A 227,729-nucleotide genomic window follows, 5' to 3' on the forward strand; every position below is an offset into this window, starting at 1 on the left:
GCTCCCATGTTTGAGTTTTCAAGTTGATGGTGGGACCTCCGTGTTTTATGTGAAATACCCCAAGGGGAACTTTTGAGGACTCTTTGCCGTCAAAACAGACAGCGGCGGAGGGTGTGAGCGTGCGGTGAGTACGAGGTGAGCCGGGCGGGCGGGGTCGACTGTCAGTGGGGCCCGATATCGTCGTATGCGTGTCGTCCCTTGCGCTGTACCGCCGCTATCGCCCGGAGTCGTTCGCCGAGGTCATCGGGCAGGAGCATGTAACCGACCCGCTGCAGCAGGCGCTGCGGAACAACCGGGTCAATCACGCGTACCTGTTCAGCGGGCCGCGCGGCTGCGGCAAGACGACCAGTGCGCGCATCCTTGCGCGCTGCCTGAACTGCGAGAAGGGCCCGACGCCGACTCCCTGCGGCGAGTGCCAGTCCTGTCAGGACCTGGCGCGCAACGGGCCGGGGTCGATCGACGTCATCGAGATCGACGCGGCGTCGCACGGTGGTGTGGACGACGCCCGTGACCTGCGGGAGAAGGCCTTCTTCGGGCCGGCGAGCAGCCGCTACAAGATCTACATCATCGACGAGGCCCACATGGTCACGCCGGCTGGTTTCAACGCGCTGCTCAAGGTCGTCGAGGAGCCCCCGGAGCACCTCAAGTTCATCTTCGCGACCACGGAACCCGAGAAGGTCATCGGGACGATCCGTTCCCGGACCCACCACTACCCCTTCCGGCTGGTCCCGCCCGGCACGCTCCGCGAGTACCTCGCCGAGGTCTGCGGACACGAGAACATCCCGGTCGCCGACGGTGTGTTCCCGCTGGTCGTCCGGTCAGGCGCGGGTTCCGTACGAGACTCGATGTCCGTCATGGACCAGTTGCTGGCCGGCGCAGGTGCCGACGGCGTGACGTACGCCATGGCCACCTCTCTGCTCGGCTACACGGACGCCTCGTTGCTCGACTCCGTGGTCGAGGCGTTCGCCTCCGGGGACGGAGCGGCGGCCTTCGAGGTCGTGGACCGCATCATCGAGGGCGGCAACGACCCACGCCGTTTCGTCGCCGACCTGCTCGAACGGCTGCGCGATCTGGTGATCCTCGCCGCCGTGCCGGACGCGGCGGAGAAGGGGCTCATCGACGCCCCTGTGGACGTGGTCGAGCGTATGCAGGCCCAGGCAGGCGTCTTCGGTGCCGCCGAGCTCAGCCGCGCCGCCGACCTCGTCAACGAGGGGCTCACGGAGATGCGGGGCGCGACCTCTCCCCGACTCCAGCTGGAACTGATCTGCGCGCGCGTGCTGCTCCCCGCCGCGTACGGCGACGAGCGCTCCGTCATGGCCCGGCTCGACAAGCTTGAACGCGGCGTCAACTTCTCCGGCGGCCCCGCGGTGGGCATGGGCGGCGCCGGGATCGCCATGGGGTACGTCCCGGGACCCGGTGCGCACGAGGGCGCGGTGCCCGGTGGTCCCGTAGGTGCGCCGGTTCCGGTCGGCGGCGGGGTCGCGGCGGCGCGGGCGGCTGTGCGGGGGGATGCGCCGGGCATGCCCGACCTGCCGGGCACGGCAGGCACGGCCGCCGTTCCCACCCCGCAACCGCAACCGCAACCGCAACCGCAACCGCAGTCGCAACCGCAGTCGCAGTCGCAGTCTCCGGTGGCATCCGTCCCGGCCCCGGCGCCGGTGGCTCCCGCCCCGGCTGCCCCCGGCGCCTGGCCCACCGCGACGAGTGCGGGCAGTGGACGGCGTCCCGGTGGCTGGCCCACGGCCACAGCTGCGGGCGCCGGTCAGCCCTCGGCGGCCGGTCCCGGTGCCGCGACGGCCTCACCTCCTCCAGCAGCAGCGGCCTACTCCCAGCCCCAGGCCCAGTCCCAGGCACCTGCCCAGGTCCCCGCCGCACCGGCCGGTGTTCCTGTGCCCGGCGGCCTCGACCCCCGCATGCTCTGGCCGAACATCCTGGAGTCGGTGAAGAACCGCCGCCGGTTCACCTGGATCCTGCTCAGCCAGAACGCCCAGGTCAGCGGCTTCGACGGCACCACGCTCCAGCTGGGCTTCATGAACGCGGGAGCGCGGGACAACTTCTCCAGCAGCGGCAGCGAGGAAGTGCTGAAGCAGGCGCTGGCGGAACAGTTCAACGTTCAGTGGAGGATCGAGGCCGTCGTCGACCCGACGGGCGGCGGCGCGGCGGCTCCGGCGACCGGCGGCTACGGCGGAGGCGGTTCCTCCGGTGGTTACGGCGGTGGAGGCGGCGGTGGTTCCGCCGGTGGCTATGGAGGCGGCGCATCGACGTCGGCTCCCCACCAGCAGGCCGCGCCCCCGGCACCAGCGCCCACGTCCGGGCCCGCGCCCGCTTCGGCCTCGGGCGCCCCCCGCCCGCAGGCATCCGCCCCGGCACCGCAGCACTCGGCCCCGGAACCTCCGCCCATCGCACCCGAGGACGACACCCCTGAGGACGACGACCCCGACCTCGACGAGTCCGCGCTCTCCGGCCACGAACTGATCGTGCGCGAGCTGGGGGCGACGGTGGTCGAGGAGGTCTCGCACGAGTAGGTACGAGTAGGTACGAGTAGGTACGAGTAGGTACGAGTAGGCATGAAGTAGGTGGGGAGCGCGTCCGGCCCGTCCGGCGTTTGAGGACAAGGTCCCTTCAGGGCCGGAGTGGGGGTCTGGGAGCGGCAGCCCTCAGCGAGGCCCGTGCCGGTACCGGCAAGCACTCCGCACCCAGACCGACCACTAAGCTGACCCCCGTGAAGGTCCTCCTCATCGGTAACGGCGCCCGCGAACACGCCCTGTGCCGCTCTCTGTCCCTCGACCCCGACGTCACCGCGCTGTACTGCGCCCCCGGCAACGCCGGCATCGCCGAGGTCGCCGAGCTGCGCCAGGTCGACCCCCTCGACGGCAAGGCCGTAGCGGCGCTGGCCCTGGAGCTGGGCGCCGACCTGGTCGTCGTAGGGCCGGAGGCGCCGCTCGTAGCCGGGGTCGCCGACGCCGTGCGCGAGGCGGGCATCCCCGTCTTCGGCCCCTCCGGGGAGGCTGCACAGCTGGAGGGCTCCAAGGCCTTCGCGAAGGACGTCATGGCGGGAGCCGGCGTCCCCACGGCCCGCTCGTACGTCTGCACGACGCCGGAGGAGGTCGACGAGGCCCTCGACGCCTTCGGTGCCCCGTACGTCGTGAAGGACGACGGACTCGCGGCCGGCAAGGGTGTGGTCGTCACCGACGACCTCGAAGCCGCCGCCGCGCACGCGAACTCCTGCGACCGCGTCGTCATCGAGGAGTTCCTCGACGGCCCCGAGGTCTCCCTCTTCGCGATCACCGACGGCGTGACGGTCCTCCCGCTCCAGCCCGCCCAGGACTTCAAGCGCGCGCTGGACGACGACGAGGGCCCGAACACGGGCGGCATGGGCGCCTACTCGCCGCTCCCCTGGGCCGACCCCAAGCTGGTCGAGGAGGTCCTCCAGACGGTCCTGCAGCCGACGGTCGACGAACTGCGCCGCCGCGGCACCCCCTTCTCCGGCCTTCTCTACGCGGGCCTCGCGATCACCTCGCGCGGCGTCCGTGTGATCGAGTTCAACGCCCGCTTCGGCGACCCGGAGACCCAGGTGGTCCTGGCCCGTCTGAAGACCCCGCTGGCGGGCATCCTGCTCGCGGCGGCGAACGGCACCCTCGCCGACCTGGAGCCGCTGCGCTGGAGCGACGACGCGGCGGTCACCGTGGTCATCGCCTCGCACAACTACCCCGGCACCCCGCGCACCGGCGACCCGATCACCGGCCTCGCCGACGTGGCCGCGGCGGACGCCCCGCACGCGTACGTCCTGCACGCGGGCACGAAGCACGACGGTGACGCGGTGGTCAGCGCGGGCGGCCGGGTGCTCTCCGTGACGGCTACCGGCAAGAACCTGAGCCAGGCCCGCGACCGCGCGTACACCGCCCTCGGCCGCATCCACCTGGACGGCTCCCAGCACCGCACCGACATCGCGGCGAAGGCGGCAGCGGGGGAGTAGCACCTCCGTACGAGTAGTACCGACACACCTCGATGAACCTCTCGGGCCCCGAATCCGTCTAAGGATGCGGGGCCCGAAAGTCTTTTGTGACGCGCCTGCACGCCTCTCGAACCTCGCCCAACTGCCACTTCGTCGTCGCCGTGTGTCAGCCACCTCTCCCCAAAGCCATTCCATCGGGTGACCGATCCCCCATCCGGCTGACGAGGACCGGGCCCCCAACTATGGTGCGGCGCAAGCGTTCCGGCACTTGGCCCACCGGCATTGCGATGTCAGTGCCGGGTGCCACAGTGGGGGAGTGAGCAACGTCAGGGTGAGAGCGGAAAAGGTAGGGGGTGACATCCGGTCGTGACCGGTATGGGTGTGGAGGCGGGCGCGCAGGTCGCGCGCTCGCGGGCCCTCGCCGTGCTGCGCATTCGCAGCAGGGCCCTGGCCGTCGCCCTGCTGCCCGCGGCCGTCGCCGTCGTGCTGCTGGCCGGCGGCTCCACCGACCATCTCGTGGGCGCCGGCTGGCACCTCGCCCGCTGGATCACGAGCGTCGCCGCAGTCGTCGTACTGCTCGCCGCGGCCGCCATCGCCCTGGTCGTAGCCCGTGCCCGCCCCGCCATGAGCCCCACGGTCCCGATCGCCGAGGAATCGGCCCTGGACCTCTACCACCTCGTGCGCGACCTGGCCGACCGGCTGGGCGTCCCCGCCCCCTCCGCGATAGCGCTCACCCCGGACTGCGACAGCTGGCTGGAGGACCGAACCCATCCCGCCAACGCCCCGCCCGCGCCGGAGGGCAGGGACGAGATATCGGGCGTACGAGGCCTGCGCCCCGCCTTCCAGGGACAGCGCCGGCGTGCGGCGGCGACGGCATCGCCCGTCCTCGTGATCGGCTCGCCGTTCCTGTGGTGGATGCGGGTCGCCGAGCTGCGCGCGGTCCTCGCCCCGGTCGTCGCGGGTACCGGACCGTCGTCGCACCCGGACATCGCGGCGGCACGGCGCTTCGTACGGGGCCTCGACGCGGCGGTGGCCGTGGCCGCCGCGCACCGGCGCGATCCCGTGTCCCGTGCCGCGCTGGCGGGCGTCGGCTGGGTGGCGAGGCTGCTGCTGCGCAGCTGCCGGGTGCACGCGGCCGAGATGGAGCGCGGGGTCGCGGTGGCCGCCGCCGAGCGCGCACAGGCTGTGGACTACGGGCTGCGGATCGTCGCACAGGAGCAGGTCGGCCTGGCGTACGCGGGCTGGGACCGGCTGCTGACCCGGGTCGCGCTCCCCGCCTGGCGGATGGGCCGCTGGCCGGCCCGGCTGGACGCCGGCGTGGTCGCGGCGCTCACGGAACTGTCCCGCCGCGACCGGCTGGCCGAGGGCTTCACGTCCCGGCTGGGCGAACGCCCGGCCTGTGATCTCCTCGAAGAGCCCGGCCTGGTCGACGAGGCGGCCTCCCTGCTGGCCGCCCGCCTCTTCCACGGGGGCCCGGCCGAGCCCGGCCCGGACTGGGCGCCGGTGGACTGGCAGGAGTACCCGGAGGAGGTGGTCGACCGCAAGTGGCGTATGGACGCGGCACGCCTGCACCGGGTCCTGGACGCCCTGGACGCGCGGGGAGGCCACCGCACCCCGTCAGCCGCACCCCAGAACCCCGACGCCCCCACCCTGTCCCGCGTGATGAACCACCTGACGACGCCCCAGCCCTCCGCAACGGCGGAGGCAGAGGAAGAGACAGGGACTGCGGAGACGGCAGAGGCTGCGGAGACGGCGAATGACGACTACGACTACGACGACGAGTACGTGGACGGGGACGGGGACGACGAGCGGGTGGGAAGCGAGCGCGGTGAGGCTCTTGCCGCCGGGCTCAGTGCGGAGGTCGCCCGCGAGGAGGCGGCGGTGCCGGTGGGCGGACAGCAGGCCCCGGCGGGGCTGACCGGCCAGGGCCCGGACACGGCACTGTGGGACGACGGCTCGCTGCCGCTGTTCCCGTTGCAGCCCCCGCGCACGGGTCGCGAACTGCTCGCCGATCACGTGACAGCGATGGTGTGCTGCGCGGCGATGGACACGGCGGGTGCGATGCCCGGCCTGGACTGGCTCGACGGCCCCTCGCTCCTCCTCAACGGCGAACGAGCGGCAGACCTGGGCTCGAAGGTCCTGACCCTCATAGAGACGGGCGACCCGGCCCCCCTGGACGCATGGCTCCGCGCCACCGGGGTGCGCCCGGAGAAGCCCGTGCGCCTCGTGTGACGCGAGGACTCCCCGGCGGCGCCTTTCCCTGCGGCTCGGGCCGGGGTGTTTCAGCCGTCCGGCGTTCGTGGCCGAGTTCCGTTGAGTGCCGTAGCAGCGGAAAACCGGTCGGAACCCTCCCTTCCGCTTCTGCCCAATTCGCGACGAATGGTGACGGAGTGCGTGCGTAATGTGATGTGCTGGGATCGATCGCGCACATGGCAATCGCACAGGTCATAAGACAGCCGACGGGGGAGCCAGGGAGGGGATCAGTGATGGGGTCGCAGCCGATCCGCCGCTGGGAGTCCGGAGCACTCGCGCACGCCGTCACGGACCCCTTCGGTCTGGGGCCGGTCCCCTGGCTCCGAGGCAGCGAGACCTACTTCGACGACACCGGCCACGTCGTCCCCTGGTACGTGGACCCCTTAGACCCGCCCTCCACCGCCGGACCCAGCTCCACCACGCGCCCGAGGGACACCGGAATCCCCGCCCCCCGCACCTCCCGCACCGCACGCTCCACCACCGGCGGCCCCCGCGCCGCCGACGACGTGCACCGTCAGATCAAGGGGTTCGTCTCCACCGGCCCCGCCTCCCCCGGCGAATCCATCGACTTCCACATCACGGTCGATCCGCCGCAGGAGTTCGCCGTGGACATCTACCGCATCGGCCACTACGGCGGCGACGGCGCGGCGAAGATCACCACCAGCCCCCGCCTCTCCGGCATCGTCCAGCCCCCGCCGCTCGCCGCCGACAGGACCGTCTCCTGCCACCACTGGTGGCTCTCCTGGCGGCTGCAGATCCCGTCGTACTGGAACGTCGGGGCGTACGTCGCCGTCCTCACCACCGTCGACGGCTATCGCTCCCACATCCCCTTCACGGTCCGCGACAACCACCCGGCGGACCTGCTGCTCCTCCTGCCGGACATCACCTGGCAGGCGTACAACCTCTACCCGGAGGACGGCCGTACGGGCGCGAGCCTCTACCACGCGTGGGACGAGCAGGGCCGGCTCCTCGGCGAGGCCGACGCCGCGACCACCGTCTCCTTCGACCGCCCGTACGCCGGCGCCGGTCTCCCCCTCCACGTGGGCCACGCCTACGACTTCATCCGCTTCGCCGAGCGCTACGGCTACGACCTCGCCTACGCCGACGCCCGCGATCTGCACGCCGGCCGTATCGACCCCACCCGCTACCGGGGTCTGGTCTTCCCGGGCCACGACGAGTACTGGTCCACGCCGATGCGCCGCACCACCGAACTCGCCCGCGAGAACGGCACGTCCCTCGTCTTCCTCTCCGCCAACACCATGTACTGGCAGGTGGAGCTGGCCCCGTCGCCCTCAGGCGTCCCGGACCGCCTCCTCACCTGCCGAAAGCGCCGCGGCCCCGGGAAACCGGCCCTGTGGCGCGAAGTCGACCGCCCCGAGCAGCAGTTGATCGGCATCCAGTACGCGGGCCGGGTTCCTGAGCCCACCCCCCTGGTCGTCCGCAACGCCGACCACTGGATGTGGGAGGCGACCGGCGCACACGACGGCGACGAGATCGCCGGCATGGTGGCCGGCGAGGCCGACCGCTACTTCCCGCGCACCCAGCTTCCCGAGCACGACGACCGCATCCTCCTCGCCCACTCTCCGTACGCCGACAGTGAGGGCGCCCTCCGCCACCAGGAGACCTCCCTCTACCGCTCCCCGTCCGGCGCCTTGGTCTTCGCGTCCGGAACGTTCGCGTGGTCCCCGTCCCTGGACCGCCCAGGCCATGTGGACGCCCGGGTCCAGCGGGCGACCGCGAACCTCCTGGACCGCATCTGCAAACGGGACTGAGTGGCCCTTCTCGCTGCCCTCCCCCTGCCCCCGGCGAAAACGAGTGCTCCGCATACGGGAGAATCGAGCCACTTGGTCATCACCACGGGGAGGAACCGTGTCCGGATTCGTAGAAAAGCCCGAGCCCCTTCAGGTTCCGGGTCTGGTGCATCTGCACACCGGCAAGGTGCGCGACCTGTACCAGAACGAGGCGGGCGACCTCGTGATGGTCGCCAGCGACCGCATGTCCGCCTTCGACTGGGTGCTGCAGACGGAGATCCCCGACAAGGGCCGCGTCCTCACCCAGCTCTCGCTCTGGTGGTTCGACCAGCTCGCCGACCTGGCCCCCAACCACGTCCTGAGCACCGAACTCCCGCCGGGCGCCCCCGCCGACTGGGCGGGCCGCACCCTGATCTGCAAGTCCCTGCGCATGATGCCGGTGGAGTGCGTGGCCCGCGGCTACCTCACCGGCTCCGGCCTCACCGAGTACAACGCGTCCCGTACGGTCTGCGGCCTGGCGCTCCCCGAGGGCCTCACCGACGGCTCGGAACTCCCCGCCCCGATCTTCACCCCGGCCACGAAGGCGGCGGTCGGTGAGCACGACGAGAACGTGTCGTACGAGGAGGTCGCCCGCCAGGTCGGCGCCGAGTCCGCCGCCCAGCTCCGCCAGGCGACCCTCGCCGTCTACTCCCGCGCCCGTGACATCGCCCGCGACCGGGGCATCATCCTGGCGGACACGAAGTTCGAGTTCGGGTACGAGACCACCGAGAACGGCGAGAAGCTGATCCTGGCCGACGAGGTCCTCACCCCGGACTCGTCCCGCTTCTGGCCGGCCGACCAGTGGGAGCCGGGTCATGCGCAGCCCTCGTTCGACAAGCAGTTCGTACGGGACTGGCTCACGTCGTCGGAGTCCGGCTGGGTCCGTGCCGGCGAGCAGCCCCCGCCGCCGCTCCCGCAGCACGTCACCGACGCGACCCGCGCGAAGTACATCGAGGCGTACGAGCGCCTGACGGGCCTGAGCTGGACATAGCGCCCAGCACGGCGCCCGGTGTCGGCACACGAAGAAGACCCCGGTCCAATGGACCGGGGTCTTGATCTGGAGCGGACGACCAGGTTCGAACTGGCGACCTCAACCTTGGCAAGGTTGCGCTCTACCAACTGAGCTACGTCCGCATCGCGTCCCGTACGTGTTGTACGTGCCGTGGCGCGAGAGCAACTATACCCAACCCCGAAGCCGTGCGAGCCGTACCGCCGCATGCCGGTTCTCGGCCCCGAGTTTCGAGACCGCCGACGACAGATAGTTCCGTACGGTCCCCTGCGACAGCGCGGCCCGTTCCGCGATCTCCGCGACCGGCGCACCGTCGGCGGCGAGTTCGAGCACCTCGGCCTCGCGCGCGGTCAGCGGCGAGTCCCCGGCGGAGATCGCGTCGGCGGCCAACTCGGGGTCGACGTAACGGTTTCCGGCGTGCACGGTACGGATGATCTCGGCGAGCCGCTGAGCGCTGACGGTCTTGGGGACGAACCCCCGCACACCCGCCGCAAGTGCCCGCTTCAGATGCCCCGGGCGGCCGTGACTGGTCACGATCAGCACCCGGCACTCGGGCAGTTCGGCCCGCAGAGATGTGGCGACCTTCACACCGTCCGCGCCCGGCATCTCAAGATCGAGCACCGCCACGTCGGGCCGGTGCGCCCGGGCCATGGCCAGCGCCTCGGGTCCGGTGGCGGCCTCGGCGACGACCACGAGATCGTCCTCCAGGCCGAGCAGCGCGGCCAGCGCGCCCCGGATGAGGTGCTCGTCGTCGGCGAGCAGCAGCCGTACCCCGCTCATGAAGTGACCCCGCTCACAACGACCCCTGCATCAGACCCCGACGCCGACCCTGAGCCCGTGGGCAGGGGCACGGTGGCGACCACCCGGAACCGGTCCTCGCCCGCGCCCACGATCCCCGCCTCCAGCCGTCCGTCGACGGCGGACAACCGCTCCCGCAGCCCGACCAGCCCGGACCCCGCCCCCGGTTCGGAGCCCTCACCGGATTGCCTGCCGCCTACGACCCCGTCGTTCTCCACAGTCAGTACCACCCGCCCGTCACCAACCCGCACGCCCACTCCGCACCACCCGGCATCCCCGTGCCGCAGCACGTTGGTCGTCGCCTCCCGCACCACCCAACCGAGCGCCGACTGCACCTCGCCCGGTAGTCCGACCGCTTCCCCGGTCACCTCGCACGAGATGCCCGCAGCGGCCAACACCCCTTGCGCGCCGAGGAGTTCCGCACCCAGGTCGGCCTCGCGGTATCCCCGTACGACATCCCGTACCTCCCGCTGGGACTCGCGTGCGATGCGCTGCACCTCGATCATCTGGTCGACGGCCTCGGGCCGTTCGCGTCGGGCGAGCTGCACGGCCAGTTCGCTCTTGAGGGCGATGACCGCCAGGTTCCGTCCCATCACGTCGTGCAGATCGCGCCCGAACCGCAGCCGCTCCTCGGCGACGGCGAGCCGGGTCCGGGTCTCGCGGGCCTCGTCGAGTTCGTACACGGCCTTGAGCAGCCAGACGGAGAAGGAGTAGGTGAGTGCGATGAATCCGGCGCCGACCAGGACGGCCAGCCCCGTGCCGAGGGCCGTTCCCACCGGGAGGCCCAGTGGGAGGCCGACGGCGACCGTGCCCGCGGCCAGCCCGGCCACCAGCCACAGCATCCGCAGCCTGCTGCGCATGCCGAGGGTGAGGGTGCCGACGCCGAAGGAGATCACCCCGGCGAACAGGCTGCCGGCGGCGGTCTCCATGTCCTCGCCGCCCGGCCCGTGCGTGACCAGGACGAGAGCCACGACCCCGGTCCCCGCAGTGATGGCGCCGAGTACGGCCAGCAGCCGCAACGGCTGTTCCCGGGTCCCGCGGACCCAGTCCAGCGCCCGGGACGCGGTCACCGCGCAGAGCACGGAGTGCGCGCACACCAGAAGGAACAGCCAGGGCGCGAGCCGTGCCCCCGCCTGCCCGAGGATGGGCAGTCCGATCGCGGTCGCCTCGACGAAGGGGAACAGATGGAACGACCAGCGCGTGTACGTCTCCACCTTCGCCGGCGTGCTCTTCCGCCCCCACCAGCTCCCGGGCCTGCGCATTCTGCTGATCCCCCGTCCCCTACCGCCGCGGTTCCCAGCGGAACCACCGTCGTACAGCAAACACCGACAGGACGGTCCAGGCCAGGCCGGTCAGTACGGCGCCCAGGGCCTCGTACGCCGACAGGTCACCGGTCCAGGCGCCGCGTACGAGGGTGATCGCGGGCGTCAGCGGGAGCAGTTCGCAGAACGAGGCGAGCCGGTCGGGCAGAAACTCCAGCGGGACGGTGATCCCGGAGCCGATGAACGAGAGCAGCATCAGCGGCAGCGAGGTGACCTGCGCGCTCTCGGTGGTCCGGGTGAAGCTGGCGGTGAGAGCTGCCAGCGCCACGGCCGTCAGTAGGCCCAACAGCAGCCCTATAAGGGCGAGTTGGGGGTCCGGCGGCGCGTCGAGATCGAGCAGGACGGTACAGCCGAGGGCCAGCAGCAGACACTGTACGAAGCCTGTCACGACCGCCGGGAGCGCCGACCCGGTGAGTATCTCGACGTCACGCAGCTCACCGGTACGCAGCCGCTTGAGCACGAGTTCCTCGCGCCGGGCGACGAAGACGCCGACGAGGGCCGCGTACACGGCGAAGAGCAGCGAGAAGCCGACGGAGGCGGGCAGGATGAGTGTCCCGATGTTGAGCCCGGCCTCTTTCAGGTCCGCGTCCGACATGGCGGTCCGCACACTGAACGGCAGCACCAGCGGCACGAACAGGGCGGCGACGAGCGTGCCCTTGTTGCGCAGGAACAACGTCGACTCGGCCCGGGCCAGGGCCCGCATCCGCCCGGCGGGGGTCGTACGACCGACACCGGCAACCGCACTCATACGACTCATGCGACACGCTCCTCAGCGGCAGCGGAACTCTCCACACCCTCCACGCCCGTCGACGCCTCCCGCGCGATCCGCAGAAACGCCTCCTCCAACGAGGCCGACCGCACGTCCAGCCCTCGCAGCGTGACCCCGGCCTCCTCGGCCCACACCAGCAACCGCGTTGCCGCGCGCTGGAGTTCATGGGTCCGCAGCCGTACGGTCCGCCCCTCCTCCTCGTACCCGCTCACGCCGAGCGGGCCGAGCGGCGGCAGATCGCCCACGAAGTACCCGGAGGGCAGCTCGAAGGAGATCCGGGACGGCTGCGAGGCGGTCACCTCGGCAGGTGTGCCGGCGGCGGCGATGCGCCCCTCGTGGAGGATGGCGAGCCGGTCGGCGAGATCCTCGGCCTCCTCCAGGTAGTGCGTGGTGAGCAGCACGGTCGTACCGCCGGCGCGCAGCTCCCGTACCAACTCCCAGGTGGCCCGGCGTCCTTCGGCGTCGAGGCCGGTCGTCGGCTCGTCGAGGAACAGCACCTCGGGGTTGCCGAGGAGCGCGAGCGCGAGGTCGAGGCGCCGCCGTTCACCCCCGGACAACTGCTTCACGCGTACGTCGGTCCGCCGCTCCAGTCCGACGAGCGCGAGCGCCTCCGCCTCGGGCCGCGCTCCGCTCGTGCACCCGGCCCACATCCGCGCGGTCTCGCCGACGGTCAGCTCGGACGGGAAGCCGCCCTCCTGGAGCATCACGCCGGTACGCGGCCGTACGAGGGCCCGCTCGATGTACGGATCATGGCCGAGCACCCGCACACGCCCCCCGGCCGGCGGCGCCAGCCCCTCCAGCAGTTCGACGGTCGACGTCTTGCCGGCGCCGTTCGTGCCCAGCAGGGCGAAGACCTCCCCGCGGCCCACGGTGAAGGACACCCCGCGTACCGCCTCGAACCCGCCCCCGTACACACGCCGCAGGTCAGTGACCTCAATCACGTGTTCGTGTTCGTTGGTTTCCATGCCTTCAGCATCCCGGCGGGGAGAAGGCGAAGGCAGTGCGCGGTGTCATCACCCCACATGACAAATGTCAGATGCCCGCAGCAGGTGAACCAGTGATAGGCGAACACGAAGAAGACCCCGGTCCAATGGACCGGGGTCTTGATCTGGAGCGGACGACCAGGTTCGAACTGGCGACCTCAACCTTGGCAAGGTTGCGCTCTACCAACTGAGCTACGTCCGCATTGCCTCCAGTCGGCTTTCACCGACTGGCGCGAGCACCAGCCTACCTGATCCACAAGAGTGGTCAGACCGGCGATGCAGAGCGGGTGACAGGAATTGCACACTGCGCCTTCCCCCTGGAAGGGGGATGTTCTACTACTGAACTACACCCGCAAGCTCCGTGAGCCGGGCCTTTCGGCCTCGCCCCTCGGCGTGCTCCGAACTCTAGCTGATCAGCAGGGGGGCAACGCAAGTCGGTTGCGCCGAGGGGCTCCTGGGGCGCGGCGGGGGTACTGCTCAGCCGCTACTGGGCGGCGGTGAAGGCCTCGTACACCTTCTTGGGGATGCGTCCCCGGGTCGGTACGTCGAACTTGTTGGCGAGGGCCCAGGCCCGCACCGCGGAGGGGTCGGGGGCGACCTCCGTCTGCTTGTACGCCTTGCCGGAGCGCGACCGCTTGCGGCCGGCCTCCACGTACGGCTCCAGGGCCTTACGCAGTTTCTTGGCATTGGTTTGATTCAGGTCGATCTCGTACGACTTGCCGTCGAGTCCGAAGGCGATCGTTTCCGCCGCTTCCGAGCCGTCGATGTCGTCTGAGAGTGTGACCACGACACGCTGAGCCACGAATATCGGTCCCTTCGTGCGACACCTCGGCTGCGACGTGCGAAGACGTCGGGAGGTGTCGGGAGATCTCGGTTGTCCGACTGTTATTGGGCAAAGTATCGGCTAATGCCTTTTCCTTTGTACAGTGCCCGGCATTGCAATGGGAAGCCCGACTAAATCTGTCCGCGTGTCTCCCCCGCAATAGACATCCTGGATGTGAACCCGGATCTTTCCCAGAATTTTTCGGGATGGCGCCGCTCCGATACCGGATCGTGATGCCGCTCTCCAGGGTTTCCGTAGATTCCTACGAATCTACCCGCGTAGAAATTTTGTACGGGTAGTCTGAAGCGACCTGCTCAGCACCACACACCGGGAGTGCCAGTGGCACGCGTCGTAGTCGACGTCATGCTCAAGCCGGAGATCCTCGACCCCCAGGGCCAGGCGGTGCAGCGTGCACTGCCGCGTCTCGGTTTCGAGGGTGTCTCCGACGTACGTCAGGGAAAGCGATTCGAACTGGAAGTTGACGGACCGGTGGACGACGCCGCGCTCGCCCGCATCCATGATCTTGCGGAATCCTTCCTCGCCAACACCGTGATCGAGGACTTCACCGTGAAGGTGGAGGAGATGGTGGGGGAAGAGAAGTGACTGCTCGTATTGGAGTCGTCACCTTTCCGGGTTCCCTGGACGACCGGGACACGCAGCGCGCGATCCGCCTCGCGGGTGCCGAGCCGGTAGCCCTCTGGCACAAGGACAAGGACCTGGGGCAGGTCGACGCGGTTGTTCTGCCCGGCGGATTCTCGTACGGCGACTATCTGCGCGCGGGTGCCATCTCGCGTTTCTCGCCGGTGATGGAGTCGGTCATCGAGCAGGCGAAGTCGGGCATGCCGGTCCTCGGCATCTGCAACGGCTTCCAGATTCTCACCGAGGCGCACCTCCTCCCGGGCGCGATGCTCGGCAACAACCACCTGCACTTCATCTGCCGCGACCAGAAGCTGCGGGTGGAGAACGCGGACACGGCCTGGACCGTCGACTACGACGCCGGCCAGGAGATCCACATCCCGCTGAAGAACATGGACGGCCGGTACGTCGCCGACGAGCGCACGCTCGACGAGCTGGAGGCGGAGGGCCGGGTTGTGTTCCGGTACGTCGACTTCAACCCGAACGGATCCCTCCGGGACATCGCGGGCATCACCAACGCCGCCGGGAACGTCGTAGGCCTCATGCCGCACCCGGAGCACGCCGTGGAGCCGCTGATCGGCAGTGGCCGCACGGACGGCCTCCCCTTCTTCACCTCGATCCTCAAGAAGCTGGTCAACGCATGAGCCGGACGCCTCTGGACACGGTCGAGCACGCGGCCGAGACCCCCGACGTCGAGCTGCCCTGGGCCGAACTCGGCCTGAAGAAGGACGAGTACGAGAAGGTCGTCGAGATCCTCGGCCGCCGTCCGACCGGTGCCGAGCTGGCCATGTACTCGGTCATGTGGTCCGAGCACTGCTCCTACAAGTCCTCCAAGGTTCACCTCCGCCAGTTCGGAGAGAAGGCACCGCAGTCCGACGCGCTGCTCGTGGGCATCGGTGAGAACGCGGGCGTGGTCGACGTCGGCCAGGGCTACGCGGTCACCTTCAAGGTCGAGTCGCACAACCACCCGTCCTACGTCGAGCCCTACCAGGGCGCGGCCACGGGCGTCGGCGGCATCGTGCGCGACATCATCGCGATGGGCGCCCGCCCGGTGGCGGTCGTGGACCCGCTCCGCTTCGGTGCGGCGGACCACCCCGACACCAAGCGCGTCCTCCCGGGCGTGGTGGCGGGCATCGGTGGCTACGGCAACTGTCTCGGTCTCCCCAACATCGGCGGCGAGGTCGTCTTCGACGCCTGCTACCAGGGGAACCCGCTGGTCAACGCCGGTGCGATCGGTGTGATGCGGCACGAGGACATCCACCTGGCGAAGGCGTCGGGCACGGGCAACAAGGTCATCCTGTACGGGGCTCGTACGGGCGGCGACGGCATCGGCGGAGCCTCGATCCTCGCCTCGGAGACCTTCGACGACGCGAAGCCGTCGAAGCGCCCTGCCGTGCAGGTCGGTGACCCCTTCCAGGAGAAGCTGCTCATCGAGTGCACCCTGGAGGCGTTCAAGGAGAAGCTGGTCGTCGGCATCCAGGACCTGGGCGCGGCGGGCCTTTCCTGCGCCACGTCCGAGCTGGCGTCGAACGGCTCGGGCGGCATGCGCGTGACGCTGGACGACGTACCCCTCCGCGACTCCACGCTCTCTCCCGAGGAAATCCTCATGAGCGAGTCGCAGGAGCGCATGTGCGCGGTGGTCGAGCCGGAGAAGGTCGACCGGTTCCTGGCCATCTGCGACAAGTGGGATGTCATCGCCACGGTGATCGGTGAGGTCACCGACGGCGACCGCCTGGAGATCTTCTGGCACGGCGGCAAGATCGTCGACGTCGACCCGCGTACGGTGGCGCACGACGGTCCGGTCTACGAGCGCCCCTACGCGCGCCCCGACTGGCAGGACGCCCTCCAGGCGGACGACGCCAACAAGCTTGCGCGCCCGACGACTTCGGAGGACCTGAAGGCACAGGTGCTCCAACTCGTCTCCTCCCCCAACCAGGCCTCCAAGTCCTGGATCACCTCCCAGTACGACCACTTCGTGCAGGGCAACACGGTGTTGGCCCAGCCCGAGGACTCCGGGATGATCCGCATCGACGAGACGACCGGCCTCGGCGTCGCCATCGCGACGGACGGCAACGGCCGCTTCGCCAAGCTCGACCCGTACGCGGGCGCGCAGTTGGCGCTGTCGGAGGCCTACCGGAACGTGGCGACGACGGGCGCGAAGCCGCTCGCCGTCTCCGACTGCCTGAACTTCGGTTCGCCCGAAGACCCGGCGGTGATGTGGCAGTTCGCGGAGGCGGTACGCGGACTCGCGGACGCCTGCCAGCAGTTGGGCACCCCGGTGACCGGCGGCAACGTCTCGCTCTACAACCAGACGGGCGACGTCGCCATCCACCCGACGCCGGTCGTGGCGGTCCTGGGCGTCATCGACGACGTGGCGCGTCGCACCCCGGTCGCGTTCCAGGAGGAGGGGCAGCTGCTGTACCTCCTCGGGGACACGCGCGAGGAGCTCAGCGGCTCGGCGTGGTCGCAGGTCGTGCACGACCACCTGGGTGGCCTGCCGCCCAAGGTCGACCTGGAGCGCGAGCGGCTCCTGGCCGAGATCCTGATCTCCGCGTCCCGTGACGGCATGATCGACTCCGCGCACGACCTGTCCGACGGCGGTCTGATCCAGGCGGTCGTCGAGTCGGCGCTGCTGGGCGGGAAGGGCGCGCGTCTGGTCGTACCGGACGGGCTCGACGCCTTCACCCTCCTGTTCTCGGAGTCGGCGGGCCGCGCGGTGGTCGCGGTCCCGCGCTCGGAGGAGCTCCGCTTCAACGACATGTGCGGGGCGCGGGGGCTGCCGGTGACGAGGATCGGCGTCGTCGACGGCGACTCCATCGAGCTTCAGGGCGAGTTCACCCTGACGCTGGCCGAACTGCGCGAGGCGCACGAGGGGACGATTCCGGCGCTGTTGGCGTAGTCGGCCTGGTTGGTCTGTACGTGGTTGAGGTCCCGTCCGGTTCCGGGCGGGACCTCTTCCGGTTTCCAGGAGGCCGACCCACCGCCACCCAGCACCACCCGTTCTGGTCGCCCAGCGCCCACCGATGGATCGACGCCGGCGATCTCCAGCCCGGCCAGACACTGCGCACCAGCGGCGGAGAGACCGTCACCGTCGTGGACGTCCACCGCTACCAGCGGCTCCACTCCGCCTACAACCTCAGCGTTGCCGACATCCACACCTACTACGTGCTGGTGGGGGCCACGCCGGTTCTCGTGCACAACTCGTTCTGCCCGATCGGTTTCGTGGACCTGGGCGCCGGCAGGGTCCAGTCGCCCGGCGGGCTGATCTACGGTCTCGACCGGAAGTTCGGCAACAAGATCGACCATGTGCTCGCCCACACGGTGCCCGACCCCACCAGGCTGACGCACACGGTGTTCATCGAGAAAGATCCCGCCAAGGTTCTCGCCCTGATCGACGAGGCGTGGGCCAAGCAGAGCAAGGCGATCAAGGACCCCGCGGACGCCTTCAAGTTCGTCTTCCCCATGGGCAGGGACATCGGAACCAGGGGGGAGAGGTATCTGCAGATCGCGGTCAATCCGCAGACCAAGGAGATTCTGAGCGCCTATCCGGTGGCCGGGCCGTAGCGGCCCGCGCCGTGTCGTAGCGGAACGGGAAGTGTCGTAGCAGAACCAGAAGCAAGGGACCAGGCCGGCGCCGCACGGTGCCGGCCTGGTCCCGTTCTGACGAACGTAAGGCAAAGTGATTCCACCATGCACAGCGATATGACCCAACGGATCAGAGAACTGCTGGACGGCGGCTTCTCAGCGGCATCCGCGCTCGCTGACGAGATCCCGCAGCGGATTTCCTCCGGCGACTTCGAGTGGGTGACACTGCTCGGCGCGGAGCTGACCCGGCGGGCCGCCGGTGAGGGCGAGGACCCGTCCGAGCACGCCTTCCTGCTGGACCGGTTGCAGACGACCCTCGCCACCACGGCCGGACACCGGAGCTTGCGCGCCCTGCTGGATCTGCCGTTCAGTCTTCGGGCCGGAGAACCGGCACGGACCAGGGCCGAGCGCCGCCTGGCCCAACTGGTGGCCCTGGGGCATCGTCCCGAGGACATCGTCCCCGTCGTCTACGGCGAACAGCCCGGCATCGCCGCGTCGGACGAGTTCAAGGCATGTCTGCTGCAAGAACTGGTACTGGTAGGCGTCGCGATCCTGGAGTACCCCCTTCTGCGGTCCTTCGGCGAAGCGCTCGTGACGGAGGGGCATCCGCTCGCGCCCCTGCCCCTGCACCTGCTGCCGGCGGAGCGACGTGCGCTGCTGAGGCCGGCGGACGCTCCGGACGACTGGACATGGGCCCTGCCCCCGGCCACGGTGGCGCAGCAGAGCGACCAACCCGAACTCCGTGTCTCGCCGGAGATGCGCGAGCGCGGTGTCGCGGTCGGCCCGGTGGCCATGACCGCCCCGGAAGCGGCCGAGGCCATGACCGCCGCGGTGCGGCACTGGCTCGACGAGTCCAACGGCATGGTCGCGGCGCGGGAGTTCCGGTCCGCCTCCCCGGTCCCGCCGGACGACTTCGCCGCCGTCTTCGAGCGGCTGCCGCTCCCCGCATGGTCGACGGGCGAGCCCGGGGCCAGGCTGCACCCGGCCACCTCCGACCGGGTGCTGCGGGTCCTGCTCACCGCCGCGGTGCGCAGCCCCGCCTACGGCCACGGCATGTTCGGCGCGTACGGGCGGCTCGCCGTCTGGCGCTCCCTCGGCGGCCTGGTCGGCGCCCCGTCGGACGCGCCGATCGACGACACGGCCACACTGGTCGAACAGGCCCACTGGTTCGTCGCCGACCCCTCATCGGACTGGTTCCACCAAGTCGCCTGGGACCTCGCCGTGGCCACCTTGCGACCGGGCGAGCGGGAGATCGCCGTCCTCACGGCCACGGATACGGACTGATTCCAGCAGTTCTGACGCGGCGCCAACCACTGGCGCACCGGGTGACCAGTGGCATTCGGCCATGCCCGAAATGCCTGGTGCCGGTCGAGGGATGGCAGGGACCCTGAGGGTGTCTGCAGGAACGACGGTTCCGGCCACTCCCAAGGGAGAGAACGCATGAGCGGGAGATCGCGGGCCTGCTTCGGTACAACGAGGGCGCCGAGCGGGTGGGGAAGGACCGGGTGCGGCTGGAACCGGGTGTGGAGATGACCGTCCTGTCCTTCTTCAACAACCAGACCGGAGGGGCCTGGATGGTCGGCAGGCACTGGGAAGCTGTATCCGTAGCCCAGACCTGAAGACGGGGCGCGCCACCGGCATGGTGCCGCGCCGCCGTCCGTCGCTCTCGGTGCCGACGGTGCCTGTACGGGATCACCGACTCCGTACGAGGCTGAGGTCCCGTCCGGGTTCGGGCGGGACCTCTTTCGTTCAGCGCACGTAGTTCTTGAGGATCTCCGTGTCGAGCTCGATGCCGATCGGGTCGGGCAGGAGTACCTTCTCGCCGAACTTCGCCGTACGAATGTCGCGGTAGCCGCCGACCTTCCGGTCCGGGGAGCTGTGCACCGTGAGGGTGCAGGAGTCCCGGTCGATCAGGAGGTACAGCGGGATACCGGACTGGCCGTACGCGGCCGGCTTCTCGTGGCGGTCCCGTCGGTCGGTGTCCGAGTCGTACGAGGTGACCTCGACGGCCATGAGCACTCCGCTCGGGTCGGCCCATTCGCCGTACCCCGCGAAGTGGGCTTCGGGCGTGATCACCGCATCCGGCTTCGCCCTGCCCTCCCGGTAGGTCTCCACCCGGAGCCCCTGGCCTGTGTACAGGTCCAGGTCTGGCCTGAACTGCATACAGCGCTTGGTCAGCCAGGTCACGATGGTGTTGTGATCTCCGTCTGTCACCTTCTTGACCCCGATCCGTCCGTTGATGAACTCCAACGTGACGGTCTCGGGAGCGGCGGAGGCGATTGTTTCGAACTCCTCCACCGACATCTGAAACGTGCGCTCGGCCATAACCGTCATGTTGCACCCCCTTCCAGGCGAAGGCCAGTGTTGTCCGAGGTCCGGCGGTACGGGTCGGATCTCGCTGTCGATCACACTCACGAGTGACCAGCCCCTGGTCCCACGGCTTTCCGGCCCACGCAGGCCCCGCACGCGTACGAAGTCCGCCCCGGCCCCGTCCCCTGGTCGACCGTGGGCAGCGCGACCAGCGGGGTGTTGCTGGGCTGTTGGCAGATGGCGCACAGGCGGGTCCGGTGCAGGCACTCCGAGCACATGCGGCCGGTGTTCTCCAGAGTGCCGTAGCGCAGGAACGGGGCGCGGCCGACATGGCAGATGTCGCAGCGGGGGTCCATCTCGACGCCGGTCACGGGTTCGGCTCCGTGTCGGTCGTGAGCGCCTGACGCTCGGTGCAGTCGGCGAGCCGCACCCAGAGGAAGTCACCCTCGGCGTCGACCTTGGGGTAACCGGAGCCGACCTGCACGACGACCCCCTCGAAGGGTTCGGGCGCCTCGCGCTTGCGGGATTCGGGCGGGACGTAGGTGGTGCCGCGGACTCGGTCGCCGACGAGGAAGGGGCTGGTGGCCGGAGGAGTGGTCATGGGGACAACGGTTCCTCCGCGCCAGGAGCGATGCAATCGAACGAGGGAATCCCACATGAAGTGGTATATGCCTGAAGAACGGGAAGTGCCTGCGGTGGGCGGACATGCACTGCGATACTCCGGACACCGGCAGTGATTTGCCCGGCACGAGGAGTCAACTGGCAGGCAGCTACGTACGATTGGCATGCCTGGTCGCGAAGGGAACGGACACGGTGGCAGCGAAGACAGGGCCGACGATCCGGCGCATGCAACTTGGCCAGGAGTTGCGACGCCTGCGTGAACAGGTGGAGGGGGACGGCGGCCGTGGGCTGACGAGGGCTCAGGCGGTCACGGGGACCAGCGTCTCCGAGTCGACGCTGCACCGTGTGGAGAAGGGGCTGACCGGCCTTCCCAAGGTGCAGGACCTCAAGGAACTACTGGATCGGTACGGCGTCACGGACCCGGACGATGTGGAGTTCCTGCTGGACGTCCATAAGAACTCGCTGAACCGGGGGTGGTGGTCGCCGTACCGCACCTTCATGCCCTCCGGCTTCAACGTCAGCGTGGGGCTTGAGGGAGACGCCAAGATCCTCAGGGTCTATCAGCCGGACGTCATGTTCGGGCTGTTCCAGACCGCGGCGTACGCCCGAGCCATGTTCGAGAGCGCCAAGCCGGTCGACGAACGGAACACCGAGTTCGTCGAGCGGAACATCGAGATCCGGATGAGGCGCAAGGAGGCCATCACGCGTAGCGAACGCCCGGTCGAGGTCCACGCGATCCTCGACGAGGCTGTCCTGCGACGCGTCTACGGCGGCCCGGAGGTGATGCGGGAGCAGTACGAGCACCTGGCGGAACTGGCCGCGTTGGATCATGTCACCGTGCAGATCCTGCCGATGGGTCAGCCCGTCTACCGGTGCAACCAGAACTTCACCCTCATGGACTTCGAGTCACCGCTGCCCGTCGTCGTGAGTGTCGACGGCTTCAGCTCGGTGAACGTCACGGACAAGGACACGGAGATCTGGGCCTACCGGCGCCGGTTCGACGCCATGCGGGCGGAAGCCGGCGGGCCCAGGCAGACACACGAATTCCTGAAGCAAGCGGCACGAGAGTTGGAACAGCCATGAGCACACATCGCAATGCCCACGAACTGGCCGACAAAGGTGCCTGGTTCAAGTCCTCGTACAGCGACCAGACGGGCGGCACCTGCGTAGAAGTCGCCCACCTCACCCCCACCCGCGCCCATATAGCTGTCCGCGACTCCAAGAATCCCCAAGGCCCCGCCCTCCTCCTCCCCCCACAAGCCTTCACCGCCCTGATCGACCACCTCCGGAGCTGATCCCCCATGCCCCCGGCCGCCAAAAAGCCAAAGCCCCGCACCCGCACCTACGACCCCACCAAGACCCGCACCGCGGTCCTCACCCAGTACGCCAACATCCGCACCGCCATCGTCACCCTCACCCCCGACCAACTCGCCCTCCCCACCCGCCTCGGGGACTGGACGGTCCGGGACCTGGCCGCGCACGTCACCATGGCCGTGGAGACCGTCAGCCGCAACCTCGACCGGGACGAGCCGGAGAAAGCCGAACTCGCCCTTCTCGACTGGCCGTTCGCCACCGCTGCCCGTGCCGCCGACATCGCCGGGGGCACCCGCGAACTGGCCGCCGCCCACCCCGACCCCGATTCCCTCAACGCCCTCTACGCCCTGACCGAGCAGCGCCTCACCCAACGCCTGGCCACGGCCCCCGGCACCCGCCGGCTCGGCACCCGCACCGGCGGCATGACGCTCGCCGACTACCTGGTCACCCGTACCGTCGAACTGGTCGTCCACACCGACGACCTGAACGCCGCCGTCCCGGGCCTCGACATCCCCTACGACCGCCAAGCGCTGGCGACCTGCACCCGCCTCCTCGCCGACACCCTCGCCGCCAAGGCCCCCGGCGGCTCGACGGAGGTCCGCATCCCGCCGTACGCGGTCGTGCAGTGCGTCGAGGGGCCGAGGCACACCCGTGGCACCCCGCCCAACGTGGTCGAGACCGACCCGCTGACCTGGATCCGCCTGGCCACCGGCCGGGTCCAGTGGTCCGACGCCCTCGACAAGGCCCAGGTCAGCGCAAGCGGCGAACGCGCCGACCTCTCAGAGCTGCTGCCCCTCATGGCCTGACGGCAGCCTCCGTACGACGACAGCACAGCGAAGGCACAAGTGATGGCCGGACGGGAACCGCCCACCCGCCCCTTCCGTCTCACCGGCATGAAAAAGCAGCGACTGACGAGCGCGAGCCTCAGCCTCCTGACCCTGACCGTGCTCCCCTTCGCCGCGGCCTGTGGCAGCGAGAAGGCCGGCGGGGGCAGCCAGACCGTCGGGACAGGGACGGGATCCGGAACGTCCGAGGTCACCGGCATCCACTGGACCGTAGACGACCTCACCGCCGACGGGAAGAAGAGCCAGGCCCCCGCCAGCGCCTGGCTGAAGATCGACAAGAACGGCAAGGTCAGCGGCAACCTCGGCTGCAACGGCTTCGGGGCCGAAGCCACCGTCGACGGCGACGAAGTCTCCTTCGCAGAGCTCCTGTCGACCGACATGGGCTGCGCCAACGACCCGATGGCTTTCGAGGGCAGCTTCAGCAAGGCACTCAAGGACGGGACCCTCACCGCCAAGGCCACCGAAGCCGGCGCCAAGAACATCCGGCAACTGACCCTCACCACCAAGAGCGGCGACACCATCCACCTCACCGAGGAGAAGGCCGCCCCCCTCTACGGCACCAAGTGGACGGTCACGACGGTCGGTGCCACGGGCGACGGCGACAGCCAGGCCGTCGCCCCCCTCCCCTCCGGCGCCGAGGCCTATCTCGTCCTCGACCAGAAGAAGGGGACCGTCAGCGGCAAGGCTGGTTGCAACAACGTTTCTGCCGAGGCAACGGTCAGCGACGGCGATATCACTTTCGGCAGCCCGGCGACCACCCGAAGGATGTGCGACGGCTCACTCATGGAGGTCGAGAAGGAGCTGCTGAAGATCTTCGACGGGAAGACCGCGTACAAGATCGATCACCGTAGCCTCTCTCTGACCAGCGCAAACGGGACCACCGTCAGCGCGACCGCTGCCGATTGAGCCTCTACCGCAGTCCACGGCCCCACAGTGCCCGCACGTCACAGTCGCATTCCCTAATTCGGACCAGTGGTCGATCTCGCCTACACTCGGTGGCGTGCCACGTGGTGACGGTCGACTCAGTCATGATCTGCTCCCCGGCGAGAAAGGCCCCCAGGACGCTTGCGGCGTCTTCGGGGTCTGGGCCCCCGGCGAAGAGGTCGCCAAGCTCACTTACTTCGGGCTCTACGCCCTGCAGCATCGAGGCCAGGAATCCGCGGGTATCGCGGTCAGCAACGGCTCGAAGATCCTCGTCTTCAAGGACATGGGGCTTGTCTCCCAGGTCTTCGACGAGACCTCGCTCGGCGCGCTCAAGGGTCATATCGCGGTCGGTCACGCCCGCTACTCGACCACTGGCGCCTCCACCTGGGAGAACGCCCAGCCCACCTTCCGCGCGACCGGCCACGGCTCCATCGCCCTCGGCCACAACGGCAACCTCGTCAACACGGCGCAGCTCGCCGAGATGGTCGCCGACCTGCCCAAGCAGCACGACGGCCGCACTCCGCGAGTCGCGGCTACCAACGACACCGATCTGCTGACGGCCCTCCTGGCCGCCCAGACCGACGACGAGGGCAAGCCGCTGACCATCGAAGACGCCTCCGCGCGGATCCTTCCGCAGGTCCAGGGCGCCTTCTCCCTCGTCTTCATGGACGAGCACACGCTGTACGCCGCCCGCGACCCGCAGGGCATCCGCCCCCTGGTCCTGGGCCGGCTGGAGCGCGGCTGGGTCGTCGCCTCCGAGTCCGCCGCCCTCGACATCTGCGGCGCCGCCTATGTGCGCGAGATCGAGCCGGGCGAGTTCGTCGCCATCGACGAGAACGGCCTGCGAACCTCCCGATTCGCGGAAGCGAAGCCCAAGGGCTGTGTCTTCGAGTACGTGTACCTCGCCCGCCCGGACACCGACATCGCCGGCCGGAACGTGTACCTCTCCCGGGTCGAGATGGGCCGGAAACTCGCCAAGGAAGCCCCTGTCGAGGCCGACCTGGTGATAGCGACCCCGGAATCCGGCACCCCCGCAGCCATCGGCTACGCGGAGGCCTCCGGGATCCCCTTCGGTGCCGGACTCGTCAAGAACGCCTATGTCGGACGTACGTTCATCCAGCCCTCCCAGACGATCCGGCAGCTCGGTATCCGGCTGAAGCTGAACCCGCTGAAGGAAGTCATCAAGGGCAAGCGTCTGGTCGTCGTCGACGACTCGATCGTGCGCGGCAACACCCAGCGGGCGCTCGTGCGCATGCTGCGGGAGGCCGGCGCGGCGGAGGTCCACATCCGGATCTCCTCGCCGCCCGTCAAGTGGCCCTGCTTCTTCGGCATCGACTTCGCCACCCGCGCCGAACTCATCGCCAACGGCATGACGATCGACGAGATCGGCACCTCGCTCGGGGCCGACTCCCTCTCGTACATCTCCCTCGACGGCATGATCGAGGCGACCACCATCGCCAAGCCGAACCTGTGCCGCGCCTGCTTCGACGGTGAGTACCCGATGGACCTCCCGGACCCCGAACTGCTCGGCAAGCAGCTCCTGGAGACCGAGCTGGCCGCAGGGCCCGCCGCCACGGCCGCGGCCGACGCGATCCGTCGCCCGTAAAAGCCCTGCTCCGGCTTCTGTTTCACATCAACCTGAAAGATCCCAGGCAATGTCTGCGACCAACTCTGCTTCCGGCGCCTCCTACGCGGCCGCCGGCGTCGACATCGAAGCGGGCGACCGCGCCGTCGAGCTGATGAAGGAGTGGGTGAAGAAGACGCAGCGCCCCGAGGTCCTCGGCGGCCTCGGCGGCTTCGCCGGCCTCTTCGACGCCTCCGCCCTCAAGCGCTTCGAGCGCCCGCTGCTCGCCTCCGCGACCGACGGCGTCGGCACGAAGGTCGACATCGCCCGGCAGCTGGGCGTGTACGACACCATCGGGCACGACCTGGTCGCCATGGTCATGGACGACATCGTGGTGTGCGGCGCCGAACCGCTGTTCATGACCGACTACATCTGTGTCGGCAAGGTCCACCCCGAGCGTGTCGCCGCGATCGTCAAGGGCATCGCCGAAGGCTGCGTACTGGCCGGATGCGCTCTGGTCGGCGGCGAGACGGCCGAACACCCGGGTCTGCTCGGCCCGGACGACTTCGACGTCGCCGGCGCCGGTACGGGCGTCGTGGAGGCCGACCGGCTGCTCGGCGCGGATCGTATCCGTACGGGTGACGCGGTGATCGCCATGGCGGCTTCCGGGCTTCACTCGAACGGGTACTCGCTCGTGCGGCATGTGCTGCTGAAGCAGGGCGGGCTGGCCCTGGACGCGCACATCGAGGAGTTCGGGCACACGCTCGGCGAGGAACTCCTCGTCCCCACCAAGATCTACTCCCTCGACTGCCTGGCCCTCATGCGCACCACAGATGTGCACGCCTACTCGCACATCACCGGTGGCGGTCTGGCCGCCAACCTGGCCCGGGTGATTCCGGACACCCTGCACGCGATCGTCGACCGCTCCACCTGGACCCCGGCCCCGGTCTTCGACCTCGTCGGGAAGACGGGTTCCGTCGAACGCCTGGAGCTGGAGAAGACGCTGAACATGGGCGTCGGCATGATCGCGATCGTCCCCGAGGACTCGGCGGACGTGGCCCTCGCCACCCTGGCGGACCGAGGCGTGGAGGCATGGGTGGCAGGCGAGATCACGGACCGCGCCGACCACGCGACAGGCGCGGAGCTGGTGGGCGACTACGCCCGCGCCTGACGGCAAGGCGGCGCAGCCGCCGACCGGAAAGGGCGCGGGGGAGCTGCGCGACCAGCCACAACGCACCCGCACTCGCCAATCCACAGAGCCCCCGAACTCACAGGCGCCCCCGCCCAACCCAAGTGGAACGGCAACGCACAAAACCCGGTCCGGCGTTTGACCGCCCGACCGGGTGAGGTGCAGCTGATGCCCTACAGGAAATGTGCAACCTGTTCAGCGCGCCGCAGCAGACGTAAGACGTCAAGCCCCACGGCGTTGTTGCGACGACGCGGAACCTGAGGATTGATCGTCCTCGTCCTCATCGTCGTCGTTGTACCGATCCGCGTACTGGGCGTACGGGTCGTCTTCTTCCTCGTCGTCGTCCTCGAACGGCTCGCCATTCGGCGGCTGGCTCGAAGTCGAAGCGCCCAGCTCATTGGCCAGACGCGAGAGGTCAGTCCCGCCGCTGCTGTACTTCAGCTGGCGGGCGACCTTCGTCTGCTTGGCCTTTGCCCGGCCGCGCCCCATGGCTCGACCCCCTCGGATACGGGGCTCGGTGGCCCCAGAGTCTTGACACCCGTTCATGTTCTGGAACGGGCTCTCCGTGGAGAGACCGGTCCGTAGGGCTTCCACGGTACCTGAGCCCACGCCCATACGGTACGTCGCCCGCAGGACGTGCCGGTGCCCAGAACCCGCGAGGTGCCCTGTCCCCGCTGGTCAACCGCGATTTTAACCACTTCTTGGCGGCCGACCCGCCGACGGGGGTGAGAGTTCTCTCCAACACCCCGCCGACAGGTACCTCCGCGCCGTCTCGGACTACCGGCTCCGGCGGGCCTCCGACATCCTCTGCTCGGCGATCCGGTCGGCCGCCGCGGCCGGCGGAATACCGTCCGACTTCGCACGTGCGAATATGGCCAACGTGGTGTCGTAGATCTTCGCGGCCTTCGCCCTGCACCGCTCGAAGTCGAACCCGTGCAGCTCGTCGGCCACCTGGATCACGCCACCGGCGTTCACGACGTAGTCGGGCGCGTAGAGGATCCCGCGGTCCGCGAGGTCCTTCTCGACGCCCGGGTGCGAGAGCTGGTTGTTGGCCGCCCCGCACACCACCTTGGCGGTCAGCACGGGCAGGGTGTCGTCGCTGAGCGCCCCGCCCAGCGCGCAGGGCGCGTAGATGTCCAGCCCCTCGGTGCGGATCAGCGCGTCGGTGTCGGCGACGGCCGTGACCCCGCCGTCCGGGTACGTGGCCAGAATCCGGCGTACGGCGTCCTCCCGTACGTCGGTGATCACGACCTCGGCGCCGTCCTCCCGCAGATGCCGCACCAGGTGGTGCCCGACCTTGCCGACGCCCGCGATGCCGACCAGGCGTCCGCGCAGCGACGGGTCTCCCCAGAGGTGCTGCGCGCTCGCCCGCATGCCCTGGTAGACCCCGAAGGCGGTCAGGACGGATGAGTCGCCGGCGCCGCCGTTCTCCGGGGACCGTCCGGTCGTCCAGCGGCACTCGCGCGCGACCACGTCCATGTCGGCCACATACGTGCCGACGTCGCACGCGGTGACGTACCGCCCGCCGAGCGAGGCCACGAACCGGCCGTAGGCGAGGAGGAGTTCCTCGCTCTTGACGATGTCCGGATCGCCGATGATCACGGCTTTGCCGCCGCCGTGGTCGAGACCGGCCATGGCGTTCTTGTAAGACATCCCGCGGGCGAGGTTCAGCGCGTCGGCGACGGCCTCCGCCTCGCTCGCGTACGGGTAGAAGCGCGTACCGCCGAGCGCGGGGCCGAGGGCGGTGGAGTGGATGGCGATCACGGCCTTGAGGCCGGTGGCCCGGTCCTGGCAGAGCACGACTTGCTCATGACCCCCCTGCTCCGAGTGGAACAGGGTGTGCAGTACATCAGCAGGCGCGCCGGTTACGTCGGTCACTGTGGTGACTCCATGGAAGTAGCGGCGGTTGGGGCCGGGGCCCGTACGGGTGGCGGGCCTCCGTGGGCATGAGAGTAAAGCTCCTCCCCGGCCCGCGTATGCCAACCGTCCCCGCAGTGCCAAGGATCACCCACCGGTGACATGGGACCGAACGACGGTTTGCATAATTTTCCCGTGCTGATGTGTGCTGGTTCCGCTGGTTGCGTGGGTTTTCCCGGTCGTCCAGGGGGGAGGGAGCAGGCGTGCCCAAGGTGTCCTCGGTGATCGTCCCGTACGCGTCCTACTTGCGTGTCTACGAGCCGCTGGCGGCCTTCCCGGAGCCGGAGCGCAGCCACTGGGCGCGCTACGCCCGACGGCCCGACCGGCCCTCGTACCAGGACGAACTGCGGCGCTCCCTGGCCGACTTGCTGCCCACCCCGCCGGTCGCGGTGCCGGTGCACGAGAGCGCCGACGCGTTCGTGACCGAGGCCGAGGGCGTGGTGTGCGTCTGCCCCTGGCGCACCCGGCTGCGCGGCTGGCAGGCGCTGGGCGGGCTGGGGGAGGAACTGCCCGTCCCGGTCCTGGACGCCGTCCTGCCGCCCCTCGTACGCCACCAGGCGGCCCAGGACTACGAGCGCTGGCTGGCCCGCAACCCGGATGCCCGCCCCTGGATCCGCACGGCGACCTGGCAGGTGCCGCTGAACTGGTTCGTGCTGGTGACCGACGAGGAGCGCGAGTACGACAAGGGCTCGGGAGCCGACGGGGGAGCGGCGCCCGTGCTGCGCTACCGGACACCCATGGTCCAGGCGCGGCGGCGGGTGGCGCGCGGGCTGCGAACCCTGCGGGACACCCTCGACGAGGGGCCGCTGATCGACGGGCTGGTGGACGTCGGGCGCTGGCTGGAGGAGTTCCATCCGCGCTCGCTGGTCGAGCTGGACTACGGCGGCCTCGTGCATGTGCTGCCGGCCGGCGATCTGGCGGGCGACCACTCGGCGGCGGACGTGGCCGCGGGGATCGAGGCGCTGCGCGAGGGGGACGGCGAGGCGGCCGGGGAGGCGTACGGGCGGCTCGTGGAGCGGTGGCGGGCGGTGCGGGACCGGCGGTCGGCCAACTGACAGTTCGTCAAAAAAAGACTCCCTGGAACGTGAGTTCCATTTATGTGGGACGCTCTTGGAGCTGCCGTGGGACGTAGGTCCCGATCCGGGCGTTTGTGTCAAGCGTGACGGACCGCACGTACAGGTGGCTTGCGTCCCTTGCCCCTCCTCGTGCCAAAATAGGACAAGGAGTCCGGGGGAGGCTCTATCTGCCCAGCTATGGGTGGAATCTCAGCATTGCACGCTATGGGGGGTCTCGTGACTCCTGATCGCCGCTGTGACTGATCGTCACAGTGGCGTGACTGTCCGCTATGGCATGGTCCATTGGCTTCCGTCGCCGATGGCCGCCTGGGAGGGCAATTCCATCGGTTTGGCCTACGCGGTTGGACAGATGGTGTAGTTGTAGTGCCGAGGACAAGCCGTTCGTCCTATAACCGACTCGACCCGCATCCGCCATTTCGGGCAACGCGGGTCAAGGTGCAGAATTTAGAGGAATGAACCGAGAAGGTTCGGTTCTCCCGAGGAGGCCGCTCATGACCGCTCGCACCCCTGATGCCGAGCCGCTGCTGACCCCGGCTGAGGTCGCCACCATGTTCCGTGTTGACCCCAAGACGGTGACGCGGTGGGCGAAGGCCGGCAAGCTCACGTCCATCCGGACGCTCGGCGGACATCGCCGTTACCGCGAGGCCGAGGTCCGCGCTCTGCTTGCGGGCATTCCGCAGCAGCGCAGCGAGGCCTGACCAACTGAATAGTCGGACAAATCGGCAGGTCCCCCAACTATCGGCCGAGATGTCCGGCGCGCAACACCAGCACCACCAGAGTCACCTGCTTCATCACCAACAGCTTCAAACGACGCGGGTCCTGCCCCAACAGGCCCCATACCCAAGGCAGTTCCATCAGTTCCATAGCTTCAAGGGTGCGTCGTAGAGATCGCGCTGGACTCCGCCGGGTCCAGCGCGATCTTTTTTGTGTCCGCGGCCGGGGGTGGCACGGGGTGCTGTGAGCGGGCTTGTTGGAGTCTGGGGAGGGGTGTCGGATCGGCCGTGGGGAGCCCGCCGAGGCTGGTGCAATTGCACATATTAAATTGACCAGTTGTAGGAGACCGGTAAGAACCCACATTTTGAAAACTCATGCGGTGACACCCGTCACACACCGCGCGCCTTGTTGACGACGCGCCACGAGTGCTAGTGGGAGCCGCTGTTGGCACCCGGTGTCTCGTCGGTCTCGGAGTCCCCGTCGGTCTCGGTGCAGCGCTCCATGGCGAGCCTCTGTAACCGGTGGCAGATCGGACAGTGCCGGGTGAGATGCGGGTACCCGCTGGCGGCCGACAGATGTGCCCGGAGCAGAGCACGCGTCTCATGCCGTCGTGCGGTCGCCGCCATACGCCACCTCCGGAAGGGGGACAGGGCGTCAGGGGCCCTGCTCTCTGGGTACCGGGGGACGACGGCGCCGTCAATACGACGGTGTCGGCCAGACGGCGCGCCAGGACGCAGGAAATACCGCCCGGGGTGATGCTCCGGGCCCTGTTCGCCGAGGTGATGTGGGCGTGACATGAGAAAGGCCCGCGTCCGTTGCCGGATGCGGGCCTTGTCTTCACTGCGGTCCTGACGGGATTTGAACCCGCGGCCTCCACCTTGACAGGGTGGCGAGCACTCCAAACTGCTCCACAGGACCAGGTTTCGCGGCACTTGATGTTGCGCTGTGCTGCGAAAAGAGACTGTACAGGAGGGTGGGCCCAGGGGCGAACTCACCCATCGTACCGACCCCGTTACGCCTTCGGTAGCCGATTTGCGGCGTTACGGGGCCTGTGCGTCGATCGCCTTCACGATCCGCTTGTCCGACACCGGGTACGCCGTGCCCAGCGCGTGGGCGAAGTAGCTGACGCGGAGCTCCTCGATCATCCAGCGGATGTCCGTGACCGCCGACGGCACCGGCCGGCCCTGCGGCAACTGCTCCAGCAGCCAGGCGTACTCGTCCTGCATCTCGTGCACCTTCTCCATACGGGCGGTGTCCCGCTGGGCGTTGGTGGGCATCTGCTGCAGGCGCCGGTCCGCGGCGACGAGATAGCGCATCAGGTCGGGCAGGCGCCGCAGACCGGTCGCCGTCACGAAGCCGGGCCGTACGAGGGCGTCCAGCTGCCCCCGGACGTCCGTCAGGTTCGGGAGGAGCACGGCGCTGCGTACGCCCTTCAGACGGCGCTCACAGGCCTGCCAGGCGGCCAGCACCTGCTGCACCTGGTTGACCGTACGGACCGTCGTGTCGACGATCTCCGCGCGCACCTTCTCGTACAGCTTCCGGTGCGACTCCTCGTCCCATGCCGGACCCCCGAAATCGGCGATCAGCTTGTCGGCCGCGGCCATCGCGCAGTCGTCGAACAGGGCCTGGATCGAACCGTGCGGATTCGCCGACAGCGCGAGCTTCTGAACATTCGTCAACTTTTCGGACGCGAACTTCGCAGGATTGACCGGGATGTTGCGCAGAATCAGCCGCCGGGTGCCCTTCCACATCGCCTGCTGCTGCTCGGCCTCGGTGTCGAAGAGGCGTACGGAGACGGTGTCGCCGTTGTCGACCAGTGCCGGATACGCCTTCACCGGCTGGCCGGCTCTGCGTGTCTCGAAGAGCGGTGTCAGGGTGCCGATCGACCAGTCCGTCAGGCCGGTGCGTTCCAGCGACTCGGCGCCGGTGCGCTCCGCGGTGGCCGCGGCGGCCTGGGAGATGGCCTGACGGGCCTTCGGCTTGAGCTGGAGGCGCAGGACTTCGAGGTCCTTGTCCTCGGCCAGCTTGCGGCGCCGCTCGTCGACGATCCGGAAGGTGACACGGAGATGGTCCGGGACCCGGTCCCAGTCGAAGTCGTCGGCGGTGAAGGGGACTCCGACCATGCGCTTCAACTCGCGGGCCATGGTGACCGTCAGCGGCTCCTGGAGGGGTACCGCGGCAGCCAGGAAACGCTGGGCGAAGTTGGGCGCCGGGACGTAGTTGCGGCGGATCGGCTTGGGCAGCGAGCGGATGAGCTCCGTCACCAACTCCTCGCGCAGGCCCGGGATCTGCCAGTCGAAGCCCTCGTCGGTGACCTGGTTCAGCACCTGGAGCGGGATGTGGACGGTCACACCGTCGGCGTCCGCGCCCGGCTCGAACTGGTACGTCACCCGGAACTTGAGCGGTCCCTGGTGCCAGGCGTCCGGATAGTCGTCCTTGCTGACGTCACCGGCGCGCTCGTTGATGAGCATCGCCCGTTCGAAGTCGAGGAACTCGGGCTCCTCAAGACGCTTGTGCTTCCACCACGAGTCGAAGTGGGCCCCGGACACCACGTGTTCGGGGACGCGCTCGTCGTAGAAGTCGAAGAGCGTCTCGTCGTCGACCAGGATGTCCCGGCGGCGGGCCCGGTGCTCCAACTCCTCGACCTCGGTGAGGAGTCGGCGGTTGTCGGCGAAGAACTTGTGGTGCGTCCGCCAGTCGCCCTCGACCAGCGCGTTCCGGACGAACAGCTCGCGGGACACCTCCGCGTCGATGCGCCCGTAGTTCACCTTCCGCTGGGCGACGATCGGTACGCCGTACAGCGTCACCTTCTCGTACGCCATCACCGCGGCCTGGTCCTTCTCCCAGTGCGGCTCGCTGTACGTGCGCTTGAGGAGGTGCTCGGCGAGGGGCTCGACCCACTCGGGTTCGATACGGGCGTTGACGCGGGCCCAGAGCCGTGAGGTCTCCACCAGCTCCGCCGACATCACGAAGCGCGGGGGCTTCTTGAAGAGGGCGGAGCCGGGGAAGATCGCGAACTTGGCGTTGCGGGCACCGACGTACTCGTTCTTGCCGGAGGCGGTGCGAGGGCTGTCGCCGGTCGACGTGGACGCTCCGGACGTGCCGCTGGTGGACTTGGGTACGTCCTTCATCCCGATGTGGGAGAGGAGGCCGGCCAGGAGGGAGACGTGGACGCTCTGCTCGGGGGCGTCGTCCTCGTTGGGGTGGATGCCCATCTGGCGGGCCACGGTACGGAGCTGGGTGTAGATGTCCTGCCACTCGCGGATGCGCAGGAAGTTCAGGTACTCCTGCTTGCACATCCGCCGGAACGAGGACGAGCCCCGCTCCTTCTGCTGCTCACGGACGTACCGCCAGAGGTTGAGCAGGGCGAGGAAGTCGGACGTCTCGTCCTTGAAGCGGGCGTGCTGCTGGTCGGCCTGCGTCTGCTTCTCGACGGGGCGCTCGCGCGGGTCCTGGATGGAGAGCGCGGCGGCGATCACCATGACCTCGCGGACACAGCCGTTCTTGTCGGCCTCCAGGACCATCCGGGCCAGCCGGGGGTCGACGGGCAGCTGGGCGAGCTTGCGGCCGGTGTCGGTGAGCCGTTTGCGGGGGTCCTTCTCGGCGGGGTCGAGCGCGTTGAGCTCCTGGAGAAGCTGGACGCCGTCGCGGATGTTGCGGTGGTCCGGCGGGTCGATGAAGGGGAACTTCTCGATGTCGCCGAGCCCGGCCGCGGTCATCTGGAGGATGACGGAGGCGAGGTTCGTCCGCAGGATCTCGGCGTCCGTGAACTCCGCGCGGGCCTCGAAGTCGTCCTCGCTGTAGAGCCGGATGCAGATGCCGTCCGACGTACGGCCGCAGCGGCCCTTGCGCTGGTTGGCGCTGGCCTGCGAGATCGCCTCGATGGGCAGCCGCTGGACCTTGGTGCGGTGGCTGTAGCGGGAGATACGGGCGAAGCCGGGGTCGATGACGTACTTGATGCCCGGCACGGTGAGCGAGGTCTCGGCGACGTTGGTCGCCAGAACGATCCTGCGCCCTGTGTGCTGCTGGAACACACGGTGCTGCTCGGCGTGCGAGAGACGGGCGTACAGGGGCAGGACCTCGGTGAACCGGTAGTTCTTCTTGCCCAGCGCGTCCGCCGTGTCACGGATCTCGCGCTCGCCGGAGAGGAAGACGAGGATGTCGCCCTTGCCCTCGCCCTGGAGCTCGTCGACGGCGTCGCAGATCGCGGTGATCTGGTCGCGGTCGGAGTCCTCGCTGTCCTCTTCGAGGAGCGGGCGGTAGCGGACCTCGACCGGGTACGTACGGCCGGAGACCTCCACGATGGGGGCGTCGCCGAAGTGCCGGGAGAAGCGCTCGGGGTCGATGGTCGCCGAGGTGATGACGACCTTCAGGTCGGGCCGCTGGGGCAGCAGTTGCGCCAGATATCCGAGCAGGAAGTCGATGTTGAGGGACCGCTCGTGGGCCTCGTCGATGATGATCGTGTCGTAGGCGCGCAGCTCGCGGTCGGTCTGGATCTCGGCGAGCAGGATGCCGTCCGTCATCAGCTTGATGACCGTCGCGTCCTGGTTCACCTGGTCGGTGAACCGGACCTTCCAGCCGACTGCCTCACCGAGAGGTGTGTCCAGCTCGTCCGCGATCCGCTCGGCGACGGTACGGGCGGCGATACGACGGGGCTGGGTGTGCCCGATCATGCCGCGGACGCCCCGGCCGAGCTCGACGCAGATCTTGGGGATCTGGGTGGTCTTCCCGGACCCGGTCTCACCGGCGACGATGACGACCTGGTGATCGCGGATGGCGGCGGCGATCTCGTCCTTCTTCTGACTGACGGGAAGCTGCTCGGGATAGCTGACGGCCGGCACGCGGCTGCGGCGCTCGGCCATCCTCAGCTCGGCCTTCGCGACCTCCGCCTCGATCTCGGCGAGGACGGCGGAACGGGCCTCCGGCTTGCGGATCCTGCGCGCACCCTCGAGCCTGCGCCCGAGCCGGTGCGCGTCGCGCAGGGACAGCTCGGTCAGGCGGGGGGCGAGGTCACCGAGAGCGGGAGCGCCGGGGGCGGAGGCGGGTTGCGTAGACATACCTGACCCAGGATCTCACCTCGACGAAACGAGGGGCGAACGCTTTTGCGTCCGCCCCTCGTCCTGTGCCTGTGATGCGTGTTACCGCACGTCGACGTAGTCCTCGGCCCCGGAGCCGACGAAATGCCTGCTGTCCGGCTCCAGATGCACCGGCACCCAGGTGCCGTCCTCGGGCGCCTTGATGCCCTTGGCGAAGGAGCCGTTGCGCCCGGTCCCCACCCTGCCCATCAGGTACCAGGTGTTCTCACCCTTCGGCCGGAACAGGATCTGGACCCACTTGCCGCCGTACCCCTTCCAGCTCGTCCAGCCCACCGTGCTCGCGGGCTTCGCCTCCTGAAGGACGCCCTTCACGGTGAGGGTCGCGCCCTTGCGGACCGGCTCGGGGGTGGCGTTCGCGCCGATGATCCGGGTGAGGGCCTTCACCCGGCGTACCGCCACGCTGGTGGTGCCCTTGAAGTCCCGGGCGGTATCGCCGGCGTACCGCAGTCGCCAGTAGCCGTCGGCGTCGCCCCGGAGGCGCTCCACGATGAACTGCTCGTCGAAGCCGGTCGTCACGGTCTTCTTGGTTATCCAGCCGGTCCTGCCGTTGGCGGAGCGCTGGATGTCGACCTTGATCCGGCCGCCGTAGCCGTTGCCGGCCAGGCGCACGATGCCGGTGATGTCGAGCTGGGCCACCTCGTCCTGCGCGATCGTGAACTCGGTGAACCTGCTCGTCGAGGTGACCTTGACCTTCACATCGGCGGTTGCGGTCCGCGTGATCCAGGCGTTGTACGGGTATGGCGGAAAGCCCACCTCGAACGTGTTGTCGCCGTCCACCCGCCGGACGAAGGTGAAGCGGCCGCCGGTGCCGGTGGTGGCCTCGGTCGGGTCGGAGGTGCTGCCGTTCTTGTAGTCCAGCTCCAGCGGGATGCCCGCCAGCGGCTTCCACTCGCTGCCGCTGCGGTACTCCAGCCGCCCGGTGACCTTCATCTCGGCGTTGGTCACGAGATGGAAGCTGTTCTTGTCGAGGATCAGGCGGGTCGGGGCGACCTTGGGTGTGATCGCGACCCAGGGGACCGTGGCGTAGCCCAGGTCGCTGCGGTACTGGGCGAAGGCCCAGCCGCCCTCGCTCAGCTCACGGGCGAGGGAGAAGTGCCCCTGGTCGTCCGTGGTGACGGTCTCCTCGACCGAATCGCCGAGGTCGATGTCGACGGAGGCACCGGGCATGGCCTCGGTCGCGCGGGTGCTGGGATCGCGGAGCAGCAGATCACCGGAGGCCGCGACGAGCTTGGCGTCGATGTCCGGCGTGGTCGGTGTGACGGTGAAGTTCGTGATCACGGGCTGCTTCTGGTAGCGCAGCACACCCGCGTTCCGCTGGACGGTGGTCTCGCCGCCGCTGTTCGTGACCTCGACATCGATCGTGTACTTGCCGAGAGTGTCCAGGTGGACGGGCTGTGAGGACCAGGTGCCCTCCCAGGGGCTGGCCCAGTACGTCTCGGTGAAGTCGGTGATCGTGGCCACCGGAGTGTCCGTCTCGGCACTGCCGAGCGGGCGCAGCGTCGCGGTGATCTTCTTGACGTCCTCGCCGACCACGCTGCCGTGGTTGATACGTACGTCGATGACCGACCAGTCCGTGGAGTCGCTGGACGCCTCCTGGACCACCGGAGCGGCGGCGTGGGCCGCGCCGGGTATGGCGAAAGCGGAGAACAGGACGGCGCCGGCCGTCACCATCCCCCTGATGGTGTGTCTCAAGAACCCCCCATGGTTCTCGGTGGGCCACGGCTCCGCAGTGGCCCACGGTGAGCGACGAAGACCCCCTCCGGACAACCGGAGGGGGTCTTCGTGCGATGTGGCTGGGGCCGGGGTCGAACCGGCGACCTATCGCTTTTCAGGCGATCGCTCGTACCAACTGAGCTACCCAGCCACGAGGTTTCACGTGAAACACGTAACCTCAGCGGTCCTGACGGGATTTGAACCCGCGGCCTCCACCTTGACAGGGTGGCGAGCACTCCAAACTGCTCCACAGGACCTTGCTGTTGTGTGCGACGTAAGTCTCGCACACCGTGTCGCGTGCTCCCAACGGGAATTCCCGTCCGGACCGACGCTGACTGCGAGTGTCGGATCGCCTGGTCGCCGTTGCCGGTCTGGTGGTTCTGGGTGACCGGTCGAGGCTGGCTGGCGGGCCGATGTCGCTGGAAAAGCGTATCAGACCACGGGGGATGGTCCGCGCACGCGACAACGCAGGTCGAGGGGGGTGCGGTCCGGGTCAGGCGCGGGTCTCGGGTCGGTCGGAGCGGGTGCCGGAGTCCGTTTGAGCAGGGCCTATCGGGTACTCGGAAGGCACACCCGGACGACCTAGGAGGTGCCTTCCTCATGGAACCCGGCACCGGTACGAACATCCCGTCGGCGCGCGAGGCCGCGACGGCCGGAGGCGATGCGGTCGCGCCGCCCGGTCCCCGGAAACCTCGGGCGGTCGGCGAGCACGAGCCGGAGAACCCCGACGAGGACAGCAACATCATCAGGGGTGAGGACTAGAGGGCGAAGGGTCCTCCGGCGCCGTCCGGAGTCCGGCGACCGCCTCGGCGATCCGGAGGCGGAACGACTCGGGGAGCGGGTCGCCCGTGACGGCGCCGACGAGGTCGCCGGCCACCTCGTGCAGCTTGGTGTTGGTGTTCTGGGAGACCGAGACGAGCACTCGCCAGGAGTCCTCGGCGTTCAGACCGAAGGACGCCATGAGGATGCCCCGCGCGAGGTCGATGACGGGCCGCGTCTGCATGGCGCGCCGGAGCTGGACCAGTTCGATTTTCAGGTCCTGGCCGGTTTCGTCGGGCTCGCTCGTGACGGCGGTCTCGTCGGCGTCGCCGGTGCCTGCGAACAGCGGCAGGGTGCCGGTGATCGAGAAGAGCCGGAGCATCGCGCTGCCTGCCGACCGAATGGTGATGATCTTCCCCTCGTCGAGGGCGCGCCTGCGGACGCGGAGCAGGACGTTGAGCCCCGAGCAGTCACAGAAGTCGACGCCGCTCAGATCGAGCTCGATGCCGCGTTCCGAACGGGCGAGGGCCTGGCTCAGACCGTTGTGCAGTGCCTGCTCGGTGACGAGGTCGATCGCACCCGACACCACGACGAGCGTCGCGTAGCCCTCGGGCCGGGTCTCGATCCCGAGCGGGGGTGCCTGGACATCGCTCGGCGGAGGGCCGAGCGGTGCCAGGCGGACCTCGGCCGCCACCGTGAGCTGCGTGGTAACTGCGCGATCTGACATTGCGGCCACTCCGTGGACATCGGGCATTACGTGGCTCCCTCAAGCGTCGACCCGGAAGGCCTCGTACGTCAAGAGATACATGAAATCAAGTTCACCCTTTTGAATACGTGAATCAAGCGGCCTATGCTGTCGGCATGCGTGGAGTACCCGAAGCACACACTGGCTGGACGTTCCTCACCAACCACTCCCGTGTCCTGGCTGCGATCGCGGAGAACCCCACCGTCCGTATCCGTGACATCGCCGCGCACTGCCGGCTCACCGAGCGTGCCGTCCAGAAGATCGTCGCGGATCTGGAGGCGGCCGGTTATCTCACCCACACCCGTCAGGGGCGCTCCAACGCGTACCGGATCGAGGAGGGGACCATCCTGCGGCACCCGGCCGACGAGGGGCTGAGAGTGGCGCAGCTGCTGTCCCTCCTCTCACGACACGACGACGCGCACGCCGGTGACAGGGGTGAACTGCAGTCGACGGCTCCGCACGCGAGAAGCCCCGAAGACGATCAGTGACGCTCCTGCGAGCGCCGGAGCACTGGCGGGCGCCCCGCTGGGTACTCGCACGGCTGACCTGAGGCCGTCGACGAAGGGACAGCGCCGTGAGCGACCACCGCACGAACACCACCGGGGACGACCGGGACGGAGCGCAGGAGGAGGAGTCCCGGCCGAATCCCGTCCCGAGGGACATGCCCGACCAGCAGGCGGGCGCCGACGAGGACCCCTGGGAGGTGGACGACCCGGTGGTCACCGCGCCGGACGAGGGCCCCGGCCCGGAGGTCCCCGACGCGGACGAAGCCGGCGCGGGCAGGCGGGGCGCACCGAACTCCGGCAGCCCGAACCCCGAACACCCTGTGCCCGACGAGCCGTCCGCCTGACGTTCCCGGCTGCCGGCGGTAGCCCCTGAACGCACGAAATGGCGGCCACCCCTGATGAGGGATGCCGCCAACCGTACTTACGTGTGCCCCCAACGGGATTCGAACCCGTGCTACCGCCTTGAAAGGGCAGCGTCCTGGGCCGCTAGACGATGGGGGCCAGAACGTGAGAAGCATAGGTGATGCCGGGGAGGTTCGCCAAAACGGTTTAGGGGCTCCGAACGGGCGACGGTGAGGGCGAAGTCGGGGGTGAAGTCGGGGGTGAAGTCGGGGGTGAAGTCGAAGGTGACGGAACCGGCGTGGCGCCCGGCTGGTTCTCCTTCGGCAGATGGCGGCTCACCTCCGCCGTGGTCAGTCCGAGACCGCCCAGTTTGATCTCGTCCCAGGCCTGCAGACGATGCGTGTCGCGGTCCAGGTAGAGGACGGACGCCTCGATCTGGTCCGGGTTCCGCTTCTCCAGCGCGCGCAGTCCACTGCCGCCCGTCGAGCCCTCGATGCGCAGCCGGGTGCCCTTCTCCATGACCTCCATCTCCGCGTGGTGAAGGTGTCCGGCCAGCACGAGCGGGACCACGCCGTCCGTGCGCCGGGCCGCGCTCGGCTCGTGGACCATCGCGATGTCGACCGGCGTGCCCAGGGTCCGCTGGTCGCGGATGGCCGAGGCCAGCCGGTCGCCCGCCAGTTCCTGGTCCCGGCCGCCGTCCTGCTCGCCCGCCGAGCGGTCCGGGGTGAACGCCGGGTCGCCGATGCCCGCGAAGCGCAGCCCCCCGACGGTGACCGACCGGCCGTCGTCCAGGACGTGCACGTTCTTCATGCGCTGCAGATAGCGCTGGGTGAGCTGCGAGTCGTGGTTGCCGCGCACCCAGACGTACGGGGCGCCCAGGTCCCTGATCGGGTCCAGGAAGCCGTTCTCGGCCGCCGTGCCGTGATCCATGGTGTCGCCGGTGTCGGCGATGACGTTGATGTCGTACTGCTCCACCAGCGACGCGATGATCTTCCAGCTGGCCGGGTTGAGATGGATGTCCGAGACGTGCAGGACACGGATCGTGGCCGGGTCGGGCTGGTAGGTCGGAAGCGTGGACGTGGCGTCGTAGAGCTTCGTCACGTTCGTCACCAGTCGCGCCAACTCCTTCTGGTAGACGTCGAATTCGGTGACGATGCTGCGCGCGTTCCCGACCAGGGAGGGAGCCGAGGACAGGAGCCCGGAGAACTTCGGTTCCAGGACCGACTTGGGGTTCCAGGTCGCGTACGCCGTCGCTCCCGAGGCCATCAGGAGCGTGAGGGCGAGTCCGCCTGCCGCGAGGGCCCGGCGGGGGCGGCGGTAGACCGCGAGGCCGAGGGCGGTGGCGCCGGAGACGACGGCCACGCAGGAGCGCACGGCCAGGTCGAGGGTGCCGTGCCCGACATCCTCGGCGACCTCGTCCTGGAGACCGGAGAGACGTTCGGGGCGATCGACCAGGGCCTGGGCGCGGACCGGGTCGAGCTGGTCGACGTTCACGTCGAGGCGGACCGGCGCGGTGTGGCTGTTCAGCTCAAGGGCGCCCAGCGGGGAGACGTTGATCTTCGTGCCGCCGGTGAGGGACGGCCGCAGGGTCATCGTGGTGTCCATCGGGCCGACCGGTGCGCGTACGTTGCCGACGATCAGCAGACCCAGCCAGGCACCCAGAAGGACCACCGCGACCAGGCCCAGGGCGCGGGTCCAGGGGTGCGGCGGATGGACCAGCTCGGCGGCCGGATGCGCCCGGCGGGCGCGGTAGGGGCCGGCGAGGGCGCCCAGGCGGCGGGTGAGGCGGCCGGTGGTGCTGCGGGTGCTTTCGGGGTTCGGGGTGTTGGCGGGTACGCGTGCCATTGGTCCCGTATGCCCAAAGCCGGGCACGGCTAAGCGGGGTGACGCAGAGCACGGCTTTCCGGAGAGCGCGGGTCCGTGACCCCCGTACGGGCGGTCCGTACCGGACAATGGGCGTGTGCTGGAGATGACGCGCGAGGAGTTCGAGGAACTGGTCGCCGAGTCCCTCGACCGGATTCCGCCTGAGCTGACGAGGCTGATGGACAACGTCGCGGTGTTCGTCGAGGACGAGCCCCCGTCGGACGATCCCGAGCTGCTCGGGCTGTACGAGGGGACACCGCTGACCGATCGCGGGGAGTGGTACGCGGGGGTGCTGCCCGACCGGATCACGATCTACCGGGGGCCGACCCTGCGGATGTGCGAGACACGGGACGACGTGGTCGCGGAGACCGAGGTGACCGTCGTGCATGAGATCGCTCACCATTTCGGGATCGACGACGAGCGGCTGCACGCGCTCGGATACGGCTGACGGGCCATGCGGTCACGGGGCCGGGCGCGCGGAGGCTGTTGAGGGGCGCGTGTCTTCTTGTGGGCGACGGGAGTTGAGCACGTTGACTCCTCGACTCCCCACCGGAGGTGGCTGCCCGTGCGCCCCTTGCATGTACCTGTCCGACTGGCCGCCACGGTTGTGGCCGTCGCCGCTGCCGCCGGCTGTATGAGCGTGGGGGACGGCGACGCCGGCCAGGTCAAGCCCTCCCACTCCGCGGGCCAGAAGGGTGCGAAGGCGCCCGACGGAGGGTCGGCGGTGACCGGCGGTGGGGGTTCCGGGTGGGCCGGCGGGTCCGAGGGTGACGGCAAGTCGGGACACGGGAAGGGCAAGGGGGGCGCGAAGGGGGCCAGCGGGGCGCCCGCGTCCCCGGGCGCCTCACCGTCCGCCGGACAGAGCGCGCCCGTGTCGGCGCCCACCAAGCCGGCCGGCGGCAGCGCCGGACCCGTCGATCCCGGTGCGCCCACGCCGACGAAGCCGCAGCCCACGCCGACGAAGTCCGCCGAGCCGGAGCCGGAGCCGCCGCCCGAGTCGCCCACGCCCCCGCCGGTCTCGCCGGAGCCGACGATCGCGGAGCCGTCTTCCTCCGTGCAGCCGCAGCAGGCTCAGCCGCAGCTGGTCACGCGGGAGCCGGCGCCCGAGGCCGGAGTGGCCGTCTAGCCGAGGGGACGGAAGGGGGGTGACCTGCGATGACGGTACTCAATTTGCCCAAAGGGGAGGTGGGTGCGTATGGTAGTAGATCGTTTGATCCCATTGCCTGGCGCCGAAGAGATGCGCCGCGTGTGGCGCGTACTCTCCCTTGCCGTGGCTGACCGCATTGAGGCGGTCGAATTGCGAAATCACGGAGTTGACGGGCGCGTGCCGACGAGACTCCGGAAGGTTTCGCATTCGCATGTCCATTTCCAGTACTGATCACATCGTCGTGCCCGAGAACGAGAACGACGAGGCCAACAGCCTCGACCTCGACCTCGCGGAGACGGCCGTAGACACCGACGCCGTGGACACCGACGTCGAGTCCGGCGAGCCGGAGATCACCTTCACCGATCTCGGTCTCCCCGAGGGCGTCGTGCGCAAGCTCACGCAGAACGGTGTGACCAGCCCCTTCCCGATCCAGGCCGCGACCATCCCGGACGCCCTGGCCGGCAAGGACATCCTCGGCCGTGGCCGCACCGGCTCCGGCAAGACCCTCTCCTTCGGTCTCCCGCTGCTGACCAAGCTGTCCGGCGGCCACACCGACAAGAAGAAGCCCCGCGGCATCATCCTCACGCCGACGCGTGAGCTCGCGATGCAGGTCGCGGACGCCCTCCAGCCCTACGGCGACGTCCTCGGCCTGAAGATGAAGGTCGTCTGCGGCGGTACGTCGATGAGCAACCAGATGTACGCCCTGGAGCGCGGCGTCGACGTCCTCGTCGCCACCCCGGGCCGTCTGCGCGACATCATCAACCGCGGCGCCTGCTCCCTGGCCAACGTCGAGGTCGCCGTCCTCGACGAGGCCGACCAGATGTCCGACCTGGGCTTCCTGCCCGAGGTCACCGAGCTGCTCGACCAGATCCCGGGCGGCGGCCAGCGCATGCTGTTCTCGGCCACCATGGAGAACGAGATCTCCACGCTGGTCAAGCGCTACCTGACCAACCCGGTCACGCACGAGGTCGACAGCGCCCAGGGCAACGTCACGACGATGTCCCACCACATCCTCATCGTGAAGCCCAAGGACAAGGCGCCGGTCACCGCCGCGATCGCCTCCCGCAAGGGCCGCACGATCATCTTCGTCCGCACCCAGCTGGGCGCCGACCGTATCGCCGAGCAGCTGTGCGAGTCCGGCGTGAAGGCCGACGCGCTGCACGGCGGTATGACGCAGGGCGCCCGTACCCGCGTGCTCGAGGACTTCAAGAAGGGCTACGTCAACGCCCTGGTCGCCACCGACGTCGCCGCCCGCGGCATCCACGTCGACGGCATCGACCTGGTCCTGAACGTGGACCCGGCCGGCGACCACAAGGACTACCTGCACCGCTCCGGCCGTACGGCCCGCGCGGGCCGCTCCGGCACGGTCGTGTCGCTGTCCCTGCCGCACCAGCGCCGCCAGATCTTCCGCCTGATGGAGGACGCGGGCGTCGACGCCGGGCGTCACATCATCCAGGGCGGCGCCGCCTTCGACCCAGAGGTCGCCGAGATCACCGGCGCCCGGTCGATGACCGAGGTCCAGGCCGAGTCCGCGGGCAACTCCGCGCAGCAGGCCGAGCGTGAGGTCACGCAGCTCACCAAGGAGCTGGAGCGCGCCACGCGTCGCGCCGCCGAACTGCGCGAGGAGGCCGACAGGCTGATCGCGCGTGCCGCGCGCGAGCGGGGCGAGGACCCGGAGGCAGCCGTGGCCGCGGTGGCCGAGGCCGCTGCCGCCGTAGTCGTCGCGGAGGCCGCCGCCGAGGCGACCGCCGCCGCGGAGGCGCAGCAGGTGCGCGAGGAGCGCCCGCGCCGTGACGAGCGTGGCAACTACGAGCGCCGTGACCGTCGCGACGACCGCCCGTCGGGTGGCTTCAACCGTGACAACGACCGTGGTGGCCGTTCTTTCGAGCGTCGTGACGACCGTCCCTCGGGTTCCGGTGGCGGTTTCCGCCGCGACGACCGTCGTGACGGTGGCGACCGTGGTGGCTTCCGTCGCGACGACCGCCCGTCGGGTGGCTTCAACCGTGACAACGACCGTGGTGGCCGTTCTTTCGAGCGTCGTGACGACCGTCCCTCGGGCTCGGGTGGCGGTTTCCGCCGCGACGACCGTCGTGACGGTGGCGACCGTGGTGGCTTCCGTCGCGACGACCGCCCGTCGGGTGGCTTCAACCGTGACAACGACCGTGGTGGCCGTTCTTTCGAGCGTCGTGACGACCGTCCCTCGGGTTCCGGTGGTGGCTTCCGCCGCGACAACGACCGCCCCTCGGGCGGCTTCAACCGCGACAACAACGACCGTGGCGGCTTCCGCCGCGACGACCGTCCGGCCACCGGTCACCGGGGCAGCGACCGCCCCTTCAACCGTGACCGTCAGGGCGACCGTCCCACCGGCGGCGGTTTCCGCGCCGGCGGTCACGAGCGCCCGCAGGGCCGCCGCGACGACCACCGCGGCACCGGCACGGGTTCGGGCTCCGGCACCGGTTCCTCCTTCGGCCGCCGCGACGAGAAGCCGCGCTGGAAGCGCAACGGCTGATCGCTCACTGATCACTGACTGATCACTGAAGGGCCCGTACGACTCCGGTCGTACGGGCCCTTCGGCGTTGCCGCACCTTTCCCCGGCACCGAAAAAACGCCAACTCGCCTGTCAGCAGCGGCTGTTACGCTCCGGCGCGGAATCGATGATCCGCTGGATCGTCTGCCTTCGCACGCTGCGGGGTCGCCGCGCCCTGGGCGGCCTCCGCCGCGGAGAACCGATCACCGTCCCAGCCCGCGCTGTCCGAACTGACCACCGAGAACAAGACGTGCGTCGGCGGCGTGGACCGCCCGTACGTCGGTACGCGGCCGACGTACGGGCGGTTCTCCGAGACCCGGACGGGGGCCGGGACGGCCGGGTTCGGGCTCGGGACGAAGGGCGGCGCATGGTCGTTCTCGGTAGGCGGTTCGGTCGTACGGGGTGGAGTGCCGGAGGCGGGTGACTGGGCGCACCTCACCGGGGTGTACGACCGGGTCGCCGGTACGGCCCGGCTGTATGTGAACGGACGGGCGGGCGGCCGGTACGGCCGAGAACGTCACCGGTACCTCGGCGTCCGGGAACCTCCAGATCGGTCGCACACTCGCCAGCGAGAACGGGAGCGAGAACGCCAGCGAGTATGGGAGCGGGAGCGGTGCGCTGGTCGGCGTACGGGTGTGGGACCGGATCGTTGTCGGCGCCGAGGCAGCCAGAGCGGCGAAGCAGGCCACCACCGTGAGCGAGGGGTACTGGGCGCTCGACGAGGCGACCGGCGGCGCCAGCCCCGAGCGGGACCGCGGACGGCCACTGATGCTCGGCGGGGACGCGACGATCTACCGCGACGACGTCCCCTGCGACTTGCTCGACCCGGACTGCCTGCCGAGCAAGTCCCCCCTCTTCGGCTCCGGGCACCTGCTGCTGGACGGCGACGGGGACTTCGCCGCGACGGACGGCCTGGGCATCGACATCGGGGACAGCTTCTCGGTCGCCGCGCACGTATCGACCGGATCGACGCGGCTTCCCAGGACCGGCCGATGACGGTGCTGTCGGTGCAGGGCGCGGACAACTCCCTTGCCGAGGTGCGCTATTCGGGGCCTCGCAGCAGTGGGAGGTGGCCCTGACGGACGCGAGCGGGGAGCCGTTCACGCTCACCTCGCAGGCCGCGTGGGCATCCCCGGACGATGTCCACCACCTGGCGCTCGTGTACGACGACGAGACCGACGAGATCCTGCTCCACGCCGACGGACAGCTGCCGGAGCAGTCGACTAGGTGCACGTCTACGCGGGCGTGCTCAGCGCGACGCAGGTCGCTCAGCTGCAGATCGGCGCGACGGACGCCTGACAGCGTGGCCGGGGCAGGTATATTTTCGGCCAACTGACTGGTCCTGTGACGCATGTCATACCCCCAGCAAGGGAATTGCTGGGGGCATGACAGATGACGTCAGAGTGAGTGGGCTGTCGGACGAGGAACGGCTTGCCCAGCTCGGTTACACGCAGGTCCTCGCCCGCCGGATGTCGGCGTTCTCCAACTACGCGGTGTCCTTCACGATCATCTCGGTCCTGTCGGGCTGCCTGACCCTGTACCTGTTCGGCATGAACACGGGCGGCCCGGCCGTGATCACCTGGGGCTGGGTCGCCGTAGGGCTCATGACCCTCTTCGTCGGCCTGTCCATGGCCGAGATCTGTTCGGCCTACCCGACCTCCGCCGGCCTGTACTTCTGGGCCCACCGGCTAGCCCCGCCCCGTACCGCCGCCGCGTGGGCGTGGTTCACGGGCTGGTTCAACGTGCTCGGCCAGGTCGCGGTGACCGCCGGCATCGACTTCGGGGCGGCCTCCTTCCTGGGCGCCTACCTGAACCTCCAGTTCGACTTCGAGGTCACCCCGGGCAGCACGATCCTGCTCTTCGCGGGCATCCTCGTACTGCACGGCCTCCTCAACACCTTCGGCGTACGCATAGTCGGACTGCTCAACAGCGTCAGCGTGTGGTGGCACGTGGTGGGTGTGGCCGTCATCGTCGGCGCGCTGACGTTCGTACCGGACCACCACCAGTCGGCTTCCTTCGTGTTCACCGAGTTCGTGAACAACACGGGCTGGGGGAGCAGTGTCTACGTGGTCGCCCTCGGGCTGCTGATGGCCCAGTACACCTTCACCGGCTACGACGCCTCCGCACACATGACCGAAGAGACCCACGACGCCTCCACTGCGGGCCCGAAGGGCATCGTCCAGTCCATCTGGACCTCGTGGATAGCGGGCTTCGTCCTGCTCCTGGGCTTCACCTTCGCCATCCAGTCGTACGAGGGTGCCCTGGGGTCCCCGACCGGCGTACCGCCCGCCCAGATCCTGCTCGACGCGGTGGGCGCGACCGCCGGCAAGCTGCTCCTGCTCATCGTCATCGGCGCCCAGTTGTTCTGCGGCATGGCGTCGGTCACCGCCAACTCCCGCATGATCTACGCCTTCTCGCGCGACGGCGCCCTCCCCTACTCCCACCTCTGGCACACGGTCAGCCCGCGCACCCGCACCCCCGTCGCGGCGGTCTGGCTGGCGGCGTTCGGGGCCCTGGTCCTGGGCCTGCCCTACCTGATCAACGTGACGGCGTACGCGGCCGTGACGTCGATCGCGGTGATCGGCCTCTACATCGCCTACGTCATCCCGACGCTGCTGCGGCTGCGCAAGGGCGAGGCGTTCGAGCGGGGGCCGTGGCATCTGGGCCGGTGGTCCCGGGTCATCGGGGTGGTGTCGGTGATCTGGGTGGCCGTGATCACGGTGCTGTTCATGCTGCCCCAGGTGGCACCGGTCACCTGGGAGACCTTCAACTACGCCCCGATCGCCGTCCTGGTGGTGCTGGGCTTCGCGGCGCTGTGGTGGGTCGCATCGGCGCGGCACTGGTTCCTCAACCCCGAGCACGAGCGGACCCGGGCCCGGGAGGCGGCTCGCAAGGGGGCGCCCGAACCGGTCGATCCGTAACGAGGAGGCCCATTTCCTCCAGAGGCCGCCACCCTGTTCGTGGAGCGACCCGGCCGTGTCTCCGATACCCGATCGGAGTCGTGGCCGGGTCCGGCTATGCTCGGGGGAGCAACATCGCGGGGACCCTTAGCTCAATTGGCAGAGCAGTGGACTTTTAATCCATTGGTTGTGGGTTCGAGTCCCACAGGGTCTACGGGTGCGGGGGAGGGGAAACCCCTTCTGACCTGCAGAGCAGCGCTCGGGTCGGCTTCGGTCGGGTCGGGCGCTGCGGCGTTTTCGGGGGTCTGCGTGAGCGATGCGTGAGCGGATGTTCAGGGGATGCGCGTGGGAGGCTTCGCAGCGACGCGTTGAGAAGCCTCCCTGCTCAAAATCTAGTCCCTCTCGATGACGAACAGCACCGTCAGGATGTGCTCTGCTGTTCCCAGCAGGCAACGAGCCATGGACAAGTCGCCTGCCGAAGCGTGCTTGATCGCCTGGGCGCGAGCAGTGGCCGACGTTTGCAGGGCAATGACGTTGTCCACCAGGGTGCACGTCATCTTCGCTTCGTCCTTGTGCCCACGCATGATGTAGCGAATCCGCACGGCGCGGGTGAGCCGCCCGTTGGGCGATCGCCATTCCTTCTCAGGGCGCCCTGACGTAGGCAGCCACTTCTCAACCTCGCTGTCCGGGGCAGCCGCGCGGATAGCCCTGTCGATAGATTCCACAGCGCACTGGGCGGCCATCTCGGCAGCGGCCGGTGGGGCCTGGCGGACGACACTCCACCCGCCCTCAAGCATCTCCACGACCTTCGTGTCGATGGACGTCAGGGCTCTGCGGAGGTCTTCCAGTACATCGAGACGCCCGGCCTGCTGAGGGGAGAGTAGATCGTCGACGCGGTCGGCGACTTCCACCTCTAGGTCGGCGTCGCTCAGAACGGTCTCAGAGCTGAGCGCGTCTGCTCCCAGCAGCCCGTTCACGCCCAGACCAGTGTGTAGGGAGGAGCCGAGCTCAAAGCGCGTCGGACTGTCTCCGAGGCTGCCCACGTAGTCCCGGTACAACGACAGCGGACGGCTACTGATCTCCGACAGCAGGCCGCGGCCGGAGTCCATCCGCGCCAGCCAGTCCGTCATATACACCTGGCGGTGGACCGTGAGACCGAGGCTCTTGCGGAACTCCTCCGTAGCCCACACCGGGGGCATCGGTACCTTGAAAACGGGGCCCTTGATGATCTCGCCTACGACGCTCTCGATCTGAAGAGACGTCCGCCAAGCAGACAAGGTGCCCGGTCCGACAGCCGACTCGCTGAGCGCGGCCGTCGCCTTCAGGTACTTGAGATGTTCCCTCCCGGCTAGCTGGTCCATCGAGCGCAGTCCTGCGGCGTATCCCGTAAGAGCGCTCGGGAACATGTTTTTCTGGGCGTCGGCCAGGAGCTTCCTGGTGCCCAGCAGGTCTTGGTCCTGCAGCCATTTGGCGGCCTGGAACGCCGGCCCTGCCTGCAGTTGGCGGAAGAGATCACCGTAGATCCTGCTGGTATCGATGATCTTTGCGAAGGCGGCTACTGCTGTGTCAGAACTCGTCGGTACCGGCTCGACTTCGTTGCCAGTGCCGGGCACTTCGTCGTCTTCGCCATCGTCTGCGGTGCCATGAACGGCCATCAGAGTTCCCTCCCCTGATCACATACTGCGATCTACGGAGAATACGCGCCCCATTCAGACTGTTCAGAGCATTGCGCTCATCCGGGTAGCAGCTGCTGCGTCAGGTGCGCAAGGAGGCGGTCGGCCGCACCCCTCCCGTCTCTGCGTCACAAGACCGTAGGGCCAGGCTGTGGGATCTTGCCACCTCACCGGTACCCACCCTGCCTACTTGGTGCCGTTTCGAAGGCGGCGCGGGACCAACGCTGCCGCCTTCTCGGCGATCTCCCGGTCCAGTTCGGGGAGCAGGCTCGTGTACGTGTCCGAGGTCAGCGTGATGGTGGAGTGCCGCAGTGTCTCCTTCACCGTGTGGATGTCGCCGCCACCTCCGTGCGTGAGCGTCGCGGTGACGTGGCGTAGGTCCCGCAGGGTGATGGGTGGCAGGTCGGTCGTGGCGAGGATGCGGCGGAAGGTCTCGGAGACGGTTCCCGGGTGCAGCCAGGAGCCGTCCTCCTTGGTGAAGACCTTGCCCGTGTCCTGCCAGGCATCGCCCCACTGCGCGCGCTCCTTCTCCTGGCGGGCTTTGTGGTCACGCAGTTCGGAGATGGTCGTGCTGTCGAGCGCGATCGTGTTCGCGCTGCCGTCCGTCTTCGGCTCCGACTCGTAGATGTCCCAGCCGTCCACCACGATCTCCTTGGCGGGTGTGATGAGGCCGACGTCGAGGTCGATCTCGTGCCAGTCCTGGCCGACCGCCTCGCCGCGCCGCAGGCCACGGGTGCCCATGAGGTGGAGGATCGCGTAAAGCCGGTCGCCCTCGGCTGCGTCGAGGAAGGCGCCGAACTGCTGTGGCGTCCAGACCATGACCGGGCCGGGGATCTGACCGGTCTCTCGCCACCGCCGGACGCGTTCATCGGTCCACAGGAGGGGCTTCGGGCGCCTGCCGGACTCCAACTCGACGTGGGAGGCGGGGTTGAAGGTGATGAGCTGCTGTGCGATCGCGGAGTTCAGGGCCGCGCGCAGGGTGCGGCGGATCGCCTGACGGGTGGCCGGGCCGGTGATCTTCCGGAACGGTTTCATCTCCGCCAGTTTGGCTCGTTCGGGGGCGAGTCGTTTCCGCTCCGCCCTGACAGGGCGACCGGGCGTGCTCGGCTTGCAGCGGGCGATCTGCTCGCGGCGGGCCTCGTTCTCGGCTGAGATCACCTCGTTGTCGTCGGCTATCGCGTCGAACATCTCCACCAGGTGGCCGACGTTGAGCCGGTCGAGGCGTACGTGGCCGATGCGCGGCTTCAAGTGGACGCGGATGTGGGAGGCGTAGGCGTTGAGCGTGGTCTTGCGTCGCTTCTTCGCGGCGAACCACTGGTCCAGCCACTCGCCGACGGTGAGGTTGCCACGGAGGGCCAGGCCCGCCCTCAGGCGGCGCCGAGTCTCCTCGATGGCTGGGAGCGGGGCCTTCTCGACCGCGACCTTCTCCAGCATGTCGACGAGGCGCCGGAGGCTGTCGGGGTCGTCCTTCTCTGCCAGCGCCAGCAGGGAACGGACGTGGTCGAGGTCCGTCTGCGCGGCCTTGAGGGACTCGTAGCCGGCGCGGCTGAAGGAGCGGCGGGCGCCGTCTGCGGTCGGCGGGAGTTCCTGGCGTATCGAGTACGAGCCGTGCTTGCGGCTGGAGAGCTTGGGGCAGTTCTTGCCGAGCGGCTTGCCAGTCTCGGGGTCACGGCAGTAGCAGCGGCGGTGGGTGGAGCCCTTCAAAGGCGTTCCTCCGGGGTGGTGTTGGGGCTGGGTTCGGGTGGGTCGACGTCGCTCAGGGCGGGTGGCAGGTGGGGTGGGGTGGCGCCTTCGTCGCGGATGTCGCGGCGGAGGTAGCGGAGGTTGTACTTGGCGGAGGCGGCCTCGTCGGCATACTTGGTCCGCCTGCGCTCGGCTTCTTCCTGCTGGGCGCGGTTGGTCGCCGTCTTGACTGCGAACCGGGCCCGTTCTTCCTCTTCGAGGGCGGCCAGTGCGGTGCGTACGAGGCTGGCGTGCGCTTCGAAGTCGGGGATCAAGCCCGCGTCGTACGAGGGCATGTCCTCGTCGCCGGTGAAGCGGCGTAGGGCATCCCAGGTGGGCACGAGGCTCTGGAAGGGGAGTTCCTGGGTCCGGTCGACGTAGCCGACCGGGAAGATCAGGCAGACCGGGTACGTCTCCAGGGCGGCGGCCAGGACCATGACGTCCACCAGGGGAAGGCTGGCCCGGCGGCCGGACTCCATGTTGGCGATGACGTTGCGAGGGATGGGATGCCCGAGCTGCTCGCACTGGTCCGCCAAGTCCTGTGCGCTCCACCCCATCTCCTTTCTTCTCCGCCGGACTTCGCCGGCGATATTGGCCTTGACCCGGTCCGTCCACTCCGGGACGTCGTCCTCATCAGCATCCACACCGTGTTGTGTCATGGAGACACATTAGCTTGGTCATCCTGGTAGGTAGACGCCTGGAGCCGGACGTGACGGTCACGTTCGCCGTGGGCTGTACCGAAAGGGGCGCGCTGTATGCGCGAAGACGCGACGGCCGGGCGGATGACGGGCGCGAAAGGGATGAGCCGGGAAGAGCTGCTTGCCCTCCCTGTGTCGGTTGACCTGGAAACAGGCAACCGTGCTCTGGGGCTCGGGCGGAGCAAGGGGTACGAGTTGGCAAAGCGGGGCGAGTACCCGTGCAAGGTGCTGAGGCTCGGCAACGCCTACCGGGTCGTGACCGCGGATCTGCTCGATCTGTTGGGCCTGGCGGCGTGATGGGGCGGCAGACTAGCAAACCATTCTGCGCTGAGCTGACACAGAAGCGCTGGACTGTTGCCGGGTGTGGACGTACCGTCCGTGTTCCCTCGCGATGGCCTGGTGCCCGTGAGAAGGGGGCGGGTCTCCGGCGATGCAACGCCGGAGACCCCAGCAACCCCGACCGGCCCTGGAAGAACCAACCCGGCGGCAAGGGCGCACAAGCCCGCCACCGCCAGACGAGGAGCTGCCCCGTGGAACATGCGGGAGCCGAGCCCTATTCCGACTCCGACAAGCCCTCGTGGCCGCCCGTCTCCGTCCCCGGCCAACCAGGCCGCCATGCCAGGGAGGCTCTGACGTCCGCCAACGACGTTGCGTCTGAAGCCACTTCGGCGGATCAGCCCGCAGAGGAGGCGGCGGCGCCGGATCCAGAGCCGACCCATGGCTCGGCGTTGCTGGACGAACTGCGTGCGCAGATAGCCAAGTTCGTGATCCTGCCCTCGCCGGAGGCGCTGGACGCGGTCACCCTGTGGGTGGCGGCGACACATCTGCAGCCCGCGTGGCAGCACGCGCCGCGCCTGGCGGTGGTGGGGCCGGTGAAGCGGTGCGGCAAGTCACGGCTGCTGGACGTGCTGACCGAGACGGTCCACGAGCCGATGCTCACCATCAACACCACCCCGGCCGCGGTCTTCCGGTCGATCACCGAGGAGCCGCCCACGCTCCTGGTGGACGAGGCGGACACCATCTTCGGCACCCCGAAGCAGGCGGAGAAGAACGAGGAGATGCGCGGCCTGCTCAACGCCGGCCACCAGCGCAACCGGTACGTCACCCGGGTCGTCGGCAACGACCACACCCCGCACCGGTTCGCCACCTTCGCCATGGCCGCGCTCGCGGGCATCGGTGACCTGCCCGACACGATCATGGACCGGTCGGTCGTGGTCCGCATGCGCCGTCGCGCCCAGGGGGAGCACGTCAAGCCCTTCCGCTCCCGCCGCGACATCCCCGGGCTCCACGAACTGCGGGACCGCATCGCCGCATGGGCCCGGCCGTCGCTGGACGAGGCGGCGGAGGTGGAACCGGTCCTGCCGGTGGAGGACCGGGCCGCCGACACCTGGGAACCCTTGGTCATCATCGCCGACCTCGCTGCCGGGTCCTGGCCTCGTCGGGCCCGTACGGCGTGTGCGCGGATGGTGGCCGCAGAGGTCGAGGCGGAGGAGGAACGGCCCGGCGGAGCCCGGATTCTCGCCGACATCCGCAGGGTCTTCGCCGCCCAGCGCGAGGTGGACAGCCTCTCCACGGACGAGCTGCTGTACCACCTGCGCCAGGATGTCGAGGCGCCGTGGGCGGAGTGGGGGCGCAACGGGCTGGATGCCCGCGAACTGGCGAGGATGCTCAGCCCGTACGTCATCAAGCCCGGCAACGTCCGCCTCGCCGACGGGACCCAGCGCAAGGGCTACATGCGCAACAAGTTCCTCGACGCGTGGCGGCGCTACTGCCCCGCCGTCCACCCGGTGGACCCTGAGCCCGTCGCCACCGCTTCGGGCTGAACCCCGCGTCCCCCCGGTGGCCGTCCCTGGCGTCCCTGCCGTGATCTCGCAGGTCAAACGGCATGCAGACAAGACGGCAACCAGGGTCAAGACGGCAACGCGATCATGATGAGCGCGCTGCCTGGCCAGGACCACGTCCCGATCCGTCTCGTGCCGTCCCGCGCGTCCCCGCCGTATCGCCGCAGGTCAGGGCGTCAGCCGCCGGGACGGCACCACACCACTACGCCGTCCCGGCCGAACAGGTCGGAGAACGCCTTCGGCATCGGCCGGGACGGCAGACCGAACCCCATGCCGTACCTGCCCTGACCTGCGCTTGCAACGGCCAAGACGGCAAAGACGGACCACACCAACAACGCCCAGGAGCACCCCGCTTGACCAAGCTTTCCACCTCCAGCCGCCAGGACAACCGCCTCGACGAGGGACGGCCGATGCTGACCAAGCAGGCTGCCGAGCGATTCACGCTCATCGCAGCGGGCGTGGTCATCGTGGCCCTCACGGCCGGCGGGTTCTGGCTCTCGTACGCGCATCTCGCCGAGGTCGCCGGACAACACGGCCTCAAGAGCTCCCCGGTCCGCCAGTGGGCCTGGCCGGCGACCCTGGACGCGTTCATCGTCGCGGGTGAACTGCTCATGCTCCGCGCGGGCCTGCGCCGGGTGACCGACAAGGGGGCGATCGCTCTCACGGCCGCCGGATCGGTCGGCTCCATCGCGCTCAACGTGGCCGGTGTCAGCGGCACGGGTGGCACCGGCGCCGTGCCCCTGCTCGACTACGTGGTCGCTGCGGTTCCCCCGACCGCCGCGCTGCTGGCCTTCGGTGTCCTGATGCGGCAGATCCACCAGCTCGTCGATCAACCCGCAGGCCCTGCGGACACCCCTTCCGTACAGCCCGCCGGCATGGTGGCGACCATGTCCGCCGGGCCGCCGGAACCACCGGTCCGGGTTTCGGAGAGCAAGCCGCGCGGTGGCCGTCCAGCAAGCGCCACGGTTGAGGAACTTGTGGAGATCGGCCGGATCACTATCGCTGAGCACGGCACGCTCAGCCGGTCCCTTCTCCGGAAGGCCGTCAAGGACAGGGACTTGACGATCGGCAGTGAGCGGCAGACCGAGGTGATGGAGATCCTCCGGCCCGAAATCGAAGCTGCTGGAACAGGTCCGGACAGCAACTGACCGGAATCCCGACGGGGTCGCCGGAACCGCTTCCGGTCACCCCTGCCAGTCGGCCACCGCCCCATCCGCCCTCCGTTTATCCACACCTGTGGATGGGGCGCCGATCACCAACACCCTGTTGACCCCTCCCCGGCGCCCCACCTGCCCTTGCGACCACTTCCGGAGAACAGCTCGTGACACACCACCCGGACCACCTCGACCGCACTCCCGACGAGTCGATGCTGTTGGTGAAGTCCCCTACGCTGCTGGGGCGTTTGCGGCAGGCGTTCGGACGGGCTGCCCCTGGCGGAGCCAGTAGTACCCCGAGTCCGACTCATGGCCGGTCTTCGGGGGTCTCCGCCCCGGGGGTGGCGGAGACGGCCCGGCGCCAGGGGGCGCCGTACCAGGGAGTCGGGGCCGAGGGCGGCTCCGACCTGGACACGCTTCACTCCGTCCAGCAAGCCGTCCTGCGCCCCGCAGACAGCCCAGCCGTCGCCGCCGGCGAGCCTGCTGTGAAGAGCGTGCAGCCCACGATCCGTCGCTTCACCGGCACCAAGCGGGTCGTGCGCGTCGGCCCGCTGCGCTTCACCGGCGACGAGCACACCCAGCTCCAGGAGGCATCCGCCGAGCACGGGTACAAGGGCGACTCCGGCTTCGCCGCCGACATCGTCCTCGCCTTCGTCACCGGCCGGTTCACCGCCAACCTGCCCCTGTCCGAGGACCGCCGCCGCACCCACATGTTCCGCGCCCAGGTGCTGCGCCAGCTCAACCGGATCGGCGTCAACGTCAACCAGATCGCCCGCGCCCTCAACAGCGACCACACCCCACCCGACATACGTCAGCGCCTGGACGAACTCCACGACCTGCTGGAACTGATCGCCGAGGCCCTCCGCCAGCCCGCCGACCCGGAGGAGGTCTGAACAGCGTGATCGCCGCCATCAAGCCAGCCGGGGCCAACACCCGGGGCCTGCTCGCGTACCTCTACGGCCGCGGAACCCACGACGAGCACTTCGACCCGCACATCGTGGTCGGCTTCGCGATGCTCGGCATGCCCGACCCCGGCCGCGACGAGAACGCCACCCTCACCGACCTCAGCCACTACCTCGACGAGCCGGTCAACTTGCGCAACAGCGAGTTCGGCAAGCCGGTCACCGACCACGTCTGGCACTGCCCGGTCCGCGCCGCCCCCGAAGACCGCCACCTCTCCGATGCCGAGTGGGGCGAGATCGCCCAGCGCATCGTCCACGCCGCCGGCATCGCCCCCGCCGGCGACGACCTGGGCTGCCGCTGGATCGCCGTACGCCACGCCGACGACCACATCCACATCCTCGCCACCACCGTCCGCGAAGACGGACGGCGTCCCAAGCTCCACGACAGCGGCCTCCGCGTCGGCGACGCCTGCCGCGAGATCGAGAAGGACTACGGGCTGCGCCGCCTGAAGAAGGGCGACCGCACCGGCGCCCGCCGCCCCACCCAAGCCGAGATGCACAAGGCCGAACGCCTCGGCTGGGAACAGCCCAGCCCCGAGTGGCTCCAGGACCGCGTCCGCGCGGCCATTCCCCACGTGACCAACGCCGAGGAATTCATCGCCTACCTCGAAGCCGGCGGCATCGAGGTCCAGGTCCGGCGCGGCCCGTCAGGGGACCTCCTCGGGTATGCCGTCGGCCGCCCCGGCGACGTCAACGAGGCCGGCGAGCAGATCTACCACCCCGGAAGCAAGATCTCCCCCGACCTCTCCCTGCCCAAAATCAAGGCCCGTCTCGAATCCAGCCGGCCCGAAGAACACCCCACCGCCCGCCGCAACCACCTCAGCACCCCCTTGCACCAAGCCACCGACGCCCTCGACACCGACCTCGCCGACGACACACACGCCCAGGCCCACATCACCGCCCTCGGTGAACTGATTGAAGCCACCGCCCAGAAGGCACCCGCCAATCTGCGCGCCGAACTCCAGGCCGCCTCCAAGGTGTTCGCCCGAGCCCAGCGCTCCCAGATCCTGGCGGAAGACCGTGCCGCCCACGCCCTGCGCAGCGCGGCACGCGACATCGTGCACACCGCCACAGGCCCCGACGGCAGCGCGTTCGCAGCCCTGATCGCAGCCCTCGTCTGGGCCGCCGTCGTCGCCGGGCGCTGGCACGAAGCGAAGAACCACGCCCACCAGGCCGACGCAGCCCGCCAGGCCGTCCAGCACCTCCAGACAGCTGCCGACCGTGCGCTAGCTCCGACGCTCGCCGAACTCGCAGCCCGACCGCCAAGGGAGGAGGTGCGTCGTGTTCTGGTCAGCGATGTACGAGCAGCTGTCCCCGACCACGCCGAGCGGATCCTCTCCGATCCGGCCTGGCCAGCACTCGTCACCGTCCTCGCTGACGCCGAAGCCCGCGGCCACCAACCCCATCAGCTCCTCAAGGAGGCCGCTGCGCAGCGAGAGTTGGACACTGCCCGCCAACCCGCCCGCGTGCTCATCACCCGCATTCAGCACACCGGCCGAAACCCGGCACCCAACCGCCGTGCGGAGGCCGCCCGCCGACGCTCGACCATTGCAAGCTCGACGCTTGTCCAGCAGAGCCGGGGGCCCCAGCCCTCACCGGTAGCGGCGACAACTGCTGAACAGCGGAATCAACAGCGCCGGTAGGCGGGAAACGCTTCGTTTGCTGAGCCAGCACTGCCACGCCGGGATAGCGCCCTCGCCTTTCGCGGTGGTGAGGGTACGAGCGCGTCCTGCGGCTTGTCCGCGTTATGCGGCTTCGGCTTCATGCGGAACGGCTGGGGCATCGGCCTGTGCACCGGGCAACAGCGCGGCCCACGCCAGGACCTCGACCAAGTGCTCGGCCAGCAGACCGACGTGGGGATCAGGCTGGACAAGGGCGGTCGCTTGGCGGCGGGCGGTGCGTTCCGCTGCCCATTCGTGGTCGAGGACGGTGAAGTCGTCGTCGATCCAGATGACTGGCGCGTCGCCGAGCCAGGTGTCGACGTGATCGCGTTTCCACAGATACCCGTTGGGGTGGCTGGTGGTGATCTGCGGGCGCGGGAGGTCGACGAACGGCAGGGGTGAGAGGCCGAGGAGCGGCCCGATCAGAGTGGTGGCGTCGTGGCGCCAGCTGGTGCACCAGACGGGGATGACCAGGCCGGTCCGGATCACGTGCATGAGCAAGGGGCCATGCGCAGGGTTGAGCCAGATGGTGACCGGGTCGTCAGCGCTCCGATCAGCGGGCACGACCTCGTGCCGATTGTGGCTTGCCGGACTGGCCCCTTCGGCGTCCGGAAAAGGTATGAGGATGCCGTCGACGTCGAGCAGTAGGTAGGGCGGGCGCATCGGTTTCTCCCAGGGGAGCCGGGACGGGGGTCAGAGCTTGCGCGCGGTGATGAGGAGGGTGGTGGGCCAGCGGCCACGGTGGCGCGCGTCGTGGAACTCCTCGGCCGAGGTGAGCCAGAGCCCGGCGCGGTCGAGGTGTTTCTCCCAGCGGTCGGTGTAGAAGTCCCAGCGGGCGATGGGCAGTCGGCTGCGGTCGGGGAGGGTGACGAAGTCGCGGCGGGGCCGGTCGTCGATGGCGGGGCGTAGGCCGCCACGCTGGGGATGGGGGACAGAGAAGGCGAGAGTGCGCCCGGGTTTGAGGTGCTGGGCGATGGACGGGAGCAGAAGCTCGGGGGCTACGAGTCCGATGGCGCCGAAGACCGAGTAGACGGCGTCGAACTGCTCGTCTGTGGCTTGCAGGTAGTGCAGGGCGTGGCCTGCGACGAAGGTGAGGTTGTTCAGTCGGCCGTAGTGCGAGCGGGCTCGGCGTACTTGGAGGCCGACGAGGTCGACGCCGGTGACGTGGGCGCCGTAGCGGGTGGCGAGGTGGGCGGCGTTGTGGCCGGGGCCGCAGCCGAGTTCCAGCAGTCGCTTGTGGCGCAGGTCGGGGCCGAGGATTTCGGCGCCGGGTCCGCTGCCGGGCCGGGTTGTCCATTCCATCCGGGCGGGTACGGACAGCGGTTCGGCGGGGCTGGCCGTGGTGCGCTGGAGGGCGTGGGCGTGCCAGGGAGACGCCTGGGCGAGCACGTCAGACCTCCAAGAGGTGGAGGACATCAGTGAGATGGCGGCGTACGGCCTTGATGTAGGCGGGGTCGGTGGCCGGGTCGTTGATCCAGCGGATGGACTGCTCCATGAACCACTCCAAGGCCCACATGCGATGCCAGCCCAGCGCCCACTTCTCGGCGGGGAGGCCACCGCGTTCGGCGAGGGCGTCGGGGGTGCCGCCTTCAGTGACGTATGCGTCCAGGAAGACGCGCAGTCGGACGGGGTCGGGGGTATCGAGGGTGCCGTGCCAGCTGGCGAGGTCAAGCAGGCCGGGGCCGGTGAAGGCGCGGGCGAAGTCCAGCAGCCGCCAGCCGTGTCGGCCGATGTGGAGGCTGGTGGGGTGGAACTCGGAGTGCACCCAGCCAAAAGGAGCCACCGTCGCACCGGCCGAGCGCGCTTCAGCTGCCTGGGCAATCTGGTCGAGCGCGTCTTCGACGTCGTCCGCGTCCTGCCACCGGTCGGCCTTGCGGAGTCGACCGAGGTACTCCAGGGCCCGGTTCGGCAGGGTGCGCAGCCGTTCCTGATCCAGGACGGGCAGGGCGGAGGCGGTGCGGGTGCCGTGCAGGACGACGGCCGCGGCTGCGCCGTCGAGGTCATCGGCCACGCGGATCGGAGCGCCGAGGTCTTCCAGCAGCATCCCGAGCCAGCCGTCCAGCACAGCGGAGGCGCGAACGGCTGGCACCGGGACGCCGAGAGTGTGGGCCAGCCGGAGGGCCTGGTCCTCGCCGTCGAACGGCCTCTTGGCGTACTTGAAGATGGCGGTGGCGCCGTCAGGGAAGGTCAGACGCTCGACGCCGGACATGGACCACACGCGCACCTCCTCGCGAACAGTGGTGGTCCGGCCGGCCAGAGTGAGCAGGTTGTCAAGAAGTTCGGTACTGGGGTTCGCGGTCACGTGGGGGCTCCAGGGAGTTGGTGGCGTCCGGGGCGGGCGAGAGGTGCCGGCCCACCCCGGAGCCAGGACGGTGTTGCTACGCGGCAGGACTCACGCGGTGGGCGTAGACCTGCTCGATCCACCCGGACTTGAAGGCCGCGAGGTCGTCGCGGAAGGCGTTCATCGAGGCACCGTAGGGCGCCACGACGCCACCGCTCTGGTCCGGCACGGACTGGCAGCCGTGCACGAGCCGTCCGCCGAGGGCTGCGTGGGCCTTGATGGCCTCGATGCGGCGGTGTTCGTTGAACCAGCCGCCGTGGTAGACCTCATCGAGCATGCCGCCCGTCTCGTCGTCCAGGTCGAAGACCACGGAGGTGGCGGCGGGGAAGAACCAGCACGGGCCGACGTTGGAGATGTGTCCGTCCAGCTCGACCTTGTTGAGCGCCATCAGAGTGGCCGCCTCGCGCAGCATCCGCAGGTGGTCGGCGGTGAACTGCGGCAGGCCGAGGGCGGGGAGATGCTCGTCGCGGAAGAGGTACGCGTACACCTCGTAGGCGGTGACGAGCACCCGGGCAGCGTCCGAGGTCGACTGGGCGTGGGCCTTGATGAACTCCAGCGCGAGCTGCTCAACCGCGCTCGCGGTCGTCTCCTCCACGTCCAGGAGCTGGGACTTGACCAGCTCCCAGTCGGCGACGAGCCAGGTGCTGGACTCGAAGCGGAAGAAGTACTTGGCCGGGTCGATGGTGATGCGCCGGCCGTCGACCTGGATGCCGGGCAAGCGGCTCCAGCGCTCGTCGAACGCCTCGGGCAGTACGACCGTGATGGCCGCGGTGTCGATGGTGGTCACCGTGTCTCCGTCTCTGATCGGCCCGGGTTTGGGCACAGGGATGCCCGAACCCGGTGTGGGCGTACGGAACTTCGGGGGCCGCCCGGCCGAAGGGGGAGCCTGGTCGCGGTGTCGGACCGGGGCCGGGCGGCTGATGACTAGTGAACACTTCGTCACGCACAGTGGGTACGGTGAGAGGCAGTTGAAGCGGTATACACGGTTTACAGCCCCGGACGGGAGGTGAGCGTGGCAGCGTCGAGAGACCCCAACTCCCGCCTGCGCGACACCATTGCCGCGACCAGCTGCACCTACGAAGCCCTGGCCAGAGACGTCCGGCGCATCGCGGCCGAGAACGGCGAGATCCTCCAGACCAACAAGTCGGCCGTCTCTCACTGGGCCAACGGCATTCGCCAGCCCACCGGCCGAACTGGCCAGTACCTCGCCGAAGCCTTGTCACGCCGAACGGGCCGCATCATCACCCAGACGGAGATCGGTCTGCGCGCACCTGATGGCGAGGAGCAGGCGGAGGGGGACCCCGTCCTGGCCGCAACTGACCTCGGCCGGGCCGATGTTGAGCGCCGCCGCTTCCTCGCGGTGGCCGCCTTCACCACCGCCGGCGTTGCGATGCCACTCGCCCACGACCATGAGGCCACCGCCCGCATGCTCCGCGCCCGCACCGGCACGTCCGTGGTCGGAGCGGAGGACGTGGACGTCGTACGGCAGATCACCGCCGCCTTCAGCGCGGCAGACGAACGCCTCGGCGGCGGCCACGGCCTGACCACCGTCACCGCGTACCTCGCCGACACTGCCGCGCCTATGCTCCGGGGCCGCTTCCCGAGCGAAGCCCTACGACGAGCAGCCTTCGGCGCGGTGGCCGAACTCGCCTACCTGGCAGGGTGGAAGCACCACGACCTCGGCCAGGAAGGCGCCGCCCAGCGCTACTACCAGGTCGGCTACCAGCTCGCCTGGGAAGCCGACCCGCACGGCCACGCCGCCTGGATGATGCGAGCCCTCGCCCACCAGGCCCTCAGCCTCAAGCAGCCCCACCACTGCGTCGACCTCGTCGAAGGCGCCCTCATCCGCGGCCTGGGCCACGTCGACGGCCAGACCGAGGCCCTCCTCCACATCACCCACGCCCGCGCCTACGCCGCCGTCGGCGAGAGGCCCGCAGCGGCCCGCGCCCTGCTCGCCGCCGAAGGCGCACTCCTGCGCGACGACAGCCTCCAGCCCAGCTACTCCCGCGTCAGCGGCCCCGCCGCCGGCACCGTCGCCAGCCACACCGCCCGTACCTTGACCGACCTCGCCGACCACATCGGCACCGAGCAGCAGCACCGAGACGCCTTGATCCGCTGGGACCCCAAGAAGTACAGGCGCGTCCACGCCCTCACCTACGCCGACCTCGGCGACAGCCTCGCCGCCCAGGCCCGCGCCGACGAGGCCGTCGCCGCCTGGTCCCAGGCCCTGACCCTCATGGAAGGCATGACCTCCGACCGCACCCGCAAGGCCATCACCTCGCTCCGCTCCACCCTCTCCATCTACCAGCGCCGCAAAGTGCCCGGAGCAGCCGAACTCGCCCGCCGCGCACGCGAAGCACTGGCCTAAGCTGCCCACCAACCGGCCGACGAAGGGACACCAGCCGTGGCTCAGCGGACCACCGACGATCAGCCCAAAGCCCTACCGCCCGCCCTCGAATCCATGACCCTGCTGGTCGCCGCCGTCATCGTCCACGACAAGGCCACCAACCGGGTTGTGCTCCTCCAGCGGAGTCAGAACGCCAAGTTCGCCCAGGGCATGTGGGACCTGCCTGTCGGCAAGAGCGAACGCGGCGAGCCGATCATCCAGACCGCCGTACGCGAGCTGTACGAGGAGACCGGCCTGACCGTGAAGCCGGAGTCCCTCAAGGTCGCCCACATCATTCACGGTGCGTGGGGCGTCGAGGCTCCCAACGGCTTCCTCACCGTCGTCTTCGCCGCCCACGAGTGGACCGGCGAACCAGAGAACCGTGAGCCACGCAAGCACGCCCAGGTCTGCTGGGTTGATGCCGATGCCATCCCCGAGGAGTTCGTGGACACCACTGCGAGTGCGCTCCACCGGTATCTCACCGGTGGGCCTCAGGTGTCGCTGGAAGGATGGGCATAGGGACGAGCGTGGCGTCACCCTGCCCGGACGGGATGGAAACCGTCCACGTCCTCAGTCCCAGGTGTTCATCCACCACATCGCTGGTCCAGGCACACAAGCCCAGTCGTCAGCCCGGACCTCACCCTGCAGATGCCGCAGCCACCGCCGCGGCGGTCTTGCGTGACTACCCCGACTCGGCAGGCCACTTCGGCCACCTCGCCGAAGACCGCACGTGCGACCCCCGCATCTGTCAGGCAGTGCGCCAGGTGTGAGGCCACGGGCGCATTGATGGCAACGGTTCTGTCACTTACCCCGACGACTTCATGCGCTCAAGGTCGGATGCGATCGCCAGTGGACGAACACAAGACCCGGTAGATTACGGCTGTGGTGCTACTGACTACGCGGGTGGGTAAGGGGCGAGATGGCGGGCCGCATTAGGCGAAGCTACCGAAGAGTTAACGAGGATCGAGCGATCTTTGCTGCGCTGGTTGCGGCAATCGGCACTGCCATTGTAGCTTCCACGCTTCCCGATTTTCTCGGAATGATTCCCGGCGGCAAGCGAACTGAAATCTGCATTCTGATTGCAGGGTTCCTCATCCTGGCTGCTAGCTGGATTAGCCTCCATGGACGCTCCGGAGTCGGAGTCGCTGTATTCCTGCAGCCAGAACCAACTTCCGGGTGGTCGGATGCGAGACTTCTGGAGTATGCAGCAGAGGCTAAAGCTAAACACGTTAGCTTTTTCTACGTAAATGCCGACGAACTGCATCCGGGCTCAGGAGTAGATAGAAGGCGGCTGACGCAGAAAGTGATCGAGGCCCGACTTAAGGAGGAGAATCCTCGAAAGTCGAGTGAAATCTCCTTTTATCTTACCAGCGGCCTTGAGAACTCATTCCAGCTTGGACGGGAGGTGTTTAATAGTGCGCAGGGGGCATCCCTGAGAGTCCACGATTTTCAGGAGATCGCCGTACACCAAGTTTCCAACTCGGGTGCAGTTGGGGCTTTGCCTCCCCTGCAGCTCGTAGGAACGCCCACGGGGCCGCGCACCTCGGAGGTCAATTATCAGCTCCCTAGTGCGGTGCAGATTCAGACCGTAAATTTGAATCCTGGAAACATAAACAGGCATGCACTAATCGTCTGCATCTCTCAAAATTCCGCAAGTCGCGCCATGGATGCCCAAGCTGCGGCAGCTGCGGGTACTCATGCCCGCTACCAAGTGAACGCAGGCGATATCTGCAGCACAGCACTTGTGATCGAGTGCCCAGATTTCCCCAATGATCACCGCGCATATAATGAACTACTGAAACGCACTCTACAGGGTTGGGCGAGTCACCTTTCCTCCATGAATGCAGTACACGGGCCAGTTCCGGAAGGGCGCCTATTTATTTCGGCCCCAACGTCGCTTGCCTTTGCCCTCGGCTCCCTTTTGCCTCTCAGTCCGAGAACCGAAATTATTTCCTATGTATAGTTTGACAGCCCCGAGAAATGGAGCCGTGTTGTCTTATTTGATCATCGATGGTGACGATGTAGGGGGCAAGGTTGAAGCGCACCTTCTAGCGAACGACGTCGACTCGTTCGTGGCGTCATCCAAGGAGATTTCTGCATCGATTGACCAACTGGTTGATTCACTTAACGAAATCCCAGGCGTCTACGTCGTGTCGGCGGGGGGTGATAGCATCTTGGCGCGAATCGACAACCCTGACATTGGTTCTATATGTGATCGGCTCTCGGGCCTCCAGCGCCCGGGGCAATTTACATTCTCGGCCGGGATGGGTGAAACTCTGCGTGAAAGTTTTGTCGCACTGCGAATGGCAAAGGCTGCAGGAAAGCGTCGCGCGATAACTTACCCGCGAGACAGCTAAGATTTCTCCCGATCGAGGATCGCCATCAGCTGGTGAACAGCGTCAGTACTTTAAGAGTGACCGACTTCTGGCGAAGAGCTAGGCTGATCAGTCGTTACGTATGGGCGGACTTGCGATTGAGTTCCGCACGGTGCGAACGAAGACCGCCCTATTCTCTTCGGTCACCTGAATTTTGCGTTTAAAATCCTCCAGGAAGCGCGCTCCTTCGTCGTTTATTTCACCCCCTAGTTCCCCGAATGTGATCATCCTGCTGAGCCACTCTTCTCCCGCTTTCATGGAGCGCTCCGCATTCCCCAGGATCCTCTCCAGCTCCTCTATAGAATAGAGTTCCTGTAAGCTCTCTAAGTCGCCAGCGTGGGTGAGTACCTGATTCAGCTGCTCAAATTTTAGGTCGGGTGAGAGCTCACGGACACGCCTTTCCTGATCCCGTAGACGTGCGACGGCTGCCTCGATGTATCGGCCGAACTTGTCTTCTCTATCGATGTTCTCCATGGTTGCGTCAGAGATTGCCTGAGCGGCTTGAGCAACTTCTTCAGGGCCAAGAATCGATATTCGCCGCGCACGTTCCAGCATGCGAGTTGCCGCTTGGTGCAGTTCGGTCCGAAGGGGCCTATGTTGGCCTTCCTCTGCTGGACGGGCCAGCTCCTTTCGCCTGCGGGTGCACTCGTCCCAAGCGTCGAGGAATCCCTCGCAGGCGGAAAGGCGTTGTTGCCGTAGCCAATGAGCGTGCTCGTTTGCAGCCTGGTCGTGAGCCTGTCCGCGTACAGCATCAGCGCTCTTGTCTGCTCCGGCCTTGGTAGCCCATGCCGTGAAAGCAGCTCCCAGTATCGAGCCGAGAAGCCCGCAACCCGCCGCTATCAGCGCGACTATTCCCTCATCCATAAGAGGCCATGATGCACGAGGAGTTGGTGCCGTAGTAGTGGCCAGAGAAGTTTACGAGCCGAACAGCGCAAGGGACGTGCCGAGAGCGCGGCCAGTCTGCCGAGGGCGCACAACAGAACTTTGCAAGTCGGGCAGCTGGGGTGCGCGAGGTAGGGCATACAGGAGGAAGAGATGCGACTCGTAGTAGACGCGTTGGGGACGGTGGCCCCTGTCTTGGTATGGATGCGGCCGGCACGTTCGACGGTGAGCAGTAGCCGGTCGACAAGGTCGCGATCCCACGTGAAGTGCAGGAGCATGCTGCCATCTGGCAGATCATCCAGGCACTCACGGGGCAGCCGGTTACTGGGCTGTGAAGACACCTCTGCTCGGTATGACGAGGGGACCTGCTCTGGTCCCTGGGCGCTCTCCACACGTCAGGCATCCGCCCGTTCGCGTCGGGCCCTCAGCTTTCGGAGCTTGGCCGACGCCGGGGAAAAGCATCCCCGATCGGCCAGTGCTCAGGCAGACCAAGAGACGTGTGGATGGGGCGAGCCGCTGGCTGACGTTCGACGTGAATATCGGCCAGTTGTACCGTTTCCCAGGTGGCAAGAACGGGGGCCGGAAGCGAGCCAGGTGCGGGGCTTTGCCAGAGGACTGGGACCTTTTTCGCCCAGGTCCAAGGTGCCGGGTTGTTGACGGTCAGCACGCCGCTGACCCGGCTATGGGCCTGATCTTGTGCAGCAGTCCAGTAGCCGTCGGGATTGCGACCGAAAGTCGATCCGGTGCGGTGGGCGTACTCGACCGAGGTCCCGTACAACGCGGTCTCGGTGTCCTCATCTTCCGGAAAGACGGCCGAATTACCAACTGCAACGATGAATGGCAGCGCCAAGTCGCCGTACTTCTTGCCCTTCTTTCGCACGGCTTTGAGCACCCGATCTGAGTCATCGGCGACCCAAATCCAGGGATGGATGCCTATTGTCCTGCTCGTCGGATCGCCTCGTCTGCCGGGGCTGCGGGGGATCGCCTCGAAGTTGAGGCGCCAACCTGCCTCCTGCCAGGTATGTTTGGGTAGCGGCACCTTCTGCTCATACTCGGCAATGACCTGGTCGGGGTCCAAGCTTGCCAGCCATAGTGTCAGCTCGTTCTTCAAGCGTTTTTGCTGCGGAGTGGTCGAGCCAGCGCTGACAACCTTGTATGACACGTAGAAGTTTGGGCTCGGAACGCGGTCGATCGCGTCCGCCACTTGAGGCGGGAGCGAGCTGCTCCCGGTTGCGTCCAGATTCTCGGCTGTCCAGATCGCCTCGACAATGAATTGCACGTCGCCACGGGTGACCAGGAAGTCTGGGTACTTGCCCCCTGTGCCTACTTGCTGCTCGATCTCCACCGTGCAACCAGAGCCGAGCAGCATCTCGTGCACGTACAGCTCCCACAACGCGGAGTAGACGTTCGCGTCGGAATTGCGATCCCGTAGCCGACTACGCAGGCCGGGCTGAGCATCGGGGGGAAAGTGCGACCACCACTCGTTGATCACATCCCGAACCTGGTCCCAGAACGGACCGGCGATCCGTTCGAAGAACTCGGCATCCGATTCTGATGCTCGCTTCGGTGCCGCATCTGTCCGATGCTGGCTCATGTACACGCCCATGGTGAACGATCGTAGATTGCTCCGCGGCGCTCTCACCCGTTTCCTGAAGCGTCCCAGTGATCCTTGGGATGAGTCTGAGGTGTCGCCGTCGTCTGCACACCCTTGATGACCGTGCGCGGTCACTCGCTGCAGACGGAGACGCGGAGCAAATGATCAGCAGGTGCTGTTCAGAGCTGACCAGCACCTGCGGCTGTTCCGAAACGGAGCGCGCCGACTCGGAACCTCGGCTCCGTTCCGAACGGAACGCCGCGTTCCTTCGCCACCAGGCCGGCCGCAGAGATCCAGCCCAGCGGTGACAGCGGTCTCTGCTGCCGAGCGCCCGCCGCCAAGTCGGAGCGAGCGCCGAGGTCAGCCCTGGTGTTCGTCCTGCTCGTCCCGCAAGATGTCGCGCACGGAGCGCCAGGCGCGGATTGCGTTACCGATGTCCACCAACAGCCCTCGGAGTTGGCGAATCAGAACGCGCGCAGCACAGATGGCAGTGACGACTTCGACTTCCACCGTGAGCCCGCTCATCGACTGTTCCCCACCTCGGGCACCAGCCTCTCCGCCTCGCACCGCGAAGTCCTTACCCCGCTGGGTATATTTCGTGATCACCCTCGGCTTCACCCACGAGATCAGATGGACACGCGGCTGAACCCAACGAGCCGAGCCCCTTTGAGGCACCGCGTACAAGACTCGCCGCCGTGAGGGCGCGGAGCAGCATCAGAGTTGATGCACTTACTGATCTTGAAGATCCGCGCCACAGGAACGAGTCTGAGCCGATACACCCAGGCTGCCCGTCGAACGGGCCGGTGTCTGCAGGGTCGAGCCTGCTTTTTGTGATCTTGGGTTGATCCGCAAGCGTGGCCCGTCCGGGGTCTTCCGTGCAGTTCAGGTGGGGCGCTCTGCGTGAGCGATGCGTGAGCGGACGGTCCGGCAGGAGCCGTCAGGCACCGAACCCCGATGCATGGCGAAGTCCTCTTGGCCAGGCGGTTTCGGACACCAAGAGAGCATCCGGAACCACCCGTCATGCTCTGGCCAGGACTTTTAATCCATTGGTTGTGGGTTCGAGTCCCACAGGGTCTACGGGTAAGCCCCAGTTCGGAGTGGATCCGAGCTGGGGCTTTCGTCGTTTCCGGGGGTTGGGTGGTCGTTGGCTCGGCCGGTGCTCGGACGACGGACGCGAGGACGTCACCCTGAACCCGGTTGCACACGAGGGGCGTCCGGTCACGTCTTCGGGACCGACCACTCCGCCGGAGTCCTCAGCGTCGTCGAGGTGTACAGCACGCGCTCGGGCCGTTGCTTCGCCGGCACCGCGAAAACGGTCTTGCCCCGCACACAGGTGCCGGGCTTCACGGTCGCTGCGTAGGGATACTCCGGCTTCGGGAAGTCGCCGTACGTCACGCCGCTCGGCTTGATCCGCGCTCCGTCCGCGTAGGCGAGGGCCCACGGGTAGCGGGTCACCGCGCCGACGCCGTTCTTCAGGCACGCCTTGATCTCGACGGCCGCCCACGTGTACCCGGTCGTGCCGAACTCCTTGTCGGCGGACTGCCGCGGGTGGAACCGCCCCTGCTCGTACGAGAGCACGGTCATCACCATCGTCGCTCCGTCGGTCGTGAAGCTGAACGGTTCTCCGAGCGCGCGGGGCGCCTCACGTCTCGCGCTCGGCTCCGCTGCGGTGCTCTCCTTCGAGGTCTTCGTGGTCGCCGTGGTGCTGGGCTTCGCCACCTGCTTCTCGGCGTCGCCGCTCCCGGAACAGGCCGTGGCTGTGGCCAGCAGCAGAGCGACGGTGAAGGTGATGGTGGTGGTTGTTGTTGTGCGCATGGTCCCCCCTGGACGTGCGTGTCGAGGTGGGCATCATGCTTGGCGAGGGATGGGAGCGTGGCCGGGTGTGTCCGTGTCGTGACCAGGCGCGCGTGACTGTGACCGTGCGGGGGCCAACGGGCGCATATAGAGGACACCCAAGCCCGTTGACGATGGGGTTACGCGTACGGGCCCCGGGACATCGCCGAGTCGCGATCCCCGGATGCCCGGGGCGTCAGCAGGTCTCGTCGTCCTTGACGGCGTACAGGGTCACGGGCGTGTCCGTGGGGTGCGTGCCGGGCTCGGGGTCCTGGCTGCAGACCGTCCAGTTGCGGTCGAAGACCTGCAAGCGGTTCTGGCCACTGGCGTCCTGGTCGTCGAGGACGTAGAAGCCGGCGGCTTGCGCCTCGTCCTGGGCGGCCTGGAGGTCCTGGCCGACGAGGTCGGGCAGCGTTGCCGCTTCAGGGGCCGCTTCGGAGGTGCTGTCAGGTGTTTCCGGGCTGGTTTCGGTGGGGGTGGTGTCCTGTTTCGTGCGGTCGTCGGTGTCCTGGGACGAGGTGTCCGGCTTGCCGGGGCCGGTGTTGTCGGTGCTCGCGCAGGCGGTGAGCGTGAGCAGTGCTGCGGCGGTGAGTGCGGCTGCGACGGTCCGGGTGCGCATGCTGGTTCCCCCAGGGACGGTGTGCGAGTCGGGGGAGCATCATGGTTCGCGTGCGGGGGCTGTGTGGGCGGAGTCACCCTGCTGTGACACGAACGGGTACCGGGTACGACGAAGGCATGCGCTGCGGTGGGCCCTGGGAGTGTGCGGGTCCCGGCCTGGCGGACGTGCGGCGCCGCTGGTTCCGCCGGGACGGAACCCGGTAGCGGCACCGGTACCGCATGACGGGGCGGGTGGCCTGCTCGGCGGCCTGCGGGAGCGTCCGCAGCAGGTGGGCGCGGTTGTCGGCACGGCGTACGAGTGTCGGGCGCTGTGCGTTTTCGGGGTGGTGAGGTTCCGATGGAAGCGGATCGGTGGCTTCCGTGGCTGACGGCGGGCCGTGCGGCCGACCGCCGGCCGGCAGTGCGGCCCGCGGGACAGGCCCTCCGTCGGACACGCCCCAATATCTGTATCCGCAAGCTGAGATATTGACGGAACGCACGGGCAGGTTATTTGCCGCAATAAATAGCTGAGAGTTATTCAACGCTCGTCGGCCGTCGCAGTGTGCTACTGTCGATCTAAGTTGCAGTTGTGGTTCCCGAAGTTTTAATTCCGGTCTTTTCCGGACGGGGTAATCATCGCGGCGACACGGAGTCCGCGCTGTGTGGACCCGTAGCACTGCCCCTGAAGGAGATATGACATGGCTGCTGGTACCGTGAAGTGGTTCAACGCGGAAAAGGGTTTCGGATTCATCGAGCAGGATGGTGGCGGCCCTGACGTGTTCGCCCACTACTCGAACATCTCCGCCCAGGGCTTCCGCGAGCTGCTCGAAGGCCAGAAGGTCAACTTCGACATCGCGCAGGGCCAGAAGGGCCCGACGGCCGAGAACATCGTTCTTGTCTGACGCTGACGCGTACTGTGCAGCTGGGTCCCGCATCCCTCGGGGTGCGGGCCCCAGCTGCATGCATTTTTCGCAGTGGTTTCATCTGCTTCACCCGCTTCATCTGTGAGACGACGGATTCGAGGAGTCCGTGGGCGTTTTGAATGCCCCGGAAGCCGCTCCGTTCGAGTCACCACAATTCATTGCCTGAGCCCGCGTGAATTCACTGCCGGCCAGATTCGCTTTCGCATTCTTTCGGCCCATTCTTGCAATTCTCCGCGCCGCTCTTCGCTGCGGAAATTCCTAGATGTGAGCCGCATCGAGGAAGGTTCCGCATGAACCGCACACGTACGAACGACCGTTTCTCCCGCACCCGCAACGGCGGTGCCGCCGCTGGACGGAGTGGTGGCCGATCCGGTTCGTCGACCGCCGGCCGGTCCGGTGGGCAGGGCCGCTCCGGCGGGCAGGGGCGTTCCGGCGGTGGTGGCGGCTACGGCCGTCGGCCCGCCGCGGTCCAGGGTGAGTTCGCTCTCCCCGAGACGATCACCCCCGCGCTTCCCGCTGTTGAGGGCTTCGCCGATCTGGACATGCCCAAGGAGTTGCTGGCCGCGCTCGGCACGCAGGGCGTGACCGTGCCCTTCCCGATCCAGGGCGCGACCCTGCCGAACTCCCTCGCCGGCCGGGACGTACTGGGCCGCGGGCGCACCGGCTCCGGCAAGACCCTCGCCTTCGGGCTGGCGCTGCTGGCCCGTACGGTCGGGCAGCGCGCCGAGGCCAAGCAGCCGCTGGGCCTGGTCCTCGTACCGACGCGTGAGCTCGCGCAGCAGGTCACCGACGCGCTCACCCCGTACGCCCGCGCCGTACGGCTGAGGCTCGCCACGGTGGTGGGCGGGATGCCGATCGGCAGGCAGGCCAGCGCGCTGCGCGGCGGTGCCGAGATCGTCGTCGCCACCCCCGGACGCCTCAAGGACCTCATCGACCGCGGCGACTGCCGGCTGGACCAGGTCGCCATCACCGTCCTCGACGAGGCCGACCAGATGGCCGACATGGGCTTCATGCCGCAGGTCACCGCCCTGCTCGACCAGGTCCGTCCCGGGGGGCAGCGCATGCTGTTCTCCGCGACCCTCGACCGCAACGTCGACCTGCTCGTGCGCCGCTACCTCAGCGACCCGGTCGTGCACTCCGTCGACCCCTCGGCCGGCGCGGTCACGACGATGGAGCACCACGTGCTGCACGTCCACGGCGCCGACAAGCACTCGGCCACCGTCGAGATCGCCGCCCGCGACGGTCGCGTGATCATGTTCCTCGACACCAAGCACGCCGTCGACCGCCTCACCGAGCAGCTGCTCAACAGCGGGGTCCGAGCCGCCGCGCTGCACGGCGGGAAGTCGCAGCCCCAGCGCACCCGCACGCTGACGCAGTTCAAGAGCGGGCATGTCAACGTGCTGGTGGCGACCAACGTCGCGGCGCGCGGCATCCACGTCGACAACCTCGACCTCGTCGTCAACGTCGACCCGCCGACCGACCACAAGGACTACCTCCACCGTGGCGGCAGGACCGCCCGTGCCGGTGAGTCCGGCAGTGTCGTCACCCTGGTCACCCCGAACCAGCGCCGTGACATGACCCGCCTGATGGCAGCGGCCGGCATCGTCCCGCAGACCACCCAGGTCCGCACCGGCGAAGAGGCCCTGCACCGCATCACCGGCGCCCAGACCCCCTCGGGCATCCCGGTCGTCATCAAGGCGCCGGTGGTCGAGCGCCCCAAGAAGCGTGGCAGCGGCTCCACTTCACGTGGCCGCCGCCGTCCGGCCTCGGCGGCGGGTCGCGCGCCCGCCCGTCGGCCCAACGTCGCTGCGGCGGCGTAGCACCTTCTTGCTCAGGAAGCCGTCCCAACTCCGCAGGAGGCACTCTTTGCCGCTGGTCCAGATGCAGCCCCGCCCGACAACCGCCGACCCCGTGCACAGCACGACGGCCGACGCCACGGACATGACCGGACCTCAGGTCTGGCACGACATGACCGTGGAGGTGGCGCTGTCCGTCACGGCCGCCGCCGGGACGGGGCATCTGGTCCTGCGCGACGAGGACGGCCAGTACGTGGGCCTGGTGACCCGGGCCCGGCTCGCCGCCGTCCGGGACAGCCACGGCTACACGGACCGCATCCGCCTGAGCGACATCACCGACAGCGCCGGGCCCTCCGTCGAACACGGCGGTGGCCCGGCCGTCCTCGGCCTGGCGGGCTGAACCGCTTCACGGTGGCCGGCACCGTGTCGCCGTCCGCTCGCCTTCCCGTCTCCGCTTCTCCCCGTACTCCGTCTCTCCTTCTCCCTGTGAGGCATCATGCGCTGTGTCATCGCACGCTTCCCGTTCGACCTGACCAAGAGCGGTGTGCTGGAGTCGATGAAGGGCATCAAGCCCGAGCCGGTCACCGGTGAGTCCGTGATCGTCGGACGGCGCCGCTACCCCGTGAAGCAGGTCGGCCAGGTCGTCACCCGCCAGGACCCCCGTGATTTCAGCGCGGGCGAAGTGGTGCGGGCCATGACCCGGCTCGGCTTCACCTGCGGCACCCTTGCTCCGGCCGAGCCGGTTCCTACGGAGAACCCGTTCGAGCGGGCCTCGGCGCTGCTCGGCACCCCGGTGTCCGTCTGACCGACCCGGCCGGCGCGAGCCGGACAAGCGACTGAGGGCCCTACCGGCACATGCCGGTAGGGCCCTCAGTCGCGTGCTGTGCCGCTCGGGGCGCGGCGGTGTGTCGGCGGTCGGTGGGTCAGTCCGAGTAGCGGAAATCGCCCACGGTCCAGGCGCTGACGTCCTCGATGGCGATGCGGTACATCCCGCCCGTCTCCGGGATCCCCACCGTGCCCTGCAGGATGCGGGCAACGTGGAAGTGCAGGTGTGTGGGCGGCCCGTCCCTCTTGGCGGGGGCTTCGAAGACGGCGGAGAAGTCGCCCAGCTGGGCGGAGTCCGTCAGGACCTCCGACACTCTCTGCCGCCACACGGCCTCGGGTGCCAGTCGACCGGTGATGACAGCACCACCGGTGACCACGGTCAGGGACATCTGGTTGCTCCGCCCGGATTCCACAAGGGCGGCGATGTCGACGATCAGGTCGTCAGGCTTCGGCATGGCACCGGATTCTATGCAACGGCACGTCCGGGCGGCCGGGGCGGTGGTGTCACCCGTCGGGACGGGCACCGTCGACAGACCGGCCCAGGAGGATTACCTCATCGTCGAGCCCACCAAAATCTATGCTTGCCGGAGTAGACATTGGTGGCTCGGATCATTATTGTTTCTCTCGTAGACGAGATCAGCGAGGCCCGGCAGACACGAACTGCCGGGCGGCGGTACACGTAGGACGGTGCGGTGGTGGAGCTCCGAAGCCAGCGTTGTGCAGGACGGCGACGGGGCTGACGACCGGACCGGGTGGCCCGCAGTGATCAGGGGCCGCCATGAGCGGTGAGCAGGACCGCGGTTGACGCGGTGGCAGTACCAGCAGTTGGCAGTACCAGTAGTGGCAGTTCCTGTTCGATAGGTTGTTGGTCCAGAGGGAAAGAACGGAGGAGTCGAGCGCCATCAGGATCGCCCGGGCGGAGTCTGAGTCCGGGTACCGCAGGACATCGATAGGTAGGTGGTCTCCGGTCGTAAATCAGCGATCCCCGCGCCCCCGTCGGCGTTGTCGGACGGCAGTGCGGAAAAAGTAGGCCGGTGCAGCAGTAGGGCCGGCAGATGGTGTTTGCAGTTCCTTCGGGGCCTTGGTGCCGGTATGGCGCCAAGGCCCCTCGACGCGTTCCAAAAGAGAGGTGAGATGACAGCAGACGAGTCGCTGGGACGTCTTGACGACGACGACTACCCCGCCTACACGATGGGCCGGGCCGCCGAGATGCTCGGTACCACTCCCGGCTTCCTCCGGGCCCTCGGCGAAGCACGACTGATCACACCGTTGCGCTCCGAGGGCGGACACCGCCGCTATTCCCGTTACCAACTGCGCATCGCGGCGCGGGCGCGTGAGCTCGTCGACCGAGGCACCCCGATCGACGCCGCCTGCCGGATCATCATCCTTGAGGACCAGCTCGAAGAAGCCCAGCGCATCAACGCCGAGTACCGTCGCGCCGACAAATCGTCCAAACCGTCGGCTACGACCTGAAGTGAGCGTGCCCGCCGGGTCGGCGGGCCATCACCCACGAGCATGGCCGGAATACTGAGCGGCGTTTTCTGTGGTGATGGCGGGTGCGGACGGGTAGCGTCTGTGTGAGCTGTCGTGGTTCGGATTTCCCCTTGCCCACGCCTTTGGTGTGGGCGCTTTGCTGTGCTGTGCCGCAGGGACCAGGGCGATCACCTCCGTCTGCCCCATGAAGGGGCAGACGTTCATCGACTGGAAGGCATGACTGTGGCAAGTGGAACTGTGAAGTGGTTCAACGCGGAGAAGGGCTTCGGCTTCATCGCCCAGGACGGCGGCGGTCCGGACGTCTTCGCGCACTACTCCGCGATCAACTCCTCGGGCTTCCGTGAGCTCCAGGAGGGCCAGGCCGTGACGTTCGACGTCGTCCAGGGCCAGAAGGGCCCCCAGGCGGAGAACATCACCACCGCCTGATCTTTCACGGTGAACGTCCTGGGCCGCGCGGCGAACGCCGCGCGGCCCAGTCGTCTGTACGCGTCCAACCGAGTCTCAGCACCGGGGCTCAGCCCGGCCAGGTACCCGTCAGACGCCTGACGGCGGTCGCGCCGCCGCGGTCGACAGCGGCCTTGACTCCGGCGAAGATCGCGCCCTGTACGACGGCTGCCCCGAGCACCTCGCGCCAGCTGCGGGACTCGTCCGTGGCGTCAGGGGCCTCGTCCTCGTGCGCGAGCCGTTTCCAGTTCAGCGACGTGGACGGCCTTTTCGTGGACCTGCCCGGTAGTCGCGGCGGCCTTGGCGCGCACCGGCTCGGGGGTCCTGTCCTGCACCGTGTGGGCCGCGTGTGTCGCCTTGTCCCGACGTCAGCCGCTCGTCACCCCTCGTGACAGCCGTGGCGGACGCCGTCAGCCGACGCTCAGCTCCGTGAGGCCCGTGTGCCCGCCGATGCCGCCCAGCTCGCCCAGCGGCAGCGTGTGCTGGGTCTGCAGGACCTTCGCGCGGAGGTAGCGGACGTTCGCCGGGGTGGTGAACACGCCCGTCGGAACGCGGTCGTGGACGTCCGTGCCCAGGGCCCGGAGCTGGTTGGCCTTGTCCGGGTTGTTGGAGAGCAGGTCCACCGAGGTGATCCCCAGGGCCTGGAGCATCTGGGCCGCCGCCGTGTAGTCGCGGGCGTCCTCCGGGAGGCCCAGCGCGGCGTTCGCGGCGTAGGTGTCGAGGCCGTCGTCCTGGAGGGCGTACGCGTCGAGCTTGTTGTAGAGGCCGATGCCCCGGCCCTCCTGGCGGAGGTAGAGCAGGACGCCGCCGTGCTCGGCTATGCGTTCGACGGCCTCGCGCAGCTGGGGGCCGCAGTCGCAGCGGGCCGAGCCGAAGACGTCGCCCGTGAGGCACTCGGAGTGCAGCCGGACCAGCGGGGTGGTGCCGGGCGCCGGTTCGCCGAGGACCATCGCCACGTGCTCCTGACCGTCGGCCAGGCCGTGGAAGGTGACCAGTTCGGTGTCGACGCTGTAGCCGTCGTGGAAGCGCAGCGGCACACGGACACGGGAGCGCTGGGTGGCGGTGGGGAAGTCGGGCATGCGGGTCTCCCGGGTCGGTCTGATCGATCCTCGGATCTGCTTCTGCTCGGATCTGCTTCAGTTTTGAAGCAGATCTTCACTCAAGTGGTGACCCTACCTCATGCTTCAAAGTTAAAGCAACGAAATGCGGGTCGACTCTCCGTGTCGGCTCATGCGCCGGCCTCGCCCGCTTCGCCGGCGTTGCACGAGGTCGACGACCTGCGCAGCCACGGCAGACCCTCCGGCGCCGACTCCGTCCCGTCCCCCTGGAGCGCCTGCTCGATCCGCCTGCCGATCTCCTCCAGCTGGCCCACCTGCTCGGGAGTCAGATGGTCGAAGAGGGCGGCACGGACCGTGGCGACATGCCCGGGCGCGGTGCGCTCCAGCACCGCCATGCCCTCGTCGGTCAGCGCGGCGACGGTGCCCCGCTTGTCCCACTTGCAGGCCTCGCGCCGTACGTGGCCGTCCTTCTCCAGTCGTGCCACGGCGTACGTCAGCCGACTGCGTGTGATCTTCAGCTTCTCGGCGAGATCGGTCATCCGCAGCCGCCGCTCGGGCGTCTCGGAGAGGTAGGCCAGGATCGTGTAATAGAGGTGCGGCATCCCGGCGTCCTGCTGGAGCTGCCGGTCGAGCGCGTCCTCCAGGAGCAGGGAGGCCCCGACGTACGCGCGCCACGCGCGCTGCTCCTCGGGGGTGAGCCAGCGGGTCGTCATGCGACCAGTGTAGGTTTGTTTAAAACTTGAACCAAGTCGGGTCGGTCGAGCCCGCCCACGCAAGCGTCGCCGGAAGAGAGTGCCCCCATGCCCCTCCCGTACGTCCTGTTGTCCGCCGCCGTCTCCCTCGACGGTTATCTGGACGACACCGGCCCCGAGCGGCTGCTGCTCTCCAGCCCCGCCGACTTCGACCGGGTCGACGAGGTACGGGCTTCCAGTGACGCGATCCTCATCGGCGCCGGCACCATCCGTGCCGACAACCCGCGGCTCCTGGTCAACTCGCCCGAGCGGCGGGCCGCGCGGCTGGCGGCCGGAAAACCCGAGTACCCGCTCAAGGTGACGGTGAGCGGATCGGGCGAGCTGGACCCGGCCGCCAACTTCTGGCACACGGGCGGCGAGAAGCTCGTCTACACGACGGACAAGGGCGCCGAGCAGGCCCGGCGGGCGGAGCTGGGCGCCGGCGTGGACATCGTCTCCCTGGGCCCGGGCACCCTCGACTGGCGGACCCTCCTCGAACACCTCCACGACGTGCGGGGCGTACAGCGCCTCATGGTCGAGGGCGGCGGCACCGTCCACACCCAGCTCCTCCAGCGGCACCTCGCCGACGAACTCCAGCTCGTCCTCGCGCCCCTCTTCGTCGGCGACCCCGACGCCCCCCGCCTCTTCGGCCCCGGCGCCTACCAGGGCGGCCGGCTCCGGCTCACGGAGACACGACGCATCGAGGACGTCGTCCTCATGCGGTACGAGCCCACCGCCCCCGGCGCCGGCCCGCTCGTCTCCGCCGCCGACCGGCACTGGCTGGCACTGGCGTGCGAGCTGGCGGAACGGTGTCCGCCGTCGAGCACGGCGTTCAGTGTCGGGGCGGTGGTGGTCGCCGCCGACGGTACGGAACTGGCGCGCGGGCACTCACGGGAGGGCGGCGACCCGGTCGTGCACGCGGAGGAGGCGGCGCTCGCCAAGCTCGACCCGGCCGACCCCCGGCTTCCGACGGCCACCGTCTACAGCAGCCTGGAGCCCTGTGCGCGGCGCGCGTCCCGCCCGGCACCCTGCGCCCGGCTGATCCTCGACGCGGGCGTACGCCGGGTGGTGACCGCCTGGCGCGAGCCGGACACCTTCGTGGTGGCGGCGGACGGGAACGGGCTGCTCACGGGGGAGGGCGTCGAGGTCGTCGTACTCCCCGAGTACGAGCAGCGCGCCAAGGCTCCCAACGCCCACCTGCCCGGCTGACGCCCGCGCCCGGGAGCCCGCCGAACCAAACGTGGTGATCGAGGTCCCGCAGATGGCGTATAGTTGCATTCAACGGCGCGGGGTGGAGCAGCTCGGTAGCTCGCTGGGCTCATAACCCAGAGGTCGCAGGTTCAAATCCTGTCCCCGCTACTAAAGGCTCAGGGGCCGGAAACCAGGAAACTGGTTTCCGGCCCCTGAGTCGTTTTTAGCCCGGTCGGTCCACCGGACTCGCCCGCCGCACCCGTCCCCGGAAACCTGGACGGGACGGACGGGCCGCGGTGATCCGGCGGGAGACGAGACAAGTGGGACGGTCGGGACACCTTCTGGACCCGGCAGCGGGCGAGCCGGAGGAAAAGGCCATCTCACGGGTGCGGACCCTCGTCCGCGTCCTGCCCGCGCTCCTGATCTTCGGCGGGATCGTGTACGACTACGCCACCCCGCGTCACTTCACCGCCATCCCCTTCTTCACGGCCGCCCCGCTCATCGCCGCCCCGCTCTCCTCGCTGCGCACCACGGCGGTCACCGCCGCCGCAGCCCTCCTCGCCCAGTACGTCGTGCACCTCCGCTTCGGGTCCAGCGCGGACGCCGACTCGATCACCGAGACGGTCACCGTGGCCACGGTCGCCGTCCTGGCCGTCGTCATCAACCGGATGGTGCGCCGGGGCGACCGGCGCCTCGCCTCGGCCCGCGAGATCGCCGAGGCCGTGCAGCGCGCCGTACTGCCCGAACCTGAGGCGCGCATCGGCTCGTTCGAGATCGCCGCCCGGTACGAGGCCGCCCATGAGGGCGCGTTCATCGGCGGCGACCTGTACGCCGTGCAGGACACCGCGTACGGCGTGCGGGTCGTCCTCGGGGACGTGCGGGGCAAGGGGATGGGGGCGGTGGCGGCCGTCGCCGTCGTCATCGGGGCGTTCCGGGAGGCCGCCGAACAGGAGGCGACCCTGGAAGCGGTCGCCCAGCGGCTGGAGCGGGCCCTCGCGCGCGAGGGCGCCCGGCGCGACGGGCTGGAGGCCGCCGAGGGTTTCACCACCGCGGTCCTCGCCGAACTCCCGCACGGCGACGGGATCGTACGCATCCTCAACCGCGGCCACCCCCCGCCCCTGCTTCTCGCCGCCGACGGCACCCTGCGCACCCTCGACCCGGCCGAACCCGCGTTGCCGCTCGGCATGGGCGACCTCGGCAGCTGGCCCGACCGTGCGGAGGACGCCTCCTTCCCCGTCGGCGCGACGCTGCTCCTGCACACCGACGGGCTGTCCGAGGCCCGCGACGAGCACGGCGCCTTCTTCGACCCGGCCGCCCGGCTCACGGGCCGTGTCTTCCGCGCCCCGGCCACTCTGCTCGCCACCCTCGCGGACGAGGTGCGCCGGCACTCGGGCGGCGGGACCACGGACGACATGGCGCTGCTCGCCGTACGACGACCCTGACGTCGTTTCTGACATCAGTTCTCATCAGTTTTCATCGGTTGTCACCAAGGGTGAGTGAGTGCTCTCTCTCCGCATAAGAACTGACATACCGTCAATACTCGGGAGTCACTTACGGCATGGTCAACTCGCCCGATTTTCACCGGTGGTGACCCAGAAAGTCCTCGGGAAAAGGATTAACGATCAACGGGAACAGCTTGGAATCAGGTGGCCGGGTCTATTAACGTTCGATAACGCAGCGCGGTAGTCCCAGCCGTCACAAGAGTCGGCTCCGTGCGCAAGTGCCTAATCCCGCAAGGGAACCGGGGAACCATCACCTTGGGGTGAATCGCTCGTCCGCCTCCGTGGCAACACGGCAGGTATACGCGCGTAGGAGACCTTCCTGCTCCGAACCCGTCAGCTAACCCGGTAGGCGAGAAGGAAGGAAAGGAGCACGCCCACGTGGCGTCAAACCCGGCTGCCCCAGTAGCCCCCTTCGTGCCGAGTCAGCGCAGCAGCGAGACCGAGGACGGGAAGATCCCGACCTTCGGCTTCGGTAGCCGCCGCACCGACGAGGGCCCCTGGGAGGAGTGGAATCCCAGCGCGGACACCACTCGTCCGGTTCGCGGCCGGCACCGCGTCGGCAAGCAGCGCGGCGGAGGCGGACTCGCCCGCAGCTCCACCGTTCTCGGCGTCGGCGTCATAGCCGCTGTCGGCGGGGCCGGCATGGCCACCGCGCAGACCGGCAAGCCGCCGGTCTCCATCTCCATCCCCGACCTGCCCTCGGTCGGCTCGCCCTTCTCCAACGACGACTCGGACGCCGAGCCCAAGGGCTCCGCCACCGCGCTCAGCAGCGTCGGCGTGACCTCCGAGGAGACCCAGCAGGGCACCAGCGACGCGGGCGAGGCCCTGCGCGCCCGCATCATCCTCCAGGCCGAGCAGCAGAAGGACCAGGCCGAGGCCAAGGTCCAGCAGGCCGCCCAGGACGCCGCCGCGAAGAAGGCAGCCGCCGAGGCCGCCAAGGTGAAGCGCGAGGCCGCGGCCAAGGTCGCCGCCGAGAAGAAGAAGGTCGCGGACGCCGCGAAGGCGAAGCTGGAGGCCGCGCGTCTGGCCGAGCTCGCCAAGCAGTACACGCTGCCGACCTCCTCGTACACGATCACCTCGACGTTCGGCCAGGCCGGCTCGCTGTGGTCCTCCGGCTACCACACCGGCCTCGACTTCGCCGCTCCCACCGGTACCCCGCTCAAGGCGGTGCACACCGGCACGATCACCGAGGCGGGCTGGAGCGGCTCGTACGGCTACCGCACGATCCTCACCCTGGAGGACGGCACCGAGATCTGGTACGCCCACCAGTCGTCGATCAACGTCAGCGTCGGCCAGAAGGTCAACACGGGTGACGTCATCGGCCGCGTCGGCGCCACCGGCAACGTCACCGGGGCCCACCTCCACATGGAGGTGCACACCAGCAGCTCGGACAGCGCCGGCATCGACCCGATGGCGTGGCTGCGGAGCATGGGCCTGAACCCGTAGGAGACTCCTTCCCCGGTCTCTTCCCGGTGGTCCTGGCGGTCAGTTCCCGACGCCAGGACCACCGGTCGTTCCGTCGTTCACACGAACTTCGTGAACCGGCCGGAATCAGGGCCTCCGCGGCGGGCGTTGACGACGAGCATGACTGCTCTTCGCAAGCTCGGATCATCGGACCTAGAGGTCTTCCCGCTCGCCCTCGGCGGCAACGTCTTCGGCTGGACCGCCGACGAGGCGCAATCCTTCGAGGTGCTCGACGCGTATGCCGCGGCAGGCGGCAACTTCCTCGACACCGCCGACTCCTACTCGGCCTGGGTCGGCGGCAACAAGGGCGGCGAGTCCGAGACCATCATCGGTAACTGGCTCAGGGCGCGCGGCAACCGCGAGGACATCGTCGTCGCCACGAAGGTCAGCCAGCACCCCGAGTATCCCGGCCTCTCCGGCGCCAACATCAAGGCCGCCGCCGACGCCTCCCTGCGCCGCCTCGGCACCGACCACATCGACCTCTACTTCACGCACTTCGACCAGCCCGAGGTGCCCGTCGAGGAGATCATCGGCGCCCTCGACGAACTGGTGACCGCGGGCAAGGTGCGGTACATCGCCGCCTCCAACATCTCGCCCGAGCGGCTCCAGGACTCCCTGGACCTCTCCGACCGCGAGGGCCTGGCCAAGTACGTGGCCATCCAGCCCCACTACAACCTGGTCTCACGCGACACGTACGAGGGTCCACGGCGCGACATCGCCTCCCGCACCGGCCTCGCCGCCGTCCCGTACTACGCCCTGGCCTCCGGCTTCCTCACCGGCAAGTACCGCGCCGGTACGGCGGTCGACAGCCCGCGTGCGCAGGGCGCCGCCCAGCACCTGGAGTCGGAGCGGGGCCGGAAGGTCCTGGCCGCGCTGGACGCCGTCGCCACGGCACGGGGAGCGGAGGTCGCCACGGTCGCCCTGGCCTGGCTCGCCGCCCGGCCGACGGTGGCGGCCCCGATCGCGTCCGCCCGCACGGTGGACCAGCTGCCGCCGCTGCTCGCGGTCGCGGAACTGGAACTGACGGAGGCGGAGGTCGCGAGTCTCACGGCGGCTTCGGCGTGAGCCCCTGCCGAGTGCGTTGACGGGTTACGAGCGGTACGGGTTGTAGGCCGGGTACGGGTCGTAGGCGGGGCGGTTGTGGCCGTGGCCGGGGGCGGGGTCGTAGCTGTGGCCGTGGCCGTGGACATGGCTGTACGAGGGGTACGGCGTCGTCGGTCCGTACCCCTGTCGGCCGTACGGCGGCCAGGCGGTGAACGGCGGGACGGGAGCCGGGGCCGGCGCGACGGCGCGTGCCGCGTGGTCCAGGGCCGGGCGGGCCACCGCCCTGCGCTGCCACAGCTCGCCCAGCAGCTCCTGCTCCCGGACGACGAAGTCGGCGCCCGCCCGGCCGAGGCGCCCCCGGTGGCGCAGGAACGCGAGTGAGGTGGCGTACGCCTCGTACTGCGCGACCTCGCGCGCCGCGGGCCTGCCCAGATGACGCCGGGCGTACTCCCGGGCCAGACGGCGGGCGCGCATCGAGCCGAGGGCGTGCGGCTCGGCCGGGGCCAGCCAGCCGGCCATCGCGTACGCAGGCAGCTCGGCGCGCACGGTACGCAGTTCGCGTTGCCGGGTCCAGATGACCAGCCAGGTCAGCAGCCCGAACGCGGGGACCATGAACGCGGCGTACACCGCGAAGAAGCCGTAGTCCCCGAAGGTCGACGAGCCGTTCCAGAAGGCGTGCATGCTCATCGCGAGCAGCAGTCCGGACAGCGGCAGCAGCACCCGGCGGACGTGCCGGCGTTCGCCCGACAGCGCGGAGATCCCGAAACCGATACCGGTGAGGACCGTGAACAGGGGGTGCGCGAACGGCGACATGACGATCCGCACGAAGAAGGTCGCCGCGGTGACCGAGGCGATACCGCTGTCCCCGGTGAGCTGGTCGGTGCCGAAGGCGGTGCCGAGATAGAGGATGTTCTCGGTGAAGGCGAAGCCGGTCGCGGTGACCCCGGCGATGACGACCCCGTCGACGATCCCGGTGAAGTCGCGCCGCCGGAAGAGGTAGATGAGCAGTACGGCGGCCGCCTTGGCGGACTCCTCGACGATCGGCGCTATGACGGTCGCGCCGAGGGTGTCCGCGCTCGACGGGTCGGCGGTGGCCGTCGCTATCCATCTGGTCGCGAAGCTGTTGGCGACGATCGCTATCAGGGCCGCCGCGCAGGCACCCCAGGCGAAGGCGAAGAGCAGGTTCCGCCAGGGCCCCGGCTCGACCCGGTCCAGCCAGCGGAACGCGGCGACCAGCAACGGCACGGGCAGTACGGCGAGCCCGAGCCCGACCAGGAACCCCTCGGTGCCGGTCTGTTCGCGGACCAGGGCGAGGATGACGAGCCCGGAGAGCGTGAGCAGGCTGATGAGGGCGCCGTACCGCACCCATGGCCGCTGCCACCAGTGAGCGTGCCGCAGCGCCCCGCCGACGGGACCGTCGGTGGGGCCGCTGGGCTGCGTCGGGTACGGGGGAAAGGTGGCCACGGCATTGACCCTAACGAGGGAGGGACGCGGCCCGCGACGATGCGGGAGGTCATGTGGTGTTCTACGAGCGCTCCGAGCGTGCTCTCTACGAGTGCTGTACGCGGCGGAACAACAGGTCGTTCACGACGTGACCCTTCTCCAGTCCCTGGCCCTCGAAACGGGTCAGCGGGCGGAACTCCGGACGGGGCGCGTAACCGCCCCCGGGCTGGGTGTTCTCGAACTCCGGGTGCGTGCTCAGCACATCGAGCATCTGCTCTGCGTACGGCTCCCAGTCGGTCGCGCAGTGGACGTGTCCGCCGGGGCGCAGCCGGTCGGCGACCAGATCGAGGAACTCGGCCTGAATCAGCCGTCTCTTGTGGTGCCGCTTCTTGGGCCAGGGGTCGGGGAAGTAGACGCGCAGGCCGTCGAGGGAGTCGGGGGTGAGCATCTCGCGGAGCAGGATGATGGCGTCACCGTTGGCGACGCGGATGTTGGTCAGTCCCCGCTGGTCGGCGAGGTTGAGCAGATTGCCCTGGCCCGGGGTGTGCACGTCGACGGCGAGGATGTTGGTACGGGGATCGTCGGCAGCCATCCTCGCGGTGGCCTCGCCCATCCCGAAGCCGATCTCGAGTACGACGGGCCGGTCGTCCCCGAACAGCTCGCCGAGGCGGAGTGCCCGGCCGTCGATGTCGAGGCCCCACTTGGGCCACAGCCGCCGCAGGGCGTCACCCTGTCCGGCGGTGACCCGGCTGCGCCGGGGCTGGAAGCTCCTGATCCGCCGCTCGAAGTGCGACCCGGCGGGATCGGCCTGCGGCCCACCGGGAAACCTGGGGGCACCCTTGGGCCGGACGGGCGAGGGTGTCGGGTCGGGGGAGGAGGCGGAGCCAATGGAGTCAGACACAGTGGGACCGATTTTACCGCCGCGGACCTTCGGTGCCGGCCGGCACCTTCAGCCCGGGACGACCCGCGCATCACCCACCCAGCACAGCCAACGCCCGCCGGGCCACTTCCCGCCCGATCGGCAGCGAGGCGGTCGCCGCCGGCGACGGCGCGTTCAGGACATGCACCGCCCTCGCCCCTTCGCGGATCAGGAAGTCGTCCACCAGCGTCCCGTCCCGCAGCACCGCCTGCGCCCTGACCCCCGCCGCCGCGGGCACCAGATCCCCGTCCTGCACCACGGGCAGCAGCCTCCGCACCGCCCGCGCGAACGCCTTCTTGGACACCGAGCGCCGCAGCTCCCCGCCTCCGTACCGCCAGTGCCGCGCGGCTATCCGCCACGACCCGGGCCACGCCACCGTCGCCCCCAGCTCCCGCACCCGCACGGTCCCCCACCCGTACCCCTCGCGGGCCAGCGCCGGCACGGCGTTGGGCCCGATGTGGACGCCCCCGTCGATCCCCCGGGTGAGATGCACCCCGAGGAACGGGAACGCCGGATCCGGCACCGGATACACCAGCCCCCGCACCAGCTCGGGCCGCGCCAGCGTGAAGTACTCGCCCCGGAACGGCACGATCCGCATCCCGGGGTCGTCGCCGGTCAGCCGGGCCACCTCGTCGCAGTACAGCCCGGCGCAGTTGACCAGCACGCGCCCCCGCACGATCTCGCCGCCGCCCGGCCCCGCCGTCCGCACGGCCACCCCGAGGTCCGGCCGCCGGTCGATCCGGACGACCTCGGCCCCGTACCGGATCTCCGCCCCGGAGGACTCGGCCAGCTGCCGGGCGACCGCCACGTAGTCGCAGATGCCGGTCGTCCCCACGTGTATGCCGGCGAGTCCCTGGACCTCGGGCTCGTACTCCCCGATCTGGGAGGGGCCCAGCTCACGCACCGGAATGCCGTTCTCCCGGCCACGCTGGACGAGGGCGTGCAGGCGGGGCAGCTCGTCCCGGTCCGTCGCGACGATCAGTTTGCCGGTGACGGCGTGCGCGATGCCGTACTCCGCGCAGAACTTGACCATCTCGGCGGCGCCCCGGACCGCGTACTCGGCCTTGAGCGAGCCCGGCCGGTAGTAGATGCCGCTGTGGATCACCCCGCTGTTGCGTCCCGTCTGGTGCTGAGCCGGTCCCGACTCCTTCTCCAGCACCGTCACCCGCGTACCCGGAGCGGCGCGCGTGATCGCATAGGCCGTCGACAGACCGACGATCCCCCCACCGATCACCAGCACGTCACAGTCGTAAGCGATCCCACGCGTCAGCTCCACCGCGCTCCACCTCCTGCTTTCGATAGTGCACTGCGCCACTGACAGTCACTTCAAACGCAGGAAGCGGGCACGCTTCGGACGCGTTGGGTTCGCTACGCCGGAGCCATCAACAGCGGCCGGGCCCGTTCCCGCAACTCCACCACCCGGGGCTCGTCGCCGTACGGCTCCAGCCGGTGCAGAAGATCCTTCACGTACTCGGTGGTGCGCGCCGAGGAGATGCGCCCCGCGACCTCCACCGCCCGTACGCCCTGCTCGCATGCCGCGTCGAGATTGCCCGACTCGAGCTCGGCGACCGCCGAGACGACCAGCCGCAGTCCGTGCGAGCGCACGAACTCCTCCGTCGGCTTCGACAGTGCCTGTTCCGTGAAACGGCGGACCTGGCGCGGTGCCTTCAGATCGCGGTAGCACTCGGCGGCGTCGGCGGCGAACCGGTCGTAGCCGTAGAAGCCGAGCCAGGACGGGTCGTTGTCGCCGTCGCGGGCCCGCTCCAGCCAGCCCTCCGAGGAGCGCAGCGCCGCGCCGGCCGCGTGGGCGTCGTTCGCGCGTGCGTGGGCCCGTGCCTCGACCAGCCGGAAGAAACTCATCGTGCGGGCCGTCGCGAGGCCCCGGTTGCGCTCCAGGGCGGCCTGGGCGAGGTCGACGCCCTCGTCGCCGAAGCCCCGGTAGGTCGCCTGCAACGACATCGAGGCCAGTACGTACCCTCCCAGCGGCACGTCCGCCGCTGCCCGTGCGAGCCGCAACGCCTGGATGTAGTACCGCTGCGCGGCCTCCTGCTGGCCGGTGTCGAACGCCATCCACCCGGCGAGGCGCGTGAGTTCGGCGGACGCCCCGAAGAGCGCGCGTCCCACCTCGTCCGAGTAGGACCCCAGCAGCAGGGGAGCCGCCTCCACCCTTAAGCACTCGGGCACCATCGACGAACGCCAGTCGCCGCCCCCGTACTTCGAGTCCCAGCGCCTGGCGTCCTCCGCGGCCTCCCGCAGTTTCAGCACATCGCTGTGGCCGACTTTCAGCGGTGCCCCGGAGCCCTCGGAGGGGTTCGCGTCGCGTGCCACCGAGCTGTCGGCCGGGGTTATCAGCCACCGTGAGGCAGGCGTTGCGTATGCGCTCACTGCGAACGATCCGGCGAGCGACTGCCAGATGCCGCCGGAGCCGGCGCGGCGGCCGGCGAGGTCGAGGCGGTAGAGGTCGGTGGCCGAGCGGACGGCCTGTCCGACGTCCCTGGGGAAGGCGAGGCCCACTTCGGGCGCGGGGTCCGCGTCCGCCAGGCCGATCTCGTGGAGCGGCACCGGGCGGCCGAGCTTCTGGCCGATGGCGGCCGCGATGAGGTGCGGCGCGGCACCCTGCGGCACCATGCCCTTCGACACCCAGCGCGCCACCGACGTCTTGTCGTAGCGAAGAGTCAACCCGCGTTGAGCGCCAAGGTCGTTGACGCGACGCGCGAGTCCTGCGTTGCTGATTCCCGCGAGGGCGAGAACGGCGCCGAGTTTTTCGTTCGGCCCGCGTTGCTCCCTGGACATGCGCCACCCCTCGACACAGACGGCTGCCGCGCTGGCATAACCATGCGGCATTCGTAAACCCAGCGTAGTTCGCCGCATCCCAAGCGTTAAGGGGCATTGTTCCGGTTGGCGGGATTGTGGTCCGTACGGAAGTTCTGGGGATGTACGCACCGTTGCGGCGTGCCCCCGCTGTGTGGCCGTGCGCCTGTCCGTGCGCTCTTCTCCGGCCATGGCGGGAGCGCTTCCATGGATTCTGCGTGGGTCGGCCCGCTGTACTGGATCCAGTGGGCTGGGGGACACCGCCGCCTACATCCCCGCGGGCGGCGGACCGGTCCGGGAGGCGAACTCCGCCTCCCGGACTGTGCGTGGGCACTGCGCTCCGCAGAGCCTGTACGGAGCGTGCGCGAGCCTGCCTCCGCTTCGCCAACTTGGCCGAAAACAGACCCCGCTGTGCCGGGCCGATTACCCCTCCCACCATGGAAGTTGAGGGCGCGTGGGGCGTCTTGGGGGAGCGTAACGGGGGCGCATTCAGGTCGCAGTCGCGCGTGGGCGGGTCGCGAACTCCCTGATCGACGGGTCCTCGACGAGTTGTGAACTTTCCGCAGGGGTCCGGCGATCCCCTGATCCGAACGCCGAAGTGGCGTGCTCCGAACCCCGAAGTCCCGTGATCCGCGCGTGTGTTCGGGATCGGGCGGGCATGTTCCAGGGGGTGCACAGGAGTTCGCAGGGGCGCACTTCGGGGAGCACGAGCGGCTCCGCCGTCCCTCCCAGGCGCGTCCTTCATGGCAGCATGGTGCCGAGTTCGTACGGTGCACTGGTTGTCCACAGCCTGTGGAGGCGTCGATGCGGTGGTTGGTGGGATGGAGCAGCACCGCAGCTGTGGCCGCCAAGTACGCGACAGGACCCGGCGGTTACGCGGCAGGCGGTGCCGGGAACGGAACCGGGCCGGGGTCCGGCGCCGGATATGCGGCTGGGGCGACCGGCCACGACGGCGAGACGGTGCACCCGGTCGGCTCCCAACTCCTCTGGGGAGACCCCGATCCGCTCTGGGCGGTCGGCGACTGGCGCCCCGACGAGGTGCGCGTCGTACGGGCCGACGAGCAGACCCGCATCGCGGTCCTGGGCACCTGCGGAGCCACCGACGAGCAGCTGCGGGTCGCGCTGTTCGCCGCCCGCGGAGGGGCACTCCGCCATCTGACGGCCTGGCCGGGCAGCTACACGGCGATCGTCCAGGTGGGTCGCCGGCTCATGGTCAGCGGCGATCTGGCGGGCGCACGCCCGGTGTTCTACACCCCCTGGGCGGGCGGCACCGCCTACGCGACGGCGGCCCTCCCGCTCGCCGACCTCATCGAGGCCAACCTCGACTTCGGCCACCTCGCCGCCCTCCTCGCGGCCCCCGACGTACCGGCCGCACTGCACGACTCGACCCCCTACGACGGCGTACGGCGCATCCCGCCCGGGCATGCGCTGATCCTGCGCGCCGGGGCACGGGAGATCGCCGGGTACGAGCCGGTCGCCTCCCTCGCGGTCGCGGCGGCCTCCGTGGACCCCGACAGAGCGGTGGACGGCGTACGGGACGCGCTGGTGGAGGCGGTGCGGGCCCGGCTGTCCGCCCCCCGTCATGTGCCCGGCGCCGACGTGGACCCCGGGCCCGTGCCCGGCATGGGCCCGGCGGAACGGCGTGCCGCGCGCGGAATGCCCGTACCGGGGATAGGGGCGGATCTGTCCGGCGGCCCGGCCTCGGGGACGCTCGCGCTCCTGGCGGCGGGCCTGCCGGGAATGCCGGGGACGGTCCTCGGCCACGGCACGGGCGCGGGGGAGCGGCTCGTGGCGGTGACGTTCAACGACATGGTGGTGGGCGGGCGCGAGGCGGAACTGGAGCGGGCGGGGAACCTGGCGGCGAACCCGCGTCTGCACCACGTGGTGGTGGCGGGCGGCGAGGACGTCCTCCCGTACGCGGACCTGGAGGGCCCGCTGACCGACGAGCCGGGCCCGTCCCTGGTCACGGCGGCCAGACACCGCGCCCGGCTGGCCTCGGGCAGCGCCGACCACTTCACCGGCTACGGCGCCCGGCAGGTGCTGGACGCCCACCCCGCCCGTCTCGCCGACCTCCTGATGGACCGCAAACGGCGCCACCTCGTGCGCCCGGTGGCGGCGCTCGCGAGGGCCGACGGCTCGGTGATGGTCCCCGCGCGCGTGTACGGCGCCGCCCGCAAGCTCGCCCGTACGCCCTACAAGGCAGGCATCGAGAACCTCGCCGACCGTCTGATGCAGCGCCGTTTCGACGAGCCCGGCGGTGCGGTGGGGGCCTCACTGGCCGCGCTCACCTGGGCCAGACCCGGCCCGGCCGCGCGCTGGCTGACCGGTGAGGCGCTGGCTGAAGTATCGGTTCGCCTCAACTGGGCGACGGACCGCGCGGGCGCCGGCGTAGGCCCCGGCCAACGCCCCGGGGACTTCCGCGCGCGGGCGGCACTGGCCCGCCAGGCGGCGGACGTACGCGTCCTGGAGCAGGCCGCGGAGATCCGCTTCCAGCGCCTGCACACGCCCTTCCTGGACAACCAGGTGGTACGAGCCTGCCGAGCCCTCCCGGAAGCACTGCGCGTCCAGCCGGGCGCCCGGGCATCCATCCTCCGCACGGTCCTGGAAGGCGCCGGTGTCGCGGAGCTGCCTCCCGGCTGGGGCGCACCGTCCCACGCGTCGGCGACCGCGGCGTCGAGGACGGGCCTGCGCGTGTCCGTGGACTCCCTGATGACCCTGTTCGACACTCCGCTGCTCGCGGAGGCGGGTCTGGTGGAGGCAAGAGTCGTCCGCAAGGCCCTGCGAGGCGCCGCAGAGGGCGAACCCCTCCCCCTGGACGGCCTGGCGGACCTGGTCTCCCTGGAGGTGTGGCTACGCCGCCTCCTCTCCCGCCGAGGCACCTGCTGGACCGGAACCCCGGCCCGCCAACGAGCCGTCCCGTCGGGAATCACCCCCCAGAGGGGCGCGTTGGGGGCGGGGGCGGGGGCACACCGGGGGTGAGGCGTCGGCTTCACGGGGCCTTCTTTTCCCACCACTCCGCCCGTCCACGGCCGGGCATTTCAGCCCGTCCGGCGTTTGAGGACGAGGCCGTTCAGGCCGACAGCGGGGGTCCGGGGGCGCAGCCCCCAGTGGGGGTCCCCCCTCTGGGGGAGGGACGGGTAGGGGCGGCGGGGGCGAGAATAGCCCGGTGCGGTACAGAATCCTGGGCGTCACCCAGGCCGAGGACGACCACGGCACCCCCATACCCATCGGCGGCCCCCGCCTCCGCGCCCTCCTCACCGCCCTCGCCCTACGCCCCAACCGCACCACCACCCCCGAAACCCTGATCGCCGAGGTCTGGACGGACACCCCGCCCAAGGACGCCCACGCGGCCCTCCAGGCCCTCATCGGCCGCCTGCGCCGCACCCTGGGCAAGGACACCATCACCTCGGACCCCGGCGGCTACCGCCTGACGGCACCCCAGGACCACATCGACCTCCACCTCTTCGAACGCCTCGTACGACGGGGCAAGGCGGCCCTGGACCACGGCGACCCCACGACCGCCGCCCGCACCCTCGCCGAAGCCCTCGCCCTGTGGCGCGGTCCCGCCCTGGCCGACCTCCCCGACCGCACCGCCGCGACCCGCCCGGAATCCCTGCGCCGCGAGGCGACACGCGCGCGCGTGGAGGCGGACCTGCGACTCGGCCGCGCCCACGACGCCGTACCGGAGCTGCAGGAGCTGACGGAGGCCCACCCGTACGACGAGCCGCTGCACGCCCTCCTCATCCGCGCCCTGCGCGACACGGGCCGCAGCGCGGACGCCCTGGCCGCGTACGAGACGGCCCGCCGAACCCTGGCGGAGGGCCTGGGCACGGACCCGGGCCCGGAACTGCGCACCTTGCACAAGGAGTTGCTGGCACAGCCACGACAACCGCTGCACCCACCACAGCCCCACAGCAACAGCCACGACAACGGCAACCTCCGCCCCCGACTGACCTCCTTCGTCGGCCGGGAACCCGAGATCGAAGCCATCCGTTCGGATGTGCACAGGACCCGTCTCGTCACCCTCATCGGACCGGGCGGTTCCGGAAAGACCCGTCTCGCCGAGGAGGCCGCCGCCGGCCTCCCCCAGGCATGGCTCGTCGAGCTCGCCCCGCTCGACCGGCCGGAGGCGGTGCCCGACGCGGTGGTCAGCGCGCTCGGTCTGCGCGAGACCGTGCTCAGGACCACCGAGCTCACCGCGTCGCAGGACGACCCGCTCGCCCTGCTCATCGAGTACTGCGCCCCGCGCAGCCAACTCCTGCTCCTCGACAACTGCGAACACGTCATCGACGCGGCGGCCGAACTCGCCGAAACCCTGCTCACGCACTGCCCCGGGCTCACCATCCTCGCCACCAGTCGTGAACCCCTGGGCGTCCCCGGCGAGGCGGTCCGCCCGGTCGAGCCCCTCCTCCCCGACTGGGCCCGCCGCCTCTTCGAGGAGCGCGCGGCAGCCGTACGCCCCGATGCGGCCACCGCCCTCCGCGACACCGAGGCGGTGGAGGAGATCTGTCGCCGGCTCGACGGACTGCCTCTCGCCATCGAACTGGCCGCGGCCCGCCTCCGGTTGCTCACCCCTCGTCAGATCGCCGACCGCCTCGACGACCGTTTCCGTCTCCTCACCTCCGGAAACCGCACGGCGCTGCCCCGCCAGCAGACCCTGCGCGCAGTCGTCGACTGGTCCTGGGACCTGCTCGACGAGCGGGAGCGGACGGTGCTGCGCGAGGTCTCCGTGTTCGCGGGCGGCTGGGACCTCACCGCCGCGGAGGCGGTGTGCACCGGCCCGGTGGCCGATCTCCTAGGGGCGCTCGTCGACAAGTCCCTGATCGTCGCGACCCCGCACGAACGCGGCGCGGACGACGTGATCGGCACCGGTGCGGCCGGTCCACCCGGTATGCGGTACCGCATGCTGGAGACCATCCACGAGTACGCCACCGAGCGCGCCGCGGAGGTCCCGGAGCAGCGTGCCGCCGTCGAGCTACGGCACCGCGCCTGGGTGCGGGCGCTGGTGGTGAAGGCCGAACCGTTGCTCCGCTCCGCCGAGCAACTCCCGTGGATCGCCCGCCTGGAGACGGAGCTGGACAACATCCGGGCGGCCCTCGACCGCACCATCAAGGAGGGCGACGAGGAGGAGGCCACCGCCCTGGTCCTCGCGATGGGCTGGTTCTGGTGGCTGCGCAACTACCGCCGGGAGAGCGCGGAATGGCTGGCGCGGGTCCTGGACCTGAGCACAGGGCCGATTCGACCGACCGGGACAGAAACAGAAACAGGGACAGAAACAGGGACAGAAACAGGGACAGGGACAGGGCCGGACGGATGGGCGAGGTTGCACGCGCGGCGCATGAACCTCCGCATGCTCCACATCTTCCTGACCGTCGACGCCGACCCGGCCACCGTTCCCCATGACGAGCTCTGGCACCGTCAACTCGCCGAGGTCCGCGCTCATTTCGAGCGCGGCGGCCCGGAAGCGGCCCGGCTGCCGGGCATCGCCTGGCCGTTCACCTTTCTCTCCGACCGGCTGGGCGTCGACGGCTCTGACGTACTCGATGACCCCCGTGACCTCGGCGACCCCGGTGACACGGCGAACCACCCCGCGATGAACGCGGCAGCCGCCCTGGACTCCGTGATCGCCAACTGCCGTGTCCACGGCGGCGACTGGGAGGTCGCCGTGACCCTGATGTTCCGTACGCATCTGGTCGTCGACTCGGCGGGCGGTCTGCGTGGCCCGCGAGTCGACGACGACCTCGCGGAACTGCGTGTGCTCAGCCGACGCGTCGGCGACCGCTGGGTGCGGGCCCAGGTGTGCAGCGCGGCCGGGGAGGCCGCCATGTCGCGCGGCGGCTTCGAGGAGGCCGGGCGGGAGTACGCGGAGGCGCTGCGGCTCGCCCATGAGGTGGGTGCCCATGCCGAAGCACCGTTTCTCATCGCGAGGCTCGCCGAGATCGCCTACCGGGAGGGCGACCGCGCCGGCGCGCTGACCGCCCTGGACGAGGCGGGCGCGGCGGCCGATCGTCACGGGGTGGCCGACTCCCGGGCGTTCGTCCTGCTGCTGCGGGCGCAGATCGCGCTGGACGAGGAGGAGGTCGCCCTCGCGCGTGCGCTGTGCGACCAGTCCCGCGCGGAGATCACGCACGGCACACCGCCGCCACAGTTCATGGCGGGGCTGAACGCCATGGACGCCCTGATCACGGCCGAGGAACACGGGCCCGGGGCGGGAGTGGTGAAGCTGACCGCCACCCTGCGCGCGGCCGTGGCCCAGCGCTGCGCCGAGGTGATCACGGCGGCGCTCGCCGACAGTACGGCGAGACTGCTGGCCGACCTCGGCGACCTGACCCACGCGGCCCGTCTGCTCGCCGCCTCCGACAGCTGGCGGGGCGACCACCCCCGCCCGATGCCGGACCGCGTACGGGCCGAGGAGACGGAGGCCGCGGCCCGCAGGGCCCTGGGCGCGGCACGGTACGAGTCCGAACGTACGACGGGATCGGAGCTCACCGCCGACGACGTACTCGACCTGCTCGACGAACTCGCCCACACCCTGGTGACCGGTGACAGGGGTGTGGTCACCGGCACCTGAACCTTGACTCCGCCCAGTCCGCGAGTGCCACCGAGTCGAACGCCGAGTGCGGTTCCACGACCAGGCGGATCGTTTTGCGCCCGGTGAGGTCGACATGGACGGGTACGGCCTCCTGGCCGCCCTGGATCAGCTCGGACCGCCACATGCGCTGCCCGTCGGCGAACACCGAGAAGCGGACCTGGCCGAGGCCCAGCGTCATGTCGTCGACACCGACCAGGGCGTCGTACGAGGCGCAGTCGCGGTTGAGATCGATGGTGACCGAGGACTCCCCGTGGACGGTCACCCCGTGCTCGTACTGCTTGTCCCCGATCGACACGCCCCACCGCTGCCACACCCAACTGCTCTCGCCGAGCCGCATCTCGGGCTTGGTGCCGTCGCCGGTGATGCCGTACTCCAGCTCGTTCCACTGGTAGTCGGCCGGGGCGGGCGGCGGCGGGGGAGGAGGAGTCGGCGTCGGCGTGGGAGTCGGGGCAGGGGTCGGCGTGGGACTGGGTGTCGGGGTGGGGGTAGGGCTCGGGGTGGGGGTAGGGCTCGGGGTGGGTGTCGGGGACGGAGCCGGAGTCGGGGTGGGACTGGGACTGGGTGTCGGGGTGGGTGCCAGGGCCGGGACCACGGCCGGAGGGACCGGCTCGGGTTCCTGCTCGGGCGGTGTCGGGGTCGGGGTCGGCGCCGCCGGCCGGACCACCGGCGCGGAGGGGGCCGGTTGTGCCACCGGCTTCTTCGGGACCTCGTCGCCGGCCAGCGCGAACACCACCGCCGCGATTCCGACGGCGACGACCCCCGCCGCGATCCCCGCCTTCAACGGCGCGCCCAGCCCTTCCGCGGCCGCCGCGCCGCCCCCGGCCCCGCCGGACGACGAGCCGCTCGCCGCGGCCGCCGCACCACCGACGCCGACCGCACCCGCTCCGGCGCCCCCGGCGACCAGCGCGGCCACCTTGGCGTACCCGGCGGCGCCGAACCAGCCGATGACCGCGATCGGTACGACGGCGGGGATGCCGCTCGCGACCTCCTTGATCTGGCCCGCGGCCAGTCGGCACTTGGCGCACTCCTCCAGGTGCTTGCGCAGCCCCCGTTCCGCCCGGGTGCGCAGCCCGCCGCGGGCGTAGGCGCCGAGCCGGTCGGCGTAGCGGGAGCACTCCTCGTCGGTGGTGAGGGTGGCGCTGACATGGGCCTGGAGATAGGCCTGCTTGAGCCCTTCGCGGGCCCGGCTGGCGAGCACGCGCGTGCCGTTGGCGTCGAGCCCGAAGAGGGTGGCGACCTCGCTCGGCGACTCGTCCTCGACCTCGGTGTGCCACAGCACCGCCTGCCACCGCTCGGGCAGCGACCGGAACGCCTGCATGGCCATGGACTGCTCGGCCTCGTGCATCGCGCGCACATCGGCGCCGAGGTCCAGGGTGTCGGTGTCGGCAGACCCCATGGACATGGTGGACATCTCCGAGCCGCGCGCGGCCTGCGCCGCGAACACCGCGAAGTCGTCGACCAGTTGCTCACGTCTCGCCGACGTCGTCCAGTTCGCGGCGACCCGGCGGACGGTGGTGAGCAGATAGGCGCGTACGGCGTACTCGGGGCCGGAGCCGCCGCGCACCGCCTGGAGCATGCGGGCGAAGACCTCGGCGGTGAGGTCCTCGGCGGTGTGGCCGTCGCGGCAGCAGGTGCGCGCGTACCGGCGTACGGCGGCGGCGTGGCGCCGGTACAGCTCCTCGTACGCGGTGTCGTCGCCCGAACGCATCCGCCCGATCAGGTCGGTGTCGGAGGGCGGCAGCTCGATGGGCGGCGGCAGCACACTGTCCGCGCGGGGCGGCAGCAGGCTGCCCCCGCGCTGCGGCGGGACACTGCCCTCCACCGGGTCGTCGAGGTACTCCGGGTACTCCGCGCCGTCCACCGAACCGCCCAGGTACTGAACGCCCCCGGGCCCGCCCTGGTTCGGCACCTGCGGCGAGGTCAGACCGCCACCGGCCTCCGGGTCGCCGTCACCGAGTGACTCGTCCCGCCCGTCAAAGCTCATCGCGGAAAGCCCCCGCCGCCTGCACAGCTGCCTGCACATCGAGTCCCGAACACCGGGTCAGAGTGCCATATTGGCTTTTGTTCAGGACACCTGGAACGGACCAACCACTCGTCCGTGGGGACTTTCCGCACCGAGGTACTAGCGTTCACCCGAACGGGGAATGCTCAACCGGCTTTCCCCGCGCGGGAGTTGGCCGTTCCGTCCGGAATATTCCGGTTCGTCCGCTCACAGGGGCCGCGACCGCAACCCCTCCAGCAGGATGTCCAGCAGCCGTGAAGAGGCCGCCGCCTGCTGCGCGGCGTCCGGCAGCGAGGGCGCCGCCGTCGCGATCACCAGCAGTACGTCCGACACCGACACGTCCGGCCGCAGCGCGCCCGCCTCCCGCGCCCGCTCCACGAGCCGGCCCACCACGTCGAGCAGCGCCACCGCGCCCGCGTCGTCCGCCGGCGCCATCGCCGCGGAGTCGTCGGACACCAGTCGCAGCTCACCGGGACCGAGACCGGCACCGGCCGGCTGGGTCCGCTGCTGCGGCACCCGCGCCTCGTCCAGGCCGAGGTCACCGGAACCACCGGAACCATCGGAAGCGTCGTCGTCCGCGACACCGACCCGCAGTATGTGCGGCGGCAGCAGCCGTCCGGCGCCCGAGGCCACCGACGTCCGCAGGAAGCGCGACAGCGCCGACCACGGCTCGTCCTCCTGCCCGAGTGCCGCACGTGCCTGATCGGTCAGCCGGGAGGTCTCCTCCTCGGCTATCCGCCGGACCAGGACGTCCTTGCTCGGGAAGCGCCGGTACACCGTGCCGACACCCACCCGAGCGCGCCGTGCCACGTCCTCCATCGGCGCGCCGTATCCCAGCTCGCCGAAGACCTCACGTGCCGCGCGCAGTACGTGCTCCAGATTGCGCTGTGCGTCCACACGCAGCGGCGCCGTACGCGATGTGTCACCGCGTCCGTTGCCCGCCGCCGCGCTGACCGGTCCGCCTGGTGCGATGGCGGACGCGGATGACCAACGAGAATCCTGAATGTGCATAATGTTCCCCCGGTAATGACGTCTCCCCCCGGAGACTCCCCGCCATTGGCAGCCGGAGCGTGCGGAACAAGCACTGAACAACGGGTCCACCCGTCGCGGAGCGGACCCGAAAGAGCGCATCCCCCTACACCCCGTCGACCTACGAACATAGTTGAGCGAGGGTCAATTCAGAAGGGGCGCGTTCCGCACGGGGTGCCGCCCGATCGGAGTACGCGCCGCTTACGTCCCGGTTGCGCCCCCTCCTGCCATCCGGCTCACACCAGCTGACCTGCGGTTGTGCCCTGCAAGCCGACGATTCGGGCAACGTTGCTGCCCACTGGCCGAAGGTCACACAAATTGCCGGGCCTGTGGACAAACGCGAGCGCTGGGTGCGTCATGGGATGGTGAAGGAACGTGCGCGCATTCTCGTTGTCGGCGGCGGCTACGTCGGTATGTACACGGCCCTGAGCCTCCAGCGGAAGCTCCAGCAGGAGCTGAAACGGGGCCAGGCCGACATCACCGTCGTCACTCCGGACCCGTACATGACCTATCAACCGTTCCTCCCGGAGGCGGCCGCGGGCTCCATCTCGCCCCGCCATGTCGTCGTACCGCTGCGCCGGGTCCTCGACCGGTGCAGGATCGTCGTCGGCGAGGTCACGGCCATCGACCACGCCAAACGCACGGCCACCGTCACCACCCTCGCCTCCGCGGAAGAGGGAACGGGCGCCCAGCAACTGACGTACGACGAACTCGTCCTCGCCCCCGGCTCCGTATCGCGCACCCTGCCGATCCCCGGCCTCGCCGAACACGCCATCGGCTTCAAGACGGTCGAGGAGGCCATCGGCCTGCGCAACCACGTCATCGAACAGATGGACATCGCCTCCTCCACCCGCGACCCCGCGATCCGCGACGCGGCCCTGACCTTCGTCTTCGTGGGCGGCGGCTACGCCGGCGTCGAGGCGCTCGGCGAGCTGGAGGACATGGCCCGCTACGCCGCGCGGTACTACCACAACGTCAAGGCCGAGGACATGAAGTGGATCCTCGTCGAGGCCTCGGGCCGCATCCTGCCCGAGGTCGGCGAGGAGATGGGCAAGTACACGGTCACGCAGCTGCGCCGCCGCAACATCGACGTACGCCTGGAGACCCGCCTCGACTCCTGCGCCGACCGGATCGCCGTCCTCAGCGACGGCGCCCGCTTCCCCACCCGCACGGTCGTCTGGACCGCCGGCGTCAAACCGCACCCCCTGCTCGCGGCCACCGACCTCCCGCTGAACGAGCGCGGGCGCCTCAAATGCACCGCAGAGCTGCGCATCGAGGGCACCACGCACGCGTGGGCAGCGGGAGACGCCGCCGCCGTGCCCGACGTCACGGCCGCGGAACCCGGCAAGGAGACCGCCCCCAACGCCCAGCACGCGGTCCGCCAGGCCAAGGTCCTCGGCGCCAACATCGCCCGCTCCCTGCGGGGCGAACCACTCGAAACGTACTCCCACAAGTACGTCGGTTCAGTAGCCTCCCTGGGACTCCACAAGGGCGTCGCCCATGTCTACGGGCGCAAGCTGAAGGGCTACCCCGCCTGGTTCATGCACCGCGTCTACCACCTGAGCCGGGTGCCCACCTTCAACCGCAAGGCCCGGGTGCTCGCCGAGTGGGTTCTGTCGGGACTCTTCAAGCGGGAGATCGTCTCGCTCGGTTCACTCGAACATCCCCGCGCGGAGTTCGAACTCGCGGCCGGTGGGAAGCCTCCTCAGAACCGGAATCAGGACCCGAAGGGGTCGTCCTGACCACATCCAGGAACTCCACCGACACGGCCGGCGTCTGAAGGATGTCGGCCTGGTCGGCCACCCTGCCAGACTGTCTCCACGCCCTCGCCGCACATCCCTTCCCCAGCTACCTTCTCTACCCACGAGGCTTTCCGTAAGTGCTGCATCTCCCGGGGAACGCCCCCCGTACCTCCGGCCGACCCGGTGCCGGCCTGTGCCGACAAACACGAGGCAAGGATTCGTGAACTTCACGCGCTGGAGCGCCCGACTTCCCGGAACGCAGCGCCGCGCCGCAGCGCGGACCGATCACACGATCACTCCGGACCGACTCGGCAGCGAGGGCGCCGGATCCGGCGCCGTACCCGCCGCCCGCGCCGAGCAGCTCGCCGACGGGGCTCCCTGCCTCCCCGCGGTCGACGACCTGCCCACCCGCGAGGTCCTGGACCGCATCCCGGCCCTGGTCGCCATCGTCCACGGCCCGGACCACCGCATCGCCTACGCCAACGACGCCTACACGGCGGCGTTCGGCGTACGCGCGGAGGGCGCCCCCGCCCGGGACGCGGCCCCCGAGCTCGACGAACTGGGCCTGCTGCCCCTCCTGGACCAGGTCCGGCGCAGCTCCAAGCCCCGCACGCTCAAGTCCCGCAAGGCGCACAGCGGACGCTCGTACACGATCACGTGCACCCCGGTCGAGGCCACGGCCACTCCCGAAGGGAGTGGCGGCGTCCTGATCTTCGCCGCCGACGTCACCGACCACGCCGAGGCCGCCGAACGCCTGCGCGCCAGCGAACGCAGCCAGCGCGAGACCGCGGTCACCCTCCAGCGCTCCCTCCTCCCCCAGGAGCTGGAGGAACCGGACGACCTCCGGGTCGCCGCCACCTACCATCCAGGCGGCACGGAAGCGGCGGTGGGCGGCGACTGGTACGACGTCATCACCCTGGGCGGCGGCCGCACAGCCCTCGTCATCGGCGACGTCATGGGACGGGGAGTGCGCGCGGCAGCGGTCATGGGCCAGCTCCGTACGGCGGTCCGCGCGTACGCCCGCCTGGACCTCCCCCCGCACGAGGTGCTCCAGCTCCTCGACGGCCTGGCCATGGAGATCGACGCCAACCAGATCGCCACCTGTGTGTACGCCGTCCACGACCCGAACGAGGGCAAGCTGGTGTACGCCTCCGCGGGTCACCTCCCGATCCTCGTCCGCGACGAGAGCGGGGTCGTCCAGCGCGCCGACGAACCCACGGGCCCGCCCCTCGGCACGGGCGACTGGATGCACGCCTCGGGCTCGATCGCGCTCACCCCGGGCTCCACGGCGGTGCTCTACACCGACGGCCTGGTGGAACGCCGCAACGAGGACCTCGACGAGGGCATCGCCGCCCTGGAGCGCGCCCTCTCCGGCGCGACGGGCAGCCCCCAGGTCGTCTGCGACCGTCTGGTCCGCTCGGCGGGCGTCACGGCCGACCACGACGACGACGTGGCGGTCCTGGTTCTCCAGCACCCGGCCCGCACGGGCCCGGACAGCGACCTGTTCCGCAACGCGGCCCTGGAACTCCTGGGCGGCATCGAAGCGGCCCCACGCGCGCGTGCGTTCGCCTCCGGCGTCCTGACGAGCTGGCGCTTCCCCACCGAACTGCACGACGTGGGCGTCCTGGCGGCCAGCGAACTGGTCGCGAACTCCCTCCAGCACGGCACACCCCCGATGCGCCTGCGCCTGCGCCGCACCGACCGCCGCCTGATCGTCGAGGTGACGGACGGCGACGACCACCTCCCCCTGCGCCGCACCGCGGAACCCGGTGACGAATCGGGCCGGGGCATCGCCATCGTCGCGACGGTCGCCACGAGCTGGGGCGCCCGCCGGACACCCGGCGGCGGCAAGGCGGTGTGGTGCGAGTTCGTGCTGCCGGGGGTCAAGGACGCGCGCGTCCCCTAGGCGAACCGTCCGCCGCCTGCTAGTAGCTCCTGCATGGCAGATTCGGCAGATCCCACAGGGTTCCCCCTCAAAGACAACGCCACACACGACGCCACAGAGCACTACGAGCGCTACAGCGCCCCGATAATGGCCCCGTTCGTCACCGCGGTCGTCGAGGCCACCGACCTCTTCCCGGGCGCCCAGGTCCTCGACCTGGCGTGCGGAACGGGCTTCGTGGCCCGCGCGGCCGCCGCCCAGGTCGGTCCCACGGGCCACGTGGCCGCCGCCGACTTCCTGGAGGCCATGCTCAGGACCGCCGCCCGCCACGCGCCCCGGATGTACCCGGACATCGAGTTCACCCAGGCCCCGGCCGACAAACTCCCCTACCCGGACGACTCGTTCGACGCGGTCCTGTGCCAACAGGGCGTCCAGTTCTTCCCCGACCTGACCGCCGCACTCACCGAAGCGGCCAGAGTCACCCGTCCGGGCGGTCGATTCACAGCCACGGCCTGGACCCCACCTGCAGACCGCAACCCGTACATGGCGGCCCACCTCAAGGTGCTCACCGAAGAGGACATCCCCGAGGGGAAGGCACGTTTCGACGCCTCCCTCTCCTGCCCCGCCGACCGCCTCACAGCCGCCCTGACCACCGCCGGCTTCCACGACATCACAACCCGCGAGGTCACCTTCGCGATCGCCTTCCCGGACCTCGCGGACTTCGTCACCGGCCACCTCGCGGCCGTCCCCTGGGGCCAGTCGATCGAGGAGGCGGGCGGCCGGGCCGGCTTCACCGCGGCAGCGGCGACAGTCCGCGAAGCCCTGACCCCGTACACGGCCCCCGACGGCTCGGCGACCCTCCCCTTCACCTCGACCCTGGCCACAGCCACCCGCGCCCCTAAGCGCTAGCCACCGCGGACTCCACCGACGCCCCACCCTGCGCGACGACCCGACTCCGCCGCGCCAGAGACGGCTGATTCTGTACGGGGGTCAGCTGCCGTCCCAGCCGTACGGCAAGGACGCTGATCCCCAGCGAGAACAGCAGGAACATCACGATGTACGGCCCGTGCAGCGAAGCCCCCAGGGGCCCGCCCACCGCCGGACCGACAGCCAGCGCGAGCTGCTTCACCAGGGCGAACGCCGAGTTGTACTGGCCCGCCATCCCGTCCGGCGCCAGATCGGCCACCAGCGGCGCGACGGTCGGCGACAGCATCGCCTCCCCGAGCCCGAACAGCGCGTACGTCGACACGAACGCGGCGGTCGCCATGGCCTGGCTGCCGTGCCCGAGCCCCGCGTACCCGGCCACGCCCCACGCGACGGCCCACAGAATCCCCACGGCCGCGATCACCCGGGACCGCTTCTGTCGCTCGACGAACCGGAGCACCGCGAACTGCGCCACCACGATCACCGCGGTGTTGGCCGCCAGCGCCGAACCGAGCGCGGACGTCGAGATCCCGGCCGCCTCGACCCCGTACGCACTCAGCCCCGACTCGAACTGCCCATAACAGGCGAAGAAAAGAACAAACCCCAGCACACACAGCTGCACCATCGCCCGATTCCCGAGCAACTGCTTCCAGCTGCCCTTGGCCTGAGCCGGAGCACCGTCGATCCTCGGCGAACGAGGCATCCGCACGGTCCTCATGATCACGGCCAGCAGCAGGAACATCGCCGCCTCGATGGCGAACAGCAGGGTGAAGGAGCCGACCCGGGTCGTGTCCACGAGATGCCCGCCGATGAGCCCGCCGACGCCGAGCCCGAGGTTCTGCAGAAAGAACTGGGTGGCGAAGGCCCGCGACCGAGTCTCCGCCGACGAGAAGTCCACGATCATCGTCGCGAGCGCCGGCTGCATCACGGCCTGTCCGGCCCCCAGCGCCGCAGCGGCGAGCAGTACGGCGGTCGCGTTGGCGGCGAGCCCGAGGCTCAGCGCACCGACAGCGGCGGTGACCAAGGCGACGAGCAGCACCGGCAGCGGGCCGCGCCGGACGATCGCCCGCCCGGCGAACGGCAGCACGATCAGTGCCGCCACAGCGAAGACGGCGAGTACGAGACCCGCCGTCATGGCTCCCAGTCCCCGTACCTGCGCCACATAGACGTACAGATAAGGGACGGTGAAGCCGAGCCCGAACGCGCTGAGTGCGTTGCCCACATGGATCCGGCGCATCGCTGCGCCCATCGCCCTGGTCACTTTCACCTGCCCTGATCGTGAAGTCGTACGCCTACCGAAGGGGTTAGGTCTGAAGACTTCGAAGCTAAAGTTAAGACCTGAACAGTACACCTCGAAGGACTTCGACACCAAGCGCACGCATGGGACACTGCACACATGGGTGACACCCCCGCCGTCGGCGAGCCGACGCTCGATGAGCAGATCGCCGCCTACCAGCGCGAGTTCAGGGACCTGGACCCCCAGGTCGAGAAGATCGTCACGGCCCTGGGCCGACTGAACCGCCGCATGAACGTGGCGTACGGCCGCCAGACCGCCACGCTCGGCATAAGTAACGCCGAGTGGGAGGTCCTCAAGGCGCTCGTGCTCTCCGGCGCCCCGTACCGCATGGGCCCGAGCGACCTGGCGAAGCGGCTGGGTCTGACGCCGGCCGCGATGACGCACCGGATCGACCGGATGGTGACGGAGGGGCTGGTCACCAGGGAGCGCGACGAGTCCAACCGGGTCCGCGTGATCGTGGAGCTGACGGACGAGGGCCGCGAGAAGTGGCTGGAGGCCATGCGCCTGGCCACCGTCTTCGAGGAGGACCTTCTCCAGGACCTCTCCCAGGACGAACGCGGCAGGCTCGGCGACGTTCTCACCCGTCTCCTGCGCCGCGTGGAGCACGCCCAGCCGGACGCCGGCGGGCGACTCAGCGACCTCGACTAAAGATCTTGACAGGGGCAGGCAGGGGTGCTTGACATCCCCCTGCCCGATCCGTAATGTTCTCCGGGTTGCCACGGGGCCGTAACGGTTCTGCGGTGGCACCTCCGCCGCAGCAGCGGCAACCCAAACCATCAGCACGATCTCCCAGCCGGGTTGATTTCGGTGTGCCCGAATTCAATTCGAATGGACTCGATGGAGCTCAGCGGCCCGATTGGGAATCGCCGAGGGGATCCGCTAGGGTTTGAAACGTCGGAACGGCCCAACAGCCGGGAAGACAAGCCCCGCTGACTGGGAATCAGGCCCGAAAGGATCTGATAGAGTCGGAGTCGCCGGAAAGGGAAACGTGAAAGCGGGATCCTGGAAAGCGCCGAGGAAATCGGATACGGAAACGGTCTGGTAGAGTCGGAAACGCAAGACCGAAGGGAAACTGCCCGGAGGAAAGCCCGAGAGGGTGAGTACGAAGGAAGCGTCCGTTCCTTGAGAACTCAACAGCGTGCCAAAAATCAACGCCAAGTTTGTTGATACCCCGTCTCTCCCGTTCGGGAGGGCGAGGTTCCTTTGAAGTAGTAAACACAGCGAGGACGCTGTGAACGGTCGGGCTTATTCCGCTTGACTGTTCCGCTCTCGTGGTGTGACCCGATTACGGGTTGACATTCACGGAGAGTTTGATCCTGGCTCAGGACGAACGCTGGCGGCGTGCTTAACACATGCAAGTCGAACGATGAAGCCTTTCGGGGTGGATTAGTGGCGAACGGGTGAGTAACACGTGGGCAATCTGCCCTTCACTCTGGGACAAGCCCTGGAAACGGGGTCTAATACCGGATAATACTCCTGCAGGCATCTGTGGGGGTTAAAAGCTCCGGCGGTGAAGGATGAGCCCGCGGCCTATCAGCTTGTTGGTGAGGTAGTGGCTCACCAAGGCGACGACGGGTAGCCGGCCTGAGAGGGCGACCGGCCACACTGGGACTGAGACACGGCCCAGACTCCTACGGGAGGCAGCAGTGGGGAATATTGCACAATGGGCGAAAGCCTGATGCAGCGACGCCGCGTGAGGGATGACGGCCTTCGGGTTGTAAACCTCTTTCAGCAGGGAAGAAGCGAAAGTGACGGTACCTGCAGAAGAAGCGCCGGCTAACTACGTGCCAGCAGCCGCGGTAATACGTAGGGCGCAAGCGTTGTCCGGAATTATTGGGCGTAAAGAGCTCGTAGGCGGTCTGTCGCGTCGGATGTGAAAGCCCGGGGCTTAACCCCGGGTCTGCATTCGATACGGGCAGACTAGAGTGTGGTAGGGGAGATCGGAATTCCTGGTGTAGCGGTGAAATGCGCAGATATCAGGAGGAACACCGGTGGCGAAGGCGGATCTCTGGGCCATTACTGACGCTGAGGAGCGAAAGCGTGGGGAGCGAACAGGATTAGATACCCTGGTAGTCCACGCCGTAAACGGTGGGAACTAGGTGTTGGCGACATTCCACGTCGTCGGTGCCGCAGCTAACGCATTAAGTTCCCCGCCTGGGGAGTACGGCCGCAAGGCTAAAACTCAAAGGAATTGACGGGGGCCCGCACAAGCAGCGGAGCATGTGGCTTAATTCGACGCAACGCGAAGAACCTTACCAAGGCTTGACATACGCCGGAAAGCATCAGAGATGGTGCCCCCCTTGTGGTCGGTGTACAGGTGGTGCATGGCTGTCGTCAGCTCGTGTCGTGAGATGTTGGGTTAAGTCCCGCAACGAGCGCAACCCTTGTTCTGTGTTGCCAGCATGCCCTTCGGGGTGATGGGGACTCACAGGAGACTGCCGGGGTCAACTCGGAGGAAGGTGGGGACGACGTCAAGTCATCATGCCCCTTATGTCTTGGGCTGCACACGTGCTACAATGGCCGGTACAATGAGCTGCGATGCCGTGAGGCGGAGCGAATCTCAAAAAGCCGGTCTCAGTTCGGATTGGGGTCTGCAACTCGACCCCATGAAGTCGGAGTTGCTAGTAATCGCAGATCAGCATTGCTGCGGTGAATACGTTCCCGGGCCTTGTACACACCGCCCGTCACGTCACGAAAGTCGGTAACACCCGAAGCCGGTGGCCCAACCCCTCACGGGGAGGGAGCTGTCGAAGGTGGGACTGGCGATTGGGACGAAGTCGTAACAAGGTAGCCGTACCGGAAGGTGCGGCTGGATCACCTCCTTTCTAAGGAGCATCTAGGCCGCCAAGCTCGCTTGGTGGTCCAGGGCCATTACGTCGGCATACGTTCGACGGTGGTTGCTCATGGGTGGAACGTTGATTATTCGGCCGGGTTCACGGGTCGGAGGCTTGTAAGTACTGCTCTCGCAAGAGGGCGTGGAAAGCATGATCTCCGGGCGGGACATGGTCGGGCACGCTGTTGGGTGTCTGAGGGTACGGCTGTGAAGCCGCCTTCAGTGCCGGCCCCAGTGAACTCGCCTGTGATGGGTGGGGTGGTGGGTGGTTGGTCGTTGTTTGAGAACTGCACAGTGGACGCGAGCATCTGTGGCCAAGTTTTTAAGGGCGCACGGTGGATGCCTTGGCACCAGGAACCGATGAAGGACGTGGGAGGCCACGATAGTCCCCGGGGAGTCGTCAACCAGGCTTTGATCCGGGGGTTTCCGAATGGGGAAACCCGGCAGTCGTCATGGGCTGTCACCCACATCTGAACACATAGGGTGTGTGGAGGGAACGCGGGGAAGTGAAACATCTCAGTACCCGCAGGAAGAGAAAACAACCGTGATTCCGGGAGTAGTGGCGAGCGAAACCGGATGAGGCCAAACCGTATGCGTGTGAGACCCGGCAGGGGTTGCGTATACGGGGTTGTGGGATCTCTCTTTCATGGTCTGCCGGCCGTGAGACGAGTCAGAAACCGTTGGTGTAGGCGAAGGACATGCGAAAGGTCCGGCGTAGAGGGTAAGACCCCCGTAGTCGAAACATCAACGGCTCGTTTGAGAGACACCCAAGTAGCACGGGGCCCGAGAAATCCCGTGTGAATCTGGCGGGACCACCCGTTAAGCCTAAATATTCCCTGGTGACCGATAGCGGATAGTACCGTGAGGGAATGGTGAAAAGTACCGCGGGAGCGGAGTGAAATAGTACCTGAAACCGTGTGCCTACAAGCCGTGGGAGCGTCGCGTTGCATGCTTGCATGCAACGTCGTGACTGCGTGCCTTTTGAAGAATGAGCCTGCGAGTTTGCGGTGTGTTGCGAGGTTAACCCGTGTGGGGAAGCCGTAGCGAAAGCGAGTCCGAATAGGGCGGTTTAGTAGCGCGCTCAAGACCCGAAGCGGAGTGATCTAGCCATGGGCAGGTTGAAGCGGAGGTAAGACTTCGTGGAGGACCGAACCCACCAGGGTTGAAAACCTGGGGGATGACCTGTGGTTAGGGGTGAAAGGCCAATCAAACTCCGTGATAGCTGGTTCTCCCCGAAATGCATTTAGGTGCAGCGTCGTGTGTTTCTTGCCGGAGGTAGAGCACTGGATAGGCGATGGGCCCTACCGGGTTACTGACCTTAGCCAAACTCCGAATGCCGGTAAGTGAGAGCACGGCAGTGAGACTGTGGGGGATAAGCTCCATGGTCGAGAGGGAAACAGCCCAGAGCATCGACTAAGGCCCCTAAGCGTACGCTAAGTGGGAAAGGATGTGGAGTCGCACAGACAACCAGGAGGTTGGCTTAGAAGCAGCCACCCTTGAAAGAGTGCGTAATAGCTCACTGGTCTAGTGATTCCGCGCCGACAATGTAGCGGGGCTCAAGCGTACCGCCGAAGTCGTGTCATTCCAGCAATAGGGCCAACGCCTGCTGGGATGGGTAGGGGAGCGTCGTGTGCCGGGTGAAGCTGCAGCGGAAGCTAGTGGTGGACGGTTCACGAGTGAGAATGCAGGCATGAGTAGCGATACACACGTGGGAAACGTGTGCGCCGATTGACTAAGGGTTCCTGGGTCAAGCTGATCTGCCCAGGGTAAGTCGGGACCTAAGGCGAGGCCGACAGGCGTAGTCGATGGATAACCGGTTGATATTCCGGTACCCGCTGTGAAGCGTCAAACATTGAACCAGGCGATGCTAAGTCCGTGAAGCCGCCCCGGAGCCTTCGGGCAAGGGGGAGTGGTGGAGCCGACGGACCAGACCTGCAGTAGGTGAGTGATGGGGTGACGCAGGAAGGTAGTCCATCCCGGGCGGTGGTTGTCCCGGGGTAAGGGTGTAGGCCGTGTGATAGGTAAATCCGTCACACATTAGGGCTGAGACCTGATGCCGAGCCGATTGTGGTGAAGTGGATGATCCTATGCTGTCGAGAAAAGCCTCTAGCGAGTTTCATGGCGGCCCGTACCCTAAACCGACTCAGGTGGTCAGGTAGAGAATACCGAGGCGTTCGGGTGAACTATGGTTAAGGAACTCGGCAAAATGCCCCCGTAACTTCGGGAGAAGGGGGCCATCACTGGTGAGGAGACTTGCTCTCCGAGCTGGGGGTGGCCGCAGAGACCAGCGAGAAGCGACTGTTTACTAAAAACACAGGTCCGTGCGAAGCCGTAAGGCGATGTATACGGACTGACGCCTGCCCGGTGCTGGAACGTTAAGGGGACCGGTTAGTCACATTTCGGTGTGGCGAAGCTGAGAACTTAAGCGCCAGTAAACGGCGGTGGTAACTATAACCATCCTAAGGTAGCGAAATTCCTTGTCGGGTAAGTTCCGACCTGCACGAATGGCGTAACGACTTCTCGACTGTCTCAACCATAGGCCCGGTGAAATTGCACTACGAGTAAAGATGCTCGTTTCGCGCAGCAGGACGGAAAGACCCCGGGACCTTTACTATAGTTTGATATTGGTGTTCGGTTCGGCTTGTGTAGGATAGCTGGGAGACTTTGAAGCGGGCACGCCAGTGTTTGTGGAGTCGTCGTTGAAATACCAGTCTGGTCGTGCTGGATGTCTAACCTGGGTCCGTGATCCGGATCAGGGACAGTGTCTGATGGGTAGTTTAACTGGGGCGGTTGCCTCCTAAAGAGTAACGGAGGCGCCCAAAGGTTCCCTCAGCCTGGTTGGCAATCAGGTGTTGAGTGTAAGTGCACAAGGGAGCTTGACTGTGAGACCGACGGGTCGAGCAGGGACGAAAGTCGGGACTAGTGATCCGGCGGTGGCTTGTGGAAGCGCCGTCGCTCAACGGATAAAAGGTACCCCGGGGATAACAGGCTGATCTTCCCCAAGAGTCCATATCGACGGGATGGTTTGGCACCTCGATGTCGGCTCGTCGCATCCTGGGGCTGGAGTCGGTCCCAAGGGTTGGGCTGTTCGCCCATTAAAGCGGTACGCGAGCTGGGTTTAGAACGTCGTGAGACAGTTCGGTCCCTATCCGCTGCGCGCGCAGGAACATTGAGAAGGGCTGTCCCTAGTACGAGAGGACCGGGACGGACGAACCTCTGGTGTGCCAGTTGTCCTGCCAAGGGCATGGCTGGTTGGCTACGTTCGGGAGGGATAACCGCTGAAAGCATCTAAGCGGGAAGCCTGCTTCGAGATGAGTGTTCCCACCCACTAGATGGGGTAAGGCTCCCAGTAGACGACTGGGTTGATAGGCCAGATCTGGAAGCCCGGTAACGGGTGGAGGTGACTGGTACTAATAGGCCGAGGGCTTGTCCTCAGTTGCTCGCGTCCACTGTGTTGGTTCTGAAACCACGAACAACCCCATGCCCGGGGCCACCGGGTGTGGTGCGGTTGACATGTGTTTCACCGTGTTTCGGTGGTCATAGCGTGAGGGAAACGCCCGGTTACATTCCGAACCCGGAAGCTAAGCCTCACAGCGCCGATGGTACTGCAGGGGGGACCCTGTGGGAGAGTAGGACACCGCCGAACAAATATTGCGAAAAGCCCCGCACTTTCGAGTGCGGGGCTTTTTTGTTTTCCGGTTTTCCGCAGGGGTACTACCGTGATCTCCATGAGCAGTTTTGTGGTCAGGTCCGTGCGGGCGGACGAGTGGCGTGCCGCCAAGGAGCTTCGGTTGGCCGCCCTGCGGGATCCTGTCGCGCATCTCGCCTTCCTGGAGACGTACGAGCAGGCCGTGGGCCGGCCCGATTCCTTCTGGCAGGAGCGGGTGCAGGGGGGTGCCGAAGGGGCGACCGGCGCTCAGCAGATCATTGCTGAAGGGCCCGACGGCGAGTGGGTCGGCGGGCTCGTGGTGCTTGTCGAGGAGCCTGGGACGACTGACTGGACGGGGGCCGTTGTCGAGCAGAGGCAGGGGCACATTGTCGGGGTGTTCATGCTGCCCGAGCATCGGGGGTGCGGGCTGACCGACGTACTCTTCGACGCCGCACTGGAGTGGGCGTGGAGGGCCGCGGGCGTTGAGCGGGTCCGGCTGATCGTGCATCAGGACAACGCGCGTGCGCAGCGGTTCTATCGGCGCGTGGGGTTCGTGGCCAGTGGAGTCGTTGTGCCGTTGGGCGGGGGCTCCGATGACTCCGGGGCAGAAGCCGAGGTGGAGTTCGAGTTCGTGGTGGAGCGGGAATCACACCCGTAGGTCGTGGTGCGGCCATCTTGCCCGGAGTTGTTCTCTTGACCGGAGCAGGGCCAGGGTTGGCATACCCCGGTTCGCTCCGGTGGTGAGGAGCTCCGGGAGCTGGGGAAGCGGGGCGACCGCCGCGACGTCGTCCAGGACGAGTGTGAGTGGTGGGTCGAGGCGACCGGAGGATGACCGTTCGGCCATGCGCCGGCCGCGCTCGACCACGCTTGCGGTCAGTGCCGTCAGGAGGGGCATCGCGCCCGGGTTCGTTCTGGGGTCCTCGATAGGTTCACCGACCACATAGAGCGTGCCCCCTTCGGCGATGAAGGAATCCAGGACGAGGGCATCACTTCGGTTCGCCGTGCACGCCTCGCGGATGTTCACCGTCGAGAGCGCGGCGAGGGCTCGGCTCGTCAACTCCTGGGCGATGTCCCGGCGTTCGGGGTGCGCGGTGAGGGCGGCTTCGAGTTCGCCGGCGGCGCCGGGGGCTGCCTTGGGGTTGGTACGGAGGATGCGTACGGCTTCCTGGACGTTGGTGCCCTGGGACCAGCGGTGTACGTGGCGGACCGTGCGGGCGTCTATGGCAGCCGCGTGGAGGTAGCTGCGGAGAAGTGTCTCGGCGGTTTCGGTCGTTGTCTGGTCGATCTTTGCCGTGGGACGGACCGGGGTGAGGAGGGCGATTGCTCTCGCCGCCGCGGTGGATCTGTCCTCGCAGCCTGTGGTGGGGGGCCAGTGGAGGCGGGCCGGGGTGTCGCAGAGGTGGGTGGGGTCGTAGAGGAGAACGGGGCCGAGTTTGGCCCGGGCGTCCTTCGTCTCCTGCCAGAGGGTGGGGTTGGAGGTGAGGATGAGGGCGGGGCCCTCTGCGCTCTGGATGGCTTGGGTCGCTGGGTGGGTGCGGGTGTCCGTGGTGCCGAAAAAGATTGTTTCCCACCCACCCACCCGTTTGCTGTCCGTTGCCATGGGTGCCGTCGAAAACACCGTCGTAGGCGCCGGCGGAAGGTCCTTCGCGGGTTCCGGTGACTGGGTTTTCGGGGGTTCCGGCGATGGTGTTTCCGGAGTTCTCTCCGCCTGGGGCGGGGGTTCCGTGCGTTGTACCGGGACCTCGTGGCGAGGTTGGCCGTGGGACGCCTTTCTTGCCGCCCGTACTGCCTTCCAGCGGGCCAGGGTGCCCACCACGAACACCGTCAGGACGGACAGGATCATCAGCTGGCCGATGAACAGGCCCCAGAACAGCCCCCAGCCCGAGAGCTGGCCCGCCGGTGTCCGAGGCCAGGCGCCCGGAACGTCGCGTGGCTCCGTGATCAGGTGGCGCAGTGCCTCGGGGGTACGGGTGAACGTGACCCCCTGCGGCCAGGCGCTGTGGGAGAGCAGGCTCGCGAGGCCTGTTGCCGACCAGACCAGGACCGTCAGGCCGAGGAGGAACACGATCAGGCCGAGCAACAGGCCGTCGGAGACGCCGCGTTCGGCCTGCTGCCGTTCGTCCGGTCTCATCGCGTCACGCGACCGTGGACTCGGAGGAGTCGTCGAGGTCGTTGAGGTGCTGCTCGACGAAGGCCGCCGCGCGTTCCTCGGCCTCCAGTTCCGCGGCTCTCAGGGCGTCGTCGGTCAGGTCCAGGTCGCGGGACGACTCCGTCATCGCCCGGTCCGTGAAGACGAGGGCGCGTTCCGTCTCCGTGACCAGGTGTTTGACGACCTGGACGTTGCCGTTGACGTCCCAGACGGCGATGCCCGGTGTCAGGGTCGGGATGATTTCCACCGCCCAGCGGGGTAGGCCGATGACGCGACCCGTCGCCCTTGCCTCGTCGGCCTTCTGGGCGTAGATCGTCCTCGTCGACGCCATTTTGAGGATCGCCGAGGCCTCCTTCGCCGCCGCTCCGTCCACCACGTCGCTCAAGTGGTGGACGACCGCTACGAAGGACAGGCCGAGGCGGCGGCCGAACTTCAGCAGGCGCTGGAAGAGTTGGGCCACGAACGGGCTGCTGATGATGTGCCAGGCCTCCTCGACCAGGAAGATGCGCTTCTTCCGGTCGGGGCGGATCCAGGTGTGCTCCAGCCACACGCCGATGATCGCCATGAGGATCGGCATGGCGATGGAGTTGCGGTCGATGTGGGACAGGTCGAAGACGATCAGGGGGGCGTCGAGGTCGATGCCGATCGTCGTCGGGCCGTCGAACATGCCTCGCAGGTCGCCGTCGACCAGGCGGTCCAGGACCAGGGCCACGTCGAGGCCCCAGGCCCGTACATCGTCTATGGCGACGTTCATCGCTTCCGCCGACTCCGGTTCGGGGTGGCGGAGCTGCTCGACGATGTCCGTCAGTACCGGCTGCCGTTCGACGATCGTCTCGTTGACGTAGGCGTGCGCGACCTTGAGGGCGAAGCCGGAGCGTTCGTCCAGGCCGTGGCCCATCGCCACTTCGATGATCGTGCGGAGCAGGGCGAGCTGGCCCGTTGTCGTGATGGCGGGGTCGAGGGGGTTGAGGCGGATCCCCATGTCCAGGGCGGCCATCGGGTCCAGGCGGATGGGGGTTATCCCCAACTCCTCCGCGATGAGGTTCCATTCGCCGACGCCGTCCTCGCCCTGTGCGTCCAGGACGACCACCTGGCGGTCCCGGAAGCGGAGTTGGCGTAGGACGTAGGTCTTCTCCAGGGCTGATTTGCCGTTGCCCGACTCGCCGAGCACCAGCCAGTGCGGGGCGGGGAGTTGCTGGCCGTACAGCTGGAAGGGGTCGTAGATGTAGCCCTTCCCGGAGTAGACCTCGCGGCCGATGATGACGCCGGAGTCGCCGAGGCCGGGGGCGGCCGTGGGGAGGTAGACGGCCTGGGCCTGGCCCGTGGAGGTGCGGACGGGCAGGCGGGTCGACTCGATCTTGCCGAAGAGGAAGGACGTGAAGGTGTCGGTGAGGGCGGTCAGCGGATCCCGCATCAGCGCATCAGCCCTACCTTCGGATTCCGGTGGCGAACGGGAGGGTGTTGACGAACGCTCGGTGGTGCTCTCTGTCGCACCACTCCAGCTTCAGGTACGACTTGCCCGCCGACGCCCTGATCGTGCGCTTGTCGCGCGCCAGGGCCTCGGGGGAGCGGGAGGAGACGGTGATGTAGCCGACCAGGTTCACGCCGGCCGCGCCGCTCGCGAGGTCCTCGCCGCGCTGGTCGATGCGGTTGTGGGAGGCCACGTCGCGGGGGTCGACCGTGCGGTTCATCTTGGCGGCGCGGCTTGCCTCGGCGTCGTCGTTCGTCTTTTCCGTCAGCATGCGTTCGATGGCCACCTCGGTGGGTTCGAGGTCCATCGTGACGGCCACCGTGCGGATGACGTCCGGGGTGTGGACGAGGAGCGGGGCCAGGAAGTTGACGCCGACCGGGGTCATCGGCCATTCCTTCACCCACGCGGTGGAGTGGCACCAGGGGGCGCGCGTCGACGACTCGCGGGTCTTCGCCTGGAGGTACGTGGGCTCCATGGCGTCCAGTTCGGCCGGCCAGGCGTTGCGCTTCGTCATCGCCTGGAGGTGGTCGATCGGGTGGTCCGGGTCGTACATGGAGTGGATGAGGGAGGCCAGCCTGCCCTGGCCGAGGGGCTGTCGGACGCGGATGTCCGCCTCCTGGAGCCGGGAGCAGATGTCCGTCAGTTCGCGGGCCATGACCACCGCGAGGCCCGCGTCCCGGTCGACCTTGCGGCCGCCGTGGGGACGCGCCGCGCGGGCCATCGTGTGGGCCTCGGCGGCGAGTTCGCGGTTGAAGTGCATACAGGCGACGAGGTAGGCGCGGTGCTGCTCGCTGCTCGTCGACACCATGGACTGGAGCTGGTCGTACGAGTGCTGCAGCCACGGCGGTGACTTCTCGTCGCCGCGTACGGCCACGTCCTTGGCGTGCGCGTCCGGGTCGGCGGGGAGGGTGCGGGCGAGCATCTGGAGGCGGGTGACGAAGCCGTCGCCGTTCGCCACGTGCTTGAGCAGCGTGCCGAAGCGGTCGACGAGGGCCTCCTGGTCCTCGCTGTCGCGCAGGCCGACGCCGGGGCCCTCGATCTCGATGGCCGCGGTCACCGTACGGCGGTCCGCGTGCAGGAGTACGGCGATCTCGTCCGGGCCGAACGGGGCCGCGAGCCAGTTGATGCGGCCGATGCCGGGGGGCGGGCCGATCTCGACCTCGCGGCCGTCGATCTGGGTGCCGGCCTCCATGACGGAGCTGCGGTAGGCCGTGCCCTGGCGGAGCGCTCTCTTGTAACTGCGGTTGATCTCGAACCACTTGTAGAACGTGCGGCGCTTGTACGGGACGTACACCACCGCGAGTGCCAGCATCGGGAAGCCGGTCAGCAGCACGATGCGCAGGGCCAGAACGGGTACGACCAGGCCGCACACCATGCCGAGGAAGGCGCCCGCGATGATGAGCGCGATCTCGCCGGACTCGCGGTTGCGGCCGACGATCGCGTTCGGGCGGGCGCGGCCGATGAGATACGTACGGCGGGGCGAGACCACGTGGGACTCGGTCGTCAACGCCCGTCACCTCCAGGGCGGTTGGATCGGTTGCTGTTGCCGGCGTGCGGGCTGCTGCGCGGCGGGGGTGCGGCGGAGGGGACAGATCCGCCGCCGCCCGAGGGCCGCGAGCTGTGCGCGGCCACGCCGCCGGACACGGGGTTGGCCGGGCGCGGGGTGGACGACTGGCCGCCGCCTCCACCGCCTCCGTTGTTGTCCGTCCGGCTGCTGTGGGTCTTGATGCCCTGGGCGACGAGGGTCGCCGGGGAGCTGATGACGGCGGCGGCCTTGCCTTCGGCGCCCTGCATGATGCGGTTGTTGCGGGAGCCCGCGATCTCGTCGCCGAAGCCGGGGACGAAGCGGTAGATCATCGCGCTCGCGAAGATGGCGAGGAGGATGATGGAGAGGCCGGAGACGACCGCCGAGAAGGCGTCCGGGCCGTCGTTCGTGGAGAGTGCGCCCGCCAGGCCCAGCACGATGGCGATCACCGGTTTGACCAGGATGACCGCGATCATGATGCCGGCCCAGCGGCGGACGTGCCCCCAGAGGTTCTTGTCGACCAGTCCCGCGTACACGACCGTGCCGAGCAGCGCGCCGACGTACAGCAGGGCGGCCCGGATGACGAGTTCCAGCCAGAGGATGCCGGCGGCGAGGATCGACACCATGGACACCACGATCAGCATGATCGGGCCGCCGCCGATGTCCTGGCCCTTGGCCAGTGCTCCGGAGAAGGTGCCGAAGAACGTGTCGGTCTGGTCGCCGGTGGCGCTCGCGAGGACCTCGGTGACGCCGTCGGTCGCCGAGACGACGGTGTAGAGGACGAGGGGCGTGAAGGCGGAGGCCAGGACGGTCAGCCAGAGGAAGCCGATCGCCTCGGAGATGGCCGTGGTGAGGGGGACGCCTCGTACGGCCCGCTTGGCGACCGCGAGCAGCCACAGCACCAGGGTCAGGACGGTGGACGCGGCGAACACGACCGCGTACTGCTGGAGGAACTTCGCGTTGGTGAAGTCGACGGTCGCGGTCGCCTTCACTGCCTCGCTGAGCTTGTCGACCGTCCAGGAGGCGGCGTCGGCGCAGCCCTTGGCGAGGGAGGACAGGGGGTCGAGGGTGGAGGTGGGGCTGGTGACGGAGCCCGATCCGGCGCCGCCCTGTTCGCCCTCGCAGATCTTCTTGGCCTCGCCGAAGAGCAGGGCGCAGTCGGAGTTGCCGGTCGTCGACGGGGAGGGCGTGGGGGACGGTGTCGGTGCCGCGTACGCCTGGGATGCCAGGAGTACGGCCGTCGTCTGTACGGCTGTCAGCGCTCCGGCGATCTTGAGCACGAGGTAGGGCCTACCTGGCGTGTTACCGGGCATAGGTGAACCCTCCGTACTCGTCGATGGCCTTGCTGATCTCGTCGGAGGCGGCGGCTCGGTCGTCGCCGGGGACCGGGTTGGGGCCGTCCTTCTCCGAGTAGGAGACGATCTTCCAGTCGTCGCCCGACCAGCGCATGTCGTAGGTCCAGGTCTTCCAGGACGAGGTGACCGGGCTGGTGGAGGTCTCGCCGGCGATGCCGGTCAGGCCGACATACCAGACGTCGACCGTGGCGGTGGCGCCGCCGTAGGCGACGGTTTTTGTGCCGACGGGGGTCACGCGGGAGACGAACGTGCTGCCTGCGGGGGCGTTGCCGTTCGCGTCGAGGCCGAGTCTGGTGAGGAAGCCGGCCGAGTAGGCCTTGTCGAGGGGGGCCTTGAGGCTGGCGGCTGCCTCGGAGGTGAAGAGGGTGTCGAGGAGCTTGTCCCGGCTGTCCTTCCTGAACATGCCGGTCGAGCCCAGCGAGACCGCGTAGTTGGCCGCCGCGGACTGGGCGCCCTGTCGGTTGTGTGCGAACCCGGACGGGATGCCGGCCGCCTTCTTGGTGACCGGCTGCTCGCCGGAGGCCTCGGTTGCCGCCGTGTCGGGTTGGCCGACGCTGTTGCTGCCGGAGCCGCTGCCCGCTGTGGAGGACGACGACGTAGAGGAATCGTCTCCTCCGCGGTTCGCGAAGGCGATCGCCGCGATCAGGAGGACGACCACGCCGACCGCTGTCACCGTGCCTCGGGACGACTTGGTGCGCCGGGCGCCGCCGTAGACACCGCCGTTGCCCTGGTCGTGGTAGCGGGTTCGGGTCTGGCCGGTGCCGCCGTACCCGTCGTCGGGGCCGGTGGAGTCGCCGTCGTGCTGGCTGTCACCGAGACTCATTGCGCGCCCGTCCCCTCGAACTCGTTTCGAACTCGTGTCGAATCCACGCGTACGGGTACGCGTGACAGTACGACGGTAGCCGTGCTGGTTCCCGCGCGGGCGCGGTGTGGTGACTCGACATCAGGGAGACGCAACCTCAGTCGGTGGGCACGACGGGTGGGTGGGTGTGGGGAGGAAGAACCGGGCGTGCCCGGCGGTCCGACTGACGATGTGCCACGCGCGGGTGGCGCCGGCTACACGGCCATGCCGTAGACGATGGTGAAGAGGGTGCCGAGCGAGCCGATGATGAACACGCCTGTCAGGCCCGCGATGATGAGGCCCTTGCCCTGTTCCGCGCTGAAGGTGTCACGCAGCGCCGTGGCGCCGATGCGCTGTTTGGCCGCACCCCAGATGGCGATGCCCAGGCACATCAGGATGGCCACGGCCATCACGACCTGAACCATGGTCTTCGCTTCGGTGCCCAGGCTGCCGAAGGGGCCCCAGTCCGGAGCGATCCCGCCGATGATGGTGTTGATGTCGCCCTTTTCGGCCGCAAGCCACATGTAAGTCACCGCCCCTGTCGGGTAGTTCCGCGCGTCCCCTGCCGCAGTGCAGAGGTCAGTCCTATTCTCGCCGACAATGACGCTGTCCGATGTCGACTTGACGTCATTCATTGGCGGGTTTCGTACGAATACCTTGCCATCGCCTCTCGCGGCACCCTATGGGGGAGCGCGGGACGGTGTGCGAGGGGTTGAACGGATCGTATGGTCACTCTGTGTATCACGGCTGGTTACGCCGGGCAATGAGGTGTGGGCGGAACCTGTGGTGTGGTCCCGTCGTTAGTCACCTACGGCCAGCTGTGGCCATCGGTGCGGTCACGGACTGCTTCTGACGGTCCGTATCCATGTGCAGGCTATCGCGGACCTCGGACATGGCGACGGGCCGCGGCTGGTAGCCGCGGCCCGTTCCCCAGTGCCCGCCGGTGATCCCCACGATCCCCGGTGGCGTTTGTGTGATGAGTTACGTTGATGAGTTACGCATTGGCTGGATTTGGTTGGTGGTTCCGGTCGGCCGGTGCGGTGCGCTGCCGGTTCAGCCGGTGAAGGCGTCCAGGCCCTGCGGGGTGCCCCAGCCGGTCGGGCCGTCGTAGCCGGACCTGGCGGTGCAGTAGTAGCTGGTGGTGCAGGTGCCGTTGTTGCCCGAGGTCACGTCGTTGAGGGCCGAGGTGCCGGCCGCCGCGTAGGGGTACGAGGCCGGGTAGTCGCTGCTGCCGGGGGTGCCGGCGAGGGCGTAGACGCCCGCGATGATCGGGGCGGAGGCGCTGGTGCCGCCGTAGGTGACCCAGCCGGTGCCGTCGCCGTAGGTGTCGTAGACCGAGACGCCGGTCGCGGGGTCGGCCACGGCGGAGACGTCGGAGATCATGCGCTTGGTGCAGGTCGCGTCGGTCTGCCAGGTCGGCTTCGCGTCGTACGAGGAGCAGCCGGAGCCGGTGCCCTCGGTGCTGCTGGTCTTCCAGACGCTCTCGGTCCAGCCGCGGGTGGTGGAGGAGGTGGAGAGCTTGGTGCCGCCGACGGAGGTGACGTACTTGGAGGCGGCCGGGTACTCGGCGCCGTAGCCCTCGTCGCCCGCGCTGACCGTGATGGCGACGCCGGGGTGGTTGAAGTACGAGCTGTCGTAGCTGGTGTCGGAGGAGGACTCCGAGCCGCCGTAGCTGTTGGAGACGTACTTGGCGCCCAGGGTGACCGCGCGGTTGACGGCGGTGCCGAGGTTGGCCATCGAGGACGACTTGGCCTCGACCAGCAGGATGTTGCAGTTCGGGCAGATCGCGCTGGCCATGTCGAGGTCGAGGGAGATCTCACCTGCCCAGCCGCTGTCGGCGGTGGGGAGGGAGGTCGTCGAGCCGGTCTGGCTGACCTTCTTGAAGCAGCCGTTGGCGACGGTGCAGGCGGAGAGACCGTAGTACGAGCGGTAGGCCGCCAGGTCGGAGGCCGCGTTCGGGTCGTCGTAGGCGTCGACGATCGCGATGGTCTCGCCCGAGCCGTTGGAGTCGGCGGCGTCGGTCAGTCCGTAGGCGTCCTGGAGGTCGCTGGGGCCGTAACCGGTGGGGGTGGCCGAGGTGGCGTTCGGCTTGATGGTCGCGGGTGCGGTGCCCTTCTTCGCCGCCTGTGCCTCCTGGAAGGCGGTGGTGCCGCCGGTGACGCGCAGGGCGTTGCAGGACGCGAAGCCCTTCGCCGGTGTCGCGTCACACTGGCTGGTGTAGCTCACATGGGCCTTGGCGACCTGGGCGGCGATGGTCTTGGCGGTGACCTTCTGGGGTGCCGCGGCGGCGCCGGCCTGGGCCGCGGTGCCGAGTCCGGCGAGGGCGAGCGCTGCCGTGGCTACGGCGGCGGTGCCTATGCGGCGCCATCTGCCGTGCGTGGACTGGCTGCTGGGGGGTGACGTACGCAACGTACAGCCTCCTGTTAGGGGGTTGGCAGGGGCAGTGCGGGTGGGGGGTTTGTCGCCGGTGCGGTGTCCCCGGCGGCGGGTTGGCGGCCCGCGACGACCATCGCTTGTTGAGTACGTGACAACAAGACGGGTTGCGGAATCCTGACTTCCGCGTGACTGAAGGGGGTTGCTGGGTTACCGATCACTGACGGGGTGATGGGTGGGGGGAGGGGGTGGCTTGACCTTGAACACGGGTCGTCCACAGCCTGCGCACAGTTGTGTACGCGGACGCGCGTAGAAGCGTGTGAGCTGGTGTGGGGTGGTGTGGGATGGTTTGGGGTTTGGCGGGGGTTCAGGCGGGGCTTGTGGGGCGGCTGTTACCGGGGGTGGTGCGGCGGGTGTCGGCGGGTGGCGCGCCGCAGCCGTGGTGGGTTCCGCGGCGTGCGCTGACGGTGGTGTCGGCCGATGTGGACACGGGCGCCGGGGTCGGGGCGGTGTGGATGGTGTGGCGTCCAGGGGCTGCGGGGGCGCGGGAGTACGTCGAATTCCTGGAGTGGTACGACGGGCAGTGGCGGTCCCTTGGGGGTGCCGGTTCTTCCGTGGACGATCCGGCTGACACCGACACCGACACCGATGTCGACGTGATCGAGGTTCGCGGCGGTTCGGGCTCGCTCAGCCTCAGCCGGCGTCGCGATCCGTCGCGCTCCGTCGAATCGGCCCTGTGGATCGCGTGCGTCCAGGTGTATCTGGGGCCGGATGTCGACCACATCCTCATTGGCGACCGCCGGTTCGACGTGGCGTCCGGGCAGCGCCGAGTTGTCGCTGTCTGGAAGGGGCCCCGGATCAGGCGTGGGTGGCGTCCCGTCATCGTCGCCTTCGGGCGCGATGGCAGCGAGTTTTCGCGTCTTGGGCCGCTCGACAGCCTGGACAGCCGTACCTGGGCGCGGGTGTGGGGGGAGTTGGGCGAGCCCGAGGAGTCCTAGGGGGCCGGCTCAGGCGAAGTGGTCGAACTCGCCTGCTCGTACGCCCAGGACGAAGGCGTGCCATTTGCCGCGGTCCGTGGTGACGACCGTGTCGGGGGCGGTGGCCGAGCGGAGGCGGACGTGGGTGTCGGGCGTTTGGCCGAGGGTGACTTCGATCGCGGGGGCGGTTGCCTTCGGCGGGGGCGTGTCGGTCTTGAGGGTGGCGAGGAGCGCGTGGAAGGCGGCTGGGGTGGTGGTGAGTATCGCTCCTGTGGGGTCGCCGGATTCGGTGAGGTGGATTGTTCGGGGGGTGGTGGGGGTGGTGGCGATGTGTATGCAGGAGGCGCCCTCGGAGCAGTACGACGACTTCTGCCAGTGCGGGGTCATGGGGGTCCGTCCCTTCACAGGTCTCGCATCACGGTGTGGATGAGGTTCCGGGTCTTCTCCGGGTCGAGCGCGATGGCCTCGATACGGTCGAACAGCGTGCGGTACTTGCGCAACTCCGCCTCGGCGTCCAGGAAGGCGAGGCCGTGAGCCTGGTCGAGATAGACGGTGTCCAGCTCCGGCACCGGGCCGTGTGCGTAGTGGATCGACTGGCCGGACCCCGGGTAGGCGCCGACGTCGAAGGTGATGGCGCGCAGGGTGATGTGGCCTCGGTCGCTCATGTCGAGCAGGTGTCGCAGCTGCTGCCGGGCAATCGCGGAGCCGCCGACCTTCATGCGTAGGGCGGCCTCGTGGATGACCGCCTCGTACGGCGTGGGTTCGTCTTCGCGGAAGAGGATCGCCTGGCGCTTGATGCGGAACGACAGACGGTTCTCGATGTCGGGCGGTGGGAGTTCCGTGACCGCCTGGCGGAAGATCTCCAGCGCGTACTCGCGCGTCTGGAGAAGGCCGGGGATGCGTGCGGTGGTGGAGTCTCGCAACGACCGGGCGTGGTGTTCGAGTTCGGCGAGGTCCAGGAGCGAGGGGGAGAGCGTCTCGCGGTGCTCCTCCCACCAGCCGCGTTTCCGATCGCCGGTCATTGCCGCGATCGCCTCGACGAGGGCCTTGTCCGGGCAGGTGTAGTGGTCTGCCAGGGTGCGTACGCGCTCGGCGCTCACGCCCAGCCGTGCGGTCTCCATGTTGCTGACCTGCGCCTGCTTCATACCGAGCAACTGGGCGGCCTGCGTTGACGTCAGGCCTGCGCGCTCGCGCAGTTTGCGCAGCTCGGCGCCAAGCCGGAGTTGACGTCCCGTCGGGCTGTTCCTCACGGGCATTCCCGTCTCTCCTGAGTGCTGCTGTCACCCACAAGGGTGATTGCCTTTAGTATCCCCGGCTTTGGGTGAAGAATATATCCGCAGTTCGCTACCTTGGTTTCAGGCGCCCCCACCCAGAAGCACACCGCTCGACGGAGCGACGAAGTCACTGGGCAACCGTCCAACTCCCCTCAGTGATCGGAGATTTCCGATGGCCACCGTATCGCCGCCCTGCAACTACACCCTTCAACTCCCGCGCGATCCACGCTCGCCGGGTATCGGCCGCGCGACCGTGCGGACCGTTCTGGCAGCGCGGGGGCTCGGCGAAGCCATTCCCGCCGCCGAGCTCGTCGCGTCCGAGCTGCTCACCAACGCCCACCAGCACACCAACGGGCCGTACGCCCTGCGCATCGTTCAACTCGGCGAGTCCGGCCGGCTTCGGCTCGCCGTCTGGGACACCGATCCGAGGGTGCCGCCGGGGTTCCGGGCCGAGGGCGACCCCGTCTCCGTACCGTCGGTGGACGGTGAACGCGGCCGGGGGCTTCATCTCGTACGGGCGTGTGCGGACGCGTTGGGTGTGTCCGTGCTGCGGGAACTGGGGGCGTCCAAGGGCGGGAAGCTGCTGTGGGCCGAGTGTCAGTGGGGTGGCCTAGGGTGATGACAGATGAGCGGAGTGTGATTCAGGGGGCGGTGTGACGCACGTCGAACAGCGGCGGAAGGGGGCCCCGTGTGCACGTACGGACCCTGAGGTCGAGGCGGGGGGAGAAGTCGCACAGTACGGTGGATTGGACGCTGAGCGGGATGTCGGACCTCCCACCGACCCAGTTCGCGCAGCCACAGAGGTGGAGGAACGGAGGCAGCGAGCCATGTCCGTGTCGCCCGGTGCCTCCATGTACCCGCGACCCCGGCCGGGGAATCTGCGCGAGATCGCCGAGAGGATCGAGGACGCGACGGGTCTGCGGGTGCAGATCCTGGGAGGAAAGCTCGTGATGTCACCTACTCCGCGTGGAAAACACGCGGGTGTGGTCAAGCAGGTGCGTCGGCAGCTTGAGGCGGTCGCTCTGCCTGACGGTCTGGATGTGTACGAGGTGTCCTCGATCGCTCTGCCCGAGGATCCGGACGACTACGCGACGCCGGACCTGATCGTGCTTCCCGTCGAATGGGAGGAGGACGACGACTGGCTGGCCGACGCCGCGGACGCCGCACTCGCCGTCGAGGTCATCTCCCAGTCCGAGAAGTCCCGGGACATCAGAGACAAGGCCGACTGGTACGCCGTCGTTCGCGTGCCTGTTCTCTTTGTCATCGATCCCAGGAAGGGCACTTGGGCTCTGCATACAGACCCGGACAACGGCGCCTACCGTGACGTGCTGCCGGGCAAGTTCGGGGAGTCCGTGCTGCTGCCCGAGCCGTTCGGCGTCGAGATCGTGACCGACGGCTTTCCCGTGTACGGCGAGGCTCCGCGGGCGGCTCCCAGATCCGGGGGATGACCCTCTTCGCGGGTTCGCGGGTTCGCGTTTTACGGGTTCACGGAGAATTCTCAGCGAGCAGCCGTACCCCTTCTTGCGTTCGCGCGTCACAGTTGCCCCTGATGAAGCGCCTCACTCGTCCCCGTGGCAACCGGCGGCACGCTCTGCTTCCCGTTGTCGCGCTGCTCGCCGTCACCTCTGCTTCCGGTGCGGCCCACGGCAGTGCCGTGACCAAGCCCTTCGGTGTTGCCGGTTCGGCCGGTGCCGCCCGTGCGGTGCCGCGCAGTGCCCGGGTGGGGGCCCTGTTCAGCGGCGACCTGGAGGGCGGGCACTTCTGTACGGCCTCCGTCGTGCGCAGTGGTGGACGGGATCTGATACTCACCGCCGCCCACTGTCTGAGCGGGGACGGGGACACCGATGTCGTCTTCGCGCCGGGGTATCGGAACGGGCGGGCGCCTTACGGGCTGTGGCGGGTGACCAGGACCTTCGTTCCGGGGGCCTGGAGCGATCGCTCCGACGAGGACAGCGACTTCGCCTTTGCCGTCGTCGCCTCGAAGGACGGGCAGGATCTTGAGGATGCCGTGGGGGCCAACCCCTTGGTTCCCGGGCGGGCCACCGGGGCCAGCTCCGTCGTCGTCACCGGGTATCCCAACGTGCGGGAGACGCCCCTCAGCTGTACCAACCGGCCCACCGCGCAGAGCCGTACGCAGCAGCGCATCGACTGTCCCGGCTTCACCGACGGGACGAGTGGGAGTCCCTGGGTGGACGAGGAAGGGGAGGTGGTGGGCGTGCTCGGCGGGTTCGAGCAGGGGGGCTCGACCGATGACGTGTCCTACAGCGCTGTGCTCGGGAGTGCGGCTGCTTCGTTGTACCGGGCGGCCACCGGTGGCACCGGTGGCACTCGTGCCTCTGGATCCGCCGGCTCCCCGTGACCCCGGCGGCGCGTTTCGTCATGATCGCTGACGGGTGTGGGTAGCCCCTCTACACTGACGTGGGCGTACTCCCGGGCGGTGAGGGGCGGTTGACGGTGCGTAAGGCATGGATCGTGGCGAGCGTGGCCGTCGGGGGCACCCTCAGCTTCGTGATGCTGCTCGTCGTGGGCGTCTATCTCGTCGCCGGAAACGTTGCCGGTGGGGTCGGGAGCGGGAGCGTCGCGCTGGCCAAGGGGGCCGTGCCGGCCGCGTATTCGGCGCTCGTGCAGAAGTGGGGCAATCTGTGCCCCGCCATCAATCCCGCCCTGCTCGCCGCACAGCTGTACCAGGAGAGCGGATTCAATCCGAATGCGAAGAGTCCGGCAAAGGCGGAAGGGATAGCGCAATTCATCCCCGGAACCTGGGCCTCGCACGGAATCGACGGCGACGGTGACGGCGACCGCGACGTATGGGACCCGAATGACGCGATTCCATCGGCCGCGTCGTACGACTGCGAGCTCGCCTCCTACGTGAAGGACGCCCCCGGAGACCCGACGCACAACATGCTCGCCGCTTACAACGCGGGGGCGTACGCCGTCATCAAATACGGGGGTGTACCGCCGTATGCGGAGACCCAGAACTATGTGAAGACCATCACCACGCTGCAGACGAGCTTTGCGGCTCCTGTGGGACGTGTCGACCCCTCCGAGCAGGCTGCCGGGGCGATCAACTACGCCCAGGAGAAGCTCGGCACGCCCTACCTCTGGGGCGGCACCGGTACCGCTGAGCAGGGCGGACGCTTCGACTGCTCCGGGCTCACCCAGGCCGCGTACGACAGTGTGGGCATCCAGCTGCCGCGCGTTGCGAACGACCAGTACAACGCCGGCGCGCATCCCTCGCGGGATGAACTGCTGCCGGGTGACCTTGTCTTCTTCTCCGACGATCTCACCAACTCCCGGGCCATCCGGCATGTCGGGATTTATGTGGGCGGCGGTTACATGATTGACGCGCCCCGGACCGGTGCGGTCATTCGGTTCGATCCGATCGACACCCCCGATTACTTCGGGGCGACGCGGGTCACCGAAGATGGCGCGAAAGCGTTGCCCACAGCGGTGTGAGCACAGCGTGAAACCATCCCCTGAGCTGGGGCTATGCATCTCTCTTCGATAACGTCTGCGTGATCATTCGGTGGAGAGTGGAACGTATAAACGGAGTCCGTGCGTTCCTGTTCTAGTAGCGGATTCGCCGACGCCCGGATCGGGTGTCGGATGTGTTCCGTTTGTCACGTGTGGCACGTGTCAAGCGGTGGGTCCCTGCGTCACGGGGTGAGCAGGAGCGGCGCATGGAATGAGTGCGCTCGAAAATGACGACGAAGGGGCCGCAGCACCATGGCTGGACTCGCCGAAACCGGGTCGAACCCCGACGTCGACCTTCTCTACGACATCAATGGTCTCGCCAAGGACGCGCCCCGGTGGTTCGACCGGGTGGTCGAGGTCGTGGGCGAGTACGGGCTGTTGGTCGCCATGGTTCTTGTCGTGGTGTGCTGCTGGTGGAGTGTGCGGCGGCGGGGCGGGGACGACGCGGCAGTGTCCGTGGCCGCGTTGATCTGGGCGCCGCTGGCCGCGGGCATCGCCGTGCTCGTGAACATTCCGATACGGGGGTTCGTGGAGCGGCCTCGTCCGTTTCTCGATCATCAGGGGCTTGAGGTTCTTGTCTCCGGGAAGACCGACTACTCGTTCGTGAGCGATCACGCGACGATCACCATGGCGATGGGGGTCGGACTGTTCGTGGCGAACCGGAAGTTCGGGCTGGTGGGGATAGGGCTCGCGCTGGTGGAGGGGTTCTGCCGGGTGTACATGGGGGTGCACTACCCGACCGATGTGGTGGGCGGGTTCGCGCTGGGGACCGCGGTCGCGTTGTTGTTGTCGCCGCTGGCCATGGCGCTTCTTACTCCGGTGACCCGGGCTGTCGAGGGGTCGGGGTGGGGCCGGGTGTTGATTCGGGCTCGGAGGGCGGGCTCGGGTGTGGGTGGTGGGGCTGCTGTGGTTCCGGGGGCTCGGGCGGCCGAGGCCGGGGCTGGGGCCGGAGAGCGGGATTTGGCGGCGTAGCCGCCTGGGGGTTCGCCCCCGCCGCCCCTACCCGTCCCATCCTGTTCCTGGGGGCTGCCGCCCCCAGACCCCCGCTTCGGCCCTGAAGGGGCCCCGTCCTCAAACGCCGGACGGGCTGAAATGCGCCGGCCTCGCTACAGCGCCTGCGGGAACGTGAAGACCCGGTTCGGGTCGTACTGATGCTTCAGCCGCTGGAGGCGGGTCGCCGCGTCGCCGTAGTACGCCTTGCGCCAGTTCGTCAGGGTCGGGTCCGTGTAGTTCTGGTAGGCGGCGCCCGAGGCGTACGGGGCCATGGCGTGGTGGGCCGAGGTCAGCCAGGACTGGGCCGCCCTGCCCTCCGTACCCGCGCGCCAGGACACGATGTACTGGGCCAGCATGCGGCTGCGCCGGTGGACGAATGCCGTCGCCGTGGGCGAGACCCGGTTCACCGCGCCCCCGAGCGCCGTGAACGCGATGCTGCCCGAGCCGCCCTGGACCGAGGTGATGCGGGTCAGGAGGGTCTGGATGCCTGCCGTGGAGAGGGAGCGGTCGAAGAAGTCCGAGCGGGCCGCGTATGTCTCCCTGCCGAGTGCGCCCTGCGGGGAGCGGCCCGGGGTTCGGCCCGGCAGGTGGCACTGCGCGTCCGTCGCGAAGGACGAGCAGCCCGCGTACACCTCCATCGCCTCCTCGTACGAGCGGCGCTTCAGCGAGACGCTCGTGGCCGGGGAACCGATTCTGTCCGCCAGGCGGTCCACCGCGTTCTGCAGTTCCGTGTACGTGCCCAGGGAGAACGCCGAGATGGAGATGGTCGGGGTGCCGCCGGCCGTGTTCGCCACGTGCAGGGACGACCAGATCTCGTCCGGCTGCGTCGGGCCCCACTCCTGCCAGGCCTTCATCACCGCCGCCGCCTTCCGCCACGGCCAGGACATGTACGCCGCCACCGCCTGGGGGGCGGGGTGTGTGCGGAAGTGGAGTTCCGTGACCACGCCGAAGTTGCCGTTGCCCGCGCCTCGCAGGGCCCAGAACAGGTCCTTGTTCGTGGTGGCGTTCGCCGTCAGTTCGCGGCCGTCCGCCGTGATCAGCGTGGCCTGGGTGAGGCTGTCGCAGGTCAAGCCGTACGCACGGGACACCACTCCGTGGCCGCCGCCCAGCGTCAGGCCCGACACCCCCACCGTCGGGCACGAGCCCGCCGGGATCGTGACGCCCTTCGCGGTCAGGGCCCGGTAGACGTCGATCAGTTTCGAGCCCGCTCCCACCACCGCCGTGCCGCCGCTCGCCCTGACGCGGTTCAGTTTCGACACGTCCACGATCAGGCGGCCGTTGCCCGAGGACCAGCCCGCGTAGGAGTGGCCGCCGTTGCGGATGGCCACGGGGACGGAATGGGCACGGGCGTACGACAGGACCGTACGGATGTCGTCGGCGTGGGCGACGTACGCCACCGCGGCCGGCTTCAGTCCGTCGAAGCGGGTGTTGTAGAGCTGCCGGGCCGCGGCCCACGAGGCGTCGCCGGGGCGGATGAGCGGGCCGTCGAGGTCCCGGCCGAGGGCCGTCCAGTTGGCGGGGGCCGAGGCGCTCGTCGCGCTGAGGGAGGTCGTTCCCCCGGTGGAGGCGGTCGTGCCCTCCGCGCTGTCCCCCTTGGCGCCCGTGCACGCCGCTGTCGTCATCGCGGCCAGGGCGGCCACGCCGCCTCCCATGAACGTACGCCGGTGCATGGTGCTCCTCGGTGTCACGGTTCCTCGGCCCCCCCGGGTTCCTCCGTCTGAGCCCGTGTCGGCTCCCCTCGAACGAGACGGGTTCCAGGCATCGTGGGTTCCGTCGCCCGCCGCGTTTGCGGAAGGAAGGGGAAGGCGGTATTCCGGGCTTGTACAACAGAATCCGGGCGACCGGGGCCGATCCGCGCGTCGGGACCCACACGTGTTCTCCCCGTGAGCATTCCGTTACCTCACCGCACCGACCGCAGGGGTTCACCCGCCGTTCACCCGCGCCCGTAGGTGGCTTCACCTGTTCTGCCTACTTTCGGCCTTACCGGTGCTGCGTGTGCCCTCCTGGGTGCCCCGGCATCGCCCATACTTCGCGACCTCGCACGCCGCCGAATTCAGGTCGGCGGCTCCTGGAAGGAAACACCCGACAGTGAAGCTTCAGCGCATGAACCGGCGTGCCCTCACCCTCGGTGCTCTCGCCGTCTCCGGCGCCCTGGCCCTCACGGCGTGCGGCTCCGACGACACCGGCACCGGCACGGACGCCAGCGGCGGCGCCTCCACCGCGGCCAACAGCACCATCAAGTGTGACGACGCCAAGGGCCAGCTGCTGGCCGACGGCTCCTCCGCGCAGAAGAACGCGATCGACGCCTGGGTCAAGGCCTTCACGGCCGCCTGCCCCGGCGTGCAGATCAACTACAAGGGCGGCGGCTCGGGCGCCGGCGTCACCGCGTTCACGCAGGGCACGGTCGCCTTCGCCGGTTCGGACTCGGCGCTGAAGCCCGACGAGGTCACCGCCTCCAAGCAGGTCTGCACCGGCGGCACGGGCATCGACCTCCCGGCGGTCGGCGGAGCCATCGCGCTCGCCTACAACCTCCCGGGTGTCGACAACCTCGTCCTGGACGCGCCCACCCTCGCGAAGATCTTCGACAGCAAGATCAAGACCTGGGACGACGCCGCGATCAAGGCGCTGAACCCGGACGCGAAGCTGCCCAGCACCAAGATCCAGGCCTTCCACCGCTCCGAGGACTCCGGCACCACGGACAACCTCACCAAGTACCTGATCGCCACCACCCCCGAGAACTGGAAGTACGAGGGCGGCAAGGCCTGGCAGGCGAAGGGCGGCCAGGCGGCCTCCGGTTCCAGCGGCATCGCGGCGCAGGTCAAGCAGACCGAGGGCGCGATCGGCTACATGGAGCTGTCGTACGCCAAGGACCTGTCGACCGTGGGCATCGAGACCGGCGCCAGCGCCCCGGTCAAGCCCTCCTCGGACTCCGCCACCAAGGCCATCGCGGCCGCCCAGGTGGTCGGCACCGGCAGCGACCTGTCGCTGAAGCTGGACTACAAGACCAAGGCCGAGGGTGCGTACCCGATCACCCTGGTGACGTACGAGATCGCCTGCGACAAGGGCAACAAGGCGGACACCCTGCCCGCCACGAAGGCCTTCCTCCGCTACATCACCAGCGAAGAGGGTCAGGGAATCCTGAGCGGGATCGACTACGCGCCGATCCCCGCCGAGATCATCGCCAAGGTTCGGACCACCGTCGAGAGCCTGGCCTGATCTGAGCGTGCGGCCGGGTCCCGCCACCTGGGGGGACCCGGCCGCACCGTCCGGTGCACCGCCGCCAGGAGCCGCATCCCCGGGTGCGGCCCCGCAGACCGGAGAACCCGATGGACATAACCACCAAGAACCCAGACACCACCCCACCCGCCGCCCCCCAGCCGCCCACGGTCGAGGAGAAGCGCGCCGCCCGTGGCGCCACCCGCCTCGGTGACCGGATCTTCCTCGGTCTCTCCCGTGGCTCGGGCATCCTGCTGCTGGCGATCATGGCCGCGATCGCGATCTTCCTCACCTATCGCGCGGTCATCGCGATCAACAAGGACGAGGGCAACTTCCTCACCACCTTCGAGTGGAACGCCAACCTCAACCCGCCGGTGTTCGGCATCGCGGTCCTGGCCTTCGGCACGGTGGTCTCCTCGATCATCGCCATGGCCATCGCGGTCCCGGTCGCCGTCGCCATCGCGCTGTTCCTCACGCACTACGCCCCGCGCAGGCTGAGCGGCCCGATCGCCTACGTGATCGACCTGCTCGCCGCCGTACCGTCCATCGTGTACGGCCTGTGGGGCGCCATGATCCTCGTGCCGAACATGAACGGGCTGTTCGGCTGGCTGAACGACTACCTCGGCTGGACCGGCGTCTTCTCCTGGGAAGAGGGCGCGCCCCGCTCGATGCTGACCGTGGGCATCCTGCTCGCGATCATGATCCTCCCCGTCATCACGAACGTCAGCCGTGAGGTGTTCCGGCAGACCCCGCGGATGAACGAGGAGGCCGCGCTGGCCCTCGGCGCCACGCGCTGGGAGGTCATCCGCATGGCGGTGCTGCCCTTCGGCCGCTCCGGTGTGATCTCCGCGTCGATGCTCGGCCTCGGCCGCGCGCTGGGCGAGACGATGGCCGTCGCCACCGTCCTGTCCCCGAGCTTCCTCATCCAGACCAGCCTGCTCGACCCGGGCGGCGGCACCTTCGCGCAGAACATCGCCGCCAAGTTCGGTGAGGCGTCGGAGTACGGCCGTGACGCGCTCATCGCCTCCGGTCTGGTCCTGTTCGTCATCACTCTGGTGGTCAACGGCGCGGCCCGCGCGATCATCGCCCGCCGCGCCGAGTACTCGGGGGCCAACGCATGAGCACCGTCGTAGCCGAGAAGAGCCCCAGCACCCTGCAGGGCGCCAGGCTCCCCAAGTGGTTCCCCTGGGCCCTGGCCGGCGGATCCGTCGCCCTCGGGATCGGCATCAGCTTCGCCGCCGGGCTGGACAGCAGCATCCAGTGGGGCCTGATCGCCGCGATCCTCTTCGTCGTCGGTACGTACGTCATCGCCACGAGCGTCGAGGGCAAGCGCCAGGCCAAGGACCGCATCGCCACCTCGCTGGTCTGGGTCGCCTTCCTGCTCGCCCTGGTGCCGCTGGTCTCCCTGCTGTGGACGACCGTCTCGCGCGGTGTGAAGGTCCTCGACGTCTTCTTCCTGACGCACTCGATGGGCGTCGTCGCCGACAGCGAGCCGGGCGGTGGCATCTACCACGCCATCATCGGCAGCCTGGAGCAGGTCGGACTGGCCACCGCGATGGGCGCGCCGATCGGCGTACTCACCGCGATCTACCTGGTGGAGTACGGGCGCGGCTCGCTGGCCAGGGCGGTCACGTTCTTCGTGGACGTCATGACGGGCATCCCGTCGATCGTCGCCGGCCTCTTCATCTTGAGCCTCATGCTGCAGTTCGACATGCAGCCGTTCGGCTTCGCCGGCTCGCTGGCCCTGGCGATCCTGATGATGCCGGTGGTCGTCCGTTCGACGGAGGAGATGCTGAAGCTCGTACCGAACGAGCTGCGCGAGGCGTCTCTCGCGCTCGGCATCCCGAAGTGGCGCACCATCCTGAAGGTGGTCCTGCCGACCGCCATCGGCGGTATCACCACCGGCATCATGCTGGCGGTGGCGCGTATCGCCGGCGAGACGGCTCCGGTGCTGCTCCTGGTCTTCGGCAACCCCTTCATCAACAACAACCCGTTCGAGGGTGCGCAGGCCTCGCTGCCGCTGTACATCTACCAGCAGTACGCGAACAGCGGTGGTGCGGAGGCGGCGTACGACCGAGCCTGGGCGGCGTCGCTCACGCTGATCGCCTTCGTGATGATCCTCAACCTCGGAGCTCGCGGTATCGCCCGCTGGAAGGCTCCGAAGACAGGTCGCTGACGCGGCCATACGACAGCGACCTGTAGCCGACCGGTTCGATGGCCGGCCGACCCCTCGAAAGAAGCAGTGATATCCCATGGCCAAGCGAATCGACGTAAGCGGCCTCAGCGCCTACTACGGCTCCTTCCGTGCGATCGAGGACATCTCGATGACGGTCGAACCGCGCTCGGTGACGGCCTTCATCGGCCCTTCCGGCTGCGGCAAGTCCACCTTCCTGCGCACCCTGAACCGCATGCACGAGGTCACGCCCGGCGGGCGCGTCGACGGCAAGGTCATGCTCGACGACGAGAACCTGTACGGCCCCGGGGTCGACCCGGTGTCCGTGCGGCGTGAGGTCGGCATGGTCTTCCAGCGCCCGAACCCCTTCCCGACGATGTCCGTCTACGACAACGTGGCGGCGGGGCTGCGGCTGAACGGCTCGTACAAGAAGTCCGAGCTGAGCGACATCGTGGAGAAGTCGCTGAAGGGCGCGAACCTCTGGAACGAGGTCAAGGACCGCCTGAACAAGCCCGGTTCGGGTCTGTCGGGCGGCCAGCAGCAGCGTCTGTGCATCGCGCGTGCGATCGCCGTCGAGCCCAAGGTGCTGCTGATGGACGAGCCCTGCTCGGCCCTCGACCCGATCTCCACGCTCGCGATCGAGGACCTGATCGGGGAGCTGAAGGAACGGTTCACGATCGTCATCGTGACGCACAACATGCAGCAGGCGGCGCGTGTGTCGGACAAGACGGCGTTCTTCAACCTCGCGGCGGTCGGCCAGCCCGGCAAGCTGATCGAGATCGACGACACGGAGCGCATCTTCTCCAACCCGTCGGTCCAGGCGACGGAGGACTACATCTCGGGCCGCTTCGGCTGAGCCGTCTCCTCCCTGTCTGCTTCAAGACCCCTCGCGGTGCTGCATGGCGGTGCCACCGCGAGGCCGAATAGGGCCCGCCCCTGGAATTCCGGGGGCGGGCCCGTCGTACGTGACAAGGGCGGGACAAGGCGAGGCCGGGATGGCATCCTCGATCGCGTCGGCTTTCAGGGGGGAAGCCGCGTAGGGGGGTCTACGGTGTGTACGTTTCGTGGTCAGTGAACTGGTCAAGGTCCGTTCGCCGCACCGTCGTCAGGGGGCCGGAACGAGGCCCGCGGGATTTTCCGCGGACTCCAGACGTCGTCATACGGCCGTCTGGCTCGTCCCGATGCTGTGGACCCTTGCCTTAGGCCTGTGGGGGCTGTCGCGGCAGGGCAGCGTGTGGCGGGACGAGGCCGCGACCTGGCAGGTGGCCCAGCGCTCCACGGCCGAGATCTGGCACATGCTGGGCAACGTCGACGTCGTACACGGCTGCTACTACCTGCTGATGCACGGCCTGTTCGAGATTTTCGGGCCCGGCACCACCACCCTGCGGCTGCCCTCGGTGCTGGCCATGGCGGGGGCGGCGGCCTGCGTCGCGGTTGTCGGCCGACGGCTGGCCGACAGGCGGGTGGGCCTGGCGGGCGGGACGGCGTTCGGGCTGCTTCCGGCCGTGCAGTTCCATCTTCAGGAGGGCCGGCCGTACGCGCTGGTCGCAGCGGGGGCCGCGATCTCCACCCTGCTCCTGGTGAGCCTGCTCCAGGGGCGTGTCCGGGCGGCGTACTGGGTTGCCTACGGCGGCGCTGTCCTGATGTGCGCGCTGCTGAACTGGCTCTCGCTCATGATTCTGCCGGCGCACCTGGCGACCCTGCTCTGGACCCGGGCAGGGCGCGGAGTGTGGGCACGGTGGACGGCGGCCTCCGCGGTCGCCACGGTCTGTGCGCTGCCCCTGATCCTTTTCAGCAGCGGCCAGTCAGCACAACTGTCCTGGATCCCGCCGCTGACCTGGCACATGCTGATCGGCCCGGCCGTCCTGCTGCTGATCGGCGGCGTCGGCGCGCTGCTGGACCGGCCCCGGGTGGGCCGGCTGTCGGTGGCGGCTGTCGGGCTGCCGTTGCTCGTGGTGCCGCAGATCGGCCTGGTCGGCCTCTCCCTGATCCAGCCGCTGTTCCTTGACCGGTACGTCCTCTTCAGCCTGTTGGGGCTGGCACTGCTGATCGGTACGGTCGTCGGCTCGGCGTTACGGGCGGCGGGCCCCCGGTTCCCGCGAGCGTCGAACTGGATCCTCCCGGTGGTGCTGGCCGTGGCGATGGTCGCACTGCTGCCGCAGTCACTGGCCAAGCGGTCCCCGGCGAGCCGGGTGGACGACGTCATGGCGACAGCGTCGAACGTGCGGCGGATGAAGGAGCCCGGGAGCGCGGTGCTCTTCGTCCCGGCGGCACGGCGGGACACCAAGTCGGTCTCTCCCGGGGCCTTTACGGGTCTGTGGGACATAGCTCTCGCGGAGAGCCCGGTGTCGTCCGGGACACTGAAAGGTGTGGAGGCGGCCCCGGCCCGCATACGTGCCGCGATGCTGTCCCAGCAGCGGATCCTGCTGGTGACGGACGCGACGGGGGTGGCGAGACCGGTGACGGCGAAGCGGGACCGGATGAAGATGTCCGTGCTGGCGAAGTACTTCACGGCGGTGGCCGACGAACAGGTCAGAGGCCGCCGGGTGACGGTGTACGAACGACTCCCGGCCTCCACCTCCACCTCCGGCCCGGCCCGCACCCCTAGCCCGTCCGGCGATTGAGGACAAGGCCCGTTCAGGGCCGGAGCGGGGGTCTGGGGGCGGCAGCCCCCAGTGACGGCCACACCATCACCGGGTTCCAGCTACAGGACCGCCAAGTACACGACCCCATAGCCGGCGGCAGCCACCAGCGCGGCGGCAGGCATCGTGATGAACCAGCCCATGACGATGTTCTTGGCGATCCCCCACCGCACCGCCTTCACCCGCTTCGTCGCGCCCACGCCCATGATCGCCGAGGTGATGACGTGGGTCGTGGAGACCGGGGCCTTGAAGAGGTAGGCCGTGGCGAACATGATCGACGCGCCCGTGGTCTCCGCCGCGAAGCCCTGGGGCGGGTCCAGCTCGATGATCTTGCGGCCCAGGGTGCGCATGATGCGCCAGCCGCCCGCGTACGTGCCCAGGGAGAGCATCACCGCGCAGGCGATCTTGACCCAGACCGGGATCGGGTCGCCGTAGTCCTCGACGTCGGCGATGACCAGGGCCATCACCACGATGCCCATCGTCTTCTGGGCGTCCTGGAGGCCGTGACCCAGGGCCATGCCCGCGGCCGACACCGTCTGTGCGATACGGAAGCCGCGCTTGGCCTTGTGCGGGTTGGAGCGGCGGAAGATCCACATGATCGCCGTCATGACCAGGTAGCCGGCCAGGAGGCCCACCACCGGGGAGATGAACATCGGGATGACGACCTTCTCCAGGACGCCGTCCCAGTAGACCTTCGTGCCGCCCGCCAGTGCCGCCCCGACCATGCCGCCGAACAGCGCGTGCGAGGAGGACGAGGGGAGTCCGAAGTACCAGGTGATCAGGTTCCAGGTGATCGCGCCGACCAGCGCCGCGAACAGGATCGCCATGCCCGAGGAGCCCTCGGGCGTCTCGATCAGGCCCTCGCTGACCGTCTTGGCGACGCCGCTGCCCAGGAACGCGCCGACCATGTTCATCACGGCGGCCATGGCCAGCGCGGCGCGGGGTGTCAGCGCGCGGGTCGACACGGACGTCGCGATCGCGTTCGCCGAGTCGTGGAAGCCGTTCGTGTATGTGAATCCGAGCGCGACGCCAATGGTCACGATCAGTGCGAAGGTGTCCATGAAGGGGTCAGGACTCCTTGACGGCGATGGTCTCCACCGTGTTCGCCACGTGCTCGAAGGCGTCGGCCGCCTCCTCCAGCACGTCCACGATCTGCTTGAGCTTCAGCACCTCGATCGCGTCGTACTTGCCGTTGAACAGGTGGGCGAGAAGCTTCCGGTGGATCTGGTCCGCCTGGTTCTCCAGGCGGTTCACCTCGATCCAGTACTCCGTGAGGTTCTCCATCGTGCGGAGGTTGGGCATCGCCTCCGCCGTCAGTTCGGCCGCCCGCGCCAGGACCTCGATCTGCTGGTCGACGCCCTTGGGCAGCTCCTCCACGTTGTAGAGGACGACCAGGTCGACGGCCTCCTCCATGAAGTCCATGATGTCGTCGAGCAGGGAGGCGAGGTTGTAGATGTCCTCGCGGTCGAACGGTGTGATGAACGAGGAGTTCAGCTGGTGGAAGATCGCGTGTGTGGCGTCGTCGCCGGCGTGTTCCGCGGCACGCATACGCTCTGCGATCTCGGCCCGGCCGGAGGCGTCCGCCCCGAGCAGTTCCATGAGGAGTCGCGAGCCCGTGACGATGTTGTCCGCTGACGCGGCGAACATGTCGTAGAAGCTCGTCTCCCTGGGGGTCAGACGAAATCGCACGTGAGGTCCTCGGAGTCCTTCGGATTCGGTCAGGCTGATGCTAGGCGCAACATCCGGCCACGGCTAACGGGTCGCCCCCCAGTGTCGCCCATCGGCCAGAGTGGACTGCACGGTGGTCTACACCGGCCTATACCCAGCAAAGTTGGTTACGATATACCCGGCAGGGGTATATTGACGCTTTTGTGTCTGATGTTTGTTCAACGGTGTTCAACGGGAGGACGCGATGACGACCACCGAGGCCGGCGCGGAGACGCCCGACGTGGTGACCGGTGCGGTGACGGGTGTGGGGACCGACGCCGGGACCGTGGTGGTGACCGACCACGACCGTGGTGTGCACGGGTACCACCACCAGAAGGACGAGCATCTGAAGCGGCTGCGCCGGATCGAGGGGCAGATCCGCGGGCTCCAGCGGATGGTCGACGAGGACGTCTACTGCATCGACATACTCACCCAGGTCTCGGCGTCCACCAAGGCTCTGCAGTCCTTCGCGCTCCAGCTCCTGGAGGAACACCTGCGGCACTGTGTCGCGGACGCGGCCCTCAAGGGCGGTACCGAGATCGACGCGAAGGTGGAGGAGGCGACCAAGGCGATCGGTCGTCTGCTGCGTACCTGAGCCCTTCGGCCGACCCCGTTGCGTCCGTCGGTTTTCAGCCAGCCGACGTGACCTTGCGTCCCTCGCGCTCCTCCGCCACGCGCAGCACCTCGTCGATGCTCTCCAGGCTGAGCCGCTCCTCGCCGGCCGCCGAGGCCGCGATGATCAGATCTCCGCACAGCTCGATCTCGGCGAGGGCCACGTGGTCCTGAACTGCCGTACCGCCGACCGGAGCCACGTGCATCACCTCTTCTCTGCCGTCACCGCTTCCTAGAGTAGGGAGCGGGCCACGCACCGCGCATGGCACGGACGGGCTAGTCCTTGCGCTACGGCGGACGCAGCCGGGTCGTCCCGGGTTGCTCGCACGGCTCGCTCGCCTCGCCTTCCCGGTTTTCCGTACGACAGTCTCACTGTTCGGCGATCCGGCCCGCGTAGATGTCCGCCGGGCGCGGCAGCCGTACGTGCACGGGGGCCCCGAAGTCGTACAGCAGCGTCGTCGAGGCGACCGCGACCGTGCCCTTCTGCTGCCCGTTGACGAAGCTGAACCGGTGCAGCAGCTTGCGGATGCGGCCCTCGTCGTCGAGGTAGGCATCGAAGGGGACCTGGGCGGTGGCGAACCCTTTCGCCGCCGCCGCCAGCGGGCCCCTGTTGCCGGATGAGGCGTTCTTCGCGGCCTCGGCGAGGTCGGCGGTGCCCCGGTAGTGCCGTACCTCGGTGCCGGTGATCCGGGTTCGGCCGACGTAGGTCGCCTCGCGCGTCCCGCGCAGGACCTCGGCGGCGGCGAACGGGTCGGTGGCCCCGCCCGTCACCAGGTTGCCGTCGGACAGGGTCGCCGTGTCCACCCGTACCCACTTGTCGGCGGGGACGCCCGCACCCCGGTTCTTCATGAACAGGGCTCCTGGGGCGAGGAGTTCGGTGATCGGGCGGTGCGGGCTGGCGCCCGCCGGGTCCTGGGGGAGCATGACCCGCAGGCGGCCGAGCTGCCTGCCGTAGTCGTAGACGCCCTCGCCCCGGATGGTGACGCGGGTGCCGCCGGTGGCCATCTCCATCGAGGTGGTGGTTCTGGAGGTGCCCGCGTCGACCAGCACCGCGGCTGCCCGGTGCAGGACGCGGACCGCGTCGCCGGCCGGGCGGGCGTCCGCGGTGGCGGCTTCGCCGGCGCGTGTGCAGCCGGTGGCGCAGATCAGCAGACCGGCCGTCGCGGCGGCCATGACGACCGCCCCGCCGCCGCGCCAGTGTCGCCGCCGTTCCATCGCCGCCCACCCCCAAGCAGGGCCGTCGGTCCACGGCCTCCGTCCTTCCGCTTAACGAGGGTTGGGGGAGGTTGTCACGCGTATACCAGTGTTTTACCCGGGGATGGGTACCGTGGTGGGCGTGGCGCAGCACGACCGAAGCGAATTCTCCCAGTTGCCCGAAGAGCACTCCGTATCCATGGTGGAGCACGGGCCGTTCTGCTTCGCCAGATGTGTCTGCGGGTGGCGCGGGCCGGCCCGCCGGGCCCGCAGTCTGGCCCGGACGGACGGCAAGGGACATGAGGACGACAGGCCCTAGCCGCGCTGCTTCGGCCTACCTCCGCGGCAGGGCCGACAGCTCGTCGACCAGGTCCTTGTCGCGTGGCTGGGTGAGGCGTTCGCGGGCCGCCGCCGGGGGCAGCCACAGGATGAGGTCGACCTCGTCGTTCGGGGCGAACGCGCCGGACACCGCCTCCGCCGCCCAGTAACTCACCTGTTTGGGGCGGCCGTTGACCTCGTAGTGGGACGTGGTGAGGGGGGTGCCGGGGGCGGCCTCGTAGCCCGTCTCCTCCTCGACCTCGCGCAGCGCGGCGGCGAGTGTCTCCTCGTCGCGCTTCAGCCGGCCCTTCGGGTGCGACCAGTCGTCGTACTTCGGGCGGTGGACGAGGCAGATCTCCAGGCCGCCGTCCACGGGCGAGCGGCGCCACAGGACGCAGCCCGCCGCCAGCACAGGGCGCTCGTCGGGTGCTTCGTCGGGTGGTTCGTCGGTGGGTGTCACCTCGTACGTCATCCGGTGCTCACCGCCTTCATCTCCCAGGACTGCTGGAAGGCGAACCGCGCGGCCTCCACCTCGTGGCGCTGGTCGGCGTGGAGCACACCGAGCGCGTACGCCGTCGCCGGGGCGATACGTGGGGTGCGGGCCGCCGCTGCCGCCGCCGCGGCGGCCTCGGAGGCGTCCCGGTGCCGGTTGAGGGCCGCGCCGGCCGCCGGCATCCGCCCGCCGAGGCCGTCCCGGGCCGCGTCGCCCTCCAGCAGCTCGTAGGCGTAGTGGCGCAGGCGCAGGAGGAGGCGTACGTGGTGCCAGGGGGCGTCCTGGGGGTGGGGGGCCGGGTCGAGGGAGAGGCCGTGGACGAGGGCCTCGGCGTTGTAGGGGTGCCCGGCGGTGAGGAGGGGGAGGGCGGTGACGGCGGCGCAGAGGCGTTCATGAGCTGCGGCGGCGAGGGGGCGCAGGTCGGTGGGGGTGGTCGTGGCGGCGGGGGTGAGGGGGACTTCGCTGGCGAGGACCGCGACGTTGTCGGCCACCGCGTGGAAGCGGCTGGATCCCAGGGCTTGCAGGGCTTCCGAGTGGGATCGGGTGCGGGCCAGGGTCAGTTGGCGTTCCAGCAGGGCGCCCGCTTTCGCGGCGCCCACGGTCAGGTTGCTGCGGTCCGGTGCGGGCGCCGGGTGGGACCGGGGTCCGGCGTTGCCGGGTCCTGCCGCCGCCTGCTTCGGGAAAGGCGGTGCCCCCGACAGCCGCTGCAGGGCCAGCAGCAGGCGTTCCAGGCGGGCCGCGTAGGCGTGTTCCCTCGCCAACGTGCCCGACAGCCAGGCCAGTTCGGGGTGCAGCGTCTCCGACCAGGTGGGGTCGAGGAGGGGGCGGAAGGTGTGGAGGGTGCCTGTGATGCGGCGGGCCGAGTGGCGCAGGGCGCGGGCCGCGTCCACGGGCTCCCCTCCGGGGGAGGAGCCCGTGTGTGCCGTACCCGTGCCCGACTCCCTGTGCAGGCGCAGGGCGCGGAGGAACTCCGTCGCCTGCGCCCGCAGGTAGTCCGCCAGGGCGTCGGGGGTCACGGGTTCGGCGGGTCCGGCCGTCGTGGGGTCGGTCGGGTCAAGGTGTCGCTGTGCCACGCCTACGCCTCCGGGCGTCTATGAGCATCTCCTGGACGTTCCGCAGTGGGTGGCCCTCGGAGTCCGTCGCGTGCCGGGTCCATTCGCCGTCCGGGCCCAGGTGCCAGGACTGCGTGGTGTCGGACATGCCGGCTTCCAGCATCCGGTTGATCGAGGCCCGGTGGGCCGGGTCCGTGACCCTGACGAGTGCCTCGATGCGGCGGTCGAGGTTGCGGTGCATCATGTCGGCGCTGCCGAACCACACCTCGGGTTCGCCGCCGTTGCCGAAGACGAAGACCCGGGAGTGTTCGAGGAAGCGGCCGAGGACCGAACGGACCCGGATGTTCTCGGAGAGACCCGGGACTCCTGGCCGTACGGCGCAGATGCCGCGGACCCAGATGTCGCACGGGACGCCTGCCTGGGAGGCGCGGTAGAGGGAGTCGATGAGGGCCTCGTCCACCATCGAGTTGACCTTGATACGGACGTACGCGGGGCGTCCGGCACGGTGGTGCTGGACCTCTTTGTTGATCCGTGAGATCAGGCCGTCCCGCAGGGACTTGGGGGCCACCAGGAGACGGCGGTACGTCTCCCGGCGGGAGTAGCCGGACAGCCGGTTGAACAGGTCCGACAGGTCCGCGCCCACCTGCTGGTCCGCCGTCAGCAGGCCCAGGTCCTCGTAGAGGCGGGCCGTCTTGGGGTGGTAGTTGCCGGTGCCGACGTGGGAGTAGCGGCGCAGTGTGTCGCCCTCCTGGCGGACCACCAGGGACAGCTTGCAGTGGGTCTTCAGGCCGACGAGGCCGTACACGACGTGGCAGCCGGACGCCTCCAGCTTCCGCGCCCACTTGATGTTGGCCTGCTCGTCGAAGCGGGCCTTGATCTCGACGAGGACGAGGACCTGCTTGCCGGCCTCGGCGGCCTCGATCAGGGCGTCCACGATCGGGGAGTCGCCCGAGGTCCGGTACAGGGTCTGCTTGATGGCGAGGACGTCGTCGTCGAGCGCCGCCTGCTCCAGGAAGGCCTGGACGGAGGTGGAGAAGCTGTCGTACGGGTGGTGGAGCAGGACGTCCCGTTCGCGCAGGGCCGCGAAGATGTCCGGCGCGGACGACGACTCGACCTCGGCCAGGTCGCGGTGGGTGCCGGCGATGAACTTGGGGAACTTCAGCTCGGGCCGGTCGAGGGAGGAGATGCCGAAGAGGCCGGTGAGGTCGAGGGGACCCGGCAGCGGGTACACCTCCGCCTCGGTGATGTTCAACTCCCGTACCAGCAGGTCGAGTACGTACCGGTCGATGGACTCCTCGACCTCCAGGCGCACCGGCGGCCCGAAGCGGCGCCGCATCAGTTCCTTCTCCAGGGCCTGGAGGAGGTTCTCGGCGTCGTCCTCCTCGACCTCCAGGTCCTCGTTGCGGGTGAGGCGGAAGGCGTGGTGCTCCAGGACCTCCATGCCGGGGAACAGCTCTTCGAGGTGCGCGGCGATGACGTCCTCGATGGGCACGTACCGGCTCGGGGAGGCCTCCAGGAAGCGGGACAGCAGCGGCGGCACCTTCACGCGCGCGAAGTGGCGGTGTCCGCTCACCGGGTTGCGGACGATCACCGCGAGGTTCAGGGAGAGACCCGAGATGTACGGGAAGGGGTGCGCCGGGTCGACGGCCAGCGGGGTGAGGACCGGGAAGATCTGGTGGCGGAAGAGGGTGAACAGGCGGGCCTGTTCCTTCTCCGTCAGCTCGCTCCAGCGGACGAGATGCACGCCCTCCTCGGCGAGCGCCGGAGCCACGTCCTCCTGGTAGCAGGCGGCGTGCCGGGCCATCAGCTCGCGGGAGCGGGCCCAGATCATCTCCAGCACCTCGCGGGGCTGGAGACCGGACGCCGAACGGGTGGCCACGCCGGTGGCTATCCGGCGCTTCAGGCCGGCCACCCGGACCATGAAGAACTCGTCCAGGTTGCTGGCGAAGATCGCGAGAAAGTTAGCCCGTTCGAGAAGGGGCGTATTGGGATCCTCGGCCAGTTCCAGCACCCGCTCGTTGAACGCGAGCCAGCTGCGCTCCCGGTCGAGGAAGCGGCCCTGCGGCAGCAGCTCGCCGTCGTAGGGTGCCTCCTCGTACTCGTCGAGGTCGGCGTCGATGTCGGGTTCCAGGTCGGAGACCACGGCCGACACCGTGTGCGGGCGGTGGGACGTCAGGGAACCGACGGACGGCTGCGCGTGCTGTACCTGCGACTGGGCGTTTGGCTGGCTCATGACCCCATTGTTCCGCGCCTCGCCCGGTACGGGCGCGTCGGAGCGTGCGGGCGGGAGCGCGGCGGGGGCGATCCGGTCGGCTCCGGTCCCGTTGGTGCCCTCGGGGGGCGGCGAAGGCTCAGGCACGGCGGGCGTCATTGGGTGAGCCTCGCAAGCCCGGCTGAATCACTGGTTACGGGGACATGACGTGCGGGATATCGGGGGGCGGCTCGCGGGGGTGGGCGGGGCGCGAGCGGATGGCCACCGGGGGGTGCGTATGCCCCTTCTCCCCTGTGGAAGGGGCATACGCGGGTCGGGCGGCCCTGCGGTCAGACCGTGCGGCGGCGCAGCAGCCAGAAGGCGGCGGCCGTCGCGGCGGCGGCGAGGGCGAGGACGATCCCGGTCTCCACGAGCTGGAGGGGCCAGAAGTGGGAGGCCGGGTGGTAGTCGCGGAAGTAGCCGACGACGTCACGGGTGGCGCGGCACTCGGTGTAGTTGCAGTACGGGTCCGGTACGCGGGACCCGGTGGAGGTGATGACACCGTCGCGGACGACCATGCCGGTCACCTGCGGGTAGCCGGCCCTCCGGGTCACGGTCTCGACCGGCCACAGATGCGGGCGCAGGTCGCCGAGGACGCTCATGAGGGTCATCAGGGACACGGCGGCGATGCCGACGGCGGCCAGCGAGCGTCGTACCACCATGCCCGCGAGGGCGCCCACGGCCAGGCCGAGCAGGGCGTACGCGGGGGAGAGGGTGCCGTTGGCGGTGTAGTAGCTGCTCTGTTGCCACTCCCAGGTGCCCATCGACCCCCACAGCGCGGCGTGCTTGTCCCACATCAGGCGGTGCAGGAGGGTGAGGAGGCCGGTGCCGGTGACGAGCAGCGCGGCCGGTACGGCGAGCTGGGCGGCCAGCCAGCGGGCCGGGGAGACCGACTGGGTCCAGGCCAGCTGAGCGGTGCCCTTCTCCAGTTCCCGGCCGATCAGGGCACCGCCCGCCCAGACGGCGGTGAGGAGGGGGACCAGACCGATCAGGTTTCTGCCGACGGCCTCGGTGGTGCCCAGGGAGTGGAAATCGGACACGGAGTACTCGCAGGCCCGTCGCACGCCCCCCTCGTGGCAGCCGGCCCTGGTGAACTCGGCGAAGGCCGCGTCGAGCGCGTATCCGTACAGCCACAGCAGTGCTCCGGCGGCCACGGTGACCAGCATCAGCCAGAACCAGAGCGCCGAGCGGTGCAGGCGGAGTGTGGCCCGGACGAGGCCCCGGACGGCGCCGGTGCGCCGGGGTCTGGCGGGGGCCGTGAGCGCGGTGGTGGTGGTCATGCGGCGGCTCCCGTACGGCGGTTGAGGAGGGTGAACGCGATCAGTACGGCCACCGCGGCGAGGGCGAGCACGATCCCGGTCTCCACGAGCTGGAGGGGCCAGAAGTGGGAGGCGGGGTGGTAGTCGAGGTAGACGCCGGCGACGTCGTTGCGGGCGACGCACGCGGCCCGGTCGCCGCACAGCAGGTCGGGGATGCGGGCGCCGGTGGAGGTGTAGGAGCCTTTGCCGACCCACATGCTGACGGTGTCGTCGAATCCGGTGGCGCTCCTCCGGGTCTCGGCCGGCCACAGGTGCGGACGCAGGGACTGGAACTGCTGTACGACGAAGCCGATGGCGACGACTCCGACGCCGAGCCCGGCCAGCGAGCGGCGCGTGACCATGCCCGCGAGGACGCCGACGGCCAGACCGGCCAGGGCGTAGGCGGTGGCGAGGGTGCCGTTGGCCGCGAAGATCTGGCTGTCGTACCAGTTCCAACTGCCGTACCAGTGCGCCAGTTCGGGGTGGGACGCCCACATCACGCGGTGCAGGGCGGTGAGGAGGAGAGTGCCGGCGACGATCAGTACGGTCGGCACGGCGAGCTTGGCGGCCAGCCAGCGGGCCGGGGACACGGACTGTGACCAGGCCAGCTGGGCCGTGCCGTTCTCCAGCTCACGGCCGATGAGCGAGCCGCCCGCCCACGCGGCGATCAGGAGCGGGGCGACGATGATCAGCGCGCTGCCGAGGGCCAGGCCCGTGTCCCAGTGGCTCACTTTCGAACTGCCCGTGTCGCAGACGAGGTTCGAAGCGCCGTCGAGGCAGCCCGACCTGGCCAGATCCTCCAGGGCCGCGTTCGCGCCCGGGCCGGACGTCCACAGGAGCACGCCGGCGGTCAGGGTGACGTACAGGATCCAGAACCAGAGTGCGGAACGGTGCACGCGCAGGAGGGTCCAGGTGAGGCCGTGGGGGCCGCGTGAACCCCGGGACTGCTTGCGCGCCGGGGCCTCGACGGTGGTCAGGGCGGTCATATGGAGGCCTCCACCGACGCGTCCGACGCGTTCGCGTTGCCCGCGTGGTCCGTGTCGAGGTGCAGGGGCGGGGCCTCGGGGGAGCGGAGGTGGGCGAGGACCAGTTCCTCCAGGGTGGGGGTGGAGCTCCGCCAGGTGCCGGCGAGGCGGCCTCCGGGGCGGATGAGGGCGGTGATCTGGCGGCCCGTCGTACGGGACTCGATGACCGTGTGGTCGTCGAGGTCGGCGGCCGGGCCGGTGACCAGGGTGTGGGCGGCGAGGAGGTCCTCCAGCGGGCCGGCGAGGCGGACCCGGCCGCCGCCGACGAGGAGGACGTGGTCGCAGGAGCCCTCCAGCTCGGCCACGACGTGCGAGGACATGACAACCGTGGTGCCGTTCTCGGCGGCGTCGGCCATCAGGGTGCCCATCAGCTCGTGCCGGGCCAGCGGGTCCAGGTCGGCCATCGGCTCGTCCAGGAGCAGCAGTTCGGGGCGCTTGCCGAGGGCGAGGGCGAGTGCGACCCGGGTGCGCTGGCCGCCGGAGAGGGTGCGGATCTTGGCGTCGGGGTCGAGGCCGCCGTCCGCGACGACGCGCCCGGCGACGGCCGCGTCCCAGCGCCGGGGGTTGAGCTCCCGGCCCAGGCGGAGGGTGTCCTCGACGGTGAGCTGGAGGTGGAGGGGCTTGTCCTGCGCGATGTACGCCATGCGCTCACGCGCCGCCGCGGGGCTGGTGCCGAGGACGGTGAGCGTGCCCTCGGTGGGCCTGAGGAGACCGGCCGCGTGGGCCAGCAGCGTCGACTTGCCGGCGCCATTGGGTCCGACGACCGCGCAGACGCGTCCGGCCGGCAGGCGGAACGTGCACTTTCGGAGCGCCCAGCCCCCCTTCCGCAGGCCGAACCGCTTGCCCAGTCCGGCCGCCTCCATGGCGGTGTCGCTCATCCCTGGTCCCCCTTGAAATGCGTGTCGCCGAAATGTGTGTCGAGTACGGAGGTGAACAGCGCGGCCACGTCGTCCCGTTCGAGCCCGGCCGCGCGGGCCCGGTCGGCCCAGTCGGCCAGTTCGGCGCCGAAGGGGGAGTCCGCCGGAGCGGCCCCCAGCGACTTGCGGACGAACGTGCCGAGGCCCCGCCGCGCCTCGACCAGGCCCTCGCGCTCAAGCTCGCGGTAGGCCTTCAGGACGGTGTTCGGATTGATGGCGGTGGCCTCCACGACCTCACGGGCCGTGGGCAGCTTGTCGCCGGGTTCCAACAGGCCCAGGCGCAGGGCCTGTTTGGTCTGCTGGACGATCTGGAGATAGGTGGCGACGCCGGTGCGTCTGTCGATGCGGTACTCGACCACTCGTGCAACCACCCTTTCACTAATTGAGTAGTGAAAGGGTGAACCAAGAGAGGGGGCGGTGTCAAGATCACCGCCCCCATCAGGTGTTCCGGGGAGTTAGCTCAGGACTCGGTCCGGTACATGAGGTCCGTCTCGTGGGTCTCGAAGCCCAGCCGCTCGTACAGGCTCACCGCCGCCGTGTTGTCCGCGTCGACGTACAGCATCGCCGTGGGCAGCCCGCGCTGTGCCAGATGGCGCAGGCCGATCGTCGTCAGCGCCCGGCCGAGGCCGCCGCCCTGGGCGTCCGGGCGCAGGCCGATGACGTACACCTCGCCGAGGCCCTCCGCCGCGTGCGTCTTCGTCCAGTGGAAGCCGATGAGTTCGCCGTCGCGGAAGGCGAGGAAGAAGCCCTCCGGGTCGAACCAGGCCTCCGCCTTGCGGTCGTCGAGGTCGCGCTGGGTGAGGGAGCCCTGCTCGGGATGGTGGGCGAAGGCGGCGGCGTTCGCGGCGAGCCAGGCCGCGTCGTCCTCGCCGGGCACGAAGGTCCGTACCGTCACGTCCGCCGGGAGCTTCGGCTCGGGCAGCTCCAGGTCGGTCAACGGCCGCCGCAGCTGGCGCAGTTCGCGGAAGAGGGCGAGGCCGAGGACCTGGGCGAGGTGCCGGGCGGCGGAGTGACCGCCGTGCGCCCAGACGCGCAGCCGTTTGCCGGAGGCGGCCAGCAGGGCCGAGCCGAGGGCGCGGCCGTGACCGTGACCGCGGTGGGCCGGGTGGATCACCAGTTCGGCGGCCGGCGCCTCGATGGGGTCGGTGTCCTCCAGCTGCGCGTAGCCGACGAGTTCGCCGCCGACGATCAGGAGGAAGTGCGACACGCCCTCGCGGGCGCCCCCGCGCAGTTGCAGCCGCCCCTGCTCGGACACCGCCTGCTGGCCGTCGATCCGGGCGGCGTCCGCGAGCAGTGCGAGGACGGCGTCGGCCTGCTCGGGGGTGAGGGCGGCAAGGGTGCCGATGGAACGAGACAGATCGGGGGAGCCGGGGCGCGCGGTGTCGTCGCTGGTCATGGCTACGAGGGTAAGGCCTGCCCGATTCATGGTGAATCTCCCGGGGAGGCAACCGTTCCGTAACCCTGAACCCCTGTCGCGCTACGCGCGTTGACCCTAGGCTGCGCCGGGACGGGACAGAATTCTCACCCTCTTCTTAAGTCGCCCTTGCCTTGGGCGACCTCAGGTCTTCCCAAAGTCTTCCCAACCTCGCTCACTTCAGGGGGGCACATGCCAGCCACACCCCAGCCGTACCACCGCCGCAGACGCCGTACGCGCGCAGTGCTCGCCGGCGTCGCCGGTATCGCCACGGTCGGCGCTCTCGCCGCCGCCGCTCTTCCGGCCAGCGCCGGCGACAGCTCGTACAAGCCCGCCGGTAAGGGGCACAGCAAGCCGAGCCGTTACCAGGACGTGCAGCTGCTGTCCTTCAACGACCTGCACGGCAACCTGGAGCCGCCGTCCGGCTCCTCCGGCCGGGTCACCGAGATCCAGGCCGACGGCACGACGAAGACGATCGACGCGGGCGGTGTCGAGTACCTCGCCACGCACCTGCGCGAGGCGCGCGGGGACAACCCGTACTCGATCACGGCGGCTGGCGGCGACATGGTCGGTGCCTCCCCGCTGATCTCGGGCCTCTTCCACGACGAGCCCACCATCGAGGCGCTCAACGGCCTCGACCTGGACGTCACCTCGGTCGGCAACCACGAGTTCGACGAGGGCGCCAAGGAACTGGGCCGCCTGCAGAACGGCGGCTGCCACCCGACGGACGGCTGCTACGTCAAGGGCAAGAAGTTCAAGGGTGCGGACTTCCCCTACCTCGCGGCGAACGTGCTCGACGAGAAGACCAGGAAGCCGATCCTCAAGCCCTACTGGGTGTGGAAGAACAACGGCGTCAAGATCGGCTTCATCGGCGTGACCCTTGAGGACACCCCGGGTGTCGTCTCCGCCGAGGGCGTGAAGGGCCTCAAGTTCAAGGACGAGGTCGAGACGATCAACAAGTACGCCAAGGAGCTGGAGAAGCAGGGCGTCAAGTCGGTCGTCGCGCTGATCCACGAGGGCGGCCTCCCGGCCTCGACGGCCTACAACTACGACTGCAACGCGGCGGGCGGCGGCTCCGGCATCTCCGGGCCGATCGTCGACATCGCGAAGAACATCACCCCGAAGGTCGACGCGCTGGTCACCGGCCACACGCACGCCGCGTACGCGTGCACGATCCCGGACCCGTCGGGCAAGCCGCGCACGGTCACCTCGGCCGCGTCCTTCGGCCGCCTCTACACGGACACCACGCTGACGTACGACCGCTGGACGGGTGACATCGCCCGTACGGCCGTCCGCTCCGCGAACCACGTGGTCACCCGGACCGTCGCCAAGGCCGCGGACATGACCGACCTGATCGCCCGGTGGAACACCCTCGCGGCGCCCATCGGCAACCGTGCGATCGGCTACATCTCCGGCGACATCCCCAGCGCCGGTATCGAGTCCCCGATGGGCGACCTCATCGCCGACGCGCAATTGGCGTACGGCAAGAAGCTCGACCCGGAGACCGACCTCGCGCTGATGAACTCGGGCGGTATCCGCGCGGGGCTGACCTACGCGGCGAAGGGCAGTGAGGGCGACGGTGTCGTCACCTACGCCGAGGGCTTCACGGTCCAGCCGTTCTCCAACACGGTGAACCTCCAGAACTTCACCGGCGCCCAGCTGCTCTCCGTACTCCAGGAGCAGGTGAGCGGTTCGAACACGGCCGCTCCGAAGATCCTCCAGGTGTCGTCGGGGCTCACCTACACGCTCGACATGACGAAGGCCGGCGCCGCGCGCGTCATCGCCGACTCGGTCAGGCTCAACGGTGCGGCGCTCGACCCGGCCGCCACCTACCGCGTCGCGACGAACAGCTTCCTCGCGGGCGGCGGCGACGGCTACCCGACGCTGGGCCAGGGCACGAACGACCTGGTCGGCGGGGACGACCTGCTGGCGCTGGCGGACTACCTGACCGCCAACTCCACGGCCACGACGCCGATCGCGCCGCCGGCGGCGAAGCGGATCACGGTCGTGCAGTAGCAGTAGCAGTAGCAGTAGCAGTTGTCAGCGGTTGAACCTCAGAGGGCCCAAGGCGTGTCGCCTTGGGCCCTTTGTCATGCCCTTTTCGATGCCCGTAATAAGTCCTGTGTGAAATGGGGATCGGTTCCCCAGGTGTCCTGAAAATCGGTCTCAGTTGCAATTAACCGAGGTCTAAGAGGAATTGGCTTTTTTCGCTTCCCGGGTCCCGTAATGTTTTCCATGTCGAAAGAGAACGACACGGAAAACAAAGGAGAGCAACATGAGCTTCAAGAAGATCGCCCCGGTCAAGAAGGCCCGCAAGGTCGTACCGGCGCCCCACAAGCCCGCGCCGAAGAAGGTCGCTCCCAAGCGTCGACCGATTGCTCATAAGGACTGACTCGACGGCATTCACAGGCAATACCAAACCGCAAACAGCCACATCACAACCCGGGAGGGAATTCCTATGAGCTTCCACAAGATCGTCCCCGTCAAGAAGGCCGCCAAGCCCGCCGCACCCGCGCCGAAGAAGAAGGCACCGAAGAAGCCGGCGCCCAGGAAGCCGCAGCGCCGTCCGGTCGGGCACCAGGGCTGAGACCCGCTGTGAGGCGGGGTCACCGGAGGACGAGCGACTCGTCCCGGTGACCCCGCCTCAGCCATGTCCGGAGTACGGAAAGGGAGTTGACCATGAGGGAAGTCCGGGAGGCGTTCCGCCGTTTCTGGCCGCTGACGCGCGGCGACCGGAAGTGGCTGGTGGCGATCGTCGCGTGCGTGGTGGTGTCCGCGCTGGCCGAGACCGCCGCGATCCTGCTGTTCGCGGAGCTGACGGACAACGCCCTGGAAGCCGGTTCCCTCGCCGCCTTCTGGGGCCCGGCCGGCGCCTGGCTGGCCGTCGCCGTGCTCGGCGCGCTCGTCGGCTACGCGGGCAACTCGCTCGCCACCTGGACCGCCGAGAGATTCGTCCTGCGGCTGCGCGCCAACGTCTTCCGGCACGTCCAGGACCTGCCGCCCGACTTCTTCCAGAAGCACCGCCAGGGCGACCTGGTGGAACGCCTGACGGGAGACGTCGAGGCGATCGAGCAGATGGTCGTGTCAGGTGTCGTCGGCACGGTCTCCGCCGCCTTCTCGGCCGTCTTCTACGCCGCCGCCGCCCTCTGGCTGCGCTGGGACCTCGCCCTGGTCACCTTCTTCCTGGCACCCCTCTTCCTCCTCGCCGCCCGCCGCTTCGCCGGCCGTATCAGGACGGCGAGCCAGGACGAGCGGGTCGCCGACGGCGCGATCACCTCGGTGGTGGAGGAGTCCCTCGGCAACATCGTCCTCACCCAGGCCTACAACCGCCGCCGCGACGAGGAGAAGCGGCTCGACCGCGAGGCCCGCGCCTGGATGAGGGCGAGCGTGCGCGGGGCGCGGCTGAGCGAGATGTACGAACAGTTCGTCGAGGTCGTCGAGACGCTGTGCGTCCTCACGGTGATCGGCATCGGCGTCTGGGAGATCTCCGCCGACCGGATGTCACTGGGCGCGCTCCTCGCCTTCGCCGCCTTCGTCGGCTACCTCTACCCGCCGATCCGCAGCCTCGGCCAGCTCGGCCTGACCCTGACGGCGGCGACCGCGGGCGCGGAACGCCTCGGCGAACTGCTGGACGCCGAGCCCGCCGTCACCGACCCGGTCGAGCCGGTGGCCCAGTGGCCGGTGCGCGGCTGGATCAGCGTCCACGGCGCGTCCTTCACCTACCCCGGAACGGAGAGGGATCAGGGCAGGCCGTCGCTGCGGGACGTGACCTTCACGGCCGCCCCCGGCGAGCTGGTCCTGATCACCGGAGCGAGCGGCGCCGGAAAATCGACCCTGTCGAAACTCCTCACCCGCTTCTACGACCCCTCGTCCGGCGTGATCTGCCTGGACGGCGTCCCGCTGACCGACGTACCCCTCACCTTCCTGCGCGAGAACGTGGCGCTGCTGCCGCAGGAGACGCTGATCCTGCACGGTTCGATCCGCGAGAACATCGAGTGCGGGCGCCCCGGCGCGAGCGACACGGACATCGAGGCGGCGGCGCGGGCGGCCGACGCGCACGACTTCGTCGCCGCGCTCCCGGAGGGGTACGGCACGAGGATCGCCCCCGGCACGGCCACACTCTCCGGCGGCCAGTTGCAGCGGATCGCGATCGCCCGGGCCATGCTGCGCCGGGCCCCGGTACTGGTCCTCGACGAGCCGACGGCCGGCCTGGACTCCATCGCCGCCCGCCGGGTCGTACCGGCGCTGCGCCGCCTGATGGCGGGCCGTACGACCATCATGATCACCCACGATCTGAGCCTCGCTCCGGACGCGGACCGCATCCTGGTCGTCGACGAGGGCCGCCTCGCGGAGACGGGCACGCACGACGAACTGATGGCGCGGAGCGGGGTGTACGCGAGGCTGGCGGGCCCCCGGTCACTGACACCGTCACTGTCAGCTTCACCGGTGTCGTCACCGGTGCCGGACCACGACTACCGGCGGGAGGAGACACTGACGCCGGCCCTGAGGGTGTAACCCATCCCCCGCACGGTGTGGATGAGCCGGGGTTCGCCCCGGCTCTCCAGCTTCCGGCGCAGATACATGACGTACACATCAAGGGTGTTGGAGGTGGGCTCGAAGTCGAAGCCCCAGACGTCCTTGAGGATCTGGACCCGGCCGAGGACCTTGTCGGGCCGCCGCAGCAGGTATTCGAGAAGGTTGAACTCGGTCTTGGTGAGATCGAGTCGGCGGTCGGCGCGGGTGACGGTACGGGTTCGCGGGTCCAGGCGGACGTCCTGGAAGCAGAGACCCGCGAGCGGCGAGGGCGGCCGGGGTTCGCGCTGCGGGCTGCGGCGCAGTAACGCCCTTACACGAGCGAGGAGTTCCTCGGTGGCGAAGGGCTTCATCAGGTAGTCGTCGGCGCCGTTGTCGAGCGCGACGATCCGGTCCCCGACGGCCGCCCGTCCGGTGATCATCAGGATCGGGACGGTACATCCCGAGGCCCGCAGCCGCCGGGTCGCGGCGAGCCCGTCGAGGCCGGGCATGGTGACGTCCATGAGCACGAGGTCGGGTGCGCTGTCCGGTTCGGCCAGGAGGGCGAGCGCCGCACGGCCGTCCCCGGCGAGCACGGTCTCGTACCCCTCGAACCTGAGCACCCGGCCGAGCCCCTCACGTATGGCCGCGTCGTCGTCGGCCAGCAGGATCTTCCGCGTCATCTCAATACGGTCTGACGAAGCGCTGTGCTGGGGCTGGCAGGCGGTTATGCGTTGGCTACCGTTCGTGCGCAGCGCCAGTGGAAGAAGGCCGCGAGAAGGGCGAAGGCGGCCAAGGGGATCCACAGGAGCAGGAGGAGAGCCGGTGCATCGTCCGTCGTGATCAGCAGCACCACCGAGAGCAGGAAGGTGCACAGGAGCACAAAGACCGTGCCGTTGACCGCCCGCTCCCAGGCCTTGCGGTGCTCAGCCCGCCGCTGGATGCGTGCCTCGGTCGCCGGGTGCGGCTCCCAGGTCATGCCCCGGTGCCGGGCGGCGCCGGCACGCAGCTCGTCGACCTCTGCCGGTGGATCGTCCAACTGCCAGTCGTCGAGGTGCGGGAGGAGAAACCGTCGGCCGTCGGTGTCGTACAGGTGGACCAGCCACTTGCGCCCGTGGGCGGGTGCCTTGGGGACCGGCTGGGTCCGGATGTCGTAGATGTCGTGCCAGGCCCACCGGCGTTCGATCACGGCCCCGCGTACCGAGACCCCGTGCGCGCCGACCAGCGTGTGCCCGCGGCGCAGGTACACCGTCCACCGCGCGAGGGCCGTCACAATGACCGCCAGGAGTACGGCCTTCGCCCAACCGGGCACGGAGGACGACCGGTTGAATTGGAGCAGGCAGTAAGACATCGTGCAGCCGGAGTAGACGAACACTCCCCGGGGCAACTTTCGCCGCTTCCGGTACTCCCGCTCGATCCCGTCACCGTCCCCGGCACCACCATCGACGTCCCCGCCCATCGACCCTCCCCAGAGCCTGTAATGGGGTGATCGTAGAGCGGGGACCTGTGCACGTCAGGAGGCGGACGGCGTCCAGTCGCCCAGCCAGTCCGCGATCTCCTGGCCCGCGGCCTGGGCGTCGGTCAGTTGGGGGCGGTCGGTGCTTGCGGCGCCCGCGCCCGTGCCCTTGTTCTGGTACTCGGCGAAGCGGTCCTCCTTCCAGGAGAAGCCGCCCATGTCGGACCAGGGGGTGGTCTTGATCGCCGCGCTCAGGGTCGTGTTGCGGACCGTGGTCTGCGGGTCGAGGGTCGCGTCGCCGCCCGCGTGCCAGTTGCGGCCGAGGAAGAAGCTGCGGTCGGACACGTCACCGTTGATCGTGGAGTTGGCGATCAGGATGCCCTTGCGGTTCGCCGCGGTGCTGGGGGCCGTGACATAGCCGGCCGAGGTGCCGTTCCAGCGCTTCTTCAGCGTGATGACCGACTTGTCGATCACCGCCGTGGCCCGGCCGAAGATGAAGTCGGTGTTGCCGACGACATAGGAGTTGGTGATGTAGACGCGGCCCAGCTTGTCCTTGGACGCGGTGTCCACCAGCAGGGTGTCCTGGTCGCCGCTGATGATGACGCTGTCGAGGAGCACCTTGTCGGCGGAGGTGCGCAGAGCGACCGCCTGGTTGGCGATGTCCTGGTGCGCGGCCTCGTCGAAGTCGTTGGAGATGGTCAGGTTGCGGGCCTGGAAGTCGTCCGCGTCCACGGCGACGGTGGCGCTGCCGCCGGTGCCGTACGTGCCGGAGCCGTCGGGCTTCGGCGTACCGGACGCGTTGTTGTAGACGATCGTGGTGTCCTTACGGCTGCCACCGCTGCCCTGGATGGTGACGTGCGGCTTGTTCGAGGGGACCTTGACCAGCTCGCGGTACGTGCCCGGCTTGACGGAGATGACCACCCGGGAGGCGTTGTTCGCGGGTACGGCGTTCACGGCGGCCTGCACGGTCCGGTACTGGCCGGAGCCGTCGGCGGCGACGGTGAGAGTCGTGGCGGCGGCGGCCGTGGTGGTCGCGGTACTGCTTACCTTGGCCACCGAACTACGCGGCCCCGCACCGGACTTGAGGAGCGCGGGCACGTCGGCCGCCTTGTCCGGGGTGTAGCTGTAGTACGTCTTCGGGTCCCAGGCCGCGCCCGACCCCCCGCTCTCGTTCTTGCCCGTCGTCCCCGAGAAGACGTTGCCGCGCTGGACGAGCGTGGCGGTGGCGTCGCGGACGACCGGGTTGGTCATGCCCTGGAAGTAGGAGTTCTCCAGCACCATGTTGGTCTTCCCGCGGGAGTAATTCCCGTACGAGGACTTGATGGTGGTCCCCGCCTCGTCCTCCAGGAAGTTGTTGTAGAGGTGAGCGTGGGCCACGTTGTCGGTGGACGGGTTGCGCTGCTCGGTCTCGCGGATCCAGTTGTGGTGGATCGTGATGTCGGCCGTGGTGTTCTCGGTCCAGCCGATGCCGAAAGCCTTGTTCTCCTGGCTCAGCTTGTTCCAGGACACGGTCAGGTAGGTCGTGTCCTTGCGGCTGTCGATCAGTCCGTCCGCCATGTGCCGCAGGTCGTTGTGATCGATCCACACGTGATGAGCGCCGTCCATCTGAATGGCGTCGAAGTCGTGCTCCTTGTCGTTCCAGACGCCCTGGTAGGCATCCCGGATCGTCAGGTTCCGGATAATGACGTTGTGGACGCCCTGCCCGAGGAAGAACCCGCCGCCGACGATGTGCCCGGAGGTCCCGGCCCCGATGATGGTCTTGTCGGAGGCGACCTTGATCTCCTTGCCGACCGGGTTCATGTTGATGGTCGCTGCGACGACGATGATGTACGGCTCAGAGGCGGTCGCGTACTTCTCCAGGTCGGCGAGCGTCTTCACGGTGACGGTCTGGCCGTTCCGGCCGCCGTAAGTCCCGTTCTGGCCAAGGGCGTTGACGGAGGCGAAGCCGTTGGCGACGTCGGTGACACCGGCGAGGGCGGAGGCAGTGGAGGAGGCGGCGGACGCCTTCGGCTGCGCGTCCGCACCGAACACGCCGAAGACACCGCCGTAGGCCATGGCTCCGGCGGAGGTGAGGGCCAGCGGGACTCCGGCGAGCAGTGCCGTCCTGCGGCGACGGTGACGGCGGCGGCTGGGGGACTTGCTGCGGGTCTCGCTCACGGCTGCTTCCGATCAAGTGAGGGGCTGGGCGGATTAACTGGAAGGGGAACCACGTCACTTGGCTGTTGCAGCCGAGGGGGGAAAGGTTGCCGTGCAGAGGAGGAGCGGATCGGGGACCGGAAGGGAAGCGGAATGATCGGGAGGGTGTTCCGTACGGACGACGTACCTGCGGGAGACAGGTTCGACTACTGGCAGGAACTGGTCGCCCGGACGCGCTCCAGCGCACTCGTCAGCGACCACGCCGCCGACTTCTGGGCGGAGCAGCGGCTGATGGAACTGGGGCCGGTGGTCGTCAGCCAGATGTCGTTCCTGCCCACGCGCTACCGCCGGACCGAGAAACTGGTGCGCCAGGCCGACCCCGAGCTGTATCACCTGACGTTGCTGATCGACGGCGGACTTGGCCTCGACCACGCCGGGCGGACCAGCACGTTCACCTCGCGTGACCTGCACCTGGCCGACAGCTCGCAGCCCTACGACGTCAGGTCGGCGGACGACCGGCAGGGCGGCATAGTCAGGGGAATGGCCGTGGACTTCCCCAAGGCACTGCTGCCCCTGCCGCCGCACCGGGTAAGGGAGTTGCTGGGCCGGCGGCTGCCCGGCCTTGAGGGGGTCGGGGCGCTCCTGGCGGACTTCGTCGTCGGCTTGGACCGCCAGGCCGACAGCCTCCAGCCCGCTGACGCGCCCCGTCTGGGCACGGTCGTCCTCGACCTGATGTCGGCCTGGTTCGCCCAACTGCTGGAAGCGGAAGCCGCGTTGTCGCCGGAGACCCGGGGCCGGGCCATGGCGCAACGCGTCCAGGAGTTCATCCGGCAGAACCTGCACGACCCCGAACTGACGCCACCCGTGATCGCCGCCGCCCACAACATCTCGCTCAGCTATCTGCACCGCATCTTCCAGCAGCGGACGCAGGGCGAACCGGTCGCGGCCTGGATCCGCCGCCTCCGACTGGAGAACGCCCACCGCGACCTGGCGAACGGCGCACTGCGAGGCACTCCGATCCACACGATCGCCGCCCGCTGGGGCTACCCGCGCCACTCCGACTTCACCCGGGCGTTCCGCGCCGCCTACGGGATGTCACCCAGGGACTACCGGCAACAGACGCTGTCCCCGTCCCCGTCCCCGTCACTGTCGCTGCCACTGTCCGAACGGGCGTAGGACGGGAGCAGGGTCGGTACCGGGTGGCAGGGAGTTGGCCGGAAGTAGACGCAGCGCCAAGAAACTGTGGACCGGATGCGAAGGACAACAGCCCGACGACCAGGCATTGTCGTTTCTGCAACGGGGGAAACCTCGGTCGCGGGACTGCTCCTCTCGGCCCCGCGACCGAGGAAATCCGACCTCACGATTCCGTCGGGATCCTCCCGCCCAGGCCGACCGCCATCCAGGGGTCACCGAGCAGGGCCCGCGCCCCCCTCTGACCCGATCGAGCGCCCCCTACACCGACTCCGGCGGAGGCGTGGGCGCCCCCGGCAGCCGTACGGTGGCCACGGTTCCGCCGCCTTCCGCGCGGGCCAACGTGACCTCGCCGCCGGCCTGTTGGACCGTACGGGCGACGATCGACAGGCCCAGGCCGGAACCGGGGAGGGCGCGCGCTGAGGGTGAGCGCCAGAAGCGGTCGAAGACGTGGGCGATCTCGTCGGCGGGGATACCGGGGCCGTGGTCGCGGACCGTCAGGGTGCCCCTGCTCAGCTGCACCTCGATCGTGCCGCCCTCGGGGCTGAACTTCACCGCGTTGTCCAGGATGTTGACCACCGCCCGCTCCAGCGCCGACGGTTCCCCCCGGACGAACCAGGGCTGGACGTCCGCGGTGATCGTCAGTTCGGGTCCGCGTAGACGGGCCCGGCGCAGGGCCGACTCGACCGTGTCCTCCAGGGCGACCACCTGTACGCGCTCACCTCGCTGGCCCTCCGACCGGGACAGCTCCTGCAGGTCGCCGATCAGGGCGGCCAGTTCGGTCATCTGGGCCTTCACCGAGGCGAGGAGCGCCTTGCGGTCGGCCTCGGGGATCGGGCGGCCTGTCTCCTCGCTGCGGGTGAGGAGTTCGATGTTGGTGCGGAGGGAGGTGAGGGGGGTGCGGAGTTCGTGGCCGGCGTCGGCGATCAACTGCTGTTGCAGTTCGCGGGAGTTGGCCAGGGCGGATGTCATGGAGTTGAAGGAGCGCGAGAGGCGGGCCACCTCGTCGTCGCTCTCGTCCTCCACCGGAATGCGGACCGTCAGGTCCTCGGTGCGGGCCACGTGTTCGACGGCTTCGGTGAGTTTGTCCACGGGCTTGAGGGCGGCACGGGCCACGGCCAGGCCTGCGGCTCCGGCGCCGAGCACCCCGACTCCGGAAACGATGAGGAGGATCAGGGCAAGTTCGTTGAGGGTGGACTGTGTGCCGTGGAGGGGAGCCGCGACGAGCACGGCGACGCGTTGTCCGTCGGACGAGTCGACGCCCAGGAACACGGACAGCGCGCGTACAGCGTTGCCGTCCTCATCGGTACCGTTGCGGAAGATGTGCTGACCGCTCTCCGTCGCGTCCGTGATGAGATCCCGGTCGCTGTCGGTCACCTTGACCGTGCCCTTGGAGAACGGGGTGACGCAGGGGTCACCCTTTACCTTGATGAGCTGGACGTAACTGTTCGGGACCGGGCCTCGCGTGGCGTTCTGCTGCGGGCTCTGGGAGCACTCGTTGAGTACCTGATTGAGGATGCCGGGCCTGTTCACCATTTGTTGCAGGTCGTTGTTGACCTGCTCGTACAGTTTCCCCTGCACGATGAACCAACAAGCCACCGAGACCGCGCCCACCGCGAACGCCACAGCGGCAGCGACCAGCAGCGCCAGCCGGGAGCGGATGGGAAGGGACCGGTACCGGCGTCCCACTCTGCTCATTCCGCGCCACCCTGACGCAGCACATACCCCACGCCCCGGACCGTGTGGACGAGGCGCGGCTCGCCGCCCGCCTCCGTCTTGCGGCGGAGGTACATGACGTACACGTCGAGGGAGTTGGAGGACGGTTCGAAGTCGAAGCCCCAGACCGCCTTCAGGATCTGCTCACGGGTGAGGACCTGGCGCGGGTGGGCCAGGAACATCTCCAGGAGGGTGAACTCCGTGCGGGTCAGTTCCACCGCACGGGCGCCGCGCGTCACCTCGCGCGTCGCGAGGTCCATGCGCAGGTCGGCGAAGGTCAGGGCCTCGTCCTCCGGGAGGCTGCCCGCGACCGCGGCTGCCGCGTAGGAGCTGCGGCGCAGCAGGGCCCGTACCCGGGCGAAGAGTTCGTCGAGTTCGAAGGGCTTGACCAGGTAGTCGTCCGCCCCCGCGTCCAGGCCGGTCACGCGGTCGCCGACCGTGTCCCTGGCCGTCAGCATCAGGATGGGTGTGGTCGTGCCCGCGCCCCGCATACGCCGGGCCGCCGTCAGGCCGTCCATCCTCGGCATCTGGATGTCGAGGACGACCAGGTCGGGCTGGTAGGCGGTCGCCTTCTCCAGGGCGTCCGCGCCGTCGACCGCGACCTCCGTGTCGTACCCCTCGAAGGCGAGGCTGCGCTGGAGTGCTTCGCGCACAGCCGGCTCGTCGTCGACGATCAGGATGCGCTGGATGTCACGGTCGCCTTCGGCGGGGCTCATGGTCGCGGGTTCCTCGGGTGCGGTGGGACGTGTCGGACGCGTTCAGCGTCGCACGTTTCCGGGCTGCTGCGGAGACAAAGGATCAGCTGCGGTGAGGATCAGCTGAGCGCGGGACGGCGACTGCGCGTCGTCGCCCTGCGGGCGGCGGCCGTACGCGTCGTCCTCGCCACCTCCGGGGCCCGGGTGGCCGCCGTCGGCGGGTGCAGGGTGAAGGCCACGCCGAGGGCGAGGTCCAGGGCGGCCGGGCCGGTGGCCGCCGTACCGACGGTCAGCTTGTGCGAGACCTGCTTGATCATGACGTACCCCTCATCTTGGTTCTCGTGCGGCGGTGCGGCGGTTCCTCGGTGCGTCAGGTGGTGGAACCGGAGCGCAGTGTCGCCAGGTCGGACTTGACGGTGTTGATCGGGATGGCGAAGCCGAGGCCCGCGCTGCCCGCGTCCGACGAGGACGAACTCGCCGAGTACATCGCGGAGTTGATGCCGATGATGTTGCCGTTCATGTCGATGAGCGCGCCGCCGGAGTTGCCGGGGTTGAGGGACGCGTCCGTCTGGAGGGCCTTGTACGTCGTCGTGGACGTACCGGTGTCGCCGTTGAACTGCTGGCCGCCGAACTCGAACGGCCAGCCGCCGCTGCCGTCGCCCTGCTGTTGCTGGTTCTGGCCCTGGCTCTCCTCGGTGGCGACGGTGACGTCACGGTTGAGGGCGGACACGATGCCGCTGGTCACCGTGCCGGTCAGGCCCTCGGGGGAGCCGATCGCCACGACCTCGTCGCCGACCTGGACACCGGCGGAGTCGCCGAGGGTCGCCGTCTTCAGGCCGGAGGCGTTCTCCAGCTTGATGAGGGCCAGGTCCTTCTTGCTGTCGGTGCCGACGACCTTCGCGGTGTAGGTCTTGCCGTCGCTCGTCGACACCTTGATCGACGAGGCGCCGGAGATGACGTGGTTGTTGGTGATGATCTCGCCGTCGGACGTGATGATCACGCCGGAGCCGGTCGACGAACCCGCGTTCGAGGTCGCGTTGATCTCGACGATGCTCGGGCTGACCGCCGCGGCGACCCCGGACACCGTGCCCTTCGCGCTCGACGGCACCACGTTGGTGCTCGTGCTGCTGGAGGTGACGGCGGAGTCCGAGTTGGTCAGCTCCTGGATGCCGTACGCCGTACCGCCACCTATCGCGGCGGCGACGATCGCCACGGCGGCGAGGAGGGCGAAGGGGCCCTTCGCACGCTTCCTGCGCTGGGCGGGGGCCGCGTCGGCAGGAGCCTCGGCGAGCAGGGTGGCGGTGGCCGCGGGCTGCTCGTGCGTGGCCTGCCGGCCGTACGGAGCCTGCGGGGTCTGGGGAGCCTGCGGAGCCTGGGGCTGGATCTGGGCCGGTTCCTGGTACGCGGGCTGCTGGACCGTCGGCGGCTCGTACGCCGGCGGCGGCGGCCACTCCGGGTTCACCGGAGAGGAGGACTGGGGGGCGGAAGCGTACTGCTGCTGGGGGTACGCCGACTGCGGCTCGTGGCCCTGGGGGGTCTCGTACTCGCCGCTGCGGCGGAAGCTCTCGGTCATGGAAGAGAGCTTGTCCCGTCAGCATGAGAGCTGGCTGAGTGCTCCCTGAGAAGCCCGACAGAAGCTCGTATGCCCGAAATAAAGACGTGCGGGACGTCGGATACGGACGGTCGGTGTCGGCTACTCGCAGCCGCAGGAACGCCGTGTCACCAACCGCGACGGGAACAGCTTCAGCCGCTCACGGCGCGCCCCCGCCACCCGTACCCCGTCGTCGAGGACCAGGTCGACGGCCGCGCGGGCCATGCCCGAGCGGTCGGAGGCGACGGTGGTCAGCGGCGGGTCCGCCAGGGCCGCTTCCTTGATGTCGTCGAAGCCGGCCACCGCCAGCTCGCCGGGGACGTCGATGCGCAGCTCGCGGGCCGCGCGCAGCAGGCCGATCGCCTGGTCGTCGGTGGAGCAGAAGATGGCCGGGGGGCGGGTGGCCGGATCGGCGAGGATCTCCAGGGCGGCCTTGTAGGCGTCGTACCGGTTGTAGAGGACCTCGAACAGGCGGCCCTCCGTGGAGACGCCCGCCTCGTCCATCGCGCGCCGCCAGCCCTGGACGTGGTCCGAGACGGGGTCGCCGACCGCCGGCGTCTCGGCGATACCGCCGATACAGGCGACGTACTCGTAGCCGTGCTCCAGCAGGTGGCGGACGGCGAGGTGGGCGCCGCCGAGGTCGTCCGTGACGACGGCGACGTCGTCTATCGCCTCGGGGCGTTCGTGGAGGAGGACGACCCGGGCGTCCCAGGCCTCGATCTCCGCCGCCGCGTTGTCGTTCAGGGCGTGGCTGACGAGGATCAGCCCGGAGACCCGCATACCGAGGAAGGCCCGCAGATAGTGGACCTCGCGCTCGGCGATGTAGTCGGAGTTGCCGACCAGCACCATCTTTCCGCGCTCGGACGCGGCCTGCTCGACCGCGTGCGCCATCTCCCCGAAGAAGGGCTGGCGCGCGTCCGGCACGATCAGGCCTATGAGGTCCGTGCGCCGCGACGCCATCGCCTGGGCGACGCGGTCGGGCCGGTAGCTCAGTTCCTTGATCGCGGCGAGGACACGCTCGCGCGTGGCCGGGGCAACCGGCCGGGGTCCGTTGTTGATGACATAGCTGACGACGGCGGTGGAGGTACCCGCCAGCCGAGCTACATCATCCCTAGTCACCTTGGCCACGCGCGGAGTCTACGCGGATGGACCCGCTCTGGGCAGGGCGTAAGGAATTCGTTCCGCCTGCCCGGAGCGCGGACCATGCCGTGCACCGTCACCCGGCCACCGTCGGTCACGCCTCGGCGGTGACCTCGGACGACTCCGTGACGGCGTCCAGGGCCGCCGTATCGCCCGTACCGCCCGCATCGTCCGACTTTGCGAGCGCCGCCTTGGCCTTCGCCTCGTCGCTCGTGCGGTCGCCCTTCTCCGGCGTAACGAATCGATAACCGACGTTCCGGACGGTCCCGATCAGCGACTCGTGCTCGGGTCCGAGCTTCGCGCGCAGCCGTCGTACGTGCACGTCGACCGTCCGGGTGCCACCGAAGTAGTCGTAGCCCCAGACCTCCTGGAGGAGCTGTGCGCGCGTGAAGACGCGGCCCGGGTGCTGGGCGAGGTACTTGAGGAGCTCGAACTCCTTGAAGGTGAGGTCGAGGACCCGGCCCTTCAGCTTCGCGCTGTACGTCGCCTCGTCGACCGAGAGGTCGCCGTTGCGGATCTCCATGGGGGAGTCGTCGTTGACGATCTGCTGCCGGCCCATGGCGAGCCGCAGACGGGCCTCGACCTCGGCCGGACCCGCGGTGTCCAGCAGAACGTCGTCGATGCCCCAGTCGGCGGTGACGGCCGCGAGGCCGCCCTCGGTGACGACGAGGATGAGCGGACAGCCGGGCCCGGTGGAGCGCAGGAGCTGGCACAGGCTGCGCACCTGGGGCAGATCACGGCGGCCGTCGATCAGGATGACGTCGGCACCTGGGGTGTCGACGAGAGCGGGTCCCTCGGCCGGAGCCACGCGCACGTTGTGCAGTAGCAGGCCGAGAGCGGGAAGCACCTCGGTCGACGGCTGGAGGGCATTGGTCAGGAGGAGAAGTGAACTCATCGCGTCCCACCTACCCGGATCGTCGTCGCCATACGGTCGTTCTCGGTTGGCTCGCCCATAACGTCTGGTTCCTCCTCGGTCCCTGCGAGGACGTTTGCGGCACTGCTGTGCGATCTACGTGGCGTACACCTGCGGTTTCCTGGAGCGTTCCGCTTCGTATACAGCGCCACCGAAAGCACAAAAGGACTCGGGGGCTGCGCTGCCCGAGTCCTCTGCCGAGCAGAATAGCCCACATGAGCACTGGTCCGGCAGGTCATGTGACGCGATCTTTCGCCGTCCCGAACTCTGAGACGGCCGATCGCGCCCCTCTGCGGAGGTTTCTGACCACCGACGACGGGGTGACGATCGATGCCGTATACGAGCCGGGAGGCGTTGTATACGACGCCTCGGCGCCATCTTCCGATCATCTCGCGTTCGTCGTCGCGCACGGTTTCACGGGGGATGTGGACCGGCCGCACGTTCGACGGGTGGCCGAGACGTTCGCGCAGTACGGGGCCGTCGTGACGTTCTCCTTCCGGGGGCACGGGGCGTCGGGCGGACGCTCGACCCTCGGCGACCGCGAGGTCCTCGATCTGGCCGCCGCGGTCCGCTGGGCACGTGAACTCGGGCACACCCGGGTGGCCACGGTCGGCTTCTCGATGGGCGGCTCGGTGGTCCTGCGGCACGCGGCGCTGTACGGGGGCTCCGGGCGGCCGGAGCACGGGGGGCGCACGGGGGCGGCGTCCGACGTGGTGGTTTCGGTGAGTGCGCCGGCCCGTTGGTACTACCGGGGTACGGCTCCCATGCGGCGCGTGCACTGGCTGATCACCCGTCCCGAGGGCCGCCTGGTGAGCCGCTACGGACTCCGGACGCGGATCCATCACCGGGACTGGAACCCCGTACCCCTGTCCCCGGTGGAGGCGGTACCGCGGATAGCGCCGAAGCCCCTTCTGATCGTGCACGGCGACCGGGACGGCTACTTTCCGGTGGACCACCCGCGGATGCTCGCGGAAGCGGCCGGTGACACGGGCGAACTGTGGCTGGAGCCGGGGATGGGACATGCGGAGAACGCGGCGGGCGACGAACTGCTGCGGCGCATAGGGGACTGGGCTGTCGCACAGGCGGGCCAGCGTCTCTGATCAGCTGTGCGATCCTCCGCCAGACGTGGTGTCTGGCGTGGTGCTGCCCACCGTGGCGGGGTGGCGTGGGCATGCAGGTGGAATCCTGCGCCGAGTGCTGCTCCGCGTGGCCGGTGACCGGCTGTTGTGGGTGTGCTGATCGTTGTCACGCCCTGGTTCCGGTTGGCTGCGCGGGGCAGCCGGGACTGGTCCGTTGGTGCGCGTCCCTCCGGACGCTTGCCCGCCGGGCCCGAGGGGCCGGTCTTGGACCGGTCCTTCCGGCTGTCTGTGGTGCTGGCCGGGGTGACCACGGCTTGGGCTTCGAGTGTGTCGACCACCGTGCGGATGGCCGGGGTGCCGCTGGTGCGGTCGTTGACGGTGTTGCGTCAGCGGTGTTGTTACGGCGGGTGGGCTGGGCCATTGGTCTGGTTTCCGGCACGCGGTACGGGGGACTGCCTCGTTGCCGAGCGGCGCTCGCTTGCTCACCTGCACTCCCTGTCCTCACCGGTGGTGCTGTCATCCGATCAACGACGCTCCTCCGGAAGGTCACATATTCGATCAACGCACTTACGTGCGCCCCCGGGTACCTGACTACCGATCGCAGTGGAAACATGTGAGCCTGACGGTGTTCACCGTCATGGAGTCAAGGAAGCAGAGAACAGGCAGATGCCAAAGGTCACGGTGCGCTACTGGGCCGCCGCGAAGGCCGCGGCCAAGGTCGCCGAGGAGCCGTACGACGCGGCCACCCTCGCCGAGGCGCTCGACGCGGTCCGCGAGCGACACCCCGGCGAACTCGTCCGAGTCCTGCGCCGATGCTCGTTCCTCATCGACGGTGACCCCGTGGGCACCCGCGAACATGAGACGGTACGGCTGGCCGAGGGCGGCACGGTCGAGGTGCTCCCGCCGTTCGCAGGAGGGTGAGCGCAGCGCTATGAGCGACCAGCAGCGATATGGGCAGCAGCAGTACGGCGAGTCGTACGAGGGGTACGACCCCTATCAGCAGCAGCAGCCGCAGCAGTACCCGCAGCAGCAGTACGGGGGGCAGCAGCCCCAGCCCCAGCCCCAGACGCCGGCCTGGCCCGGGCAGCAGCAGTCGGCGTACGACGACGGGCAGGCGCAGCAGTACACGCAGCAGTGGCAGGGGCAGACCTGGGAGACGCAGATGCAGGCCCCGGTGACGGTCGCCCCGGTCGCCCCGGTCGCCCCGGCCGCGGTGGCTGAGGTGCCGGGGACTCCGTACCTGCCGCCGCAGGGGGCCGGTGGAAGCGCGGCCGACGCCGGGTACGGGCCTGCCACGGTCGCGGGCAACACCCGGGTCACCGATGCGCAGCGGGCCCGGCTCGAGGGACGTTCGCCGATCATCGAACCGGGGATGCAGCCCGCCGCCCTCACGGCCGTGCTCGGGCTGCTCCTGGCCGGTACGGCGGCCATCGGTACGTACGCGCTGGTGGTCCCCCTCGTCATCCTCCAGGCGGTCACGGCGGCGGGCTGGTTCCGGCTGAACGGGATGTGGCCCGCCCGGCAGGGCATCGCCCTCGCCTTCGCGGGCGCGGTGACGGCCGACGTGGCCCTGCTGGCGGCGGGGCGCGAGAACGCGCCGGCGGCGATCGTCGGCACGCTCGGGGTCTGGGTCGTGCTGACCCTGTTCCTGCAACTCCGGTCCCACGCGGACCCGGACACCCGGATGTCCGGCCTGATGGCGACGATCGCCTCGGCGGCACTGGCGATCATCGCGGCCGGGCACCTCGCGGCGGATCCGGACGCGGTGACCGTCGGGGCGGCCGCGGTCGCCGTCGCGGTGCTCGCCCGGGCGTTGCCGTTGCCGACGGCGGCGTCGGTCGTGGTTGCCCTGCTGGCGGCTGCGGGGGCGGGGATCGCGGTCGGGGGAATGACGGAGCTGGGAACCGGGGGCGCGTTCCTCGGGGCGGCGGCGGGAGTCTGCGCGCTCGTCGGGCACCGGGTGGCGAGCTATGACTACCCGTCGAGGTTCGTCCACTTCACGGCGGGCGTGGCCCTGCCGCTGGCGGCGGCCGCACCGGCGGTGTATCTGGTGGGACGGGCGTTGGCCTGAGGGGGGCCCTTCAGCCCGTCCGGCGTTTGAGGACGAGGCCCCTTCAGGGCCGAAGCGGGGGTCTGGGGGCGGCAGCCCCCAGAAACAGGATGGGACGGGTAGGGGCGGCGGGGGCGAGAAACCGCCCCCGCCTGTCACAGGCGATCTACAACCACCCCCGCCCCAGCCCCCGTCGAAGCCCCGCCGGGTACCGTCGCGAACATGCGTGCACTCCGAATACTCCTCATCGTCGCCGTCATCCTCGGCGGCCTCTTCGTGATCGCCGACCGCGTCGCCGTCGGCTTCGCGGAGGACGAGGTCGCGGACCGCCTCAGAAGCAGCGAAGGCCTGGCCGCCACCCCGGACGTGTCGATCAACGGTTTCCCCTTCCTCACCCAGGTCGCCGGCGGCGAACTCGACGACGTCAAGGTCGGTATCAAGGACTACGAGGCCGCCACCGGAACCTCCGGCCAGAACATCCGTATCGACGACCTCAACGCCCAGATGCGCGACGTCGAGTTCACCGGCGACTACAGCTCCGCCACCGCGGCCACCGCCACCGGCAGCGCGACCATCACGTACGCGGAACTGCTGAAGGCGGCCAAGTCGGCCGAGCCGGGGCCCACGGAGGTGGTGCCCGGTGTGACCGCCACGGTCGTGGGCCTCTCCGACGGCGGCAACGGCAAGATCAAGGTCGAGGTCGAGGCGACGGTCCTGGGCAAGGAGTTGCCGAAGCCGGTGTCGGTCCTCAGCACGGTCACGGTCGACGGCGACACGGTGAAGGTGAAGGCGGACTCCCTGCCCAACCTGGGCATCGACCTCGCCGACGGCAAGATGCGCGCGGTGACGGACTTCGAGCAGAAGATCGAGGGCCTGCCCGGCGGTATCAAGCTGGACTCGGTCGAGGCGGCGAAGACCGGGGTGGACATCACGGTGAAGGGTTCGAACGTCAGCCTGGCGGGGTAACTGGCGGGGTGGGACCCGACAGGGCGCCCTCGCGTCGCGCGGGCGTCCAACTGGCGAGACAGCTCCGTCCGTACCGCAGATGTGACGACGGACGCACCCCTCATCTCCTCGCCCGTACCCCCGCGGTCACCGCTCGCCACCCTCTCGTATCTCACATCGCGGACGATCGCGTCTCATCATGCGACACGCCGGTGACATCCCCGGCAATCCGTCCCTACGATCGACGCTATGCAGCGACAGGCGGATCTCACGAAGCGGCGGGCAGTAGACCTGTGCCGCGTCGCCGCCATGCTCTGTCGCCCTTTCTGAGCGGGAGCGCGCGGCATCAGCGGCGCACCACCTCCCGCATCCCCGGCGCCCTTCACCCAAGGGTCCTCGTGCGCGAGTCGCAACAGGCCTGACCGCACACGAGCGGGTACGACCGGGTACGACCGCATCCGTACCCCCTCTGCTTACGCACCACCCCGCCGCAACTGCCCCGGAGGAGAAACAGCATGAGCCGCAGCGACGTTCTGGTCGACGCCGACTGGGTCGAGGCCAACCTCGACAACGCCGACATCGCCATCGTCGAGGTGGACGAGGACACGTCCGCCTACGAGAAGAACCACATCCGCAACGCCATCCGGATCGACTGGACCAAGGACCTCCAGGACCCGGTACGCCGTGACTTCATCGACCAGGAGGGCTTCGAGGAGCTCCTCTCGGCGAAGGGCATCGGCAACGACACCCTCGTGGTGCTCTACGGCGGCAACAACAACTGGTTCGCCTCGTACGCCTACTGGTACTTCAAGCTGTACGGCCACAACAGCGTCAAGCTGCTCGACGGCGGCCGCAAGAAGTGGGAGCTCGACGCCCGCGAGCTGGTCGAGGAGGTCCCCGAGCGGACCGCCACCGACTACAAGGCCAAGCCGCAGAACAAGTCGATCCGCGCCTTCCGCGACGACGTCGTGGCGGCCATCGGCTCGCAGAACCTGGTCGACGTGCGCTCGCCCGACGAGTTCAGCGGCAAGCTGCTCGCCCCTGCCCACCTCCCGCAGGAGCAGTCGCAGCGCCCGGGCCACGTCCCGTCCGCCCGCAACATCCCGTGGTCGAAGAACGCCAACGACGACGGCACCTTCAAGTCGGACGACGAGCTCAAGGAGCTCTACGCCGACGAGCAGGTCGACCTCGCCAAGGACACCATCGCGTACTGCCGCATCGGTGAGCGTTCCGCGCTCACCTGGTTCGTCCTGCACGAGCTGCTCGGCGTGGAGAACGTCAAGAACTACGACGGCTCCTGGACCGAGTACGGCTCCCTGGTCGGCGTTCCGATCGAGCTCGGCGCCAACAAGTAAGCAAACCCTCGTACACCCCGACCGGCCTTCCCTCCGGTCAGACCTCTGATGGAGAAAAGACATGTGTGGAGCGAAGGCCGGCGGCCCGGACGCCTCGACGATCAAGCCCGGTGAGACCACGATCCAGGGTCAGGTGACCCGCGACGGCGAGCCGGTGGTCGGATACGTCCGCCTCCTGGACTCGACCGGCGAGTTCACCGCCGAGGTCCCCACCTCGGCGACCGGACAGTTCCGCTTCTACGCGGCCGAGGGCACCTGGACCGTCCGCGCCCTCGTCCCGGGCGGCACGGCCGACCGCACGGTCGTCGCCCGGACGGGCGGCCTCTCGGAGGTCGCGATCGCCGTCTGACGGACGACACGCACAGCGCAGTACGGCGAAGGGCCGTTCCCCGGGAGCACCGGAGGGCGGCCCTTCGCCGTGCGCGGATGCACGGACCTACCCTGGACTCATGTACGCGCGACGGCGCCACGCCTACTTCGCCATGATGGGGACGTGCATCGGCCTCTTCGTCCTGGCCTGGTCGGTCGTACGCCTCTGGTCGATGCCGGTGGCGGTCGGAATGTGCGTGGTCGCGATGGTGATCCCGCCCCTGGCGGCGATGGTCGCCAACCGCCGGGGCCCGGACGACCGCTGGTGGGACGATCCGTCCGGCGACAGCAAGTCCGACGAGTGGTGGGACGAGCTGGACGGCAAGAAGCGGCGACAGCAGTAACCGGAAGGGGACCTGTGGGGCGTACGGGAGTGTCCACCGTCGTGCTCGACGCGCACGACGCGCACGAACTGGCCGGCTTCTACCGCCGTCTCCTCGGCTACGAGATCCGCCGCGAGGAACCCGACTGGGTCCTCATCGGCCCCCCGCCCGGCACCGAGGGCGTCTCCCTCGCCTTCGAGACGGAGCGCGCGTACGTCCCACCGGTATGGCCGACCCGCCTCCCCGGCGACCAGCAGATGATGCTCCACCTGGACATCGAGGTCGACGACCCGGAGGGGGAGACCGCCCGGGCCGTGGCCGAGGGCGCGAGACTCCACGAACACCAGCCGCAGGACGACGTACGCGTGCTGCTGGACCCCTCGGGCCACCCGTTCTGCCTGTGGGTGGAGACACCCGGGTAGGAGGGCGTCTCAGTAGACGAGCGCCTGGGTCCCGTCCGCCATCGCCTCCTGGACGAAGACCTGCGCGCCCGCGATCCGTACGCCCTCGATGACGTCCTTCTCGGTGATGTCCCGCCGGGCCGCGCACTGGGTGCAGAGGGTGAGGCGCCCGGCCGCGAGGACCGAGTCGATCAGGTCGGGCAGCGGCGCGGCGTGCGGCAGCTCGAACTCGGCGGCCCGTCCGGGCAGCGCGAACCAGGCCGACTCCCCGGTCAGCCACAGGGACACCTCGACCCCACTGGCCACGGCCACCGCCGCCACCGTGAACGCCTGCGAGCAGCGCTCGGGGGCGTCCGCCCCCGCCGTCACCTTGATCACGAGCTTCTTCGCCATGGCCGCATGGTAGGCCGGGCGGGAGTCAGCTGCTCGGCTGAGGGGGGCGCCCCGACCGTTCCGACACCTGGCCGAGAGAGCCGGGCCCCGGCCGCGTAAGCTTGGGCCCGGCTCTTGTGCACACAACCGATCGTCCGAGGAGCACCCCGTGCTTGAGGCATTCTTCGAAGCCCTGCTGGTTCTGGTCGCCGTGGGCGTTCTCGCCTTCGCCGGTCTGACGGTCAAGAAGCTGTACCAGGGCCAGCGCTGACCCCCGCCACCAGGAATCGCAGGAAACGCAGCTCATGATCGAGATCCCGTCCGACCTCCACAAGGACCTTCTGCCTCTCGTCTTCCTGGTCGGCAACTGGGCCGGCGCGGGGGTTTACGACTTCCCCGGTGACGAGAAGTGCAACTTCGGGCAGGAGGTCACCTTCACGCACGACGGGCGCGACTTCCTGGAGTACCACTCCCACTCGTGGGTGCTGGACGCCGACGGCAACAAGGTCAGGCCCCTGGAGTCCGAGTCCGGTTACTGGCGCATCGACGCCGACCGCAAGGTCGAGGTCGTCATGGTGCGCCAGGACGGTGTCGTCGAGGTCTGGTACGGCGAGCTGGCCGCCAAGAAGCCGCAGATCGACATCGTGACCGACGCCGTGGCGCGGACGGCGGCCTCGGGGCCGTACAGCGGCGGCAAGCGGCTGTACGGGTACGTGAACAGCGACCTCATGTGGGTCGGCGAGAAGCAGACCCCGGACGTCGAGCTGCGCCCGTACATGTCGGCCCAGCTGAAGAAGGTCGTCACCCCGGAGGACGTCGAACGCTGGGCGAAGGCCCTGCCGGACGATCTGCCGGACGACGGGATCGCCTTTTTCAAGTAGAGGCGGCAAGTGGTCCTAGACTCTGAGGTGTGGTGAGCACCGACTGGAAGAGTGATCTGCGGCAGCGCGGTTACCGGCTGACCCCGCAACGCCAGCTTGTCCTCGAAGCCGTGGACACCCTGGAGCACGCGACCCCCGACGACATCCTCGTGGAAGTGAGGAAGACGGCGTCGGGGGTCAACATTTCCACGGTCTATCGGACTCTGGAGCTGCTGGAGGAGCTGGGGCTGGTCAGCCATGCCCACCTCGGGCACGGCGCGCCGACGTACCACCTCGCCGACCGGCACCACCACATCCATCTGGTCTGCCGCGACTGCGAGAACGTGATCGAGACGGATGTCGCTGTCGCCGCGGACTTCACGGCCAAGCTGCGCGCGGACTTCGGGTTCGAGACCGACATGAAGCACTTCGCGATCTTCGGCCGTTGCAAGGACTGCGCGCACGAGGCGGCGGCAGGCAAGGGCTCGAAACCGCAGGCTGCCACCCCGCACACCGCGACGGCCAAGGTTTCAACTACCGAGTCGTAGGCTTGTCCCCATGAAGAGCCCTTTGCTGTTCCTGTCCGGCGCCGTCCCCGCCGAGGGGGTGGACGAAGGCGTCGCCGCCCACTACGGCGAGCTGTTCCGCGAACAGCGTGCCCTCGCCGAGGGCATCGGATTCGTCGACCTCTCCCACCGGGGCGTGGTCACCGTCACCGGCGACGACCGGCTGACCTGGCTGCACCTGCTGCTCACCCAGCACGTCAGCGACCTGCCCGTGGGCGAGGCCACCGAGGCGCTGGTGCTGTCCGCGCACGGTCACATCGAGCACGCGCTGTACCTGGTCGACGACGGCACGACCACCTGGGCGCATGTGGAGCCGGGGACCCAGGAGGCGCTGATCGCCTACCTGGAGTCGATGAAGTTCTTCTACCGGGTCGAAGTCGCCGACCGGACGGACGAGTTCGCGGTCGTTCATCTGCCCGCCGGGGCCATCGCGGAGGTCCCTGACGGTGTCGTCGTACGCGAGACCGCGTACGGGCGTGACCTCTTCCTCCCTCGCGGCGAGCTGGAGTCGTACGCCGAGAAGGCCGGACCGGCGGCGGGGCTGCTGGCGTACGAGGCGCTGCGGGTCGAGCAGCACCGGCCGCGCCTCGGGTTCGAGACCGACCACCGGACCATCCCGCACGAGCTGGGCTGGATCGGCACGGCGGTGCATCTGCAGAAGGGCTGCTACCGGGGGCAGGAGACGGTCGCCCGGGTCCAGAACCTGGGCAAGCCGCCGCGTCGGCTCGTGTTCCTGCACCTGGACGGCAGCGAGGTCCACCTGCCGCCGCCCGGCACGGAACTCCGGCTCGCGGACGACGGGCCCGAGGGGCGGAAGATCGGCGTCATCACGACGTCCGTACGCCATCACGAGCTGGGGCCGGTCGCGCTCGCGCTGGTGAAGCGGAACGTGGCGGTGGACGCGCGGCTGGTGGCCGACACGACGGCTGCAGCGCAGGAGGTCGTGGTCGAGCCGTAGTTCGCGGTCTCTCGGCCTTCAGATCTCCAGGAGGACGGTGAACGGGCCGTCGTTCGTCAGGGTGACCCGCATCTGGGCGCCGAAGCGGCCCGTCGCCACCGTCGCGCCCAGCGAACGGAGTTGGGCGACCACCTCGTCGACGAGCGGTTCGGCGACGTCGCCGGGGGCTGCCGCGTTCCAGGTCGGGCGGCGGCCCTTGCGGGCGTCGCCGTACAGGGTGAACTGGCTGATGACGAGCAGCGGGGCGTCGATGTCGGAGCACGACCTCTCGTCCGCCAGCATGCGGATCGACCAGAGTTTGCGGGCCAGTTGGGCCGCCTTCTCCTTCGTGTCCTCGTGCGTGACCCCGACGAGGACGCACAGGCCCTCGCCCGCGATCTCCCCGGTCACCTCACCGTCCACGACGACGCTCGCGCCGTCCACCCTCTGCACCACCGCACGCATGGGTCCATCATGCCGTGCCGCCATGAACGTCATGAACGTCAAGTCATGGTGGCCGGACCGGTTCTGTGGGCCATGGAGGGATTCTTTTTGATGCTTAAGCCCCCATCTGGGGCCGTTCGGGGGCACTCGGTCACATAGCGGCCACCGGGGGTGGCACGATGCTACCCATTCGCCTGTCGAGGGGACGGTAGAGGCACATGAGCACACCGAGTACCGGGCGGCCTCATACGGCCGCCCGACCGCCCGAGCAGCGCGACGCCGGTCCGGACGCGTCGGCTGCTCCGGTCACTTCGATCGGTTCGCTGCTGGCCCCCGCTCCGCCCGAGCACGACCTCGCCGTGCTGCGACTGTCCGAGCTGCGCGTCCTGCGCCGGGACGCCCAGCGTGACGAGGCCGACCTCAGTTACGTACGGCGGCTGCTGCAGGGGCGCATCGACATCCTGCGGGCGGAACTCGCCCGGCGCGGGCCCACGTCCGTGGTCGCGGTGGGGGAGGGCTCGGTCGTGGAGCGGCTGTCCGAGATCCTGACGGACGCACCGGCGCGGCATCGGTCGTCGGCGCGGCACGTGACGCTGGGTACACCGCACAGCGAGCTGTACGGGCGGCTCGCGGCGGAGATGCTCGCGGACGTCGAACTGTCGGACCTGGACGCGCGGACGGATCCGGAACTGACGGCGGCCATGGGCAGGCTGGTGCGGTACGAGCAGCAGGTTTCGCAGCGGCGGCAGGGTCTGCAGCGGACGGCGGACGACTGCAGCGGGGAGATCGCCCGGCGCTACCGGGAGGGCGAGGCGCAGGTGGAGGATCTGTTGATCTGAGGGCCGTCATCCAGCTCCGGCCCGCACCTTCAGCCCGTCCGGCGTTTGAGGACAAGGCCCGTTCAGGGCCGATGCGGGGGTCTGGGGGCGGCAGCCCCCAGTGGGGGTCCCCCCTCTGGGGGAGGGACGGGACGGGTAGGGGCGGCGGGGGCGAAGAAAAATCCGCGCGACACCCACTCGACCTCCCCCTAGCCTGGCCTCATGACCCCCCGTGCCGACATCGACGTACGCATCGTCAACGAGGACGGGCTCCGGGAGTGGACCCGGGCCCTGAGCACCGGGTTCCTCCGGTCGCCCGAGGTCACGGACACGGAGCTGGAGGCGCGCCGCGGCGGCTTCCTGCCGGGGCGGACCCTCGGCGCGTACGACGGCGACCGATGCGTGGCGACCTTCCGCTCGTTCCCGCAGGACCTGAGTGTCGGCGCCGGCAGGACCGTTCCGGCCGACGCGATCTCGAACGTCACCGTCTCTCCCACCCACCGCCGCCGAGGCATCCTCACCCGCATGATGACCCAGGACCTCGCCGCCGCGAAGGAACGCGGGGACGTCGTGGCCACGCTGATCGCCGCCGAGTACCCGATCTACGGACGCTACGGCTTCGGGCCCGCCACCTGGACCTCCGAGTGGACCATCGACGTACCGCGCGCAGGCCTCGACCCCCGCTGGGCGGGCCCGGCGGACGGCGGCCGTATCGACCTGGTGGACGCGGCGGACGTACGGAAGCTGGGGCCCGAGCTGCACACACGGCTCGCGCGGCAGCAGCCGGGTACCGTCAGCCGGGACGAGCGCTGGTGGCAGGTCAACACCGGTGCGGTGCGGTTCGGGGGGTCCTGGGTCGAGCCCTTCTACGCCGTCTGTCGCTCGGCGGACGGTGAGGTCGACGGGCTTGTCTCGTACGAGGCCGACGACAAGTGGGACGCCAAGCAGCCGCAGGACACCGCCGACGTGAACTGGCTGATCGCCACGACACCGGCTGCCGAGCGCGCCCTGTGGCAGTACCTCTGCTCGATCGACTGGATCACCAAGGTCAAGACCGGCTGGCGCGCCCCGGACGACCTGCTCCCCTTCTTCCTGCCGGACCCGCGGGCGGCCAGGCTCACCACGCACGCGGACTGGCTGTGGGTGCGGATCCTGGATGTCGTACAGGCCCTGGAGGCGCGTCCGTACGACGCCTACGACGTGTACGACGGGGTGGCCGGCGGCAGTCGTGGTCTCGTCCTGGAGGTCGTCGACGCGGCCGGGTTCGCCGGGGGACGGTACCGGCTTGAGGTGTCGGCGCAGGGCGTCGGCTCCTGTACGCCGGGTGTCCGGGACGCCGCCGAAATCACCCTGGACGTGAGGGAGTTGGCGGCACTGTGGCTCGGGGACGAGTCGGCGGTGCGGTTGGCGGCGCTGGGGCGGGTGCGGGAGGAACGAGCGGGCGCCGCCCGTGTGGCCGACGCCCTGCTGCGTACGTCCAGGCGGCCGTGGTGCCCGGACATCTTCTGATCCGATTCTGCTCCGACCTCGTTTCCCGTCGTGGTTGGCTGCCGAGCTCCAGGCTCCCCTCCGGAAGAGAGTTCGATCGCCAACCTGTGGAAGGTTTGACCATGTTGTAGAAGTTGGCTACCAACTTCACTGTCCTTATCTCCACATGGAAGCGTCTTATAACCACCTTCCCTTGAACTGCCCAAAGATGGCGGGAAGTTGTAGGGTTTGGTTGTGGAGACCCATAGGTCACACCGAGACGTGGCTGACGCCCTGCGCAGCCGGATCAGGACCGGTGAGCTGCGGCCCGGCCAGCGCATGCCCACTCAGGCCAGGCTGGCCCAGGAGTTCGGCGTCGAGCGCGGTGCCGTACGCGAGGCGCTGCGCATTCTGCATGCCGAGCGGTTGCTGACCAACGTCAGCAAGGGCAGCCCGGCGACGGTCGCCCCCGGTCCCGGACCGGTGCCGACCGGCCCCGCCGCCCCGCCGCTGCCCACCATCGGGGCCCTCGCACCCCGTATCGCGGCGGCCTTCGCGGCGCCGCGCGTGGCGATCGACGCCCTGTGTCTGACGTCCGTCTCGCTCACCCTGGCCATCGGGGAGCCGCTGCGCCAGATCCATGCCGGGCGGCTGAATCCGGCCAGGATCGACGTGCGGGTGCTGCTGCCGAGCCGTGACATCGACCTCGCGTTCCCCACGCCGGTGGAGCTGGCGGACGGGTCGCCCGCCGGGGCCTCGGCCACCGGCCGGCTGCAACGCCGCTGGCTGACCCACCGCAACGCCCAGGGGCAGGTTCTCCGGCACAACCTGCTGACCCTGCGCGGCACGCACGGTATCGACGTGCGCGTCTCCTTCCGGGCCCTCCCGTTCACGCCACCGGTGCAGCTGTACCTGCTCAACGGGGCGGAGGCGCTCTTCGCGTACTACACGCTGAAGAGAAGCGAGGCGGAGATCGACCACGAGCAGGTGGAGATGTACGACGCCGAGGGTGTCCGGTCGACGCTGTTCGCGTTCGAGAAGGGCGCCGGGCTGCGCGACTCGACCTTCGTGGAGCAGTCGCACCTGTGGTTCGACGCACTGTGGGAGACGATCAGTTCGGAGCTGGTGCTCACGGACTGACGCGTCTCCCACGGCCGTTCACCGCGGTCGTCGTCACAGAGTCGGGCCGGTGACCAGCAGGGCGAGCACGACCGCTCCGATGGAGCTGATGGTCGCGTTCCTGGCCTTGATGCCGATGGTGAGCAACAGCAGGCCGACGACGCCGGAGGTGCCGTACTGCCAGCTGACGAACTGCTGGAAGCCGCTGATGAAGACGGCGGCGAGGAGAGCGATGGCGGGCATGGTGGTTCCTCCTTCAGGGCGGTGACCGGGGCGCTGTCCGGCGTGCTGACCGGGGCGGTGTCCGGGGTGGTGTCGCAGGGGTGGCAGAAAGGAGGCGAAGATTCCGCCAACTTCACCAAGTTGGTAACCAACTCTGCTTAAGTTGTCCCCACTTGGCCACTACTCATAAACAACTTTTAAACAACTCCCCAAAGATGGATCGGAGTTGTAGCGTTTGGTCGTGACCCAGGAGAACGTGGCAGTGAACGGCAGCAGAAGACAGACGCCCCAGGAGATCGCCACAGCCCTGCGTGACCGCATCCGCACCGGCGAGCTGCAGCCGGGCGACCGCCTGCCCACCCAGGCCGAGCTGGCCGAGGAGTTCGGCGTCGAGCGCGGTGCCGTACGGGAGGCGCTGCGCATCCTGCATGCCGAGCAACTGCTCACCAACGTCAGCAAGGGCAGCCCGCCGCGCGTCGCCGAGGTGCCGGCGCCGAGGGAGGGGCCCCAGCCGACGATGGTGGGGCTGGCGCCGCGTCTGACGGAGGCGTTCTCGGTCCCGCACGTCCGTGTCGACGCGGCCTGTCTCACCGCCGAGAGCCTGATGCTGGCCGTCGGGGAGTCGGTCCGGCTGATCCACGAGGGCCGTATCAAGCCCGACCGGATCGACGTGCGCATCCTGCTGCCGTCCCGCGACATCACGCTGGCCTTCCCGGTGCCTGTCGACGGCCGCAGTGACGACGACCCGGTCCACCAGCGCTGGCTGGCCCAGCGCAACGCCCAGGGCCACGTCCTCCAGCACAATCTGCGCGCCCTGCGCTCGTCGCACGGCATCGACGTACGGGTGACGTTCAGGGCGCTGCCGTTCACCCCGCCGGTGAAGCTCTACCTGCTCAACGGGACGGAGGCGCTGATCGCGTACTACATGATCGCCCGCCGCGAGGAGGCGGACGAGAGCGGCGTGACGCTCGACATGTACGACACCCTGGGGACCGAGTCGCTCCTCTTCTCGTTCGAGAAGGGTGCAGGGGAACGGGACACCGCGTTCGTCGAGCAATCCCAGAAGTGGTTCGACGCCCTCTGGGAAACCATCACGACGGACCTGACACTCTCCTAGTGACCTCTGATACGACACAGACCGAACTGGCGAACGAGAACAACTCCGTGATCGACCGCCTGCGGGAACCGGTAGGCCGCGCCCGAGTGGTGCTCTGGGACTTCGACGGGCCCGTCTGCCGCCTGTTCGCGGGCCGTTCGGCGAAGCTGGTGGCGGTCGAACTCGTGGAGTGGCTCGAAGGGCAGGGACTGCACGGTCTGCTGACGGACGAGGAGCGCGCATCCCTGGATCCGCAGGTCCTGCTGCGTGCCGTCAACCGGCGGCACCCGAAGAGCGATCTGGCTGACGAACTGGAGAGACGCCTCACCCAGGAGGAGCTCCGGGCTGCACCCCTGGCGATGCCCACCCCGTACGCCGACCCGCTGATCCGCACCTGGACGGCGGTGGGTGCCAGGCTCGCGGTCACCACGAACAACTCCCCGCTGGTGGCCCGAGAGTATCTGGCGAGCCGCGGTCTGACCTCGTGCTTCGCGCCGCACGTCTACGGCCGTACGCCGGAGCTGAGCCGTCTCAAGCCGGACCCGCACTGCCTCAACCGCGCGTTGAACGCGATGGGGGCGGCGCCGTCGTCCGCGCTGATGATCGGCGATGCCCCCTCGGACTTCCAGGCCGCCCAGAAGGCCGGTGTTCCGTTTCTCGGCTACGCGCGTAACGAGGGCAAGGAGAAGCTGCTGAGGGACGCGGGTGCTGAGACGATCGTGGGCTCACTGGAGCCTGTGCTGAAGCTGCTGCGTGGTCACGCCTGAGTCATCAGCAGGGTGAAGACCACCGCCGCGCCGACGGCCGCCGCGTGCGGATCGCCCCGACCTGGAAGCTGTACCTCATCAACAGGACCGACGCTCTGCACGGCTTCTATGTGCCGATAGAGCGGCCGGTCTTCCTGGACAACGGTGACGAGATCCCGGCGCTCGACGTTCTGGGCCTCGGAGCTCTGCTGACCCGCTTCGTCAGGGACGCCGACCCGAACTCACAGGGGTCGCTCTTCGTCGAGAGCGCGCAGAGTTGGTTCGATGCCGTGTGGGAACAGCTGGCCGAGGAAGAGGGCCAGAGCCAAGTCCGGTAGCATGCCCGCCAAAAGTGAGCAACCGCTCCCGTCCTTGCGTAAGAGAAGGCGAACACGCCTGCATGCGACGACCTGATGCAGATGAGTGGCAAACCCACTCGTTGTGGCCAAAGAGCCCGGGCTCCGGTCGTACTGGACGCGCCCTGCGCATACCGTTTGCCCAGCTGTGCGCCCCCAACCTCACCTCTCGCGAGCAACCAGGAGCGGCCCGTGGGCGCATCCCCTGTTCCCCGGCCCCCGCTGCGGGAACGACCCACTGGCGAGTGGCCCGAAGTCGTGTCCGCTTTCGTGCGGCGGGCGCCGGAGGTGGGTGTGGCGAGCGGTGGCCACCACAACCGTAACCATGTGCTCCCGCTGACGGAGACCGTTGCCCGGGTCGTGCCCGGCGAGGTGGGTGCGCCGGTGCTGGTGCGGGTCCGGCGGGCCGACGCACTGCCGGTGGTGCTCCGGACCTGGAAGCGTGAGGCGGCGATCCTGCGTGCCGTTCAGGACGCCGTGCCCCAGGCGCCGAAGTGTCTCGCCTCGGGGCCGGGCTTCGCCATCCACAGCTATGTGGACGGCGTACCGCTCTCCCAGGTGTGCGAGAACGGCCAGGCGGTCGCCGGCCCGGTGATCAAGGCGCTCGCGGGACTGATGGCGCAGGTGGCCCAGGTACGCAGAGAGGCGCTGCCGAGCAGTCTGCCGCGCAACGCGAAGGACGGCCGGAGTTTTCTGCGGATGCTTGCGCACCGCGCGGACCGTGACATCCGTCAGTCCAATTGGGCTGTTTACGGTGGGCTGTTCGTCGCCCTGGGAGTCTCGGAGGACGCACTGATCCGGTGGGCCGAGCGGGTGCCCGTGATGGCCCGTCGGCCCTACAGCCTGCTCCACGCGGACCTGCACCGGGACAACGTGATCGTCACCTGCCACAACGATCCGTCCTCCTCGCTCGCCTCCGTCGACTGGGAACTGGCCACCTACGGCGACCCCCTGCACGACCTCGCCATCCACCTCGTACGGATGAAGTACCCGGACTCCCAGTGGAGTCAGGTGGTGGACGCCTGGGCCGAGGCCATGCGGGAGAGCAGGCCCGCCGCGGTCAACGGCCTGCGCCGGGACCTGCCGCACTACGTCGCCTTCGAGCGGGCGCAGTCCGTGTTCCCGGATGTCATGCGGGCCGCGAGGTCGCTGGAGGAATCGTTCGACCAGCGCAGCCTGGACAAGGCGACGGCCGCCGTGAGCGAGGCGCTGGCGGGGGCCGCCGAGCCGCTGAGGCTGGCCGATGTGCCGAGCGACGACGCGATCGAGCGGATCCTGTACCGCTGGCGGATGTCGTCGCCCCGGCGGGACGCGGGACCGAGCACCCCGATCGGCTGGGAACCGGACCGGCGGGTCCCGGAGCACACCGACTTCCCGCACACCGCCGTGCAGCGCGCGTTGCGGGCCGAGGGAGCGGCTCCGGCCAATCGGGTGTTCAAGGGGACCGCGCACCTCAACTCGGTGGTCCGCGTCGAGGGCGTCGAATTTCCCGTGGTGGTCAGACGGCAGGTGGCGAAGGTCTGCCGGCGCGAGCCCAGTTTCCTGAGCGAGCACGCGGTGCTCCAGGTCATCGAGCGGTCGAGCGTCGACGTGGCGGTGCCCCGGGTCCTCGCTCTGGGCACCAGCTACCGTGACGAGCCCTTCGCGATCCACACGTACGCCGGGCGGCGCGACATCGACCAGGCGCCCAGCCATCCGGTCAACGGCCTGCTCCCACACGAGGCGGACGCGCTCGTCGACCAGCTCTGCGCCCTGACGCGGGTGAACTACAAGGTGCTGGATCCGATGGCGGGCGGGGGGCGCTTCTACAGCTGGCTGAGCGAGCAACTCGTCGTTCTCGTCGGCGACCTGCCGAGCGAGTCCCGCCAACTGGCCCGGGCGCTCGGCCTGCCCGACGCCGCCCGGCTGCGGGAGATCCTGAGCCGGCATGTGGTGAGCGACCGTGAACCGGCGCTGCTGCACGGCGATCTGAATCCCTGGAACCTCGTACGCCGGGACGACACGATGGCGTTGACCATCATCGACTGGGAGATGGCGGTGGTCGGCGATCCGCTCTACGACCTGGTACGCCACATGCATCTCACCCCGACCCGCTCGGAGATCCGCGACCGCATGTTCCGCCGGTGGTCGAGCGGGCTGGCCGCCAATTACACCGACGACTGGCAACGGGACTGGCGTGTCTACCGGGACATCGAGATCGTCCGGTCCGCCTACATCGACCTGGACCGCCTGGTCACCGGCGCCGGTCTGGACGCCCCGAACGTCCGCCGCGCGGTCGACTCGTACGCGATGACGCTGGCCTCGGCCACGGCCGCGCTGGGGCTGCCGGCCCGTTCCACGGAGAACCCGTATCTGGCGCTCGCGTTGAGGTAGTCGCAGGCGGCCGGGAGGGCTGCGTACCGCGGGCGGGTCCGTGCGGGGCCGGCGAGTGCGTACCCTCGCTCCCATGGCAGGAACCGGGCTGCGCGAGCGCAAGAAGCAGCAGACGTACCAGAACGTGTCCGACATCGCGATCAGGCTCTTCCTCGCGAAGGGCTTCGACGCGGTGTCCGTCGCGGAGATCGCCGCCGCTGCCGGGATCTCGAAGCCGACGCTGTTCCGGTACTTCCCGGCCAAGGAGGATCTCGTCCTGCACCGCTTCGCGGACCACGAGGACGAGGCGGCACGGGTGGTGCGGGCGGCCGGTGCCAGTGCCGGTGCGGATGCGGATGTGTCGCCGGTCGACGCGCTGCGCCGGCACTTCCTGGACGGGCTGAGCCGCGAGGACCCCGTCACCGGCCTCAACGGCTCCCCCGAGGTGCTCGCCTTCCACCGTCTGCTCTACGGCACCGCTTCGCTGGTCGCGAGGGCGTACGAGTACCAGCAGCGGTCGGAGGCCGTGCTCGCCGTCGCCCTCGGTGACACCCTGGCGGCCCGGCTCGCGGCCGGCCAGATCATCGCCGTACAGCGGATTCTCGCGCAGGAGAACTGGCGGCGGATCGCGGCGGGGGAGACCGTCGAGGCGGTGCGGGAGGACGCGGTCGCGGCGGCCGAGGGGGCGTTCGGGCAGCTGGAGGCGGTGCTGCCGAGGCTTCGGTCGGTGGGTGTGGAAAAACTGCCCAGGTAAAATATTTAACTTGGTTACGTTATTTCGGTATGCTTGCTGGAATGACGTCGACCGACCCTGCCCCCGACCCCGCCCAGGCGCAGCTCCACGGCTCACTGCGCCGCGAGCGAGCCCATCACGACGCCTGTCGTGCCGCCCTCGCCGCGATGATCGACGGCGCCCGCGAGCACGTCGTCACCGGCGCGGACGTCTCCGCCTCCGGGGCGGACGCGGAGGTGCTCGGGTACCAGCTGCGCAGCAAGGCGAAGGAACTGGGCGAGCTGCCCGAAGGGCCGCTGTTCTTCGGCCGGTTGGACTTCGACAGCGGTGACCGGGGCGGTGAGCACAGCGGGGCGAGCTACCACCTCGGGCGCCTGCGGATCAGCGAGCACCCGACCCGCCCGCCCCTCGTCGTGGACTGGCGAGCCCCCGTCTCCCGGGCCTTCTACCAGGCGAGCGCCCGCGACCCGCAGGGCGTGGCCGTACGGCGCCGGTTCGGCTGGGCGCCCGGCAGCAGCGGCGACTCCGCCGACCTGACCGGTCTGGAGGACGAGCACCTGGACGAGCATTCGACGGAAGTCGGCTCGGGGGAGGGGGAGTTGGCGGGGGCGGACGGCCTGGTCGCCCGCGAGATCGCGCGCCCCCGTGTCGGTCCCATGCGGGACATCGCCGCGACGATCCAGCCCGAGCAGGACGACCTCGTACGGGCGGGCCTCGGCGTCTCCGTGTGCGTGCAGGGCGCTCCCGGCACCGGGAAGACGGCCGTCGGGCTGCACCGGGCGGCCTACCTCCTCTACACGCACCCCCAACGCGTCCAGCGCGGCGGCCTGTTGATCCTCGGCCCCAACCGCACGTTCCTCTCGTACATCTCGGAGGTCCTGCCCGCCCTTGGGGAGACGGGCGTACGGCAGTCGACGGTCACCGACGAGATCGCGGCCCATCCGGTGCGAGCGGAGGACGACGAACGGGCCGCCGTCGTGAAGCACGACGCGCGGATGGCGGAGGTGCTGCGCCGGGCGCTGTACGCACGCGTGGCGACGGAGGGCTACGCCAACTCCCTCGGCCCCCTTGAGGTGCCCGACGATTCGTACCGCTGGCGGATCTCCGCGGCGGAGCTGGCGCGGATCGTGGCGGGTGTAAGTGCCGAGGAACCGCCGTACGCCGTGGGGCGTGAGCGCGTACGGACCCGGGTGGTCGGCCGTGTCCAGCGGGAGGCGGAGCGGCGGGCCGGGCCGCAGACGAACGGCTGGGTGCGGCGGATCGAGCGGGCCCGGGCGGTCGGGGCCTACGTGGAGGCGGTGTGGCCGAGGGTGCGTCCGGAGGAGGTGGTGGCCGAACTCCTGGGCGACGAAGGGGCGTTGGCGCGGGCTGCCGAGGGGCTGTTGGGGGAGGAGGAGCAGCGGGCGGTGCGGTGGGCGCGTCCGCCGAGGTCGTGGAAGTCGGCGCGCTGGTCGGCCGCCGATCTGGTCCTCCTCGACGAGGTCTCCGGGCTGATCGAACACCCCGAGGGATACGGCCATGTCGTGATCGACGAGGCCCAGGACCTCTCCCCGATGGAGTGCCGGGCGATCGCGCGCCGGGTGCCCTACGGCTCGCTGACGGTCCTGGGCGACCTGGCCCAGGGCACCACACCGTGGGCGGCACGGGCGTGGGGGCCCTTGCTGGGCCACCTGGGCAAACCGGACGCCACGGTGATCCCGCTGACCATCGGGTTCCGGGTGCCGAAGACGGTCGTCGCCTTCGCCAACCGGCTGCTGGCCCGCCTGGACGTACCGGTGCCACCGGCCCGATCCCTGCGTGGAGACGGGGAGTTGAGGGTGGTGGAGGCGACCGACGTCGCTGCGGAGGTGGTGGCCGCGGTGCGTCGGGCGCTGGCGGGGGAGGGGTCGGTGGGGGTCGTGGCGGCGGACGGCGAGGTGGCGGCCGTACGAGAGGTGTTGGACACGGCGGGGGTGGCGGTGAGCGGGGGGCGGGTCGCGGTGATGTCGGCGAAGTCGGTGAAGGGGCTGGAGTGGGACCACGTGGTCGTGGTGGAGCCGGCGGCGATCGTGGAAGGGGAAGGGGAAGGGGAAGGAGCGGGGGAGGGGGTGGCCGGGCGGGGACTGCATCGGCTGTACGTGGTGCTGACGCGGGCGGTGTCACGGCTGGAGGTCGTGCACGGGCGGGCGTTGCCCTTCTGAACGGGAGACGGGAGAAACGGGAGAAACGGGGGAGCGGTGACTCATGGACCGGCGGGTTAGGGTGCCGGCCATGCCTGCCCCGCTCCTTCCTCGCCCGCTCCTTCCTCGCCCGCTCCTTCCTCGCCCTCTCCTCTTCCTGGACGTCGACGGACCGCTGATCCCGTTCGGCGGCACGGTGGAGGAGTATCCGGACGGATATCCGACGTATCGGCCCGCTCGGCGACCGAGCATCCCGGCAGCAGGGGCGAACCCTCTCCTGCCCCGGATCGACCCCGCGCTCGGGCCCCGACTCGCTTCGCTGGGCTGCGAGTTGGTGTGGGCGACGACCTGGATGGACGAGGCGAACGAGTGTGTCGCCCCCTGGCTGGGCCTGCCCGCTCTTCCGGTGGTCGACTGGCCGGAGCCGGACCACGATGACCTGCCCGGGGTACCCGGCGCGCCGCCCGGCCCGCACTGGAAGACCCGCCCGCTCGTCGAGCTGGCGGCCGGGCGGGCCTTCGTCTGGCTCGACGACGAGGTGACCGGCGTCGACCGTCGCTGGGTGGCCGAACACCACCCGGGCCGGGCCCTGTTGCACCGGGTCGACCCTCACCACGGGCTGCGGGAGGCGGACTTCACGGCCGTCGAGGAGTGGCTCCAGTCGTAGGGCAGAGGGCCACGATCGCCGTCGTGGCTCCCCGCGTCAGGCCCTCACGTACCCCGCCAAGTGCTCCCCCGTGAGGGTGCTGCGGGCCGCCACCAGGTCCGACGGGGTGCCCTCGAAGACGATCCGGCCGCCGTCGTGGCCCGCGCCGGGGCCCAGGTCGATGATCCAGTCCGCGTGGGCCATGACCGCCTGGTGGTGCTCGACGACGATGACCGACTTGCCGGAGTCGACGAGCCGGTCGAGCAGGCCGAGCAGCTGCTCGACGTCGGCGAGGTGGAGGCCGGTCGTCGGTTCGTCGAGGACGTACACCCCGCCCTTGTCGCCCATGTGCGTGGCCAGCTTGAGGCGTTGGCGTTCGCCGCCGGACAGGGTGGTGAGGGGCTGGCCGAGGCTGAGGTAGCCGAGGCCGACGTCCGCGAGCCGGTCCAGGACGCGGTGCGCGGCCGGCGTACGCGCCTCGCCCGCGCCGAAGAACTCCTCCGCCTCCGTCACCGACATCGCCAGCACCTCGCTGATGTCCCGGCCACCGAGGTGGTACTCCAGCACCGCCGCCTGGAACCGCTTGCCCTCACAGTCCTCGCAGGTCGTGGCCACGCCGGCCATCATCGCCAGGTCGGTGTAGATGACACCGGCGCCGTTGCAGGTGGGGCAGGCGCCCTCGGAGTTGGCGCTGAACAGCGCCGGCTTGACCCCGTTGGCCTTGGCGAACGCCGTACGGATCGCGTCCAGGAGTCCCGTGTACGTCGCCGGGTTGCTGCGCCGGGAGCCACGGATCGGGGTCTGGTCGACCGACACCACGCCCTCGCTGACGGCGCCCTTGGCGTCCACCAGAGAGCCGTGGATCAGCGAGCTCTTGCCCGACCCCGCCACGCCCGTCACCACACACAGCACCCCGAGCGGGATGTCCACGTCGACGCCCTGGAGGTTGTGCTTCGTCGCGCCCCGGATCGGCAGCGTGCCGGTCGGCTTGCGCACCGACTCCTTCAGCGAGGACCGGTCGTCGAAGTGGCGGCCGGTGACCGTGCCGCCGGTCCGCAGCCCCTCGACGGTGCCCTCGAAGCAGACGGTGCCGCCCGCCGTACCGGCGCCGGGACCGAGGTCGACGACGTGGTCGGCGATGGCGATCACCTCGGGCTTGTGCTCCACGACGAGCACGGTGTTGCCCTTGTCGCGCAGCCGCAGCAGCAGGTCGTTCATGCGCTGGATGTCGTGCGGGTGCAGGCCGATCGTCGGCTCGTCGAAGACGTACGTGATGTCGGTGAGGGCCGAACCGAGGTGGCGGATCATCTTGACGCGCTGCGCCTCACCGCCCGAGAGGGTGCCCGAGGCGCGGTCCAGTGAGAGATAGCCGAGGCCGATCTCCACGAACGAGTCGAGCGTGTGCTGGAGCGCGGTGAGCAGCGGGGCGACCGAGGCGTCATCGAGGCCGCGTACCCATTCCGCCAGGTCCCGGATCTCCATCGCGCAGGCGTCACCGATGCTGATCTTCTTGATCTTCGACGACCGGGCCCCCTCGCTGAGCCGGGTGCCCTCGCAGTCGGGGCAGGTGGCGAAGGTGACCGCCCGCTCCACGAAAGCCCGGATGTGCGGCTGCAGCGCCTCCTTGTCCTTGGACAGGAACGACTTCTGGATCTTGGGGATCAGTCCCTCGTAGGTGAGGTTGACGCCGTTGACCTTGACCTTGGTCGGCTCGCCGTAGAGGAAGTCCCGCATCTCCTTCTTGGTGAACCGGCGGATCGGCTTGTTCGGGTCGAGGAAGCCCGACTGGGCGTAGAGCCCCACCGTCCACTGGCTGTCCGACTTCCACCCCGGGATGGTGAACGCGCCCTCGGCGATCGACTTGGAGTCGTCGTAGAGCTGGGTGAGGTCGATGTCGGAGACCGCGCCCCGGCCCTCGCAGCGTGTGCACATACCGCCGGTGCGGTTGAAGGTCGCCTTGACGGTCTTCGTCTTCTCGGCACCGCGTTCGACGGTGATCCCACCGCTCGCCCGGACCGAGGCCGTGTTGAAGGAGTACGCGCTCGGCGGCCCGATGTGCGGCTGCCCCAGTCGGCTGAAGAGGATGCGCAGCATCGCGTTGGCGTCGGTGGCGGTGCCGACCGTGGAGCGCGGGTCGGCACCGAGCCGCTGCTGGTCGACGATGATCGCGGTCGTCAGCCCTTCGAGTACGTCCACCTCGGGCCGCGCCAGCGTCGGCATGAACCCCTGGACGAACGCGCTGTACGTCTCGTTGATCAGCCGCTGGGACTCCGCGGCGATCGTGTCGAACACCAGGGAACTCTTGCCCGAACCGGAGACACCGGTGAACACCGTCAGCCGACGCTTCGGCAGCTCGATGCTGACGTCCTTGAGGTTGTTCTCGCGCGCGCCGTACACACGGATCAGATCGTGGCTGTCGGCACCGTGCGGCGCTGCTGCCGCCTGCGAGTCCGTCCTCGGGGTCCTGCTCATCGGGTCTCCGTCTCGTCCGGGTTTCCTACGGGCCGGCGCGGGCTGCTCCGGCCGTAAAGGCCTTAGCCCTTCGGCTTCTGCGAGATCCGGACCAGGTTGCCCGAGGGGTCGCGGAACGCACAGTCGCGCGGGCCCCAGCCCTGGTCCATGGGCTCCTGGAGCACTTCGGCGCCGGATGCCCGTACCTTCTCGAACATGGCGTCGAGATCGTCGGTGCGGAAGACGAACATCGGCATGACGCCCTTGGTGAGCAGCTCCTGCAGGGCGTCGCCGTCGGCCGCCGAGCGGCCCGCGTGCGGTTCCGAGAGGACGATTTCGAGGTCCGGCTGCGCGGGGCTGCCGAGGGTGACCCAGCGGTGTTCGCCGGACGCGACGTCGTTGCGGACCTCGAAGCCGAGTGCGTCGCGGTAGAAGGCGAGCGCCTCGTCGGGGTCGTTGACGGTGATGTGGCAGTACTGCAGTGCGATGTCCATGTCGACCACGCTAGGCGGCGGCCGTACGGCCCGCTTCTCGAATCCTGCTCGGTACGTTTCCGATGTCCCCGACCGGTGTGCTGCCGCTCGGAGTGCCCGTGCTCGCGGCGTTCGTGCTCGTCGCCTCCGTGCTCGGAGCGTCCGGACCGGCCCCGTGTCTGCTCGGCCGGGTCTGCACCTTCGCCACACAGGCGGGCATCGCCGTCACCGCGTCGTGCTCCCGGCCTCGGTACGCGCTCGGTGTCTCCCCGACGATCTCGGTGAACCGGGTGCTGAACGAGCCGAGCGACGTACAGCCGACGGTCATGCACGCGTCGGTCACGCTCATGCCGGCGCGGAGCAGCGTCATCGCCCGCTCGATCCGGCGGGTCATGAGATAGCTGTAGGGCGTCTCGCCGTAGGCCGCCCGGAACCGCCGCGAGAAGTGCGCCGGCGACATCAGCGCGTGCTTGGCCATGGTCGGCACGTCGAGCGGACGCGCGTACTCCCGGTCGATCAGATCCCGGGCCCGACGCAGATGCGCGAGGTTGGCGAGCTCCTGCGGGTCCATTCCGCGACGGTACCACCGGGCTCCGGCGCCGGTCCTGGCCATGGTCCTGGCCCCGGTCCGAGCGGAAGCCCGGCATAGGATCCAGCCGGTACCTGTGGAGGCGGAGGCATCGGCATCATGGACGAGCTGGACGACCTGGACGAAGCCGCAGAAGTGTTCCAGCGACTGCGCCCGCGTCTGTTCGGCATCGCCTACCGCGTCCTGGGCAGTGTGTCCGAGGCCGAGGACGTCGTGCAGGACGCGTGGGTGCGCTGGCAGGGCACCGACCGTGGCGTGGTGCTGGATCCCGGTGCGTTCCTGGCGAGGACCACCACCCGGCTGGCGATCAACGTGGCCCAGTCGGCGCGGGTCCGCCGTGAGGCGTACGTGGGGCAGTGGCTGCCGGAGTTCGTGGACACCCGAGTGGATCCGCAGGTCGGCGCGGAGCGTGGCGAGGCGCTGGAGCTGGCCGTGCTGCTGGTCCTGGAGAAACTGAACCCCGTGGAACGGGCGGCCTATGTCCTGCGGGAGGCCTTCGACTATCCGTACGACGAGATCGCGGGCATGCTCCAGCTGGCCCAGGCCAACACACGCCAGATCGTCAGCCGGGCCCGCAAGCGGCTGTCCGCCGAACGCCGTGACTCCGTCGACGCGGCGGAGCACCGGCGGCTGCTCGAAGCCTTCGTCGCGGCGGCACGGCACGGAGATGTCGCCGCCCTCGAGAACGTGCTGTCGGCCGATGTCGTCGCCTACGCGGACGGCAACGGCATGCGCGGCGTGGCACGGCTGGACGTCGTGGGCACCGGACGCGTGGCGCGGATCAGCGCCTTCGCCCAGAAGTTCTTCCCCGGGGCCGATTACGGCGTGGTCGAGGCCAACGGCCAACCCGCCATGCTGCTCACCAAGGACGGGACCGCTGTCGCCCTGATGAGCATCACCGCGGGACCGGACGGCATCGACGGGCTCTACTGGATCCTGGCGCCCGACAAACTGCGGGCGTACGAGCGGTCGGCCCAGAGGCTCACCGGTCGGCCGTAGCGGGTCGGCAGTAGCGGGTCGGCCGTAGGGAAAGGAAAAGGCAAGGAGGTCATGTCACTCCTTGCCACTCTCAACATATAGCGCACAGGGGGGCTTGCGGCAAGACCCCGGTCGTGCCGCAGAATCGTCGGCCGAGGCGGCCCGGACCTGCGGAAAACGCGGAGACCACGGCAATCGAGGGCTGCCGAAATGGGGGTTGTCATGATGGACGTGATCGTGGTCGGCGGCGGACCCACCGGCCTGATGCTGGCCGCCGAGCTGCGCTTGCACGGCGTGCACGTGGTCGTGCTGGAGAGGGACGCGGAGGCGACCCCGGTCGTCCGTGCGCTCGGTCTGCATGTGCGCAGCATCGAGGTGATGGACCAGCGCGGTCTGCTGGAGCGGTTCCTCGCGCACGGGAAGCAGTACCCGGTCGCCGGCGGTTTCTTCGCCGCCATGGACAAGCCCGCGCCCGCCCGGCTGGACACCGCGCATCCCTACGTACTCGGCATCCCGCAGACCGTCACCGACCGTCTGCTGTACGAGCACGCCACCGAACTCGGCGCAGAGATCCGGCGCTCCCACGAGCTGGTCGGGCTGAGCCAGGACGAGGAGGGGGTGACCGCCGAGCTCGCCGACGGCACACGGTTGCGCTCGCGCTACCTCGTCGGCTGCGACGGCGGGCGCAGCACCGTACGCAAGCTGCTCGGCGTCGGCTTCCCCGGCGAGCCCACCCGGCTCCAGGCGCTGCTGGGCGAGATGAAGGTGGGCGTGGAGCCGGAGACGGTGGCCGCCGTGGTGGCGGAAGTCCGCAAGACCCAGAAGTGGTTCGGCCTGGGGCCCCTGGGGACCGACGGGGTGTACCGCGTCGTCGTGCCCGCCGAGGGGGTGACCGAGGACCGCTCGGCCCCGACCCTCGACGAGGTCAAGCGGCAGCTGCGGGCGTACGCAGGTACCGACTTCGGTGTCCACTCCCCGCGCTGGCTCTCCCGCTTCGGCGACGCCACCCGGCAGGCCGAGCGCTACCGCACCGGCCGGGTACTGCTGGCCGGCGACGCGGCGCACATCCACCCGCCGGTCGGCGGACAGGGGCTCAACCTCGGCATCCAGGACGCGTTCAACCTCGGGTGGAAACTGGCCGCCGAGATTGCCGGCCGGGCCCCGGAGGGGCTGCTGGACAGTTACCACGCCGAACGGCACCAGGTGGCCGCCGAGGTGCTGGACAGCACCCGCGCGCAGACGCACCTGATGTCCACCGAGCCGGGTGCCCAGTCCGTGCGCCGACTGGTGTCGGAGCTGATGGACTTCGAGAACGTGAAACGGCACCTGATCGAGAAACTCGTCGGCATCGGCATCCGCTACGACTTCGGCGAGGGCCACGAACTGCTCGGCCTGCGCATGCGGGACGTGACGCTGAAGCGGGGCCGCCTCTACGAGTTGATGCACGAGGGCCGGGGCCTGCTCCTCGACCGGACCGGCCGGCTCTCGGCGGCGGGCTGGGCGGACCGGGTCGACCACGTCGTCGACGACAGCGAGGAACTGGGTGAAGCGGGTGAAGCGGGCGAACTGGGCGTGCCCGCGGTGCTGTTGCGGCCGGACGGGTATGTGGCGTGGGTCGGCGAGGACCAGGAGGATCTGGTCGCTCCGTTGACCAGGTGGTTCGGTCCTGCGATCGGTTGACGCACTGTCTCTCGAAGCCACTGGGCGTGCTCATTGAGAGTGATGTACGGATCAGCCGTACCCATTCGCACATCGCCCCGTTGCGCTCGGATCGCCGTTGTCCATGGTGGTGCTGTGCGATGGGGAATGCCCCGAACCCGCCCTCACCGCTTCGGATCCGCACGTGGTGATGTGCGCGCTGTCCGGAACGCGAGATAGCGGCTGAAGGCTTCGTGGCTGTCGGGGGTGAAGCGCCACTCCAGCAGGGCCGACCGCAGCTCCGGCTCGGTCAGCCAGCCGTGCCAGGCGACCTCATCGGGATCGGCGGCCACCGTGTCCGGCGCCACGGCTTCGTGCACGCCGAGCCAGTGAGGGCTCAAACCGCTGCGGTTGAGGAACGTGAACAGCAAGCGCGGCAGCACACGAATGCCCAGCTCTTCGGCCACCTCCCGCGCGGCGGCCTGTTCATAGGACTCACCGACACCCACGGCGCCACCGACCACGACCTCGTAGAACCCGGGGAAGCGTGACAGCTCCTCCGACCGCCGGTGGACCAGGATCCGCCCACGCTCATCACGACACACCGTCACGGCGACCCGGTGCAGCCAACTCTCCTGGACGGCCTGCCGACGGCTGACCACCATCCCCAGCACGCGATCTTGATCGTCGACACGCTCCACCAGTTCATCCACGACGCACACCCTGGCAGAGCCCACTGACAACGCCTCTTGCCGGCGACTCGCGGAATCGGGGGCCAGGAGCATCTGCGCCGGGATGCCGGACGAGGACGACACAGGGGCGTGAGCGGCTGTGCGTCAGGCGGAGGCGGGCGGCAACGCGCCAAGAACGGCAGCGAGGCTGTGCGGGTCGCGGCGGGCGATGTTGTGACCAACGGGAATCTCGTGAACCTGCCAGGCCGAGTCGTTGCGCAACCGTTCGGTCAGGGTCACGAACGGGCTGCCTGTCCACGCGCCACCACTGATGAACGTTCGGCCGAGGGCGCGGCCGGGGTTGCCTCCCAGCCTGATCGACTGGACGAAGCTCGCCATTGGATGCGGTCGCGCGCGAGGGTCGAGCCCATCAGGCACTGCTACCCATCGACCGTCGGCCCGGGCGCCCGCTATGAACGATTCCCGGAAGCTTTCGCTGGTCAAAGACCAACACGAATCCCCGTCGTCCGGAACATAGGCGTCGATGAAGACGAGCTGATCGAGGCGATCGCTGAGCCGATCCGCGACACCGGCGATCACCATCCCGCCGTAGCTGTGCCCGCACAGTGCGAGGGGTGTTTCGCCGCTACGGTCAATGATCTCGGCCACCTGGTCGATATGGGTGTCGAGGTTCGGCGGACGGTCCACATCGACCGGGCCGTCCAACTCCAACCCTGCCAGGGTCACCGCCTCGACGTGGTGACCCGCTCGGTGCAGCTCGACGGCGACAGAGTCGAACACCCATCCGCCTTGCCAGCCGCCAGGCACCATCACGAACTTCACCGCGCCATCGTAGGTCGGGCAGATCCCGACGACCCTCCGGATTGCCGAGGTCGAGGTTCACCGGCAACGCCCGCCCTGGCGACGCGGCTAGCGGCTGGTGATCTTCCGGTCCAGCAGGATGTTGGTGACCTGTCGTGCCTACGGTTGTCCGGGACGGAGGGGTGCCTGATGTCCCGGACAACCGGTAGGCAGGTGCGGGACCGAGTACGACACCCATCGTGCTCAGTCACAGTCAGGCTCGAAGTGGCGTAGCGCACTTTTGCAAGCAGGCGCTTGCAATAGTTAGCAAGAGTGCGGCAAGGTAGAGGCATGGCAACGCTCAACGTCGGCAATCTTGGTGAGTACCTGCGCGACCAGCGGCGCACCGCGCAGCTGTCCCTCAGGCAGCTCGCCGATGCCGCCGGGGTGTCCAATCCGTATCTGAGCCAGATCGAGCGCGGGCTGCGCAAGCCGAGCGCGGAGGTGTTGCAGCAGGTCGCCAAGGCGCTGCGGATCTCCGCCGAGACGCTGTACGTGCGGGCCGGCATCCTCGATGCCGAGCGGGACCGGGACGAGGTGGAGACACGTGCCGCCATCCTCGCCGATCCCACGCTCAGCGAACGGCAGAAGCAGGTGCTACTGCAGATCTACGAGTCCTTCCGCAAGGAGAACGGGTTCGAGATCGCCGATCCGGGCAGCCCTCCAGCCGCGACGGACGTCCCTGTGCCGGACGTTCCGGGTGGCGCACACGGAGACACGGACAGTGCTGCAGGCAGAGATAGAGACACAGGCAGAGACACGGACATAGGCACCGGCAGCGATGCCGATCCGCAGCAGACGGCCGGTTGACGCACCAGATTCGCCGGATTCACCAGAAGTACCAAGACGTATAAGTCGCACCAAGAAGCACAAGTCGTCCCAGTCAAGACCGGGCCGGCGCTCGCGGAACCCCCAAACCCTCAGTTCGAAGCAACCCGGGAGGACCATCACCATGGCCATCACCGACGACCTCCGTAAGACCTTCAGCGACCCCACCCCGTTCTACTTCGCCGCCGGCACCGCCGACCTCGCCCTTCAGCAGGCCAAGAAGGTGCCCGGCCTGGTCGAGCAGCTGCGTGCCGAGGCGCCGGCCCGGATCGAGGCCGTACGCGGCACCGACCCGAAGGTGGTTCAGGAGAAGGCCGCCGCCCGTGCCAAGGAGGCGCAGGAGAAGGCCTCCGTGCGTGCCAAGGAGGCACAGGAGACCATTCAGACCAAGGTCGGCGAGTTCATCACCACCCTGGACGGCGACTTCAAGAAGCTCGGCTCCACCATCGACGCCGACCTGAAGAAGCTCGGCGAGAGCGCTCAGGACCTCGCCCTGCGCGGTGTCGGCGTCGCCGCCGAGTACGCCGTGAAGGCGCGCGAGACGTACGAGAAGGTCGCCGAGCACGGCGAGCAGGCCGTGAAGACCTGGCGCGGCGAGGCCGCCGAGGAGATCGAGGAACTGGCCATCGCCGTCGAGCCGAAGGCAGAGCCGGTCGAGGTCAAGGTGGCGACCGAGGAGAAGGTGCCCGCCCCGGCCGCGGCCCCCGTCCCGACTCCCGCCGAGGCCAAGATCGCGTCCGCCCCGGCCCGCAAGCCCGCCGCCAAGAAGGCCCCGGCCCGCAAGCCCGCCGCGAAGAAGACGACTCCGCCCGCCAAGTAGGCAGACAAACAGGCAGAGCCGAACAGGTGAAACAGCGTGTACGAGGACGGGCCGGGCACTCCATGAGTGCCCGGCCCGTTTGGCGGGTAGCGGGTTCCAGGTTGCGGGTACGGTGACCGCACATACGAACTGACCGAGCTTGGTGGTGGACGTTGTGCTGATGCAGGGGTTCGCGGGGTTCATGTGGCTGTTGAGCGTGGCCCTGATCATTTTCAGTGGCTTCGCTCTGATCGACGCCGCGGTGCGCCGCGAGGACGCCTATCGGGCGGCGGACAAGAAGACCAAGCCGTTCTGGCTGGTCATCCTCGGGCTCGCCTTCGTGGTGAACCTGATCTTCAACATCCTGTCGTTCCTGCCGATCATCGGCCTGGTCGCGACGATCGTGTACATGGTCGACGTACGACCGGCCCTGCGCGGTCTCCCGGGTGGCGGGCGCAGTCGCAGGGGCGGCGGCTCCAGCAGTGACGGGCCGTACGGGCCGTACAACGGCGGTCGCTGACCCGCCCCCGTCCCACGATCGACCGGCCCACGATCGGCCGGCCCCACGATCGGCCCACCGCGGGATCGCCCTCCGGAGCGGCCTACGCCTGGCGGTCCAGCAGCAGGACCGCCAGGTCGTCCGTCAGCTCCCCGCCGTTCAGTTCGCGGACCTCGCTCACGGCCGCCCGCAGCAGGTTCTCGCCGCGCAGGCCCTGGGCGAGCTGGCGGCGGATCATCGCCACCATGCCGTCCTGGCCGAGCCGTTCCCGGCCCGCGCCGACATGGCCCTCGATCAGACCGTCCGTGTAGAGCATCAGCGTCCACTCGGCCCCCAGCTGCACCTGCGTACGAGGCCAGCGGGCCCCCGGCAGCAGTCCCAGCGCCGGGCCGTTGTTGTCGTGGGGCAGCAGTTCCGCCACGGCGCCGGGCCCGGAGGGTGCGGGCGTCGGGCGGACCAGCAGCGGAGCCGGGTGGCCGGCCAGGCACAGGCCGGCGCTGCGGCCGTCCGGCGAGATGTCGACCGTGCAGAGCGTCGCGAAGATCTCGTCGTTCTCGCGTTCGTGCTCCAGGACCTGCTGGAGCGTGCCCAGCAGCGCGTCGCCGCACAGGCCCGCCAGTGTCAGCGCACGCCATGCGATGCGCAGCTCCACACCGAGCGCCGCCTCGTCGGGGCCGTGCCCGCACACGTCGCCGATCATCGCGTGGACCGTGCCGTCGGGCGTACGGACCGTGTCGTAGAAGTCGCCGCCGAGCAGGGCGCGGGAGCGGCCGGGACGGTAGCGGGCGGCGAAGCGCAGCGAGGAGCCGTCGAGGAGCGGGGTGGGGAGCAGACCGCGTTCCAGGCGGGCGTTCTCCTGGGCTCGCAGCCGGGACTCGGTGAGCCGGCGTTCGGCCCTGTCGGAGCGTTTTCTCTCCACCGCGTAGCGGATCGCGCGGCTCAGCAGCCGGCCGTCCAGCTCGTCGCGGAAGAGGTAGTCCTGGGCGCCGACGCGTACCGCCTCCGTACCCCGCTCGGCGTCGCCGGAGGCGGTGAGCGCGAGGACGGCGTGCCGGGGCGCGAGCCGCAGTACGTGTTTCAGCACCGCCAGCTCGTCGTCGTTGCCGTCGTCGGTGTTCGGGGGCGTCGGGGGCGCGGGCAGGGCGAGGTCCAGCAGGATGCAGTGGACGTCGTCGGTGAGCAGTCGCTCGGCCTCGGTGAGGTTGCGTGCCGTACGGACGCGGATCGGCTTGCCCGACGCGTCGAGCAGCTCGGGCACGACGGGCGAGCCGCCCGGGTCGTCCTGGATCAGCAGGAGGGTCAGATGTGTGCCGGGGGCGGTGAAGGATGCTGCGGCCTTGGCGGCGGCGTCAGCGGCGTCGGAGGCGTCCGTGCCGGTCGTCGTCTGCTTGCGCGGGGCCGATTCACCGGAGGGGGTGCCCGGGCCGGGGGTGCCGGTGGAGGCCGCTCCGGGCATGGCAGGGGCCGGCGCCTGATCGGTCTCCAGGGCCGGGATCGCTCTCTGCCGCGGTACGGGTACGGGCATCGTCGTGGGTTCCTTCCCTCCCCCCGAGGGCACGATGGGCGAGGGGTCTCGATCCACCGACCGGGACCATAGCGGTTGACAGGCCCGCAACGGAATGGTTGGCGGCGCGTCCGCGCGGTGGCGCCGGTGTCATATGCCGTGCTCCGTAACGCACTTGGGTGCGGGGTTGCCCGCCCGGGGATGACGAAAGTCACGTCCACCAGAGGGTTGGGCGGTGCTGGTGGGTGCGGTGGGTCACGTGGGACGGGTCACCTACGGCGCGGGATGTTCCGTACCGAGGGAAAAGTTCTCTATGTGCCGAATTGACCGAAGTGGCCGCCCGGTTCACGCACCCGGCCGGACCACCCCGAGTATCTTCATCGACCCCGCCCCCGCGATCGTCACCGTCCGTCCGGGCCGCGGGGCGTGCACCATCTTGCCGTCGCCCACGTACATCGCGATGTGACTCGCGTCGTCGAAGTAGACGATCAGGTCGCCGGGACGCATGTCCGCGATGTCGATGTGCGGAAGCTGTTCCCACTGCTGCTGCGAGGTGCGCGGGATGGTGACCCCGGCCGCAGCCCAGGCCGCCGAGGTCAGGCCCGAGCAGTCGAACGTGCCGGGACCCTCGGCGCCCCACTCGTACGCCTTGCCCAGCTGTGCCGTCGCGTACTCCACGGCCCTCTCGCCCTGTGCCGTCGTGCTGCCGTCGCTGTCGTCGAGGACGCCGGAGTCGAGCCAGGACGTCTGCGCCTTGGCGGCGGCCTCCCGCTCCAGCTCCGCGAGGCGTTCCTTCTCCTCCTTCTGGAGCTGGGACTCCAGGTCCTCGGCCGCCGCGATCTGCTGCTCGATCTTCTTCTGGGCGGCGGCCCTGGCCTTCCGGCTCGCCTCCAGCTTCGTCCACTGGGCCGAGGCGTCCTTCGCGTACAGCTCCAAGTCCTGCTGGGTGCGCGTCATTTCGGCGAACAGGCCCTTGGTCGCCTTCTCGCCCTGCCGGATCCGGCTGACCCCCTCCAGCCACGCCTGTGGATCGTCGCTGAGCCACAGTCGCGCCGTCGGCGGCAGGCCCCCCGAGCGGTACTGGGCGCGGGCTGCGGCGCCCGCGCGGTCCTTCAACTCGGCCAGCCGCTCCTGCCCCTTGACGATCTCCCGGGCCAGCTCGACGATCTCGTCGGACTGCCGCTCGGCCTCCTCCTCCGCCGCGTTGTAGGCGTCCGTGGCGACCGCGGCGTCGTGGTAGAGCTTCTCCAGCCTCTTGTGTACGGCTTCCAGGTCCTTGTTCGGTGGCAGGGTCACGCTCGGCGTCGGTGTGGGTGTCGGTGTCGGCGCGGGGCTCGCGTACGCGCCGCCCGCGCCGCCCAGGACGGTGACCGCGCAGACCAGTCCCACGGCTGTCGCGACCAGGCTCCGCTTGCCGGCTCCCATTCCCCGTACCCCCGTACCTTTTCGCCCATTTGATTAACCGTCAGTAACTTACGGCGCTCGGGGGATCGTGCCATGTCACCGCAAAAAGCAACAGGCATCCCGCAAGTTGCCTGCCCTTCCCCCGGCCCCCGCATGTGTGACGAACGGCGCGGGGAGATCGTTGCCCGTGAATCGTGAGCAATGTGAGGCGCCTGAAAAGCCGGAAAGTCCAGCAAACCGACAGCAACCGGGCGGTAATCCGGCGGTGGTTCGGCAGTGGCCCGGCGGGATTCGGTGAGATTCGACGGGAATCCGGCAGGCCGGTGACCGGACAGGCCGGTGATCCGGCCATCCGGTGGCTCAGTGCCGAGGCGCCAACGCCCCCCACGACACGGTCACTTCACCCTGCCGCCACCGCACCGGCCCGTCCGTCACGGGCCAGTCGGCCGTCAGGTCCCGTACCGCACGGATCCAGCGCTGGCGGGCCCCGTACGAGGCGTAGGGTGCCGCGCCCGCCCAGGCCCGGTCGAAGTCGCGCAGGAAGGCGTGCACCGGTTCGCCGGGGACGTTGCGGTGGATGAGGGCCTTCGGTAGGCGCTCGGCGAGGTCGGAGGGGCGGTCCAGGGAGCCGAGCCGCGCCGCGAAGGTGACCGTGCGCGGCCCCTCGGGCCCGAGGGCGACCCACACGTGCCGCCGCCCGATCTCGTCGCACGTCCCCTCGACGAGCAGCCCGCCCCCGAAACCGCCCGCGGCCGGTGCGAGCCGGGCGCACAGCCGCGCCCAGACCCCGGCGACCTCGGCCTCGTCGTACTGCCGCAGCACGTTCGCCGCGCGGATCAGCTCCGGCCGCTCCGGCAACGGGATCTCGAAGCCGCCGTGCCGGAAGGCGAGCCCTTCGCGCTCGTACGGTTTCGCCGCCGCGACCCGGGCAGGCTCGATCTCGACACCCACCACGCGCGCGCGTGGCGCCACGGTACGCAGCCGCGCGAGTAGTTCGACGGCCGTCCAGGGTGCGGCGCCGTACCCGAGGTCGACCGCGACGGGGGAGGGGGCCCGGCGCAGGGCGGCGCCGTGCGTGGCCGCGATCCAGCGGTCCATACGGCGCAGCCGGTTGGGGTTGGTCGTCCCGCGCGTCACCGTTCCCAGGGGGTGGGAGCGGGTCGATGTGCGGGGAACAGCCATGGGTACGAGGGTAAGGGGCAGCGCCGTATCGAACGGTTGAGCGGAAAAGAGTAATGATTGGGCAAAGAGGAAATGGGCCGCCCACTCGTGGCGTTGACCCTTCGGAGCTGTGCGAAGAGCGAACCGCGAGCAGCCGCGAAGTCGGGGCCGAGAAGGAGGAACGCCACGTGAGCCAGTACATCGGCCTGCTGGGCCGCCGCCGCAGGCCCCGCCGGGTGGCCATGCTCTCGGTGCACACCTCCCCGCTCCACCAGCCCGGCACGGGCGACGCCGGCGGAATGAACGTCTACATCGTCGAGCTCGCGCAGCGCCTCGCCGCGATCAACATCGAGGTCGAGATATTCACCCGGGCCACCACGGCCGCCCTCCCCCCGGCCGTCGAGCTGGCCCCCGGCGTACTCGTGCGCCACATCGACGCGGGCCCCTACGAAGGCCTCCCCAAGGAGGACCTGCCGGCCCAGCTGTGCGCCTTCACGCACGGCGTCATGCAGGCCTGGGCCGGCCACCGCCCCGGCCACTACGACCTCGTGCACTCGCACTACTGGCTCTCCGGCCATGTCGGCTGGCTCGCCGCCCAGCGCTGGGGCACCCCGCTGGTGCACGCCATGCACACCATGGCCAAGGTCAAGAACGCCGCCCTGGCCACCGGCGACAGCCCCGAGCCCGCCGCCCGCGTGATCGGCGAGATGCAGGTCGTGGCCGCCGCCGACCGCCTCATCGCCAACACGGCCGAAGAGGCCGACGAACTCGTACGGCACTACGACGCCGACCCCCGCAGGGTCGCCGTGGTCCACCCGGGCGTCAACCTCGACCGCTTCTCCCCGGCCGACGGCCGCGCCGCCGCCCGCGCCCGCCTGGGCCTTCCGCAGCACGCACTGATCCCCCTCTTCGCGGGCCGCATCCAGCCCCTGAAGGCCCCCGACGTGCTGCTCCGCGCGGTCGCCGTCCTCCTGGACGAGCGCCCCGAGCTGCGCGCCAACATCGTCGTCCCGATAGTCGGCGGCCCCAGCGGCAGCGGCCTTGCCAAGCCGGAGGGCCTGCAGAAGCTCGCCGCCCGCCTGGGCATCGCGGACGTCGTACGCTTCCGCCCGCCGGTCGACCAGGAGCAGCTGGCGGACTGGTTCCGGGCGGCATCCGTCCTCGTCATGCCGTCCTACAGCGAATCGTTCGGCCTGGTCGCCATAGAGGCCCAGGCGGCGGGCACACCGGTGCTGGCGGCAGCGGTGGGCGGCCTCCCGGTGGCGGTCGCCGACGGGCGTACGGGATTCCTCGTGAAGGGCCACGATCCCGCCGCCTACGCGCGCGTGCTGCGCGATTTCGCCGACAACGAGACCCTCACCGCCCGGATGGGCGCGTCGGCGGCCCGGCACGCCCAGCGCTTCGGCTGGGACGCCTCGGCCGCCGCCACGGGGGACGTCTACATGGCCGCGATGCAGGCCCACAGGCGTCGCGTACGCTCGCTGCATGGCTGATTCGGCGTCGATCATCGAGCAGGTCCTCACCGAGGCCGACCTGGACTGGGAGAGCCCGAAGCCCGGCAACTACGTCGTAAAATTGCCCGGGACCCGCAAACTCTCGACGACGGTCTCGCTCCTCGTGGGCAGGCACTCCCTCTCACTGAACGCGTTCGTGATCCGCCACCCCGACGAGAACGAGGCGGGCGTCCACCGCTGGCTCCTGGAGCGCAACCTCAAGCTGTACGGCGTGAGTTACGCGGTGGACCGCCTGGGCGACGTCTATGTGACGTCCAAGCTGCCCCTGTCCGCGATCACCCCCGAGGAGATCGACCGTCTCCTCGGCTCGGTCCTGGAGGCGGCCGACGGCGGCTTCAACACCCTTCTGGAGCTGGGGTTCGCGTCGGCGATCCGCAAGGAGTACGCCTGGCGGGTGTCCCGGGGAGAGTCGACCCGCAACCTTGACGCCTTCGCCCACCTGACCCAGCGGCCTACGGACTGAATCCTCGGCCGAGCCGGTAGCGCCCGGGCGGCACGCCCACCAACTTCCTGAAGTGGCGCGTGAGATGGGCCTGGTCGTAGAACCCGGTGGCCGTCGCGACCTCGCCGACAGGCAGCCCGTCGAGGAGCAGCCGCCGGGCCCGGTCGACACGACGCGCCGTCAGATACCGGTGCGGCGGCATCCCGAAGGCCGCGCTGAACGCCCGTACGAGATGCGCGGGATGGGCGTGCACGAGCCGCGCGGCCTCGTCGAGCGTGATCCCGTCCACGAGTCGCTCGTCGAGCAGCGCCCGCAACCGCCGGGCGAGCGGCGGATCGACGCGCGCGGGACGGGGCCGGGGTACGTCCGTCGCCCGCAACCGCGTACGCAGCCGCTCCGCGACGAGCGCCAGCCGGCTCGCCGCCTCGAACTCCTCCCCGGCCCGCACGAGCGCACCGTGCAACTGCCCGACGCGCAGGCGCAGCAGGGGGTCGCGCAGATCGGGCCGGTCGACGGCGGCCCCGATCAACTCCTCGCCCAGATGGGTGGAGTCGAGATAGAGGACCCGTTTGCGGAACCCGTCCGGCGTCGCGGGCGACCCGTTGTGCGGCACATGCGGCGGCAGCAGGGTCACGGTGTCGTGCGGGGTGCCCCGCTCGTGCCGGTCCAGGTCGTACCGTACGGCGCCGTCGTCGACGATGAGCAGCGTCCAGGTGTCGTGTACGTGCATGGGGTAGGCGTACTCGGTGAAGTGGGCGTGGAAGACCTCGACGACGCCGGTCACGGCCGGGCGCCAGGCGGAGACTTCCTGCCGGGTGGCCATGCAAAGAACGTACAAGACGGGATCGTACGAGGCTCGGCAGTCTCGAAGCATGAGCACCGAGAGCCCGACGGGCACCACCCCGATCCGCTTCGACACGAAGATCGCCGTCCTGCTGCGCGAGGACCTGGAACCCTGGCAGCGCCTGAACGTGACCGCGTTCCTGGTCAGCGGCCTGGGGACGACGATCCCCGAGGTGATCGGCGAGCCGTACGAGGACGCGGACGGCACGCCGTACCTCCCGATGTTTCGGCAGCCGGTCCTCGTCTTCGAGGCCACGAAGGAGACGCTGAAGGCGGCGCACGGACGAGCGGTGTCCCGCGCCCTGCCGTGCTCCGTCTTCACGTCCGACCTCTTCGGCACGGGCAACGACCGGGACAACCGGGCGGCCGTACGGGCCGTGGGGTCGGGGGAGCTGGATGTGGTGGGGGTGGCGGTGTACGGGCCGAAGAACGCGGTGGACAAGGTGGTGAAGGGGGCGCGGATGCATCCGTGAGCGCGGCGTGCTGCCCCTTGTCTGTGGCTGTGGGGGCTGCTGACGAGGGGGAGGTGGCGGGTTTCTCGATGGCAGAGAAGCCGATTTTTCCATCGGAAACCATCTGCCGCATGCGTTGCACCGCGGCGGCACGTCGACGCCGATCGGCGATCTCCCGGAGCGCCGCGTTCACCGTGCCCACTACGGTGAGTCGGTCAACTCCGCAGGATCTGAAGGGAGTTCATAGGCGGACCTCCTTCGCTGGGACCGGAGACGGCCGGTGGCAGGAGCACGTGCACACCAGGTAACGCACGCCGGGGACACCGCTGTCGCGGGGCTCGAAATCCCGGCAACGGGGATGCTGACCGAGAGTGCACCGGGGCGACCGGTACGGGGGTTCCGGCGCCCAGGCCGGCTCGGGGGCGTGGGTCACTCGGCAGTCCCCCTGCCGGTGTTGGCCGTGCGGTGGGGCGGGACCACGTTCCATGTGCGGCCCCAGGGGTCGCGGTGGTCCCCGCCGTGCTCCAGGGGGAGGACGCACGCGCCCAACTCGCTGAGAATGGGGGCATGTTGGAGCAGGGAGGCGCGGGCAGTCCCGCACCGGTCCGTGTGCGTAGTCGGCGGCGCGGTCATCGGGACCCCTCGGCGTAGGCGAGGCGGTAGGCCGCCCACAGCTCCCGCCCGCTCGCGCAACCGTCCTGTGCCTTGCGGACGTTCTTGCACTCGGCGCATTTACGCGTGTGCTCGAACCACAGCCGATAGGCGCGCGGCATGGGCAACTCGGCCTGCCGCACGGCCGCCCCGACCTTGGCACCGCCCGTGCCGGTCATCGGACGTCACCCCCGACCGGGACGGCGTGGATGTTGCGCCGGTCGAGGTCGAGGCGGAAGTGAGCCGCCAGTACGAGGACGCGCCGCCGCCTCCAGCGCAGGGCGCGTTCCCGGGCCGTCCAGCAGGGCCGTACGTGGGTTGTACGGGGCGACTTGGCCGCCTCGGGGGCCCAGCACCCGGTGAGAGCGGGCAGGTACGGCCGCGACAGACGGGACGCGGAACCGTCCAGTGCTCCCTGGTCGGTGCTGTACGGAGACGGGCGTTGGGCCGGGACTCGTGCTGCTGTCGGGCGGGCGTGATCCATTGCGTCTGTGCTGGTTACGGCGATTCGAGTTGCCGTCGGTGTCTTCCGGCGGGTGCCGGTCGCGGGCAACAGGCGGGTGAGTCCCCAGAGAACCAGGGTCACCAGGAGCCAGTGCAGCGCGGTGGCGCTACGCTCGGCCATGTTCATCAACTCCTACTCAGTTGGTGGGCCATGCCCCCGGACCGGTCGCACGGTCGCGGGGGTCTTCTCTAGATGTACCACGGTACGCCACGGTCGCCATTGGTGCACCATGGGCTGGCAAGGCGGATCCCGGTGCACCAGGCAAAGCTGAAGGTATGGCCGAGTACGAGTGGCAGCGGATTGCACGCACCGTTGAAGAAGAGATCAGGTCGGGACGCATCCCGCCGGGCGGAGCGCTGTCCAGCATCACGCGGATGGCGGAGACCTACGGCGTTGCCGACAGGACCATCCGGCGTGCGCTACGGGACCTTCGTGAGCGTGGGCTGATCGAGACGCTGCCGCACAAGGGGTCCTTCGTCGTCGACGTGTTGCCGCCTGTCGACCCGCCAGGGCGCGGCGATGCCAACGACGACCAACGCGGGCGGTAGGCGTGGCGCCAGGGTTCGCGGCGCGGCCTGCGTCTGCGGACCTTGGAAGGTCAGACGGCCTGTTCGCGCACGGTCTCGGACACCGAGGCCCCCGACGACGGGTCGGCCGGGACGGAGTCGTCGTCCTCCACCGTAACCCGCCCCATCAGCGCCCAGTACCCCACCCCCGCCACCGTCCCGACGACCGCGCACAGGCCCCACAGCCACTCCGCGCCGAAACGGTCGATGACGAAGCCGGACATCAGCGGGGCGACCAGGCCGGCCACCGACCAGGACATCGTGTACATGCCCTGATAGCGACCGCGCCCGTGCACCGGGGACAGCCGCACGACCAGCCCCGTCTGCGTCGGCGCGTTGACGATCTCGGCCAGGGTCCAGACGCAGACCGTGAGGACGACAGCGCCGACCGACCCGGCGAACGCGGTGAGCCCGAACCCGTACCCGGCGAGGAGCGACGAGGCCACGAGGAGGCGACGGGCGTCCAGGTGCTGGATGAAACGGGTCACCGGTATCTGCAACACGACGATCAGTACGCCGTTGACGGCGATGACCATCCCGAAGTCCGCCGGGGTGAACCCTGCCGCGCCCATCGCGATCGGCAGCCCGACCGAGCCCTGCTGGAAGATGAGCGCGACGAGGAAGGACAGCCCGACGACGCTCATGAAGCGCCCGTCGCGCAGCACGGTCCCGAGCCCGACGGAGGCCTCCGCCTGCTCCTTCTTCGTGGCCGCCACAGGCCGTGACTCGGGCAGCTTCAGGAAGATGACGACCGCGCAGGCCAGCGTCATACCGGCCTCCACGAGGAACCCGGCGACGTAACTGACCTCGGCGATGAAACCGGCGCCGGCGGAGGAGACGGCGAACCCGAGGTTGATGGCCCAGTAGTTCAGGGAGAACGCGCGGACGCGGTCCTCGGGCCGCACGATGTCCGCCATCATCGCCTGCACGGCCGGCCGTGAGGCATTGCTCGCCATGCCCACCAGGAAGGCGACACCGGCGATGGCGACCGGGTGGTGCACGAAGCCGAGCAGCGCGACGGAGAACGCCGTGGACGACTGGGCGATGAGAAGCGTGGGGCGCCGCCCGAGCCGGTCGGTCATGACCCCGCCGCCGATCGACGAGACGACCCCGCCGAGCCCGTGCAACGAGACGACCAGACCGGCGTACGAGGCGGAGTAGCCGCGGTCGAGGGTCAGATAGATCGCCATGAACGTGGCGACGAAGGCCCCGAGCCGGTTGACGAGGGTGCTGGTCCACAGCCACCAGAACTCGCGGGGCAGCCCGGAGACGGACTCTCGGGCAGCGCGTTTCAGCGCGGCGAGTGACACAGGTATCCCCCACGGATGTAAGCAGCTCGAACGGTGATGACAACTTACGAGCGGGTCGCGCGAGGGGACCACTCAATTAACAGATCCCGTCAACCGTTCGCCGGTTGTCCGGCTGCCGGGCGGCCGAGCAACGGATCGGGACGTTCTATTACGCTCGGGGGCATGGCCGACGCACCGTACAAGCTGATCCTCCTCCGCCACGGCGAGAGCGAATGGAACGCGAAGAACCTGTTCACCGGTTGGGTGGACGTCAACCTCACCGACAAGGGCGAGAAGGAGGCGGTCCGCGGCGGTGAGCTGCTCAAGGACGCCGGCCTGCTCCCCGACGTGCTCCACACCTCCCTACAGAGGCGCGCGATCCGCACGGCCCAGCTGGCCCTCGAGTCCGCGGACCGCCACTGGATCCCCGTCCACCGCAGCTGGCGCCTGAACGAGCGCCACTACGGCGCCCTCCAGGGCAAGGACAAGGCCCAGACACTCGCCGAGTTCGGCGAGGAGCAGTTCATGCTCTGGCGCCGCTCGTACGACACCCCGCCCCCGCCCCTTGAGGACGGCACGGAGTTCTCCCAGTCGGACGACCCGCGCTACGCGACGATCCCGCCGGAGCTGCGCCCCCGCACGGAGTGCCTGAAGGATGTCGTCGACCGCATGCTCCCGTACTGGTACGACGGCATCGTCCCCGACCTCCTCACCGGCCGTACGGTCCTGGTCGCGGCCCACGGCAACAGCCTCCGCGGCCTGGTCAAGCACCTGGACGGCATCTCCGACGAGGCGATCTCCGGCCTGAACATCCCGACGGGCATCCCCCTCGCCTACGAACTGGACGCCGACTTCAAGCCGGTGAAGCCGGGCGGCACCTACCTCGACCCGGACGCGGCAGCGGCGGCGATCGAGGCGGTCAAGAACCAGGGCAAGAAGAAGTAGCTTTCACGGCAGTCTTCACGACAACTTTCGCGATCGTGCCCCCGACCTGCGCTCATGGCGCGGAGCGGGGGCATTTTCGCGACCGGGCCCTCTGACGGACCCTCAGCGCACAACCCCTCGGGCATCTCGTGTGTCTGACGCAGGTGAAGGCACCACCCGCCTCATCAACCCCAGGGGGAACCACACCATGCGCATACGCGCCACTGTCGCCACCGCTACCGCCGCTGCCCTCAGCGCCGCTCTGGCCGTCGCCGCTCTCGCCGCTCCGGCAGCCGGGGCCGACCAGGACGACTCGGCCACGACGTTCTCGAACATCGATGTCAACCACGACTGGCAGGACTACACCGTTGGCGTCGACGCCGCGACGAAGAGACTGATCCCGATCTCCGCGACGCTCAGCGACCCGTCCGGCATCAAGAGCGTGTCGATCGAGCTGAGGCGCGGAGACGACGCGGAGAAGCCCGAGGCGGTCATTACCGCGGGTGCCCACTGCCACAAGACCAACGAGATCACCTCCTGGTGCGAGGCCCTGCTGACGGCCAACCCGAAGGTCAACCTCCACAGCAACGCCCTCGCCGGTCTCTGGTACCTGAGCTTCGTGGCCACCGACGGCGAAGGCAACGTCACCCGCGGGGACGGCCTCACCGACCTCACATCCTTCGCCCGCGTCAAGCGCACGACCTACATGTCCCAGACCGACGCCGGCCCGGAGCCGGTGACCAAGGGCAAGAACCTCACGGTCAAGGCCCAGATGACCGTCGCCAGCTGGGAGACGAACAAGAACGTCCCCCTCGTCGGGCACCAGCTGCTGCTCCAGTACCGCAAGGGCACGAGCGGCCCCTTCAAGACGCTGAAGAAGGTCAAGACCGACCGGAACGGCTGGGCCACGGCCACCGTGCAGGCGACCGCGGACGGCGCGTACCGCTACACCTTCGAGGGCACGAACCTCACCATGCCCGCGGCCGGCTGGACCGACTACGTCGACGTGAAGTAGGCCCGGACAGCTGATGTGACCGTCCCCTGCCCGCGACAATCGCAGGGCAGGGGACCTCTTCGTGCCCGCCCGCTCACCTGCTCACCTGCCGACCGCGTCCTCAGACCGTCAGCGGAACCGGGTGGACCTCATCGGCCTTGTGGCCGGCGCGCTCGTGGATGCGCTGGACAGCCTCCGCCGAGGGAGCCTCGGAGAGGCAGTAGACCGTGCCGGACCCGGGGTCCGCCCAGGCCTTCTCGAAGTGGACTCCCTCGTCCTTCTCGATGTCCAGGTCGGCCTGGTGGGCCTCGCGCAGCTGGTCGGCCGTGATGCCTTCCATGCCGTGGTGGACGTCCATGAACTGGGGCATGGCGCCGCACCTCCTATCCCTGATCCGGTCGCTCTTCCTGCTTCGTACGGTTCGCCTGCTCTCCATACTCTGCCCGTACCGCCGTCCCGGCGACCCAGCGAGCGGCCACCGCCCGCGGCGCCGGTCGTCCGGTACGGCGCGACAGGCCCCCGGAGCGATCGTGCTCCTCCGCCGGCCCAGTGCCCTGGAGGAGCAACTCGCCGCTCGTACGCGCTACTTGAGGCCGATCTCCGCGCAGTCCGCCGCGTACTCCGGGGTGCAGATGTCCTGGATGGTGTAGACGCCGTCCTGGATCACGGTGTCCTTGATGTTCTCCTTGGTGAGGGCCACCACCGGTACCAGCATCGACGGGATCTTCTTCTCCGTCGGGCTGTCGACGCTGTCGCGGGTCAGCGCGTCGAACTCGATCCCGCGGCCCTGGACCTTGGCCACCGCGATGGACGCGGCGTTGTTGGCCTCCAGGATGAACGACTTGTAGACGCTCATGTACTGCTCGCCCGAGACGATCCGCTGCACCGCCGCCAGGTCCGCGTCCTGCCCGGTCACCGGCGGGATCTTCGAGGCGCCCGCCTCCTTCAGCGCGTCGATGACCGCGCCGGCCATGCCGTCGTTCGCCGAGTAGACGGCGGCGATGTTGTTCAGCCCGACGGTCTTGATCGCCGCCTCCATGTGGGCCTTGGCGACCTCGGGCAGCCAGTCCTTGGTGTTGTACGACGCCGCGATCTGGACCTTGCCCTGGAGCTCGTTCATCGCGCCGGACTTGAACCGGCCCGTGTTCGGGTCCGTGACCGAGCCGTTGATCATGACGATCTTGCTGGTCGCGGCCTTCTCGGCGAGCGCCTCGACGATCGAACGGCCCTGCACCTCGCCGACGAGTTCGTTGTCGTGCGAGACGTACGCGTCGATCGGGCCCTCCGCGAGCCGGTCGTACGCGATGACCGGTATGTCCGCGTCCTTGGCCTTCTCGATCGCCGGCGCGATGGCCTTGGCGTCGATCGCGTCCACCACGAGGACGTCCACCTTCTCGGAGATCATCTCCTCGAGCTGCCGGCTCTGCTTGGCCTTGTCCGCCTCGGCGTTGGCGTAGAGGACCTTGCCCTTGCCGTTGGTGAGGGCGATGACCTGCTTCTTGAAGAGCGGGTAGTCGAACTTCTCGAAGCGCTTCGTCTCCTTGTCGGGCAGCAGGAGACCCACGGTGATGTCGTCGCCCTTCTTGGGCGCCGCGGATCCGCTGCTGCCACTGGCGCTGTCGATGACACCGCACGCGGCGAGCGAGAAGGCCGAGGCAGCGGCCGTCACCGCGATGGCGGTACGGCGCACGGCGGTCCGACGGGGGGTACGAGCGTTCACGGCAGGCGCCTTCCAGGCGGGGAACAGCATGAAGAACCCAGATACAGATACGGAAGCCAACGCGGCTGCAGCACGTGACGTCAAGAAGTGCTGGTTAACGAGATGGCAACAGGGTGCCTGTTGTGCATGGACAGCGCCTGAGCGTCAACTGATGTGAAGTGTATGCCCGTTCAACGACCGCCGAGGGCGTCCTGCACCGCTCCGAACAGGGCCGAACGACCCCGGCGTACACAAACCTCACACAAAAGGACCCCATCTCCACAACGGGAGACAGGGCCCTCAAGGCCTCGGTGGTACGCCGTCAACCACACTGACAGGGGTTGCCCGACTGGCAGCCGCACCCGCAGCCGGAGCCGCAGCCGCAGGCGCCGAACAGAGGCAGGTTCTTGATCTCGGCGGGCTGCTGCGTCTCGCGCGCCTGTGTCGGGTCGGGCGTGCTGGGGGTCTCGGCCATGGGGCCCTCCTGGAGCCTGGATCCTGGAGACAGATGCCTTCTCCCCATTGCATGCCCCTCCCGCCGGGCGCATCAACGGCGCACAGAGGCTCGCGGACACCTCGGCGGCGCGAGGACCGGCCCCGCGCGCCCCGCCGTGGAGCCGCCCGCAGGCCTACGCCCCCTCGACCCCGGTGGGCGGCTGCACGTCCGGCTGCAGGTCGTCCGCGTGCTCACCCGTCACCAGGAACACCACACGCTTGGCGACCGCTACCGCGTGGTCCGCGAAGCGCTCGTAGTAGCGGCCCAGCAGCGTCACGTCGACCGCCGTCTCGATGCCGTGCTTCCAGCGGTCCTCCATCAGGTGCCGGAAGAGCGTGCGGTGCAGCAGGTCCATCTCGTCGTCGTCCGTCTCCAGCTGCATCGCCAGGTCGACGTCCTTGGTGATGATGACCTCGGCCGCCTTCGCCATCAGACGCTGCGCGAGCTGACCCATCTCCAGGATCGTGGCGTGCAGGTCGCTCGGGACCGCGCGCTCCGGGAAACGCAGCCGGGCCAGCTTGGCGACGTGCTGGGCCAGGTCGCCCGAGCGCTCCAGGTCGGCGCTCATCCGCAGCGACGTGACGACGATCCGCAGATCGGTCGCCACCGGCTGCTGGCGGGCCAGCAGAGCTATGGCGCGGGCCTCCAGATCGTGCTGGAGCTCGTCTACCTTGTCGTCGGCCTCGATGACACTTTCGGCCAGTTTCAGGTCCGAGTCCAGGATCGCCGTCGTGGCACGCCCGATCGCCGACCCGACAAGTCGGGCCATCTCGACCAGACTATCGCCGATCGAGTCAAGTTCCTCGTGGTACGCGTCACGCATCAGGTGTCCCTCTCTTGACGTCCGTTCGGGGGCGAACAGCGGGCCCCGTGACCCCCACGCTCCCACGATCGGCCCCGCACGCGTCCTTTTCCGCCCCGACAAATGAACCAATACTGGCTCCAAGGTGAACTCTGGGCGACGAGTGTTCGAGGTCGCACTCTCTTGGCTGTGGCCAGGACGTATCCCATGCCTAACCTGGCTGCATGGACGTGAACGCGGCAGTCGCCGCAGCAGCAGCGATCGCCGGGGTGCTCACCGGCGTCATCGCCATGCTGGCGTTCCGCTGGAGCGAGCGCGACCAGAGACGCCCCACCCGCACCTCCCTGCACACCGACCCCGTACTGCCCCCCGGCGTCGACACGGTGCTGTCCGTGCTGCGCTCCTCGGCCGTCGTGCTCGACGAGGCCGACGCCGTCGTCAAGGCCAGCTCGGCGGCGTACGCCCTCGGACTGGTCCGTGGCGGAAAGCTTTCGGTGGAGCCGATGCTCCAGATGGCCCGCGACACCCGGCGCGACGGCGAGATACGCCAGGTCGAGCTGGACCTCCCCCGACGCGGCACCGGACGCGGCGAGGCCCTGGCGGTCTCCGCGCGCGTCGCCCCGCTCGGCTCGCGGCTCATCCTGCTGCTCGTCGAGGACCTCACCGAGGCCCGGCGCATCGAGGCGGTACGCCGCGACTTCGTCGCGAACGTCAGCCACGAGCTCAAGACCCCCACCGGCGCGCTCTCCCTCCTCTCCGAGGCCGTCATGGGCGCCTCGGACGACCCGGAGGCCGTCGAGCGCTTCGCCGGCCGTATGCAGATCGAGGCGACTCGGCTGACCAGCCTCGTCCAGGAACTCATCGACCTCTCCCGGGTGCAGAACGACGACCCGCTGGAGGACGCCGAACCGGTCCGCGTCGACGAACTCGTCGCCGAGGCCGTCGACCGCTGCCGCCACCAGGCCGGCGCCAAACAGATCACCATGGCCGCCGGAGGCACCGCCGACCTGCGCGTCTGGGGCAACCGCGGCCAGCTCGCCGCCGCCCTCGGCAACCTCGTCGAGAACGCCGTCAACTACTCGCCCTCCACCACCCGCGTCGGCATAGCGGCCCGCCGGGTGAACGCACCGGGCGGAGACCTGATCGAGGTCGCCGTCACCGACCAGGGCATAGGCATCTCCGACAAGGACAAGGAGCGTATCTTCGAGCGCTTCTACCGCGTCGACCCGGCCCGCTCCCGCGCCACCGGCGGTACGGGCCTCGGGCTGGCGATCGTCAAGCACGTGGCCGCCTCGCACGGCGGGGAGGTCACCGTGTGGAGCTCCGAGGGCCAGGGCTCCACGTTCACCCTGCGCCTGCCGGAGGCGGCCACCGGCCGCCGATCCCGCGCGAACCGGCCGCACCTGTACGACCATGACTCACACCCCGAGTCACTCCCAGACTCCGACCCCGAAGCCGGGGACGGACCGTCCGACCCCGGCGAAGTGGCCGACCGGACCACCGGCACATCCCCTTACGATCCGCTTCACGCCCCGGAGGTCCATCCGTGACCCGAGTGCTCGTCGTCGAGGACGAGGAGTCCTTCTCCGACGCCCTTTCGTACATGCTCCGCAAAGAGGGTTTCGAGGTCGCCATCGCGGCCACCGGGCCCGACGGACTCGACGAGTTCGAGCGCAACGGCGCCGACCTCGTCCTGCTCGACCTGATGCTGCCGGGCCTGCCCGGCACGGAGGTCTGCCGTCAGCTGCGCGTCAAGTCCAACGTCCCGGTGATCATGGTCACCGCCAAGGACAGCGAGATCGACAAGGTCGTCGGCCTGGAGATAGGGGCCGACGACTACGTCACCAAGCCCTTCTCCTCCCGCGAACTGGTCGCCCGCATCCGCGCCGTCCTGCGCCGCCGCGGCGAGCCCGAGGAGGTCAGCCCGGCCGCGCTGGAGGCCGGCCCGGTCCGGATGGACGTCGACCGTCACGTCGTCACCGTCTCCGGCGCCAAGGTCGACCTCCCGCTCAAGGAGTTCGACCTCCTGGAGATGCTGCTGCGCAACGCCGGCCGCGTGCTGACCCGTATGCAGCTCATCGACCGGGTCTGGGGCGCCGACTACGTGGGCGACACCAAGACCCTGGACGTCCACGTCAAGCGCCTGCGCGCCAAGATCGAGCCGGACCCGGGCGCGCCCAGGTACCTGGTCACGGTCCGCGGCCTCGGATACAAGTTCGAGCCGTAAACCGGCCCGTACACGCACGCGTCCACGTCGAAGGGCGGGACCTCCTGGAGAGGTCCCGCCCTTCGACGTAGGCGCCTGTTACTGACCGGCCGTCGCCGAGCTGCTCGCGGAGGCGCCGGCGGCAGGCGACTCGGCCTCCCCGGACGGGCTCGGTGAAGCGGACGTCGCCGGCTCGTCCGAGGCGGTGGCGGAGGGCGAGGCCGTGTCGGCCGGTGTCTCCGGTACCTCGGTCGGGCCCCATGCGGCGTAGTAGCCCTCGGCCGGGACGACGAACGCGCGCAGGCTCACGTCACCGGTCTTGCTGAAGGTGAAGGTGATCTTCTGCGCGTTGCCGTCCTGGACCGACTCCCGGCTGCTGGCCAGAACGGCGGAGGCGTTGTTCTCGCCGCCGATGACGAGCGAGCCATGGGCCGGAATGCTCAGGCTGCCGCCCTCGGCGGGCTTCAGCTCAGCGGTCTTGCCGGTGCCGGGGACGGTGATCGACTCCAGCGTCTGGGCGGTGGTGCCGGTGTTGAACACCGTCGCGGAGACGGCGGCCGGACCGGTCGACTCCAGCTCCGACGGGGTGATGACGACGACGTTCTGCAGCTTGATGTCGCCGACGGTCGTGGCCGCGTTGTCCGGCTTGACCTCCAGCGTCTGGGCGTTGTTTCCGGCTGCGCACCCAGCGAGCGTGGCGACCGAGAACGCGAGGGCGGATGCGGCGAGGGCGCCGCGTCGAAGGCTGCTGCTCACGGCGGCGGCAACTCCTTGGAACGCACGGGCAGCTCCTTATAAAGCCGCCCTAAGTGACTGTCAGCGGCCTTAGGTTACCGAGCCGTTCCCGCGCCGCTGCACCCGACCCGCCTCTAGGGGCGGGCGGAGGTGCGGCCTCAGGAGAGCGCGGGTGCCTCATGAACCACTTCGGCATTCGGAAAAGTGCCATCACGGAGACTTGCGGATTTCCGGTGAAGGAATGAGCGCAGCCGAAATTGATCACCTGTAGATCACTCGTAGATCGCTCGTAGATCACCGGTAGATCATCTGCTTGGCCCTCTGGGGCATCAACTGGACATCGGCCGCCGTGATCAATTCCGGATTCACCCCGTCCCCGACTCCGCTCACCGAACGGAGTAGCGGAAGTAGCACACTTGGAAGCGGACATAAGTGGATGTTTGGTCGTCCGCCGGAGCCTCCGGGCGTGTGTAACGTCCGGGTTTCGCTTCGTTCGGAGAGCCGCTCCGACCTGCGAATACCCCCGTCGTCCTCGGCTCCGGGACCCCGTCGAAGCACGTTCCTGTTGCAGTTGTCAAGCCCCGAGATATGCCCTGACCTGCGAAAACGCCATTCAGAAGCCGTCGTTTCCGTGTTACCCTGGATAGCCACGGAAGGGGTACCTGTCACATGACGTTCAAGGTTGGCGACACCGTGGTCTATCCCCATCACGGGGCCGCGCTGATCGAGGCTATCGAAGTTCGCCAGATCAAAGGCGTGGACAAGACCTACTTGGTGCTGAAGGTCGCCCAGGGTGATCTGACGGTACGTGTGCCAGCGGACAATGCGGAGTTCGTCGGCGTGCGTGATGTGGTTGGTCAGGAAGGGCTGGACCGGGTCTTCGAGGTCCTGCGCGCTCCGTATGCCGAGGAGCCCACGAACTGGTCGCGTCGTTACAAGGCAAATCTCGAGAAGCTCGCCTCCGGCGATGTCATCAAGGTCGCGGAAGTCGTACGTGACCTGTGGCGTCGTGAGCGTGAGCGCGGACTGTCCGCCGGTGAGAAGCGCATGCTCGCCAAGGCTCGCCAGATCCTGGTGAGCGAGCTCGCGCTGGCGGAGAACACGAACGAGGACAAGGCCGAGGCACTGCTCGACGAGGTGCTCGCGTCCTGACTCTGATCTGAACGCAGGCCCTGAAAGCCGGCTCACTCAGCTCAGCAGCACAATGCTCAGCACAATGAAATGCCGCGGTGCCCGATGACGTATCCAATGTCGCCGGGCGCTGCGGCATGTTCGTGTCCGGATGTTCTGCCGGTGTATCCGGACACCACTGGCGCCATCAGCGGATTTCCTACGGGCAGTGGATTCCCCACGGTCGCGGTTTCCCCGTGGTCTGCCAGTAGCACTGAAGTACTGATACTTGGTGTGCCGGACCCGGAGCAGGCTCGACCGGATGTCACGGAAGGGTCCGATCGAGGCTCGCGCCCGGCACTCCTCCAGGCCATACCCACGAGGGCTCGGCACACAAACCTGACAGGAACCGATGTCTGACGAATCGCGCCCCACACCGCCCGGGGCACGTACGGCCGCCGTGATTCCGGCCGCCGGCCGGGGCGTACGCCTCGGCCCTGGCGCCCCCAAAGCGCTTCGCGCGCTGAACGGCACGCCCATGCTCGTCCACGCGGTACGCGCGATGGCCGCGTCCCGTGCCGTCTCCCTGGTCGTCGTCGTGGCCCCACCGGACGGCGCCGCCGAGGTGAAGGCGCTCCTCGACACCCACGCCCTGCCCGACCGCACGGACTTCCTGGTCGTACCCGGCGGCGAGTCCAGGCAGGAGTCGGTGAAGCTCGGCCTGGACGCACTGCCGCCCGGCATCGACATCGTCCTGGTGCACGACGCCGCCCGTCCGCTGGTCCCGGTGGACACCGTCGACGCGGTCATCGAGGCGGTACGGGAGGGCGCACCGGCAGTGGTTCCCGCACTGCCGCTCGCGGACACCGTCAAGGAGGTCGAGCCGGCCACGACCGCCGGGGAACCGGAACCGGTGGTGGCGACGCCGGAGCGGGCGCGGCTGCGGTCGGTCCAGACACCGCAGGGCTTCGCGATCGACACGCTCGTACGGGCCCACGAGACGGTGACCGACAACGTCACCGACGACGCGAGCATGGTGGAACAGCTGGGCTGGCGGGTTGTGGTCGTGCCCGGCCACGAGGAGGCGTTCAAGGTGACGAGGCCGCTCGACCTGGTGCTGGCGGAAGCGGTACTGGCCCGCAGGAGGCTCAACGATGGCTTCTGAACCTGCTGCGCCTTCCGCGACGGGGCCGGTGCTGCCCCAGGTCGGCATCGGTACCGACATCCACGCTTTCGAGGAGGGCCGGGAGCTGTGGTGCGCCGGCCTGAAGTGGGAGGGCGAGGGGACAGGGCTCGCCGGCCACTCCGACGCGGACGTCGTCGCCCACGCCGCGTGCAACGCGCTGTTCTCGGCGGCCGGCCTCGGCGACCTCGGGCAGCACTTCGGCACCGGCCGCCCGGAGTGGTCCGGGGCGTCCGGGGTGACGCTCCTGACGGAGGCGGCACGGATCGTACGGGCGGCGGGATTCACCATCGGCAATGTCGCCGTGCAGGTGGTCGGGCCCCGACCGAAGATCGGGAAACGGCGCGAGGAAGCGCAGAAGGTGCTGTCGGAGGCGGTGGGGGCGCCGGTGTCGGTGTCCGGCGCCACGACGGACGGGCTCGGGTTCCCGGGGCGGGAGGAAGGGCTGATGGCGGTGGCGACGGCCCTGGTGGCCCGGACCGGCTGACATATCCGGCCCGTCCGGCGTTTGAGGACGAGGCCCCTCGGGGCCGAAGCGGGGGTCTGGGGGCGCAGCCCCCCGGGACGCGCACCCCCACTCGCACCCGCCCGACCGCCGGTGGCAATGTCACGAATATGTGGCCCTTGTGCACAAGGGTCGCAGGGCACTGGGTGTGGGCCACTACCCTGGTCCCGTGACCATTCGCCTGTACGACACCAGCGCCCGGCAGATCCGTGACTTCGCCCCGCTCACGCCGGGTTGTGTCTCGATCTACCTCTGTGGCGCCACCGTGCAGGCCGCTCCCCACATCGGGCACATCCGGTCCGGCCTCAACTTCGACATCCTGCGCCGCTGGTTCACGTACCGCGGGTACGACGTCACGTTCATCCGCAACGTCACCGACATCGACGACAAGATCATCAGGAAGGCCGCCGAACAGGAGCGCCCCTGGTGGTCCATCGGTTTCGAGAACGAGCGGGCCTTCAACGACGGGTACGCCGCGCTCGGCTGCCTGCCCCCGACCTACGAGCCGCGTGCCACCGGGCATGTGACCGAGATGGTCGAGATGATGCGCGGCCTCATCGAGCGCGGACACGCGTACGAGGCCGACGGGAACGTCTACTTCGACGTCCGCTCCTTCCCCGGCTATCTGCAGCTGTCCAACCAGGAACTCGACAACCTGCTCCAGCCTTCCGGCGACGGCGAGACGGGCAAGCGCGACTCCCGTGACTTCGCCATGTGGAAGACCGCCAAGCCCGGCGAGCCGACCTGGGAGACACCCTGGGGGCGGGGACGGCCCGGCTGGCACCTCGAGTGCTCCGCCATGGCCCACAAGTACCTGGGTACCGCCTTCGACATCCACGGCGGCGGCCTCGACCTGATCTTCCCCCACCACGAGAACGAGATCGCCCAGGCCAAGGCCTTCGGCGACGACTTCGCCATGTACTGGGTCCACAACGCGTGGGTCACCATGAGCGGCGAGAAGATGTCGAAGTCCCTCGGCAACTCCGTCCTCGTCAGCGAGATGGTCAAGGCCTGGCGGCCCATCGTCCTGCGCTACTACCTCGGCACCCCGCACTACCGCTCGATGATCGAGTACAGCGACGAGGCCCTGCGCGAGGCCGAGTCGGCGTTCGCCCGGATCGAGGGCTTCGTGCAGCGTGTCATCGAGAAGGCCGGCGGTGTCGTCGAGCCGTCCGCCGAGGTGCCGCCCGCCTTCGCCGAGGCCATGGACGACGACCTGGGCGTGCCGCAGGCCCTCGCCGTCGTGCACACCACCGTCCGCCAGGGCAACTCCGCCCTCGCCGCCGACGACAAGGAAGCCGCCGTCGCCCGGCTCGCCGAGGTGCGCGCCATGCTCGGAGTCCTCGGCCTCGACCCGCTCGACCCGCACTGGGCAGGGGAGACCGGAGACCGGGGCGAGGACCTGCACGGGGTCGTCGACAGCCTCGTACGACTCGTCCTCGACCAGCGTGAGGCCGCCCGCGGGCGCAAGGACTGGGGGACCGCGGACGCCATCCGCGATCAGCTCAACCAGTCGGGGCTCGTCATCGAGGACGGCCCGCAGGGGCCGCGCTGGACCCTCGGACCACGCTGAGCATTTCGGCTCATATCCCCTCATTTTCTTGATCGATTGTGCCGCTCGGGTTTCCGGGCGGCACACTCATAGACGTACACACGCACGTCTTCACACAGACAGGTAGGTCATGGCCGCTAACAACCGCCGCATGTCCGGCAAGAAGGGCGCGCAGGTCGGCAGTGGCGGCCAGCGGCGCCGGGGGCTCGAGGGCAAGGGCCCGACGCCGCCCGCCGAGGCGCGCAAGGGACACAAGAAGAACCGTATTGCCGGTGCCAAGGCCAAGCAGCTCCAGCGGCGGCCCGCACCCAAGGGGCGCGGCGGGAAGGCCTCCTCCGAACTCGTCGTCGGGCGCAACTCGGTCGTCGAGGCGCTCCGCGAGGGCGTCCCGGCCAGCACGCTCTACGTCCAGCAGTTCATCGACAACGACGAGCGCGTACGCGAGGCGCTCCAGCTGGTCGCCGACCGCGGTGGCATCCACCTGATGGAAGCGCCCCGGCCCGAGCTCGACCGGATGACCAACGGGCTCAACCACCAGGGACTCGTACTCCAGGTCCCGCCGTACGTGTACGCCCACCCGGAGGACCTCGCCAACGCCGCCTACGACAACGGTGTGGACCCCCTCATCGTCGTCCTCGACGGTGTCACCGACCCGCGCAACCTCGGCGCCGTCGTCCGCTCCGTCTCCGCCTTCGGCGGGCACGGGGTCGTCGTGCCCGAGCGGCGCGCCGCCGGCATGACCGCCGGCGCCTGGAAGACCTCCGCCGGCGCAGCCGCCCGTACGCCCGTCGCCCGTGCCACCAATCTGACGCGCACCCTGGAGGCGTACCAGAAGGCCGGGATCGTCGTCGTCGGGCTCGCGGCCAACGGGGACGCGGAGGTCGGCGACCTGGCCGCCCTCGGCGGACCCGTCGTCATCGTCGTCGGCAGCGAGGGCAAGGGACTGTCCCGGCTGGTCGGGGAGACCTGCGACCACCTCGTACGGATCCCGATGCCCGGCGGCACCGAGTCCCTCAACGCCGGTGTCGCAGCCGGGATCGTGCTGTACGAAGCGGCCCGCCGACGCGCCTGAACACGCGTGCACGACGTCACCCGTACGGGGGAATCCGGGCGGGTGACGTGACCTTGACGCGGTCCGGACACATCCGCCAAGTCAAAGCAGTGTCCTAACCTCACGTCACTCGGTTAGATGAGTGTGGACACCAGAACACCCCGCACACCCACGGGGGACCGCTCGTCGGGATACGACGACGCTCCCGCGCTGAGCATGGTGAAGGTGCCGAGCGATCCGGCGCAGGTCATCGTCAACCATGCGAGCTTCCGCGTGCAGTTGGGGGCCTCGACGCGGCGGGCGGCACCGTCCGCCCGCGTCGCCCGGCACCTCGGCGCCTCCGAGGACACGGCGCGCATCCCCGTCGCAGGCGCCGGCGGCGCCACAGCCGTCCGACGCCGGGCACCCGTCGTCTGGAGCGGCAAGTCGGCGCCCGACGACACCGGCGCCCACCGGCTGCTCCAGGCCGTACGGGGCTCCAGCGTGCGCCACGGCGAACAGCCGCCGACCGCCGACGCCGGAGCGACGCAGGTCATCCCCCGCATCGACGAAGAACTCGACTACGCGGGCAGCACCCTCGACCAGACCGTCGAGACCCCCATCGTCGGCAGCCAGCGCACCCACGGCTCCGACCGGCTGCTCCCCAACATGCGCACCACCGGCAGCGCCTACGAAGAAGCCGGATACGGCCAATCCGGCTACGGCGACGGCGAGTTCGGCTACGAGGGCGACGAAGCCTACGAACGGGACGCCGACGGACGGCGCACCGGCGCCAGGCGACACCCCAACGACCCCGTACGGCACGCCTATTACCCCGGCCGCCGGATGAACCTCGGCGTCGTCCTGCTCCCGCTGCGCATCTTCCTCGGCTTCATCTCCATCTACGCCGGCATGGGCAAACTCTGCGACCCCGTCTACTTCGACGGCGGCAAACGCGGCTCCATGATGAAGTGGCTCAACACCCTTCACCCCTGGGAAGTCGCCGAACCGCTAAGGCAGTTCGCCCTCCAGCACCCCGTCGGCTCCGGACTCGTCATCGCCTTCCTCCAGGTCATCGTCGGGGTCCTCACGGTCCTCGGCCTGTGGCAGCGGGTCGCCGCGGTCGGCGGCGCGATGCTCTCCGCCGCGCTGCTCGTCACCGTCAGCTGGAAGAGCGTCCCCGTCTACGACGCCCCCGACATCATCTACCTGGCCGCCTGGTCGCCGCTGATCATCGCCGGCGCCCCCGTCTACTCCATCGACGGCCGCCTCGCCGGCAGCGCCTGGCGCCGACTCGGCCCCCGAACAGACATCTGGGAGCTGCGGAGTTACGTCCTGCGCCGCGGCGCCCTCGTCACGGCCGTCGTCATCGGGCTCACGCTCCTCATCGGCTCGCTTCTCGGCGGCGCCGTCCGCGACGCCGACCGAGTGGTCGTCCCCGGCCCCGGCGAGGCCCCGCGCAACGAACTCCCCGGCTCCCCGCTCCCCGAGCAGTCCGGCGAACGCCGCGCCTCGAAGAGCCCCTCGGCGGCCACCAAGTCCCCGACCCAGAGCGCCACTTCGGCCAGCCCCACCACCGGCGACGCCGCGACCACCCCGCAGGAGGCCCGCGAGAGCGGCAGCGTCACCGGAAGCCGGCCCAGCCAGACCCAGGGCAGCGCCGGCCAGGCCCCGCCGCAGCAGACCACCCCGGTCGAGCAGGCGCCCAGCACCACCGCCGGACCGTCCTCGTCGGGCGGCACGGGCACCCCGGGCGGCACCAACGGCGGCTCCACGGGCGGCAGTACCGGTGGCAGCGACGGCAGCACCGGCGGCTCCTCCACGGGCCAGCCAGGACTGGTGGGCGGCCTCCTGGGCTAGCAACAACCCGCCTGCTCGGGGCGGTTACGTCAGTGGGGTCCCGCACTGGGAAAGTGCGGGACCCCACTGACGTAACCGCCCCAAGCGCAAGGACCTTTGGTGAGCCGTCGGCTCAACGACCCAGCGCCGCCAGTTCCTTCGCGGCCTCCGTGAGGTCCTTCGCCGTGTCGATCGCGCGCCAGTAGGCACCGTGCGGGATCGGGAAGCCGGCCAGGCGGAGCTCACGGGCCAGATGAGGGAACGTGGTGCGCTCGTGGTCGCCACGCTCCGGGAGCAGGGCGGCGAACTCCGGGGAGAAGACGTACACACCCGCGTTGATCTCGAAGGTCGACGGAGGGGACTCGATGAAGTCCGTGATGTGACCGAAGCCGTCCGTCTGGACAGCACCCCAGGGCAGGAGCGGCCGGGCCAGCGCGAGCGTCGCGACGGCGTCCCGCTCAGCGTGGAAGTCGGCCATGTCGCGCAGCGAGAAACGGGTCCAGATGTCGCCGTTGGTGGCGTACCAGGGACCGTCCGGGGCAGGCAGATGCGCGGCGGCGTACTTGAGGCCGCCGCCACGGCCGAGAGGCTCGGTCTCGACGACCGTCGTGACGTTCAGCGGCAGATCGGCGGTCTCCAGCCACTTCTGGAGAACCTCGGCGAGATGGCCACAGCTGACCACCACGTCCGTCACGCCCTCCTCGGCGAGCCAGACGAGCTGATGGCCGATGATCGGCGTCCCCGTGCCGGGGATCTCGACCATCGGCTTGGGCCGGTCGTCGGTGTACGGGCGGAGCCGGGAACCCTGGCCGCCGGCGAGGACCACGGCCTGGGTGGGGCGCGACGTGGCGTTCGGATCGGTCATGCCCGAACTGTACGGGGCGCTCCGCGGGTTTCGCGGGAGAGGTTGGGGTGGGGCTGTGGGTGGGCATCTGCGGGCCGGTGGGGCGCGGCGCAGCCGCAGATCAGACGCAGCCCCGCGCCCCTGCCAGGCGTGCCCCTACGGGGCGCCTGGCAGGGGCGCCTGACGTCAGCTGTGGGCCGCTGCCACTCCCGTGGCGAAGGACGTGTCGCAGACCGGGCGGGCGAACGACTGGGCGCGTGACGGGCCGTACATACGGACCGCGGCGCGGCCCAGTGCGCGGGCGATCGAGGTGCAGTGCGCCGCCAGCGACGGGTGACCGTTCACCGCCTGCTGGAGGTGGGTGAGGGCGATGCCGGGGTCCTTCTCCTGGAGCTCCAGGAGAAGCTGGTCACGCAGGACGTCCTGCGGTGAGGGGGCAGCGGCGGCCCGGGCGGCCAAGTCCTCGGAGGAGGCGGTGAGCACCGAGTCCGAGGGATTCCCCGACCAGTTGACTCGGGTGACCGCGAGGGTCCCGGACAGCACCAGGACGACGGGCAGGACAAGGGCGAGGCTACGGCCGATCCGGCGGGCGGGGCCACGGCCACTTCGCGTCAGTTGGTTAGTGGAGTGCTTCACGCGAGTGAGGGTAGCGCTCGGTGCTGATTTGGCGACATTTAGTCACCCAATCGGGGGATGGATTGGTGCCATTTTGTGGGTAGGGCGTTGACGTAGCGATTCGAAACGACCGATCTGCCGGGGTATCGGGCCACCGGCGGACGCGCACGCGAAGGGCCCCGCGGCAAGCCGCGGGGCCCTTCGGTGTTCAGGTCGCCTCCGAGTCGTCTCGGTCGGCGAGTCAGTCGGCGAGGCGCTCGCCCGTGGAGGTCGAGAACACGTGGATCTCGCCCGGACGCGGCACGACGTGCAGCGTGGCGCCCTTGTCCGGGACCGAACGGCCGCTGACGCGGACGACCAGGTCCTTGAGGTTGCCGTCGACCTTGGCGCTGCCGTAGACGTAACCGTCGGCGCCCAGCTCCTCGACGACGTTCACCGTCACGGCGAGACCGGCCGGCGCGTCCTCGGAGTCCTTGGACAGCGAGCTGGCAGCGGCACCGTTGTGCTCGACGACGTCGAAGTGCTCCGGACGGACACCGACCGTCACCGTGGTGTCACCCTTGTCCGCAGCGGCCGTGAGGGCCTCGCGGTTGACCGGGACGACCGAGTTGCCGAACTTCACGCCACCGTCGGTGATCGGAACCTCGATCAGGTTCATCGCCGGCGAACCGATGAAGCCGGCCACGAAGAGGTTCTTCGGGCGGTCGTACATGTTGCGCGGCGAGTCGACCTGCTGAAGCAGACCGTCCTTCAGTACGGCCACACGGTCACCCATGGTCATGGCCTCGACCTGGTCGTGGGTGACGTACACCGTGGTGATGCCGAGGCGGCGCTGCAGCGACGCGATCTGCGTACGCGTCGACACACGGAGCTTGGCGTCGAGGTTCGACAGCGGCTCGTCCATGAGGAACACCTGGGGCTCACGCACGATGGCGCGACCCATGGCGACACGCTGACGCTGACCACCGGAGAGGGCCTTCGGCTTACGGCTGAGGTAGTCCGTGAGGTCCAGGATCTTCGCCGCGTCCTCGACCTTCTGACGGATCTCGGCCTTGTTGACGCCGGCGATCTTGAGCGCGAAGCCCATGTTGTCGGCGACCGTCATGTGCGGGTACAGCGCGTAGTTCTGGAACACCATCGCGATGTCCCGGTCCTTCGGCGGCAGGTGCGTGACGTCGCGGTCACCGATGCGGATGGCGCCGGCGTTCACGTCCTCGAGCCCCGCGAGCATGCGGAGCGAGGTGGACTTGCCGCAACCGGACGGACCGACGAGCACGAGAAACTCGCCGTCCCCGACCTCGATCTCCAGACCATCGACGGCGGGCTTCTCGGTGCCCGGGTAGATGCGGGTCGCCTTGTCGAACGAAACAGTGGCCATGGGTACTAGGCCCCCTTCACCGGCAGGAACGTGCCGGACGATCCGTAGTGGAAGGTGGTGTAGTCCACGTACGCGGACTGAATCTGGACGGTACCCGGCGTTTCGGCGTCTGTCAGTAGCTGGGGGAGTGTGAACTTCGCGGAAATTTTCGACAAGGGGTCGGCCGGGGCCTGGGTACACTTCACGGGCACGCATGCCTGCACGGTCTGTATGCACGCGCGCGGTGTGCCTCCTTAGCTCAGTTGGCCAGAGCAACGCACTTGTAATGCGTAGGTCGTCGGTTCGAATCCGACAGGGGGCTCAACGGCCCAGGTCAGCTCCATGCTGACCTGGGCTTCTTCGTGTTTGTGTCTGTGTGATGCTCGCGTCATGACTGATGAGCGTGAGGTTGTGATCGTCCGCTGGCCGGGGCAGGCACCCTCGGCAGAGGCCTCTGAGAGCGGGCTCGCCGCGTTGTTGGCGGCCTACCACCTGCGGACCGAGGCCGAGAAGGGTGAGCCCGTTGGTGATGTGGACGGGCTGCCGTTGCGCTATCGGGCGGAGATCTCGGACCCGGGAGCCGCGTTCGTCGGTGATGTCGTGCTGGTGGCGCTCAGCGGGGGTGCTGCCGTGGGGTGTGTGGTGGTGACCGCGCCCGTCGGTGGGCGGTCGGAGATCAAGAGGCTCTGGACGGATCCGGATTTCCGGGGGCGGGGGATCGCGTCCGGTCTGCTCCGTGCCGCGCTCGCGCAGGCTGTGGAGGGCGGTGTCAGCAGGGTGCGGCTGTCCGTGTGGGAGTGGCGGGTCGGGGCCATCGCTCTGTACGAGCGGCTCGGTTTCGTCGTCGTCGAGTCTTGGGACGGGCGGGATCAGTTGGTGTGCATGGAGTGCGCTGTGTGAGTGGTCGCCGTTGTGGGGCGCCGTGGGTCGCCACGGGTCAGGCGTGGCGCAGTCGGCGCGCGATCTCCAGGTCCGGTTCCTCCAGCGGGTCGCCGTCCTCGATGTTCCACAGGGCGTTCTGGAGTATCCGGGCGAGGGTCCATGCGCGTGCTCGTTCCCGGTCCAGGGACAGGGCGTCCGTGAGGGCGTCGAAGCGCCAGATGATGTCGTCGGGGTCGAAGCGGTTGTTGATGGCCGGCCAGAGGTCGAAGGCGGGGTCTCCGGCGAGGGGTTTCGGGTCGATGGCGAGCCAGGGGGCGCGGGTGGCGGCGAGGACGTTCTCGTCGTGGAGGTCCCAGTGGAGGAGGCGGTCGCCGGGGTCGGGGGCCACTTCGCGCAGGGCTGCCGTGCAGTCCTCGAGGAGGGTGCGGGTTACGGGATCGGGGATCCGGTGGAGGGCTTGTGGTGCTTCGTTCAGCATTGCTGTCGCGATGTCGCCGAGGCGGCGGATGCCCGGTGGGGCCGGTATGGCTGTGAGGTGGCTCAGGAGGCCGGCGATGACGAGGGTGGCTTCGTGGGCGTCGGGGTGGTGGGACAGCATCCGGGTGTGGTCGAGGCGTTCCAGGAGCATCGTTCCGGTGGTGGGGTCGTGGTCCAGGAGGCGTACCGCGTGGTCGCCGTTCCAGACGCGCAGGGCGGTCGGCTCGCCCTCGCTCTCGTCGTCCAGGAGTTGGAGTTTGAGGACGGCCGGGGTGTCGTCCGGGCGGCGGACGGGGAGGACCAGGGCTGTTACGCCGTGCATGGCCCGGCCGTCGACGCGTAGGTTCCAGCGGTCGAGGAAGTCGTTGGTGCGGGTGGGGAGTGCGGTGATGAAGGCGCGGCCTGCTTCGCCGTTGTACTTGAGCTGTGTGGCGGCCAGTTCGTCGGGTACGGGGATGCGGATCACTGGCCGACTGTATGTGCGTGCGTAAATTGGGGCATGCGATTTCCGGTGGGCCCGCGTGGGGTGTGGGCGTACGTCCGTAGTGCTCCGGGCACCTACGTGTGGCTGCTGGTCCTGTTCTTCACGACTGTTGCGGTGCATCACATGTCGGCGGAGTTCCAGGAGGAGTTCCTGCGGCAGCGGTCGACGAACATCAATGAGCTGTCGGACCGTCCGGTGCGTGTGCTGATCTCCAGTGCGATGTGGATCGACGGGTGGTGGACCCCGTATCTCGTGCTGTATTCGGTGTTTCACGCGTCGGTCGAGCGGTGGTTGGGGACCGTGCGGTGGCTTGTGGTGTGTGTGAGTGCTCATGTGCTGGCGACGTTGGTGAGTCAGGGTGCGGTGTGGCGGGCGATCCGTGATGGTTCGGCGCCGGCGTCGGCGGCGGACACGATGGATTTCGGGGTGAGTTACGGGCTGGCGGGGGTGGTGGCCGTGCTCGCGTATCGGATCGCCCGGCCTTGGCGGTATGCGTATGCGGTGGGTGTTCTCGGGGTGTACGGGGTGCCCCTTTTCGTTTCGCGGACGTTCACCGATCTGGGGCACTTCACTGCGGCGCTGATCGGGTTCGGCTGCTGGCCGTTGACGCGTGGGAGGGGTGCGGAGGTGCGGAATCCGAAGGAGACACCGGGGGTGGTGAGGCGTTAACGTCCGGCGCTATGAGCAGCGCGGATGGCGATTCGGGTGCGGTCGGTGGGCCTGTCAACGGCGGGGTTTCGTTCTGGTACGCGCAGGACGGTCTGCCTGCCCTGCGTGCGCCTCTCGCGGGGGACGCGACGGCGGATGTCGTGATCGTCGGGGGTGGGTACACGGGGTTGTGGACGGCGTACTACCTGAAGAAGGCGGCGCCGTTTCTCCGGGTCGTCGTGCTGGAGAAGGAGTTCTGCGGGTACGGGGCTTCCGGGCGTAACGGGGGTTGGCTGTACAACGGGATCGCGGGGCGGGACCGGTACGCGCGCGTGCATGGTCATGAGGCCGCCGTACGGCTTCAGCGGGCGATGAACGACACCGTCGGCGAAGTGGTGCGGGTGGCCGCGGAGGAGGGTGTCGACGCCGACATCCGTCGTGGGGGTGTGCTGGAAGTCGCCTGCACGCCCGCTCAGTTGGCGCGGCTGAGGGACTTCCACGAGGTGGAGGTGTCGTACGGGGAGGACGACCGCGAGTTGTACGGCGCCGAGGCGACGGCGGAGCGGGTGCGGGTGGCGGGTGCTCTGGGGTCGTCGTGGACGCCGCACGGCGCGCGGTTGCATCCGGTGAAGCTGGTCCGGGGGCTTGCCGCGGCTGTCGAGGCGTTGGGTGTTGTCGTTCGTGAACGGACGCCGGTCACGGAGATCCGGGCGGGGCACGCGGTCACGCCGTACGGGACGGTTCGGGCGCCGTATGTGCTGCGTTGCACGGAGGGCTTCACTGCCTCGTTGAGGGGGCAGCGGCGGACCTGGCTGCCGATGAACTCGTCGATGATCGCGACCGAGCCGTTGACGGACGAGCAGTGGGAGTCGGTCGGCTGGGAGGGGCGGGAGGCGCTGGGGGACATGGCGCACGCGTACATGTACGCGCAGCGGACGGAGGACGGGCGGATCGCGTTGGGTGGGCGTGGGGTGCCGTACCGGTTCGGGTCGCGGACGGACAACGACGGGCGTACGCAGGCGGCGACGGTGGAGGCGTTGCGGGAGATTCTCGTGCGGTTCTTTCCCTCGCTGGGTGATGTGCGGATCGCGCACGCGTGGTCGGGGGTGTTGGGGGTGCCGCGGGACTGGTGTGCCACGGTGACGCTGGATCGGTCGACGGGGCTGGGGTGGGCGGGGGGTTATGTCGGCTCCGGGGTCGCCACCGCCAATCTGGCGGCGCGGACGCTGCGGGATCTCGTGCAACTCGATTCGGGTCAGGCGGGGCGTACCGAGTTGACCGGTCTGCCGTGGGTGGGGCATCGGGTGCGGAAGTGGGAGCCGGAGCCGTTGCGGTGGTTGGGGGTGCGGGGGATGTACGCCACGTATCGGGCGGCGGATCGGCGGGAGTCGGCCGGGGGTGGGGAGCGGTCGTCGCGGTTGGCTCGGGTGGCGGACCGGGTGGCTGGGCGGTAGGTGGTGGCAGGGGGTGGCTGGTTACGGCTCCAGTACGACCTTGCCCGTTGTGGCGCGGTTTTCGAGGGCGTGGTGGGCGGTGGCCGCGTCGGCCAGGGGGAAGCGGTGTACGGCCGGGGTCAGGCGGCCGGTGGCGGCTTCGGTGAGGGCGCGGAGTTCCAGGGTGCGGAGGGGGTTGGGGCCGTCTGTTTTCGCGAGCATCGCCGGGCCGAGGATCTGTTGGGAGACGTTCTCGACGAGGTAGGGGCCGCCGGTGTGGATCCCTTCGGCGGACCAGCCGAAGACGAGGTGTTGTCCGGTGGGGGAGAGGAGGGCTGTGGCTTCGCGGGCGATGTCGCCGCCCACGCCGTCGAGGACGAGGGTGGCGGGTCGGCCGCCGAGGTGGGCGCGGACCTTCTGCGGCCAGGCGGGATCCGTGTAGTCGACGGCGAGGTCGGCGCCGTTCGCGGCGACGAGGGCTGTCTTGGCCGGGCCGCCGGCCAGGCCGATGACGGTGGCGCCGGTGTGTCGGGCGTACTGGACGAGGAGGGTGCCGATGCCTCCTGCGGCGGCTGGGACGACGGCCACGGAGTCGGGGCCGAGGTCGGTGAACTGCAGGATTCCCATCGCCGTACGCCCGGTGCCGATCATTGCGACGGCCTGGGCGAAGTCGAGGCCGGCCGGGATTTCGTGCAGGCGTTCCATGTCGGTGACGGCGAGTTCGGCGTATCCGCCGGGCTGGAAGCCGAGGTGGGCGACGACGCGTTTGCCGAGCCACAGGTGCGGGGTGCCTTCGCCCAGGGCGTCGACGGTGCCGGCGACCTCGCGGCCGGGGATGGTCGGCAGCTGGGCGGGTGCGGGTGCGGGGCCCTGGACGCCCTCGCGGAGGGCTGTGTCGAGGAGGTGTACGCCGGCTGCGGCGACGGCGATACGGACCTGGCCGGGGCCGGGTGTCGGGTCCTGGACCTGCTCGTAGGTGAGGTTCTCGGCGGGGCCGAAGGTGTGCAGGCGGATGGCGTGCATGCGGGTCTCCCGGGTGTGTTTCCCGGTGTGTGGCCGGGTGGGTGGTTCGGCGTGGTGCCGTGGGAGTCCCACTTTTCGACCTCAAGCATGCTTGAGGTCAAGGGGGTTGGGAGGGTCGAGGCGGTCGTGGTTTCGTCGGGTGTCCAGTGCCAGCGCCAGTGATACGGCGGTCAGCGCGCTGTTGAACGAGACCTCGGCGAGGACGCCGGGGGCGGCGACCTGATCGCCCGCGAGGTAGACACCGTTGCCGCGTTGGATCGCGGGCCGGTCGCGCCAGCTCGTCCCGGGGTGGTCGACCGCGCCGGTGCGGCCGTTGGCGGTGGCTTCGCGGCGCCAGGTGACGCGGTCGCGCCAGCCGTCGAAGGCGAGATCGAGCAGTTGTTCGGCGCGGGCGATGCCCTCGGCGCGGGAGGCGTGCGGGCCGATCGGGAACTGGCCCTGCAGAAGCTGTTCGCCGGCCGGGGCGAGGGTGCGGTCCTGTGCGGTGAAGCGTTCCAGCCAGCCGGGTGCGTCCAGGTCGGAGACGACGAAGGGGTCGCCGCGCCGGGTCCGCAGGGCGAGGTCGAGGAGGACCGTACGGGTGCCGGGCCAGGTGAGGGTGTCGTCGCGCAGAAGGCGCCGGGCGGCGTCGAGGGAGGTGGCGACGATGACGGGGGTGTCCTTGGGGAGTGTGTCGACGCGGGACAGGGTCTCCATCCGTACGCCCAGGTTCCAGGCGCGGGCGGCCATGCGGTCGATCACGCTGGCCCAGCCGCCACGCGGGTAGTGGGCCTCGGGCGGGAGGGCGGCGGCGCGGCGCAGCCGCTCCTGCACGAAGGCCGCGGACAGGGTGCCGGGGTCGTGGTGGAAGAGGGCGACGGCTGAGTAGTGCGCGGCGGCCCGGGCGCCTCTTTCGCCCGCCTGCTCGGTGGCCCAGGTCATGAAGTCGACGTCCACGGGCGCCTGTTGGGCGCTGTGGCGGAGCAGCTTCAGCATCGCGAGGGGTGGGGTGCGGCGCAGGGCGCCCTGGTGGCGGAAGTGGAAGCGGGCGGCTTCGAGGGGCGGGAGCGGGGCGAGGGGGCCGATCAGGTCGCGTCGGGTGAGCCAGGTCCAGTGCGGGCCGCCGCTGTAGAGGGCGTGCGGGCCCTCGTTGGTGCGGTACGGCTCCTCGGCGGTGCGGCCCCGGCCGCCGAGGGTGTGATGGGCCTCGTACACGGTGACCTTGGCGCCCGCCTCGGCGGCGGCGATGGCGGCGGTGAGGCCGGCGAAGCCGCCGCCGACGACGGTGAGCGGGGTGCGGCTACGGGTTCGGGTTCGGGTGTGAGTACGGACCGGGTGCATGTCTGCGTCTCCCTGTGGTGGGCGCCTTCGCCTTGCTGCCTTCTGCTTTCCGTCGGTACGACGGATCGCGGGGGCGGAATGTGACATGGGGGTGGCGGGAGATGGGTTTGCGCAGGTCAGGGGGATTGTCAGTGGTGAGGTGCAGGATGGGGGCATGGCGAGGCGAGTGGTGGGTGGCGTGGGCGGAGCGGGTGGTACGACGGGTTCCGGGTCCGGGGTGAGGGCGGCTCGGCGGCCGGAGGTGCGGTTGCCGGTGCTGGAGCCGTTCGGTGGCGGGGGGTTGGAGGCGGACGGGGACTACGACGGGCTGGAGTTCCGGGAGATCGACCTCGCCGGGCAGGACGGCGGGGGTGCCCGGTTCATGGACTGCGCGCTGACGGGGTGTGCGCTGGACGAGACACGGCTGCACCACGCCCGGCTGCTGGACTCGGTCCTCACGGGCATACGGGGGGTCGGCACGAACCTCGCCGAGTCGACGCTGCGTGATGTGGAGCTGGTCGATGCCCGGCTGGGCGGGGTGCAGTTGCACGGGGCTGTGCTGGAGCGGGTGGTGGTGCGTGGCGGGAAGATCGACTATCTGAACCTGCGCGAGGCGAAGCTGAAGGACGTCGTCTTCGAGGGGTGCGTGCTGGTGG

208 protein-coding genes, 10 tRNA genes, 3 rRNA genes, 3 pseudogenes and 1 riboswitch (2 of these 225 cut by a window edge) are annotated in these 227,729 nt (G+C 69.2%); of the genes and pseudogenes, 120 read left to right on the forward strand and 104 right to left on the reverse strand.

From position 1 onward, the window contains the following. Positions 1-8, reverse strand: a pseudogene (locus OHN74_RS42910) (histidine phosphatase family protein); its annotated part reaches 574 nt to the left of the window's first position; the annotation flags it as partial. Positions 9-188: 180 nt separating this feature from the next. Here OHN74_RS42910 and OHN74_RS22650 point away from each other — a divergent pair. The 5 genes from OHN74_RS22650 to OHN74_RS22670 all read left to right on the forward strand — a co-directional run bounded on the left by OHN74_RS22650 (position 189) and on the right by OHN74_RS22670 (position 8,989). After that, on the forward strand, positions 189-2,525 hold the full coding sequence (locus tag OHN74_RS22650; protein WP_327696378.1) for a DNA polymerase III subunit gamma and tau: 2,337 nt from the start codon (positions 189-191) through the stop codon (positions 2,523-2,525). 197 nt (positions 2,526-2,722) lie between these two features. After that, positions 2,723-3,976, forward strand: a complete 1,254-nt coding sequence (gene purD, locus OHN74_RS22655; RefSeq protein WP_327696379.1) for a phosphoribosylamine--glycine ligase — start codon at positions 2,723-2,725, stop codon at positions 3,974-3,976. 354 nt (positions 3,977-4,330) lie between these two features. Further along, positions 4,331-6,187: a hypothetical protein gene (locus tag OHN74_RS22660; protein WP_327700235.1), complete on the forward strand. Its 1,857-nt coding sequence runs from the start codon at positions 4,331-4,333 to the stop codon at positions 6,185-6,187. A 254-nt stretch (positions 6,188-6,441) separates the two neighbouring features. Then, positions 6,442-7,980, forward strand: coding sequence for a N,N-dimethylformamidase beta subunit family domain-containing protein (locus OHN74_RS22665; protein ID WP_327696380.1), 1,539 nt, complete (start codon positions 6,442-6,444; stop codon positions 7,978-7,980). Positions 7,981-8,077: 97 nt separating this feature from the next. Continuing rightward, positions 8,078-8,989 (forward strand): phosphoribosylaminoimidazolesuccinocarboxamide synthase, encoded by a 912-nt coding sequence (locus tag OHN74_RS22670; RefSeq protein WP_327696381.1) that lies wholly within the window; start codon positions 8,078-8,080, stop codon positions 8,987-8,989. A gap of 67 nt (positions 8,990-9,056) precedes the next feature. Here the strand turns inward: OHN74_RS22670 and OHN74_RS22675 are convergent. The 8 genes from OHN74_RS22675 to OHN74_RS22710 all read right to left on the reverse strand — a co-directional run bounded on the left by OHN74_RS22675 (position 9,057) and on the right by OHN74_RS22710 (position 13,681). Continuing rightward, a tRNA-Gly gene (locus tag OHN74_RS22675) sits at positions 9,057-9,132 on the reverse strand. A 43-nt stretch (positions 9,133-9,175) separates the two neighbouring features. Continuing rightward, the gene (locus OHN74_RS22680; RefSeq protein ID WP_327696382.1) at positions 9,176-9,787 is read right to left on the reverse strand and encodes a response regulator transcription factor; all 612 of its coding nucleotides are present in this window, start codon (positions 9,785-9,787) and stop codon (positions 9,176-9,178) included. Further along, positions 9,784-11,067, reverse strand: a complete 1,284-nt coding sequence (locus tag OHN74_RS22685; RefSeq protein ID WP_327696383.1) for a sensor histidine kinase — start codon at positions 11,065-11,067, stop codon at positions 9,784-9,786. Before OHN74_RS22685 ends, OHN74_RS22680 begins: the two co-directional genes overlap by 4 nt. A gap of 19 nt (positions 11,068-11,086) precedes the next feature. Next, positions 11,087-11,875 carry an ABC transporter permease gene (locus OHN74_RS22690; protein ID WP_327700236.1) on the reverse strand — a complete coding sequence of 263 codons (789 nt, stop codon included), beginning with the start codon at positions 11,873-11,875 and terminating at the stop codon, positions 11,087-11,089. Positions 11,876-11,880: 5 nt separating this feature from the next. Then, a complete protein-coding gene (locus OHN74_RS22695) occupies positions 11,881-12,861 on the reverse strand; it encodes an ABC transporter ATP-binding protein (RefSeq protein WP_327696384.1) in 981 nt (326 codons plus the stop codon). A 144-nt stretch (positions 12,862-13,005) separates the two neighbouring features. Continuing rightward, positions 13,006-13,081, reverse strand: a tRNA-Gly gene (locus tag OHN74_RS22700). 80 nt (positions 13,082-13,161) lie between these two features. Then, a tRNA-Gly gene (locus tag OHN74_RS22705) sits at positions 13,162-13,233 on the reverse strand. A 130-nt stretch (positions 13,234-13,363) separates the two neighbouring features. Further along, positions 13,364-13,681, reverse strand: a complete 318-nt coding sequence (locus OHN74_RS22710; RefSeq protein ID WP_189150852.1) for a histone-like nucleoid-structuring protein Lsr2 — start codon at positions 13,679-13,681, stop codon at positions 13,364-13,366. A gap of 360 nt (positions 13,682-14,041) precedes the next feature. Here OHN74_RS22710 and purS point away from each other — a divergent pair, with 360 nt between their 5' ends. The 5 genes from purS (at position 14,042) to OHN74_RS22735 (ending at position 19,207) form a co-directional block, all read left to right on the forward strand. After that, on the forward strand, positions 14,042-14,305 hold the full coding sequence (purS, locus tag OHN74_RS22715) for a phosphoribosylformylglycinamidine synthase subunit PurS (protein WP_006377276.1): 264 nt from the start codon (positions 14,042-14,044) through the stop codon (positions 14,303-14,305). Next, positions 14,302-14,982, forward strand: a complete 681-nt coding sequence (purQ, locus tag OHN74_RS22720; protein WP_327696386.1) for a phosphoribosylformylglycinamidine synthase subunit PurQ — start codon at positions 14,302-14,304, stop codon at positions 14,980-14,982. The genes purS and purQ overlap by 4 nt, the downstream gene beginning before the upstream one ends. Beyond that, complete coding sequence (gene purL / locus OHN74_RS22725) at positions 14,979-17,237, forward strand: phosphoribosylformylglycinamidine synthase subunit PurL (protein WP_327696387.1); 2,259 nt, start codon at positions 14,979-14,981, stop codon at positions 17,235-17,237. The genes purQ and purL overlap by 4 nt, the downstream gene beginning before the upstream one ends. Before the next feature lie 20 nt (positions 17,238-17,257). Beyond that, positions 17,258-17,902 carry a polymorphic toxin-type HINT domain-containing protein gene (locus OHN74_RS22730; RefSeq protein WP_327696388.1) on the forward strand — a complete coding sequence of 215 codons (645 nt, stop codon included), beginning with the start codon at positions 17,258-17,260 and terminating at the stop codon, positions 17,900-17,902. 138 nt (positions 17,903-18,040) lie between these two features. Then, complete coding sequence (locus tag OHN74_RS22735; RefSeq protein WP_327696389.1) at positions 18,041-19,207, forward strand: DUF6183 family protein; 1,167 nt, start codon at positions 18,041-18,043, stop codon at positions 19,205-19,207. Positions 19,208-19,672: 465 nt separating this feature from the next. On the opposite strand, the gene OHN74_RS22740 is transcribed toward OHN74_RS22735, so the two are convergent. The 3 genes from OHN74_RS22740 to OHN74_RS22750 form a co-directional block, all read right to left on the reverse strand. Then, positions 19,673-20,257: a Uma2 family endonuclease gene (locus tag OHN74_RS22740; RefSeq protein ID WP_327696391.1), complete on the reverse strand. Its 585-nt coding sequence runs from the start codon at positions 20,255-20,257 to the stop codon at positions 19,673-19,675. A 77-nt stretch (positions 20,258-20,334) separates the two neighbouring features. Beyond that, the gene (locus tag OHN74_RS22745; protein ID WP_327696392.1) at positions 20,335-20,604 is read right to left on the reverse strand and encodes a hypothetical protein; all 270 of its coding nucleotides are present in this window, start codon (positions 20,602-20,604) and stop codon (positions 20,335-20,337) included. Next, entirely contained in the window at positions 20,601-20,834 is a 234-nt protein-coding gene (locus tag OHN74_RS22750) for a hypothetical protein (RefSeq protein WP_327696393.1), read from the reverse strand. The genes OHN74_RS22745 and OHN74_RS22750 overlap by 4 nt, the downstream gene beginning before the upstream one ends. A gap of 245 nt (positions 20,835-21,079) precedes the next feature. Between OHN74_RS22750 and OHN74_RS22755 the strand changes: the two genes are divergently transcribed. The 6 genes from OHN74_RS22755 (at position 21,080) to purM (ending at position 26,672) form a co-directional block, all read left to right on the forward strand. Beyond that, a complete protein-coding gene (locus tag OHN74_RS22755) occupies positions 21,080-21,937 on the forward strand; it encodes a helix-turn-helix domain-containing protein (protein WP_327696394.1) in 858 nt (285 codons plus the stop codon). After that, on the forward strand, positions 21,934-22,149 hold the full coding sequence (locus OHN74_RS22760) for a DUF397 domain-containing protein (protein ID WP_327696395.1): 216 nt from the start codon (positions 21,934-21,936) through the stop codon (positions 22,147-22,149). The genes OHN74_RS22755 and OHN74_RS22760 overlap by 4 nt, the downstream gene beginning before the upstream one ends. A 6-nt stretch (positions 22,150-22,155) precedes the next feature. Next, the gene (locus OHN74_RS22765) at positions 22,156-22,974 is read left to right on the forward strand and encodes a maleylpyruvate isomerase family mycothiol-dependent enzyme (protein WP_327696396.1); all 819 of its coding nucleotides are present in this window, start codon (positions 22,156-22,158) and stop codon (positions 22,972-22,974) included. An 87-nt stretch (positions 22,975-23,061) separates the two neighbouring features. Beyond that, positions 23,062-23,919, forward strand: a complete 858-nt coding sequence (locus OHN74_RS22770; protein WP_327696397.1) for an META domain-containing protein — start codon at positions 23,062-23,064, stop codon at positions 23,917-23,919. A 94-nt stretch (positions 23,920-24,013) separates the two neighbouring features. Then, positions 24,014-25,543 carry an amidophosphoribosyltransferase gene (gene purF / locus OHN74_RS22775; protein WP_327696398.1) on the forward strand — a complete coding sequence of 510 codons (1,530 nt, stop codon included), beginning with the start codon at positions 24,014-24,016 and terminating at the stop codon, positions 25,541-25,543. Positions 25,544-25,592: 49 nt separating this feature from the next. Continuing rightward, complete coding sequence (gene purM, locus OHN74_RS22780) at positions 25,593-26,672, forward strand: phosphoribosylformylglycinamidine cyclo-ligase (RefSeq protein ID WP_327696399.1); 1,080 nt, start codon at positions 25,593-25,595, stop codon at positions 26,670-26,672. A gap of 240 nt (positions 26,673-26,912) precedes the next feature. Here purM and OHN74_RS22785 read toward each other — a convergent pair whose 3' ends face one another. After that, positions 26,913-27,179: a DUF3073 domain-containing protein gene (locus OHN74_RS22785; RefSeq protein WP_164320396.1), complete on the reverse strand. Its 267-nt coding sequence runs from the start codon at positions 27,177-27,179 to the stop codon at positions 26,913-26,915. Between the two features lie 288 nt (positions 27,180-27,467). After that, positions 27,468-28,568 carry a Leu/Phe/Val dehydrogenase gene (locus tag OHN74_RS22790; protein ID WP_327696400.1) on the reverse strand — a complete coding sequence of 367 codons (1,101 nt, stop codon included), beginning with the start codon at positions 28,566-28,568 and terminating at the stop codon, positions 27,468-27,470. A 242-nt stretch (positions 28,569-28,810) separates the two neighbouring features. On the opposite strand from OHN74_RS22790, the gene OHN74_RS22795 reads away from it, so the two are divergent. Both OHN74_RS22795 and bldC read left to right on the forward strand, forming a co-directional pair. After that, on the forward strand, positions 28,811-29,662 hold the full coding sequence (locus OHN74_RS22795) for a hypothetical protein (protein WP_327696401.1): 852 nt from the start codon (positions 28,811-28,813) through the stop codon (positions 29,660-29,662). Between the two features lie 512 nt (positions 29,663-30,174). Beyond that, on the forward strand, positions 30,175-30,381 hold the full coding sequence (bldC, locus tag OHN74_RS22800; RefSeq protein ID WP_003949541.1) for a developmental transcriptional regulator BldC: 207 nt from the start codon (positions 30,175-30,177) through the stop codon (positions 30,379-30,381). 37 nt (positions 30,382-30,418) lie between these two features. On the opposite strand, the gene OHN74_RS22805 is transcribed toward bldC, so the two are convergent. From OHN74_RS22805 to OHN74_RS22835, 7 genes are all read right to left on the reverse strand, one after another. Further along, entirely contained in the window at positions 30,419-30,547 is a 129-nt protein-coding gene (locus tag OHN74_RS22805) for a hypothetical protein (RefSeq protein ID WP_327696402.1), read from the reverse strand. Between the two features lie 278 nt (positions 30,548-30,825). Further along, the gene (locus OHN74_RS42915; RefSeq protein ID WP_443060428.1) at positions 30,826-31,194 is read right to left on the reverse strand and encodes a DUF6274 family protein; all 369 of its coding nucleotides are present in this window, start codon (positions 31,192-31,194) and stop codon (positions 30,826-30,828) included. Positions 31,195-31,240: 46 nt separating this feature from the next. Then, a tRNA-Asp gene (locus OHN74_RS22815) sits at positions 31,241-31,315 on the reverse strand. Between the two features lie 122 nt (positions 31,316-31,437). Then, complete coding sequence (hrpA, locus tag OHN74_RS22820; RefSeq protein ID WP_327696403.1) at positions 31,438-35,454, reverse strand: ATP-dependent RNA helicase HrpA; 4,017 nt, start codon at positions 35,452-35,454, stop codon at positions 31,438-31,440. An 81-nt stretch (positions 35,455-35,535) separates the two neighbouring features. Then, a complete protein-coding gene (locus OHN74_RS22825; RefSeq protein ID WP_327696404.1) occupies positions 35,536-37,164 on the reverse strand; it encodes a hypothetical protein in 1,629 nt (542 codons plus the stop codon). A 119-nt stretch (positions 37,165-37,283) separates the two neighbouring features. Further along, positions 37,284-37,357, reverse strand: a tRNA-Phe gene (locus OHN74_RS22830). A 31-nt stretch (positions 37,358-37,388) separates the two neighbouring features. Then, a tRNA-Asp gene (locus OHN74_RS22835) sits at positions 37,389-37,463 on the reverse strand. 343 nt (positions 37,464-37,806) lie between these two features. On the opposite strand from OHN74_RS22835, the gene OHN74_RS22840 reads away from it, so the two are divergent. Next, positions 37,807-37,968: a hypothetical protein gene (locus OHN74_RS22840; protein ID WP_327696405.1), complete on the forward strand. Its 162-nt coding sequence runs from the start codon at positions 37,807-37,809 to the stop codon at positions 37,966-37,968. On the opposite strand, the gene OHN74_RS22845 is transcribed toward OHN74_RS22840, so the two are convergent. Beyond that, positions 37,952-38,692, reverse strand: coding sequence for an ANTAR domain-containing protein (locus OHN74_RS22845; protein ID WP_327696406.1), 741 nt, complete (start codon positions 38,690-38,692; stop codon positions 37,952-37,954). The genes OHN74_RS22840 and OHN74_RS22845 overlap by 17 nt on opposite strands. A 134-nt stretch (positions 38,693-38,826) precedes the next feature. On the opposite strand from OHN74_RS22845, the gene OHN74_RS22850 reads away from it, so the two are divergent. Both OHN74_RS22850 and OHN74_RS22855 read left to right on the forward strand, forming a co-directional pair. Next, positions 38,827-39,198 carry a helix-turn-helix transcriptional regulator gene (locus OHN74_RS22850; RefSeq protein WP_327696407.1) on the forward strand — a complete coding sequence of 124 codons (372 nt, stop codon included), beginning with the start codon at positions 38,827-38,829 and terminating at the stop codon, positions 39,196-39,198. 86 nt (positions 39,199-39,284) lie between these two features. Then, on the forward strand, positions 39,285-39,560 hold the full coding sequence (locus OHN74_RS22855) for a hypothetical protein (protein WP_443060429.1): 276 nt from the start codon (positions 39,285-39,287) through the stop codon (positions 39,558-39,560). Between the two features lie 84 nt (positions 39,561-39,644). Here the strand turns inward: OHN74_RS22855 and OHN74_RS22860 are convergent. Further along, positions 39,645-39,717: transfer RNA gene (locus OHN74_RS22860), tRNA-Glu, on the reverse strand. A gap of 48 nt (positions 39,718-39,765) precedes the next feature. Beyond that, complete coding sequence (locus tag OHN74_RS22865) at positions 39,766-41,403, reverse strand: metallophosphoesterase family protein (RefSeq protein WP_327696408.1); 1,638 nt, start codon at positions 41,401-41,403, stop codon at positions 39,766-39,768. Between the two features lie 115 nt (positions 41,404-41,518). Between OHN74_RS22865 and OHN74_RS22870 the strand changes: the two genes are divergently transcribed. The 7 genes and pseudogenes from OHN74_RS22870 to OHN74_RS22895 all read left to right on the forward strand — a co-directional run bounded on the left by OHN74_RS22870 (position 41,519) and on the right by OHN74_RS22895 (position 48,209). Beyond that, entirely contained in the window at positions 41,519-41,869 is a 351-nt protein-coding gene (locus OHN74_RS22870; RefSeq protein ID WP_327696409.1) for a metallopeptidase family protein, read from the forward strand. Positions 41,870-41,986: 117 nt separating this feature from the next. Next, positions 41,987-42,547, forward strand: coding sequence for a hypothetical protein (locus OHN74_RS22875; protein WP_327696410.1), 561 nt, complete (start codon positions 41,987-41,989; stop codon positions 42,545-42,547). A gap of 232 nt (positions 42,548-42,779) precedes the next feature. Beyond that, positions 42,780-45,077 carry a DEAD/DEAH box helicase gene (locus OHN74_RS22880; protein WP_327696411.1) on the forward strand — a complete coding sequence of 766 codons (2,298 nt, stop codon included), beginning with the start codon at positions 42,780-42,782 and terminating at the stop codon, positions 45,075-45,077. A 281-nt stretch (positions 45,078-45,358) separates the two neighbouring features. Next, positions 45,359-45,583 (forward strand): annotated as a pseudogene (locus OHN74_RS42920) (LamG-like jellyroll fold domain-containing protein); the annotation flags it as partial. 205 nt (positions 45,584-45,788) lie between these two features. Further along, a complete protein-coding gene (locus tag OHN74_RS22885; RefSeq protein ID WP_327696412.1) occupies positions 45,789-46,091 on the forward strand; it encodes a hypothetical protein in 303 nt (100 codons plus the stop codon). A gap of 389 nt (positions 46,092-46,480) precedes the next feature. After that, positions 46,481-48,016 (forward strand): amino acid permease, encoded by a 1,536-nt coding sequence (locus OHN74_RS22890; RefSeq protein ID WP_327696413.1) that lies wholly within the window; start codon positions 46,481-46,483, stop codon positions 48,014-48,016. A 120-nt stretch (positions 48,017-48,136) separates the two neighbouring features. Beyond that, positions 48,137-48,209 (forward strand) — tRNA-Lys (locus OHN74_RS22895). A gap of 178 nt (positions 48,210-48,387) precedes the next feature. Here the strand turns inward: OHN74_RS22895 and OHN74_RS22900 are convergent. The 3 genes from OHN74_RS22900 to OHN74_RS22910 form a co-directional block, all read right to left on the reverse strand. Further along, positions 48,388-49,650 carry a hypothetical protein gene (locus tag OHN74_RS22900; RefSeq protein ID WP_327696414.1) on the reverse strand — a complete coding sequence of 421 codons (1,263 nt, stop codon included), beginning with the start codon at positions 49,648-49,650 and terminating at the stop codon, positions 48,388-48,390. Between the two features lie 204 nt (positions 49,651-49,854). Further along, positions 49,855-51,372: a site-specific integrase gene (locus tag OHN74_RS22905; RefSeq protein WP_327696416.1), complete on the reverse strand. Its 1,518-nt coding sequence runs from the start codon at positions 51,370-51,372 to the stop codon at positions 49,855-49,857. Continuing rightward, on the reverse strand, positions 51,369-52,049 hold the full coding sequence (locus OHN74_RS22910; protein ID WP_327696417.1) for a helix-turn-helix transcriptional regulator: 681 nt from the start codon (positions 52,047-52,049) through the stop codon (positions 51,369-51,371). Before OHN74_RS22910 ends, OHN74_RS22905 begins: the two co-directional genes overlap by 4 nt. A 96-nt stretch (positions 52,050-52,145) precedes the next feature. Here OHN74_RS22910 and OHN74_RS22915 point away from each other — a divergent pair, with 96 nt between their 5' ends. The 5 genes from OHN74_RS22915 (at position 52,146) to OHN74_RS22935 (ending at position 57,688) form a co-directional block, all read left to right on the forward strand. Next, positions 52,146-52,385: a hypothetical protein gene (locus OHN74_RS22915; RefSeq protein ID WP_189151693.1), complete on the forward strand. Its 240-nt coding sequence runs from the start codon at positions 52,146-52,148 to the stop codon at positions 52,383-52,385. Positions 52,386-52,618: 233 nt separating this feature from the next. Next, positions 52,619-53,911 carry a DUF3631 domain-containing protein gene (locus OHN74_RS22920; protein ID WP_327696418.1) on the forward strand — a complete coding sequence of 431 codons (1,293 nt, stop codon included), beginning with the start codon at positions 52,619-52,621 and terminating at the stop codon, positions 53,909-53,911. Between the two features lie 371 nt (positions 53,912-54,282). Continuing rightward, on the forward strand, positions 54,283-55,077 hold the full coding sequence (locus tag OHN74_RS22925) for a DUF2637 domain-containing protein (RefSeq protein WP_327696419.1): 795 nt from the start codon (positions 54,283-54,285) through the stop codon (positions 55,075-55,077). A 347-nt stretch (positions 55,078-55,424) separates the two neighbouring features. Continuing rightward, complete coding sequence (locus OHN74_RS22930) at positions 55,425-55,976, forward strand: MobC family plasmid mobilization relaxosome protein (protein ID WP_327696421.1); 552 nt, start codon at positions 55,425-55,427, stop codon at positions 55,974-55,976. Positions 55,977-55,981: 5 nt separating this feature from the next. Further along, on the forward strand, positions 55,982-57,688 hold the full coding sequence (locus OHN74_RS22935) for a relaxase/mobilization nuclease domain-containing protein (RefSeq protein WP_327696422.1): 1,707 nt from the start codon (positions 55,982-55,984) through the stop codon (positions 57,686-57,688). Between the two features lie 102 nt (positions 57,689-57,790). Here OHN74_RS22935 and OHN74_RS22940 read toward each other — a convergent pair whose 3' ends face one another. The 4 genes from OHN74_RS22940 to OHN74_RS22955 form a co-directional block, all read right to left on the reverse strand. Beyond that, the gene (locus tag OHN74_RS22940) at positions 57,791-58,369 is read right to left on the reverse strand and encodes an HAD domain-containing protein (RefSeq protein WP_327696423.1); all 579 of its coding nucleotides are present in this window, start codon (positions 58,367-58,369) and stop codon (positions 57,791-57,793) included. Positions 58,370-58,399: 30 nt separating this feature from the next. Further along, a complete protein-coding gene (locus OHN74_RS22945; RefSeq protein WP_327696424.1) occupies positions 58,400-59,095 on the reverse strand; it encodes a class I SAM-dependent methyltransferase in 696 nt (231 codons plus the stop codon). A gap of 1 nt (position 59,096) precedes the next feature. Then, positions 59,097-60,008, reverse strand: a complete 912-nt coding sequence (locus OHN74_RS22950) for an aminoglycoside phosphotransferase family protein (RefSeq protein WP_327696425.1) — start codon at positions 60,006-60,008, stop codon at positions 59,097-59,099. A 76-nt stretch (positions 60,009-60,084) separates the two neighbouring features. After that, positions 60,085-60,834 carry a hypothetical protein gene (locus tag OHN74_RS22955; RefSeq protein WP_319289556.1) on the reverse strand — a complete coding sequence of 250 codons (750 nt, stop codon included), beginning with the start codon at positions 60,832-60,834 and terminating at the stop codon, positions 60,085-60,087. 225 nt (positions 60,835-61,059) lie between these two features. Between OHN74_RS22955 and OHN74_RS22960 the strand changes: the two genes are divergently transcribed. The 4 genes from OHN74_RS22960 (at position 61,060) to OHN74_RS42925 (ending at position 64,790) form a co-directional block, all read left to right on the forward strand. Next, positions 61,060-62,415 (forward strand): tetratricopeptide repeat protein, encoded by a 1,356-nt coding sequence (locus OHN74_RS22960; protein ID WP_327696426.1) that lies wholly within the window; start codon positions 61,060-61,062, stop codon positions 62,413-62,415. A gap of 36 nt (positions 62,416-62,451) precedes the next feature. Continuing rightward, the gene (locus tag OHN74_RS22965) at positions 62,452-62,952 is read left to right on the forward strand and encodes an NUDIX domain-containing protein (RefSeq protein WP_327696427.1); all 501 of its coding nucleotides are present in this window, start codon (positions 62,452-62,454) and stop codon (positions 62,950-62,952) included. Positions 62,953-63,352: 400 nt separating this feature from the next. Further along, positions 63,353-64,396: a hypothetical protein gene (locus OHN74_RS22970; protein WP_327696428.1), complete on the forward strand. Its 1,044-nt coding sequence runs from the start codon at positions 63,353-63,355 to the stop codon at positions 64,394-64,396. After that, the gene (locus tag OHN74_RS42925) at positions 64,389-64,790 is read left to right on the forward strand and encodes a mCpol domain-containing protein (RefSeq protein ID WP_443060430.1); all 402 of its coding nucleotides are present in this window, start codon (positions 64,389-64,391) and stop codon (positions 64,788-64,790) included. Before OHN74_RS22970 ends, OHN74_RS42925 begins: the two co-directional genes overlap by 8 nt. An 87-nt stretch (positions 64,791-64,877) precedes the next feature. Here the strand turns inward: OHN74_RS42925 and OHN74_RS22975 are convergent, their stop codons facing one another. The 5 genes from OHN74_RS22975 to OHN74_RS22995 form a co-directional block, all read right to left on the reverse strand. Beyond that, positions 64,878-65,282: a hypothetical protein gene (locus tag OHN74_RS22975; RefSeq protein WP_327696429.1), complete on the reverse strand. Its 405-nt coding sequence runs from the start codon at positions 65,280-65,282 to the stop codon at positions 64,878-64,880. 832 nt (positions 65,283-66,114) lie between these two features. Continuing rightward, the gene (locus OHN74_RS22980) at positions 66,115-67,296 is read right to left on the reverse strand and encodes a hypothetical protein (protein ID WP_327696430.1); all 1,182 of its coding nucleotides are present in this window, start codon (positions 67,294-67,296) and stop codon (positions 66,115-66,117) included. Positions 67,297-67,644: 348 nt separating this feature from the next. Beyond that, on the reverse strand, positions 67,645-67,809 hold the full coding sequence (locus OHN74_RS22985; protein ID WP_327696431.1) for a hypothetical protein: 165 nt from the start codon (positions 67,807-67,809) through the stop codon (positions 67,645-67,647). Positions 67,810-68,502: 693 nt separating this feature from the next. Then, positions 68,503-69,099: a hypothetical protein gene (locus OHN74_RS22990; RefSeq protein ID WP_327696432.1), complete on the reverse strand. Its 597-nt coding sequence runs from the start codon at positions 69,097-69,099 to the stop codon at positions 68,503-68,505. 214 nt (positions 69,100-69,313) lie between these two features. Further along, positions 69,314-69,736 (reverse strand): PASTA domain-containing protein, encoded by a 423-nt coding sequence (locus tag OHN74_RS22995; protein ID WP_327696433.1) that lies wholly within the window; start codon positions 69,734-69,736, stop codon positions 69,314-69,316. Between the two features lie 676 nt (positions 69,737-70,412). Between OHN74_RS22995 and OHN74_RS23000 the strand changes: the two genes are divergently transcribed. The 4 genes from OHN74_RS23000 (at position 70,413) to OHN74_RS23015 (ending at position 73,238) form a co-directional block, all read left to right on the forward strand. Next, the gene (locus tag OHN74_RS23000; protein ID WP_164320284.1) at positions 70,413-70,616 is read left to right on the forward strand and encodes a cold-shock protein; all 204 of its coding nucleotides are present in this window, start codon (positions 70,413-70,415) and stop codon (positions 70,614-70,616) included. 311 nt (positions 70,617-70,927) lie between these two features. Beyond that, positions 70,928-72,457 (forward strand): DEAD/DEAH box helicase, encoded by a 1,530-nt coding sequence (locus OHN74_RS23005; protein WP_327696434.1) that lies wholly within the window; start codon positions 70,928-70,930, stop codon positions 72,455-72,457. 46 nt (positions 72,458-72,503) lie between these two features. Further along, positions 72,504-72,833 carry a CBS domain-containing protein gene (locus OHN74_RS23010; RefSeq protein WP_327696435.1) on the forward strand — a complete coding sequence of 110 codons (330 nt, stop codon included), beginning with the start codon at positions 72,504-72,506 and terminating at the stop codon, positions 72,831-72,833. A 96-nt stretch (positions 72,834-72,929) separates the two neighbouring features. Continuing rightward, positions 72,930-73,238 (forward strand): SCO5918 family protein, encoded by a 309-nt coding sequence (locus OHN74_RS23015; protein ID WP_327696437.1) that lies wholly within the window; start codon positions 72,930-72,932, stop codon positions 73,236-73,238. Positions 73,239-73,356: 118 nt separating this feature from the next. Here OHN74_RS23015 and OHN74_RS23020 read toward each other — a convergent pair whose 3' ends face one another. Beyond that, positions 73,357-73,713 (reverse strand): hypothetical protein, encoded by a 357-nt coding sequence (locus OHN74_RS23020; protein ID WP_327696438.1) that lies wholly within the window; start codon positions 73,711-73,713, stop codon positions 73,357-73,359. Between the two features lie 679 nt (positions 73,714-74,392). Here OHN74_RS23020 and OHN74_RS23025 point away from each other — a divergent pair. Both OHN74_RS23025 and OHN74_RS23030 read left to right on the forward strand, forming a co-directional pair. After that, complete coding sequence (locus tag OHN74_RS23025; protein ID WP_327696439.1) at positions 74,393-74,731, forward strand: helix-turn-helix domain-containing protein; 339 nt, start codon at positions 74,393-74,395, stop codon at positions 74,729-74,731. Between the two features lie 243 nt (positions 74,732-74,974). After that, complete coding sequence (locus OHN74_RS23030; RefSeq protein WP_067022489.1) at positions 74,975-75,178, forward strand: cold-shock protein; 204 nt, start codon at positions 74,975-74,977, stop codon at positions 75,176-75,178. An 88-nt stretch (positions 75,179-75,266) separates the two neighbouring features. On the opposite strand, the pseudogene OHN74_RS23035 reads toward OHN74_RS23030, so the two are convergent. From OHN74_RS23035 to OHN74_RS23045, 3 genes and pseudogenes are all read right to left on the reverse strand, one after another. Then, positions 75,267-75,443 (reverse strand): annotated as a pseudogene (locus OHN74_RS23035) (DUF4235 domain-containing protein); the annotation flags it as partial. Between the two features lie 163 nt (positions 75,444-75,606). Further along, positions 75,607-76,275: a GTP cyclohydrolase II gene (locus OHN74_RS23040; protein ID WP_327696440.1), complete on the reverse strand. Its 669-nt coding sequence runs from the start codon at positions 76,273-76,275 to the stop codon at positions 75,607-75,609. Positions 76,276-76,424: 149 nt separating this feature from the next. Then, positions 76,425-76,967 (reverse strand): MarR family winged helix-turn-helix transcriptional regulator, encoded by a 543-nt coding sequence (locus OHN74_RS23045; RefSeq protein ID WP_327696441.1) that lies wholly within the window; start codon positions 76,965-76,967, stop codon positions 76,425-76,427. An 87-nt stretch (positions 76,968-77,054) separates the two neighbouring features. Between OHN74_RS23045 and OHN74_RS23050 the strand changes: the two genes are divergently transcribed. The 5 genes from OHN74_RS23050 (at position 77,055) to OHN74_RS23070 (ending at position 82,207) form a co-directional block, all read left to right on the forward strand. Next, positions 77,055-78,194, forward strand: coding sequence for a dihydrofolate reductase family protein (locus OHN74_RS23050; RefSeq protein ID WP_327696443.1), 1,140 nt, complete (start codon positions 77,055-77,057; stop codon positions 78,192-78,194). Positions 78,195-78,270: 76 nt separating this feature from the next. Then, positions 78,271-78,344 (forward strand) — tRNA-Met (locus tag OHN74_RS23055). Positions 78,345-78,496: 152 nt separating this feature from the next. Further along, entirely contained in the window at positions 78,497-79,618 is a 1,122-nt protein-coding gene (locus OHN74_RS23060) for a PP2C family protein-serine/threonine phosphatase (protein WP_443060431.1), read from the forward strand. A 269-nt stretch (positions 79,619-79,887) separates the two neighbouring features. After that, positions 79,888-80,045: riboswitch (cyclic di-AMP (ydaO/yuaA leader) on the forward strand. A gap of 11 nt (positions 80,046-80,056) precedes the next feature. After that, positions 80,057-81,124: a M23 family metallopeptidase gene (locus OHN74_RS23065; RefSeq protein ID WP_327696444.1), complete on the forward strand. Its 1,068-nt coding sequence runs from the start codon at positions 80,057-80,059 to the stop codon at positions 81,122-81,124. Between the two features lie 138 nt (positions 81,125-81,262). Continuing rightward, on the forward strand, positions 81,263-82,207 hold the full coding sequence (locus OHN74_RS23070; RefSeq protein WP_327696445.1) for an aldo/keto reductase: 945 nt from the start codon (positions 81,263-81,265) through the stop codon (positions 82,205-82,207). Between the two features lie 24 nt (positions 82,208-82,231). Here OHN74_RS23070 and OHN74_RS23075 read toward each other — a convergent pair whose 3' ends face one another. The 4 genes from OHN74_RS23075 to OHN74_RS23090 form a co-directional block, all read right to left on the reverse strand. Beyond that, the gene (locus OHN74_RS23075; protein WP_327696446.1) at positions 82,232-83,650 is read right to left on the reverse strand and encodes a PrsW family intramembrane metalloprotease; all 1,419 of its coding nucleotides are present in this window, start codon (positions 83,648-83,650) and stop codon (positions 82,232-82,234) included. A gap of 85 nt (positions 83,651-83,735) precedes the next feature. Next, positions 83,736-84,530: a tRNA (guanosine(46)-N7)-methyltransferase TrmB gene (gene trmB, locus OHN74_RS23080; protein ID WP_327696447.1), complete on the reverse strand. Its 795-nt coding sequence runs from the start codon at positions 84,528-84,530 to the stop codon at positions 83,736-83,738. A 70-nt stretch (positions 84,531-84,600) separates the two neighbouring features. After that, complete coding sequence (gene lhgO, locus OHN74_RS23085; RefSeq protein ID WP_327696448.1) at positions 84,601-85,824, reverse strand: L-2-hydroxyglutarate oxidase; 1,224 nt, start codon at positions 85,822-85,824, stop codon at positions 84,601-84,603. Between the two features lie 92 nt (positions 85,825-85,916). Next, on the reverse strand, positions 85,917-87,341 hold the full coding sequence (locus tag OHN74_RS23090; protein ID WP_327696449.1) for an MFS transporter: 1,425 nt from the start codon (positions 87,339-87,341) through the stop codon (positions 85,917-85,919). Between the two features lie 822 nt (positions 87,342-88,163). Between OHN74_RS23090 and OHN74_RS23095 the strand changes: the two genes are divergently transcribed. After that, on the forward strand, positions 88,164-90,338 hold the full coding sequence (locus OHN74_RS23095) for an asparagine synthase-related protein (protein WP_327696450.1): 2,175 nt from the start codon (positions 88,164-88,166) through the stop codon (positions 90,336-90,338). Positions 90,339-90,525: 187 nt separating this feature from the next. Continuing rightward, positions 90,526-93,930 carry a BTAD domain-containing putative transcriptional regulator gene (locus tag OHN74_RS23100; RefSeq protein ID WP_327696451.1) on the forward strand — a complete coding sequence of 1,135 codons (3,405 nt, stop codon included), beginning with the start codon at positions 90,526-90,528 and terminating at the stop codon, positions 93,928-93,930. Here the strand turns inward: OHN74_RS23100 and OHN74_RS23105 are convergent. Both OHN74_RS23105 and OHN74_RS23110 read right to left on the reverse strand, forming a co-directional pair. Then, complete coding sequence (locus tag OHN74_RS23105; protein ID WP_327696452.1) at positions 93,917-95,935, reverse strand: sigma-70 family RNA polymerase sigma factor; 2,019 nt, start codon at positions 95,933-95,935, stop codon at positions 93,917-93,919. The two genes, OHN74_RS23100 and OHN74_RS23105, sit on opposite strands and share 14 nt — an antisense overlap. A 225-nt stretch (positions 95,936-96,160) precedes the next feature. Continuing rightward, on the reverse strand, positions 96,161-96,964 hold the full coding sequence (locus tag OHN74_RS23110) for a TetR/AcrR family transcriptional regulator (RefSeq protein ID WP_327696453.1): 804 nt from the start codon (positions 96,962-96,964) through the stop codon (positions 96,161-96,163). Between the two features lie 380 nt (positions 96,965-97,344). Between OHN74_RS23110 and OHN74_RS23115 the strand changes: the two genes are divergently transcribed. The 3 genes from OHN74_RS23115 (at position 97,345) to OHN74_RS23125 (ending at position 101,515) form a co-directional block, all read left to right on the forward strand. Beyond that, positions 97,345-98,724: an NAD(P)/FAD-dependent oxidoreductase gene (locus OHN74_RS23115; protein ID WP_327696454.1), complete on the forward strand. Its 1,380-nt coding sequence runs from the start codon at positions 97,345-97,347 to the stop codon at positions 98,722-98,724. Between the two features lie 220 nt (positions 98,725-98,944). Then, on the forward strand, positions 98,945-100,630 hold the full coding sequence (locus OHN74_RS23120) for an ATP-binding SpoIIE family protein phosphatase (protein WP_327696455.1): 1,686 nt from the start codon (positions 98,945-98,947) through the stop codon (positions 100,628-100,630). A 33-nt stretch (positions 100,631-100,663) separates the two neighbouring features. Beyond that, positions 100,664-101,515 (forward strand): class I SAM-dependent methyltransferase, encoded by an 852-nt coding sequence (locus tag OHN74_RS23125; RefSeq protein WP_327696456.1) that lies wholly within the window; start codon positions 100,664-100,666, stop codon positions 101,513-101,515. Here OHN74_RS23125 and OHN74_RS23130 read toward each other — a convergent pair. Further along, positions 101,505-102,779, reverse strand: a complete 1,275-nt coding sequence (locus OHN74_RS23130) for an MFS transporter (RefSeq protein WP_327700239.1) — start codon at positions 102,777-102,779, stop codon at positions 101,505-101,507. The two genes, OHN74_RS23125 and OHN74_RS23130, sit on opposite strands and share 11 nt — an antisense overlap. A gap of 147 nt (positions 102,780-102,926) precedes the next feature. Here OHN74_RS23130 and OHN74_RS23135 point away from each other — a divergent pair, with 147 nt between their 5' ends. The 5 genes from OHN74_RS23135 to OHN74_RS23155 all read left to right on the forward strand — a co-directional run bounded on the left by OHN74_RS23135 (position 102,927) and on the right by OHN74_RS23155 (position 109,967). Continuing rightward, positions 102,927-103,475 (forward strand): MarR family winged helix-turn-helix transcriptional regulator, encoded by a 549-nt coding sequence (locus OHN74_RS23135; RefSeq protein WP_327696457.1) that lies wholly within the window; start codon positions 102,927-102,929, stop codon positions 103,473-103,475. A 650-nt stretch (positions 103,476-104,125) separates the two neighbouring features. Continuing rightward, positions 104,126-105,652 (forward strand): 16S ribosomal RNA (locus OHN74_RS23140). A 320-nt stretch (positions 105,653-105,972) separates the two neighbouring features. Then, positions 105,973-109,094, forward strand: a 23S ribosomal RNA gene (locus OHN74_RS23145). Between the two features lie 95 nt (positions 109,095-109,189). Beyond that, positions 109,190-109,306: ribosomal RNA gene (rrf, locus tag OHN74_RS23150) — 5S ribosomal RNA — on the forward strand. Together the 16S, 23S and 5S rRNA genes form the textbook arrangement of a ribosomal RNA operon. A gap of 82 nt (positions 109,307-109,388) precedes the next feature. Next, complete coding sequence (locus OHN74_RS23155; protein WP_327696458.1) at positions 109,389-109,967, forward strand: GNAT family N-acetyltransferase; 579 nt, start codon at positions 109,389-109,391, stop codon at positions 109,965-109,967. Here the strand turns inward: OHN74_RS23155 and OHN74_RS23160 are convergent. From OHN74_RS23160 to OHN74_RS23190, 7 genes are all read right to left on the reverse strand, one after another. Beyond that, the gene (locus OHN74_RS23160; protein WP_327696459.1) at positions 109,956-111,440 is read right to left on the reverse strand and encodes a type IV secretory system conjugative DNA transfer family protein; all 1,485 of its coding nucleotides are present in this window, start codon (positions 111,438-111,440) and stop codon (positions 109,956-109,958) included. The two genes, OHN74_RS23155 and OHN74_RS23160, sit on opposite strands and share 12 nt — an antisense overlap. Positions 111,441-111,444: 4 nt before the next feature. Beyond that, complete coding sequence (locus OHN74_RS23165) at positions 111,445-112,872, reverse strand: ATP-binding protein (RefSeq protein WP_327696460.1); 1,428 nt, start codon at positions 112,870-112,872, stop codon at positions 111,445-111,447. 13 nt (positions 112,873-112,885) lie between these two features. Continuing rightward, positions 112,886-114,436, reverse strand: coding sequence for an SCO6880 family protein (locus OHN74_RS23170; protein WP_327696461.1), 1,551 nt, complete (start codon positions 114,434-114,436; stop codon positions 112,886-112,888). Beyond that, a complete protein-coding gene (locus OHN74_RS23175) occupies positions 114,433-115,767 on the reverse strand; it encodes a hypothetical protein (protein WP_327696462.1) in 1,335 nt (444 codons plus the stop codon). Before OHN74_RS23175 ends, OHN74_RS23170 begins: the two co-directional genes overlap by 4 nt. After that, on the reverse strand, positions 115,757-116,632 hold the full coding sequence (locus tag OHN74_RS23180; RefSeq protein WP_327696463.1) for a hypothetical protein: 876 nt from the start codon (positions 116,630-116,632) through the stop codon (positions 115,757-115,759). Before OHN74_RS23180 ends, OHN74_RS23175 begins: the two co-directional genes overlap by 11 nt. 233 nt (positions 116,633-116,865) lie before the next feature. Continuing rightward, complete coding sequence (locus OHN74_RS23185) at positions 116,866-117,174, reverse strand: hypothetical protein (protein ID WP_053742551.1); 309 nt, start codon at positions 117,172-117,174, stop codon at positions 116,866-116,868. Positions 117,175-117,703: 529 nt separating this feature from the next. Continuing rightward, complete coding sequence (locus OHN74_RS23190; protein WP_327696464.1) at positions 117,704-119,059, reverse strand: S53 family peptidase; 1,356 nt, start codon at positions 119,057-119,059, stop codon at positions 117,704-117,706. Positions 119,060-119,637: 578 nt separating this feature from the next. Between OHN74_RS23190 and OHN74_RS23195 the strand changes: the two genes are divergently transcribed. After that, a complete protein-coding gene (locus OHN74_RS23195) occupies positions 119,638-120,021 on the forward strand; it encodes a hypothetical protein (protein WP_327696465.1) in 384 nt (127 codons plus the stop codon). Positions 120,022-120,030: 9 nt separating this feature from the next. Here the strand turns inward: OHN74_RS23195 and OHN74_RS23200 are convergent, their stop codons facing one another. After that, on the reverse strand, positions 120,031-120,387 hold the full coding sequence (locus OHN74_RS23200; protein ID WP_327696466.1) for a DUF397 domain-containing protein: 357 nt from the start codon (positions 120,385-120,387) through the stop codon (positions 120,031-120,033). 14 nt (positions 120,388-120,401) lie between these two features. After that, complete coding sequence (locus OHN74_RS23205) at positions 120,402-121,256, reverse strand: helix-turn-helix domain-containing protein (protein ID WP_327696467.1); 855 nt, start codon at positions 121,254-121,256, stop codon at positions 120,402-120,404. Between the two features lie 190 nt (positions 121,257-121,446). On the opposite strand from OHN74_RS23205, the gene OHN74_RS23210 reads away from it, so the two are divergent. From OHN74_RS23210 to OHN74_RS23230, 5 genes are all read left to right on the forward strand, one after another. Continuing rightward, the gene (locus OHN74_RS23210) at positions 121,447-121,893 is read left to right on the forward strand and encodes an ATP-binding protein (protein ID WP_327696468.1); all 447 of its coding nucleotides are present in this window, start codon (positions 121,447-121,449) and stop codon (positions 121,891-121,893) included. Between the two features lie 34 nt (positions 121,894-121,927). Beyond that, positions 121,928-122,722 (forward strand): Uma2 family endonuclease, encoded by a 795-nt coding sequence (locus tag OHN74_RS23215; protein WP_327696470.1) that lies wholly within the window; start codon positions 121,928-121,930, stop codon positions 122,720-122,722. A gap of 101 nt (positions 122,723-122,823) precedes the next feature. Continuing rightward, the gene (locus OHN74_RS23220) at positions 122,824-123,633 is read left to right on the forward strand and encodes a serine protease (protein ID WP_327696472.1); all 810 of its coding nucleotides are present in this window, start codon (positions 122,824-122,826) and stop codon (positions 123,631-123,633) included. Between the two features lie 89 nt (positions 123,634-123,722). Next, complete coding sequence (locus OHN74_RS23225; RefSeq protein ID WP_327700240.1) at positions 123,723-124,730, forward strand: C40 family peptidase; 1,008 nt, start codon at positions 123,723-123,725, stop codon at positions 124,728-124,730. Between the two features lie 270 nt (positions 124,731-125,000). After that, positions 125,001-125,720 (forward strand): phosphatase PAP2 family protein, encoded by a 720-nt coding sequence (locus tag OHN74_RS23230; RefSeq protein ID WP_327696473.1) that lies wholly within the window; start codon positions 125,001-125,003, stop codon positions 125,718-125,720. Positions 125,721-125,854: 134 nt separating this feature from the next. On the opposite strand, the gene OHN74_RS23235 is transcribed toward OHN74_RS23230, so the two are convergent. Continuing rightward, positions 125,855-127,411, reverse strand: coding sequence for an FAD-binding oxidoreductase (locus OHN74_RS23235; protein ID WP_327696474.1), 1,557 nt, complete (start codon positions 127,409-127,411; stop codon positions 125,855-125,857). Positions 127,412-127,829: 418 nt separating this feature from the next. Between OHN74_RS23235 and pstS the strand changes: the two genes are divergently transcribed. The 5 genes from pstS (at position 127,830) to OHN74_RS23260 (ending at position 133,754) form a co-directional block, all read left to right on the forward strand. Further along, on the forward strand, positions 127,830-128,957 hold the full coding sequence (gene pstS / locus OHN74_RS23240) for a phosphate ABC transporter substrate-binding protein PstS (RefSeq protein ID WP_327696475.1): 1,128 nt from the start codon (positions 127,830-127,832) through the stop codon (positions 128,955-128,957). A gap of 110 nt (positions 128,958-129,067) precedes the next feature. Continuing rightward, the gene (pstC, locus tag OHN74_RS23245) at positions 129,068-130,078 is read left to right on the forward strand and encodes a phosphate ABC transporter permease subunit PstC (RefSeq protein WP_327696476.1); all 1,011 of its coding nucleotides are present in this window, start codon (positions 129,068-129,070) and stop codon (positions 130,076-130,078) included. Beyond that, complete coding sequence (gene pstA / locus OHN74_RS23250; RefSeq protein ID WP_327696477.1) at positions 130,075-131,133, forward strand: phosphate ABC transporter permease PstA; 1,059 nt, start codon at positions 130,075-130,077, stop codon at positions 131,131-131,133. Before pstC ends, pstA begins: the two co-directional genes overlap by 4 nt. A gap of 76 nt (positions 131,134-131,209) precedes the next feature. Further along, positions 131,210-131,986, forward strand: a complete 777-nt coding sequence (gene pstB, locus OHN74_RS23255) for a phosphate ABC transporter ATP-binding protein PstB (protein ID WP_327696478.1) — start codon at positions 131,210-131,212, stop codon at positions 131,984-131,986. 325 nt (positions 131,987-132,311) lie between these two features. Continuing rightward, on the forward strand, positions 132,312-133,754 hold the full coding sequence (locus tag OHN74_RS23260; protein ID WP_327696479.1) for a glycosyltransferase family 39 protein: 1,443 nt from the start codon (positions 132,312-132,314) through the stop codon (positions 133,752-133,754). An 80-nt stretch (positions 133,755-133,834) separates the two neighbouring features. On the opposite strand, the gene OHN74_RS23265 is transcribed toward OHN74_RS23260, so the two are convergent. Together OHN74_RS23265 and OHN74_RS23270 are read right to left on the reverse strand one after the other, a co-directional pair. Next, positions 133,835-134,833 (reverse strand): inorganic phosphate transporter, encoded by a 999-nt coding sequence (locus tag OHN74_RS23265; RefSeq protein ID WP_327696480.1) that lies wholly within the window; start codon positions 134,831-134,833, stop codon positions 133,835-133,837. 7 nt (positions 134,834-134,840) lie between these two features. Next, positions 134,841-135,461: a DUF47 domain-containing protein gene (locus OHN74_RS23270; RefSeq protein WP_053742085.1), complete on the reverse strand. Its 621-nt coding sequence runs from the start codon at positions 135,459-135,461 to the stop codon at positions 134,841-134,843. A gap of 223 nt (positions 135,462-135,684) precedes the next feature. Between OHN74_RS23270 and OHN74_RS23275 the strand changes: the two genes are divergently transcribed. Beyond that, positions 135,685-136,074, forward strand: a complete 390-nt coding sequence (locus OHN74_RS23275) for a metal-sensitive transcriptional regulator (RefSeq protein WP_327696481.1) — start codon at positions 135,685-135,687, stop codon at positions 136,072-136,074. A 34-nt stretch (positions 136,075-136,108) separates the two neighbouring features. On the opposite strand, the gene OHN74_RS23280 is transcribed toward OHN74_RS23275, so the two are convergent. The 10 genes from OHN74_RS23280 to mshD all read right to left on the reverse strand — a co-directional run bounded on the left by OHN74_RS23280 (position 136,109) and on the right by mshD (position 146,035). After that, positions 136,109-136,297 carry a hypothetical protein gene (locus OHN74_RS23280; RefSeq protein WP_327696482.1) on the reverse strand — a complete coding sequence of 63 codons (189 nt, stop codon included), beginning with the start codon at positions 136,295-136,297 and terminating at the stop codon, positions 136,109-136,111. 163 nt (positions 136,298-136,460) lie between these two features. Then, entirely contained in the window at positions 136,461-137,306 is an 846-nt protein-coding gene (locus tag OHN74_RS23285; protein WP_327696484.1) for a hypothetical protein, read from the reverse strand. Positions 137,307-137,619: 313 nt separating this feature from the next. Next, on the reverse strand, positions 137,620-138,075 hold the full coding sequence (locus OHN74_RS23290; protein WP_327696485.1) for an NUDIX hydrolase: 456 nt from the start codon (positions 138,073-138,075) through the stop codon (positions 137,620-137,622). Further along, positions 138,072-139,169, reverse strand: a complete 1,098-nt coding sequence (locus tag OHN74_RS23295) for a CHAD domain-containing protein (protein ID WP_327696486.1) — start codon at positions 139,167-139,169, stop codon at positions 138,072-138,074. Before OHN74_RS23295 ends, OHN74_RS23290 begins: the two co-directional genes overlap by 4 nt. Next, the gene (locus OHN74_RS23300; protein ID WP_327696487.1) at positions 139,150-141,519 is read right to left on the reverse strand and encodes an RNA degradosome polyphosphate kinase; all 2,370 of its coding nucleotides are present in this window, start codon (positions 141,517-141,519) and stop codon (positions 139,150-139,152) included. Before OHN74_RS23300 ends, OHN74_RS23295 begins: the two co-directional genes overlap by 20 nt. Positions 141,520-141,689: 170 nt before the next feature. Beyond that, complete coding sequence (locus OHN74_RS23305; RefSeq protein WP_327696488.1) at positions 141,690-142,679, reverse strand: ABC transporter permease; 990 nt, start codon at positions 142,677-142,679, stop codon at positions 141,690-141,692. Next, positions 142,676-143,683 (reverse strand): ABC transporter permease, encoded by a 1,008-nt coding sequence (locus OHN74_RS23310; protein WP_327696489.1) that lies wholly within the window; start codon positions 143,681-143,683, stop codon positions 142,676-142,678. The genes OHN74_RS23305 and OHN74_RS23310 overlap by 4 nt, the downstream gene beginning before the upstream one ends. Beyond that, the gene (locus OHN74_RS23315) at positions 143,680-144,600 is read right to left on the reverse strand and encodes an ABC transporter ATP-binding protein (RefSeq protein WP_327696491.1); all 921 of its coding nucleotides are present in this window, start codon (positions 144,598-144,600) and stop codon (positions 143,680-143,682) included. The genes OHN74_RS23310 and OHN74_RS23315 overlap by 4 nt, the downstream gene beginning before the upstream one ends. Further along, positions 144,597-144,998 carry a GntR family transcriptional regulator gene (locus OHN74_RS23320; RefSeq protein ID WP_327700241.1) on the reverse strand — a complete coding sequence of 134 codons (402 nt, stop codon included), beginning with the start codon at positions 144,996-144,998 and terminating at the stop codon, positions 144,597-144,599. Before OHN74_RS23320 ends, OHN74_RS23315 begins: the two co-directional genes overlap by 4 nt. Positions 144,999-145,099: 101 nt before the next feature. Then, on the reverse strand, positions 145,100-146,035 hold the full coding sequence (gene mshD / locus OHN74_RS23325) for a mycothiol synthase (RefSeq protein WP_327696492.1): 936 nt from the start codon (positions 146,033-146,035) through the stop codon (positions 145,100-145,102). Between the two features lie 210 nt (positions 146,036-146,245). Between mshD and OHN74_RS23330 the strand changes: the two genes are divergently transcribed. The 3 genes from OHN74_RS23330 (at position 146,246) to OHN74_RS23340 (ending at position 150,568) form a co-directional block, all read left to right on the forward strand. Continuing rightward, complete coding sequence (locus OHN74_RS23330; RefSeq protein WP_327696493.1) at positions 146,246-148,069, forward strand: bifunctional metallophosphatase/5'-nucleotidase; 1,824 nt, start codon at positions 146,246-146,248, stop codon at positions 148,067-148,069. A gap of 442 nt (positions 148,070-148,511) precedes the next feature. After that, positions 148,512-148,640 (forward strand): hypothetical protein, encoded by a 129-nt coding sequence (locus OHN74_RS23335; RefSeq protein ID WP_327696494.1) that lies wholly within the window; start codon positions 148,512-148,514, stop codon positions 148,638-148,640. Positions 148,641-148,732: 92 nt separating this feature from the next. After that, entirely contained in the window at positions 148,733-150,568 is a 1,836-nt protein-coding gene (locus OHN74_RS23340; RefSeq protein WP_327696495.1) for an ABC transporter ATP-binding protein, read from the forward strand. On the opposite strand, the gene OHN74_RS23345 is transcribed toward OHN74_RS23340, so the two are convergent. From OHN74_RS23345 to OHN74_RS23355, 3 genes are read right to left on the reverse strand one after another with little or no spacing between them, the layout of a single operon-like run. Continuing rightward, positions 150,526-151,248 (reverse strand): response regulator transcription factor, encoded by a 723-nt coding sequence (locus tag OHN74_RS23345; protein WP_327696496.1) that lies wholly within the window; start codon positions 151,246-151,248, stop codon positions 150,526-150,528. The two genes, OHN74_RS23340 and OHN74_RS23345, sit on opposite strands and share 43 nt — an antisense overlap. A gap of 44 nt (positions 151,249-151,292) precedes the next feature. Beyond that, on the reverse strand, positions 151,293-152,024 hold the full coding sequence (locus OHN74_RS23350) for a hypothetical protein (protein WP_327696497.1): 732 nt from the start codon (positions 152,022-152,024) through the stop codon (positions 151,293-151,295). A gap of 54 nt (positions 152,025-152,078) precedes the next feature. Further along, entirely contained in the window at positions 152,079-154,178 is a 2,100-nt protein-coding gene (locus OHN74_RS23355) for a pectinesterase family protein (RefSeq protein WP_327696498.1), read from the reverse strand. Positions 154,179-154,310: 132 nt separating this feature from the next. On the opposite strand from OHN74_RS23355, the gene OHN74_RS23360 reads away from it, so the two are divergent. Beyond that, positions 154,311-155,333, forward strand: coding sequence for an AraC family transcriptional regulator (locus OHN74_RS23360; RefSeq protein WP_327696499.1), 1,023 nt, complete (start codon positions 154,311-154,313; stop codon positions 155,331-155,333). 276 nt (positions 155,334-155,609) lie between these two features. On the opposite strand, the gene OHN74_RS23365 is transcribed toward OHN74_RS23360, so the two are convergent. The 6 genes from OHN74_RS23365 to OHN74_RS23390 form a co-directional block, all read right to left on the reverse strand. Further along, positions 155,610-157,046, reverse strand: coding sequence for a sensor histidine kinase (locus OHN74_RS23365; RefSeq protein ID WP_327696501.1), 1,437 nt, complete (start codon positions 157,044-157,046; stop codon positions 155,610-155,612). Then, a complete protein-coding gene (locus OHN74_RS23370; RefSeq protein WP_327696502.1) occupies positions 157,043-157,780 on the reverse strand; it encodes a response regulator transcription factor in 738 nt (245 codons plus the stop codon). Before OHN74_RS23370 ends, OHN74_RS23365 begins: the two co-directional genes overlap by 4 nt. Positions 157,781-157,878: 98 nt before the next feature. Then, a complete protein-coding gene (locus tag OHN74_RS23375) occupies positions 157,879-158,076 on the reverse strand; it encodes a hypothetical protein (RefSeq protein ID WP_327696503.1) in 198 nt (65 codons plus the stop codon). 53 nt (positions 158,077-158,129) lie between these two features. Next, positions 158,130-159,332, reverse strand: coding sequence for a S1C family serine protease (locus tag OHN74_RS23380; protein WP_327696504.1), 1,203 nt, complete (start codon positions 159,330-159,332; stop codon positions 158,130-158,132). 120 nt (positions 159,333-159,452) lie between these two features. Further along, the gene (locus tag OHN74_RS23385; RefSeq protein ID WP_327696505.1) at positions 159,453-160,478 is read right to left on the reverse strand and encodes a LacI family DNA-binding transcriptional regulator; all 1,026 of its coding nucleotides are present in this window, start codon (positions 160,476-160,478) and stop codon (positions 159,453-159,455) included. A gap of 106 nt (positions 160,479-160,584) precedes the next feature. Further along, a complete protein-coding gene (locus OHN74_RS23390) occupies positions 160,585-161,385 on the reverse strand; it encodes a response regulator transcription factor (protein WP_327696506.1) in 801 nt (266 codons plus the stop codon). Between the two features lie 233 nt (positions 161,386-161,618). On the opposite strand from OHN74_RS23390, the gene OHN74_RS23395 reads away from it, so the two are divergent. From OHN74_RS23395 to OHN74_RS23430, 9 genes are all read left to right on the forward strand, one after another. Beyond that, positions 161,619-162,503, forward strand: a complete 885-nt coding sequence (locus OHN74_RS23395) for an alpha/beta hydrolase (RefSeq protein WP_327696507.1) — start codon at positions 161,619-161,621, stop codon at positions 162,501-162,503. Positions 162,504-163,148: 645 nt separating this feature from the next. Next, entirely contained in the window at positions 163,149-163,403 is a 255-nt protein-coding gene (locus OHN74_RS23400; protein ID WP_327696508.1) for a MoaD/ThiS family protein, read from the forward strand. 10 nt (positions 163,404-163,413) lie between these two features. Further along, positions 163,414-164,553 (forward strand): hypothetical protein, encoded by a 1,140-nt coding sequence (locus OHN74_RS23405; RefSeq protein ID WP_327696509.1) that lies wholly within the window; start codon positions 163,414-163,416, stop codon positions 164,551-164,553. 201 nt (positions 164,554-164,754) lie between these two features. After that, positions 164,755-165,498, forward strand: coding sequence for an LmeA family phospholipid-binding protein (locus OHN74_RS23410; protein ID WP_327696510.1), 744 nt, complete (start codon positions 164,755-164,757; stop codon positions 165,496-165,498). Between the two features lie 228 nt (positions 165,499-165,726). Beyond that, positions 165,727-165,807, forward strand: coding sequence for an Ms5788A family Cys-rich leader peptide (locus OHN74_RS42930; RefSeq protein WP_351335063.1), 81 nt, complete (start codon positions 165,727-165,729; stop codon positions 165,805-165,807). Positions 165,808-165,992: 185 nt separating this feature from the next. Continuing rightward, on the forward strand, positions 165,993-166,832 hold the full coding sequence (locus OHN74_RS23415) for a sulfurtransferase (RefSeq protein WP_327696511.1): 840 nt from the start codon (positions 165,993-165,995) through the stop codon (positions 166,830-166,832). 61 nt (positions 166,833-166,893) lie between these two features. Next, positions 166,894-167,181: a DUF1416 domain-containing protein gene (locus OHN74_RS23420; RefSeq protein WP_327696512.1), complete on the forward strand. Its 288-nt coding sequence runs from the start codon at positions 166,894-166,896 to the stop codon at positions 167,179-167,181. 100 nt (positions 167,182-167,281) lie between these two features. Further along, complete coding sequence (locus OHN74_RS23425; RefSeq protein WP_327696513.1) at positions 167,282-167,545, forward strand: DUF3099 domain-containing protein; 264 nt, start codon at positions 167,282-167,284, stop codon at positions 167,543-167,545. 14 nt (positions 167,546-167,559) lie between these two features. Continuing rightward, a complete protein-coding gene (locus OHN74_RS23430; protein WP_327696514.1) occupies positions 167,560-167,946 on the forward strand; it encodes a VOC family protein in 387 nt (128 codons plus the stop codon). A 9-nt stretch (positions 167,947-167,955) separates the two neighbouring features. On the opposite strand, the gene OHN74_RS23435 is transcribed toward OHN74_RS23430, so the two are convergent. Continuing rightward, positions 167,956-168,318, reverse strand: a complete 363-nt coding sequence (locus tag OHN74_RS23435; RefSeq protein WP_235477124.1) for a DsrE family protein — start codon at positions 168,316-168,318, stop codon at positions 167,956-167,958. A gap of 284 nt (positions 168,319-168,602) precedes the next feature. Between OHN74_RS23435 and OHN74_RS23440 the strand changes: the two genes are divergently transcribed. From OHN74_RS23440 to ygfZ, 3 genes are read left to right on the forward strand one after another with little or no spacing between them, the layout of a single operon-like run. Then, positions 168,603-169,178: an FABP family protein gene (locus OHN74_RS23440; RefSeq protein ID WP_327696517.1), complete on the forward strand. Its 576-nt coding sequence runs from the start codon at positions 168,603-168,605 to the stop codon at positions 169,176-169,178. A gap of 29 nt (positions 169,179-169,207) precedes the next feature. Then, on the forward strand, positions 169,208-169,705 hold the full coding sequence (locus OHN74_RS23445) for a Fur family transcriptional regulator (RefSeq protein ID WP_327696518.1): 498 nt from the start codon (positions 169,208-169,210) through the stop codon (positions 169,703-169,705). 10 nt (positions 169,706-169,715) lie between these two features. Further along, positions 169,716-170,681, forward strand: coding sequence for a CAF17-like 4Fe-4S cluster assembly/insertion protein YgfZ (gene ygfZ, locus OHN74_RS23450; RefSeq protein WP_327696519.1), 966 nt, complete (start codon positions 169,716-169,718; stop codon positions 170,679-170,681). 18 nt (positions 170,682-170,699) lie between these two features. On the opposite strand, the gene dtd is transcribed toward ygfZ, so the two are convergent. Continuing rightward, a complete protein-coding gene (gene dtd / locus OHN74_RS23455) occupies positions 170,700-171,125 on the reverse strand; it encodes a D-aminoacyl-tRNA deacylase (protein ID WP_327696521.1) in 426 nt (141 codons plus the stop codon). A gap of 197 nt (positions 171,126-171,322) precedes the next feature. On the opposite strand from dtd, the gene OHN74_RS23460 reads away from it, so the two are divergent. From OHN74_RS23460 to OHN74_RS23470, 3 genes are all read left to right on the forward strand, one after another. Then, a complete protein-coding gene (locus OHN74_RS23460; protein ID WP_327696522.1) occupies positions 171,323-171,943 on the forward strand; it encodes an RsiG family protein in 621 nt (206 codons plus the stop codon). 201 nt (positions 171,944-172,144) lie between these two features. Further along, complete coding sequence (locus OHN74_RS23465) at positions 172,145-173,431, forward strand: GNAT family N-acetyltransferase (protein WP_327696523.1); 1,287 nt, start codon at positions 172,145-172,147, stop codon at positions 173,429-173,431. A gap of 240 nt (positions 173,432-173,671) precedes the next feature. Further along, positions 173,672-174,529: a winged helix-turn-helix domain-containing protein gene (locus tag OHN74_RS23470; protein ID WP_327696524.1), complete on the forward strand. Its 858-nt coding sequence runs from the start codon at positions 173,672-173,674 to the stop codon at positions 174,527-174,529. A gap of 33 nt (positions 174,530-174,562) precedes the next feature. Here the strand turns inward: OHN74_RS23470 and OHN74_RS23475 are convergent, their stop codons facing one another. Next, a complete protein-coding gene (locus OHN74_RS23475) occupies positions 174,563-174,751 on the reverse strand; it encodes a hypothetical protein (RefSeq protein ID WP_327696525.1) in 189 nt (62 codons plus the stop codon). A 214-nt stretch (positions 174,752-174,965) separates the two neighbouring features. On the opposite strand from OHN74_RS23475, the gene OHN74_RS23480 reads away from it, so the two are divergent. From OHN74_RS23480 to OHN74_RS23510, 7 genes are all read left to right on the forward strand, one after another. Continuing rightward, positions 174,966-175,847: a FadR/GntR family transcriptional regulator gene (locus OHN74_RS23480; protein ID WP_327696527.1), complete on the forward strand. Its 882-nt coding sequence runs from the start codon at positions 174,966-174,968 to the stop codon at positions 175,845-175,847. Further along, positions 175,796-176,593, forward strand: coding sequence for an HAD family hydrolase (locus OHN74_RS23485; protein WP_443060432.1), 798 nt, complete (start codon positions 175,796-175,798; stop codon positions 176,591-176,593). The genes OHN74_RS23480 and OHN74_RS23485 overlap by 52 nt, the downstream gene beginning before the upstream one ends. A 44-nt stretch (positions 176,594-176,637) precedes the next feature. Next, positions 176,638-176,910, forward strand: coding sequence for a hypothetical protein (locus OHN74_RS23490; RefSeq protein WP_327696529.1), 273 nt, complete (start codon positions 176,638-176,640; stop codon positions 176,908-176,910). A gap of 210 nt (positions 176,911-177,120) precedes the next feature. Next, positions 177,121-179,301, forward strand: a complete 2,181-nt coding sequence (locus tag OHN74_RS23495) for an aminoglycoside phosphotransferase family protein (protein WP_327696530.1) — start codon at positions 177,121-177,123, stop codon at positions 179,299-179,301. Positions 179,302-179,374: 73 nt separating this feature from the next. Beyond that, the gene (locus OHN74_RS23500; protein WP_327696531.1) at positions 179,375-180,034 is read left to right on the forward strand and encodes a TetR family transcriptional regulator; all 660 of its coding nucleotides are present in this window, start codon (positions 179,375-179,377) and stop codon (positions 180,032-180,034) included. A gap of 41 nt (positions 180,035-180,075) precedes the next feature. After that, positions 180,076-182,193, forward strand: coding sequence for a HelD family protein (locus OHN74_RS23505; protein WP_327696532.1), 2,118 nt, complete (start codon positions 180,076-180,078; stop codon positions 182,191-182,193). A 70-nt stretch (positions 182,194-182,263) separates the two neighbouring features. Next, positions 182,264-182,839 carry an HAD domain-containing protein gene (locus OHN74_RS23510; RefSeq protein WP_327696533.1) on the forward strand — a complete coding sequence of 192 codons (576 nt, stop codon included), beginning with the start codon at positions 182,264-182,266 and terminating at the stop codon, positions 182,837-182,839. 36 nt (positions 182,840-182,875) lie between these two features. Here OHN74_RS23510 and OHN74_RS23515 read toward each other — a convergent pair whose 3' ends face one another. The 3 genes from OHN74_RS23515 to OHN74_RS23525 all read right to left on the reverse strand — a co-directional run bounded on the left by OHN74_RS23515 (position 182,876) and on the right by OHN74_RS23525 (position 186,313). Beyond that, positions 182,876-185,290 (reverse strand): excinuclease ABC subunit UvrA, encoded by a 2,415-nt coding sequence (locus OHN74_RS23515; RefSeq protein ID WP_327696534.1) that lies wholly within the window; start codon positions 185,288-185,290, stop codon positions 182,876-182,878. A gap of 62 nt (positions 185,291-185,352) precedes the next feature. Beyond that, on the reverse strand, positions 185,353-185,763 hold the full coding sequence (locus OHN74_RS23520; RefSeq protein ID WP_327696535.1) for a VOC family protein: 411 nt from the start codon (positions 185,761-185,763) through the stop codon (positions 185,353-185,355). Between the two features lie 10 nt (positions 185,764-185,773). After that, positions 185,774-186,313, reverse strand: coding sequence for a helix-turn-helix transcriptional regulator (locus OHN74_RS23525; protein ID WP_327696537.1), 540 nt, complete (start codon positions 186,311-186,313; stop codon positions 185,774-185,776). 117 nt (positions 186,314-186,430) lie between these two features. Here OHN74_RS23525 and OHN74_RS23530 point away from each other — a divergent pair, with 117 nt between their 5' ends. Together OHN74_RS23530 and rox are read left to right on the forward strand one after the other, a co-directional pair. Beyond that, positions 186,431-187,330 (forward strand): sigma-70 family RNA polymerase sigma factor, encoded by a 900-nt coding sequence (locus OHN74_RS23530; protein ID WP_327696538.1) that lies wholly within the window; start codon positions 186,431-186,433, stop codon positions 187,328-187,330. A 201-nt stretch (positions 187,331-187,531) separates the two neighbouring features. After that, positions 187,532-188,989 (forward strand): rifampin monooxygenase, encoded by a 1,458-nt coding sequence (gene rox, locus OHN74_RS23535; RefSeq protein ID WP_327696539.1) that lies wholly within the window; start codon positions 187,532-187,534, stop codon positions 188,987-188,989. A gap of 143 nt (positions 188,990-189,132) precedes the next feature. Here the strand turns inward: rox and OHN74_RS23540 are convergent, their stop codons facing one another. Continuing rightward, entirely contained in the window at positions 189,133-189,612 is a 480-nt protein-coding gene (locus OHN74_RS23540; protein ID WP_443060569.1) for an NUDIX domain-containing protein, read from the reverse strand. 171 nt (positions 189,613-189,783) lie between these two features. Beyond that, complete coding sequence (locus OHN74_RS23545; RefSeq protein ID WP_327696540.1) at positions 189,784-190,461, reverse strand: alpha/beta fold hydrolase; 678 nt, start codon at positions 190,459-190,461, stop codon at positions 189,784-189,786. Between the two features lie 309 nt (positions 190,462-190,770). Between OHN74_RS23545 and OHN74_RS23550 the strand changes: the two genes are divergently transcribed. From OHN74_RS23550 to OHN74_RS23560, 3 genes are all read left to right on the forward strand, one after another. Continuing rightward, positions 190,771-191,289, forward strand: a complete 519-nt coding sequence (locus OHN74_RS23550; RefSeq protein WP_327696541.1) for a helix-turn-helix domain-containing protein — start codon at positions 190,771-190,773, stop codon at positions 191,287-191,289. A 142-nt stretch (positions 191,290-191,431) separates the two neighbouring features. After that, positions 191,432-192,127, forward strand: a complete 696-nt coding sequence (locus tag OHN74_RS23555; RefSeq protein WP_327696542.1) for a hypothetical protein — start codon at positions 191,432-191,434, stop codon at positions 192,125-192,127. 160 nt (positions 192,128-192,287) lie between these two features. Beyond that, positions 192,288-192,626 (forward strand): DUF2516 family protein, encoded by a 339-nt coding sequence (locus tag OHN74_RS23560; RefSeq protein ID WP_327696543.1) that lies wholly within the window; start codon positions 192,288-192,290, stop codon positions 192,624-192,626. An 82-nt stretch (positions 192,627-192,708) separates the two neighbouring features. On the opposite strand, the gene OHN74_RS23565 is transcribed toward OHN74_RS23560, so the two are convergent. From OHN74_RS23565 to OHN74_RS23575, 3 genes are all read right to left on the reverse strand, one after another. Further along, positions 192,709-194,130: a PP2C family protein-serine/threonine phosphatase gene (locus OHN74_RS23565; RefSeq protein ID WP_327696544.1), complete on the reverse strand. Its 1,422-nt coding sequence runs from the start codon at positions 194,128-194,130 to the stop codon at positions 192,709-192,711. A 324-nt stretch (positions 194,131-194,454) separates the two neighbouring features. Next, entirely contained in the window at positions 194,455-195,534 is a 1,080-nt protein-coding gene (locus tag OHN74_RS23570) for a C40 family peptidase (protein ID WP_327696545.1), read from the reverse strand. Between the two features lie 339 nt (positions 195,535-195,873). Beyond that, positions 195,874-196,695 carry a class I SAM-dependent methyltransferase gene (locus OHN74_RS23575; RefSeq protein ID WP_327696546.1) on the reverse strand — a complete coding sequence of 274 codons (822 nt, stop codon included), beginning with the start codon at positions 196,693-196,695 and terminating at the stop codon, positions 195,874-195,876. 167 nt (positions 196,696-196,862) lie between these two features. Between OHN74_RS23575 and mshA the strand changes: the two genes are divergently transcribed. Both mshA and OHN74_RS23585 read left to right on the forward strand, forming a co-directional pair. Continuing rightward, positions 196,863-198,167: a D-inositol-3-phosphate glycosyltransferase gene (mshA, locus tag OHN74_RS23580; RefSeq protein WP_443060433.1), complete on the forward strand. Its 1,305-nt coding sequence runs from the start codon at positions 196,863-196,865 to the stop codon at positions 198,165-198,167. After that, the gene (locus OHN74_RS23585) at positions 198,160-198,651 is read left to right on the forward strand and encodes a YbjN domain-containing protein (RefSeq protein WP_327696547.1); all 492 of its coding nucleotides are present in this window, start codon (positions 198,160-198,162) and stop codon (positions 198,649-198,651) included. The genes mshA and OHN74_RS23585 overlap by 8 nt, the downstream gene beginning before the upstream one ends. Here the strand turns inward: OHN74_RS23585 and OHN74_RS23590 are convergent. Then, positions 198,641-199,453 carry a helix-turn-helix transcriptional regulator gene (locus OHN74_RS23590; RefSeq protein ID WP_327696548.1) on the reverse strand — a complete coding sequence of 271 codons (813 nt, stop codon included), beginning with the start codon at positions 199,451-199,453 and terminating at the stop codon, positions 198,641-198,643. The genes OHN74_RS23585 and OHN74_RS23590 overlap by 11 nt on opposite strands. A gap of 49 nt (positions 199,454-199,502) precedes the next feature. On the opposite strand from OHN74_RS23590, the gene OHN74_RS23595 reads away from it, so the two are divergent. Continuing rightward, positions 199,503-199,946, forward strand: a complete 444-nt coding sequence (locus OHN74_RS23595; RefSeq protein ID WP_327696549.1) for a DUF2000 domain-containing protein — start codon at positions 199,503-199,505, stop codon at positions 199,944-199,946. Positions 199,947-200,554: 608 nt separating this feature from the next. Here the strand turns inward: OHN74_RS23595 and OHN74_RS23600 are convergent. Further along, positions 200,555-200,755 carry a hypothetical protein gene (locus OHN74_RS23600; RefSeq protein WP_327696550.1) on the reverse strand — a complete coding sequence of 67 codons (201 nt, stop codon included), beginning with the start codon at positions 200,753-200,755 and terminating at the stop codon, positions 200,555-200,557. Further along, a complete protein-coding gene (locus OHN74_RS23605) occupies positions 200,752-201,201 on the reverse strand; it encodes a hypothetical protein (RefSeq protein ID WP_327696551.1) in 450 nt (149 codons plus the stop codon). The genes OHN74_RS23600 and OHN74_RS23605 overlap by 4 nt, the downstream gene beginning before the upstream one ends. A 155-nt stretch (positions 201,202-201,356) precedes the next feature. Here OHN74_RS23605 and OHN74_RS23610 point away from each other — a divergent pair, with 155 nt between their 5' ends. Then, positions 201,357-201,629, forward strand: a complete 273-nt coding sequence (locus OHN74_RS23610) for a winged helix-turn-helix domain-containing protein (RefSeq protein WP_327696552.1) — start codon at positions 201,357-201,359, stop codon at positions 201,627-201,629. Between the two features lie 50 nt (positions 201,630-201,679). Here OHN74_RS23610 and OHN74_RS23615 read toward each other — a convergent pair whose 3' ends face one another. Continuing rightward, positions 201,680-202,957 carry an MDR family MFS transporter gene (locus OHN74_RS23615; RefSeq protein ID WP_327696553.1) on the reverse strand — a complete coding sequence of 426 codons (1,278 nt, stop codon included), beginning with the start codon at positions 202,955-202,957 and terminating at the stop codon, positions 201,680-201,682. Positions 202,958-203,119: 162 nt separating this feature from the next. Between OHN74_RS23615 and OHN74_RS23620 the strand changes: the two genes are divergently transcribed. Both OHN74_RS23620 and OHN74_RS23625 read left to right on the forward strand, forming a co-directional pair. Continuing rightward, entirely contained in the window at positions 203,120-203,881 is a 762-nt protein-coding gene (locus OHN74_RS23620) for a phosphoglyceromutase (RefSeq protein WP_164415218.1), read from the forward strand. A 187-nt stretch (positions 203,882-204,068) separates the two neighbouring features. Next, positions 204,069-204,875, forward strand: coding sequence for a hypothetical protein (locus OHN74_RS23625; RefSeq protein WP_327696554.1), 807 nt, complete (start codon positions 204,069-204,071; stop codon positions 204,873-204,875). A 100-nt stretch (positions 204,876-204,975) separates the two neighbouring features. Here the strand turns inward: OHN74_RS23625 and OHN74_RS23630 are convergent, their stop codons facing one another. From OHN74_RS23630 to phoU, 4 genes are all read right to left on the reverse strand, one after another. Continuing rightward, positions 204,976-205,224 (reverse strand): SCO4226 family nickel-binding protein, encoded by a 249-nt coding sequence (locus tag OHN74_RS23630; RefSeq protein WP_327696555.1) that lies wholly within the window; start codon positions 205,222-205,224, stop codon positions 204,976-204,978. A gap of 213 nt (positions 205,225-205,437) precedes the next feature. Then, entirely contained in the window at positions 205,438-206,574 is a 1,137-nt protein-coding gene (locus tag OHN74_RS23635) for a sugar ABC transporter substrate-binding protein (RefSeq protein ID WP_327696556.1), read from the reverse strand. Between the two features lie 301 nt (positions 206,575-206,875). Further along, the gene (locus tag OHN74_RS23640) at positions 206,876-207,028 is read right to left on the reverse strand and encodes a hypothetical protein (protein WP_189145191.1); all 153 of its coding nucleotides are present in this window, start codon (positions 207,026-207,028) and stop codon (positions 206,876-206,878) included. 154 nt (positions 207,029-207,182) lie between these two features. Then, a complete protein-coding gene (phoU, locus tag OHN74_RS23645) occupies positions 207,183-207,872 on the reverse strand; it encodes a phosphate signaling complex protein PhoU (protein ID WP_327696557.1) in 690 nt (229 codons plus the stop codon). Positions 207,873-208,075: 203 nt separating this feature from the next. Between phoU and OHN74_RS23650 the strand changes: the two genes are divergently transcribed. Next, a complete protein-coding gene (locus OHN74_RS23650; protein ID WP_327696558.1) occupies positions 208,076-209,401 on the forward strand; it encodes a sensor histidine kinase in 1,326 nt (441 codons plus the stop codon). Further along, positions 209,398-210,078: a response regulator transcription factor gene (locus OHN74_RS23655; protein WP_189145194.1), complete on the forward strand. Its 681-nt coding sequence runs from the start codon at positions 209,398-209,400 to the stop codon at positions 210,076-210,078. Before OHN74_RS23650 ends, OHN74_RS23655 begins: the two co-directional genes overlap by 4 nt. 78 nt (positions 210,079-210,156) lie before the next feature. Here the strand turns inward: OHN74_RS23655 and OHN74_RS23660 are convergent, their stop codons facing one another. After that, positions 210,157-210,813 carry a DUF461 domain-containing protein gene (locus OHN74_RS23660; protein ID WP_327696559.1) on the reverse strand — a complete coding sequence of 219 codons (657 nt, stop codon included), beginning with the start codon at positions 210,811-210,813 and terminating at the stop codon, positions 210,157-210,159. 648 nt (positions 210,814-211,461) lie between these two features. On the opposite strand from OHN74_RS23660, the gene OHN74_RS23665 reads away from it, so the two are divergent. From OHN74_RS23665 to OHN74_RS23690, 6 genes are all read left to right on the forward strand, one after another. Continuing rightward, complete coding sequence (locus OHN74_RS23665; RefSeq protein ID WP_327696560.1) at positions 211,462-211,944, forward strand: CarD family transcriptional regulator; 483 nt, start codon at positions 211,462-211,464, stop codon at positions 211,942-211,944. 370 nt (positions 211,945-212,314) lie between these two features. Next, positions 212,315-213,067: a 2-C-methyl-D-erythritol 4-phosphate cytidylyltransferase gene (gene ispD, locus OHN74_RS23670; RefSeq protein WP_327696561.1), complete on the forward strand. Its 753-nt coding sequence runs from the start codon at positions 212,315-212,317 to the stop codon at positions 213,065-213,067. Further along, positions 213,057-213,572, forward strand: coding sequence for a 2-C-methyl-D-erythritol 2,4-cyclodiphosphate synthase (gene ispF, locus OHN74_RS23675; RefSeq protein ID WP_327696562.1), 516 nt, complete (start codon positions 213,057-213,059; stop codon positions 213,570-213,572). The genes ispD and ispF overlap by 11 nt, the downstream gene beginning before the upstream one ends. 187 nt (positions 213,573-213,759) lie before the next feature. Then, positions 213,760-215,163 carry a cysteine--tRNA ligase gene (gene cysS / locus OHN74_RS23680; RefSeq protein WP_327696563.1) on the forward strand — a complete coding sequence of 468 codons (1,404 nt, stop codon included), beginning with the start codon at positions 213,760-213,762 and terminating at the stop codon, positions 215,161-215,163. A gap of 109 nt (positions 215,164-215,272) precedes the next feature. Next, positions 215,273-216,214, forward strand: a complete 942-nt coding sequence (rlmB, locus tag OHN74_RS23685) for a 23S rRNA (guanosine(2251)-2'-O)-methyltransferase RlmB (RefSeq protein WP_327696564.1) — start codon at positions 215,273-215,275, stop codon at positions 216,212-216,214. Between the two features lie 117 nt (positions 216,215-216,331). Next, positions 216,332-218,032, forward strand: coding sequence for a DoxX family protein (locus OHN74_RS23690; protein WP_327696565.1), 1,701 nt, complete (start codon positions 216,332-216,334; stop codon positions 218,030-218,032). 112 nt (positions 218,033-218,144) lie between these two features. Here OHN74_RS23690 and OHN74_RS23695 read toward each other — a convergent pair whose 3' ends face one another. The 3 genes from OHN74_RS23695 to OHN74_RS23705 all read right to left on the reverse strand — a co-directional run bounded on the left by OHN74_RS23695 (position 218,145) and on the right by OHN74_RS23705 (position 220,848). Beyond that, the gene (locus OHN74_RS23695) at positions 218,145-218,876 is read right to left on the reverse strand and encodes a nucleotidyltransferase family protein (RefSeq protein WP_327696566.1); all 732 of its coding nucleotides are present in this window, start codon (positions 218,874-218,876) and stop codon (positions 218,145-218,147) included. A 165-nt stretch (positions 218,877-219,041) separates the two neighbouring features. After that, positions 219,042-219,491, reverse strand: a complete 450-nt coding sequence (locus OHN74_RS23700; RefSeq protein ID WP_327696567.1) for a hypothetical protein — start codon at positions 219,489-219,491, stop codon at positions 219,042-219,044. A 220-nt stretch (positions 219,492-219,711) separates the two neighbouring features. Then, positions 219,712-220,848, reverse strand: coding sequence for an ABC transporter ATP-binding protein (locus OHN74_RS23705; protein WP_327696568.1), 1,137 nt, complete (start codon positions 220,846-220,848; stop codon positions 219,712-219,714). 227 nt (positions 220,849-221,075) lie between these two features. Between OHN74_RS23705 and OHN74_RS23710 the strand changes: the two genes are divergently transcribed. Next, positions 221,076-221,149: transfer RNA gene (locus OHN74_RS23710), tRNA-Thr, on the forward strand. A 68-nt stretch (positions 221,150-221,217) separates the two neighbouring features. Continuing rightward, complete coding sequence (locus OHN74_RS23715) at positions 221,218-221,727, forward strand: GNAT family N-acetyltransferase (protein ID WP_327696569.1); 510 nt, start codon at positions 221,218-221,220, stop codon at positions 221,725-221,727. Between the two features lie 37 nt (positions 221,728-221,764). Here the strand turns inward: OHN74_RS23715 and OHN74_RS23720 are convergent, their stop codons facing one another. Next, the gene (locus OHN74_RS23720; protein WP_327696570.1) at positions 221,765-222,652 is read right to left on the reverse strand and encodes an aminoglycoside phosphotransferase family protein; all 888 of its coding nucleotides are present in this window, start codon (positions 222,650-222,652) and stop codon (positions 221,765-221,767) included. Positions 222,653-222,685: 33 nt separating this feature from the next. On the opposite strand from OHN74_RS23720, the gene OHN74_RS23725 reads away from it, so the two are divergent. Continuing rightward, the gene (locus tag OHN74_RS23725) at positions 222,686-223,339 is read left to right on the forward strand and encodes a rhomboid-like protein (RefSeq protein WP_327696571.1); all 654 of its coding nucleotides are present in this window, start codon (positions 222,686-222,688) and stop codon (positions 223,337-223,339) included. An 11-nt stretch (positions 223,340-223,350) separates the two neighbouring features. Continuing rightward, entirely contained in the window at positions 223,351-224,772 is a 1,422-nt protein-coding gene (locus OHN74_RS23730) for an NAD(P)/FAD-dependent oxidoreductase (protein WP_327696572.1), read from the forward strand. A 21-nt stretch (positions 224,773-224,793) separates the two neighbouring features. Here the strand turns inward: OHN74_RS23730 and OHN74_RS23735 are convergent, their stop codons facing one another. Continuing rightward, complete coding sequence (locus tag OHN74_RS23735) at positions 224,794-225,774, reverse strand: zinc-binding dehydrogenase (RefSeq protein ID WP_327696573.1); 981 nt, start codon at positions 225,772-225,774, stop codon at positions 224,794-224,796. A gap of 81 nt (positions 225,775-225,855) precedes the next feature. Next, positions 225,856-227,094 (reverse strand): NAD(P)-binding protein, encoded by a 1,239-nt coding sequence (locus OHN74_RS23740; protein ID WP_327696574.1) that lies wholly within the window; start codon positions 227,092-227,094, stop codon positions 225,856-225,858. Positions 227,095-227,248: 154 nt separating this feature from the next. On the opposite strand from OHN74_RS23740, the gene OHN74_RS23745 reads away from it, so the two are divergent. Further along, positions 227,249-227,729, forward strand: partial view of a pentapeptide repeat-containing protein gene (locus OHN74_RS23745; protein ID WP_327696575.1) — the 5' portion only. The gene runs 227 nt beyond the window's last position; the window shows 481 of its 708 coding nt (coding positions 1-481); the start codon lies at positions 227,249-227,251; its stop codon lies off the right edge, out of view.

Source organism: Streptomyces sp. NBC_00459, assembly GCF_036013955.1.
Classification (GTDB): Bacteria; Actinomycetota; Actinomycetes; order Streptomycetales; family Streptomycetaceae; genus Streptomyces.

Coding starts and splice junctions, on each gene's coding strand:
- OHN74_RS22660 (WP_327700235.1), top strand. CDS start 4,331: ATGGGTGTGGAGGCGGGCGCGCAGGTCGCGCGCTCGCGGGCCCTCGCC.
- OHN74_RS22665 (WP_327696380.1), top strand. CDS start 6,442: ATGGGGTCGCAGCCGATCCGCCGCTGGGAGTCCGGAGCACTCGCGCAC.
- OHN74_RS22680 (WP_327696382.1), bottom strand. CDS start 9,787: ATGAGCGGGGTACGGCTGCTGCTCGCCGACGACGAGCACCTCATCCGG.
- OHN74_RS22685 (WP_327696383.1), bottom strand. CDS start 11,067: ATGCGCAGGCCCGGGAGCTGGTGGGGGCGGAAGAGCACGCCGGCGAAG.
- OHN74_RS22690 (WP_327700236.1), bottom strand. CDS start 11,875: ATGAGTGCGGTTGCCGGTGTCGGTCGTACGACCCCCGCCGGGCGGATG.
- OHN74_RS22695 (WP_327696384.1), bottom strand. CDS start 12,861: ATGGAAACCAACGAACACGAACACGTGATTGAGGTCACTGACCTGCGG.
- purL (WP_327696387.1), top strand. CDS start 14,979: ATGAGCCGGACGCCTCTGGACACGGTCGAGCACGCGGCCGAGACCCCC.
- OHN74_RS22735 (WP_327696389.1), top strand. CDS start 18,041: ATGACCCAACGGATCAGAGAACTGCTGGACGGCGGCTTCTCAGCGGCA.
- OHN74_RS22740 (WP_327696391.1), bottom strand. CDS start 20,257: ATGACGGTTATGGCCGAGCGCACGTTTCAGATGTCGGTGGAGGAGTTC.
- OHN74_RS22750 (WP_327696393.1), bottom strand. CDS start 20,834: ATGACCACTCCTCCGGCCACCAGCCCCTTCCTCGTCGGCGACCGAGTC.
- OHN74_RS22755 (WP_327696394.1), top strand. CDS start 21,080: ATGCAACTTGGCCAGGAGTTGCGACGCCTGCGTGAACAGGTGGAGGGG.
- OHN74_RS22760 (WP_327696395.1), top strand. CDS start 21,934: ATGAGCACACATCGCAATGCCCACGAACTGGCCGACAAAGGTGCCTGG.
- OHN74_RS22765 (WP_327696396.1), top strand. CDS start 22,156: ATGCCCCCGGCCGCCAAAAAGCCAAAGCCCCGCACCCGCACCTACGAC.
- OHN74_RS22770 (WP_327696397.1), top strand. CDS start 23,062: ATGAAAAAGCAGCGACTGACGAGCGCGAGCCTCAGCCTCCTGACCCTG.
- purM (WP_327696399.1), top strand. CDS start 25,593: ATGTCTGCGACCAACTCTGCTTCCGGCGCCTCCTACGCGGCCGCCGGC.
- OHN74_RS22785 (WP_164320396.1), bottom strand. CDS start 27,179: ATGGGGCGCGGCCGGGCAAAGGCCAAGCAGACGAAGGTCGCCCGCCAG.
- bldC (WP_003949541.1), top strand. CDS start 30,175: ATGACCGCTCGCACCCCTGATGCCGAGCCGCTGCTGACCCCGGCTGAG.
- OHN74_RS22805 (WP_327696402.1), bottom strand. CDS start 30,547: ATGGAACTGATGGAACTGCCTTGGGTATGGGGCCTGTTGGGGCAGGAC.
- OHN74_RS42915 (WP_443060428.1), bottom strand. CDS start 31,194: ATGTCACGCCCACATCACCTCGGCGAACAGGGCCCGGAGCATCACCCC.
- hrpA (WP_327696403.1), bottom strand. CDS start 35,454: ATGTCTACGCAACCCGCCTCCGCCCCCGGCGCTCCCGCTCTCGGTGAC.
- OHN74_RS22825 (WP_327696404.1), bottom strand. CDS start 37,164: ATGGTGACGGCCGGCGCCGTCCTGTTCTCCGCTTTCGCCATACCCGGC.
- OHN74_RS22840 (WP_327696405.1), top strand. CDS start 37,807: ATGGAACCCGGCACCGGTACGAACATCCCGTCGGCGCGCGAGGCCGCG.
- OHN74_RS22845 (WP_327696406.1), bottom strand. CDS start 38,692: ATGTCAGATCGCGCAGTTACCACGCAGCTCACGGTGGCGGCCGAGGTC.
- OHN74_RS22850 (WP_327696407.1), top strand. CDS start 38,827: ATGCGTGGAGTACCCGAAGCACACACTGGCTGGACGTTCCTCACCAAC.
- OHN74_RS22865 (WP_327696408.1), bottom strand. CDS start 41,403: ATGGCACGCGTACCCGCCAACACCCCGAACCCCGAAAGCACCCGCAGC.
- OHN74_RS22880 (WP_327696411.1), top strand. CDS start 42,780: ATGTCCATTTCCAGTACTGATCACATCGTCGTGCCCGAGAACGAGAAC.
- OHN74_RS22890 (WP_327696413.1), top strand. CDS start 46,481: ATGACAGATGACGTCAGAGTGAGTGGGCTGTCGGACGAGGAACGGCTT.
- OHN74_RS22900 (WP_327696414.1), bottom strand. CDS start 49,650: ATGGCCGTTCATGGCACCGCAGACGATGGCGAAGACGACGAAGTGCCC.
- OHN74_RS22910 (WP_327696417.1), bottom strand. CDS start 52,049: ATGACACAACACGGTGTGGATGCTGATGAGGACGACGTCCCGGAGTGG.
- OHN74_RS22915 (WP_189151693.1), top strand. CDS start 52,146: ATGCGCGAAGACGCGACGGCCGGGCGGATGACGGGCGCGAAAGGGATG.
- OHN74_RS22940 (WP_327696423.1), bottom strand. CDS start 58,369: ATGCGCCCGCCCTACCTACTGCTCGACGTCGACGGCATCCTCATACCT.
- OHN74_RS22970 (WP_327696428.1), top strand. CDS start 63,353: ATGGCGGGCCGCATTAGGCGAAGCTACCGAAGAGTTAACGAGGATCGA.
- OHN74_RS42925 (WP_443060430.1), top strand. CDS start 64,389: ATGTATAGTTTGACAGCCCCGAGAAATGGAGCCGTGTTGTCTTATTTG.
- OHN74_RS22975 (WP_327696429.1), bottom strand. CDS start 65,282: ATGGAGAACATCGATAGAGAAGACAAGTTCGGCCGATACATCGAGGCA.
- OHN74_RS22980 (WP_327696430.1), bottom strand. CDS start 67,296: ATGGGCGTGTACATGAGCCAGCATCGGACAGATGCGGCACCGAAGCGA.
- OHN74_RS22985 (WP_327696431.1), bottom strand. CDS start 67,809: ATGAGCGGGCTCACGGTGGAAGTCGAAGTCGTCACTGCCATCTGTGCT.
- OHN74_RS22990 (WP_327696432.1), bottom strand. CDS start 69,099: ATGCGCACAACAACAACCACCACCATCACCTTCACCGTCGCTCTGCTG.
- OHN74_RS22995 (WP_327696433.1), bottom strand. CDS start 69,736: ATGCGCACCCGGACCGTCGCAGCCGCACTCACCGCCGCAGCACTGCTC.
- OHN74_RS23000 (WP_164320284.1), top strand. CDS start 70,413: ATGGCTGCTGGTACCGTGAAGTGGTTCAACGCGGAAAAGGGTTTCGGA.
- OHN74_RS23005 (WP_327696434.1), top strand. CDS start 70,928: ATGAACCGCACACGTACGAACGACCGTTTCTCCCGCACCCGCAACGGC.
- OHN74_RS23015 (WP_327696437.1), top strand. CDS start 72,930: ATGCGCTGTGTCATCGCACGCTTCCCGTTCGACCTGACCAAGAGCGGT.
- OHN74_RS23020 (WP_327696438.1), bottom strand. CDS start 73,713: ATGCCGAAGCCTGACGACCTGATCGTCGACATCGCCGCCCTTGTGGAA.
- OHN74_RS23025 (WP_327696439.1), top strand. CDS start 74,393: ATGACAGCAGACGAGTCGCTGGGACGTCTTGACGACGACGACTACCCC.
- OHN74_RS23040 (WP_327696440.1), bottom strand. CDS start 76,275: ATGCCCGACTTCCCCACCGCCACCCAGCGCTCCCGTGTCCGTGTGCCG.
- OHN74_RS23045 (WP_327696441.1), bottom strand. CDS start 76,967: ATGACGACCCGCTGGCTCACCCCCGAGGAGCAGCGCGCGTGGCGCGCG.
- OHN74_RS23050 (WP_327696443.1), top strand. CDS start 77,055: ATGCCCCTCCCGTACGTCCTGTTGTCCGCCGCCGTCTCCCTCGACGGT.
- OHN74_RS23070 (WP_327696445.1), top strand. CDS start 81,263: ATGACTGCTCTTCGCAAGCTCGGATCATCGGACCTAGAGGTCTTCCCG.
- OHN74_RS23090 (WP_327696449.1), bottom strand. CDS start 87,341: ATGTCCAGGGAGCAACGCGGGCCGAACGAAAAACTCGGCGCCGTTCTC.
- OHN74_RS23095 (WP_327696450.1), top strand. CDS start 88,164: ATGCGGTGGTTGGTGGGATGGAGCAGCACCGCAGCTGTGGCCGCCAAG.
- OHN74_RS23105 (WP_327696452.1), bottom strand. CDS start 95,935: ATGAGCTTTGACGGGCGGGACGAGTCACTCGGTGACGGCGACCCGGAG.
- OHN74_RS23110 (WP_327696453.1), bottom strand. CDS start 96,964: ATGCACATTCAGGATTCTCGTTGGTCATCCGCGTCCGCCATCGCACCA.
- OHN74_RS23115 (WP_327696454.1), top strand. CDS start 97,345: ATGGTGAAGGAACGTGCGCGCATTCTCGTTGTCGGCGGCGGCTACGTC.
- OHN74_RS23125 (WP_327696456.1), top strand. CDS start 100,664: ATGGCAGATTCGGCAGATCCCACAGGGTTCCCCCTCAAAGACAACGCC.
- OHN74_RS23130 (WP_327700239.1), bottom strand. CDS start 102,779: ATGGGCGCAGCGATGCGCCGGATCCATGTGGGCAACGCACTCAGCGCG.
- OHN74_RS23135 (WP_327696457.1), top strand. CDS start 102,927: ATGGGTGACACCCCCGCCGTCGGCGAGCCGACGCTCGATGAGCAGATC.
- OHN74_RS23155 (WP_327696458.1), top strand. CDS start 109,389: ATGAGCAGTTTTGTGGTCAGGTCCGTGCGGGCGGACGAGTGGCGTGCC.
- OHN74_RS23160 (WP_327696459.1), bottom strand. CDS start 111,440: ATGAGACCGGACGAACGGCAGCAGGCCGAACGCGGCGTCTCCGACGGC.
- OHN74_RS23165 (WP_327696460.1), bottom strand. CDS start 112,872: ATGCGGGATCCGCTGACCGCCCTCACCGACACCTTCACGTCCTTCCTC.
- OHN74_RS23175 (WP_327696462.1), bottom strand. CDS start 115,767: ATGCCCGGTAACACGCCAGGTAGGCCCTACCTCGTGCTCAAGATCGCC.
- OHN74_RS23180 (WP_327696463.1), bottom strand. CDS start 116,632: ATGAGTCTCGGTGACAGCCAGCACGACGGCGACTCCACCGGCCCCGAC.
- OHN74_RS23185 (WP_053742551.1), bottom strand. CDS start 117,174: ATGTGGCTTGCGGCCGAAAAGGGCGACATCAACACCATCATCGGCGGG.
- OHN74_RS23200 (WP_327696466.1), bottom strand. CDS start 120,387: ATGACCCCGCACTGGCAGAAGTCGTCGTACTGCTCCGAGGGCGCCTCC.
- OHN74_RS23205 (WP_327696467.1), bottom strand. CDS start 121,256: ATGCCCGTGAGGAACAGCCCGACGGGACGTCAACTCCGGCTTGGCGCC.
- OHN74_RS23210 (WP_327696468.1), top strand. CDS start 121,447: ATGGCCACCGTATCGCCGCCCTGCAACTACACCCTTCAACTCCCGCGC.
- OHN74_RS23220 (WP_327696472.1), top strand. CDS start 122,824: ATGAAGCGCCTCACTCGTCCCCGTGGCAACCGGCGGCACGCTCTGCTT.
- OHN74_RS23230 (WP_327696473.1), top strand. CDS start 125,001: ATGGCTGGACTCGCCGAAACCGGGTCGAACCCCGACGTCGACCTTCTC.
- OHN74_RS23235 (WP_327696474.1), bottom strand. CDS start 127,411: ATGCACCGGCGTACGTTCATGGGAGGCGGCGTGGCCGCCCTGGCCGCG.
- pstC (WP_327696476.1), top strand. CDS start 129,068: ATGGACATAACCACCAAGAACCCAGACACCACCCCACCCGCCGCCCCC.
- pstA (WP_327696477.1), top strand. CDS start 130,075: ATGAGCACCGTCGTAGCCGAGAAGAGCCCCAGCACCCTGCAGGGCGCC.
- pstB (WP_327696478.1), top strand. CDS start 131,210: ATGGCCAAGCGAATCGACGTAAGCGGCCTCAGCGCCTACTACGGCTCC.
- OHN74_RS23260 (WP_327696479.1), top strand. CDS start 132,312: ATGCTGTGGACCCTTGCCTTAGGCCTGTGGGGGCTGTCGCGGCAGGGC.
- OHN74_RS23265 (WP_327696480.1), bottom strand. CDS start 134,833: ATGGACACCTTCGCACTGATCGTGACCATTGGCGTCGCGCTCGGATTC.
- OHN74_RS23275 (WP_327696481.1), top strand. CDS start 135,685: ATGACGACCACCGAGGCCGGCGCGGAGACGCCCGACGTGGTGACCGGT.
- OHN74_RS23280 (WP_327696482.1), bottom strand. CDS start 136,297: ATGCACGTGGCTCCGGTCGGCGGTACGGCAGTTCAGGACCACGTGGCC.
- OHN74_RS23285 (WP_327696484.1), bottom strand. CDS start 137,306: ATGGAACGGCGGCGACACTGGCGCGGCGGCGGGGCGGTCGTCATGGCC.
- OHN74_RS23290 (WP_327696485.1), bottom strand. CDS start 138,075: ATGACGTACGAGGTGACACCCACCGACGAACCACCCGACGAAGCACCC.
- OHN74_RS23300 (WP_327696487.1), bottom strand. CDS start 141,519: ATGACGCCCGCCGTGCCTGAGCCTTCGCCGCCCCCCGAGGGCACCAAC.
- OHN74_RS23305 (WP_327696488.1), bottom strand. CDS start 142,679: ATGACCACCACCACCGCGCTCACGGCCCCCGCCAGACCCCGGCGCACC.
- OHN74_RS23310 (WP_327696489.1), bottom strand. CDS start 143,683: ATGACCGCCCTGACCACCGTCGAGGCCCCGGCGCGCAAGCAGTCCCGG.
- OHN74_RS23315 (WP_327696491.1), bottom strand. CDS start 144,600: ATGAGCGACACCGCCATGGAGGCGGCCGGACTGGGCAAGCGGTTCGGC.
- mshD (WP_327696492.1), bottom strand. CDS start 146,035: ATGACCAGCGACGACACCGCGCGCCCCGGCTCCCCCGATCTGTCTCGT.
- OHN74_RS23330 (WP_327696493.1), top strand. CDS start 146,246: ATGCCAGCCACACCCCAGCCGTACCACCGCCGCAGACGCCGTACGCGC.
- OHN74_RS23335 (WP_327696494.1), top strand. CDS start 148,512: ATGAGCTTCCACAAGATCGTCCCCGTCAAGAAGGCCGCCAAGCCCGCC.
- OHN74_RS23340 (WP_327696495.1), top strand. CDS start 148,733: ATGAGGGAAGTCCGGGAGGCGTTCCGCCGTTTCTGGCCGCTGACGCGC.
- OHN74_RS23345 (WP_327696496.1), bottom strand. CDS start 151,248: ATGACGCGGAAGATCCTGCTGGCCGACGACGACGCGGCCATACGTGAG.
- OHN74_RS23350 (WP_327696497.1), bottom strand. CDS start 152,024: ATGGGCGGGGACGTCGATGGTGGTGCCGGGGACGGTGACGGGATCGAG.
- OHN74_RS23360 (WP_327696499.1), top strand. CDS start 154,311: ATGATCGGGAGGGTGTTCCGTACGGACGACGTACCTGCGGGAGACAGG.
- OHN74_RS23365 (WP_327696501.1), bottom strand. CDS start 157,046: ATGAGCAGAGTGGGACGCCGGTACCGGTCCCTTCCCATCCGCTCCCGG.
- OHN74_RS23370 (WP_327696502.1), bottom strand. CDS start 157,780: ATGAGCCCCGCCGAAGGCGACCGTGACATCCAGCGCATCCTGATCGTC.
- OHN74_RS23375 (WP_327696503.1), bottom strand. CDS start 158,076: ATGATCAAGCAGGTCTCGCACAAGCTGACCGTCGGTACGGCGGCCACC.
- OHN74_RS23380 (WP_327696504.1), bottom strand. CDS start 159,332: ATGACCGAGAGCTTCCGCCGCAGCGGCGAGTACGAGACCCCCCAGGGC.
- OHN74_RS23390 (WP_327696506.1), bottom strand. CDS start 161,385: ATGAGTTCACTTCTCCTCCTGACCAATGCCCTCCAGCCGTCGACCGAG.
- OHN74_RS23395 (WP_327696507.1), top strand. CDS start 161,619: ATGAGCACTGGTCCGGCAGGTCATGTGACGCGATCTTTCGCCGTCCCG.
- OHN74_RS23400 (WP_327696508.1), top strand. CDS start 163,149: ATGCCAAAGGTCACGGTGCGCTACTGGGCCGCCGCGAAGGCCGCGGCC.
- OHN74_RS23405 (WP_327696509.1), top strand. CDS start 163,414: ATGAGCGACCAGCAGCGATATGGGCAGCAGCAGTACGGCGAGTCGTAC.
- OHN74_RS23410 (WP_327696510.1), top strand. CDS start 164,755: ATGCGTGCACTCCGAATACTCCTCATCGTCGCCGTCATCCTCGGCGGC.
- OHN74_RS42930 (WP_351335063.1), top strand. CDS start 165,727: ATGCAGCGACAGGCGGATCTCACGAAGCGGCGGGCAGTAGACCTGTGC.
- OHN74_RS23415 (WP_327696511.1), top strand. CDS start 165,993: ATGAGCCGCAGCGACGTTCTGGTCGACGCCGACTGGGTCGAGGCCAAC.
- OHN74_RS23420 (WP_327696512.1), top strand. CDS start 166,894: ATGTGTGGAGCGAAGGCCGGCGGCCCGGACGCCTCGACGATCAAGCCC.
- OHN74_RS23425 (WP_327696513.1), top strand. CDS start 167,282: ATGTACGCGCGACGGCGCCACGCCTACTTCGCCATGATGGGGACGTGC.
- OHN74_RS23435 (WP_235477124.1), bottom strand. CDS start 168,318: ATGGCGAAGAAGCTCGTGATCAAGGTGACGGCGGGGGCGGACGCCCCC.
- OHN74_RS23440 (WP_327696517.1), top strand. CDS start 168,603: ATGATCGAGATCCCGTCCGACCTCCACAAGGACCTTCTGCCTCTCGTC.
- ygfZ (WP_327696519.1), top strand. CDS start 169,716: ATGAAGAGCCCTTTGCTGTTCCTGTCCGGCGCCGTCCCCGCCGAGGGG.
- dtd (WP_327696521.1), bottom strand. CDS start 171,125: ATGCGTGCGGTGGTGCAGAGGGTGGACGGCGCGAGCGTCGTCGTGGAC.
- OHN74_RS23460 (WP_327696522.1), top strand. CDS start 171,323: ATGAGCACACCGAGTACCGGGCGGCCTCATACGGCCGCCCGACCGCCC.
- OHN74_RS23465 (WP_327696523.1), top strand. CDS start 172,145: ATGACCCCCCGTGCCGACATCGACGTACGCATCGTCAACGAGGACGGG.
- OHN74_RS23475 (WP_327696525.1), bottom strand. CDS start 174,751: ATGCCCGCCATCGCTCTCCTCGCCGCCGTCTTCATCAGCGGCTTCCAG.
- OHN74_RS23500 (WP_327696531.1), top strand. CDS start 179,375: ATGGCAGGAACCGGGCTGCGCGAGCGCAAGAAGCAGCAGACGTACCAG.
- OHN74_RS23505 (WP_327696532.1), top strand. CDS start 180,076: ATGACGTCGACCGACCCTGCCCCCGACCCCGCCCAGGCGCAGCTCCAC.
- OHN74_RS23510 (WP_327696533.1), top strand. CDS start 182,264: ATGCCTGCCCCGCTCCTTCCTCGCCCGCTCCTTCCTCGCCCGCTCCTT.
- OHN74_RS23515 (WP_327696534.1), bottom strand. CDS start 185,290: ATGAGCAGGACCCCGAGGACGGACTCGCAGGCGGCAGCAGCGCCGCAC.
- OHN74_RS23520 (WP_327696535.1), bottom strand. CDS start 185,763: ATGGACATCGCACTGCAGTACTGCCACATCACCGTCAACGACCCCGAC.
- OHN74_RS23525 (WP_327696537.1), bottom strand. CDS start 186,313: ATGGACCCGCAGGAGCTCGCCAACCTCGCGCATCTGCGTCGGGCCCGG.
- OHN74_RS23530 (WP_327696538.1), top strand. CDS start 186,431: ATGGACGAGCTGGACGACCTGGACGAAGCCGCAGAAGTGTTCCAGCGA.
- rox (WP_327696539.1), top strand. CDS start 187,532: ATGATGGACGTGATCGTGGTCGGCGGCGGACCCACCGGCCTGATGCTG.
- OHN74_RS23540 (WP_443060569.1), bottom strand. CDS start 189,612: ATGGTGGTCAGCCGTCGGCAGGCCGTCCAGGAGAGTTGGCTGCACCGG.
- OHN74_RS23550 (WP_327696541.1), top strand. CDS start 190,771: ATGGCAACGCTCAACGTCGGCAATCTTGGTGAGTACCTGCGCGACCAG.
- OHN74_RS23555 (WP_327696542.1), top strand. CDS start 191,432: ATGGCCATCACCGACGACCTCCGTAAGACCTTCAGCGACCCCACCCCG.
- OHN74_RS23560 (WP_327696543.1), top strand. CDS start 192,288: ATGCAGGGGTTCGCGGGGTTCATGTGGCTGTTGAGCGTGGCCCTGATC.
- OHN74_RS23565 (WP_327696544.1), bottom strand. CDS start 194,130: ATGCCCGTACCCGTACCGCGGCAGAGAGCGATCCCGGCCCTGGAGACC.
- OHN74_RS23570 (WP_327696545.1), bottom strand. CDS start 195,534: ATGGGAGCCGGCAAGCGGAGCCTGGTCGCGACAGCCGTGGGACTGGTC.
- OHN74_RS23575 (WP_327696546.1), bottom strand. CDS start 196,695: ATGGCTGTTCCCCGCACATCGACCCGCTCCCACCCCCTGGGAACGGTG.
- OHN74_RS23585 (WP_327696547.1), top strand. CDS start 198,160: ATGGCTGATTCGGCGTCGATCATCGAGCAGGTCCTCACCGAGGCCGAC.
- OHN74_RS23590 (WP_327696548.1), bottom strand. CDS start 199,453: ATGGCCACCCGGCAGGAAGTCTCCGCCTGGCGCCCGGCCGTGACCGGC.
- OHN74_RS23595 (WP_327696549.1), top strand. CDS start 199,503: ATGAGCACCGAGAGCCCGACGGGCACCACCCCGATCCGCTTCGACACG.
- OHN74_RS23600 (WP_327696550.1), bottom strand. CDS start 200,755: ATGACCGGCACGGGCGGTGCCAAGGTCGGGGCGGCCGTGCGGCAGGCC.
- OHN74_RS23605 (WP_327696551.1), bottom strand. CDS start 201,201: ATGGCCGAGCGTAGCGCCACCGCGCTGCACTGGCTCCTGGTGACCCTG.
- OHN74_RS23610 (WP_327696552.1), top strand. CDS start 201,357: ATGGCCGAGTACGAGTGGCAGCGGATTGCACGCACCGTTGAAGAAGAG.
- OHN74_RS23620 (WP_164415218.1), top strand. CDS start 203,120: ATGGCCGACGCACCGTACAAGCTGATCCTCCTCCGCCACGGCGAGAGC.
- OHN74_RS23625 (WP_327696554.1), top strand. CDS start 204,069: ATGCGCATACGCGCCACTGTCGCCACCGCTACCGCCGCTGCCCTCAGC.
- OHN74_RS23630 (WP_327696555.1), bottom strand. CDS start 205,224: ATGCCCCAGTTCATGGACGTCCACCACGGCATGGAAGGCATCACGGCC.
- OHN74_RS23640 (WP_189145191.1), bottom strand. CDS start 207,028: ATGGCCGAGACCCCCAGCACGCCCGACCCGACACAGGCGCGCGAGACG.
- phoU (WP_327696557.1), bottom strand. CDS start 207,872: ATGCGTGACGCGTACCACGAGGAACTTGACTCGATCGGCGATAGTCTG.
- OHN74_RS23650 (WP_327696558.1), top strand. CDS start 208,076: ATGGACGTGAACGCGGCAGTCGCCGCAGCAGCAGCGATCGCCGGGGTG.
- OHN74_RS23665 (WP_327696560.1), top strand. CDS start 211,462: ATGACGTTCAAGGTTGGCGACACCGTGGTCTATCCCCATCACGGGGCC.
- ispD (WP_327696561.1), top strand. CDS start 212,315: ATGTCTGACGAATCGCGCCCCACACCGCCCGGGGCACGTACGGCCGCC.
- ispF (WP_327696562.1), top strand. CDS start 213,057: ATGGCTTCTGAACCTGCTGCGCCTTCCGCGACGGGGCCGGTGCTGCCC.
- rlmB (WP_327696564.1), top strand. CDS start 215,273: ATGGCCGCTAACAACCGCCGCATGTCCGGCAAGAAGGGCGCGCAGGTC.
- OHN74_RS23690 (WP_327696565.1), top strand. CDS start 216,332: ATGAGTGTGGACACCAGAACACCCCGCACACCCACGGGGGACCGCTCG.
- OHN74_RS23695 (WP_327696566.1), bottom strand. CDS start 218,876: ATGACCGATCCGAACGCCACGTCGCGCCCCACCCAGGCCGTGGTCCTC.
- OHN74_RS23705 (WP_327696568.1), bottom strand. CDS start 220,848: ATGGCCACTGTTTCGTTCGACAAGGCGACCCGCATCTACCCGGGCACC.
- OHN74_RS23715 (WP_327696569.1), top strand. CDS start 221,218: ATGACTGATGAGCGTGAGGTTGTGATCGTCCGCTGGCCGGGGCAGGCA.
- OHN74_RS23725 (WP_327696571.1), top strand. CDS start 222,686: ATGCGATTTCCGGTGGGCCCGCGTGGGGTGTGGGCGTACGTCCGTAGT.
- OHN74_RS23730 (WP_327696572.1), top strand. CDS start 223,351: ATGAGCAGCGCGGATGGCGATTCGGGTGCGGTCGGTGGGCCTGTCAAC.
- OHN74_RS23735 (WP_327696573.1), bottom strand. CDS start 225,774: ATGCACGCCATCCGCCTGCACACCTTCGGCCCCGCCGAGAACCTCACC.
- OHN74_RS23740 (WP_327696574.1), bottom strand. CDS start 227,094: ATGCACCCGGTCCGTACTCACACCCGAACCCGAACCCGTAGCCGCACC.